The organism is Paraflavitalea pollutisoli, from assembly GCF_029360705.1.
GTDB classification, from domain to species: domain Bacteria; phylum Bacteroidota; class Bacteroidia; order Chitinophagales; family Chitinophagaceae; genus Paraflavitalea; species Paraflavitalea pollutisoli.
Genome location: NZ_JARKMX010000008.1, coordinates 3,998,520 through 4,229,205, shown reverse-complemented (window position 1 = coordinate 4,229,205; position 230,686 = coordinate 3,998,520). Strand labels below are relative to the sequence as shown.

Below are 230,686 nucleotides of genomic sequence, written 5' to 3'. Positions count from 1 at the left end.
CGGAATCATCAAATAGAGACCATCAGCTCCTTTAAAGGTTTCGCTGAGGAACGCTACATCGTCTACAGAGCCAATAGCTGCTTTAGCGCCCTTGGCGGTCAACTCGGCCAGGTTGGCGGCGTTGCGACCGACAACAGTAACGTGGTGGCCGGCGGCGAGCAGGGTTTCAGCAAGCGGCTTCGAGATGTGGCCAGCGCCACCGGTAATAACGTAATTCATAATGCAATGATTTTGTTGAATGAAGTAGATATTGTTATTAATGTTTGTATATACAAGTAATGTGGCAAAAAAAACTACTCAGGTAGTTTGTCAGCCAGCGCGGCCATATTCTTGACCATGCGGAGGCTTTCGTCTTTGCCGAGAATATTGGAATAATTCTCGGTAAAACTGTTCACGCATTCCAGCAGTTTAGGCAGTAAAGCTTTCGCTTTTTCGGTAGGGTATACTTTGGTCAGTTTCCCTTCTGTGCTGCGGGTCGCCAACCCCTTGTCTTCCAGTTTTTCGATCAGCCGGGTGATGGTCGAAGGGGTCAGGAGTAATTGCTCACTAAGTCCGGTAGGCTGAATGCCCGGTTCTTCGATCACCAGCAAAAGCAGGTAAGCATGGCTTGGCGACAGGTCGACCTGTTTCCAGGTCTCCATGGCCAACTTTTCGATCCTTCTGCCCAGGGCATTGGCGATGAAGTACATACAATGTTTGTATTTGCTTTCGGACGCTTTCATACTGACCACACAAAGGTAGGAAGTTTATTTGTATATGCAAATATGATTCGCGAAAAACCTGTTAAATGGCGGTCTCAGGGGCAAGAAGAATGCTGCCCAACAGGAAAGGCTGGTTTGGATAACGATGGTAAGCGGTTGACGTACAGCGGTTAAATTAGTCAAAAGCCCGTGTGCGAGAGGTGAGGGGCTGACAATGCCGCTACCAAAAAAAATTGAAAGCTGGTCTGGGCGGCCCCTGTTGGATCGCTGTGGTCGAGTGAGTCGTTGGATGCTGGTAATCGGGCAGGGAAGTCCTGGCTAACCCGTGGCGATCGCCTGTCTGGAGTAAACCAAGAGTAAAGCGAAAGTAAACCGGAAGTAAACCTGGAGTAAACCGAGACGGTTGATATGGCCCCTGGGAGAGGCAGTTTGGTCGTACCGGTGCACGCGGAGCACTGCTCCCTGCTGGCCATGCCGACCTACACTCCGACCGCCGGGGAGGCAGGGAAGGAAATGACCACGAAGCATTGACCGGGTGAATAGCATGTGCTAAAGATACGTTGCCAGCAAGCCCTTCCCCTCCTTTTGGTCGAACTTTATTAAAACCCTGAAACGGTCTTATAAAGGTTTGCGCCGGGACTTGTTCGGGAATGGACCGTGTTTTCATAGGTAAATACCGAAGAATTCCCGAAGAAGCCCCGAATAAGAGGCGAAGCAGGTACAGCCCCAAAAGGATACAGTTTCAGTGATCGACTAAAGGAATTATACAAGGTCGTGTTCGCTCACACGCGATGCTGCTTCCTACACGCCCATCGGTCTGCCGATCATTAAGGGCAGGTTCAACAAGGTGGGGTTTGCTCACACGCGGGAACGGGATGCGTGAAGTGCTTCTTCATACACAATCATTGGTCTGCCGATGATCACAAGCAGGTTCATGGATTCAGGTGTCGGAAACTCGACCGACTCGTACATTTTGGTGAAAGAAGTAGTGTGTTCCTGCGCGATGGTCCATTGCCACAGTATCCCGGCGTTTCAAACTGTACAGGCTGTATAAAATGTAAGCACATCGGATTACTGGCTTACTTTTGTGTAGTTTTACAAAGTTGACCGAAAAGCATGGCTAATCCAAACTTACATACAGAAAAAGGGTCCTTATCAGCAGCAGATAAAGAGTTCGAAAACAATATCCGGCCGAAGGAGATAGAAGACTTCTCCGGCCAGGGACAGATCATCGAGAACATCAAGATCTTTATCAAGGCAGCCAAGTTGCGGGGTGAGGCATTAGACCATGTATTGTTTCACGGTCCTCCCGGATTGGGCAAAACAACCCTCAGCCGTATCGTGGCCAATGAAATGGGCGTGAGCATTAAGGAAACCTCCGGCCCGGTCATTGAAAAGCCCGGCGACCTGGCAGGACTGCTCACCAACCTCGAGCCCAACGATGTATTGTTCATCGATGAGATCCATCGGTTGAGTACAGTGGTGGAAGAGTACCTCTATGCGGCGATGGAAGACTACCGCCTCGATATCATGATCGATAGCGGTCCCAACGCCCGCAGTATACAGATCTCCCTGAATCCTTTCACACTGGTAGGCGCTACCACGCGAAGTGGTTTGCTCACCGCCCCCTTGTTGTCACGATTTGCGATCAAAGCAAGGCTGGAATACTACAATGCAGAGACCCTGCAAAAGATCATTACGCGTGCAGCCAGTATCTTGAATGTAAAGATCACCTCCGATGCGGCGCATGAAATAGCGCGGCGCAGTCGGGGTACCCCACGTATAGGCAATGGCCTCCTGCGCCGCGTGCGCGATTTCGCACAGGTATTGAGCAATGGGGTCATCGACCTCGGCATCACACAACATGCCTTGCGTGCCTTGAATGTCGATGAGTATGGCCTGGATGAAATGGACAACCGTATCCTGCTGACCATCATCGATAAATTCAAGGGTGGCCCCGTAGGCATTACGACGATCGCAACTGCCGTGGGCGAAGAGACCGGAACCCTGGAAGAAGTATATGAGCCATTCCTGATCCAGGAAGGGTTTATCAAACGCACCCCGCGTGGCCGGGAAGTAACGGCCAAGGCCTATGAACACCTGGGGCGTACACCGGGCGCTGCCAGTGGTGCGAATGTGTTGTTTTAGCCAGCGCTCGTTACTGGCAAGCGGGGACGCACCCATCGATGAAGCCGTTCATACCATCCCTTACGATCAATCCTGCTTGATATATGTCATGGCCGCAACTTGCGGCCATGTTTGTTTTGTGGTGGTAAGTATTTACCGGATACAGCCTGGGTGCACAGTGAATGGCGGGAGTAAGGGGGGATCTAGTTTGAGCTATTGTTGCGCGTACTTTCAATAACAGCGCGGATGTCGCGATAATGGTGCATTGCGTTGGATATTGTTACCGCTGCAAAATATTCGGTCTGTATGTTGCAAATATGAAGCATCATTGCGGTTCAGTTGATTACCGCGGTAACCTCAAATAAAAAATATTCGTTATCAAAAACCAACGCTTTCTTCCTTTCGTAAGTGGTATTCTTTTTGATCCTCTGCGGCCTGTTTGGTCGCTGTTTACTAAGTAGCATTTATTACACCCCTCTGATTTTGTAAACGGTAACAATTTATCGTCATTGCTATGAGACTATTGCATTCATTCGTGATGCTATGGGTGGTATTCCTATGCGCCCATGAAGCATCTGGTCAGTACTATTTCTATGATAACGATTACCTCGAACCCGATGTCCTGTGGGAAGCCGGTGTGTCTGTTGGTGCTATGAATGCCATGACAGACCTGGGTGGCAAAAAGGGAGTAGGTAAGCGGTTCATCAAAGACCTCAATGCCCGCAACTATAATTTTGCCGGCGGTTTCTATGTAGGTGCTTTGTACCATCATATCATCGGTGGTCGCTTCGATCTTACTTTTGGAAAGGTCAGCGGGGCTGATAATACGCTGATGGGCGATGTGGGCGCCGCAGAGGGCCGCCTGCTGCGTAACCTGTCGTTCATGAGCAAGATCACCGAGGCGGCTTTGCTGGCAGAATTCCATCCCGTGCCGTTGTTTGAGTCGTATGCCCAGGAACCCTCCGAGTTTTCTCCGTACATCGTGGGTGGTGTAGGTCTCTTTCATTTCAATCCACAAGCATTCAATGGGTACCAGTGGGTCGATCTGCAGCCCTTGCGGACCGAAGGACAGGGTTTTGCAGCCTTCCCCGACCGGAAACCCTATAAGCTGACACAGGTCAATTTCCCCCTGGGGATTGGTATCAAATATGAAGTGTCGGCATTCCTCAATGCGCGGCTGGAAGTCATGCACCGTTTCCTGAATACCGATTACCTCGATGATGTGAGTACTACCTACATCGACCCATCACGTTTTGCAGAAGAGCTGAACCCCAAGCAGGCGGCGCAGGCCGTGCAACTTGCCGATCGCCGGCAGGAACTTGATCCATCGATTGTAACGCATGAGGGCAGCATACGGGGCAATTCGCGCTACAATGATTCTTATTTCACGGTACAGTTCAAGTTGAGCATGTCCATCGGACGTACGAGGCGGGTGAAGTGGTGAGGCGATGCTTGTCACCAGCCGACGATGCCGTGCCTGCCGGGTGGTTGAAAGACTAGTCTGAATGGCCAGGTATGAAGTGTGAGATGCAACGTGGTGAAGTGGTGAGCAGGTGAAGTCACGGAGTAATGGGCCGCAAATGGAGCGTCTGTAAAAGCAAAAATCCCGCCATGGGAGGCAGGAGTTTTGACTATTTAAGATCCGTACAAATGAACTAAGCAACTGGAACAACCAGGCGGAAACCATTGCCGTGGATGTTCACGATCTCGATCTTGTCGTCTTCCTTCAGGTACTTGCGCAGCTTCGCAATGTACACATCCATACTGCGACCGTTGAAGTAAGTATCGCTACCCCAGATCTTCTTGAGCGCCTGCTCGCGGGGCAGCAGGTCATTCATATGTTCAGCCAGCATTTTCAGCAGCTCATTCTCTTTGGGAGAAAGCGTTTGCATTTTACCGGCATGACTGAGCTCACGTAATTTAGGATTGAAGTGGTAGCTGGCCAGATCAAACTCCTTGTTCTCGGCTTCGCGGGTAACTTCTTCATTGCGCTTCAGGATCGCTTTGATCTTCAGCAACAACACTTCGCTGTCGAAAGGTTTGGTAATATAATCGTCGGCGCCGAGTTTATATCCCTGGATAATGTCTTCCTTCATGGTCTTGGCACTGAGGAAGAATAAAGGAATATCCGGATCGATGTCACGGATCTCTTCGGCAAGCGTGAAGCCGTCCATGTGCGGCATCATGATGTCCAGCAGGCAGAGCTCGAATTTCTCCCGTTGAAATGCTGCCAGTCCAAGACGGCCATCGCGTTCCAGGGTTACATCAAAATCATTTAACTCCAGATAATTCTTCAGTACACTGCCCAGGTTCTGATCATCTTCGCACAATAGAATTTTCGGTTTCTTTCCTTCCATTATTAGGTAGATTTAGTTCGATAGTGTAAATAAAATTAAATCATTTGCTATATCCCACAAGCCGCGTGTAATATTTTGTTAATAAAACCGGGAAAAGCCCCATGGCCGCTGGCTAGGGCCATCGGGTGAGGCGGGCGTGGAGCGGCTCCCGGCTAGGAAAACAAACCTGATCCATCATGGGTTCCAATAGACAATTCCTATCCTTTGTATGCCCCTGTTGAACGATCGGGGCGGTATACTGCCCCTGCGCTGACAGGGCCGGCAGATATAATCCTAAAGCGTTACATTCGCGGTTTAAGTTTATTGTATGCGACTGACGAATGATAATACTTTCAAGAAATTAATAGTGATCGGCGACCGGGTGCTGGTGCGCCCCTCGAAAGCAAATGAACGGACCGACAGTGGTCTCTACCTGCCACCCGGCGTACAGGAGAAAGAAAAAGTACAACAAGGATATGTGATCAAGACCGGTCCGGGGTATGCGATCCCCATGCCGGTAGAAGATGAGAGCTGGAAGAATGCCGACGAACAGGTGAAATACATTCCTCTGCAAGCCAGGGAAGGCGACCTCGCCGTATTCCTGCTCAGCGGTGCCACCGAGGTGATGTACGAAAACGAAAAATACTATATCGTTCCGCAGAGCGCCATCCTCATGCTCGAGCGCGAAGAAGATATGTAAGGAAGTGAACGCCTTGACCGGGCTGCATCGGGAAACTGATGCAGCCCGTTTGTATTTTCAGCTATCGCAGGGCGTTTGTTTACAAGCCATTCCCGTCATGGTTTCCTAGTGGGGCAGATGCGTCCCGCACTGGTCAGGAATAGCACACGGATAACAATTATTTTCAGTGCGTTATTCCATCAATCCCTTATCTTTCCCGTATCAATCATGCTATATGTCAACCAACGAACAATTCCTGCAAGCTGTACAGGCTGGCTATACATTTAAAGGAGAATCTGCCGTATTGGGCGTAGGCGTACTCGACAAATCGCCCGTGCCCGGCGCACTGGTCAGACTGCCCCTCAAAACCATGAACCGGCACGGCCTCATCGCCGGTGCCACCGGTACCGGTAAAACCAAAACCCTGCAGGTGATCGCCGAAGCACTCAGCGATGCCAGCGTACCCGTATTGCTGATGGACATCAAAGGTGACCTCAGTGGTATCGCAGCTGCCGGTTTGGAGAACGACAAGATTAAAGAGCGCATGGCCATCATCGGGGATACCTACAAGCCCGGCGCTTTTCCGGTAGAACTGATGAGCCTCAGCACCGAACATGGCGTACGCTTACGGGCTACGGTGAGTGAGTTTGGTCCGATCCTCCTCTCGAAGATCCTTGACCTCAACGATACCCAACAGGGCCTGGTGGCCATGATCTTCAAATACTGCGACGACAACAAGCTGCCCCTGCTCGATCTCAAAGACTTTATCAAAGTATTGCAGTTCGTCAGCAACGAAGGCAAAGCAGAAATAGAAAAGCAATACGGTAAGATCGCTTCTACCAGCACCGGCACCATCCTGCGCAAAGTGATCGAACTGCAACAGCAGGGCGCAGATGTGTTCTTTGGCGAACCTTCTTTTGAAGTGGATGACCTTATGCGCATCGCCGATGATGGCCGGGGTATGATCAATGTACTACGCGTAACGGATATGCAGAACAGGCCCAAACTGTTCTCCACCTTCATGCTGCAACTGCTGGCCGAGCTCTATGCCACCCTGCCCGAAGCAGGTGACCTCGACAAGCCCAAGCTGGTGATGTTTATCGACGAAGCACACCTCGTTTTCCAGGAAGCCACCGATGCCTTATTGCAACAGATAGAAACGGTCATCAAGCTGATCCGCTCGAAGGGCGTGGGTATCTTCTTCTGTACGCAGAACCCGCAGGATGTGCCGGCCAGTGTGCTGAGCCAGCTGGGTTTGAAGGTGCAGCATGCGCTGCGCGCCTTCACGGCTGCCGATCGTAAAACGATCAAGCAGGCCGCAGCCAACTATCCTGAAACGGACTTCTACCAGACGGAGCAACTGCTCACCGAACTGGGTATCGGGGAAGCGCTCGTGACGATGCTCAATGAAAAGGGGATTCCCACCCCATTGGTACATACGATGCTGGTATCACCCCGCTCACGCATGGATGTGCTGACCGATCGGGAGATCGATACCTTGGTCAGTAAGTCCAAACTGGTGAAGAAATACGCCGAGACCGCCGACGCAGAAAGTGCTTACGAAATACTGACGGCCAAGCTGGAAGAAGCTGCTGCCCGGGAAGAAGAAGCCAAAGCGGAGAAAGAAGAGAAGAAAGCAGCCGGCAAAGCCAAGCAGGAGAAGTCGACCATCGAGAAAGTGCTGGACAATTCGGTAACCCGCCAGATCGGTCGCACAGCTGCTAACGTGATCACCCGTAGCTTGCTCGGTGCCCTCGGACTGGGGGGCAAGAGCAGCAAGAAGAAAAGCAGTAGTAGCTGGTTTTAAGTAGCCGGAACGAATAAGAATCAATAAACGCCGCCCTGGACAGCCGGGGCGGTTTTCATTTGTCCGGTGCGTGCCCCCTCAAGGCTGCACCTTACTGATGCCCCCTTTCTCATCTACCGCAATCACTTGCTCGGCCTGCATAAACTGGATCACCTTCCAGGCCTTTTCTTTTTTGATGCCGGTGAGTTGCTGAAAGAGCTGATCGGCAGTAATTGGTTGCTGTCCGATCACGGAAGTAATACGTTGCTGGATCAGGTTGAATTCTTCGGGCGTCAATGCCTGTTGCTGGCTATTGAGACAGTTGTCACAGATACCGCATGGCCTGGCCGCCTTGTCACCGAAATAAGCAGCGATGTACTGGCTGCGGCATTGCTCTTTGTCGGTGATGAACTTCATCATCGCTTCCACACGGTCCTGGAACTGTTTTTTGCGCTTACCGTATTCCACCTGGTTGATGTAAAGGTCTTCTTTCTTCACCCGGTTGCGCAGGAAGTATATCTGTGGTTTGTCCTTCTGCGGCGTGTATTCAATGATGGCATTGGCATCGAGTATCTTCAGCTGCCGGATGATCGTTGGCTCATCAAGCGCCAGGATATACACCAGTGATTTCTCCTGGATACTGACCGGCATATCGAAGATGCCTTCGTAGGTGCGCAACAAGGCATGGATCAACGGTTCCAGTACCGGTGCGCTCTTCTCAAACTCATACAGCCAATCTTTGCCGGTAACAAACTGCACCCGGGAAGGCAGCAGTACCTGCTCATTGAAGCTGAGCCAGCCATCCTGTTCGAGGGCTTTGAGGGCGTACGTGGTGATCCAGGCGTCGAGCTTGAACTTACTGGTAAAGTCAGTGATATCGAAATTATAATACACCCCATCGCCCGACATGACCGGTATCTGCAGGTAATTGCCGATTGCATTGTACACCGTGCGGATATCTTCTAAAGATGGAAACCGGAAATCGGGTAAGGCAGCGAGCTCGTCCAATACCTTGTAGTCATGCAATAGCACGGCATAGGCTTTCTCCCCATCCCGTCCGGCGCGGCCTGCTTCCTGGTAATAGTTCTCGATGCAGTCGGGTACATCGGCATGAATAACCGTGCGTACATTGGGTTTGTCGATGCCCATCCCAAACGCATTGGTGCAAACGATCACCCGGGTCTTGTCTTTGATCCAGTTCTCCTGTTTACGATTGCGTTCTTCTGCCGAGAGACCCGCATGGTAAAAGTCGGACTGAATGCCCTGTGTATTGAGTTGCTCACTGATCGTCTGTGTACGCTTGCGGCTTTTGCAATACACGATGCTGCTGCCCGGTACTTTCTGCAGAATGTCGACGATCTTGGTGATGCGGGTATCCACCTCAAATAAGCTGTAAGAAAGGTTCGGTCGCTCGAACGACTGGCGGAATATCGCTGGTTTGACAAAGGCGAGTTTCTCGCAGATATCTTCCTGCACCATCGGGGTAGCCGAGGCGGTCAGGGCCAGGACAGGCACATCGGGTAGTTCTTCCCGCAGAGCGGCAATGCGCAGGTAGGGTGGCCTGAAATCATATCCCCATTGAGAAATACAGTGTGCCTCATCTACCGCTATAAGATTTACATCGAGTGCGGGCAGGTATTCCTTGAATAAATTGGTCTCCAGTCGCTCGGGAGAGACGTATAAGAACTTACAGTTACTTTCTGTGGCTACCTTGAGCGCATTGATCACATCGCGGCGGCTCATGCCCGAGTAAATAGCATAGGCCGTGATACCTTTGCGCCGCAGGTTCTCGACCTGGTCTTTCATCAGGGCGATCAGCGGACTCACCACCAGGCACAACCCATCCATGGCCATGGCCGGCACCTGGAAGCAGATGGATTTACCGCCGCCCGTAGGCAGCAGGGCCAGAGTGTCTTTTCCCGCCAGGATGGAATTGATGATATCTTCCTGCAGGGGACGAAAATGTTCGTGTCCCCAGTATTCTTTAAGTATGTATTGGATGTTGGGCATGGAGGTAGTCGGGGCCTGGAGCTGATCTGCTGGTAGCAGTCAGCCGTGCGCATTGGGTCAGGTAACTTTTTTCACGAACAAACGTACTGAATTAACCGCAAGTACCACATCACTCAATCCCATCACGAGGGCGCCGAGGGTAGGGGTAAGCAGTCCGACGGCCGCCACAGGAATGGCAATGATGTTATAGATAAATGCCCAGAATAAATTCTGTTTGATGGTCATAAAGGTGTGCCGGCCCAATCCCAGCGAAAGAGGGAGGTTTTTAATACCCTGGTTCATCAGCACCACATCAGCGGTTTGCATCGCAATCTGCGACGCCTCGCTGAGCGAAATACCAATCGTAGCTTTCGCGAGGGCGGGTGCATCGTTGATGCCATCACCCACCATGGCGGTAGAGCCCTGCAGGGTGAGGTCTTCCACCACCGTCAGTTTTTCTTCCGGCGATTTCTCGGCAATCACTTCGTCGATACCGACAAAGGTGGCCAGTTGTTGGCATTTGGCCAGCCGATCACCGCTCAGCAACACCGTACGGATATTCTGGTGACGCAGGTATTGCACTACCTGGATGGCTTCGGGACGGATCTCATCTTTCACATCGATCCAGCCCAGCAGCTCTTCATTCTTCATGATGTACACGTTGTGGCTGTCGTCGCGGGTATGGGCCATGGCCACCTGGTACGAGCCGGCCTGGTACACATCGCCTTCTTTGGTAGTACCCTTCATACCCTTGCCTTTGATCTCTTCGATCGATTGCCAGAGTATGTTTTGCGGGTGCTTCCAGTTGGCAGCGATGCTTTGTGCAATGGGGTGGTTGGAGTATTTCTCCAGCGAACTGGCGATCTTTTTAAACTCGTCAACAGCGATCCCTTCTGCCATGATTTTGTAATCGGCCAGTACGAACTTGCCGGTGGTGAGGGTGCCGGTTTTATCGAATACCACCTGGCGGATGCTTTTGAACAACTCCAGGCTCTTGGCATTACGGAAGAGGATACCGTTGCGGGCCGCACGGCCCAGGCCGACGGCAATGGCGGCGGGAGTAGCGAGGCCCATCGCACAGGGACAGGCGATCACTAATACGGCGATGCTGCGCATCAGGGAGGCGGTGAAGTCGTGCAGCACGATCCAGTTGACGATCAGCGTCACCGCGGCGATGCTCAATACCACGGGAACAAAGATGGCGCTGATCTTGTCGGCCATTTGTTGTACGGGAGGTTTTTCACCCTGTGCCCGTTTTACCAGGTTGATGATATTGGCGAGTACGGAGTCTTTGGCTTCAGCCGTGACCTGTGCACGTACGGTGCCATCTACCACCAGGCTGCCCCCGATGAGGGTGTCCTTCGACTTCTTGTGTACGGGCAGGCTTTCACCCGTCAGCAGGGATTCGTTGACGGTAGCATCGCCGGCGAGTATCTTGCAATCGGCCGGTACCTGTTCACCATTTTTGATGAGGACCAGGTCGCCGGAGCGAAGCGCTGTATTTTCTACCGGAAACACATGCTCTTCTCCCTCGGTATAGGCGATCATATTGGCCATCACCTTTTGCGAGCGGGCGAGTTTGTTGAGGGCCCGCTGGGTGGATTGAATAGAAGCGTCTTCCAGGTAATTGCCCAGGAAAACGAGGGTAATGACAGAAGCGGCGGTTTCGTAAAAGATGTATTCGGCGCCCAGGTGAAAGAGGGTGCCGATGAGGCTGTAGACAAAGGCAGCCGTGGCGCCGATGGCTACCAGTACGTTCATATTGGGCATGCCGTTGCGGATGCTCTTGATGGCGCTGCGGCCAAAAAAGTCCATGCCGACGATGAAGACGGGCGTACACAAGGCCAATTGTATCCAGGGGTTCATCAGCCATTCCAGGTGCCACCATTTGTCGACCATGTGCAGCATCAGGGGGGCGGTGAACAGGAGGCAAAAGAGGAAACGCTGTTTGTGATTGGTGAAGAGCCGGCGGCGTTTGGGAGTAGTTATTTCGCCTGCTTCGTCGTGTACGGTATAACCCAAAGACTCGATGCCTTTGACGATCTGCTGGCTGGCGCCCTGGTGTCCATTCAGGTCAAAGCTGACATCCCCGCTCGCCAGGCTGACTTTCACATCCTTCATACCCTCTTTCTCGAGGTATTTATGGATGGTTAGCGCGCAGTTAGAGCAGGTCATGCCATCAACTTTCCAATTCACTGTTTTCATTTACTTGCCGGGTTTTTGATCTCACTATGATAACGCTGCAGGATCTTCCCCGACCGTACAGTTCATAGTATATTGGTGCACTGGTTAGTTGGTTGGCAATTCATAGAATTTCGCTCTATGGGGAAGATTGCATCGGGGTTGCTGCAAATTTACCGCGTATTGGCGGGCGTACGCTGGCAATCTACGATTAATATCTTTACCCGGTTGCAAATTCCTGCCTGTGATGGCGGCCGGCCGTATCTTTGCGGCCTATGGAAATACGGTTTACGCTGGATGAAATAGGGGAGGCTGCCCGGAAGTGCTGGGAGGCCGCGGGCAATGCCCGGGTTTTTGCCTTGCACGGCGCCATGGGCGCCGGGAAAACGACCTTCTCACACGCCCTATGCGATGCGAAAGGGGTGACCAGTATGGTGGGAAGTCCTACTTTTTCCATTATCAATGAATACGCCTGGCCAGGCGGTAAAATGTACCATATCGACCTGTACCGGCTGAAAGACGAAGAAGAAGCGATGCAGGCCGGGGTGGAGGATTGCCTGTATTCGGGTAATATTTGCCTGGTCGAATGGCCCGAACGGGCACCCGGTATTTTTCCGGAAAACACCCTGTCGCTATACCTCGAGGCCATTGATCCTCAAACCCGTGTTCTGAGGATCGCGGATAATTGAGTATATTTGATGGCTCTCCGACAATTAATCAACAGCAACCAGAAAAAACTGAAAACCGCTTCATGTCTCAGCAAAAACCGATCATCAGCACCTCTTTCAGTTACGAAACACTTGAAGAAAAACTTGATATAAAACCCAAGGGGGCACAGCTGCATATTGGCATTCCTAAGGAAAGGGCTTTCCAGGAAAACCGTATCGCCCTCACCCCCGAAGCGGTGGGTGTATTGATCAGCAATGGACATGAAGTCGTGATAGAACATAATGCCGGCGATGCGGCGCATTACCGCGACCGGGATTATAGTGAAGCCGGCGCCCGGATCGTGTACGACAAAGCAGAAGTATACAGATCACCCATCCTGGTAAAAAGTGCGCCGGTGGTAGAGGAAGATCTTCCTTACCTGCAGCAAAACCAGGTGGTCATTTCCCCCATTCATCTGTCGGCCATGAAAGCCGAGTTGCTCCAAAAGATGATGGACAAGCGCATAACCGCCATTTCATTTGAGAACCTGAAAGATGACAGCGATAGCCTGCCTATTGTACGTAGTATGAGTGAGATCGCGGGCAGTGCGGTGATGCTGATCGCCGCCCAGTACCTGGGGTCTGCCAATCACGGTAAGGGAGTATTGCTGGGTGGTATTTCCGGTATTCCGCCTACCAAGGTCATCATTCTGGGGGCAGGGATCGTGGGAGAGTTTGCAGCCCGTGCCGCTTTGGCACTGGGTGCTTCTGTAAAAGTATTCGACAACAGTGTATACCGCCTCAAGCGGTTGCAGAACAATATCGGCCAGCGCATGTGGACGTCGGTGCTGGAGCCGCGCATCCTGGCCAAGCAGCTCAAGACCTGTGAGGTGGCGGTGGGTGCCCTGGCATCGACCAGTGGCCGCACACCGGTAGTGGTATCCGAAGAAATGGTCAGCAATATGCGCCCCGGTAGTGTCATCATCGACGTGAGCATCGATCGTGGCGGTGTTTTTGAAACCTCCGAGATCACCAGTCATGAGCGTCCCATCTTCATGAAGTATGGCGTTATCCATTATTGTGTACCCAATATTCCCTCGGGTTTTGCGCGTACGGCTTCGCAGGCGATCAGCAATGTGTTGATGCCTTTGTTGCTGGAGGCGGGTGAAGAAGGTGGATTCGAATCGCTGGTATGGCACAAAGTGCACTTGCGCAGCGGCATCTATCTCTTCAAAGGTTCGCTGACGAACTTCCACCTCAGTCAGCGCTTCGACCTCAAGTATACCGATCTCAATTTGCTGATCGCGAGTCAGCGGTAGAGTTGACGATAACCTGGCGTATGGAACAGGAGAGCTGGAGAATTTTCATTGCATTTGTCTGTGCGGTGCACGTGTGGCTACCCATGTTAGTTGATAGAATGAACGGTTGGTTGCAAGTGGTGCGTTACCGCTGTATCAACTATGGTATTACTATACTACTGGCTTTATCGTATTTCATCTTTCCTTCTTCTACAGCAGTCAGAACGGATTGGCTGATCTTCCTCTTTAGTCCTCTTATTTTCTATTCACTGCATTGGATCTTCGACATGGCCATACGCCTGATGTTTGGCAGGTACTTCATAGTGACGAAATGGGGTAGCTCGAATGGCTACCGATACAATGTGGTAGATGTGATCTTTTCTGGCCTGGGTATTTTTGCCAGTACAATGGTGCCCATCTTCTGGCTGGAGCCCCTCCTCCGCGACCAGTAAGTTAATAACTGCCCGTCTCCCTCTGGCCTGATGTTTGTTTTTTTGACTGGTAAAACTGGTCGTATGAGAAAGATATTCTTCCTGTTTACCTTCATTTATTCAACAATATCGTGCTGGGCGCAGTCGTCCATTCCCTCCATCGATGGCTGGAAGATGCAGGAGCAGCAAGGGGTGTACAATTTTATACCTACCAGTAACGCCGGTAAGCCTTTTATCTACCAGTTGATGCCCTTGCGGGCAGTGAGCGGCGACGGCAGTGCGGCCTGGTTCAAAACCATCATGAACCAGGATGCACAGCAAGCGGGCTTCACGCAACCTGCCGATGACAAAGCCACCATCAATGTGTTGCAGGGCTTTTACAGTTTTACCAACCAGGTGTCGGACAAAGAAGGCAAGAAATGGCTGGTAGCTTATATGACTTACCGGTTGGAAGATGGAAAATACCGCCTGGCGCGCATGGTCAGTTACCCGGATGCGGCCTTCTTCAAAGCAACCATTCAACCCGCCATTGTGCATTTTGGCAAGGTGGCAAAGGGCGATGGTGTCGTGTTCAAAGGCGCTGACAATGGAAAAGGTAATACGGCGGCCAGCAATGAGAGTAGTAGTGATAAATCTACCGGACGGAGTACCCCCCGTCTGAAGGCGGAGGACTTTCTTACCGACAACGGCTTGAAGCCAGCACAGATAAAAGGTATGATCATGCACCTGGAATATACGATGAGCGGGGTGGGCGGTATGATGGTGGCCGAGTATGCGCCCTACCTGTTGCTAACCGATGGAACGATCTACAACGATCCGATCATCAGTCCCTATAAGTTTGATGTGGCAAAATCGAGGCAACTGGAGCCAAAGAAATGGGGTACCTGGAAGGAGGTAGGTAAAACGATCGTGACAGCCTGGCCCAACAAAGAGCGGGAGAAAGACAAAGCGGAGACCTGGGAGAAGCAATGGTTTTGGGCCAGACCTGCCGCGCCCAACGAAAAGATCAAAGGAAGTTATAAAACAATCTCGGGCGGCGGCAATACTGCGATGGGCGGTAATGTGATGATCATATCAGCGACCGACCTCACTTTTAATGAACAGGGCCAGTTTACCAAGGCCAGTGTAGGCGGCGGTAGTAATAGCGGCGACTTTGGCGTATCCTCCAGTACCTATGCACACAAGGAAGCTGCAGGCACGTATACCCTAAATGGTTACTCGTTGGAATTGAAATATAACAATGGCAAGGTAGAAAGCAAATCATTCTATTTTTACCCCGATTCGAAGGAAGCATTTGGCGTAGGGTCGAGCCCGTATGTGCCGAAGGGGAAGAAAAGCAAATAGGCGATCAACCAACCGGCTTCGTCTGTTTGTAGTCGAGAATGCTGATCGTTTCGTTGCAGAATCCATATTCCTGCAGGTCGTTGCTGCTGACGATCACCAGGCGATCGCTGCAATAGTCACGAATGAGTTGCTGGTACAGCGCAATCCCTTCTGCATCGAGGTTGGTGCAGGGTTCATCGAGCAATATACAGGGCACATCACTGAAGATGGCCTGCGCCAGTTTGACCCGTTGGCGCATCCCACTGCTATAGAAACGGATCTGTTTGTGGGCTGCTTTTTCCAGTCCGACCACACGAATGGCCTCCTCGATGGAAATTGCTGGCAGGAAGGGCTTGAAGGAAGTATGAAAATGGAGGAATTCAGTAACGCTCATTTCTTCGATCACTTCCAGGTAAGGAGCTGCAATGGCGATATGGCGGAACAGCAGATCCGGGTCGGATTTGCCAACCTTGGCAGGCCCTGCTGCGTTGCTGTTGTTGCCCACCTGCCCGTTTACCTGGTAATCCAGCACGCCTTCACTCATCATCAGCGCGCCGCCAATCACTTGCAGCAAAGTGGATTTACCCGAGCCATTGGGTCCGGTGATCGCATAGGCGTTGCCTGCGGTAAATTCGTACGTAACGTTACGGAATATCCAGTCGCGGTTGAAGCGCTTGCCTGCCTTAATCAGCGATATCTTCATCCACACTACCTTTTGAATAGCGTTTAATGATGCCACGTCCGCTTTCACGGATGAACGTCACGATCTCATCGCGCTCATCGGTAGCAGGAAACTCTTCTTCGAGGAATTCCAGGGCCTGGCTGGTGTTCATGCCCTTGTTGTATACGACACGGTAGATGTCGAGCAGGTGATTGATCTTGTCTACCGTAAAGCCTCTGCGTTTAAGACCTACAGAGTTGACGCCGGAGTAGCTGAGGGGAGCACGGCCGGCTTTAATATAAGGAGGTACATCTTTACCTACGAGTGAACCACCGCTTACGAAAGCATGCTGACCAACTTTTACAAACTGGTGTACAGCGCACATACCACCCAGGATCGCCCAGTCGCCCACTTCTACGTGACCGGCCAGTTGGGTATTGTTGCTGAGTACGCAGTAGCTTCCTACATGGCAATCGTGTGCCAGGTGGCTGTAAGCCATGATCAGGCTGTTATTGCCCACTTTCGTCTTCCAGCGGTCTTTGGTACCACGGTTGATGGTTACAAATTCGCGGATGGTAGTATTGTCTCCGATCTCTACCAACGTTTCTTCTCCATCGAATTTAAGATCCTGGGGAATGGCAGCGATAACAGCACCAGGGAAAATGCGGCAGTTCTTGCCGATCCGGGCGCCTTCCATAATGGTGACATTGCTACCAATCCAGGTACCTTCGCCAATTTCTACATTCTGGTGTATTACTGTAAAAGGATCTACTTTAACATTGGTTGCCAGCTTGGCGTTAGGATGGATATACGTATGCGGATGGATCATTGTATTGACGTTCTTGAGTGTAGCCTGAAACTGACTTTTTGGAGTGACGAACAGCTCTCCCCCTTGGGATTCCGGCTGCGTTTCGCCTGGCGTATACTTATGGATTGATTGATGTTTGATATTATATGATTATACTAAAATAGACAAAAGTCATGCAATTCACCCCTATTCTCAAATATAATTTATTGCGATAAGGATCTTTTGCACCATATAACCTGCTGACTATCCTCTCTTTACGAGCTGTGCCATCAGGTCTCCTTCTGTTGCTATCTTGTTACCGATATATACTTTTCCGCGCATTTCACAGATACCCCGGCGTATTGGAGCTATTAACTCCATTTTCAGGATCATCGTATCGCCCGGTACTACCTTTTGCTTGAACTTAACATTATCGATCTTCAAAAAGTAGGTATCGTACTGACCTTCCGGCATGGCGTTGATACAAAGAATACCACCTGTCTGCGCAAGTGCCTCGACCTGCAATACACCAGGCATTACCGGATTGTCGGGAAAATGGCCTTGAAAAAACGGTTCGTCGAAGGTTACATTCTTGATCCCCACAATGTGCTTGTCGCTCAATTCGATGATCTTATCGACCAACAGAAATGGATGGCGATGCGGCAAGGTCTTTTGTATCTGCTGTAACGTATAGACCGGTGGTTGGTTTGGATCGTACACCGGAATATCTTTTACATGTTTATTCTTCTTAATATACTGCTTGATCATGCGGGCAAAGTCGACATTCGAGCTATGACCGGGACGATTGGCAATGATATGCGCCTTGATGGGATATCCGATCAGGGCCAGGTCACCTACCACGTCGAGTAACTTGTGACGGGCGGGTTCGTTGGAGAAGCGCAACTCGAGGTTATTGAGGTAACCTTCGCTTTTCACTTCAATATTTTTACGGCCAAATGCTTTGGCCAGGCGATCCATTTCAGCTTCGGTAACGGGTTTGTCGACCACCACGATGGCGTTGTTGATGTCGCCACCCTTGATCAGGTTGTGTTCCAGCAGCATTTCCAGCTCGTGCAGGAAAACAAACGTGCGGGAAGAAGAGATCTCCGACTTGAAGTCTTTCATGCTCTTCAGGCCGGCATGCTGGGTTCCCAGTACGGGGCTGTTGAAGTCTATGAGTGTGGTGATCTTGTATTCCGTTGCAGGGAGGGCGGTCATTTCCACCCTTTTCTTTTCGTCGTAATGCGAAATATTGGTGTCGATGGTGTACCAGATCTTGGCTGCTTCCTGCTCTACAACGCCTGCTTCTTCAATAATCTTGATAAAGGGGGAAGAACTACCGTCTGCAATGGGAATTTCAGGTCCATCCAGTTCGATCAGGCAGTTGTCCACGCCCATACCTACGAGGGCAGCGAGAATATGCTCTACGGTGCTCACTTTGGCGCCGTTCTCTTCTATAGTAGTACCACGGGAAGTATCGGTAACGAGGTCACAATCAGCCTTGATGGTGGGTTGACCTGGAAGGTCGATGCGTTGGAAAAGGTAACCAAATCCTGCATTGGCAGGCTTTAGGGTCATGTTGACATTGATACCGGTATGCAAGCCGGTACCCGAAATGCTTACTGCAGAGCCTAGTGTATGTTGTTTATCCGGATTGAAGGTAGCGTCCATTCGAGTTTTTTAAAGGATCGCGCAAAGATAACAGAAAGTTTAATTGCCATGCCCGATTTGTGCAAGAGAATACTATAATCGGTTGTTAATGAAGCGGGTTCATTCTACCAGGGTGTTTGCCGACGGCATAGGCGGCGCGGGGCTTTGGGCGGGGGGGCAAAGTAGGCGGGTTGGGCCAAAGCAGGCAGGCGGCTGGCTGGACTGGGGCCAGAATTGGGCTGGATAAGGCATCACAGGCGGCTTTGGCCAAAGCAGGCAGGCTCTTGGCGGAGGCTGGCGGGTGTTGGATTGGATAAGGCATTCTGGAAGCTATATTGTTGACGCTGCGCAGCGTCCGGGCTGCTTCACCTGATCGTCGGAACGGCTCTTTCCCGTGTTGGGAATAGCCAGAATCTGGCCAGGGTCCAGCTAGGGTCTGGCTAGGGTCTGGCCAGGCTTGTCTATTTTTGGGAAATATAGTCGAAGAAGACCCGGCTGAGTGCCTGGAGCCTAGCGATTGCTGTCCATATACAATTCGGGAAGCAGGTATGAATCAGGTGGGCATTGATAGGTTGGAGGCCAGCGCGAAGGCATGCTCGCCATCAGGCCCTAAACGAAACAGGGGTAGCCGGCTGGCTACCCCTGTCTGGTATAAGATGTATAGTAATCTGATCGGTGTTCGATGAGGAGCAATGTCTCTATAAGGTCTCTATAAGGTCCCTGTAAGGTCTCGTTAAGCTCAGTCAACTAGACCTTTTCGGCCAGTAGCTGTTGCACGAGTTTTTCCAGTTCTTTGATCCGGCGTTCCATTTCAGGCAGGTTGCGGCTCAGGGCCTGGCTGCGTAGGGTGCTGGTATAATCAAAGGCGGGAGAGCCTGTTACAGCCGTATTGGGGGTTTTGATCGACTTGCTCACACCGCTTTGGGCATTGATCTTGGCGCCATCGGCAATGAAAAGGTGACCCACGATGCCCGCCTGTCCGCCAATCAATACGTTATTGCCCAGTTTGGTACTACCACTCACGCCTGCCTGCGCAGCGATCACGGTATTGGTACCCACTTCCACGTTGTGCGCGATCTGGATCAGGTTGTCAAGTTTCGCGCCAGTTTTGATGAGGGTGGAGCCCATAGTCGCGCGATCGATGGTTGCGTTAGCGCCAATCTCTACAAAGTCTTCTACCACTACATTCCCGATCTGCGGTACCTTTTTGAAACTTCCATCAGCCTGGGGGGCAAAGCCAAATCCATCACTGCCAACTACAGTGCCGGAATGGATCGTCACGTTTTTGCCGATCCAGCAGTCATGGTAGATCTTCACACCGGGGTGTACGATCGTATTGTCGCCCAACTTTACATTGTTGCCTACAAAGGCCTGGGGGTATATTTTGACATTATTGCCAAGTGTAACGTTCTCTCCGATATAACTGAAAGCACCTATGAAAATGTTTTCTCCCAGTTTGGCCGACTTGGCAATATAACTGGGTTCCTGAATGCCCACCATTTGCTGTGTCATTACCTCCTGGTATTTGGACAACAGGGTGGCAAAGGCGGTGTACGCATCGGGCACGCGAAGCAGGGTAGCCTGTACCGGCTGCTTGAGTTCCAGTGATGCGTTGACGATTACTATCGAGGCGCCTGTGGTGTACAGGTAATCTTCGTATTTGGGATTGGCCAGAAAAGCAAGTTGGCCAGCTTGTGCTTCTTCGATCTTACTGAAAGTTGCTACCGCAGCGTTGGCGTCGCCTTCGACGGTTGCGTTTATGAGCATGGCTATCTGTGCTGCCGTGAATTGCATGTGTGTATTTTAAGAATTCAAGTAACAAATGTAATATTTTTTCACGGGGCTGGCCAGCGTTTGATGTATCAGTGCATTGTCGACCCGGGAGATATCCGTTGCTGTTCCATCCTTAAACAGGATGTTTATCTTCTCTTCTTTCGGATCATACGTAGTGTTTTCCGCCACCCCACCGAACACGAAATAGTGACAATCGCGCTCTTCTAACTGCATCTCGCGGCAAATCCTGTTCCGTAGTTCGGCGATCCAGGCCTCGTCGAAGGGGGTAGCCGACAATTTAACTTTTAATAAACGTCGGGTGACAAGGCATTGGCAGAGTTTGGCCAGTACCACATCTTCATGGAAGATCCAGTTTTTGATGGTGCTCAGCACATCGTAATCGTCCAGCAGGCAAAACTGCTCCAGGTGGTCTTCAATAGAAGTGACCTTATCGTGATTTTGCAGGAAAAAGTCGAATACGGCAGAGGTTGATTTCACGGCAATACCCCGTTGGATCAGCTCCTGGGCACGCTCCACGATCTTTACCAGCATTTTCTCGGCACCCAGTACCGTTTTGTGCAGGTACACCTGCCAGTACATAAGGCGGCGGGACACCAGGAATTTCTCGATGGAGTAAACGGCTTTTTCTTCCACCATCAGCTCGTTATGGTGTACCGTGAGCATTTTCAGGATGCGGTCGTAACCGATCACGCCTTCCGATACGCCTGTAAAAAAGCTGTCGCGGGTGAGGTAATCCATCCGGTCTACATCGAGTTGCCCGGAGATCAGCTGGTGAAGAAACGGTTTGGGGTATTTATTCGTAAATATATCGATGGCGAGACTGAGTGCCCCCTCCAGCTCACGATTGAGCACCTCCATGATCTTGATGGAAATGGTTTCGTGGTGGATGCCTTTGAGCAGTTTGTTTTCCAGGGCATGCGAGTAGGGGCCATGGCCGATGTCGTGCAACAGAATGGCGATCTTGGCTGCTACTTCTTCCTCGGGGTTAATGTCGACGCCTTTGTTTTTGAGTTCGTGCAGCGCATTGCACATGAGGTGGTAAGCGCCCAATGAGTGGTGAAGTCGGGTATGTACGGCACCTGGATACACCAATTGAGCAAAAGCCATTTGGTGAATACGGCGAAGGCGCTGGTACCAGGGGTGCGCTATCACCTTAAATATCAAAGGATGATCGATGGTAATAAAGCCGTACACCGGGTCATTAATGATCTTTCTGAATAAGGATGCCATTCGCTGCTTGCTGTTTTGTTAAAATTCCTGCTAAAAGGTGCTAACAAAAGTACATATTAACTGATTGCTCAAGGAATAATGTATTTTAGACGGAAAGGAGGGAGGCATAACGGTAAATGTTGGCTTCCTAATTGCAGCGGCAGGGCAGATCACCAAAAACACAACCACATCAATTAAAAATTTTACATGGCATTAGGAAAGATACTCTGGGTGGATGATGAAATTGAAAGTTTACAATCGCAGATCCTGTTTCTCCAGAACAAGGGATACGAGGTGAGTGCGTTGACGAACGGTTTTGACGCAGTAGATTTTGTCCGGGATAATTATGTGGATGTAGTGCTGCTCGATGAAACCATGCCGGGTATCACGGGGCTGGAAACGATCGCCAAGATCAAAGAAGTGAACCAGCAGATCCCAATCGTCATGATCACCAAGAATGAAACAGAAAACCTGATGGATGAGGCCATCGGCAGCCAGATCGCCGACTACCTGATCAAACCGGTCAATCCCAACCAGGTATTACTCAGCCTGAAAAAGATCATCGATAATAAGAGGCTGGTGGCAGAGAAAACGACCTCTTCCTATCAGCAACAGTTCCGCAACCTGTTCATGGCGCTCAACAGCAGCCCCGATTACAACGAATGGATGGAGCTGTACAAGAAACTCGTGTACTGGGAGCTGGAAATGGAGAAGAGTGACAGTCCCGAGATGCAGGAGGTATTCCAAACCCAGAAAAGTGAGGCCAACAACGAGTTCTTCAAGTTTATTTCGAAGAACTACGCCAAATGGCTGCACCCCAAAGCGGTGGAGCAGCCGGTGATGTCGCATACCCTGTTTAAGTACAAGGTGATGCCGCATGTGGAGAAGGGTACGCCCACTTTTTTCCTGTTGATCGACAACCTTCGGTTCGACCAATGGAAGGCCATTCAGCCCATTTTTGCCGAAAGCTTCCGAATCCTGGAAGAAGAGAGCTTTTACAGCATATTACCCACCGCTACACAGTATGCCCGCAATGCGATCTTCGCCGGATTACTACCGATGGAGATCGAGAAGAATTTCCCGCAGCAATGGAAGAACGACGATGAGGAAGGCGGAAAGAACCTGTTTGAGGAAGAGTTTCTCCGGGCGCAATTGAAACGCCTGAAGCGGGAAGATGTGCGGTTCTCCTACACCAAGATATTGAACAATCAGGCCGGCCAGGAGCTGGTCAATAATATCCATAACCTGCTGGTCAATGACCTGAATGTGATCGTGTATAATTTCGTCGATATGCTGAGCCATGCCCGAACGGAAATGGAGGTGCTGAAGGAATTGGCTGGCGACGAGACCAGTTATCGCTCGGTAACCCGCAGCTGGTTCGAGCATTCGCCGCTGCACCAGGCGCTGAAGAAGATTGCCGATAAGAAGATCAATATCGTCCTGGCAACCGATCATGGCAGTGTACGGGTAAAGACCCCGTCGAAAGTGATCGGTGACAAGCAAACGACCACCAACCTTCGCTATAAACATGGCCGGAACCTCCATTACGAGCAAAAAGAAGTGTTGGCCTTCCGCGATCCCAAAGAGGCGGGGTTGCCGGTGCCAACGGTCAACTCTTCCTACATATTCGCCAAGGAGGATCTTTTCCTGTGTTACCCGAACAATTACAATTACTACGTCAATTACTACCGCAACACCTTTCAGCACGGCGGGATAAGCCTGGAGGAAATGATCATTCCGGTGATCAAGATGACCACCAAATAAGCTTTTAAGGACCTGCAGCGCTAAAATGGAGCTAAATGAGGTCGGTGACCCGGCCAAAGCAACCTGGCGGGTAGCCGGGGCGTCTTGCTATGGCAGGGTATTTGAATCTATTATTGTTCAAAAGTGCCTGATTTTCTGTCCACCATGTGTGGAAAACAATAATGGACCGTAAATGGGGAAGGGCAGACATTTGGCTAATTTTGTTAGTGAATTTGGTAGTACAACTATGAAATATACCCAGAATACATTAGATAAAATTGAACGTATCCTCGATGAGGTAGAATATGTGGTGCGTTATGAGCGGGGCAATTTCCAGAGTGGCTACTGCATCCTTGAAGCGAAGAAGGTAGTCGTGCTGAACAAGTTTCTCCAACTCGAAGGGCGTATCAATACCCTGATCGATCTTATTCCTCAGTTGAATATCGAGCCGGATGTATTGTCTACAGAGGTACGCCGTACGTATGACGATGTATTGGTCCGGGCTGCGGCCCTGGCGGCCGAGAAATAACCGCAAACTCCGTATTTTTAACGCGTGAGTTATCCTTCCTTAAAAATCACGTTCTTAGGTACCGGCACCAGCAGTGGTGTGCCCATGATCGCCTGCGAGTGCCCGGTGTGCCAGTCGCCCGATGCCAAAGACAAGCGGCTACGGTCAAGCATCCTGGTTCAATCTGCCCATACCACGCTGGTGGTAGACACGGGCCCCGATTTCCGGTACCAGATGTTACGGTCGAATGTGAAGCACCTCGACGCAATCGTTTTCACCCATCCTCACAAAGATCACGTGGCTGGATTGGATGATGTGCGTGCCTACAATTTCTTCCAGCAGCAGCCGATGAAAGTATATGCGAATGAAATGACGCAGGAAGTGATCATCCGCGAATTTCCTTACGCTTTTTATGAAACGCGTTATCCGGGTGTGCCGGAGATACAGCTGAACACCATCGATGGCAGCCCCTTCATGGTGGGCGATATCGAAGTGATGCCCATCAATGTATGGCACCTGAAAATGCCCGTATTGGGTTTTCGCTTTGGGCCTTTCGCGTATATCACTGATGCTAATCGAATTGAAGAAGTGGAAAAAGACAAGATACGTGGCAGCGAGGTGCTTGTATTGAACACGCTGCGCAAAGAACAACACATTTCCCATTATAGTCTTTCGGAAGGAATTGCCGTGGCGCAGGACTTGCAGGTGCCACAAACGTATTTTACGCATATGAGCCATCAGATGGGCAAGCATGCCGACGTGGAAAAAGAACTGCCTGCGGGAATACATTTGAGTTATGACGGCCTTGTACTAAATCTATAATTCGATTTCATCGTATGTATTAGATACCGGGCCGTCTGTAACAGGCCTCCGGTCATCTTGTACTATGAAAAAACACCACAAGGGCTTCTTCAGCTACACCCGGAAAGAGCGCACAGGCATCATTGTGTTGGTGTGTCTCATCATTGCGACCATTATCATCCCATCCTTTCTTCCCTCGCCCGTGATGGAGGTCGACAATGCCAATTTCGAGCAACTACGCGCACAGCTGGCCAAATTAGAAGGCGGGCATACACCTGCGTCAGATTCATTATTGGCCGCTTACGGGCATGATGGCGGTTATACCGAACAGGAAGAGCCGCGGATGGCATCGCTCTTCCCTTTTGATCCCAATACATTGCCGGCTGCGGACTGGGAACGCCTGGGCGTTCGGTCACGTACTGCGAAGACTATACGCAATTATGTGTCGCATGGCGGAAAGTTTCGCCGTCCGGAAGATTTATACAAGATCTATGGTCTTGCCAAAGAAGAGGCATCGCGATTGATCCCCTATGTTATGATACCCGAAAATGATCAGTCGTATTCGAAAGCATTGGCTGATCGTGGCGATGGCAGGCAGACAGTCAATCGTTACCCTGCACCGGAGGGAACAGCAGGAGTTGCCAGGACGGTCGGTTCATCTTACGGCGGGCCCCGGGATAATGATAGGTCACGTACAAGGTTTCGTGGATCGGCCCCCGCCATCATAGATATCAATGCTGCAGATACCAGTGCTTTTATAGCGCTCTGGGGTATTGGCAGTAAACTGGCCGCGCGCATTGTCAATTTTCGCGAAAAACTGGGTGGTTTTCACGGAGTAGAGCAGGTCGGCGAAACGTATGGCCTCCCGGATTCAACCTTTCAGGCCATCAGAAGTCATCTCCAATGTGCTGCACCAGACTTGCGCACGATTAATATCAATACCGCCGATGCTGATGTGCTCGACCAGCATCCTTATATCAGCCGGTCACAAGCCTACGCCATTGTGCGCTACCGCGAACAACATGGCTCCTACCAGGCTGTGGATCAATTGTTGCAGATAACTATTTTGACACCAGACAACCTGGAGAAAATGAGGCCTTACCTGACGGTCAGGTAGGCTAAAATAAATCTCCCGAAAAAGTGCTAACAATTGTTAGTTTCTGGAAAATAGTATTATATTGCATCAACCTCTAAGGGTTCTTGCCAACGATATTTTATCTTATGAATTTCGAGACTTCTGAATTGACACAGCAGGTGGCTCAGACTGCACGTGACTTTGCGCTTCAACACATTAAGCCCTATGTAATGACCTGGGATGAAAGCCAGGAATTTCCTTTACAAGTTTTCCGTGAAATGGGCAAGCTTGGACTGATGGGGGTAATGGTTCCAGAGAAATATGAAGGGGCCGGCCTCGGGTATTTTGAGTATGTAGCTGTGCTGCAGGAGATCGGAAAAGTGTGTGGGTCGATCGGATTGAGTGTGGCTGCACACAACTCCTTGTGTACCGGGCATATTCTTGCCTTTGGTAATGAGGAACAAAAGCAACAATTTCTTCCCAAACTGGCGACCGGCCAATGGCTGGGTGCCTGGGGGCTCACCGAGCCTAATACCGGCAGCGATGCAGGTAATATGAAAACGGTGGCCGTGCGGGATGGTGACCATTGGGTGCTGAATGGCACCAAATGCTGGATTACACATGGAAAGAGCGGGGATTTGGCCGTGGTCATAGCACGGACCGGCGAGCCAAGGTCAAAAGACAACGCGACCGCTTTTCTGGTAGAACGAAGCACGCCAGGCTTTTCCGGCGGCAAGAAAGAAAACAAACTCGGTATGCGGGCCAGTGAAACGGCCGAAATGATATTTGACAACTGCCGCATTCCCGACAGCAACAGGCTGGGGGAAGTAGGCGCAGGATTCAAACAGTCGCTGAAGGTATTGGATGGTGGCAGGATCTCTATTGCAGCGTTATCGCTGGGAATTGCCAAAGGTGCGTATGAAGCGTCTGTACAATACTCGAAAGAACGTTATCAGTTTGACCAGCCGATCTCCAATTTTCAGGGCATCTCCTTCAAACTGGCAGATATGGCCACGGAGATCGAGGCGGCAGAGTTGTTGACCTTGCAGGCCTGCGATTTGAAGATGCGGGGCAATCCGATGACGAAAGAGGCGGCCATGGCAAAATACTTTGCGAGTGAAGTGGCGGTAAAGGTGGCGAATGATGCGGTGCAGGTATTTGGCGGCTATGGATACACCAAGGATTTTCCGGTAGAAAAATATTATCGCGATAGTAAACTCTGTACTATCGGTGAAGGTACCTCTGAGATTCAGAAACTGGTTATTTCCAGAGAAGTTTTGAAAACCTAAAGTTCACGGAACGGTTGCTTGTCACGTCAGAATGGCCCCGCGGGATGCGGGGCTTTTTTTATGCCCGGAGATCAGCCGCTGTTGGCACTATCTTTCGGCGAGCTGCCACACAACGTGTGATAATTGTCAATGGGTTGTGGACGAGTCCTGCTGTTGCTGGTTATAGAAGCAGGATGTACTGGGTGTCGTACCTATTTATCCGCTGGGCTGTCGATTTACGTTATCTTTTCTTGCGCGCCTGACGTTCGTGCACTAACTTTAAAGGATGAACACGGAAGTCGGATATGTTGCCCGTGGTTTCTTGCTGATGCTGGTAGTCCTTGCCGGCCTGGAGGTGGTTCATTTTCTCTCTACAAATATTGCTAAGGCACCTGTAGCCGATATTAATCTTGATAACAAAGACGCTTACCGTTCTCAAACCAATTCCATGGGGATACCCGCCGTATTGAATGAACGTGGCAAATGGTTGTTTACAGAAAATTGCAGTTCTTGCCATCAGCCCGACAAAGATTGTGATGTTACGCAACTGGCTACCGTAGAAAAACGGGTCCGTGATAAGGCCTTGCTCCGCGGCTGGATTCGCAACAGTGACTCTGTGCTCAAAACTGGGAATCCCTATTACACCAAACTGTTTGCGGATTGGCGGCAAACGCCCATGCCGGCTTTTCCGCACCTCAGTGATGCCGACATCGATGAGATACTGGAGTACATGCCGCGGGCACGTTACTGATCAACTTAGCCTAAAACCTTTTATATGAATAAAGAATTGCAGTATGTAGGTCAGGGTGTGTTATTGCTGCTCGTGGTGTTGGTGGGGATGAAGACAATAGACGTGTTGGGGAATATTAAAGAGCCGATGGAAGAGCCCGCATCACAGGTCGTTGCTATGGAGTCTGTAAAAAGCAAAACATATTATGGTAGCGGAGATGGGAAGGAGTTGTTTGCCAACAACTGCGCCAGCTGCCATAAGGCCGACAAAGACCTGACAGGGCCTGCCTTGCGGGGAGTGCGTGATCGGGTGCCGGACCGAAAGTTGTTGCATGCCTGGATAAAGAACAGTCCTGCTGTGTTGAAATCAGGAAATGAATACTTCAATAGCCTGTATCTCCGGTACAACAAAACGCCTATGAGCGTATTTCCGAATCTGACGGAAAACGAGATTGATGCAATCCTGGCGTATATCGATTAGCATTAAAGCATACTACAATTTATTATGGCATAAAATCATCCTCATCTTTCTTCTTGGCATACTTGTCAAACACTTTGTCGATTGCTCCGCCGAAGATGGGGAACTTTTCTTTCGCAAAATTCTTGACGATCTCTACCGCTTTGTAGGCCTGCGCTTCTGTAAGGCCCTCTGCCATTAGTTTTCTGACCAGTTCTTCCATATGAATGCATTGATGGTGTACTCAAAAAAACAGAGGCACGTGGGGTGCCTCTGTAAATATAAAACTATGTTCTTAATAGTTAAGCTACTTTGAGCATGCTCATCTTGCTCTTGTCGAACTTCTTCTGGGCATATTCCAGGGTGAGGTGGAAGGTCTGCGTTTTGGAAGAAGGCAATTCAAACATCGCGTCGATCAGGATGCTCTCGCAGATGCTGCGCAAACCACGTGCGCCCAATTTGAATTCAAGGGCCTTGTCGACCATGAAGTCCAGCACATCCTCATCCACATTCAGTTGGATATTCTCCAGTTCAAACAGGCGTTTGTACTGCTTGATCAGCGCGTTCTTGGGCTCCGTGAGGATCGAGCGCAGGGTGGATTTATCCAACGGATTGAGGTGTGTAACGACCGGCAGACGGCCCAGCAACTCCGGTATCAGGCCAAAACCCTTCAGGTCGGTGGCATTGATATACTGAAGCAGGTTCTTCTTCATGTGCTCCTGCAACTCTTTGTTGACATTGAAGCCGATCGCGTTGGTGTTTACACGGCGGGCGATCACGCGGTCGATGCCATCGAAGGCGCCACCACAAATGAAGAGAATATTCTGCGTGTTGATCTTAATGAGCTTTTGCTCGGGGTGCTTACGACCGCCCTGTGGGGGAACGAGTACGTCGGTACCCTCCAGCAGTTTCAGCAACCCTTGCTGTACGCCTTCACCGCTCACATCGCGGGTGATGGAAGGGTTATCGCCTTTACGGGCGATCTTATCGATCTCATCGATGTAGACGATACCTCTTTCGGCAGCAGGAACATCATAGTTGCACACCTGGAGGAGGCGGGTAAGAATGCTTTCTACATCTTCGCCCACATAACCTGCTTCGGTAAATACCGTCGCATCGACGATCGCAAAAGGTACATTGAGCAATTTGGCGATGGTCTTTGCCAGCAGGGTTTTACCGGTGCCGGTTTCGCCTACCATGATGATATTGCTCTTTTCAATATCCACTTCTCCTTCGGCACTTTTGTGCTGCAGGCGTTTATAGTGATTGTAAACGGCAACCGCCAGTACCTTTTTGGCTTCGTCCTGTCCGATCACGTATTCATCGAGGAAGCGCTTTACTTCCACCGGTTTCTTCACATTGAGCTTGAAAGACGGCGAAGCGGCAGGCGTGTCGCTGCGGATCATGAGCTCCTGCTCGATGATCTCGCGTGCGTGCTCTACACAGTTCTCGCAGATATGTCCTTCCTGGCCGGCGATCAGGATCTTCACCTCATCGCGGCTGCGCCCACAAAAAGAACAATGTAAGGTTGTCTTTGCCATTGGTTTTATTAATCTCCGGCTACAAAGGTATTCAAAGGGACTTCTAAATCCAATTAAATAGCCTGATGCAGGACATATTGGGTAATTTTAAAAGGCTCAACGTTTTATCCGTTGAGCCTTAGTATGTTAGAGCTTTTCGTAGACCTTATCGACGATCCCGTACTCGATGGCTTCCTTGGCGTCCATCCAGTAGTCGCGGTCGAAGTCTTTCATGACCTGTTCAAACTTCTTACCGCAGTTTTCGGCGAGGATCTTCGCACTGATCTCTTTTACACGCTTGGTTTGCTTGGCCTGGATCTCTAGATCTGCGCTAACTCCCTGAATATGACCACCGAGGCTAGGCTGGTGGATCATCACTTCTCCGTGGGGGTAGATGTATCGGCTGCCCTTGGTACCACCACTGAGGAGGATAGAGCCCATGGAGGCTGCCAGACCCATACAGATGGTGCTTACCGGGCTTTTCAGCATACGCATGGTATCATAGATCACCATACCGCTGGTTACGATGCCGCCGGGGCTATTGATGAAAAACTTGATCTCTTTACCGGGTTGGTCAGCGTCGAGCAGCAGCAACTTGGCTGTTACGTCTCTGGCAGACTTGTCGTCAACAACTCCCCACAGATGAACACTGCGGGTTTCGAAAAAGTATTGTTCCAGCTTTTTGCTGAAGATCATCAGGTCCGACTTGGGAGCTTCTTCTTTTTCTTCTTCTTCGTCATCCATCCGAAAGGGCTTCGCTGAATACTTATAGTGGTTCATATGTTATGCTGATGTTTGTGATTAGTCTTCTTTTTTCTCTTTGCGGGGGTTGATGAGCAACACCTCATCTACCAGACCATAGTCTTTGGCTTCTGTAGAGGTCAGCCAGTAGTCACGTTCGCAGTCTTTTTCAACCTGCTTGTTGGTCTTTCCGGTATGGTTAGCGATTACGTCGTACAGGTTCTTTTTGATCTTGCGGATCTCGTTTACTGTGATCTCGATATCGCTGGCTTGTCCGCCGATAGCACCGCTGGGCTGGTGCAGCATCACGCGGCTGTGCCGGAGGGCTGTACGTTTGCCTTTGGTACCTGCGCAAAGCAGTACGGCAGACATCGAGGCGGCCATACCGATACAGATGGTCGATACATCAGGTGTGATGTATTGCATGGTATCGTAAATACCCAAACCAGAGTATACGCTACCACCGGGGGAGTTGATGTACATCTGGATATCGCGGGTGCGGTCCGTACTTTCGAGGAAGAGGAGCTGAGCGGTCACGATGTTGGCCACTTCGTCATTGATGGGGTAACCCAGGAAGATGATCCGGTCCATCATCAGACGGCTGTACACATCCATCACGGCTACATTCATGGGGCGCTCTTCAATAATATTGGGCGTCAGGTTGGTGACCTGGTATTTATGGTAATCGTTCAACGTATTGCTGGAGATACCCCTATGCTTCACCGCATATTTATCAAATTCTTGGCTGAGGTTCATAAGATTTTCCTATTGATTTAGTGAGCAATTTAAGTCATTTGACAAATCAATTACCGTGCTATATAAAAAATCGGACATTTTGCCATAAAAGCGAGACAGTATCTGCAAATGCCTTTAACCGATGTGGAGTTATTGGCAGAAAGGCTGGGTAGGGATTTAAGCAAGGTGATTTTGCATTTAAATTAAAATGTATATATTTTAAGGTGTTGGGCTGCGGCCAGAGGCCAGCACAGACGGGCGATTACTCTCTTAAGGGGAATCGCCCGCCAACAAAAAAGCCACCCGCTAGGCGGATGGCTTGTATTTTTCAGCACTTATCTACTAGTGGTGGTGGTGTTGGTGCTTTTCCAGTTCTTTGGTGAACTCTTCCACAGTTACGGGCTTATCAGTAGCCTTCACTTGTGTTTCAGCCCAGCCAAATACTTTTTCCGTCTGAATACGGTGGTAAGCATCTTCTACAAACTTTCTGTCCTGCATCATACGGTTGATGTAGTCAGCTACCCAAGGCTGCTCTTCAGCGCCACCAGGCATGCCCATGTACTGGAACAACTGGTTTTTGGCGAAAGCCTGCAGGTCTTCGGGCTTCACTTCGATGTTGGCATCGCGCACCAGCTTATCGATGATCAGCGTCCATTTCAGTTGGTTAGCGAACGTGGGGAACTCCTGCTCTGCTTGCTCAGCAGTCTTGGGGGATTCGCCACCTTGCTGGATCCAACGTTTCAGGAAGTTCTCGGGGAATTCGATCTTGGTATGATCCAGCAGAACGTGGTACAGCTCGTGCTGCAGGTGGTTGCTGCTTTGCTTATCCCAATATGATTCGATCTCTGCCTTTACGGTATTGCGGAACTCTTCTTCTGTCTTCACACCTTTGCCAGGGAAAGCTGCTTCGAAGAACTCTTCGTTCAGCTCAGCTTTTTCAACATGGCCTACCTTGGTGATCTGCATGCTGAAGAACTTGTCGGCAGCAGCTTTATCATTTTTGTCCAGACCGAGGTCGCCCAGGATCCACTCTCTTTCTTTTTCGTCGAATACCTTGCTCAGTTGAACCTGAATAGCGTCGTCTTTCTTACGACCGTGCAGGGTATTGCGGAAGCTTTCTGCAAAGTATTTTACCAGCAGGGAGTTGTCTTTCTTGATACCACCTTCAACCACATTACCTTCTTCGTCGGTTTCAACGAAAGTTACGTTCAGCACGTTGTCGTCGCCGGTAACTGTTTCGGGATCGGTCATTTTACCGTGACGTAAACGCAGGCGATCAACTTCTTCATTGATCATGTCTTCGGTAACAGTTACTTTATAACGGGTAGTTTTTTCTGCGGCGAGGTCAGCTACGGCGAACTCGGGTTTCAAACCTACTTCAAACGCGAAAGCGTATTCTGCAGGATCGTTGAAGTTCAGTTGACGGGCGTCATTCTCAGGCAGGGGCAGCGGCTGGGCGAAGATCTCCAACTTCTCATTCTGCATGAAATCGGTGAGTTGTTTTTCAACGGTTCTCAGTACCTCGTCGGTGAATACCGACTGGCCATGCATCTTTTTGATCATGCCGGTAGGAACCATTCCTTTCCTGAAACCAGGAATATTGGCTGTTTTGCTATAATTCTTAAGTGCTTTCTCAAAGGAAGGCAGATAGTCTTCTTTGGCCACTTTAACAGTGATCTTGTCGTTCAGCAGGCCTATATTCTCTCTGGTAACTGTTGCCATATTGCTTTTTTTATAAATTGGGGTGCAAAAGTACGGGAAATTCTCAATAGGGTACAAAAGGCAAACCATATCCCATTACGGCTTTCTCCTCGAAAATTGTCTATTTGTCAGATTTTGAAGGCTTTAGGATTGATTTGGCAGACCTGCCGCCAGTAATGACAAATTCGCCGGGACGGCTCTCCAGGCTCCCCGCGGGCTACCAATGCCCCTAAAAGTTCAGTTTTAGCGTCTTTCCGGCTTATGCCTTGTCCTGCAGAACGAGCAACGGGATCTTGCTTTCGTACGCCATGGCAGTGGTGCGACTTTTGGAAAAGATACGTTCAAAAAAGGTGTGGGTATGGGCGACCATCACGAGCAGCTGACTTTCCTGTTGCTGCAAATAATCATTGATGCCCTGTGTTACCGACTGGTTGGTGACATTGACCAACTCGTAATTGTATCCCTGCAAGGCTTTTTCCGTATTGGTACGGCCTGAAACCTCTTCGATTTTCACCACATTCTTCTGCACATGCAGCACATGGATAACAGCACCCAATGTTTTGGCGATCTTTAGCAGGGGGCTGAAGAGACTGATATCGGTTTTATAGCTAAAGTCACTCGCATACGTGATATGACCGATCGGCTTATAACCCGCGTCGTGTGGAATGATGAGTACCGGTGTCTTAACCTTCCGGATCACATTGGTGGTGGTACTGCCAATGATCTTATCCAGGCCACCAGCTCCTTTCATACCCATCACGATGAGGTCGCCAGCCGCTTCTTTGCTCAATTCCTTGATCTCGTCCGAGGCGATCCCGATCCTGACGACGGATTCTACCGGTACGCTGTAGGTGGCAAACAGGGTGTCTGCTTCTTTTTTCAGCATGGCTTCGTTCTCCCGCTGCATTTCATCGGCCGTCACCATTACATAGGGCACTTCACTGACGGGTGTCGGCAGCATATAAGCATGGAACAGCAGCAGCCGGCTATTGAACAGTCGGGCCAGTTCAGCAGCAAATACGGCAGCGTTGCGGGAAGCCGGAGAGAAATCGACCGGAACTATTATCGTTTGCATGGAGAAAGGTTTACGTAAAGATACCAAAGGTTGTCGGGGTGTACCGGCACAAAAAAAGGATACCAGGCTGCCCGTTGCCAACGCATTGGGGTATGGATTGCAGGCAAATAGATAACTCAGCCATGATGACCGACGGCCGGCTACATCAGGGCATAGCTGGAACTAATGAGAATGGGTAGTTAATTGCCCAGTGCTTATTTGTCAGGTCATCACGTGCAGGCTTGTCAGATCATTTTGTCGCGAACGATCTTCATTAGCTCGGCTTTGTAATTGTCGCCAGTGATGATCTCTGCATGAATGCCCTTCAACATTACCTTATTGCCTTCGATACCAGTGATGCGGTCTATAGCTACGATAAAAGATTTATGGATACGCAGGAAACGACGTGCAGGCAAACGTTCCTCCATCTCTTTCAGGCTGGTATAGACCAATGTTTTCTTATTGCCGGTATAGATAGCCACGTAGTTCTTCATGCCTTCGATGTAGTCGATATCCGTCAACGATATCTTTAGCAACTTGCCTTTCGTTTCCGTTTTTACAAAAATATAATCGTCATCCGGTGTAGTTGTGCCACCAGCTTGACGGGAAGCTGCAATTGCTGTAGTAGCCTTCTGGATGGCAGTAAGGAACCGGGGCAGGCGGATGGGTTTGAGCAGGTAATCGACCACATCCAGTTCATAACCATCAAGGGCAAATTCGCTGTAGGCTGTCGTTAGAATGACCTTGCATTTCCCGTTGATCGACCGGATGAAATCCATACCCGATAATTCGGGCATCTGGATGTCGAGCAAAACGAGGTCTACCGGCTGCGTGGCGACAAGCTGAAGCGCTTCGATGGGGTTGGTCGTGGCGGCCACCATTTCCAACTGGGGAGTTTGTTCGATATAATGTATCAGTATATCGAGCGCGTGTTGCTCATCATCGACGATCAGGCAGCGTATCATGGTGTTTGAATGCTTAGTTGGGTGGTGTATAAATCATATTCGTCCTTTATCTGCAACGAATATCCCTCTGCATAAGCAAGGTCGAGCCTTTTCCGGATATTGTCGAGACCAATACCTGTCGATATTTCCCGCGGACCTTTCTTCTTTTTGTTGCGGCAATAGAAATGAATGCCCTTGCTGTCTATCGACAGCCTGATGGCGATCGGTTGCTCGATACTCTTCAGGTCGCCATGTTTGAAAGCATTCTCAACGATCGTGATAAGCACAAAGGGGATGATGGTGACACCGTTCACAACGCCGTCCACTTCGAAATAAACCTGCAGGTGATTGTTGTACCGCAGTTGGTTTATTTTGATCACATTGCGCAGGTGCTCCACTTCATCCTTCAGGGCTACTTTCCCTTCACCACGCGCAGGATCGCTGAGCGCATACCGCATGATCTCGCTTAACGTCAGGATGCCCTCCGACAGCTCCGGCGAATAGGGGAGTGATTTGGCATACAGGAAATTAAGGGTGTTATGCAGAAAATGCGGATTGATCTGCGCCTTCAGGAAATTGAGGTTGGCATGGGCTTTTTCTATCTCCAGCTGTAGTTTTTGCGCCTCCAGCAATTTACGGTGCTTCTTTTCATCGATGATGTACACGATGAAGGCGATCAGCAGTGCGGGCAGGGCAGAGAGGAGTAAACACATGACGAAGAAAGCAATCATGGCCACGGCACTCCAGGCACCCTGGATCGTATCTGGCCGCAGCAGGTCGTTGACCAGGAAATAACCATTGAAGATAGCCGTAAACAACAATATGCCCCCGAAATAGTAGAAGAATCCTTTCTTCTCACTGAGCAGGTGATAAAAGAAATTGAGTGCGTAAAAATAGAAGCCGGCAAAAAACAAGGTGTTGACCACCAGCTTAATCAGGTAATAGGGCGTCAACAAAATGCCCAACTCCTGGTGTCGATTCCCCCGGTCGGGAAAGAAATACACCACGGTAACCGATAAGCCGACGATGCACAAATAACAAACAAGCACCGTCCACAGGACTTTGCTGAAGGGAAAACGTTTTTTATGGAAGAGTTGAAAAGGCATTACTCGTTATCCGACGGCGGTGTTAAGGTAAGAAAGGTTGATGGGAATGGACAGTCCATTCTCGAAGCAAACCTAACCTCGTCATGGCGTTACAGAAAATCTGTTATACCAATCTGCCTTTTGTCGATATCAATAGTCCGGAAGCCGGCGACAAAAGACGGCAAGTGGAGCCGTACTGCTACCTGACACACACGAAAGCAGCGCGTGCTATACTTATTGAACTCGCCAGCACGGCTGGCAACTGCATACCACCCGTTTCAAAACGATATACCTTATTCATCAGCTGGACCCAGTTCCCGCCTACTGATCCCCTTTCCGGATCGCCCGGGCAATGGCCTCCAGGTGTTCATTGAAAGAGCTCAATTGAATCAGCATTTGTCCGGAAGTGTCATTGCCCTCCATACCACTGAACTTATTGTTCTTGCGGAATATCTCAACAATGGCGGTCCAGCGTGTCGTTTCTTCAGCGGTGATGAACCCGGCAATCTCTTTTAATTTGAGCAGGTTGGCCTCTGCATTGGAGGTCAGGGTTTGCGACTCCCCTTCGTAGTGCGAACGTATCAGGGTGTCGATCTCTTCCACGTTCATGAGCGGCACTACCTTGCCCACCATCTTGTTCATGTTGCGGTAAGATCCCTGCAGTTTGAATGGAGGTTCGGTGCGGTAGGCATCTTTCATAGCTGCGCTGGCGATATACTGCTGATTGACGCGGAGTACCACTTCCCGGATACGCAATACATTGCGCAGTACAGCGATGGCGTCATCGGTTTCCTGGCGGTTGTAATTGCCCTCCAGCTCAGGCAGCATTTCACTCTGGCTTTCGATGTACTGTATCAGTTTATAGAGGTCTTCAAAGCTGCGGTTGGTGATGCGCTGCAGATAGGTGTTTTCAGCCACGGAATTCTCTACCAGGCTCAGCTTGAACAATTGGTCCGATCCGCCAATCACGTCGCCCAGGTTGTACACATCAGCCCGGTTGGCCAGCATGTCGGGTATCTTGAACTGTTCTCCGCTTTCCGTATACGGGTTGCCGGCCATGACCACACAAAACCTTTTCCCACGCAGGTCATAGGTCTTGCTGTCGCCTTCAAAAATACCATCCATCTTACGCTGTCCGTCGGCCAGGGAAATGAACTTCTGCAGGAATTCGGGACTACAGTGTTGAATATCGTCGACGTACAACATGACGTTGTCGGCCATTTCAAAAGAGAGGTTGATCTTTTTCAACTCTTCGCGTGCGCCGGAGGTGGAAGCTTCCAGCGGGTCGATGGAAGTGATCTGGTGCCCGATGGTAGGCCCATTGATCTTCACAAAGTGCAGCCCCATGGTTTTGGCCAGGTATTCCATCAGGGTAGTCTTTCCATACCCGGGTGGAGACACCAGCAACAGCATGCCCATACGGGCGGTACGTTTGTCATTGCCCGCTGCGCCGATCTGTTTGGCCAGGTTGGCGCCGATCAGCGGGAAATACACTTCATTGATGAGGCGGTTGCGCACAAAAGAGCTCAATACCTTCGGTTCAAACTCACTAATCTTCAACTGTAGCTTATAAGTTTTTACCAGCTGTTCTTTCAGTTGGTTGAAGGCGGTGAATGCCGGCACCACTTCCCGGAAGTATTGCTGCAGTTTGGTGACAAACTGGTGAAAATTGAGCTGGTACTTCGATTCCGCTATAACGGCATGCGTACCCTTCAGCCCTTCCAGTAGCAGGGTATCCGATGCTGAACGTTCCTTATACGGATGGTCCTTGAACAACAGCATACAAACTGCCTCGTCAATGTAAGGTTCATAAGCCTGACCAAACTGCTGTGTTTCTAAATAGGCCGTCAGCCAGCTTTGTATGATAAAAAAGCGCTCGGTGGTATTGAACTCTATATTGCCAGCTTCCTGTAAAAAGAGTTCGGTGCGCTTCTTGGTTTGCAGGAATTCTTTGAATCCTTTTTTGAGTTGAAAGGCCTGCTGGCTGCCAGTGAACTGGCGTGCCACGGAAAACTCCAGGTAGAGATACCGGGCTACATCTTCGGGGGCTACAGACCCGTAAGCAATGGTCGCCTCTGCAAACCGGGTTGCAATCTCTTTTTCAACAAAAGCCGTCTGCCTGCTTTCGGGAAAGCTATCCTGGATGGCCCAGGCTGCTGTGATGAATTGTTGCAATTTGTTGCGAACTGCTTTGTCCAATTGAAACCAGAAGAGCTGTGCAGCCACCCGTACGGTAGGCGCGTATTGAAGAAAACCCAGTTCTTCCTGTAGTTTTTTCAGACCGTTGTAGATAACAAGGGCGTCGCTGTTGTGTACGCCTTTGAGATAGGCGGCGGCATAGTCCCTTTCCGTCTGTTCATTGATATAGGCTTCTGCATTCCAGCCTGCGCCTTGTTGCCTGCTCTGCTGCAGGGTTTGATAGGCGAGGTATTCTGATCGGTAAACGGTATTATTTTCTGATACAATATCCTGTTCCCAGATAAACCGGTGTTGATACAGCGCTTCTGCGCTGATCTCCCGGTAAAAGCTGGTACCGGTCATGTGGTAGAACAACCGGTCGTTGCGGCGAACGATGGTCAGATCAAGTACTTGCTTGTTGACGATAAACTTGTAGGTGCCCAGTGATATGATATTCTGCCCATCGACAAACAGGTCGGTTTTGTCTTTCAGGCTCCGCAAAGCGTTTTCCTGGGTGACCTTGACGAGGTTTTCCAGGTTTTCGGCCTTGGCCACATCGCCCAGCGATCTCAACTCTTCCGACAGGCTCCGCACCTTGTCGATCATCAGGTCGGTCGTAAAGAAGGCGTAGATCGCTTCCTTGCTATCGAAAGATTGGGCCTTGTTTTCAATGTTCTTCAGCACCCGCATACCGATCTGTTCCAATCCGGTCGTGCGTTTATTGATCTGGGCGATCAGCAGTTCTTTCTTGCCGTTGAAGGCCTTGATGATCTCGTCGCGCTTATCGGCAATTTTGAGTACAAACTCTTCAAAGTCGGCGAACTTGCTTTCCAGTTCTTCTACCTGGATGCTGATCTTGGTGAAATAGTCTTCACATTTTTCAGGAGAGGTCGACAGGTCGAGGAAGTTCACGATGCTCTGGTCGAGCAGGGTGAGCTGGGCATGAAACTCGCCGGTGGACTCTTTGCTGCGCAGGGCAGTAATCGTGCGCACGAGGTCGGCCTTCACTTCGTTGAGCGAAGAGAAAATGACCGATATTTTCTCTACGATCCGGGTGGTCTGTGTGGTGTCCTCGATCTTTAAGCTGTTGAGGATATCGATCAGCATTTCCAGTTCGCCGGCGATGGCTTTCACCGCTGCTTCGATCGGCTGGGCATCTATAACCTTGGCCACCGTGCCAACCGCTTTTTTCTGTTCGACTACACGGTTTTCGTAAGGCACGAATGCTTCTTCCCGCAGCAGGAACTTGATGGTGTCCTGCGACAGGCTGCCATTGTAATGTTGCAGTGTTTCCTTGAAACCGTTGACCGCCTGAGTGTCGATGTATTTTACATTCAGCAGGTCGATTACCGCACCCTGGGTGCTGCGGGTCTTACCCAATAAGGTCACCAATTGATCGAGCGAGGTGATCGAGGCATTCTTGATATCGATCACCAATTGTTCAACGCGCTGTTGCATCGCAGCCAGTACATCACGGGCATGTTGACGCTGCGCCTGTACTTTGGCAAACTCGTCGATGGCGGTATTGGCAATATCCCGGATCTGGGCCAGCGGCGCCGCTATATTGAAGGTGGCTTCGTCCCTGATCCAGAAATAAGAGTCCAGGATGTCGATGGCGCGTTTGTGTATGTCTTCGTAAAGGTCTTCGTAACTGTCTTCTTTGAGTAGTAACTGGATCACCTCCTGGCTTTCGCTCATGGCGCTCACAATGGACTTGTTGCCGATCTTATACAGCACATTGTTGCTCATGGCCGTATTTTCCTGCAACACCAGGGTGTAAGGTGTTTTCCAGATCTGCACCTGGTGATGCCTGACGGCCTCGTTTTCTGACCGGAAATAGACCAGGGTGCCATCGTCGAAAACGGTAAAACCATTACAAACGATAGGTGTCTCCACCTGTTGAATGATCATGTTGTACGACATGAGCACGTAGGTGTTGGTCGCTTTCTGGTAGAAAACATACAGGAAGTCTTCCCCATTTGGTGAAGCCATACTGCGGATGAATTCCAGGTCGGTAATGTCCGATTCGAAGATCTTGTATTCGCCGTTCTGCAGGTAATAGCCGTTGGGGAAGATCACGCCCTGGTTGTCGGGCAACAGGATGCCGGCATCGAGCAGGCTGGGGATGGGCACTACCTGTTTGGTGCGAACATTGAAGATATATGTCCTGAAGCTTTCCTGGTAGGGCTTGATCTTGATGGCGATGAGGTTGCCCAGGTCGGCATAGTAATACTCAGCGTCATCCAGCTGCTGGTCTTTGTTGAGCACCGGCTCGGCGTAGATCCCTTTTCCGGTATCGGTATTGTTCTCGATCTTGAAGGTGATGTCGCCATGAATGGCTTCGATAAAAACTTTGTCGAGGATGGAGATATGCGGGTGCAGGCCCAGCCGGCGATTGCTGAGGTCCGACTTGATCCACTGAAAATCGTGCTGTGGTGCCTTGCGCACTTCATGAATGCTGCGATCGTCGATGTATTGCAGCTTATCGTTTTTGATCAACCATTTAAAAGCCTTCCGGTCGTCGGGGCTTTTACTGGTCTGGAAGATCATGTACAGGTAGTTCTCCGTTTTGGTGAACTTGGCAAAGATCGAATCGCGGTAATACTTATAGAGATTGGTAAAATCTGTAATGAAGTTGTTATCTTCTATGAGCCCCAGTGGCTGTTGTTCGAAATGATCACCCGTGAACTTATAGATACTGAATACATCACTTAACTTGATATCTTCCCGCAGTCCGAAATGGACATTGTAGGCAAAAATGGTCAGTTCACCGAATGCCATGATGCCACGCGCCACCCCATTGTTGTCGGTGGTAATGCGCTGGTTGGCAACCAGCTGGAAGCCTGAGGAATTGAATATTTCCTTGCGGGTTGTATTCAGCTTTGCCAATCTTTGCGTGAGATCCAACCGCTGTTCTTCCAGCCGGCTGCGGATGATCTCATAGGTGCCGGAATCCAGTATGGGTTGCGTATTGTTGTCAGTACCTGCCATGCGATCAAAAAAGTGGTTCGTTCAATATAATACCGCTGTCCGTATCAATGCTGTGCCAGGCCACGAGGGCCGGATTAATTCAGTTTCTTGTTGGAAATACCCAGACTGCTCGCCAGGTTGGCCAGGTTGAGCAGGGAAGGGCGGTCGCCTTCATCGCTCTGTTGCTGCATCTTTAGGATCAGGCTGGAGATGGTAAGGTTCTTAATATCGTTGGTCGAGATATTGTACTTCTCGGCAAATCCTTTAATGCGTTGCAGTAGATCACCACTGGTGGAGCCATCGCCGATCAGTGCGTTCTTTATTTGGGTAGCATTTTCACTTTCATTGATCAGGCGATCAAAGCCCTTGGCGTTGGATATCTGGTTGATGATGTTCTGGAAGAACATGGTTTCGCCACCGACGATATCGATGCGGGCTGATTTGAGGGCCTCGCCGAGAACATCGGCTTGTGCATCGGCAATATCCTTCTGGATATGTATTTGTGCAAGCGCAATGTCTTTTTCTTTCTGCAAGAGCAGTTTGAATTCTTCGTGATCTTTACCCACGGCATCCAGTTTCTTCATGGCTTCTGCTTTTTCCTGAATACCGGCGGCCTCTGCCAGGGCTTTTTCCTTGGTTACCTCCGCCTGGGTAAGTCCTTCCTTGCGTTTCGCCTCCGCGATCTTCTCGATTACGTTTGCATCTACGGTTCCTTGTCTTTCGACTGCTTCTGCTTTCGCCATCATCACTTCTGCTTCTGACAAACCGAGCGTTGCTTCTTCGCGGGCTTGCGCTTCGGCCAGTATCTTACGGGCTTCCGCTTGTTTTACCGCGGCTTCTTTCTTCGCTTCGGCATCGATGATCATCTGACGGGCTTTCTCTTCCGCTGCTTTCTTATCGGCTTCTGCCTGCTTTACGGTGAAAATCAGTTTTTCTTCGGCCTGGCGGCTGGCTTGCGTGATACCTACAGTTTTTTCGCGTTCAACAGCGCGGAAAGCTTCGATGTCCTTAACTCCCTGTTGTTCTTCTACCACGCCTTTTTCCAGTCGTACACGTTCTTTGATCACGTCCTGGATATTCTTGCGCTCTATTTCTACAGTCTTTTCTTTTTCGATCTGGGCGAGGGTCACGATCTTCTCGCGTTCGGTAGCTTCCAGGGCACGGTCTTTTTCCACTCTTTCTGTTTCTACAGCGTCGGTACGTTGTTTGTTCTTCTCGGCGATGATGATCTGGCGCAGCTTGTTTTCTTCCTGTACGGCCAGACTTTCATCGGTCTTGATCCGAACGGTCTGGGCCTTCAGGCGCTCTTCTTCCCGTACTTTAACGATCTCGGCGTTTTCGCGGGCACGTATATTGTCGATCTCTCTTTTCTGCTTTTCTTCCTTTTCTGCCATCTGGCGCTCCAATTCGAGGATGGCTTCGCGGGCTTCCACGTCTTGTTTTTTGATCACTTTCTCTTCGTCGCGTTTGATCAGGTTGGCCTTGATGTTTTGTTGGGCGGTGAGTTCGGTGATCTTTTTGATACCCTGCGAGTCGAGGATGTTCTGCGGGCTCAGGAACTTGATCTCGGTTTGCTCCAGGTAGTCGATGGCGCAGTCATCGAGGATATAGCCGTTGAGGTCGGTACCGATGATGTCGAGGATCTCGGTTCTGAATTCCCTGCGGGCTTCGTACAGTTCGATGAAGTCGAATTTCTTACCCACTGTTTTCAGGGCTTCGGAGAATTTCGCTTCAAAAAGGTTACGCAAAGTGTCTACGTCACTGGCTCTTTCTGTGCCGATGATCTGGGCTACGTTCAGTACGTCGTCGACGTTTTTGTTTACCCGAACGAAGAAGGCCACTTTGATATCGGCCCGTATATTGTCTTTACAGATCAGGCCGTCGTTCTCTTCCCGGTCGATCTGTAGTTTCTTTACTGAGATATCCATGATCTCCATTTTGTGCAGGATGGGGATCACGTACATACCCTTGTTGAAGGCTACCTTGCCGCCGCCCACACCGGTACGTACAATGGCTTTACCCTGAGGTATCTTCTTGTAAAAAGTAGCGAATGCAAACAGTAAAATGAATATCAGAAAAACAATTCCTCCGATGACCAGTAAGGTGATGCCTCCGATTGCTCCCATAAAGTTGTTTTTGTTGTAGAGGTTTAAGTAATGAGTTGTGTTGTCAGGTTATATAGTCGGCTTATACGATATTGTTCAGGTTGATTTCCGGTACCACGTAGTAGTATTTGCGGTCGGCCGATTCATCGGCGATCATAACTTCTGCATTGTATTGAATGGCTTCGCCAGTTTTGCTTTTAACGTTGATGCGGATTACGTCGCTCTGGATCTGCAGCTCGGCGGCTCCGATCTTGTCGCCGGCGATGGTCGACTTCATGCGGGCCGTGCGTCCCAGCAATTCATGTGCTTCTTCTCCATTGTATCCCATGGCGTAATAGATTTTTACCAGCGGCTTGGTCGCGTAGCGGGTGAGGAAATAGGCGATCAGGGATACCGGTGCCAGGATTAGCACCGATTTCCAGCCCCAGGCTGCCAGGTCCAGGACAATGGAGGAGATCAGCGTAACGATCCAGGCAATGAACTTGAAGGTCGACAGGATGATCATGAACGGCACTTTGCCGATGTTGACATAATCAAGCGTTTTGTGCAGGAAGGATTTATCGCCGATCGAGTCGTGCAGATCGGCATCGGTATCTGTGTCGATGTCCGCTCCATGAATATCCAGGTGATGGTCGATGTGGTGCCCGTCGTGAAACAGGCCGCCGGCGATAAAAGTAAAGAGCCAATAGATTGCCGTGATGCCAGACAGCACGGTCATGATGGCGTTGCTGAGGGGATTGAAAAGCAGGTGGACGAATGACGTCATAGGCTGTTAGGGATTGTCGTTTATGCCCAATTTTTCTTTGATGGCTTTGAGATCTTTTTCTATAGATAACGTATCATCTTTCAAAATAGCGTTCAGTTCGTCTTTTAAACTGTGTTTTCCGCGGGCAATCTCTCCATAGGCTTTGGAAAGGGCTTCCTGGTCCTCTACTTTGGCCTTCATACGCTCCAGCATGGCAACGGTGCCGTTGTTGTCGAGCTGGGCCAGTTGTTTATTGACCTGTTCGGTAGCCTTGCTCACTTTCACCCTGGCCTTCAGGGTTCTTAATTCTTTCTCCCATTTGTCGAGGTTTTCCTTTAATATTTCAGTATTCCTCAACATTTCTTTAGACGACTGCTGCAAGGTACTAACCTGTATGCCTAGTTCCTCCGATTCGGCATAAAATTTCCGGCGCAAGGAAAGCGCTTCGCGGGCCAGGTCTTCTGCCTTGCCGATCTCTACCTGGCCTACCTGGGCTTTTTGCATGATCAGGATGGCCTTTTCTGCGTACACCAACGATTCCTTCTGGCATTGTTGCTGCTCATTTTCAGTCCGGATGGCCAGCGCTTTTACTTTGGCATAGGCTTCGGTAGCCTCCACCAGGTCTTCGCGCAGCTCCCGCAGCCCCTGTTCTGTCATCTTGATAGGGTCTTCCATTTTCTCGACAGCGGCATGTATTTCTGCCTGTCCGATTCTGAATAGTCGTTTGAAAATGTTCATGACTGAATATTTTAATGTTAGTGTATTTGTGTAATCGACTGCCTACGACTTCGAAAACTCGATGATCTGCTCGGAAAATTCACTGAGCAGCAGACCAAGCGAGTTGATGGCGCCTTCAAACTCGTTGTAGTCGATATTTCCCAGTTGCATCGTATACCTGAATAAGACCTTATTGCCTTCTTCATTGATCACAAAAGCTCCATGGATGGTATCCCTGTTCTTTTGCAGCAGTTTTTTGAACATGCCGGGATTGTCGTGCTGGAAGGAGAACAGAAACTGTTCCATGATCAGGATCGGAGGGGCTATGCCAATGATCAGGTTGTTGATGCCATCGGCCTGGTTGTCGATTTTGAGGATCCCGTGCTGGTCATTCCGGTAAAGTATCCGGCACTGTAACCGTTTTGCGAATTCTTCAATGGTATCCATGTAGTTCATCGGCAATGGTTTCATACTTTCCTTTCCAAATCTACAAAAGAGAAATTAGGTTTGCAAAAAATATTTGCAATTGGGATAAAAATAATTACATTTATAGTTCTGTATGACAAAACTGGGTGTCAATATCAAGAAGATACGTACTACCAAAGGGCTGAGCCAGCAGGCTTTCGCCGACCTGTTTGAGCTCACCAGGGGTAATATTTCCTCCTATGAGGAAAATCGGGCCGAGCCAAGGATCGAAACGGTGGTCCGAATTGCAAATTATTTTGGCATTCCGGTAGAGCATTTTATCACCCAGAACCTGACGATCAATGAGATATTGAAGTTTAACGGCGATAAACTGCTCGAGGAAGAGAACCACATCATCCGGTTGCAGCTCCGGGAGGTGCCTTTTATCAATGACAATATCTACATGAAATGCTGTTACCAGGAGTTGGCCTTTAATGATTGGGCGGCTTTCCCCAAACTGGTATTACCCGAAACCAACAACCATAACCTGATCGCCCTTACTTTCAATCAGAACATAGCCCACCACGCCTCCCTACCTGCGTACCAAATGCACGATGTACTCGTCTTTGAAGAGGTGACCCAGCAGAACATTCATTTGTGTCACCACAAAACGGGGTTGTATACCGCCGAGCGGGAAATTATGCTCGGTCGCTACGAAATGGACGGCGGCCCCATCGAGCTCGTGTTAAACGACTTCAAAAAGCTGACTTTCGATTTCGAACAGCCCAGGACCTTTTGGAAAGTGTTTGCCGTGTACCAGCATATCCATTGAGCGAACTAGCTGTAGAAGATTTGAACCTTGTAAAAGTTATTGCGAATGGCAGCGGCTGCCGGAATGCGCTGCAGTTACGGCAGCCGTCGGTAATTAATTGAGTCCGGCACTCCTTTTGGACTATGATTGTCCATGCAATACCACAAATAAAAAAGCCTGTAAATTGATATTTACAGGCCTTCTACGTAAATTAAAGGGTGGGGATGACAGGAATCGAACCTGCATGGGTCGCCCCGCTAGATCCTAAGTCTAGTGCGTCTGCCAGTTTCGCCACATCCCCAAGCGCATTTAAGAACTACCTGATTGCCAAATTACGGTAAAAAGGAGTGCAAAAGTAGGAGTTTTAACCAAAAGCAGAAAAACACTTTCTTTTAGTGTAAATTCGTTGGAATAGATATATGGATACTGTAGCCGCGATACCGAAATACAATCTGAACGAGGAGCAAGAGAAAAAACTGATACTTCGTGAATACCGGGCCTTGTTGCGTTCCCTGAAACCCAAACTCAAGCCAGGCGATAAAGAACTATTGCGTCATGCTTTCGAAATGGCAGCGGATGCGCACAAGACCATGCGGCGCAAAAGCGGTGAACCCTATATCCTGCACCCGCTGGCTGTTGCGCGCATCGGTGTAGAGGAGATTGGTTTGGGTGTTCGTTCTTCTATCTGTGCTTTGCTGCACGATACGGTAGAAGATACCGATATCACCCTGGAAGACATCGAGCGCGAATTCGGATCGGAGATCGCCCGGATCGTAGACGGTCTTACCAAAATTTCGAACGTCATAGATGTCAACCTCTCGCAGCAGGCAGAAAACTTCAAAAAGATATTGCTGACCCTCACCGATGATCCACGCGTCATCCTCATTAAGCTGAGCGATCGCCTGCACAATATGCGCACGCTCGACAGCATGAAGCGGGAAAAGCAATTGAAAATAGCTTCCGAAACTGTTTATGTGTATGGCCCACTCGCTCACCGTATGGGTTTATACAACGTTAAAACGGAGATGGAAGACCTGTCGATGAAATACCTCGAGCCGGAAGCTTACCGTGAGATTGCGCGTAAGCTGGCCGAAACCAAAAGGGAGCGCTCCAGGTACATTAACGAATTCATCCGCCCGGTGCGTGAAAAACTCGAGAAGATCAACTACGAGTTTGAGATCTACGGCCGCCCCAAGAGCATCCACTCGATCTGGAACAAGATGAAAAAGAAAGGCGTATCCTTCGAAGAAGTATACGACCTGTTTGCCATCCGGGTAATCCTCAATACTACCCCCGATAAGGAGAAAGAAGCCTGTTGGAAAGTATACTCCATTATTACTGACGAATACACGCCTTCGCCAGAACGTTTACGCGACTGGCTCAGTAACCCGAAATCGAACGGTTACGAGGCGCTGCATACCACCGTGATGGGTCCCCAGGGTAAATGGGTGGAGGTGCAGGTACGTACCAAACGGATGAACGAGATCGCCGAGAAAGGCCTGGCTGCCCACTGGAAATACAAGGAAGGAACCAATGATGAAAGCCGCTTCGACAAATGGTTCCAGCAGATCCGCGAAGTACTCAACAATCCCGATAACGATTCCATCGATTTTCTGCAAGACTTCAAAACAAGTTTCCTGGCAGAAGAGATCTATGTCTATACGCCCAAGGGTGATGTCAAGATGTTGCCGGTAAACTCCACCGCACTCGATTTCGCCTTCTCTATCCATAGTGCCGTAGGCTCGCAATGTATTGGTGCCAAGGTCAACCACAAGCTGGTACCCATCAGCCATAAATTGCGTAGCGGTGACCAGGTAGAGATCATTACTTCCGCCAAGCAAAAACCTTCGGAAGATTGGCTCAACCTCGTGGTGACAGCCAAGGCCAAAAGCAAGATCAAAGACGCGCTGAAGGAAGAAAAGCGCAAGGTGGCCGATGAGGGTAAGTACACCCTCCAGCGCAAAATGGAAGGCATGGGCGCGGCCTTCAATCAGCACAATGTCGATATTCTGACCGTTTTCTATAAACTGCAATCTCCCCTCGATCTATATTATCAGATCTCCATCAAGGCGATCGACCTGAAGGAGTTGAAAGACTTCCAGGTATTGGGTGATAAGCTGGAGCCTCCCAAGCCCGTAAAGCCGGTCACAGAACCCAAGGTAGATGCCGGTATCCCCAAAAAAGATGCGGAGCTCATCATCTTCGGGGAGAGCAGTGATAAGATCATGTACACGCTGGCCAACTGTTGTAAACCCATCCCCGGCGACGACGTGTTTGGCTTCGTGACAACTGGTAAAGGTCTTACTATTCACCGCACCAACTGCCCCAATGCGACCAAGCTCCTTTCCAACTACGGTCACCGCGTGGTGAAGACCAAATGGGCCAGGAACAAAGAGATATCCTTCCTCACCGGCCTCAAGATCGTCGGTATCGATGATGTGGGTGTCATTCACAAGATCACCAACCTGATCTCGGGCGAAATGAAGATCAACATCAACGCCATGACCATCGAGGCAAAGGATGGCCTTTTCTATGGTAATGTAAGGGTTTACATTCATGACAAAGAAGAGTTGGATGACCTGGTGGAAAGGCTTAAAAGGCTGCCCGGTATCGAAACCGTCGACAGGTACGATACCGAAAACTGATGCAGTAGGCTGGATGGTTATTTTCCCTATCTTAGTATCCTGGTTATAGTTATACAAACACACCTGTAATACCCCTCTGCTATCCGTGCGGCTATGCAGCTTATGACAGTATTGTTCTGTCTTGAGTTATATATCCTTTATACGAAATCACATTATTGACCATCCAAAACGAACCAACATGAGAAAGACCTGCAGTATGGTAACCTAGTTACCTCTTCTCTCCCTGACGTGATACATTCTCCTTCCTGACTAAGACTTTCAACGATCCGTAGCCGATGCTGCATGGGATTGGCATTGCCTTGCCTTTCAATGTGCTGCACCAGCTGCCGGACGATAGCAACCCTCCCCTGACCGTTTTCGACAAATTGCGGTACTGGCATCACTATGCCTGTACCCGATCCTTACAACACATTTCTTAACAAAAAGCTACATCAGCATGAGACAAATGTTGAAACAAGCCCTGCTTGTATTCATGATCGCTTCGCTGCCCACACTGCTATGGGCGCAAGTGCCTGTGTCGGGTACGGTCACCGATGGAACCGGCAAGCCGGTTCCGGGGGCCTCTGTCAGGCTCAGGAACTCCAACCTCGGTACCTCCTCCGACGCCAACGGTAAGTTTACGTTGACCTTACCGGGCAATGGAGGTACGCTCGAGATCTCCGCCGTTAGTTTCAAATCACAAACCATTTCCGTTACGGCCGCTAACGCAACCCTGTCGGTACAGTTGACCGAAGATGTCGGCAAACTCGATGAAGTAATTGTAACCGGTCTGGCTACCAGTGTAAAAAGAAAGAACCTGGCAAATGCTGTGGCCACTATTTCCAGCAAAGACCTGACGGGTGGCGCACCTGCCCAAACCCTGGATGCTGCCATGAACGGTAAAGTAACGGGGGCTTATATCAATGCCAACTCCGGCGCTCCGGGTGGTGGTATTTCTATCAAGCTGCGGGGGGTAACGTCTGTATTTGGTAATACACAACCACTGTATGTCATTGACGGGGTGTTCATCGATAACTCCTCTACCCCCGCTGGCTTAAACAGTGTAACAGGTGCTGCCAGAGGTGGTAGCTCCTCCAACCAGGATAACCCCTCCAGCCGTATTGCGGATATTCGTGCGGAGGATATCGAGAATATAGAGATATTGAAAGGCGCCTCTGCTGCTGCTATCTACGGTTCCAAAGCGGCTGCTGGTGTAGTGTTGATCACTACCAAGCGCGGTAAGGCAGGGCAAACAAAAGTGAGCTTTGCACAGGATCTTGGATTTGTCAAGATCAGGAAACTACTGGGTAACCGCACCTGGACCGCAGAGCGTGCGGAAGAACTCGGCGGCAATGATGCACCTACCCGTGCCGCTCGTCGGCAAGAGTTTCTCGATGCGCAGGCAGCGGGAAAGATCTATGACTATGAGAAAGAAATGTATGGTCAAACAGGATTTACCCGTAACTCCTCCATCAGTGTGAGCGGTGGCGGGGAAAAGACCTCCTTCTTTTTCTCCGCCTTTCAGAAGGATGAAGAAGGCATAGTGAAACGTACCGGTTACCGTAACAGCGGTCTCCGCCTGAATGTCGACCATCGCCTCAATGACAATGTCAAGATCGGTGTCAGTGCCAATTACATCAATTCTTCTGCTGACAGGGCGCTAACCAACAATGACAACAACTCGGTAACATTTGGGGTAGCGCTTTCTTCCACGCCCAGTTTTACAGAGCTGCACCCCGACGCTTTGGGCAACTATCCCCGCAACAAATACAGTGCTTCCAATCCGATACAAAGCCGCGACCTGGTTACCAACAATGAAGCGGTAGACCGTTTTGTAACAGGCATCAACGTCGATGCGATCTTTCAGAAATCGACCAACTCCACCACCCGGTTCATTGGTCGGGGAGGGATCGATTTTTATAGCCTGAAAACAACAGCCCTGTTTCCCAACTCCCTGCAGTTTCAGCAGGTAAACCAGGGTACCAATGTACAGGGGCTTACCCGTAGCCTCAATGCCAATTATATTTTGTCATTGGTCAATAACCTGGCTGCTTCGCCCAATTTGAACTTTACCACGTCTGCCGGTATCACCCAGGAGCAGGGCGATTACAACAACCTGCTCAATGTGGCTACCAAGATCGTGGCCGGGCAAACCAATGTAGACCAGGCCAGTGCTTTGACGGCCAACCAGCTTCGTAACAAGTACCAGGATAATGGCATCTTTGTACAGGAAGAAGTAGGCATCATCGACGCCATCACCCTGACCGCGGGTGTACGTTTCGACAAGTCGACCAATAACGGCGACCCCAATAAATATTATGCTTATCCCAAAGCGGCTTTTTCCTGGAACCTTACTAACTCCATCCTCGACGGAGGTCCGTTCAGTAACCTGAAGATCCGGGCCGCTTATGGCCAGGCGGGTAACTTCCCGGCATTCGGCAGCAAGTTTACCCTGATGAACATCTTCAATATCGACGCCACCACGGGCTTGCTGGTGAGTACGTTGCGTGGCTCTCCCGATATCGCGCCCGAGCGGACCTCTGAGCTGGAAGCAGGTGTCGACTTCAGTCTGCTCAACAGTCGACTCAATTTTGAAGTAACTGTCTATGACAAACGCATCAAAGACTTCCTGTTGCAGCGACCGGTAGCTGGCTCTACGGGCTTTAGTACCGAATGGGTCAATGCCGGTAACCTGCGCAACAGGGGGCTGGAAGTGAGTGTGAACGCACAACCCGTGGCTACCAAAAGCGTTCGGTGGAATACGACCCTCAATTTCTGGCTCAATCGTTCCAAGGTTACCCAGCTGGATGTGGCTCCCGTGGTATTGGGAGCATTCGGCAATACACTCGGCAACTTCAAAATCGAAGAAGGGCAATCGGCCACGCAGATCGTTGGTATCGATGGAACCAATGGCGTGATCAAGCTGGGGGATGCAGAACCCCGGTTCCAGATGAACTGGTTCAATGAGTTGAACTTCCTGAATGGCTTCAGCCTCCGCTGGCTGTTTCACTGGAAGCATAAGGGCGACGTGATCAACCTGAGCCAGTTATTGACCGACCTGGGTAGTACTACGCCCGATTACGATGACATTGGTGCTGATGGAAAAGCGAAGGGACCTGCACGCGCGGCCCTGGTAGGCGTTACTGCCCGGCCTTTTGTACAGGAGGCAGGTTATCTCCGTTTGCGGGAAGTGGCGTTGTATTATACCCTGCCCAAAATGCCGATCGATTTTATCAAGAGTGTACGGGTAGGGGTGTCGGCCAACAACTATTTCACGAGCACGAAGTACAGCAATTATGATCCCGAGGTGTCCAACTTCGGTACCGGCTTTTCGACCGGTGTTGACGTAATGCCATTTCCTGCTTCCAAACGTGCCACCTTCCACCTGTTGGTTGATTTCTAATTTCAAAAATCGTCATCATGAAGAATTCAAAAATAGTATCGGTTCTATATCTGCTGGCCCTGATGGGGTTGGGGGCATCCTGTAAGAAGGAGATCGGTAGCCTGAATGGTTCTACGATCGAAGAGTTGTCGTCCAATGCCACAAAGTTTCAGCTGAACAACGTGGTTACGGGTACCGAGTCGGGTATGCGTAATTCCATCGATTTTTACCTCGATGCGGTAGGGATGATCGGCCGTGAAATGTATCGGTTTGCTGGATCCGAACCGCGGTATACCAGTGATCTGCTGGGTGGGGGTAATGCCACCCTCAACAACAATACGTTTTATCTCACCAATCCCTGGAATGCCCGGTACCGCGTGGTCAAGAATTGTAATATCCTGATCGATGCGGCCAATAATTCTACGTTGATCTTTCCGGAAGAGAAGAAAGGTTACCTGGGTTTTGCCAAGACCATCAAGGCTTATCACCTGTTGCTGAACCTGAACCTTACTTATACCAACGGGGTAAGGATAGATGTCAATGATCCGGACAAGCTGGGAGCATTCGTACCCTATGAAGACGCGCTGACGCAGATTGCTGCCATGCTGGATGAAGCAAAGACAGATCTCACCGGGTCTACGATTGCCTTTACCTTGTCGTCGGGTTTTGATGGATTGAATGATGCTGCCGGGTTGATCAAGTTCAACCGGGCACTGGCTGCCCGGGTGGCTGTATATCGCAAGCAGTGGGGGCCGGCGTTGACAGCGCTCAATGAGTCGTTTTTCAGCCTCAATGGTTCGTTTACGACGGGTGCCTACCATGTCTTTTCCAGCGGTCCCAATGATCAGCTCAACCTAACCTTTTTTCCACAAAACAATACCGGGGAGATCAGGCTGGCGCATCCCTCTTTTGCGGCCAATATCACACCGGGTGATGACCGAATCGCCAAGGCTACCTTACGTACGTCGGCAGCCTCCCTGGATGGGCTCACGAGCAACCGCGATGTATGGGTCTATACATCCAGTACAGCGTCTATGCCGATCATTCGCAATGAAGAGCTGATCCTGATCTATGCAGAGGCCAAGATCAATCAGACCCAGCTACCAGACGCGATTGTTGCCCTCAACCGGATACGGACGGGGCATAATCTGGCGGTATATTCGGGGGCGGTCACCCAGGCTGCGCTGATCACGGAAATGTTGTTCCAACGTCGCTATTCCCTGTATTTTGAGGGCCATCGTTGGGTAGACATGCGGCGGTACGGTAATCTGGGGCAACTACCGCTCGACCGGGCAGGGGATGATGTATGGGAGAAATTCCCGCTGCCGCTGACCGAGAACTAATGAGTTGAAACCTAAGCGCCTGACAGGAATACCTGCGACAGCTATCTGGCTGTACATGGTAAAACCTGTCAGGTTTTTTATTTCTGGCTTTTACCACATTCGCCTATTTTTGCCCTCCCGTTGCTTAACGGGTTCTGCAAATCATACAAATACTCAGATAGATGGTTGATGTTTTATTAGGTCTTCAGTGGGGCGATGAAGGCAAAGGGAAAATCGTGGACTATTTTGCTCCTGATTACGATGTGATTGCCCGTTTCCAGGGTGGCCCGAATGCGGGTCATACACTGTACGTACAAGACAAAAAGGTGGTATTGCACCAGATCCCTTCCGGCATATTCCATGAGAATACCACCAACCTCATCGGTAATGGTGTGGTACTGGATGCCGTAACCCTCCGCAGGGAGTGTGATATCGTGTCATCTTTTGGTGTCGACTTTCGCAAGAACTTATATATTTCTGAAAGAACCCATTTGATCCTGCCTACTCACCGGGCGCTGGATAAAGCTTCTGAATTACAGAAAGGCAATGAGAAGATCGGTTCTACCCTGAAAGGTATCGGACCGGCATATATGGACAAGACGGGTCGTAATGGTCTGCGAGTAGGTGACCTGCTCGATAAGAGCTTCACTACCCAGTATATCAAGCTGCGCCTGAAGCACCAGAAGCTGCTCGACAGCATGAACTTCCATGAGGATATTTCTGCCTGGGAAGAAGAATTCTTCGATGCCATCGACTTCATGCGTCAGTTCAAGATCGTTAATGGCGAATACTTTATCAATGATAAGATCAGGGCAGGTAAGAAAGTGCTGGCTGAAGGTGCACAGGGCAGTATGCTCGATGTTGACTTCGGTACTTTCCCCTTCGTGACTTCTTCCAATACCATCTCTGCCGGTGTTTGTACCGGTTTGGGCGTTGCTCCGCAAAAGATCCGCGACGTGATCGGTGTTACCAAGGCTTACTGCACCCGCGTAGGCAGTGGTCCATTCCCGACCGAATTGCACGATGCTACCGGCGAAGAGCTGCGTAAGATCGGTAACGAGTTCGGTGCAACAACTGGTCGTCCCCGTCGTTGCGGTTGGATTGACCTGGTAGCACTTAACTTTGCCTGTATGGTAAATGGTGTAACCAAGCTGGTGATGACCAAAGCGGATGTACTGGACGCTTTCGATGAGCTGAAGGTATGTACGTCTTATGTAGTCAATGGCGAAAAGACCGATCAGGTGCCTTTCCAGATGACCAAGGTAAACATCGAGCCCGAGCTGAAGTCATTCAAAGGCTGGAAGCAGGATGTAACTAAAATGAAGACGGCTGCAGAGCTGCCAGGTGTCATGAAAGAGTATGTTGCTTTCATCAATCAATACCTCGGCGTTAATGTAGCTTATATTTCCAATGGACCCGGTAGGGATCAATTAATAGAAATATAGTATTTCTGGTAAAATCTTGGCTTTTTTCATCCGGCACTGTATCTTACTGAAGTAGCGTTGAAGGAAGCCACGGCACAGGCTAAAAGACTTTGCGGAGATTGAAATTTTTGGTTAATTTAAGAGTGTGCTGAATAGCATTTTAGACAGTAAAATTTTTTAATAAAAAAGTTTGGCGAATAAAAAAGTTCGCTGAAATTTACAGCATAATCTTACCAGACAATGGCAGCAAAATCTGACAAAGAAAAAAAGACCGGCGAAAGCCCTGCACCAAAGTCTTCTAAGGAAACTCCTAAGAAAGCCTCACCAAAATCTAAAAAGGAAGAGGATGAGGATGATGAAGACCTTGAGGATGACGATGCCGAAACAACACCCAAAGCCTCCAAGAAAGGAAGCAAAACTGCGTCTAAGAAAAAAGACGAGGATGATGATGACGACGATGATGACGCAGGCGATGATGATGAAGTAGATGATTGGGACAAAGTAGAGGAAGAAGAGGAGTGGGATCCTGACTTCGAAGAATTTGATTTGCCCAAGTCTAAGACCAAGAAAGCTGGCTCCGGTGGTTCCACTGGTGGCGGTGGAGGTGGTGGCAAGCGTGGTGCTAAAGATGACGATGATCTCGGCATTGATGATGAGTTCAAAGACATGGACCTCTTCAATGATCGTGGTTTCGATGACGAAGAAGATGATTTCTAATTAATGCGTTGCTGAGGCGCTTTGTAATAGTGAACAGAAGTTTTACTTCATTCCCGATTAAAGATATTCAGCAAACTAAATTGCAAATGTTGAGCTGGTGTAACCGGTTCAACATTTGTTGTTTCTTGGATAACCAGCAGTACCCATCCTCGCTGCAGAACTATGAATGTTTGCTGGCAGCTGGTGCTGCTCACCTGCTCGAGGTGAAAGCCGGCGAACAGGCTTTCGATCGGCTACAATCCTTCTACGATGCCCACCAGGACTGGCTTTTCGGCCATCTGTCCTACGATCTCAAGCGTGAAATGGAAGTGCCTGAGAGCACAAATCCCGATGGCATCGGTTTTCCTGACCTTGGTTTTTTTGTACCTGAAGTAGTTGTGTTGCTGCACCATGATTCAATGCTGATCGGAACGATCGGTGATGAATCGGCGGAAGTAGTTTTTGATGCTATCATGGCCACCGTTATCCCTGTTGATCGCGCAGCGCATACCGATGTGCCGATACAGGCCAGGTTTACACAAGACGAATACCTGCAGGTGATCCGTAATCTGCAGCGGCATATCCTGCGGGGCGACTGCTACGAGATCAATTTCTGCCAGGAGTTTTACGCGACCCAGGTTTACCTCGATCCGGTCGCGGTGTATGAGCGACTGTGCCTGGCTTCACCCAATCCATTTGCAGCTTTTTACAAATCGGAAGAACGTTACTTGTTGTGTGCAAGCCCTGAACGTTATATAAAGAAAGAAGGCCGCCGTTTATTTTCCCAACCGATCAAAGGAACCTGGCAGCGTGATTTACAAAGTGCCGAGGGCGACGAGCGTAACAGAAAGCAGTTGTACCATAGCGCCAAAGACCGGTCGGAGAATGTGATGGTGGTGGACCTGGTGCGCAATGATCTTTCACGTGTTTGTGAGGAAGGGAGTGTGCAGGTGGATGAGCTGTTTGGTATCTATAGTTTTCCGCAGGTGCACCAAATGATCTCGACCATCAGTGGTGTGCTGCGCGCCGATCTGCATTGGGTAGAGGCCATCCGGCAAACCTTCCCCATGGGATCCATGACGGGAGCCCCTAAGCGGCGGGTCATGGAATTGATCGAACAATATGAGCGTACCCGCCGCGGCCTGTTCTCCGGCTCGGTAGGGTATATTACCCCCGACGGCAACTTCGACTTCAATGTTGTTATCCGCAGCATCTTCTACAACGCTGCTACGGCTTACCTTTCTTACCAGGTAGGTTCCGGCATTACCTTTTACAGTGACCCGCAGGGCGAATATGAGGAATGCCTGCTCAAGGCAGCCGCCATTCGCCGGGTATTGGCGGGTAGTTAAGCCGCTCTTTTGATTTTCAATTTTATTTATTGGTTCATGAGTGCCTGAAAGGCATTGAAGGTTATTTGTTAGGCATTTAGCAAGGCAGGTGATGGTGAATCCCTTGCCAGGCCGGCAATTGCCTCAGGCGTAGGATGATCCTTAGCAGGTGCAGGTTAAGTACTCCCCAACTGATAAGATGTCTCGTTGTTAACAAGTTGATGACTCCAAGATATTCCGTAGATGTCCCGTATCTATATAGAGACGGGATATATACGAGATATCTACGGAACATATACGGGATATCTACGGGACATCCTAGTATGGAGAGACCATAAGAAGACCAACTGCCGGGATGAAACAGACTGATCCTGAAGCCTTCTTTGGCTGGTTATGGGTAGTAGTTGATAGAGATAGGGATCATAGGGGAGCTGGGGATGTATAAGCGTGCCGGACTGGCTATGCTACCTGGTAAGCATCGGCAATTTGTAAAGGAGGTGGCTGACCAGCCTGGATAGGGGCAAAAGAAAAGGGCGGGCTATTTTCTCAGAAATAGCCCGCCCCGAATATATAAAGTCGATTATCTCGCGTCTTTGTTGGCGACGGTGGCGCCGCTCAGCAACAACTGAACTGATTCGTTCAGGATGGCGTATTTGTTGGCCTGGAACAGCTCCATTTTGTCAACGGGCAGTTTCAGTTCGTACGCGTTGTCGGCGCTGGCCATCTTCTTGTCGAAATCGGGGTTATACCGCTCGAAAGTATTGGCATCCATCGCAATGTGACGGGCGATCACCGAAGAATGGTATTTACCGGAAACCGTAACGCTCTTGGCGGCGGTCATTTCTTCCGTGCTCAGGTTTCTGCGCAACAGGTAAGTGGCAGTAACTCCCATTTGTTCGGTCGCCTCAGCCTTGGTCAGGGTGGTTACACTACCTTGACCTTCAAAGATATAATGCGTTCCGATAAACTTCTTGACGTGGGTTCTGGATTCGGCCGGCAGGTAATACTGCAGGTTCCAGAAATTGCGGCTACCGCTTTTACGGATAGCGCTGTACACGTTGCCGGGGCCCCCGTTGTAGGCAGCGATTACCAATAACCAGTCACCAAACTCATTATAGAGATCCTTGAGGTATTTGGCGGCTGCATGGGTGCTCTTGGTGTAGTCCTTCCGTTCGTCGTAGCTTTGGCTTACTTTAAGACCAAGGATACGGGCGGTGGCTGGCATCAGTTGCCAGGGACCTACGGCGCCTGCCCAGGAAACTGCTGAACGCTTGAGCCTTGATTCGATCACGGCCAGGTATTTCAGCTCGGTAGGCAGACCATATTTACCCAGGATGTTCTCCATCATGGTAAAGTAAGGACGACCCCACTCCTTGATTTCCATCAGGTCTTCTGTATTCTTCTCCATGTAGTCCTGAACAAAGCTGATGGCACGGGGATTCAGCCTCACGCTCGAGCTGTTCTCGAACAAAGCGGTAAAACCCGGATCAGACAGTGAATCTGACTTAGCAGGAGATTGAATCGTGTCATTTAACACGATTGTCGCCTTTAATTTCCTTCCTTGTGTTGATTTGGCTGCAGGCTTTTGGCTGGAGGTCTTTTTCTTTCCTCCGGTATCAAACGCCATGAGTAAACACACCAGTCCGAAAACGCTGGCATAAACTAGCTTTCTTTTCATCATCGTTTTTTTAGCACAACAATGCCGACTCTCAGGTATGGATTAAACGGTGATGTTTTAAATAGGTAAAGGATCGTCTTTGATAGGATAGAAGGAAATAGGTGCAGATGGATAACGCCGGGAGTCGAAAATTATGGCCTTTCATGTTAGCCGGCGAACCTGTACTGCAGCATCCATTGTTGGGATAGCTGGAGCAAAGATAATTCGCGAAATCGGTTTGTCATAACCTGCAGCCCATAAGGCATGCCATTACTGTGCCAAAAAAGCGGGATTGAGATACCGGGAATGCCGGTTAGGTTGGAGAAAACTGTAAAAATGTCAGCCAGGTACATGGCGATGGGATCGTCCATTTTTTCGCCCAGCTTGAAGGCGGGGGTGGGAGCGGTCGGTAAAATGATCGCGTCGAACTGGTTGAATACCAAATTCGTCTTTTCGACCAGTAGTTGTCTTACTTGCTGGGCCTTCGTAAAATAGGCATCGTAATACCCCGCACTCAATACGAAGGTGCCGAGCATGATCCGGCGCTTGACCTCCCAGCCAAAACCGTCAGATCGGCTGGTCTTATAAAATTCTGTTAAGGGGAGATCTTTTTTTTCCACATCGGCCGGACGGAAGCCATATTTGACCCCGTCGAAGCGGGAAAGGTTGGAGGAGGCTTCGGCGGTGGTGAGGACGTAATAGGTCGGTACTACGTAATCCAGGTACTCAAAATCGACGGCTTCTACGGTATGCCCATCGGCGCGCAGGCGGTCGATAAGGCCCAGGATATTCGTCCTGATCTCGTTGTCGAGGGCAGGGCTTTCCAGCGCTTCTTTGAAGTAAGCGATCCGTAAAGGTGTTGATGCTGAATTGATTGCGGCGGAGTAGGCGGGTACTTCCGCTGGGGCTACCGTACTGTCGTAGTCATCGGGACCAGCTATCACCTCGAGGGTTTGTGCCACGTCGGGGACGTTGTTGGCGAAGATCCCGATCTGATCGAAGGAGGAGGCGTAGGCGATCAGGCCGTAGCGGGAAACGCGGCCATAGGTAGGTTTGAGGCCTACAATGCCACAGAAATCGGCTGGCTGGCGAACGGATCCGCCGGTGTCACTGCCCAGGCTCACCATGCAAAGCGCAGCCTGAACGGCCACGGCTGCACCACCGGATGAACCGCCGGGTACCCGGGTTTCATCGAGGGCGTTGAGTACTTTGCCATGTGCGGAGTTCTCGTTGGTAGAACCCATGGCAAACTCATCGCAATTGGTATTACCTATTATAATAGCTTCTTCGGCCAGTAGTCGTTCTACGGCCGTAGCATTATATATGGAGTGAAAATCGCCGAGGATCTTTGAGGCGGCGGAGACGGGATGGTCTTTGTAGCAGATCACATCTTTCAATGCGATGACTACACCATGGAGTTTACCCAGGGGCTTACCGGAGGCACGTTGTGCATCCAGTGTAGCTGCCAGCTGCAAAGCCTCCTGGTCATAGACCTGGAGGTATGCATTCAGATGGCGTTTCTGATCAATATTGTGCAAATAGTGCTGTACTGCGGCTACGCAAGTGGTAGCGCCATTAAGCAGATCAGCATGGTATTGGGTTATTGACTGGTAGGTAAACAAATCCTCGTGCCGGCTTTGAGAGAACAAATCGGTTAGAAATCTCCGTTAAAGTGAGACTTATTGTGCAGGAGTAGTAGGAGCTTTCTTGTCCTTTTCGCTCATGCCTTCTTCAATCTCTTTCTTCACGTTGTTCTTGGCATCGTTGAATTCACGGATACCTTTACCGATACCCCTCATGAATTCAGGGATCTTACGGCCACCGAACAGGATCAGTACAGCCAGAATGATCAGCACCCACTCCATACCACCAGGCATCGAGATCATCAGTAAATTGTTTGCTACAAGCATGGTACTCTTAGATTTTAATATTGAAAAACGAAATTACATCTTTTCATAGGTAAAACGCATAAACCTCGATACAAATTACCTGCAAAAACTACCCGCATAAGGTATTTCACTTGCGGTTAACAAAAGTAGGGATTTGTTGCAACAGGATTGGGGATGAATGGTTTGGAAAGGTTTATCTAGTAATGCCGTGCACAAACGGTTGCATGCGCATGGCAGCCAGGGGTGCCTGCGATGATGGGCTAGCAGGAATGGATTTCGTGGAGGCGAAATGGGCGGCGACAGGCGGAATTGGGGAAGAAAAGGTGAAGACGTTTAGGGAGGAGAGAAATCAATGGTGCTGTTGAGGCGAAATGGAAAGTGTTGAGAGAAGGGGTGAGTAGGAATGGTTTGGGGGTTGGATGGCCAGGTGGAGAGCAGGCAGGCAGTAATAGCAAGGAATGAAAAGGACGGGAAAGTGAACAGGCGAGCGGTGGGATGGCAGGGACCTAGGTAATCGGCAGCCTGTGCTACGAAGGCCTCAAGGTTTTGCAGGGAAAGTTGTGTAAAGGGGCGGAGTTGATGGATAATACGAAGAATAGGGCGAGTTCAGCTGTCAAGGTAGTGCAGGAAAAACTGAGTAAGAAAGCCGTCAGTGGCTATAATTGAGAAAAGAGACCGAGTTCAGCCTGTAATAGTTGTGCAGGGAAAACTGAGTAACAGCCGGCCGTCGATGGGGAATTCGAAAAGGTAATATTCAGCCTGCCAGAAGTTGTGCAGGGGATAACGAATAACAGCAATCCGTTCCTGGTTGAAACGGAAGTCGGCTTACTCGCAGCCAGTTAAAGGCATAGCGAAAAAAAAGCGGAACCGCGAAGGTTCCGCTCTATAATTTGTAACGAGCTGAAAATTAAGCTTTAGCTGCAACAGCCATACGCTTTTCCTTGATACGAGCGCTTTTACCGCTACGTTCGCGTTGGAAAAACAGTTTGGCACGGCGTACGCGACCAGATTTGTTCAATTCGATAGACTCGATGTTAGGAGAGAAGAAAGGGAAAGTCCTTTCAACACCAATACCATCAGAAATCTTGCGAACAGTGAAAGTAGCAGTACCACCAGAGCCCTGACGTTTGATTACATCACCGCGGAATCCCTGGATACGCTCTTTACCACCTTCAATAATCTTATAATTTACGGTAATGTTATCACCTGCTTTAAAAGCGGGGAATTCTTTTTTACCGATCAGTTGCTCGTGTACGAATTGAACTGCTGCGTCCATGATCTTCAATTTTTAAGGATGGCAAAGGTAGCAGATTCTTTTTAATTTACTGCTAAATCTGCTGAATATTTTATCTGGCAACGTTTACAGAGCGTTTCTCGCGGATCACGGTCACCTTGATCTGGCCCGGGAAAGTCATCTCTGTTTGGATCTTTTGAGCGATCTCAAAAGACAGTTTGTCTGATTCTGAGTCAGTTACTTTATCTGCTTCTACAATGACGCGCAGTTCACGGCCGGCCTGAATCGCATACGCCTTTTCCACACCATTATACGACAGGGCCATATTTTCCAGGTCTTTGATACGCTGGAGGTACTGCTGCATGATCTCACGACGGGCACCTGGGCGGGCACCGCTGATCGCGTCACAAGCCTGTACGATGGGGGAGATTACATATTGCATCTCCATTTCATCGTGGTGAGCACCGATGGCATTTACCACGGCAGGGTTCTCGCCATATTTCTCAGCAAGTTTTGCACCCAGCAGGGCGTGGCTCAGTTCAGACTCCTCGTCGGGTACTTTACCAATATCGTGGAGCAGACCGGCACGTTTGGCTAATTTGGGGTTGAGGCCCAGTTCGGCCGCCATGATACCACACAAATTGGCGACTTCACGGCTGTGCATCAACAGGTTCTGTCCGTAAGAAGAACGGAAACGCATTTTACCGACGATCCGTACCAGCTCTTTGTGCAAGCCGTGGATACCGAGTTCGATCACCGTACGCTCGCCGATCTCCATCACCTGCTCTTCGATCTGGCGACGGGTCTTTTCGACGATCTCTTCGATACGGGCCGGGTGGATGCGGCCATCGGTAACCAGGCGCGTCAAGCTAAGACGGGCAATTTCCCGGCGGAGCGGATCGAAAGATGACAGGATGATCGCTTCGGGGGTATCGTCTACGATCAGGTCTACACCGGTAGCGGCTTCAATGGCGCGGATGTTACGACCTTCACGGCCGATGATCTGTCCTTTGATCTCGTCGCTTTCCAGGTTGAAAACAGTGATGGAGTTTTCAATAGCCTGCTCTGCAGCAGTACGCTGTATAGACTGAATGATGATCTTGCGGGCTTCTTTGTTGGCTTTTTGCTTGGCGTCGTCGATGATCTCCTGTTGGAGCGCCAGGGCCTGGGTGGTGGCTTCCTGTTTTAGACTTTCTACCAATTGTTTCTTGGCTTCTTCGGCAGTAAGGCCAGCAATCTTTTCCAGGCGGCGGATATGCTCTTCCTGGTGTTTTTCGAGTTCTGTGCGCTTCAGGTTGACTACTTCGATCTGGCGGTTCAGGTTCTCTTTGATCGCTTCATTTTCCTTCACCTGTTTATCGAGCTGGTCGACTTTCTGGTTGATCGTCTGTTCTTTCTGACGAACCCTGTTTTCAGACTCTCCTAATTTACGGTTACGCTCTCCAACCTCTTTTTCGTGTTCACTTTTAAGTTGTAAGAACTTTTCTTTCGCTTCTAACTGTCTTTGTTGTTTAACGGTTTCGGCTTGGGTCTGAGCGTCGGCGAGCAATTTCTTAGCCTGTAAATCGGCCTCGTCTATTTGTTTCTGGGTGTTTTTAGCAAAGATGAATTTGCCGGCAACGATTCCTACTGCCACCCCCACTGCACCAAGTATATAGGTTAAAGCGTTCGCATCCATTGGTTTTTATTGATTTTGATTGTTCTACCATATTATGTATCGTCACTATGTATAGTGCATTGTCCATACGTGAGACGCTAATGTGCGAAAGTACGGAAATTAAACAAGCATTTTTTTTCCACCGAACCTATTTGCATAATTTCTGTATAGACTGGCTGAATGCTTCAATCCGTATAAAAATATGGATTACTATCAATTGTGTGATGGGTGGCATGATAAAAAAGCCGCGTTTTCGCTAATATTGTACGGTAACATCACGAAAAACCTCCTTACAATGAGATATCTACTGTTGGCTGGCGCCTCCCTGGCCCTGGCCACTTCATCACAGGCACAGCAATTTACCATCAAAGGCCAATTACCCAAAAGCGGTGACCCGATCGAGTGGGTATACCTTACCTACGCGGTGGATGGCGAACGCAAGAATGATAGCGCCCAGGCGAAAGACGGCCAATATGCCTTTACCGGCCAGTTGTCTAAGCCAACGCTGAGTAGTTTGCGGGTCAAGTATGCTGCCACTTCAGCATCTGCCCAGAGAAGGCCCATGCAACGTGATTATGCCTCCATTTATCTGTCTCCCGGCAATATCACCGTGGCGAGCACCGATTCTTTTAGCAATGTAAAGGTCGGCGGTTCCAAAGCCCACGACGAATTTGTAAAGCTGAACGATCTGGCCAAGCCTTACAATGACCGCATGCGGGATATCTATAAAGCTTATGCAGAAGCCAACAAGGCAGGCAACAAAGAAGAAGCTGCCAGGCTAGATGCGCAGGCTGATGCCGTATCGGACGAATTGAACGAAAAGGTATATGGTACTTATGTTAAGGCCAATCCCAAATCTCCCATCGCCTTGTTTGCGTTCCAGCAATTTGCTGGTTACGACATTAAGCCCGAAAAAGTAGAGCCGGTATTCGCGGCTTTGCCAGCTGAGGTGAAAGATTCGAAAGCAGGTAAAGAATGGGCTGAGCGGATCGAGATCGCCAAGAAAACAGGCATTGGCCGTTTTGCGATGGATTTTACCCAAAACGATACCCTGGGCAACCCCGTAAAACTGTCTGCCTTCAAGGGTAAATATTTACTGGTAGACTTCTGGGCGAGCTGGTGCGGTCCCTGCCGGGCAGAAAACCCCAATGTGGTGACTGCTTTCAATAAATACAAAGAGAAAGGATTCCATGTACTCGGTGTGTCGCTGGATCAACCCAATGCCAAGGACAAATGGATCAAAGCCATTCATGACGACAAACTGACCTGGACGCACGTGTCGGACCTGCAATTCTGGAAGAATGCGGTAGCGGTACAATACGGTATCCAGGCAATTCCCCAGAATCTGCTGATCGATCCGCAAGGAAAGATCATTGGTAAGAACCTGCGTGGCGAGGAGCTTCAGAAAAAGCTGGCTGAATTGTTCAACTAATTTAAGCGGGGCGGTCTACAGGGCTGCCCATATCATACTTTGGTGGGCTTTCTGTGATAGCGGAAAGTCCACCTTTTTTATTTATAGCAGGAGTGGCTATTTATTGGCCGTCTCTTTGTAATATCACATCCTTATTTACTACAAATAGTATACAATAATTATTGAAATATGAAAAAGCTGTTATTTATCCCGCTATTCCTGTCTGTGTTTGCCGTCAGTGCCCAGTCACTGAGCCGCAAGGTGGTATTGAAGCAAGGCCAGCAGGTAGAGCGGGTGGCTGCTATCAAGATGAACATCGGTATGGAAATGATGGGCCAGTCGATCGATATCAACAATGACAATACGGTTACTTCGCTGGTAGAGGTGAAAGGTGCTTCCGGCACTGCCTACGACCTGGCCAGCACGGTAAAGCGCGTGGTGACCAACATGAAGGGAATGGGCCAGGAAATGAGCTACGATACCGATAAGAAGGATGCTGCCGCTGCCAACGATATGACCAAGAAGGCGGATGAACTGGTGGGTAAAACCAATAACCTTACCATCGACAGCAAAGGAGTGATCACCAAGAGCGACGATACAGGAGGCGATGACAAAGAAAAGGCTAGCGGCTTTATGGGCATGTCGGGTGGTGTATTGAATGCCGGTCAAAAAGTAGGTGCCATTTTCGACCTGGTCGCCAAGCTGCCCGATCACCCGGTGAAAGTGGGTGACAGCTGGACCGATTCTACCATATCCAAAGAAGGAAAGGTCCATACGAAATACAAAGTGTTGGAGATCAAGAACGATGAAGCTATCATCGATATGGAAGGAACGCTAACCCAGGCAGGACAGGTGGAGAACAATGGTATGACCATCGATATGAACCTCGCAGGTACTTCCAAAGGTCAATTGTCGATGGAGACTGCCAGTGGCCTGGTCAGGAAACTGACCATGGCGCTGAATGCTACAGGCACCATGGAAGTGATGGGTAATTCAATCCCCTTTACTATGAAGATCGATATGGATCAAAACGCCACGAAGAAATAAACTGGACGCGTATCCGGGGATTGCCTGGTGGCAGTTGGAAATGTTAGCCTTGCAGGATGCGGTCAAGGACCTTCTCCAGGGATGTTAATTGTTTATCCGTTTCACTCGATATAAGCGGCTGGTTTTCCCCGGCCGCTTTTTGTTGGGTGGCATACCACAGTACCACCATGGCGACGTAGTCCTGCATGTCTTTTCCGGCAAACTGGGTCTTGAACTCAATAATTTTGTCATTTATGAGTTTTATAGTCTTGCGGACCACTTCTTCATCAGACGGAGCGATTCGGATACGATAGGTGCGGTCACCTATTACGACATTTATAGGAATTAATTCTTCCATTTGCTTGCAAATTTGAAAAGACTATTCTATATTTATCCACACAGAATTAACATCTGTGTTTTTGATACACTCTGGACTTTAATGGACCGTTTTGGATGATGAAGGGATTTGGAACACCCGTATTCTATGTTTACACCACCAAAACCAAGCGAACTATGTTTGCAAAAGTAAAGTCGTCCATCTTCATCGATGTCCTGACACTCGAATTAGTAGCTCCCATCCGATCCAGCTTGCGAGCCATCCTGCGCGACGAACAAGGCGAAGAATGCCAACGCATGGAGGCCAGTGTGCCCAAAGGTGATAACACGGTTACCTGGAAGGGCCTCAACGATCTGCCATATGGAATCTACACTTTAGAGCTTTCCCAGGGCGAAGATGAACAAAAGATGCGTTTAGTGAAACGTGTTTAGATTTAACCTTACTGGCTTAGCATGGCAATACACCGGTCAATTTCCCGGATGTACTGGTGCAGGCGTTTGTCCAGATCTTTCTTATCGGCTTCATCGAGCTGACCTGTAGCCGTTTTTAGTGCTGCGATCTTATTTTCCAGTTCTCCGATCTTTTTTGCCTGTGCTGCATCCCTGGTTTTCAACTCTTTTACCTCTTTAGTCAGCCGGTCATTGTCTTTTTGCAGCACCTGGTATTGCTGCAACACCTGTTGCAGTTTATCCTGTATTCGCTTCCAAGGTAGCTGTGTGTCTGACATGCCTATAGGTTTTATATGCCTTTGCCCTCCTGCCCGCCATACCTGGTGGGGCATAGCGGGAAGGGGAGGTGGCTGTCATTCCGGGTTTGAATGAGCAGGCCGGTTATTTTCTGATCTCGGCCTGGAGTTCTTTTTCCAGGGCGGTCATGATCTTATTCATCATGCCATCGATCTCCTTATCGGTAAGGGTCTTTTCCTCATCGAGGAAAGTGAAACTGACGGCCAGTGACTTCTTATCTGCTCCCAGCTTGGCGCTTTCGAAGATGTCGAACAGCTGCATGTTCTGCAGTTTTTCGATGCGGGTTTTCTTTACAGTGGCTTCCACGTCGGCATAAGGCAAGACCTTGGGCACGATCATAGCGAGGTCGCGGTGTGCCGGCAACTGTTTGGGGAGCTCGGTCACTTTGAGTATTCCTTTGGCCACTTTTTTCAGTAACAATTCCCAGTCGATATCTGCGTAGAATACTGGTTGCTTGATGTCAAAGCGCTTTAGTTCATGGGGGGCTACGGCGCCGATTACGGCAATCACTTCGTTGTTGAGCTTCACTTCCAAACCATCGGCCAGCTTTTGTGTGGTAACAGCCTGCCAGCTGGTTTTGGTGATTCCCGTGAGCTGCAATATTCTTGCCACGATTCCTTTAATGTAGTACAGATCAACGGCATATCCCTTTCCTTTCCAGGAGTCTTCTTTTACCTGGCCAGTGATGTAGAGGCATACATGTTCGTGCTCGTTGTAGTTACCCGGCGCCAGCTTATGATAGGTTTTGCCATATTCGAAGAACTGGAGGTCGGGGTTTTTGCGGTTGAGGTTATGGGCAATGGCCTCCAAACCGGTTTCCAGCATCGACGGACGCATGATATTGTGATCTGCACTCAGGTTATTGAGCAGTTTTACCGCTGTTTCCAATTCAGCCTCATCGAAGTAGGCGGCATTGGTGATCGAGTTGGTAAAGATCTCGTTGAAGCCGAGCCCTACGAGGTAGTTGGCCGCTTTTTCGCGGTAGGTGTATTTATAACTATCTGTTTCGATAGAGGGCGATATCATGATGGAGCTGGGGATTTCGACATTGTCGAGCCCATCTATACGCATGATCTCTTCTACCACGTCCGCCGGCAGGGTTACATCGGGTTTGCTATAGGGAGCATTGACCCAGATATTGTCCATGCCTTCTTTGATCACTTCAAAGCCGAGGCTGGTCAGGATCTTACGTACCGTATCGGGGTGGTAGTTCTTTCCACTGAGTTTGCGGAGGTAATGGTATTTCAGTACAATGGATGCCTTCTCCCTCGGATCGGGGTATACATCGATCAAGTCGGAAGCGATCTCTCCACCGGCCAGTTCCTTGATCATCATGGCGGCACGCTTCAATACGTTGACGGTATTGCTGATGTCTACATTCTTCTCAAAACGGGTAGCTGCATCGGTACGGAGGCCATGGCGGAAGGATGTTTTACGGATATCGATCGGGTTGAACCAGGCGCTTTCGAGGAAGATATTTTGGGTTTCTGCCTTTACGCCACTTTCCAGGCCACCGAAAACACCGGCAATAGCCATGGGCTCGTATTCTCCGTTGCAGATGATCAGGTCTTCTGCGCTGAGCTTCCGGGGTTTCTCATCAAGTGTCACGAAAGGGGTACCCTCGGGCAGGTTCCTGACTACGATCTTACGACCTTTCACGGCATCGGCATTGAACGCGTGCAGTGGCTGCCCGGTTTCATGCAGGATGAAATTGGTGATATCGACGATGTTGTTGATGGTGCGGAGGCCAATGGAACGCAGTCTGTCCTGCAGCCATTGCGGGCTTTCCTTTACCTGTACATTGGTGAGGCTGATACCGGAATATCGCTGGCAGGCATTGACATTATCGATCTCTACCGTAAATGGCAGGGTGGTATTATCGGTCCTGAAGTTATTGGCAAAGGGGGTTTTGACCCGGTAGTCTTTTTTATCGTGGTGAACGAGGTACGCGGTCACGTCGCGGGCTACACCGAGGTGGCTCATGGCGTCCATGCGGTTGGGGGTAAGACCGATCTCGAATACCCAATCGTTGTAGGGCTTGAAGTAGTTGGCGGCCGGTGTTCCTGGTTTCAGCTCTGCTGGTAACACGAGGATGCCGGCGTGGTTGTCGCTGAGACCGATCTCGTCTTCGGCGCAGATCATGCCATAGCTTTCCACGCTGCGGATCTTGGCCACTTTCATAGTCAGCGGGGCTCCGCCTTTGGGATAAATGGTGGCTCCTACGGGGGCCACGATCACCTTCTGACCAGCTGCCACATTGGGGGCTCCACAAACGATCTGCAACGGATCTCCGGAGCCGATATTTACGGTAGTAACGGATAATTTATCGGCGTTGGGGTGTTTCTCACAGGTCAGCACCTCTCCAATAACCAGTCCATGCAGGCCGCCTTTCAGGCTTTCGAACTTTTCGAGGCTTTCTACTTCCAGTCCTACAGCGGTCAAAATCTTGCTCAGGCGTTCCGGTTCGATGGTTACCGGTAAATATTCGTGTAACCAGTTATACGAGATCGTCATTACTTAGTTTGATCTTTTGATGTTGATATTACTTGCCACTCCGGTCAGCTGCTACAGCGAGCACCTGCCCGGTTGTTGGCGAGCGGCAAAGATAAGGATTAGCCGGGAAGGTCGGGAAGGCCGCCTGGGATGTAGTGCGTATTAAGTGCCAGGCTAGGGGCGACGGATCTGTTCATCGAGCATATTGCGGAGGTCATCGATTTCGAAGGGAATGGATACCCGGTTTTTCTGGATGATCTGAAACTCGAAGGAATTGGTGAACAAGATGAAGAAATGCTCCGATTCTTTGTACCGCTGAACTTCGCGCCAGGGTTTGGCAAATCCATTCCGGTCGCTGTGGCGGGTAACGCCCCAATGGGTAAGCTCGTAGGTGGCCTGCCTGAACAGGCCGGGTTTGGCCACGTACAACAGGGTCATCAACAGTAGCAACGCGACCAAATAAAAGAGTAGCATGACGAAAACCGGAAAAACCCCGATCAGCACCCAGGTCAGGTCAAAAGGCTTGGGCATGCCTGTTTGCACCAGTACCTGCACGAGGATGACGGCAATAATGGCGTACAGGGCAAATCGCTTCACGCGCTTCGATTTCCGGATGAGAAATAGTACAGCCAACAGGTACTCTTTCAGGGTGAGGTCCTGGTCAATGGTAAAGGTTGGGGGCATAGCCCTAATGTACGGCCTTTACAGCAGATTCCAACCGATGGCCTTGTTGACCGCTCCCGATACAACTCCAATCGCTGCATTCAGGGCATTTTCCACGGCAACCAGGCCAAGGCCTTGTACGGCGAGCAGTACGGTGCGGAATGAGTTTTTCTGGATTTCTATATGAAGCAGTGCTTCTTCTTTCGTGATCTTGTTTTCCAGCTTCAACTTTGCGATCATGGCGAGGTTCTGGGCAAAAGCCTTGCTTTCTTTCTCTGCGTAGGGTTTTACCTCTTTCCAATATTTCTGGAGAATGGGTTTGGCGGCGTTGAGCATATCTTTTGCGATCGAAGCTACATTGATGGCCATATGGTGTTGATTTTAGTATGGTGAGTAAAGAGCGTAGGGCGTTTGTGGGATGGTGCAATTACCCTTTTGCGCGGGCTTTCAATGCCATAATGAATTTAAACATCGCGGTATACTGCGTTTCAAAGGCGCTTTTCAGCAGGGTGACATCATTGGTAGAGAGTAAGCCGTTGGGTTTTCCTTTGTGGAGCGAGTCCATGAGGTTGATATTCCTGTCGAGCAGGTCGAGCATGTCGATCATGATCTTGTTCTTCTCGATGGCATTGTTGCGAATGCGTATAGTGCGTGATTTTACTTTGAGCCCTTCATAAAATGGCTCGCTTTTGTTGTAGGCCAGGTCGGGTGATTGGGGATTGCTTTCATGTTTTACGAAAAAGGCAGTAGTGCTTTGCTGCATTTCCGAGAGCGTTTTGTCGGTAACCTCATCGTAGGCCGACAGCAGGGTTACCTTGCAGGCAGTGAAGAACAGGACGCTCAGCAAAAGGACGCTGGTGAGCTTTCGTACTGTCAGGAATGGTGTCATAAACTTCAATTAGGATTATTTAATAGTGCAATTCCCCCTTTATTGTTCACTTTCCCGACAAACAGTGACGATTCGCTATCGGGTGGCAGGTAGGATGTTGATCGTTCACGGGAAAGCGTGCCAAAATGGGGGAAGGGGCAAAGCTGCGGAGATTATTCGTGAAAATCAATACCACAAAGCGGGTAGGGCCGATGCCCGAAACGGGTAGTTAAAGCTGGGTTGGAGGTTAAGCGTAGTGGCAGTAATGGTGGAGTGGTGACAGTATATACAGACAAGTAATACCTTGCCTGAATGGCAAACGATAGCGGGAAAAGTAAATGAAATGGGCTAGTTTTTGCTGATCAGAAAATTGAAAGCGGGTAATTTATCGATGAGGAGCCGGTGAATGCGGTTGGCGCGGCGTTCCATGCGAAAGGGGCGGAACCGGGCAATTTCAACGGTGTTGGAATAGGAGAGTGCCTTGGTGGTCAGTAATTGACTGCACAGTTTTTCATACTGTATCAGTAATTCCAGTTCCTCCCCTTGCTTATCGTTCAGCAACACTTCATAGTGCCTAAGTTGATATACCCGCATTGTGCATTCTACGTTTGTACCTTACTAATATCGCTCATAAAACAATACCAGTAAAGCTTTGTTCATTTTTGTCTCTAAAATTAATGGTTTTATGCCGGTTTGCGGCCGAACGAAGCGTTAAAAACGAGGCTGATTAAGTGTTTTCCAATAGTTGGAAAGGGTAAACCCTTAATGCCGCTGTATCTTATTCGAACGGGTAGCTGGCCAAATTTTTTGCCATTATTATCTTCGCACAGGGTGTGTTAATTTCGTTTGGGATAGGGTGCCAAACTTTTGTAAATTGGGTATAAGCCGGGCGTTGATGTGGGTAACCCCAGGAAGAGTGTGAACCGGCCCGTGAATTGCGGGTTATTAAATATAGGTTCCAGATTCTTTTTTTTGGGACGGTGGGTGGTTATATATTCGCCGTCCTGACTATTGCGGTAACATTCAGGTAATGCTGGATTAACAATTTCGTAACACAAGTCTGGAGCATCAACCCGGTTGTCATCGGTTGGATCTGAGGGATCCGATTGCATGGCCTGGAAAATCCATCCTATTGCTGAACCTGTTGTTCAGCCAATTGTATTATCTGGTTCTCATTTACTTACTGACCAATTGATCTAATGGAGTTAACGAATTTTAATAAAGACCGCAGTAAGGCTCGTCGGAAGCCGTCGGTAGACCTGAATACGATGATGTATGGAAAAGTACCTCCTCAGGCCAAGGACCTCGAGGAGGCTGTACTGGGTGCTATCATGTTGGAAAAGAGTGCGTTTGATACGGTAATCGAGATCCTGAAACCGGAATGTTTTTATGTGGATGCCAACCAGCGCATCTACCGGGCGATGCTGAGCCTGCAACAGAAAAACCAGCCGATCGATATCCTGACCGTGGTGGAGGAACTCCGTTCGAAAGAGGAATTGGAAATGATCGGTGGTCCCTATTATGTTACCCGGCTGACCAACTCGGTCGTATCGTCGGCCAATATCGATGCGCACTCGCGTATCATCCTGCAAAAGTTCATTCAACGCGAGCTCATCCGCATCAGCGGCGAGATCATCAGCGAATCATACGAGGATAGCACAGACGTTTTTGACCTGCTCGATGTGGCTGAGAGCAAGTTGTTTGAGATCACCAATAATCACCTACGTAAGAACTTCGACAGTATCGACAGCGTATTGGTGAAAACCGTACAGCGGATCGAAGACATGCGTAACCGTACTGAGGATATTACCGGTGTGCCAAGCGGGTTCGTCTCGCTGGATAAGGTCACCTACGGCTGGCAGCCTTCGGATCTGGTAATCCTCGCGGCACGTCCTGCGGTAGGTAAAACGGCCTTCGCCCTTAACCTCGTCCGGAACGCTGCCTTAAATCCCCGGAAGCCTACACCGGTGGCCTTTTTCAGCCTTGAAATGAGCTCTGCCCAGCTGGTACAACGTATCCTCTCGGCAGAAAGTGAAATCATGCTGGAAAAGATATCACGGGGTAAGATGGAAGAGCATGAAATGAAGCAACTGTATGCCAAGGGTATCCAGAAGCTGGCCCAGGCGCCCATCTACATCGACGATACCGCGGCGCTCAACGTATTTGAGTTGCGTGCGAAGGCAAGACGTCTGAAGAACAAACACAATATCGGACTGATCATTATTGACTACCTGCAGCTGATGAGTGGTGGTGGTGGTAAAGGCCAGAACCGTGAGCAGGAGATCAGTACCATCTCCCGTAACCTGAAAACGCTGGCAAAGGAGTTGATGGTGCCAATCATCGCCCTGTCGCAGTTGAGCCGGGCGGTGGAAACCCGTAAGGACGGTAACAAGATGCCTCAGTTGAGTGACCTCCGTGAATCGGGTGCGATCGAACAGGATGCGGACATGGTAATGTTTATCTACCGTCCCGAATACTACGATATCGCCCAAAACGAAATGGGGGAAAGCAATAAAGGTGAAACGCATATCCGTATCGCGAAACACCGTAACGGTTCGCTGGAAACGATCAAACTGCGTGCCCTTCTGCATATCCAGAAGTTCCAGGAGTTTGAAGAGGATGATTTTGGTGGCCTGGTATCACAAGGAGGAACCGGCAACTGGAAACCAGTACCCCCTGAAGGTGGTGCTGCCGATGGTGGTGGCGCCAAGCTGTTCATCCAGGCTGGCAGTAAGATGAATGACATGCCGTTTGGCGACGATGACGATGCGCCTTTCTAAACTGAAATAGTAACTACACTATAAAATTCTGAGGTTGTTTATTCCAGGCCCTCCCAATTATGCATCGGGGAGGGCTTTTTTTTGACTGGTTGTGCGCTGCTCAGTGTCATCATCTTACCCTAATTTGCAGTATGAGCCTACCCATCTTTTACATCGAATCGGCGGCAGCCATCCACCAGATCATGACCTTACCGGAAGAGGCGTCGAAGCACATCATCCAGGTATTGCGCAAGCATGTGGGAGACCAGGTACAACTAACGGATGGGCTGGGCAATCTGCTGACGGCCGAGATTGTGGATGACCATAAAAAGAAATGCAGCGTACGCATCGTTGATGCACACTATACGGCGCCGGCAGCCCGAACTATTACAGTAGCTATTTCCCTACTTAAAAATGCCAGCCGCATCGAGTGGTTTCTGGAGAAGGTAACGGAGATCGGCGTACAAGCCATCATACCCCTGATCTGCGAACGTACCGAACGCGAACATTTCCGGCATGACAGGATGAACAGTATCCTCATCAGTGCCATGCTACAAAGCCAGCAAAGCTGGCTACCCATCCTGCACCAGCCAGTGGGTTACGAACAATTGTTTCGCCTGGAAGAAGTGATGAAACATGAGCAGAAGCTGATTGCGCATTGCCTGGAAAGCAACCGTAAAGAATTGCGGGAGGAAGCGCAGCGTGCTGCAGGTTCGCAACTGATCCTGATTGGTCCGGAAGGCGATTTTACACCCGCAGAGATCGATTTGGCGCTACAGCACGAGTTTACACCGGTGGTGATGGGGCATAATCGCCTGCGTACGGAGACCGCCGGGGTTGTGGCAGCCACCCTGCTGAAGATTGCCTGAGTGTGCAATGCCTGCTGACGTCTCAGTTTAAAATCCGGTAGTCGCGGGCCGCCTTTAATAGCAGGGCTGTATTGTTGACGCTGAATTTTTGTAACAGGTTCTTGCGGTGCGTTTCGATGGTATAGGTGCTCAGGAATAGTTTTTCGGCGATCTGCGGTCCCGTCATGCCATCGCTCAGCAATACCAGTATCTCTTTTTCCCTTCTCGTCAAAACCGGCATCTGGTGCAGGGCCGAATCCAGGCTACGGTATTGTTGTAATACTTTCTCATTGGCCTCTTTGCTCAGGTATACATGTCCATCCAGTACGCGGTTGATCGCATGGATCAGTTCTTCGCGCTCCATATTCTTCAGCAGGTAGCCATTGCCACCACGGTGAAGTAGTTGCGTGATGATACCTGCGTCGTTGGCCGAGGTAACACCAATGATGCGGCTTGTTTTATTGGTGAGGCGGATCTGCTGGCAGAGTGCCAGTCCGTCGATGTCGGGCAGGCTGATATCGAGCAATATCACATCTACGGGCTGTTGCTCGAGAAATACCAGCGCTTCCCGCCCTGTGCGGGCCGTTTTGCAAACCTGTAAATGAGCTTCGTGCTGCAGCATGGTTTTGATGCCGTCTGTCACGAGCGGGTGGTCGTCGATGATGAGGATGGTGATCATAGCAATAAGTCAGGGTAAAGATAGTTCATCGTCATTGATCAGAAACTCCATCAGTACGGTGGTGCCGATTCCCCGGCGGGAATCGATATTGATCTGCCCGTTCAGGTAATTGACGCGGTTTCTGACACTCTCCATGCCACTGTGTTTGGTGGTATCTACGTCCATCATGTTGAAGCCACGGCCATTGTCTTCTACAGTAATGGTGAGCCGGTTACCATTCTTATTAAATTGTATCAATGCTTCCGTAGCCTGGGCATGCTTGATGATATTGGCGATCAGTTCCTGGATGATCCGGTACAACATGATCTCGCTGGAGCCGTTGAGGCGCTTATCCATACCATAAGCCTGCAAGGTGACGAGTAAGAGGCGCCCGCTGCTGATCGCGGCACACATATCCTGAAGGGCCTGTATCAGTCCCAGCTTCATCAGCACTTCGGGCATCATGTTGTGGGCGATGCGCCTTAATTCGACCGACGCGGTATCGACCATCTCATAACTTTTCTGGAACAGGGGATTTTCTTTCAGTGTAGGGTTCTCGTATTGCAGCACGCTGAAGTTCATTTTTACGGTAGAGAACAATCCGCCAAGTCCATCGTGCAGGTCTTTGGCGATGCGGGTGCGTTCTGTTTCCTGTCCGTTGAGCATACTTTGCAAAGAGACTACCTGTTGCTGCCTTTCGAGGAAATTGATGTGTTCGAGCTGTAATTTCTTTTCTTTTTCTGTGATGGTCTGTTTGTGTTTGCTGATCTTGTACAGCCACCCGATGATCAACAGCAGGATGGCTGCGCAGAGGCTGCCTATCAATAAGATCCGGTTACGCTTAAGGATCAGCAATTCGTTTTCGGCCGCGTCTGCTTTCAGTTCTGCAATCTCTTTCTCCTTCTTCTGGTGCTGGTATTTTGCTTCGAGTGATAGGGTCACTTTTTGGGTAGCGCTGTTGGTCGCACTGTCGGCAAACCGTTTATTGAGCAAGGCCATTTTAAGTGCTTTCCGGTAGTCGCCGGTCGTTTCGTACAGGTTGGTCAGCAGGCTGTAGGCATCGGCGAGTATTTTCATCTGGTGTGTTCTGGTGCCGACGCCAATGGCAGCGTGTGCAAACTGTTCCGCTTCTTTGTAATTACCCAGTTTGAAGTGGAGCCGGGCAATATTGTTGGCGGGATTGCCGCGCACCAGGTCCTGCTGCATACTATCTGCCAGGTGATAAGCCAATTTATACGCTTTGAGCGCTGAAGGCAGGTCGTTGATGTACTCGAAGTAGATGCCTTTGTTGTTGTTGACCAGGTTGGCCATCACCACATTGTTCAATACCTGGTTGAGCTGGACTGCAGTATCCAGGTGCCGGCCCGCGTCGCGGGCCTGATTCTGTTTGATATAGGCGTCCATCAGGTCAAGGTGCACCAATATGCGGTGCCGCTGTTCATCCGGATAACCCGTAAACTCGAGCGCTCGCTTTCCATACGCAATGCCTTTTTCCAACTGCTGCTCAGCGATGAGGTTGTTGGTCAGGTTCATATAGGTTTGCGCCATAACCCCTTTTAGATCCGGAGACTTAACGGCTTCGAGCAACTCGACCGATTTCATCAGGTAGCTGATGGCTGTGCTATGGTCCGACTGGTAGTTGCTTAAGATAGAGAGGGTGTTGTTGCATTGTACCAACAACATGGTGTCTTTCATCGATCCGGGCAATGTGACACATTTATCGAGGTAGTACCGGGCGCTGTCATACATATTCTGGTTGGTGTAATTCAAGCCGATGCTGTACGTGATACGTGCCTGTTTTTCCGGAATGCCCAGCCGTTCGGTAAACTGCAATGCCTGCCGGCAATATTGTAAAGAGTTCTTGAAATCCCCTTCATTAAAATAGAGCTTGTACAAGAGGGTCGCTGCCTTCAGTGAGTGGGTGTCGGGCTGGCTGCGGGCCACGACGCGTAGCAGGCTGTCCTTATAAGGATCTCCGGATTGTGCCACGGCTGTTTTGGTATAGAGAAGGAGTACCAAACACCCAAGAATAGAAGCAGCTGTTTTGATCATGCAGACTCGAAATTAGTAGCACAATATATCAATTTGCCAGTGGTGGTCCCTACCGGCATTCAGGTATTTTTCGTGGGCGTAATTCACTATGGTCAGGTATTGAATCCGGGTGTTGCCGGCGGTAGTTTTGGTTCATGAAGCCGATCCCCCAATTTCTCCCCATCGCTTTACTGCTGTTATCGACTGTTGTTGTGCGGGCACAGGAATCTGGTGCTGAACAACGCGTGACGCCCAAGGAATTGAGTATACCCGCCTCACCGGTTTTCGATCTCATGGGCGTAACTCCATCGCAGGTGACGCGCACTTCGGACATCAAAGATTTTAAAGTGGACTGGTCTTTTAAATCCTGGAAGCTGAGTCCCAACCTGGCCATTCAGTCTCAGCCATTCTGGGAATTGTTTTACAACCGCAAAAAGCTTGAGAAATATCAACAGGCTTCCGGTTTTATGCGCAAGTTGGCGTCTTTGGATCTTTCCATTGGTACCGTGCAGAACGAAGAAAATGACCGACGCATTGGTGGGGCCATCAAGATCAATCTCATCAAACAGGCCGACCCGCTATTGGCTACCGAACTCTACGCGGGGATTGCTGAGAAATTTGATGCGGAAAAAAAAGACCTGGAGAAACAACTAAAGGATCTCGAGCACCAGCTCGATAGTACACAGAATATACTCGACAAACCGGCGATTCGTAAAAGCATCCAGGATACCGAAGAACAACTGTTCACGCTTGGTTCCCGCCGCAATGCGGAGGTCAATGAGCGAGCCAAAATATTTGTGTTGGAAAACTGGAATGCCTCCTGGCTGGATGTGGCTGTCGGAAAAGTCAATACCTATGCGACCGATAGTGCGGGTTCTTTATCCACCTTACGCCTGAACCGGAATACTGCCTGGGGCTTCTGGCTGAATGGTGGTATGGGTATTGGCAAGCGCATGCTGGCCTCTATGCTGGTACGCAACAGTGTGTACGAAGAGCAGGTTGACTTTTTATTGCGCGATGATAATTCGGGGGAGGAAACTACTCAGCAGGCGGTAGCCGATAATACCCTTTGGTCAGTAGGACTTAACCTGCGGTATGGTGGCTCGCTGTATTCCTTTTTTGCAGAATTCTTTTATGAACGCAAGGGCATCAAAACCGCCTTGCAGGCCCTGGAGGAAAATTTCACTCCTGCGAGCAATAAGCTGTCCATCGTAGAATCTTCAGTACAGTGGACCACGGTACATCCTTATACGATCAATTTTGGCGGCGATTGGCGGGTGAGCCGTAACCTGATCCTTAACTATGGCATGCGCTGCCTGTTTGACAAGCGCTGGAAAATGCAAACGTTTACCCCTGTTGTGTCGATCTCCTGTATGATGCGATAATCTCCTACCTATATATCATTATCACCTTTAAACATTACAGTATGCAAAAAGTCTTATTAGGGCTGGCTATGTCCTGCGGGTTTGTGCTGAACGTACAGGCGCAATTGAAGAAAGATGTGCTGGTGAATCAACGGTCTGTGGCTGTTGTAACACCTAAAAAAACATTGGTCAACAAACCTTTTACCGTTGCGGAAGTATCGGCCACCAGCGGACGGGTGGTGAAGCCCACCGATATGGTCAAAACGGTATCGGGTAAGTCTATTTCTGTCGACGAGTACCTGAAACGCGTCAATAAACTCGAAGCAGAAATGTCGGAGAAAGGCTACACCCTGCGCAATTTTCAGCCTTCCGCCAGCAACCTGGTACGGAAACCAGTTGTGGTAGAAGAGGTAAAGATCAACTCGATCAATACGGAAATGAACCGCAACCTGAAACCGCTTAGCAATCTACAAAGCAACAACTCGAAAGTTTTCTTTCACAAGGGTAATATCGCTGCGTCGCGGGCGTCGTTGCTCAATGGTAAAAACCTCGCGGCGATCAACAAGCTGAAGGAGCAACTGAACAAGAAACCTGAAACGATCGAGAAGGTCTATGATGTGGATCGTTACCTGAAGCCGCTGGCGGATAAGATCAAAGCCGAGCTGAACAATGACGATGCCGAATTCAAACTCGCTACAGCTGCCCTGACGGTCCGCGCCTATGCTGCGCCGCCGGCCAACGTAGTCTTCGCTAACAATACAGATGTTTTTTCGACCACTGAATCAGAGTACAAAGTGGCGGTCACTTTTGGTGCATCCATGAAGGTATCTGTCGGACTGCCCATCAACCTGACCATTCCGCTGGCCACTATGAATGGCGAATTCGTGGCACCTGCCAAGACTAGCAAAAACCTGTCGCGGAAGGTAGTTGTGAACCTGCTGGGCCGTTCTCTCTTCAACCGTACTTCGGCCATAAACGGGAACTCGCTTGATGAAGAGTTTACCGAAGAACTGGATATCGCCGAGTTGCTCAACTCGCCTGCCATGAGTACGGTCAATTTTATGGACTGGATTCCCTCTGTAGGCTTTAATACTGACGTGTCGACTGCCGGTGCAGTAGGCTGTATGTACAAGGCAGATATGACCCGCAGCAATGTCGACGCCTATATCGGACCCACTTACAGCGCACGTTTGCGTGTAGCAGCCAAGTATGGCCTGGATGATGTTCTGGAGGGGGGCATCGAAGGTATTGTTACGCTGCTGACCGGTGGTGTGGGTTTTGGTGGCAACGCCGGACTGGACTATGAAGACGACAAGTGGAAGCTGGTCAATAAGGCTTATATCGAAAGCACACTCGAGGCACTGAAAGGAGAGGTAAACTTCTTTGTGAAGTATCCTGACTTTGGCAACTGGAGCTGTGGTGCTCCCTGTATCAAAACAGAAAGACTGAACATCTTCAAAGTGCCGGCGGCGTTTAAATTGCGCGGCACCTTGCTCGAGGACGATAATACAAAGGTTTTGAACTGGTAAAGGAAAGGCACACTGTACCCGGTCATCCTCTTGTGCGATGGCCGGGCAGTGTTTTTACAAAAGGCGATGTATGAAAAACATATTGACGATAGCAATGATGTGCCTGTTCCTGCAGCAGGTGGCGAGTGCCCGGCAAAACAATGTGACGCAAGGGGAAGTGATTTCATCACTACATGATTGGGGTACTTACCGGGTACGGTTTTCGACCCATGTGTCTACCGATTTTGCTTCGCTGGGCACGCGCGGTCAAGACACCAGTCTTACCGGTAACCTGCTGGGTACTATGAGGACGGAGTGCGTCGGGCGATCACTCACCAAACAGTATATGTATGCGTGTTTTCTTTCGATCGATCAATGCCGTTTTCCGTTGCCGCTATCTGTGCAGCAATCCATTCAATCATTGTTGGGGAAGGGGTTTTATTTCAGCCGTACGCGACAGGGGTTGATCGACAGTGTCTGGTTGCCGGGAGCAATTACTGAGGCTGCCGAACATGTGGTGATTCAGTTGCTGGAGCCTTTTCAATGGAGCCTTCCTGCTTCAACCCGTGGTGAAGAACCACCTGTGATGACATTGTCGGACGGAGCGGTCCGGGCAATTTTCACCAAGGCGGACACTGGCGCTTGTGCCAAGGCGCTGCAACTGGATTCGCTGGACTGGATACCTCCGGTGGGTCAATCAGGTGTGTTGGCCAGGCGTATCGAGTACCAGGTTGGCACACGTTATTGTTTTGACAAGGAACAGGTGCGGTCAATCGAAGGGCAGTTTATTCGTAAAGCAAAGGTCAACCACAAGACCATTACGGTTTTGACAAATAAATACCAGTATGTTTTATTGACGGCTGGTAGCGATGGTCACCAGTCAGAGGCACGTCATATCTCCGGCTATCGACGACCGTTGTATTACCCGGGACTGTTGGAGCAAAAGTTGCGGGAGCAACAGTTGGTCCGCAGCCAACGAATGTCCGTGTCCGGATTGCTGCGCTTGTTGAAGGAAAATGAATTGTTGCAGGATGTGAACAGACAGGATCAACTGGCAGAAGCTGTTAAGATCTGCTTTATCGCCAGCAAAGATTCGCTGACGCTTTTCAGTGCGGTATTTTATGCTGCGCCGGTGAATTCGATTACCTTCAAAACCCTACGTACGGGTATCGTTACTGCCTCTACCCCTTATGCGCAGCAGGTACTGCGGGATTTTATCCTGTTAAACAGGGATTCGGCAGAAAAGCTTAAAAAGATCATTCCCTCGTCGGGATTGGTCAGGAACGCGCAACGCATGCTGCAGCAACAGCTGGAGACGCTAGCCTTCGATACTGCCAATAATGAGTCGATTGTGGCAGCTTCCATGCTTGCCCTGGGGAATATCGCTGGTTCTATACGCACGGATGATCCCAAACGGTCCGACTCGCTGACTGATTACCTGGGTAAGGTACTTCGGGCGCGGGGCGATGATATGTTGCTGTTGAGTGTAATGGGAAACTGCGGAACGGCGGTAGCGCTTCCTTTTATCCTTCCTTTACTGACCGATGCGGATACCACGGTCAGGGCTTATGCTTATTATGCCTTACGATTTGTGCAGCAACCTTTGGTGGATGCGACCTACGCTGAAGCTTTGACAGCGGAGCAGCATCCGGCCATATTGACCAATATCTTCAATGCCTTGTTTCTGCGAACGGGTAATGACATACTTAAGGGAGCTTTGCTACGATTGGTGGAGAAGGCCAATGAACCGGTGCGGTTGGAGGCTTTGCAGGTGCTCTTTGAATGGTCGTACCGGGAACCTGCCTTGTTGACGGTATTCAGGGAGGTGGCAACCAGTAATAGCAGCGAGGCCGTAAAAAAAGCGGCCCGCCAATTTCTTGCGCGGGCCGATGAGTGAGTTTATGCAGGTGGCTTAGTGGGCCATGTCGTCATCTCTCCTGGTATCTGCTTGTTGCAGGGTAGGGGAGTTTAATTTTACTACCTTTTTGGCCTGCCTCTTTCGCATTGTCATGTTGAGCAATTCTACGCCAAAGGAGAATGCCATACCAAAGTAGATATAGTTCTTCAGGTGCAGGTCATGGGCCTTTTCTGCATTCCATCCTTCAATGACCAGGCTGAGACCAATCATGACGAGAAAGGACAGGGCGAGCATTTTAATGGTCGGATGTTCCTGTACGAAGTTGGCGATCACCGGGCTAAACAGGAACATGAGGATCATGGCAATGATGACCGCAGCAATCATGATCTCCACATGTTTGGCAGTACCACCAGCCGTAATGATACTGTCGAAAGAAAACACGGCATCGATCACCACGATCTGCCCCAGGGCCTTACCCAGGCTAAGTGGCTTTTTGTTGAGTGTGTTGGCATTGGGGTCTTCACCTTCCAGCTTGTGGTGGATCTCCATGACTGTTTTGTAGATCAGGAATAATCCACCGGCCAGCATCACGAGGCTTGCGAGGTCAAATCCTTTACCAAACCAGCTTTCGGGAATAATGTATTTGCCTTTTTGTGTCAGCAACCAACCGAGTGCCATCAGCAACAGGCTACGCACAATGATACCGCTGATCATCCAGAAGCGTCTGGCTTTGTTCATTTCCTGCTTGGTGTGCAGGCGGTTCATGATGATACTTACAAAGATCACGTTGTCGATACCCAAAACGATTTCGAGGATAACCAGTACAACGAAACTGATAATACTATCCGTCGTAAAAAGATGTTCCATTAGGCTATATAAGTTGTATAAGCAGTTATTTATTACAGAATGCGGGTCAATTTATTTGTTGTGTTTCAGGAAAGCGCTTTACAAATGTTCTTTACAATCGCCGGTCCTTCGTAGATAAATCCTGTCCAAACCTGTACCAGCGCAGCGCCTGCCTGCAGTTTCTCTTGAGCGTCGGCTCCTGTAAATATGCCTCCGGACGAAATGACCGGTATTTGTCCATTTGTCTTTTGCGTAATGTACTGTACGATCTCGGTGGATCGCCGGGTAAGGGGTTTGCCGCTCAGGCCGCCGGCGCCAATCTGTGCCAGTTCTGCTTCCGACGATTGTAGTCCCGTACGGTCGATGGTGGTATTGGTCGCTACCAGGCCGTCGAGCTTGATCTCGAGCGCCAGGTCGATCACATCATCTATCTGCGACTGGGTGAGGTCGGGGGCTATTTTCAACAGCAGGGGTTTGGGTTCCTGGTTGGTGCCTGTCAATGTTTGATTGATGGTTTGGAGGTGGGACAGGATTTTCCGCAGGGCATCTTTTTCCTGCAGTTCTCTCAGTCCGGGGGTATTGGGTGAACTTACATTAACGACGAAGTAATCGACCCAATTATAGAGCTCGCGAAAGCAGATCTCGTAATCTTTCCAGGCATCTTCATTGGGGGTCACTTTATTCTTACCAATATTACCACCAATGATCAGCCGGTCTTCATAGGGGGTATGGCTGCCTTTGGAGGCAAGGGCCAGTTGCTTTGCTTTCCAGTCTTTCAGCCGCTTTGCCACTACTTGTACGCCTTCGTTGTTGAAGCCCATGCGGTTAATCAGGGCTTTGTCTTTAGGAAGACGGAAAAGACGGGGTTGGTCGTTGCCAGCTTGTGGCTTGGGGGTTACCGTACCGATCTCCACAAATCCAAAGCCAAGGGCTTCCAGTTCGTTCAGGTAGAGGGCATTTTTATCGAACCCGGCGGCCAGGCCTACAGGGTTTTTAAAGGGCAGGCCAAAAAGCTGGTGCTGGAGTTTTTTGCTGGATGGGGTGTTGTTACGGGCAATGATGCGCTTTAGAAAACCAACCTTGCAGGCCAGTTTCAGGGCATTCATAGAAAAATAGTGTACACCTTCGGTAGGAAATAAAAACAGTACTGATCGGATAAACGTATACATAGACGGCTGCGAAGATATTTCTTTATCGGTCCATTGTCGCGGCAAACGTGTAAAATTTTGGTAGTGTCTCCTCTGGACTGGTTAATGACTATTCCTTATCTACCGATTGGTTGTTGGTGCTGTTTAGGCGGATATGTCGTTGAAAATGAATTGGTAACAGTGAGTGAGGTAGCTGTTTTGAAAACTTGCTGCTTCTTGTTATCTTTGGTATACAAAGTTGCATAAACAACTACTTGCGGGTTAAGGTATTGTAGTGTCGATAAAAATCAGGTAGCGGGCGCTTTGTGGTGATCATTTCAAACACTAAAATTCTTTATATGCAGGAAGCGTATATCGTTGCAGGTTTTCGTACCGCTGTCGGCAAGTCGAAGCGTGGTGTTTTCCGGTTTTACAGACCGGATGACCTGGCGATCGATGTCATTAAAGGGCTGCTGGCCTCTGTGCCGCAACTCGATCCCAAACGCGTCGATGACGTGATTGTGGGTAATGCAGTACCGGAAGCTGAACAGGGATTACAGGTGGGCCGTATCATAGCGGCTCGTGCACTTGGTTTTGAGGTGCCCGGTATGACGGTGAATCGCTATTGTGCGTCGGGTCTCGAAACCATTGCCATTGCCACGGCCAAAATACGGACGGGGCAGGCTGAATGTATTGTAGCCGGGGGAACGGAAAGTATGAGCCTGGTACCTACAGCAGGCTGGAAAACCGTTCCGGCCTATTCTATTGCGAAAGATGATCCTGATTATTACCTCAGCATGGGTCTTACTGCCGAAGCTGTCGCAAAAGAATACAACGTAAACCGGGAAGATCAGGATGCCTTCTCTTATCAGTCACACCAGAAAGCGATCAATGCCATCGAGCAGGGGCATTTCAAAAGTGGCATATTGCCGATCAATGTAGAGCAGGTATATGTGGATGAGAAGGGCAAGAAGAAAACAAAAAGTTATATTGTTGACACGGATGAAGGCCCACGTAAAGATACCAGCATCGATGCGTTGGGAAAACTGAAACCGGTATTTGCCGCCAATGGTTCTGTTACAGCGGGCAACTCTTCTCAGACCTCCGATGGAGCGGCTTTTGTGATCGTGATGAGCGAGCGTTTGGTGAATGAGCTGGGATTGAAACCAATTGCCCGGCTAGTAAATGCTGCATCGGCTGGTGTCCATCCCCGTATCATGGGTATTGGCCCGGTAGAAGCAGTGCCCAAGGTGTTGAAACAGGCGAATATGAGCCTTGGTCAGATCGACCTGGTAGAGCTGAATGAAGCTTTTGCTTCACAAGCCCTGGCTGTGATCCGTAAACTGGAATTGAACCCTGATATCGTGAACATCAACGGCGGAGCTATTGCCCTGGGCCACCCGCTCGGTTGTACCGGTACCAAGCTCACGATCCAGCTGACTCACGATATGAAACGACTGAATAAAAAATACGGCATTGTGACTGCCTGCGTAGGCGGCGGTCAGGGAATTGCCGGTATTATTGAAAATATTAATTAATAGCCGGTTCGCAATCATAGTGGACGGTTTTGAAAGCCTGTTGGACGAAGCATTAAACTGCTGGTCCGGCAGGCTTTTCCCGTTGATGGGATCGCGTGGCTATCAACGCGGAAATATACCCGAACCTACAGATTGTGGTCAAATGGCAACATTTTTGATCATATGCCTTACAATTGCCGTTTCGTATTGCCGGTCTGCTTATGCTGGTAATGCAAACACCCCAAAATCAAACTATGGATAGACGATCCTTTCTGCTCAATAGAAAGCCAGTTGCTGCTGCTGTTGAGCGCGCGCCCGCCGGGTTGCGTGGCATTACCACAGGCATCGCACCGTATGCGGGGCCCTGGACCAGGGCCGAAGTGGCACACCTGTTGAAACGCACGATGTTTGGTGCTAAAAAGGCCGATATTGATTTCTTCCTTACTTTATCACCCGGCCAGGCCATCGATACGTTACTGACCATCTCTCCGGCGCCAGCTCCTCCTGTTAAAACTTATGATAATACCGGCATTGCCGCCGGAGACCCTGAGCAGGGGATAGCTTCGGGATCGACCTGGGTCGATGTACCGACCAAAGACGAAGAAGCGAATGAGAAAAGGGTGATCGCGTGGAAGTCCTGGTGGATTGGACAAATGATCAACCAGAACCGTTCGATCACCGAGAAGCTGGTGCTTTTCTGGCATCATCATTTTGCGACAGAAGCCAGCATGTATCGGAATGGGATTTCGGCCTACCGTCACTATCAACTGCTGCATGCTCAAGCGCTGGGAAATTTCAAACAGCTGGTAAGAGCGGTTACCCTCGACCTCGCGATGCTGCGTTACCTCAATGGCTACCTTAACCGGAAGGAGGCTCCCGACGAAAACTATGGCCGGGAGTTACAGGAGCTGTTTACGCTGGGTAAAGAAAACAATCCTAACTATACGGAACCGGATGTACTGGCTGCGGCGCGGGTACTTACGGGGTGGACGATCGACCTGGAAACAGAGACCGTGCAGTTTGACCCCGAACGCCATGATACCACGAGTAAATCATTTTCTACTTTTTACGGGACTACCATCGCAGGTCGTAGCGATGCCACAGCTGGTGATGTGGAGCTCGATGAGCTGCTCAACATGATCTTCAATAAGCAGCGGGAGGTATCGGAGTTTATCGTCCGCAAATTGTACCGATGGTTTTGCTATTATATCATCGATCCGGTTACGGAAACCAACGTCATCAAACCTTTGGCACAGCTGTTCGTCAGCAGCAACTGGGACATCAAACCGGTATTGGCCACGTTGTTCAAAAGTGAGCATTTCTTCGATGTGCTGAACCAGGGTTGTCTGATTAAAAGTCCGATCGATCATACGGTAGGTTTGTGCCGGGAATTCAATGTACAGTTTCCCGCTGATGCGGCCGATACATACAATATGTGGTCGTTCATTATGGATCAGTCGGGCAACATGGGCATGAATATCGGTGACCCTCCGGGTGTATCGGGCTGGCCGGCTTATTACCAGTTGCCGCAGTTTCATGAAATGTGGATCAACTCCGATACGCTGCCCAAGCGAAACATGTTTACCGACCTGTTGATCGTTGTTGGTTATATGCGAGACGATGTGTCGATCCAGGTAAATCCGGTAGCCTTCGCCAAAACGTTGTCCAACCCCTCGGATCCCAATATACTTATCAATGATTCGTTGGATATACTGTACCGCGTTCCCTTATCGGAGGTGTCAAAGCAAACGTTGAAAAAGCAAATCCTGCTGACCAACCAGGACCAGGATTATTACTGGACGACCGCTTGGACCAAGCATATCAACAATCCAGGCGATGACGCAGCCTACCAGGTGGTGTTGATGCGACTGACCTCGCTGTACAAATACCTGATGAACCTGGCCGAATACCAATTATCCTGAGCAACCAACCCCATAACTATGAAACGCAGAGATTTTGTCAAGCAAACCCTTCCCGCCGCGGTAACCCTACCCGCCCTGATCAATGGGTTCTCCGTAAAGGCTTTCACGGGTGCCTCGCCGCTGGTGCAGGCCCTGCTAAGTGCGCCACCTACGGATACCGATAAGGTATTGGTGCTGGTGCAATTGAATGGTGGCAATGATGGGCTCAACATGGTGATCCCGATCGAGTTTTACAGCAACTATTATAATGCCCGTAAGAATATCGCCATCCCGCAAAATAAAGTATTGCCGCTGCTGGGCGTCAATAAAACAGCCTTGCATCCGGCCATGGCTGGATTGCAGATCTTGTACAATGAAGGGAAATTGGCCATTGTGCAATCGGTGGGAATTCCGGCACCTAATTTTTCTCATTTCCGGGCTACGGATATCTGGATGAGTGCATCGGATCCGGAAGAGATTCTAAGCACGGGTTGGGCTGGCCGTTATCTGGGTACACAGTTTCCCAACTATCCCAATGGTTATCCCAATGCGCAGGTGCCTGATCCGCTAGCCATCCAGATAGGTGCCGTTCCTTCACTGGCCGTACAGGGACCCGTGATGAACATGGCTATGAATATTTTCGACCCCAATCATTTTTACGATTTTCTCAATGGCGTGGAGGATGTAGTACCCGATACGCCCTGGGGAAAAGAGTTGAAGTATATCCGTTTGATTGCCGGTCAAACCGAGCAATATTCCGCGGTGATCCGTGCGGCAGCTGCCAAGGTTACTGCACAGGGCAGTTATCCCGGAGATAATTACCTGGCGCAGCAATTGAAGATTGTTGCCCGCCTGGTAAAGGGTGGACTGAAGACCCGTATTTATATGGTGAGTACAGGTGGCTTCGATACCCATTCGGAGCAGGTAAGCAGCCTCGATACCACTGTGGGGGTACACCACCGGTTGCTGGCGGGCGTTTCCAATGCGATCAAAGCATTTGTGGATGACCTGGAAGGACTAGGTGTAGCAGACCGAGTGATCGGGTTGACCTTCTCTGAATTTGGCCGGCGGATCAAATCCAATGGCAGTATGGGGACGGACCACGGCTCGGCGGCGCCTATGTTTGTGTTCGGTAAAAATGTGAAGCCGGGTATTGTAGGTAACAATCCAAGCATACCAGCGAACGCGTCGGTCAACGACAACATTCCTTTCCAATATGATTTCAGAAGCATCTACGCATCAATTCTGCAACAATGGTTCTGCGTAAACGCCACCGATCTCGAAACGATCATGTTGCGTAATTTTCAGCAGATACCACTCGCCGTCAATGCGGCTTGTACGACAACAGGCCTGGACGATATCATTCGAGGGGCAGGGGATGAGCTCATCACCAATTATCCCAACCCGTTTGTCGATACTACCCGGATCACCTTCCGTACCAGGGGCGGTCACACCCTGGTACAGGTGATGGACAGTTTGGGACGCGTTGTAAAAAAATTGACTGATAAGGTATATGCCCCCGGCGTTTATAATGTTAGTTTTGATAGCTATGGGCTGCCGGCCGGGGTCTATTATGCGCGGTTGCAGAATGGTGCTATTCAACAGGTTCGGTCGATGCTCAAGACACGGTAGACCCTATATGCCGGAGGTAGTTGTGGTGCAAATCGCGGCTCCTTACTGCTATGTATATAAGTAATTGTTTATAAGATAGATTTTAAGTCGTCTCCAGGTAAAAATCATCCCTATACGTGGCTTTTTGATGTTCATATGGCAAATAGTTTTAAATTGCTGGTTGAATCGGAATTCACACATTTCGATAGCTTTACTCAAAAGCAAACAGATTCGACACCTACTATGCTGAAATTGTTCATTACCGACGATCATGAATTGTACCTGGAAGGGCTTACTTTATTACTGAATAAACAGGACGGAATCCAGGTGGTAGGATCGGCAATGACAGGCGAGAGCTTGTTGCGGCAGTTACCAGACCTGGATATCGATGTTTTATTGCTCGACGTTCACCTTCCCGATATCGAGGAAGAAGATCTGTTGAAAAAGCTTCGCGCCCTCAAGCCACAGTTGAAAATCCTGTACCTGACCATTATGCGGGGAACACGGTATATTCATAAACTCGTGAAATACGACGTTCAGGGGTATCTATTGAAAAATTCGAGTATCGACGAATTGAAAACTGCCTTGCGTTCTATCGCCGATGGTCAGAAATACTTCAGTAAGGAGATCAATATTCTTGATACGGAACAGGATTTCAGGCATACCATCACGATTGAAGACAAAAAAGTGGATGAGATCCTCTCGCGTCGGGAGATCGAGATACTCACGCTGATCTGTAAGGAGTACAGCAACTCCGAAATTGCCGAAAAGCTTTTTCTCAGCGTCAGTACAGTAGAAACGCACCGGAAGAACCTGATCGCTAAACTGGGGGTCAACAATACGGTCGGTCTTGTGAAATTTGCATTGAAGAATAAGCTCATAGATTAGATATTTCCTAATACAGGAATTGCTTATCTTACCGAGGTAATCTGATAATCAGTGAAATATTGGATACTGACCCTTACCTTTTACTGCTTCCTCCACCAGGCTGATGCACAGGTCGATACTACCTACCTGAAAGCACTGTATGACCGATGCCTTGATTTCTCAGAAGACAAGGCGGACTCCATGCTCTACTACGCCAACCTGATCAAACGGGAGTCTGATCGGATGAAATTTATAAAAGGAGATGTGCTGTCTCTCCGGCTCAAGGGCATCTTTGAAGAACTAAACAGCAATTACACCTCCGCGATCGAGTTTTACCTGGAATCATTGGATGCGGCTAGAAAACTGTCAGATGTTGCTTATGAAAAAGCAGCCCTAAGCGACCTCGCCATTGCCTATGCGACCATCAAGGAACCTTCCAAAGCCAAATCGTTTTATCTGCAGGCTGCACGAATTTCCAAGGGAAACGGCGACATCTATGATCTCGTTAATACCTACAATAACCTGGCTGTCATTTATACGCAACTCAAGCAATTCGATAGCGCCCGTATTTTGCTCAACGACGCCATTCGTTTTGGTAAACCTTTTGGCCAGGAAGTCGACCTGTCGAGTACCTACAATAACCTCGGCAACCTATATACACTCGAAAAAAACTTCGACCAGGCGCTTGTCTATTTCCGGCGCAATCTTGCCCAGCACCAGGGGGGGGAGAATCCGGGAGACCTGTGGGTGGACCTGCTGAACCTGGCAGACGTATATAGTGAACTGCGGCGTTTCGATTCGGCGACAAAATATGTTGACGCGGCCATGAAGCTGGCCAAGGATCTCGAGTCGAAAAGCAAAGAAGCTGATACCTATGGTATACTGGCTAAATTAAAAGAATACCAGGGCGATTACCGAACAGCTTATAAGCATTTGAAACGATGGTATACGCTTGATACAGCCCTGCTCAATGGAGATACGTACAAGACGATCGCCGAATTGCAGGAGCGCTACCATGCCAAAGAGCGAGAGGTTGCCAACCAATTGTTGCAGGAGCAAGTGGAGAAAGAATCTCTTCGTACACGAATTGCCACCATCCTGGCGATAGGTCTCGCCGTAATCGGTATACTGATCGCGATCGCTTTTATTACTAAGCGCAATGCCAACCGAAAGCTGAAAAGTACCAATGAATTGATCGTACAGCAGAATGAAAAGCTGGCGGAACTCAACTACGAAAAGAACTCCCTCATCAGTATCGTATCACACGATTTGAGCACGCCATTTACCACCATACAGGTATGGGGGCATGTGCTGCAGTCGGAACCAGGTCAGCTGAGTGAAGACCAGCAACGTGCGATCAGTAAGATGATGCAGGCCAGTAACAATGGGGAAGCGATGATCCGCCGCATTCTCGATGTAGAACGAAAGGATATCGGCGGGCACCGAATGCTGCTGGAAAACTTCGACCTCACGATCTTTACCGAAGAGGTGATAGACAATTTCCGGCCCATGGCTGCTAAGAAGAATATCCAACTGCATGCAGAAGGACCCGGCAAGGAATTGTACCTGCTGAGTGATAAACAACTCGTGGCCCGCATTTGTGAGAACCTGCTTTCCAACGCGATCAAATATACTCCCAAGGGCAAGAACGTATGGGTCAGTGTGAGCGAAGACCAGGATGCCATCAATATCAAAGTGCGGGATGAAGGGGTTGGTATCGAGAAAGATGAATTACCCTATTTATTCTCCAAGTACAGCAAGATCTCCTCTATGCCTACAGATGGAGAAACTTCAACAGGATTGGGTCTATCTATTGTGAAGCGCATCGTGCAGGAGATCAATGGTAAAATCTTCTGTGAAAGTGAGCCGGGTAAAGGTTCGTTATTCACTGTAGTCCTTAAAAAGTAAATCCCGCTTCCCCCGCGGCTGCCTGATTGGTTTTTCCCTGGCCTTAACTTCCTGATAACGATCGTATAGTAAATAGTTGACCACTGTATAACAGTTATTGCTTTATTTTGCAACACAGTCGCAATTAGGTTGAGGCCGCAATATTCCATATTAAAACGTTTACTGGCAGGTTTGTTACTGGTGCTTTTTGCATTCAGTATCCTGCCACGGAAAGCGCTGCACGACTGGCTGGTATCACATACCGATGGTACTGCGGCTGTGGCCAAGTCGCCGGTAGACCAGGTGAGCAAAGCTGGTTTCAATTGTGCTATTCAAAACCTGGTGGCCGAGTCGCCTTTTACGGAGAGCCATCACTCGATTGACCTTTCCTTTTTCCCCATTTATACAATTGTTGGTGGCAGTATAGTTTCGTCGGTGTTTACACCGGTAGTCAGCGCCTCGTTGCTGCGTGGACCTCCCTTTATCGCTTGATATAAATTTCCTCCTTGGGTTGTTTTGAACGCCAGGAGTGGCGGCCTGTTTATTGGGGCCGGTATGTATGATTTCTATTGATCGATAAATGAATGTATGAAACAACTATCTATTGGTATTGTATTAGCGACATTGTCCTGTCTCCATATTAATGCACAATCTTCTTCCTTAAATACTACCCCTACGGCTGTATCACCTGTATATGTCGACCTCAATGTTAGTTTTTCCGGTAAGGTAACCGATGCCCGGTCGGGTGAGGTGTTGGCGGGTGCTTCGATTCAGTTACCCGACCTGAAAATTGGCGGTACCACCAACCAACAAGGCATGTTTCGCTTGCAGAATGTACCCGCCGGCAAACACCTGGTGGAGATCAGTTTTGCAGGCTACGCCTCCATCGTTGAGACCATCACCCTCACCAGTAATACGGATAAGGATTTCACGCTTTCCCGTTCTTATGCCGAAAATGAAGCGGTCACGGTTACGGGAGTATCTTCTGCCACCTCGGTCAGGCGCACGCCGGTACCGGTCAACATTATTAAGAAAGAAGAGTTGTTACGCGGTGTATCTACCAACCTGATCGATGCGCTGAGTAAAACGCCGGGCGTAAGCCAGGTATCCACCGGGCCTGCTATTTCCAAGCCCTCCATCCGGGGATTGGGATATAATCGGGTAGTAGTGGTCAATGATGGCATCAGGCAGGAAGGCCAGCAGTGGGGAGATGAGCATGGCATCGAGATCGACGAATACAATGTAACGAAGGCCGAGATACTGAAAGGACCTGCCTCGCTGATGTACGGTAGTGACGCGCTGGCGGGTGTTGTGAATATAATTTCCCTGCATCCGGCGCCCGAAGGCACGATCAAAGGGAATTTGTTTGGTACCTACCAGACCAATAACCGTCAGCGTGGCTTTCATGCCGATCTTGGCGGTAATCAAAACGGATTTGTGTGGGGCGCCTACGGCTCCTTCAAAGCTGCCGCCGATTACAAGAATAAGTATGATGGCTATGTGTTCAATTCCAAGTTCAATGAAAAGAATTTCGGTGGATATATAGGCCTGAACAAACATTGGGGGTACAGCCATTTGTATGTCACCAATTTCGACCAGCATGTGGGGCTGGTAGAGGGGGATCGTGATGAGGTGACCGGTCAATTCCTGAAACCCGTTAACGTGAATGGAGCAGCAGAAGAGGCGATTGCTGCTGGCAAGGATTTTACGGCTACCGACCCTTTTGTACCCCACCAGCGGATACAGCATTTTAAGATCGCTACAGACAATAGCTTCAACGTAGGGCATGACAGGCTCACGGTATTGCTGGGTTTTCAGCGCAATCAGCGGCAGGAGTTTGGCAATGTGCTGGAACCGGACGAGAAGGAGTTGTACTTCGATCTGCAAACCGTCAACTATAATGTACAGTATCATTTTGCGGAGAAAAACAACTGGAAAACGAGTGTGGGTGTCAATGGTATGCAGCAGCGCAACCTGAATAAGGGAACTGAAGCGCTCATCCCGGAGTATTCACTTTTTGATGTTGGCGCTTTCGTCTACACCCAGAAACGTATCGATCGCCTGACGATCAGCGGTGGTGTCCGCTTCGACAACCGGTCCGTCGATGCCAAATCAATGGAAGAAGATGGCGTCCTGAAGTTTGAACCTTTTACAAAAAACTTTTCGAATGTATCGGGTAGTGCGGGCATCAGCTACGAGGCTAGTAAATCGTTGACATTGAAACTCAACATAGCACGTGGATTCCGGGCGCCGAGCCTGCCGGAGCTGGCCAGCAATGGTGCTCATGAAGGCACCAACCGATATGAATATGGAGAGCGTGACCTGAAGTCGGAAACCAGTTTCCAGGTGGATGGTGGTGTTGAGTTGAATACGGAGCATGTAAGCCTGGCAGCCAACCTGTTCTACAATTCGGTGACGAATTTCATTTACTACCGGAAGCTGCAGTCGGCAGCCGGCGGTGATTCCATCCTGCTGGATGGGACAAATGAGCTTTTTGCCTTCCGGTTTGATCAGCACAATGCCCGCTTGTATGGCGCGGAAGTAAACCTTGATATTCACCCGCATCCGCTGGACTGGCTGCACATTGAAAATACTTTTTCTTATGTACAGGGTACGCTTAGCGAGGACCAGGATGGCAGCAAAAACCTGCCTTTCATCCCCGCAGCCCGGTTGATCAACGACGTGAAAGCCGAATTTGCGTCAAAGGGCAAGGTCTTCAGGCATGTGTTTGTCAAGGCGGAGCTGGACAATACTTTTGCGCAAAATGATCCTTTCACTGGCTATAATACGGAAACCGCAACCGGTGCTTATACCCTGTTGAATGCTGGTTTGGGCGGTGATGTGGTCAGTAAAGGCAAAACCCTGTTTAGTTTGTACCTCGGTGCCAATAACCTGACTGATGTGGCTTACCAGAACCACCTCAGCCGGTTGAAGTACACGGCCGTCAACAACGTTACCGGCAGGGCAGGTGTATTCAATATGGGGCGTAACTTCAGTGTGAAAGTCAATGTGCCCCTGTCGTTCACTACCAGCCGGTAGACCGTATACATAATAATTAAACAATTACTACGTTATAATAGGGCTTACTAACCCATTTTTTATATGATTGTGGACCCTTCGGTTATCCGGAGGGTTTTTTCTTTGGCGGGATCCTCTTCCAGTAAATGGGGATCCTTTTTGCTTTTGAGGTAGTACCAGGTAAACAGGAGGATGGTATGCAGGGTAGTGGACAGGCAACACCAATAGAAATACCTGAATTCGGTATCGGCTTGAAAGATGAAGAATTGGGGCAGCAGGTAAAGCAGGGAAGATACCGATAGACTGATGCCGGCTTTTTTGAAGGTACCCCGCGGCAACGTCAAGGTGAGCAGTAATTGCATAACCGGCAGCAGTAACCAGAACCAGGGCTTCATGTAAGGCATGTGTTCATTGGCCTGTATATAGCTGGTCATGAATTGAAAAACGGGACCTTTTTTCAGGCTAAACCCATATGGGTTGGTGTAAATGTAGGGGTAGTAATAAAAGAAGGTGGTGTCGGGTCTGACTTTAAGTTGCAGGTAATATAGAAACCCATCAAACCGGTTGCTGAGGTAGGTGCCTGGGTTCTCGCGCAATGCCAGCTTCCAATCGGCGACCAGTATTTTTCGGCTTGATTCGTCCAGGGGAGGAAGGATTTGCCGTTTGTCTCCATTCCACCATATATTGTCGAAGGTGGCCGTTGTAAATTTCTGCCGGATATAACTTGAGTCGAAACCTGGGAAATTGGTTATAAATGAAGGCCAGTAAGACCGACCTGTTTTGACTTGTATACCGGCCAGGTCATGAGCAATCAGCTTATATTCGGGGTAAGCCTTGGCTGGCTTTAGTACCAGTTTGGTTAAGGTAAGGTTTGTCAGCAGCAGGCCGGTCAGTACCAGGCAAAGCAGGCCTACCCGTTTGTACAGGTTGCCCGAATAAACATCTTCTACCCATAGGTAGTAGAGGGCCAGGGCGCCGGGCAAGGCATTGATGCGCACCATTGTACCATAGGTGATCAGCAAGAAGGTGAGTATCGCTTCCCAGGGGCGCATCTTCCGGTTGTAGTAGATCGTGCGCAACATGATTACGACAGCCAGCAGCCAGCATAGGGCCATTTGCGCATCCTTGACGATCAGTCCGGCAAAATTCTGTACATAGGGAGCACCTGCAAATAATAGGAGCAGTACCACAAAGAGGGGCCATCGGTGGCACCAGGTGGTGGCTATCATGTAAAAGGAGGTCCAGAGCAGCAGTAGTTGAAAAGCGAGCATCCCTTGAGGGCCTTCGTAGATGTAATTGAGGAGTCGCCAGCCGGCCGCCATGATGGGAGGGTGCCAGTCGGTATACTGGTTGTGGAGGGCTTGTGTGAACTGGTCTATGCTATCGATATAGAGAAATCCCGGATAGCATGCCAGCCAGTCTATCAAAAAGCCACCAACAGCAATGATAAGTACAACGATCCGGTTCAAGGCAAAACTGATTCTTATGTAATTTACCGTTTGTTATAGTAATCTTCAGACAACGCAGGCAATGAAATTATTATTGCCTGGGTTGGTAGTGCCGGCGAGGCTGGTGTTTTTGATGGCAAGATTGTATTTTAGTATCAAATTATGTTCATGGAGCTTTCTATTACGACCCCTGCGTTACTGTTTCCGGCGATCTCACTGCTGATGCTGGCCTATACCAACCGTTTTCTTGCGTTGGCCAGCCTGATCCGGAACCTGCATGATAAGTACCAGAAAGATCCCAACCAGAAGCATATCGTGGAGCAGATCCGTAACCTGCGCACGCGGATCAGGTTGATCAGGTCCATGCAAGCCATGGGGGTACTAAGCTTCCTGTTTTGCGTGGTTTGCATGTACTGTATATTCAGGAACTGGGAAACCGCCAGCTACCTCATATTTGCCATCAGCATTGGATTCTTTATGGCATCGCTCATCATTTCACTGCTGGAAATCTCCCTGAGTACCAAAGCGCTTGAGCTGCAACTGAAAGACATGGAAAAAGAGACGCGGGTCAACTTTTTTACCAATATCCTTGGTGTACGTGACAGCCGGGATGAAGATCAATAAAGTTATTGATGCAAATGGTACAATCCGGTTGAGCTCATTCACCCGTTTCAACTCAATCTTACTCCCCGACAGCTGGTTTGTCTTTATGGTTAGGATCGTATTTTACAAAAAAGTACAGGTAGATTACCCGGCTAAGGCGCATCAGCCAGGGCTGAAGGGCGATAAGCAGAAAAATGTTGGTTCCCAACCAGAAGAAGAAACGGTTGTCGGAGGTAGACATACCAATCAATACAAACCAGGCGACGAAGGTGGTGACCGAGAGCGCCACTGATAACGCGTAACTGACATAGCCGGTTCCATACCAAAAGCCTGGTTCCAGCTCGTATCGTTGCCCACATTGCGGACAGCTTACTGGCATGTCAAACAACTTTTTAAAGTTCCAGGGGTTTTTGTTGCTAAACATTGGTCCCTTTCTGCACCGGGGGCATGTCATCGTAAGTATGCTCCAGAAGTAGTTTGGTTTGGATGTGGCTGGCATGGGCGCAAAGATAAGCTGCCAATTACAAGGGTCAAAATGTAAGGCCCCTGCTTCCGTGGAGGCAGGGGCCTTATACTGGTGCGATCTTTACAAGATCAGACTGCCATCGTTTTCTTTCTTTCACCGATCTGCTGACGCCACATGGCATAATAGAGCCCCTTTTCTTCGAGTAATTGATCGTGTGAACCGGTCTCGACGATGTCTCCTTTCTCCAGTACATAAATGCGGTCGGCATGCATGATGGTGGAAAGGCGGTGAGCGATCAGTACGGTGATCTGGTTGCGTTGCGACGAAACCTGCTTAATGGTATTGGTGATCTCCTCTTCGGTGAGTGAATCGAGTGAGGAGGTTGCTTCATCAAATATCAGCAGATGTGGTTTCCGTAGTAGTGCCCGTGCAATGGATAACCGTTGCTTTTCACCACCGGAAAGTTTAAGTCCGCCTTCGCCGATCATTGTATTGATGCCTTTTTCCGCTCGGGAAAGCAATTGCAGGCAGGCTGCTTTTTGCAGGGCGTCCAGTAACTCCGCTTCGGTGGCACCGGGTTTTACAAACAACAGGTTTTCTTTGATCGTGCCCGCAAAAAGCTGTGTTTCCTGGGTCACAAATCCTATCTGACTTCGCAGATCGTCGAACCGGATTGCCGTTTCATCGATGCCATTGTACAGGATCTTTCCCTCTTGTGGCCGGTACAGGCCCACCAGTAATTTCATAAGGGTAGATTTGCCGGAGCCGGAAGGCCCTACGAAGGCAATGGTTTCACCGGTCTTGACCGAGAAATGTATATTGTCGATGGCCTTTTGCTGTGCTGTGAGGTGTTTAAATCCTACAAACTGAAATTCGAGTGTTTCAATGTTACCAAGATGTTTTGGTTCAAAAGGCTCCACTTCGGGTTCTTTTTTCATCAGGGTTTCGAAATTATGGAGAGATACTTCGGCTTCCCGATAGGCCAGGATAATGCTGCCAATTTCCTGCAACGGGCCAAAGATGAAGAAGGAGAAGATCTGCATGGTCACCAATTGTCCGGCATCCATTTCTTTTTCAAAGATCAGCCACATCATCAGGAACAGGATCACTTGACGAAGGGTATTTACAAAAGTACCCTGAATAAAAGCGATGCTACGGACCCGCTTCACTTTCTTGACTTCCAATCCCAGTATTTTGTAGGTATTGGTATTCAGGCGGTTTATTTCCTGGTCTGTCAGTCCAAGACTCTTAACCAGTTCGATATTGCGGAGTGATTCGGTAGTGGCACCGGCGAGGGCAGTGGTTTCTTTTACAATCACTTTTTGGATGGTCTTTACCTTTTTGCTCAGCAGGTTGGAAATGAACATCAATATGGCAATACCACCAAAATAAACCAGTGGCAGGGCCCAGTGAATGCGAAAGGCGAAAACTGAGACGACAACAACGCCTATGACAACGGTAAAGAGAATGTTTACGAAGTAGCCGATGAACTTTTCGGTGTCAATCCGCACCTTTCCGAGTACCGATAAGGTTTCACCGCTACGTTGGTCTTCGAACTCGTGGTAGGGGAGACGCATGGCTTGCCGCAATCCGTCGGTAAATACTTTGGCGCCGAACTTTTGGACCACGACGGTCATAAAGTAATCCTGGAAATTCTTGGCGATCCGGCTGACCATGGCCACCGAAATGGATGCCAGCAGCAGGGGCACCACCCCCCAGCGTTCCTTATCGAAGGTAAACAGGAAGCTATGCCAGTCGAATTTTGTAGGGTTGTCGCGATAATAAAAAGCGAAATTGACCAGCCGCCCGAAGATCACAGGATCCATGAGGGAGAAGCCAATATTGATGGCGGCCAGGAGTAATACAAGGAATACCAGCCACTTATAAGGCTTGAGATAATTTATTAATATTTTCATAGCTATTTGTGCTTGGGGATACAGGGAACTAACCGAGTTGCCGGTAAAATGTTCAATTTCCAAACAAAATAGCAGAATAGCAAGACTAACCTGCAACCGTTAATGACGGATCATCCAGAAGGAGCCGGGTTCGTCATCGCCAATGGCGCCGGAATTCGGGCATTTTGCGTCGAAAGCTTGGCGGTGATGGTGCTTCAGAAAATTCAACGCGCCAATGATTCGAAACTGCGTATTGAACATTAAAAAGGCTTCCAGCAGGTATTGCTCATTCCACATGCAGTGATTGTCAATGATCCATTCTTTGGGATAGTCCCGGGGGCTGAATATGTCATGTACGTGAACGATCACTCCTTTTTTCAGAATTGGTAATACTTCCAGGAACTCGAACAGCACGTCCCCTTGTGGCCTGATCATATGGGATGAATCAATAAACAGGATATCGTTAGCTTCCAGGTGAGTAAATATTTCTTTATCAACGTCTTCTACTTTCTTGCGAATTACCTGAACATCCAGCTGCTCCAGCCATGGCATTTCATAGGGCTCTATACAGGTGTGTTGGCAGGCATGATCCACGTTGTCCGCAGCATTCTTTTTTTCGGCCCGTACAGCCATCATAGTGGAGTACCCACATCCTATTTCAATGATCCTGCGAGGCTTGAAGTGACGGATCATATTGTAGAGAAATTCACCGTCACCGGGGCAAAATGAATGATTGTTGTAATAATACTCGTGGCCTACGACATCTTTTTGATTCCGGGGGATGGCAGCCAATTCTGTATTGTAGTCAAAAGATTGTAGTATGTTCAACTGTTCTCTTACATTCCATTCGATGCCGGGCAGCGGCCTGTCATCGTTCAACGGTTTGCTAAGGTGTTTGTTAGGGTTGATGAGCGGCTGATAATAATGATCTTTGATCGGTAGCACGCCCACTTTCATGAAAATGCTTTCGCTCAGCGGCATTTTTTTTGGGGAAGTGCTACTGACAAATTTAAACCAAATGGCGCTGATTAAGGTGACGGGACTGAGTACTACATCACTGATCCGCTGTAGTACGCCGCTTTTTAGAACTCTTTTCATAGTGTGTCCTGCTAGGATAGGCAAAATAGGAGAAAATGAAGCATTGGACAAATATATGTCACGGCTATACGACAATTGGAAATCATGCAAGGGGCTGTAATGGCAATATGTATTAAATTTGCAGCATGGATCAACTTCCACTGGTTTCGATCGTAACCATTGTGTACAATGGCGAAAAATACATAGAGCATACTATTAAAAGTGTTTTAGGACAAACGTATCAGCATATTGAGTACATCATTGTGGATGGCGGCTCTAAAGACAATACCCTGTCAATCGTACGCAAATATGAAGACAAGATTGCGGTGGTGATCAGTGAACCGGATAAAGGGATCAGTGACGCTTTCAATAAGGGCATCCGGGCAGCTACCGGAAATATCATTGGGATTATCAATGCCGATGACTGGTACGAGCCGGATGCTGTTAAAAATATCGTTGAACAGGGCAGCAGTTACGATGTCGTTTTCGGCAACCTACAGTTGTGGAAGGAAGGGAAAAAGGATTTCATGATCAAGGGAAATCTACTATTTCTGGAGAAGGAAATGTCGGTGAATCATCCGACGGTTTTTGTCAAGTCGACGTGCTACCAGCAATTTGGCACATTTGACCTATCCTTTCGATGCGCCATGGACTATGATCTAATGCTACGGTTAAAGGTCAATGGTTGTCGTTTCGGCTACGTTGATCAGGTAATTTCCAACATGCGTTGGGAGGGTTTCAGTGATAAACGTTGGATGTTGGGGTGCCGTGAGACATTGGCCATTAAAAATAACTACCTACCTGCCAGAAAATGGCGTAATTATCTATATTTCTATAAACATGTTATAGCCATCGCCTTACCAAAGTTTGTAGAGCGGATAGGTCTGGGTGCTATTGTAAAAGCCTATAGGTCCAGGTTCTCCAGAATCAAAAAAGTATATGTGTAATTAAGACAACGCTTTTTCTTTTAAACTACGCTGGCTATAAAGCAGAAACAGTGGGAAAAATGTGCACAGTATGATGCCGTATTGTCTTTCAAAGACAGACTCGCTGAAAAAGAAGATCAATAGTACCGTAACCAGTGCGTTTAGCAAAAGGTCTTTCTTTCTTACCGCCTGGGCAACGAGTGCAAAACACCAGAACAACAAGGCAGCCAATCCTAATAGCCCCGATTGTAGGGTTGTTTGCAAATACTGATTGTGACAGTTGAATACCAGGTATCCCTGGTTACTTTTACCATCTCCTGCATACATATTGACCGCGAGATATTTTTGCTTCAGTGCTGGTTGAGCATCGGAGGGCGACAAACCGAATAGCCAGGCTTTTTTTTCTGTAAGTATCTCGTAGGTAAAGCGCCAGAGTAACAACCTTAATTCGATTCCGTTAAAATATTCCCCGGGGGAGTATTTTTCCTGTTGCAGAAACGTCAGTTTAGTAGATTGAAGATCAGCAAAGCGTTTGCGGATAGGATTATTGGTTGCGAAAATAGCTGTCAAACCTAGTACGAGCAGGATGCTTGTAACGACGATCAGCTTTTGTTTACTGATATGGGAGAACCGATTCAGTGTCACATATAGTACAACCGGGATCAAAATGATCAGGAGCATTTTGGAAGCCAGCAGGATCAACAGCACAAAGTAAAATGACATCCAGATAATCCGAAACCACTTTCGATTTGCCAGCCAGTCCGGTACATCTGTATTCAGCAACAGGTATATGAAGCTGATAAAAATGAAGACCGAAAAATACACTGCATGATGATCGAGATGGCTGACCAATCCATGGTAGTAGAACAATTCGGTTGAATGTTGCTGCAAGTAGAATTTCACACTTAATAATAGGCAGTACAGTGATGCAACGGTTACTGCAATGGTAAAGCCAGTCAGCACCTGCTTTCTGGTGTCTTTACTGATAACCGATGTGCAGAACACAACCGGTAAAGCGAGAAAGGCCAGTTTGCTTTCAAAATTTTTTAGTCCCGCCCCGAGGTCTGTTGCGTGTAGTAGTCCGGAAGTCTCTACGAGAAAATACAAGATGTAGGCAACAAACAGACGGTCTTTCCGCAGGCGATCCAATTTTTTATAAAGAGTTCCCTCCAGCAATGTTTGTAGTAGCCAGGCGCCGGTAAGGCTCACCAGGAAAATACTGTTGAGGTTGAGCAACGAAAAGACAATCGTAAACCCGATACCCCACAGCAGGAATAATTTCAATTTCGTCAGGAGAGCGATGCTATTTTCCTTGCTCAGATAGGGCATCAGTTAAATATTTTTCCAGTGTATTGGTAATATATTCCCAGGAATAGTCATTGACTATTTTCTCATTGTTTCGTTGTAGGAACGAGCCAAAGTCGCTTTTATTGATCTTTTGATCGAGGAGCATGGCTATATCGGCGGGTGAGGAGAAATAAAAAGCATCCTGCTCCAGTACTGTTTTATTGAAAATATTGTCGTTGGCCACAATCAGCGACTGGGAAGCCATGGCTTCCAACAGTGAGGGATTGGTTCCGCCTACTGAATGCCCGTGAAAGTACAAATGCGAAAAGTGACGTAAGTCGTTCAGTACCTGCAAATCATATACTGGGCCTATGAACCGGATATGCTCTGTTTCGTATTTGTTTTTCAGGTAGGTTCCAAATTTGTTCGAATGGTTGCCAATCAGGATCAGTTGATGGCGGGTTTCAGCCTGATGGTGCCCCTGCAATATCGTTTCGATATTGTTTTCTGGTTCCATACGAGCGATCAATAAATTGTAATTGTAGGGCGTCAAGCCGAAGGGGGCCAGTTGAGCGCTGTTGGGATTGGTAAACAAACTAGCTCCGTACGCAATAAAGGCAGAAGGCTTTTGGTACTTTTCCAACAAGTAAGACTGGATCCCTTTGGAATCTGCAATCAGTTTATCACTACCGAGTGCTGCCCATTTTTCTGCGCGTTTCAGAAATTGTTGTACAGGCCTGGGATACTTGCTACGTTTCCATTCCAGTCCGTCCATATTGGTAATAATGACAGCTTTCTTCGGGAAGAGAAATGACCATACGCTGCTGCTGGTATAGCCGAGCTGCAGGATAATGTCGAATTCTCTTTTGCGACTGTCTAGGATACAGTTCAGGTCATAGATAAACTGTCCGAAGGTGCCAACCTTGTTTTCGGGGTCTGCTTTTCGGATCAGTTGAACTCCTTTATAGGTAGACTCCTGAAAGGGATGTAGTGAGGAGTTGTAGACAAATACTTCATGGCCTCTTTGTACAAGGGCTGGCGCAATAAATTCAGCAAATTGTTCAAAGCCTCCGTACTTATTCGGAATACCTCTTGTACCTATAATGGCGATTTTCATATTAAACTGGTCTTATAATTTCTTGATAGGCGGCCAGTGTTTTTAGTGCCGTTTGCTCCCAGGTTAGGTGCGAATTGATCTTTTCCTGCAGTCTGGGATCGAATGCAGCTCTGGCTGCATTATCGATGGCAGCCTGGATTGAGGTAGGAGAAGACGGATCGCAATAATAAGCATAATTCTCAAAATACTCCCTGGTATCCCCTTTCTCGGTGACCACAATATTACATCCCATGGCTGCTGCTTCCAGACTGCTCAGGCCGGTGGTTTCGAACCAACTGGCTAAAACATGTACTTTGGCCAGTTGGTAGTAACGTACCAGTTCTTCCTGGGGTAGCACGTCGATGAACGATACGTTGGGGCCGGCTTCTGCTTCACAGGCCGCATAGTATTGCCGTTGATTAGGAGAAGGGGAGCCAATGAGTATCAATCGGTAGGCCGTGTTATTGACTGCCCGGATCAGGTTGAGTTGATTTTTTCGCCCTTCGATCCGACCGACGCATAGGATCAATTGATTATCTCGTTGTAGCTCTGTTTTGCCAATGCTGAAAAGCGACGGGTTGATCGCATTAGGGATCACCCGGTAATTTCCTTTAGTATGGTAATGAGCCAATAGGCGCAGGTACTCGTTTTCGGAATTTGGTAGCAGCATCGCTGCATTCCGGATGATCTTCTTAATGGAACGGCTGTGTCCTAGTAATACATATGATGGGCTGATGATCTTTTCTCCATTGATTAATGCCCGAGCCAGTACTTTGGCGTACTCAATAAGGTCGGGGCTGAAAGTTCTGAAAACGAAACCTGCCACTCCGCCACGTACCGTTTTTTCATATTCTGCATAATCAACATAGATCGTCGAGATTACAAATGGTTTTCCCGACCGTTGAATGTGGATCAGAATATCTGCTGGCCGAATGATATTAAAGAAATGCAGCAGGTCGAAGCCTGAGTAGTCTATTGTTTCGTTGCAAAGTCGGATGGTAACGTCTATTCCCAAGTTCTGCAAGTAGTGGGCAGTATTGATTACCTGGATAGTATCTCCACCCTTGTCTGTATATAAAGTAGCGCGGGAAATAAATAAGACCTTCATGGATTTATGATGCCGGATTTTGCTTCCCGCTTAAATGTTTGTTTAATACTGTTTTATCAAATTCTGTAAATAGTCCGGGATAAAACGCCATGATCCAAATTACGTATTCAGCAATATTTGTGATAAAGCTTCCTGTAAACTGGTAAATGAAGATGGATGCAAAAAGGGCTAGCCGATAGTAATTGGAATAAACTTTCGTTTTAAAGAAAAGCACAATTTCGGCAGCCAGCCGTGTGAGCAAGCCCAGGAGGCCGTAAGTAGCTAAGGTGTCTCCCAGACTATTCGGTATTTTGACATCAGCACTGGTGAAAAGCGTATGGTTATAGAATTCCCGGTAATTATCAAGGCCAACTAATTTTGCCTGTCCTGGTCCACACCCAAACCACAGGCTTTTTTCACTGGCGATTTCCCAACCAAGGTAGAATGAATCATAGGTCCTCCCCAAAAAAGAAGTGTCTGTACCTGCCAATACATTGTTGATACGGGCAAACAGGAGGTTGTCGGGAAATAGTTGACTGGCAATGATGAGAGATAACAACAATATGCCCGCGAGGAATATAAAGACAACAGGGTTGGCAAACTTTGGGAAAAAAAGTTTAAAGCTTGGTAATGTGACGATTATGAGTGCCAACAATATTGCAGAAATGACTCCAAAAGAAAGTGATAGCAATAATGGCAATGTTACCAGGACTAAATAGGTCTTTTGATGGGGAAGACTTCGCGCCATCATTTTTAGGTAGTAATAAAGGGCAATAGGGATCAACAGAGTCGAGTAATAAGATGGCTCGTACGTCAAAAGCTGTAGCCTTTTGACCCCCGAAAAGCCGGTTGTGATCTCAGTGGTTAGCCAAAAAATGTCCTTTAAAAATCCAACTGGAAAAGTCAATAAGGCTATAATGACAAGTAAAAAGTTAATCAGGAGTATGTCCTTCAGGACCACTCGAAGACTACTGCATTTTTGTAAAAAATGATAAAAGCTTATACAAAAAACATAGGAGCAAAAAAGCAGTGTTGTTGATTTCAGATAATAAGCCGAATCAACTCCATTATAATAATGAATGATCGCATAAGGAATGCTAACAACAAAAAAAACTCCCACTTTCGCCAAACCTCTCTGCAGGTATAGCCAATAGAGGAATACTGGTGTTAAGAGGGTGGTATAAAGCAGTCCGTGCGGCAGTAGCACGCTGTTTAGGAAGAAGTATAGTACAGCTATAGGCATGTACCTATTTATACCAGGAACCTCATTCATATGTTTTGCTTCGACCATGCATTATTTTTCAACTGATCGCCAGGTCAATTACTGAATGTGTTAAAAGCGATTCAATACATCGATAACTCTTTCAATATCGTTCTGCGAATGATAAAATGAAATAGGTAAACTCAAGGTTGTGCGGTGAATTTCCTCTGAGATCGGCGTTTCGCAATGATCCAAAATACCTTTCATGGCCTTCTGCTTATTAGGTGAAACGGGATAGTGAATCTCTGTCTTAATGCCATTGTTGAGGAGGTATTCTTTCAATTGGTCCCTTTGCGGGTGCCTGATGCAATAAATATGGTATACATCTTCATAGCCAGGCTCGGTAACCGGTTTGATAAACGACGGTTTTAGCCCTTGATGGTAAAGGCTGGCCAATTGCTGTTTGTGTGCGGTGATCTCATCGAGTTGCTTTAGCTTAACACTTAGGAATGCTGCCTGAATTTCATCCAACCTTGAATTAAATCCAACTACTTCGTTATGGTATTTTACATGAGAGCCGTAATTCCTGAAAACATTTATTTTGGCGAAGAGGGAGTCGTCGTTGGTGGTAACTGCACCCGCGTCTCCAATTGCTCCCAAATTCTTAGTGGGGTAGAAACTAAAAGCGCCAAAATGTCCCCAATTACCCGCTTTCTTATTGTTGAGTGATGCGCCATGGGCCTGGGCACAATCTTCAATTACTTTTAGGTTGTGTTTTGTGGCAATCGCCATGATCTTGTCCATAGCACACAGTTTACCATATAAATGTACCACCATAATCGCCCGCGTTCTGCTGGTGATCTTTTCTTCAATTTTTGCGGGATCAATATTGTAAGTGTTAATATCCGGCTCTACCAGAACTGGCGTCAATTGATTTTGAACAATAGATAAGATCGTTGCTATATAGGTATTTGAAGGGACTATAACTTCATCCCCTGGTTCAAAATCAAAGGATTTAAGGGATAAGATGAGAGCGTCCAGGCCATTGGCCACCCCACTGCAATATTGAGAACCGCAGTAGTTGGCGAATTCAAGCTCGAATTGCTTAACTGAATTTCCCAAAATATACCATCCGCCTTCCATTACATTCTTGAAAGTAGCTTCATATTCGGTAAAGAAAGTAGCATTCGCCTTGCTAAGATTTTCGTATTCAATCATTGCTGTAAGGTTTAAAGATGTAATCTTCCTGTTCGTAGTATTCAGATGCGAGTACCATCAGGATTGCATTTTCAGTAAAATTGCTCATGGTATGCCAATCACTGGGTTCTAATACCAGACATTTATGTGGTGCGTCCAGCAAAAACTGCTGCTCTGTGTTGCCGTCGTTATTGTATATTTCACAAGAACCTGTCAGGCAGATGGCTGCTTGTATGGTTTTTTTGTGCCGATGACCGCCACGGACAGACGAGTCTACCCCGTAAATGTAAAAGATCCTTTTTGTTTCAAAAGGTAGCACCTTTTCTATAACTGTCAGATTTCCCCTTTTATCAGTAAAGGTTTTTAGGTCGATAAGGTAGGCCATACTATTCTAAATTAGATAAATTGTAATAATGGTAGTGTTTTTTGAAATTATAAGTCCGTAGTTTAAATGGCGATAGTTTACCGAGTCTAAAATTGATGAGTAGTTCTTTCATAAACTCAAGATAAATCTTGGGTTTGGATAAAGAGGGGGAGCGTTTTCCATTAGCGTTCAATGCCGGATGGTCTTTTTTGATAGCTGCCTCCGTTGCTATCAAAAGCTTGATATACGGAATGTATACGAGGCTCTTTATCGTGTCTTCTATTTCATACAACGTACCCGAGCAGGAAACGGTATTGTTGGTGTAGAATTTCAGTCCATGGAAATGAAAGAATACGAGCGGAAAGGATTGTCCATCCTTCAGCCGGGTGATCTTGACATGCCCATGGTGTTGCTGGAAAGTGTATTGTTGAAGATTCCAGGGAGCTACTCCGCCTCCGGGATGTTGTAGTACATGTACCCCTTCAAACCGGGTAGTCCAGTCATCCAGGTACTTTTGGTCTCCAAATTTGCCGTCTTCCTGGTAAGCATAACACCATTCAATGCATCTGTCGCGCCACCAGGTAAGGGCTAAAGTACCCCTTACATCATTTTTAAAGTACATAAACTGAACACAGTAAATGCCATGGGTGGCAGCGTGATCATATTCCCTGGAATAGCGATGCTCTGTAATTAGCACCGATTTTTCTTTTAACTCATCGAATAGAATTTTCGGATCCTCGTAGAAGATCATGTCTGCATCCACATAGGTACATGAATGAAGATTGAAATTCCGGATACAGTACAGGATTATAGAGGGGGTGCAGGTCCAACAGTATTCAGCAATCGACCGGGTTGGCTTTACCGCGAGTAATTCCGGATCTTCGAAGTCGTTCAAGCTAATGGGAGTCAGGTTTGGCTTACCAGCGCTTTTCAGGTAATTGTACGAAAGATCATCAAAGGCTACCACATAAAGGTGAAAGGCAGAACATACCTTATTCAGCGACTCGTACAAAGCAAGTCCCCGTGCGAGGTAATTGGAGTCAAATAATGTGCAGAAGTTGATCATGAATCGATTCTTTAAAAATGGGCATTGAATTTTTCTGCACAGTTATTAATCTATCAGGTTGCCAAATAGCTTATTAACCTGCCTTTTAAGTATAACTAATGGTGCTTTTAGTTTTTCGGACCGGATCTTACGCCACACGGCTTGTTCGCATTCCTTAAAAATTGGTGTGTTGTATTGACGGGTGCCGCAGGCTGCGATCTCCAGGGCAAAGCCATATTGCTTTTCAAGCAAGGCGAAAACAAACTGCAAAAGAAGACTTCGTTCTGTTTTGACTTGTGGTTGACGCAGATACGTTACTTCTGCCCAGCCTGGACTTTTTCTGATAACTCTTTTGCTCAGAAAGGACCCGATAGATGGAACTAGCGAAGCATTCAGGCGTTGCGTGCCTAACACTTTCATTGAAGACAGCCAGAATACATGCTTATCCATTTCGGCCATTACGTCATGAAGCTTGTCTTCGCCTTTGTAAGCGTCCATTATGCCTGGTTCGAGATCCGCAACCAGGATACCGGCTTGAAGACGTTCGGGAAGATGCTTGAATATACGCAGATCGGTTCCCTGTGTATCCGTTTTAAACCAGTCAATATATTGGATTCCGGCCTGCTCGAGTGCTTTCGTTAGCGTAATGGCGGGGAGCTGAGTCTTTTTGCTGACAATGAACAGGTCTTTGAAAACCCACGGTGCGAGTTTTTCCATATCCGGTTCCAGCAATGACGAAGAGTAGGGGAATGCAGTGAGGTAAAAATCTGCACTGGTATTGTTTTCGTTGACAGTAACGATCCTGTTAACGGTCAGCAGCTTTCGGTAAGTCTTATTCTCTTCTTCCGTGATATTAAATTCTCTGTCATCGGCATCAAAGGCGATACAGACGCTATACGGGGCAATCGTTTTCCATTTAGGATTGATCTCTCCAGACGCACCAATGTCCACCAACACAGGCGGTGTTTGGGCGAAATGAGCCGATTGTAATATTTTACGGATGATATTCATGTGTCAGTTCTTATAATATTTAATAGTGTTTTCCATTGATCAGTAGCCCCATTTCAGTATTCTTTTCAGCTTTCCTTTCAGGTTTTGGTACTTGGAATGGTGCTGGCAAATAAGCTTCCTCGCGGAATAGGATTCTTCGATCGGTATATCCTGCAATAGAATGCGATGATTGTTTAAGGGCGTATTGTTGTGCTCCGCATTTTGAAGGTGGGTGCCACTGCCGTCACCGCCAATGTTTTGAACCAGCGATTGGGCGGGATACAAGGTAAGCTTATTGGCCAGAAAAGCGGAAGCATACCATTTTATAGCCCAGGAGTTTACCCTGCCATCTATCTGATGCCGAAGCATTCCCGAGTAATCATATGTGCCATCCAGGTCGAAGGCGTACAGGAGTTTTTGTTGAGTCAGCTTTTCAAGTAGGAGAGATGCATCATCATTGAATAGTTTCCATCCCCTTTGCCAGGTGGCCCAACCCCAGCAATCAGCCCCTCTTAGAAAGAAAGTTGCCTGGGGATATTGAATGGGTACGCAGTAGCCGTGAATGGAAATAACTTCCTCCACCTGCTCGTATTTTTGGAGCGAATGGTTCATGTACTCCAGAAAGTAAGGCGATAGGATCATATCGTCTTCCAGCACGATCACGTTTTTGTAAGTTTTTAACATACTGGTAACCCCGTCCTTTATATTTTGGGCAAGCCCCATATTCTTTTCCCTGTGCACGATTTTGACCTGCTTGAATCCGGTAATCTTAGCCACATAGTCTCTCACCTGACTTACCGATGCCCGGTGATCGTTGCTTCTTGGACCGTCCGAATAAATAAAAAGCTCACTGTTTGATGCAAAATGATTTTTTTGCAATGATGCCACCGTCTGCCTTGTATGTTCGGGCCTGTTATAGACAAATAGTATGATGGGGGCCAGTTCCATTATTTGATCAATTGTGCTAAAGCTCTTTCTACTATCCACCGGTGACTTTCGATCCGGATATTGTGTAGTAATAAAGCAAAGTGAATATTTGTTTTTCGACGGAAGAACACTCTTTTAACGAATGTTTTGATCGACTGGGGAAGGCTAACCTTGCTGTCAATGCCGTGTAACGCCACGCTGTAATAATCGCGATAGTATTTATTCCACAGTTCCAGGGCAATCTGCTGAATAGCTTTGTTATATCCTGGTTCATTGAGCAGGTCATTGAGGTGGCTCAAATGGGCAATAAATGTTGGCTCATCATGAAGGTCGATCATATTGCCCGACCGTGACAGCCTGATTACGTCGAAGGAAACGAGCCTGTCTTTATCAAACAATAGGGATACGGCAATCCCCTTGTTCCAAAGTGGGTGATCGCTGTTGGAGTCGAAATAAAAATTGCCAAGGCTATAAAAAATGGGCTTGCCCAAATAAGTTTCCCAGCCCTGAGGTACATGCGGGTGGCACCCAATAACGGCATCAGCTCCGAGCTGGACCAATTCCCGGTAGCGGGCTCTCCATTCAGGCAGCGGCAGATCAATTTGTTCTACACCGGCATGACATTGAACCAGTAGAACATCGACTTCCTGTTTAGCATTTTTGACCAACTCATTAACGCTGGGGTGATTTACCCAGGCGTAGCCAGCTCCCTCCGTGTGATATAATGTCAATGCACCAAATTCCGCCTCGCAGAAAGATAACAGGCCGACAGTTACCGTCCCAACCTGCATCCTTTTTAGTGCATAAGCTTCCTGCGGGGTCTTGCCTGCGCCTGTACAAACAGCTGTACGGAAAGCTTCCAAAGAATGACGCAGTCCTGGTTCACCGTAGTCAAAAATATGGTTATTGGCCAGGTTGATCACATTGAATCCGGCTTCCTCCAGCAGGCTAGGGGCTCCGGCATGCTGAGCCAGATGTGGACCGGCTTTGGCGATCGGCTGACCATAGCCTTTGACAGGAGCCTCAAAATTGCAAGAGCGGATCGCGTGATCTTTTAATATGGCCGAAAAGTTAGCCGATAAGAATTGCCCTTGCGGCAATGCCTCAAACACACAATCTCCCACAAATAAGGCTTTCCATTGCATAGTTATATGGCCGAGTTTCGTTTAATGAGAAGAGTTTCTATTGGTTTTAGCGTCAGATAAGCATTATAAGCCGAGAGCCTTTCATCTTTTACTCCCATTCTTTTCAGTATGCCACCAACCTTTGGATAATAGGTCATGGTATCCAGCATATCCCTTAGGTTATTACTGGGGGCTGTATGTTTATTGATCCAGTCGATATAGTTGCGGGAGAACAATTCCCCTAAAATTTTGCTATCCAACGGACGGATGGGCACGTAATACATCGCCCGTCTGTCCAACGTGTTCTTTTTGCTGTGTTTCAGGTTCAGTGATTCTACATATAAAGAGCGACTCTTGAAATAGTCTACCTGCCAGGCCCGATCCTTTCTTCTGGCAGCTGTTATCTTAAGCATCGAGAGGGCCAGGCCAGGATCTAGGAAAGGTGACCAGGGCTTGAATCCTAATTGTTTGGGTACTTTGATCAAATAGCTCAGCAAAATGATCTTCAAACGCATGGCCTCTACCACCCTGAATAACGGGTCATTTAACTTGGTCCTGTTTTGTTCGTAGAATACACCGGCCAGTTCATCTCCTGCCTGCAGCAGGCATTCGTCGGCATTGGCATGCACACCATGCGAGTAGCCGAGGCGAAACAGGTCTCCGGGACTTTCGATCGAAGAAATTTTGACACTGCCAGCCCAGGCGTCGCCAATGATTCCACTGAGCAATGGAGCGCCGGCATTGTTGTCGGCTTTTATCTTGTCGTAGAATTCCATTTGGTACATACCATGCGCGTGGGTGGATATGCCAAACATAGAATCCCAGGCATCGAAGTAGTGATGAAAGTCGCCGATCTTGATCTGCTTAAAATTCGAGCCCAGGATCTCCGATATCTTTTTTGCAAACACAACCTCATAGGAGCTTGTCTGGTTGTCTGATATGCCGTAGGTATAGGAATGAATCCTTTGTTTGTCCCGGATCATCTCGTTCAGTATCCGGGAATCAAATCCACCGCTGGTAGGGATTACGATATTGCCCGTTGTAGATTGTTCCCATTCTTGAATCGACGCCCGTAAGGCCTCCAATACCTGTTTCTCGTCGATCTCCGGGCCGGCTATGAATTGTTCCGCAACGTCTTTATCCCGAATAACGGACAGCTGTCCCGCCGTTGATTGAAGATGTGCCGAGTGCGGAAGGAACTTGACATTTTTTACAGGGGTTTGTTCAAAGACTGAATAGCCAAACCGCAGGTAGTTTTTCAGACCCTCCGGATGAAAGTCTATATTGCTGTAATCAATTACCTCATGTATGTTATGGCTTGCTTTTCCGCTGACCGTATTGTAGAAGACCGGATCAGATGCCAGCCAGTCCGTTGAAAAAGTATATGGGGGAGTTGTCGTATTATTCATTGATTAGGCTATTTAAGCAGCCAGTAATCTGGCTTTTAAGCTGCGGTTAACTACCAGGTAATACAATAATGAATAAACCAATTGAACGCAGAGGTAAACAAGCGCTGCCCCAAATACGTTCCAGATCGCGACCAGGAAATATCCACATAGCAGGCCAACAACGGAAGTTGCAATCCCTATCAGTAAGCCCCAATGTGTTTTTTCAAGATAAATGAAATAGTTTACGTATATGATCAGTGCACCATTGATGATCTGCCCCAGCAACAGAATGGGCAATATGTAGATAGTTAACCAGTAATCGGGGGATATGATCCTCCATTGTAACGCCAGATAGAGACCAAATAGTAATAATATGGATAGACCGGCCAAGGCTGCGCAAAGCTTGAGAATAAGTTGTTTAGTGTCACGTATGTTTTTTCTGATATCCTTTTCCTTGAGAAAACGTGGCATCCAAACGTTTTGTACTGATTGGGTCACCATAATGATCAGGTTGGATATAGCAAATGCCAGATAGTAGCAGGATAAGTCCTGTGCCGAGCCATGTTTCTCCAGAAAAAATTTCTCGCCATTATTACTGAACATGGCCCATATGGCAGAGATCATAACCGGTATACCTAATTTCAGGGAGCTTCGAACGATCTTCCAGTCAATTCGGGGGATCATCTCCTTAATATAGTTTCCGGAAAATAGCAGAATGATGGCCAACTCAACAATATAAGTATAGAGCAACCTGATACCGATCTTATCTTCTTTGATAAAGGCCAACGCCAGCAGCACCACCAGATGCACCCCGATTAACCTAAAAATATTGTACTTCCGGAATAACCTAATCTTCTCCGTTATTACATAGAAATTGGACAAGATCACAGTATAGGCCGATACGACCAAGGCAAGCAGGATGGACCATCGGTACAAAGGGTAGTTGGCGTCATTTTTAAACAAAAGGCCAATGATCCTGTAGTCAAGCTTGAACAGATAGATGGGCAGCAGGATAATTGCCATCAGGGTCGTGACCGAAAAGAATATATTGAATATTACAACCTTTCGTTGTTCATCCGAATGGGCATCCGAGTAGTACTTGCTTTGAGATACATATAACCCGAAGTTCAGCAATACGGAGAAAGCTGTGACGATGGACAGACAGTAATTATATACTCCATACTCCTCCTGCGACATCAGTCGCAGGTATACGGGTAGTAAAACAATGTTGGAAGCTCTTACGAGAATGTCTACGATCAATAAGGTAGAAATCCTTTTCAGAAAACTGTTATTCCGGTATTTGTCCAGCCACCTGTACATTTTATCAGTTAAAACCTTCTTCATGAAAGGAACAGTTAGAATGTGGCGTGGGAATGACAGTTTAAAACCCAAGCTGATTCAGCATTATTCAAAGAATAGGATATGAATTGTTGGCTTATGTTCATTGCACAACCTTTTTTCGGGTTTCGAGCAAGAAGGATATGGTAAAACCTAGCATAACACCCAGGGTGCCTGTGATCAAAATGAGTCTTATCAATGAAATGGGCCTGGTAGATACACTCACTTTGAACCCGTCTAACAGGGATACTGCGTTGTTTTCAATGGTTAGTAGTCTTTGCGTGTACTCCCGCTCGCGTAATAGATTGATCGATTGCTCATAAATCTCGGCAGGATTAATAGCACTGCTGTACACTGTAGCGTTGATTTTTGAGGTAGCGAGAAATTTATTGAATTCACGCTTTAGTGAATCGATGTTAGCCAGTTCGCTGTCAAGTTGTTTTAATTTGGCCGTATAGATGAGCGACTCCTGCTCCCTGATATGTTTTAACTGAGGTCTGTTATTCAAATAGGCCAATAATGCTTCCTGCATCCGGGCGATGGAATCGGCGTTGTTGAGACCAATTACTATTTTGAAAGGCTGGTTTAGTTTAGTAGAGGTGTCTTCTTTCAGCGGCTTGTCAAAGGTGTTTTTGGTATCAAAATACCGGATCTCTTTGGCGATGTCGGGAGAAATATTGAGTTCCCTGGACAAGGAACTGGACATGCCGCTGGAGGATACGTTATTAAGTTGCTCCACAATGTCTGCAAAAGTCTTTTTATAGAGTTTCGTAGATGTCAGGATCATTGACCCTTTGTAGTACTTGGGGCTTTGATAGTAATACAATATGCCGGGAATTACGCCGACCAGAAATCCAGCCAGCATGATGAATCGCCCCTTATCGATAACGAGCTGAATAAAGCTGCAAAACCTGAAAAATCCTATGAGCAGGTAGCGGATGCTTAACCGAAGTGTCGCAAAACTAATTTGATCGTCGGGGTTAGTGTTATTATCAGGCATAATGATTTTTTAAGGGGAACGCTTGCAACTTATTGAAGAAACCACAATAAGGCGGCAAAATTAGGAAAAATAATCGATTGGTACTGAACGCATGGCGCGTGGCATAACCAGTCGGAAGCTACTGGCGGATCACATCTTCCAACCTTGTCCGGCGAGATACCGCCATTTTTCTGAAATATTGTTTGGACTGATTAAACATAATGATTCGTTAATCTTTCACCTTCTTATGCCCGACCATGGTGTTAGTTGCATTCTTTAAACCTGTTGATTACCATTGTTTAAGCTGAGTTATTGGCGCCTTTCAGCCAATAATCCACGATAAGGTATTCTGACGCCATCCAGAACGATAAACAGGTCATTCTGGTGTTCGGTATGAACACTATAATTTTTCTCAACTAGTTGCTTTATCCTGGTGTAGTTCAGGAACCAAGCAGGGTAGGATGCTTTATAAATGGCTGGGGGGATCTTTTGTACAGAAAGCCGGTCTGAGGCTACGTTATTGAAATAGGTAGAATCGATCAGGAGGAAGGGAATATTATACGATAGCAATTGCTCCAAAAGCTGATAGGGCCTTTCGATATAGGGCAGCGTGCAGGATAACAATATTACATCGGGGGTGCCGTGCAACGTTAGGTATTCTTCTACCGAATAGAAAAAGCGCAGCGTGCTGTCCTGCAGGTGAGCACGGCCAGCAGAAACGAAATTTTCCTGTTCTACAACATTCCATTCAAGGTGTTTTAGATGAGCCAGGTAAGAGCGATTTTGGAAATAAGAGCTGCCCAGAGCGCCTCCAAAGTCTACAACTTTCAGCGATTGTTTGTTACGGCTAGCCACAAATAGCAGATTAGCCAAAAGCGGCCATGAATATTCGATTTTGTCGAAAAGAACTGAATCACGTTCGTACACCGCGTCACCCCTTTTGACTTGTAAAGTGGCTTCTTTGACCTTCTCCAGAATAGCTGGTGCATCATACCCGCTGGTATGCCGAAGAGCGTCTTCCCAGCTGGTGTAATTACCCGTCCAGGGACTGGATTGGGTTATTCTTCGGATGACGGATTTTAACTTTTCTTTCCAATTCATGATTATTGCCTTATGGTATTTGTTATCGCAGTAAAGAACTGGCCTGGCTTATTTTTTCCTGATCTGTAACCTGCCAAAGTTTAGTGAATTATCTGTTCTTTATTTGCGAAAACCGGGCAAATATAGGATTTGGCACGTTTCTTAAACACAAGGATTGATAGTTATGTTAGCACGGTGCAAACAAGGAATTATTGCTGAATTATCTATAATTCTTAGACTGGCAAAAATAAAACGAACCAAGCAACGTTATGGATTCCTGAAATGTCAATGCTTGAAGACTTTGGTTAATATGGTGTGGGTATTCGTTAGAACATCAATTTTAACAAATATTGGGACGCTATATAATTGAATGTTAACAAAATTTGCTTTCTTTGCACGTAGAAAGGCGTAAGTAGAAACCAAATTATTATTGAATGGCCTTCCCGTTTGGGATGGAAAAGCACTATTAACGCATGATGATAACGACCTTCTCCAAAGTCCAGTCCTTTGAAAAAAAGACTGGAGTATCTGTTGAGACGAACGCCTTAAGAACCTATCTTACCGAGAAGCGCAACTACTTCTTTTTCAAGCGCGTATTTGACATTTTACTTTCCTCCCTGGTAATTATATTCCTTCTAAGTTGGCTGGTTCCTCTGATAGCTCTCCTGATAAAGCTGGATTCTACCGGACCCGTATTTTTTATACAACGTCGCGTTGGTCGTTGGGGTAGGAGCTTTAAGTGCTTGAAATTCAGGACAATGGTAGTGAATGATCAGGCCAATGTAAAGCAAGCCACCGAAAACGACCGCCGTATTACCCGCATCGGTAACTTCCTGCGTAAATCCAACCTGGATGAATTTCCCCAGTTCTTCAATGTGCTGATGGGCCAAATGAGTATCGTTGGCCCACGCCCTCATATGCATTCAGATTGTAATGCCTTTTCATCTGTCGTACACAACTATAAGTTCCGAAATACACTGAAACCCGGCATTACTGGATTAGCGCAGGTGAAAGGTTTTCGTGGCCCTACCAAGAACTTTGAAGATGTGTTTCATCGTTATCAGTTCGATGCGTTTTATATTCGTAATGCCAACTTCTGGCTGGATATGCGCATCGTGCGAAAGACTGCTGCACAGACCTTTAAAATGATCTTTGCCAAGTTTGTTGATTCAGCCGAAGTAAAAGCCGGAGAAGCAACTACCCCCAAAAAGTGGGCAACCTCCTTTAGAAGTCTTAACTAATATCACTTTATAGTTTAAAGTTCGGGCCTGCCTTGTGCAGGCCTTTTTATTTACCCCATCCATCCCGGTCCAGGCTTCTGTACTGGATTGCCTCCGCAACATGCTCCGGGCCAATGGCTTCGCAGGCAGATAAATCGGCAATCGTTCTGCTTACCTTTAAGATACGATCATAAGCGCGGGCGGAAAGATCGAGCTTCTCCATGGCTGTCCTCAATAACTGTTGACCAATTGTGTTCAATGTACATATTTGCCGTAGCAGACTTGTACCCATTTGTGCGTTGCAATATATACCCGGATGGTCCTTGAATCGTTCAGTTTGCCACTCCCTGGCACGTATAACACGATCCCGTATTAAGGAAGAAGGTTCACCACTATGTTGTGCCTCTAAATCCGAAAATCCTACCGGAGTTACCTCCACGTGCAGATCGATACGATCCAGCAGCGGCCCCGATATCTTACTCAAGTATTTCTGTATATGGCCAGGCGGGCAGGTGCATTCGCGGGTAGGATGGTTGTAAAATCCGCAGATGCATGGATTCATCGCAGCAATCAGGATAAAACTGGCCGGAAAATCGACCACCATCCGGGCCCTTGAAATACTGACTCGTCGTTCTTCAATAGGCTGGCGCATTACTTCCAGCACCGACCGTTTGAACTCTGGCAGCTCATCCAGGAACAATACACCATTATGCGCCAACGATATTTCGCCGGGCTGGGGTACACTGCCTCCCCCTACCAGGGCTACATCACTAACCGTATGGTGCGGCGAACGAAAAGGACGCCGGGCAATCAACATCGAATGCTCGGGAAGCCTGCCAGCCACCGAATGGATCTTGGTTGTTTCCAATGCCTCAGCCAATGACAATGGTGGCAGAATGGTTGGCAGTCGTTTAGCCAGCATCGTTTTGCCGGCACCCGGTGGACCGATCAGGATCGCATTGTGACCACCAGCCGCGGCAATCTCCATCGCACGCTTCGTATTTTCCTGCCCTTTGACATCTGCAAAGTCGGATTCGAAGGCCTCGTTGGCGTTAAAGAACTCATCCCGTGTATTGACCGATACGGGTTGGAGAGAAGTAGTATCCTCGAAAAACTGTACAACTTCCTGCAGGTGTTCCACACCGTAAACAGGCAGGTTGTTGACGATGGCCGCTTCACGCGCATTTTGCTTGGGTAAAATGAGCCCTTTGAATTTTTCCCGCCTGGTGGTGATAGCGATCGGCAGGGCGCCGCGAATGGATTGCACGGTCCCGTCCAGGCTGAGCTCTCCCATGATTACATAGTCCCTGATCTTTTCCGGGGCTGTCAGCTGTTCGGAGGCAGCCAGCGTACCGATGGCGATGGGTAGATCGAAGGCCGATCCGGATTTGCGTATGTCCGCCGGCGCCAGATTGACCACCAGCTTACGGCGGGGCATAAAATAGTTATTGCTTTTAAGCGCACTTTCTACCCGTTGAAGACTTTCTTTAACGGCGCTATCGGGCAGACCTACAATATGATAATCAGCCCCACTCATTTCATTCACTTCAACCGTAATCGTGGTGGCCTCTACGCCATAAACGGCGCTTCCAAATGTTTTTACAAGCATGGATACTGGCTATTTATCTTACTGGTTGGAGCAGAAAGATAAATAAAATATATAATACAACGGCTTGTTGTGGAGGCCTTATTGGGCAGCTTTCACTGTTCCTTCGTACAGCAGCCGAACAGCCGGGTCGGCTACTACCTGTTCCACAGGCCCTGTAGCCGGTATCGAAAAGGTCTCTTCTTTTTTCGTGACCCGGATGGTCTTGTTGAATAATAACCGATGGTTGGCTCCGTAAAAAGACAGCTCGAGCGGAAAGGCAAACAGGTTGGCCTGTTGTTGCTTTACAGTAAGCGCGATTGATTTACGGTCCTGTTGGTACCGGTAGGTAATATCCAATGACGGCTGACCGGGCGAAAAAAGCCATTGCTGGAAAAACGTACGCAGGTCTTTGCCCGATACAGTTTCCATACTCTGCCGCAGATCATCGGTAGAAGCATTCTTCCCCGCAAAGCGCGCGTAGTAGGCGCGGATGCCTTTCCAGAATATCGAGTCACCCAGTTCCTGGCGAAGCATGTGCAATACCCAGCCACCTTTCTGGTACGAGTTGGGATTAAGGAGTGTCATATAATCTTTGGCACTGGTATCTACAACGGGTTGCTGACTGCGTTTGAAATAACTGACCGTTTGCATGCGGTCCTCACGCAGCATATGATCAGCAGTGTCTTTCCCGTATTTATGTTCGAAGTATAGGATCGTCATATAGGTCGCAAAACCTTCACTCAGCCAGATATGTGCCCATTCGGTCTCGGTGGCCATATCACCAAACCATTGGTGGGCGATCTCGTGCGTCAACAACGATTCAGATTTTCGGGTGCCGGTCACAGAGTTCTCTGAATAAAAGATAGCGCCTGCATTCTCGAGGCCACCAAACATGGTCTTGGATTGAACATTGGCCAGCTTCTTATAGCCGTAAGGCCCCACGTTTTTAATAAAATAAGGTAATATTTCAGTAGCCTGTGCGTAGTCGTAGAACCCCTTTTCTTTGTCTTCCGGATAAACCCAACTGTATACAGGAATGCATTGAACATCGCCGGCATACTGTACGGCAAAATCGGCCACGCCGATCACCATGATCTTCATGGGCAGGGGAGTCGTTTCCCGGTAATGGGTCAGCTTGAGGTTATTGGGCAAAATGGTTTCTTCCACCTGGATACCATTAGCGACCACCTGGTAGTGGACAGGGGCGGTGACGAGGAAATCGACCGGGGCTTTATCTGCTGGATGATCGATGCAAGGCAGCCAGTTGTGTGCCCGGTTGGGCCAGTTGTCGGCAAAGAATCCACGGCTCTGGTATTTATTCTTGTCGATGATAAGACCATCTGTGGGAATTCCTTCGTAGCTGATCTCGTAAGTGATCTTTTCGCCGGTCTTGAGGGGCGAGTCTATGTGAACCAATGCTTCCGACTGGCGGAAAGTTACCGCCTGGCCACCTGCTTTCACCTGTTGTACGGTCATACCTTTGCCATCGGCGCGTTTGGCAGTGAGGTCAAAACTGATGGAGGAAACGTTTTTCAATCCCTGCACATCGATGGTGGCTTTTCCGCTGATGCTGTTGTACTGGTCACTCAAAGTCAGGGCAAACCTATATTGCAACACATCGATCGGCGCGCCAGGTTGCTGCGCACGGACATTATTAAGCACGACAACAAATAGAAAAAGCCAAGAGATTCGCTTCATACCGGAGATTTGCCAATGAAGATAGGGCAAAACGACAAGGCAGGATGGCGATAATGAAGAACGGCGGCGGAAGAGATGGCGCTGGCTGATAGGGTTATCGTACCAGCTTCTTCTCTGGACCGCAAACCGGGAAGGTGCTAAAGCCTTTCCAGTAGTTCCACCACCTTTTCCCGCTTTAAGATCAGGTAGCCCAGCCGGTCATTGCTGACGCCTTCTTTCAACTGGTAGCTGAAGTGGAGTTGATCACCGTTGACGGTCGTTTCAAAATAACGGAAAGATATATTGGGATACTTGCGAAGGTCTTCCCCGATCTCATACAGGTGGGTGGAGAGGATAAAGAGCGCCGACTTGATTTTGATCAACCCCTGGATCACCGTATACGAACACTTCATCGCATCCTGTACATTGGTGCCTTTGAAGAGCTCGTCGATCAATACCAACCATTTGCGGCCATCATTGATCTTGACGATGGTATTGCGGATCCGTTGCACTTCATTGAAGAAATAGCTTTCGCCTTTCACGATGTTGTCGACCACATTGATATTGCTGAGCAAACCATCGAAGATGGTAAGTCGCATGGACTTGGCAGGTACGCCCATACCCAGGTGCGCCAGGAACACGGAGGAGCCAACTGCTTTGATGAAGGTACTCTTACCTGCCATATTGGCTCCTGTAAGGAATACGAAATTGCTTTCCTTACTCATCTGAACGTCGTAGGCTACGGGTACAGGTAGCAGAATATGGTATAGTTGTTGGGCATCGATCAGGGGTTGCTCCTGTACCACGAATTCAGGAAAGCTGAGCCCAAATTGCTGCATGGCAATAGCCATGGAATACCAGGCGTCGAAACGACCATAGATATTGATCAGCTCAAATACTGCCGATTTGAAATGATCCCGCACATAGGCACCGAAGTAAATGGTTTGGGTCAGGTTCAACTTGGCGCCAGGTGCCAGCTGCCGCAATTCTACCAGTTCTTTTTTATTCAGCAAGTCTTTGGCACGATGCAGGTAAGACCGGATCAATACCGGTGTATTGCTGTCGTCAAACAACTCGATCAACTGGTGCATGCCCCGGGCAAAGTCCGCAAAATGAGAGAGGGAATAGCGTACCAGCGAAAAGTCGGCTGCGTGAAACATCTTATAGGTGAGGGCATTCAGCATATTGGCCCCCGGCATCGCATCAATATTGCTGTCATAAAAGCGCTCGATGACCATCACCGTACCATTGGTAATCGTCATGGGCCATTGCTCCAGGTTGCTGTGGATGGTGCGGATAATATGCTGCGTTTCCTGTATCTGACGTAGCTCGCTAAAGGGATTTTTGAAAAACTTCAACAGCCATTCACGCCCTTCCACCGTACGGGTAAAATTCAACCGGTGAAAGATGGAGAATTCTTCCTCATGCTGAAAAATGGACAAGTCGTTGTAGGTCGTGTTGTCGAGTTCCATAGCAAACCAAATTAGGGTTTATCGGGCAAATCGTAATCGTTCGCCTTTTTGAGATTCATCCCATACCCCATTTCCATAAACCATATGCCCGTTTACAAAAGTATTTGTAATTGTTGCGGGGAAGGTGAAGCCTTCGAGAGGGCTCCAGCCACATTTATACAGAATATTGTCAGCTTTTACGGTCGTTGATTGGTGCAGGTCGACCATCACGAGGTCGGCGCGGTAGCCTTCCCGTATAAAGCCCCTGTCAGCGATCTGGAAGCAGGTAGCCACGGCATGGCTCATCTTTTCCACTACTTTTTCGATGGAGATGGCGCCCTGTTGTACATAATGCAACATCATCGGCAGCGAGTGCTGTACCAGGGGAAGACCGGCATGCGAATGTTCGTAGCTGCCACCTTCAGCCAGTTGCAGCGATCCGTCTGCTGCACGGACATAGCCTTTTTCGGCCAGGGTATGCGGCGCATGGTCGGTAGCAATGACATCGAGCCGGTCGTCGAGCAGGGCAGCCCACAGGGCTTCGCGGTTATGCGGCGCCTTGATGGCCGGGTTGCATTTGATGCGGTTGCCCAGCGTAGCATACTCATTGCTCGTGAAGTGCAGGTGGTGTACACATACCTCGGCCGTAATGCGTTTATCGGCCAGCGGTATCATATTGGTGAACAGCTGCAGTTCCTTCTCGGTACTGATGTGCAGAATGTGCAGGCGGCTATTGTGCTTTTTGGCAAACTGTATAGCTGTGAACGAAGATTCGAAACAACCGTTTTCGTCGCGGATCAGGGGGTGGTCTGATGCTTCCAATACACTCTTCTCTTTTTTGATGCGCTCAAAATTAGCCTTGATGATCTTCTCATCTTCGCAATGCGTAGCAATGAGCACTTCACTGCCACCAAAGATCTTGTCGAGGGTAAGATAGTTGTCGACGAGCAATCCGCCGGTCGAAGAACCCATGAATACCTTCACGCCACAGACATCGTTCTTTTTGTCGTTGGTCTTCAGGATCTCATCGATATTGTCATTGCTGGTACCCATGAAGAAGGAGTAGTTGGCCAGCGAGGTGTTGGCACCAATGTTGTACTTGTCCTCCAGCAATTCCTGGGTAAATACCGGAGGCATGGTATTGGGCATTTCCATAAAAGATGTAACCCCACCAGCAACGGCCGCTTTTGATTCCGTATAGATGTTTGCTTTGTGGGTAAGACCGGGCTCGCGGAAATGTACCTGGTCATCTATGGCGCCAGGTAATAAATGTTTTCCTTCTCCGTTGATTTCGGTAACTGCGCCGGTGGGTTGTATTGATGCGCCGATCTTTTCAATACGGCCATCTTTGATCAACACATCATTGACTGACGACTGGCCTTCGTTGACTACGGTAATATTCTTAATCAGGTAATTTTGCATATCTTGAACGCTGAATAGTATGTTTTTATCTAATTGATAGCGCCGTGAGTGTCACGAACCATACGGCCCCCGCAACGCACCTTTAATAAACAATCGAACATGCAATTTATCGCAAAATCCATTCTCCGGCTCTCCGTTTTACTGTTTCCCGCTTTTTCAATGGCTCAGTCTACCTATCTGCCCCAGGGAAACAAGCACCAGCCTTTTCTCGACAGGCTGGAAATAAAACTGCAAAACAACACAGGCCTGAATGTGTCGACACTCAAACCCTTGAGTCGCCGGCTTGCGGTATCCGCCGCCGAGTATGCCGACTCCATCCAGCGGTCGGGCACCAACCTGCTGTCTCCCATAGATCAGTATAATCTCCGTGGTCTGCTGCTCAACAATTCAGAATGGGCTACAGATACCACTGGTTTTGCCAGTAAGCATCCATTGTGGAACACATTTTATGAAACCCCTGCCAACCTGATCCAGGTCGATACAAAAGATTTCTTCCTGGCCGTAAATCCGGTTTTTCAGGGACAGATTGGTGCAGAAAGCGATGGTGGCGACAGGCCTTTTGTGAACACAAAGGGCGTTACTTTTCGGGGAATGATTGCCAAAAAACTGGGCTTTTCCGGCTACTTTACAGACAACCAGGAGCGGGGACCGCTGTTTGTACAACAGCGGGTACTTGACTATGATGCGGTGCCCGGCGTCGGATTCTACAAGCGATATAAAGGTACCGGCAATGACTACATCGATGCCCGGGGATCGATCAATTTCACCGCCGCCAAATACCTCGAATTTCAGTTCGGTTATGACAAAAACTTTATCGGCAATGGATACCGTAGTTTGTTCCTGAGCGATTTTGGCAATAGCTATCTTTTTCTGAAGATCAATACACGCATCTGGAAACTGGATTACATGAACCTGTTCATGGAGTTGGTACCACAAACGGTATACATCAGTGCGGGCGATAAGATTCTCGACCGTAAGTATACCGCCATGCACCACCTTAGTATGCAGGTGACCCGCTGGTTGAATGTAGGCATCTTTGAAGCCGTCACGTTCGGCAGGAAAAATCATTTTGATTTTCTATACCTCAACCCGATCATATTCCTGCGTGCTTCCGAGCAGCAGGCTGGTAGTGGCGACAATGCCATCATTGGCCTCGACCTGAAGGCCAATGTCGCAAAACGCTTCCAATTCTACGGCCAGTTGATGCTCGACGAGTTTAAGTTGAGTGAGGTGACTGGTGGCAACGGATGGTGGGCCAATAAATTCGGGTTGCAGGTGGGCGGTAAATACATCGATGCCTTTGGCGCTAAGAACCTCGACCTGCAGGGAGAGATCAATATGGTGCGTCCCTTCTCTTATTCACACTTCGACTCGGTGGCCAATTATACCCACTACAATCAACCGCTGGCCCATCCGCTGGGGGCCAATTTTATTGAGGCCATCGGTATCGTCCGATACCAGCCGTTGCCCAGGCTCACAACCTCTGCCCGTCTTATTTTCTGGAAGCAGGGTACAGATACCGCAGACAGTAATGTAGGCACCAACATTTTTATGCTCAACACGACCCGTAAATATGATTACGGTTATACACTGCCGAATGGCCCCCGCTCAACAGGCATCAATGCGCAGCTACTGGCGTCGTACGAGGTCAAAGAAAACCTTTTTATTGATGGCTCCATACTGATCAGGCGCCTTACTTCCACCGTAACACCAGACCGCAATACGTCGCTGTTTTCACTGGGTGTTCGGGTGAACATGTTCAGAAGGGAATATGATTATTAGAATTGAATGTCCAATTATAATTTCATGCGATCCCCGGGTGCTTACCTGGGGATTGTTGTTTATCGGCAGGTAGAGCAGTGCTGGTTACAGTTTCCGGAGCGAATAGGATACGGCGTCAAAAGATTTGACCCGATGCGGGCGTGGTTGAGCATAAAAAAACCTCCCGTCTTACCGGGAGGTGCACTAATCAAAATACATTAACCATTAAACCTTATCCTATGATGATATAAAGATATATAACAATTTGTTCATAGCAATGCTTTGTTAATAATATGTGCTTATTTTAATACCGGTCTAATAATGCAGACGGTAGCCTTTGATAATCAAATGCCCTTCTAGTGGGCGGCTGCAGGAATCGCTGTTCTAGGAGGCCCTTTCAGCAAACAATCGCAATCGCAGTTGCGTGGTTTGAATTGATCGTATTTATTGATCTTCCTGACAGTTTCCCGCAAAGCAATTCCATATTTCGTGTCTTTTACGCTCATGGTGAGGTCTGATAACGTTAACTGTGCCAGTTGTTTTTCCAGTGCCTGTTTGATACAGCCGTTAATGTTAGTGTAAATTGCTGGGTCGTGGCTCCCTTCGGCAATTTGATCACAGCGCGTTTAGCAGTCACCAGGATAGTGGCTTTTGTAATGTCTACGGTAAAAAACTGAGATGGTAATCGGTCGGGGTTGAGAAACCGGCGGGCAATGCGGTCGGCTTGTTGACAGGCAATGATGGCCGTGAGCAGTACGGCTACGACAAAGGTCTTTTTCATCATAATAGGGCAATTGGTGCTGGTTTGGTGGCAATCAGCATTGTCTGGTGACATCCCCACTCATGTTTTATTCAACTGTCCCATGATATCGGTACAGACAGTAAACCCATGCTACCTGTATCGGCAACACTTGGTCAAGCAGCAATGAATTCATTGCTGAGAGCTATAACGCGTACTGAACGGAATTTGTTTATCCTTCAAAAATTAACGAGAAAAGTACCATCCGGGAATTCAGTTTGTCGATGGTGCTCGAGAATTTCAGGTTGGCATCCCTCGAATGCGTATTCATGAGACCGTTACTGAATTTGATCTCCGGTGAAAGTATAAATACGGGGAAATAAAAGCTGAAACCAATGCCTGCTTCTACACCAAAATCGTATTTCGACAGTTTGACCAGGCCTTCCGCTTTGCGCGCAGTGGAGTTGGAAGCGAGGTCATATTCAAATTTAGCGCCCCCAAACATGTACACCCGGAAATTACCGATCCGGTCGGACCTGAACTTGAGGTGCACCGGCAAACCCACCAGGATCGATTCAACCCTTTTGGTCATTTGCTTCTGCTCTTCTTTCGTAGGATCGGGTGTAGGGAGGTCGTATATGAGATTTTTGTAAGAGAACAACAGTTGCGGGAAGATCGCCCGTACTTCAAATCTTTTCGACAGCCGGTAGGTATGCATACCGGCCAGTCCGAAACCACCGGCCGCTCCGGCTTCTATGGTTTGGATGCTATCCTGCCCTAGAAAGGAAGGGTGGTGTGAAATATTGAACCGGGAAGAGTTGTAAATAAGTGCGATGCCAAGAAAGTATTTCTTGTCATCATGGTTGGGGAGGTTTAACTCGAATTCCTGTGCGCTACTTTGTAAGCAGGCTGCCATTAAACCAACGAGATAACCCAATCTTATCAACTGACGCGTTTTCTGCCGCAATAAATAGTACATATTCCTAAACTCAGCCTTTTTAGTGAGGTGTCCGAAAATCCAACTTGTTGTAAAATGTGTAGAAATGTTTCGCCTTCAGGAAATGCTTTAACTGATTTATTTAAATATGAATACGCGTCTTTGTTCTTGGTCAGCCAACGTCCGGCCTGGGGGGCTACTACCTTCATATAGAGGTTGTACACACCTTTGAACCAGATCTTACGGGGCTTCGAAAACTCGAGGATCACCAGTTTACCGCCGGGCTTCATCACCCGGTACATTTCGCCGAGACCTTTTTCCAGATTTTGGAAATTGCGAACGCCGAAACTTGCCGTAATCGCATCAAACGAGTTATCTGGGAAATTTATTGCCTCACTATCTCCTTTCTGCAAAGCTATATGATCATTTAACAATAGCTTTTCAATCTTCTGTCGTCCCAACTGGAGCATTCCTTCTGAAATATCTATGCCAATTATTCGGTCGGGCTGAAGATATTTATAGGTCGTGATAGCCAGATCCGCCGTTCCCGTAGCCACATCCAGTACCTGTCGGGGTTTTATCTCCACGAGCTCTTTGATAGCTCTTTTGCGCCAATAGACATCGATACCGCCCGACAGGAACCTGTTCATAAAATCGTAACGGAATGCGATCTGGTCGAACATACTGGCCACCTGATCCTTCTTACTTTGCTCCGAGCCCTCAAAGGGTACTATACTATCGTGTGAATGTTTGGACATGGGACCGCAAAGTTAGGGTAAAGTTGCTGGTTTACAGTGGCGCAACAGAGATACCTGGGGGCCAGGGAGCGAAGCCCCACTCCAGAGGTATTGGGTCCATCTCTTTAATAGAAATTTGAAAATCATGCTGTTGCAATTGGAAACGTTGCCGCTAGCGCATCCGCAAGCCGGCCATAACACTGCCCGGGAGTCCAGAAACGTCGCCAGCTATCCAGATAAGCTGATAATAACCCGATAATAACTCAGCAATAACCTGTAGATAAGCCGTCTCTATATAAGGACAGCTTATCTACGGCTTATCTACAGCTTATATACGGGTTATCTACGGCTTATCTTACAATTTGCCGACCAGTAAAGACCAGATAAGGGTTGCTATTCCGGCGGTTTTTATGCCCTACTTCGGGGACTTTCCGTTAAATGGCGGATGGAAAGTGGGGAGAACAGGATCGCGCGGTAATCGGTATATTTAAAGATCATCCATCCGTATAGCTTGTTGCAACGATCTACCATACAACTACTTCGCTTTCATTTCTCCTTTTTTCTGCTGCCGGTATACCTGTTTGCGCTCGGTCAGGTGCCGGAGGTGGCGGCAGGGCATGCCCTGTTGATCTTTGTCATCCTGCATGGCCTGGTATATCCTTCCAGCAATGGCTACAACTCGTATATGGATCGCGACGAAGGAAGTATTGGAGGCGTTCGGCAGCCGCTGCAGCCTACCCGTCAGTTATTCCAGGTGAGTGTGGTCATGGACCTGCTCGCGGTATTGCTCAGTCTGCTGATCAGTATGGTCTTTGCGGCCAGTATAGTGGCTTATATCCTCGCTTCAAGGGCCTATAGCTTCCGCGGTATCCGGCTCAAGCAATACCCGGTTATTGGCTATTTGACAGTGGTGCTTTTTCAGGGAGCGGTTACTTTTTTTATGGTTTACCACGGTTGCAGTGTCGATAAAACGGTGGCCGTGCCGGTGGCTGGCATGGTGGCAGCAAGTCTGCTGATCGGTGGTTTTTATCCGCTGACACAAATTTACCAGCACGAGGCCGATTGGCGGGATGGGGTGCGTACCATTAGTGCCAGGCTCGGTATTCGCGGTACCTTCATCTTTACGGCAATCATTTACACATTGGCCATGGGCGTATTGAGCTACCTGTTCTTCAGCCGGCAGGAAGGGACTAAATTCTTCGTGCTGGCAACTTGTATGCTTCCAATTCTCGTATATTTCTTTAGCTGGTCTGCGAAAGTATGGAAGCATGAAAACGTAGCCGATTTTACCCATACCATGCGCATGAATCTATTGGCATCAGTTTGTACCAATATAGCTTTCCTCATCCTGTTAATCTGGAAATAAGATTGAGTAAAATTATCGCTATTGGCAAGGCAGTACCTGCTCACCAACACCGTCAGCAGGACATCATGAATTTCATGCAGGATGTGTATGCCCTGACGGAAGCAGGCAAGCGAAAGATCAGGTTCCTGTACCGGCAAAGCGATATCGATACACGTTATTCCGTGATACCAGATTACAGTCGTACGGCAGGGGGCTGGGAATTCTATCCCGCCACGGAAAACCTCGAACCATTTCCTGCACTCGAGCAACGCATGGCCTGGTACCAGCGATATGCGGCTCCGCTGTCGGTGGAGGCGGTGCGGGATTGCCTCGAAGGCAAGATGCCGGCTGCTGAGATCACCCATTTGATTACCGTGAGTTGTACGGGCATGAGCGCCCCGGGACTGGATCTGCAGTTGGTAGACATGCTGGGGCTGCCGCGCAATAGCTGGCGAAGTTCCATCAATTTCATGGGTTGTTATGCAGCGCTGCATGCCCTGAAGATTGCCGATGTTATTTGTAAAGCCGACCGGCAGGCAAAAGTGCTGATCGTATCCACCGAATTATGTACGCTGCATTTTCAACGGGCGGCTACCGTCGATAATATCGCGTCGAGCTTGTTGTTTGCCGATGGCAGTGCAGCAGCCCTGGTCGTACATTCGGAGGCCGCTCAGCAGGGTATGGAGCTGACAGGCTTTTATGCCGAAGTGATACCAGGTGGTAAAAAGGACATGAGCTGGGAGTTGTCGTCAACCGGATTTCAGATGACACTGAGCAGCTATATTCCGGACCTGATTGGTGCCGATTTTGGCGAGCTGGCAGATCGCGCCTTACAGCAATGCCAGCTTACCAGAGAGGATGTAACGCATTGGTGTATCCATCCCGGGGGCAAAAAGATCCTGGAAGCGATTGCGCAGTGTTTGCAATTGCCGGCAGATGGGTTGGAGGATGCGGCAGCGGTTTTGCGCGGGTATGGCAATATGTCGTCGCCGACGATCTTGTTTGTACTGAAGCGCATGCTGGATCGTGCGCTGACGACAAAATCAGGCGCTACCATCCTGGGGGCTGCCTTCGGTCCGGGGCTTACCATGGAAACTTTCATTGGGCGTATACAGTGAGCCCGCTTGTTGTGTAACCGATCGACAACCTTTTTACCTTTTGAATATTCGTGCACGTTCATATCAAACCGAATTGCTGGACAGGGACGATATCCCCTTTGAGGATATCCGACGGAATATGCAGGAGTTGAATGTCATCAATACCTGGCTGGGTGGTCATCGGATCACGCTGGCAGGGCTTCGGCGGTTGGTGGGGGACCGGCAACAACTTACCGTTTGTGAGATCGGTTGTGGTGGGGGAGACAACCTCGCAGCTATACATCGTTGGTGTAAAAAGCAAGGGATAGCGGTGTCCTTTATTGGAATCGATATCAACCCCGATTGCATACGGGTGGCGCAGGCGGAGCGTAATTTACCTTGTAACTGGATTGTTTCGGATTACCGGGATGTACACTTTACCCAACCGCCGGATATTATTTTTTCTTCCCTGTTTTGTCATCATTTCCACGAACGGGAATTAATCCCCCAGCTTCAGTGGATGAAGGCGCATGCGAAGTTGGGATTTTTTATCAATGATCTACATCGGCATACCATTGCCTGGCATTCGATACGGCTGCTGACACGACTCTTTTCCAACAGTTACCTGGTGAAAAATGATGCACCTTTATCTGTAGCGAGAGGATTTGTTAAAAAAGATTGGCATGAACTCCTGAATAGCGCAGGAATTACTACCTTTTCCGTCGAATGGAAGTGGGCTTTCAGGTGGCTGGTTGTAGTGAACAGCCTATGATAACCGGCAGGTCATGCGGAAATAATAACATATCATCAATAGCACGGGTTGAGTCTGCATCCAAAATACGATATTGTCATCATTGGTGGCGGCCTGGCGGGGCTGGCATTGTCGATACAATGTGTGAGGGCTGGCTACCGAACCATCGTTTTTGAGCGGGAACAATATCCTTTTCACAAAGTGTGTGGTGAGTACGTAAGCCTCGAAAGCTGGAATTTCCTGGAGGAAATGGGGGTGCCGCTCAGCGATATGCAACTGCCGGTGATCAATCGCCTCGTGGTGAGTGCACCCAACGGCAAGCACCTGGAGGCCAACCTACCCCTGGGAGGCTTTGGCATCAGTCGCTATACCCTCGATCATTTGCTGGCGGGTATTGCCCGAAAAGAAGGGGTAGAACTGATGGAGAACACCAAAGTCACGAATGTGGTGTACCGGAACAACGGTTTTGTGGTGTTCAGCTCAAAGGGCGAAACGGAAGCTGCGGTGGTGGCGGGCGCTTTTGGTAAAAGGAGTAATCTGGATGCTAAATGGAAGCGACCCTTCACCCAGGTGAAGCCCAACAAGTTGAATCACTATGTGGGTGTCAAGTACCATATTGAAACCAATTTTCCGGAAGATTTAATAGCGCTGCATAATTTTATTGACGGATATTGCGGTATATCCCGGATTGAAAACAACCATTATTGTCTGTGTTATCTGACCACGGCGCGCAATTTGCGAAAGTGCCACAACGATATCCAGGCAATGGAACAACAAATACTTCAAAAGAATCCATTCCTACAAAAGATCTTCACGCAGTCCACTTTCTTATACAAAGAACCACTTACGGTATCAAGAATATCCTTTAACAGAAAAAACCAGGTTGAAAATCATGTGCTGTTGATAGGCGATGCGGCCGGCATGATCACGCCGCTTTGCGGAAATGGCATGAGTATGGCTTTACATGGTAGTAAACTGGCATTTGAAGAGATCAGGCAGTTCATGAATGGCCAAATTACCCGTTACGAAATGGAGCTGCAGTATACGCAGCAATGGGAACGGCAATTTGGACGTCGGCTGCAGGCGGGTCGCCTGATACAACGATTTTTCGGCAATGCTTCATTATCCAATTTTTTGATAACCACCCTTAAACCTTTTCCGCGGTTTGTCGCCTGGCTCATCGGACAAACACACGGTAAACCTTTTTAGTAGCTAATCGAATTCGAGTTAATGAAGACCTTACCTTTTTTGTTGGGGCTACTGGTAGCCCATTCAGTGGTTATTGCTCAGAACTACCATGCCATCAATGGCTCTTCTTATGGAGGAAGCCTGGGCGTAGGCAATAACCCTGCTGCCATTGTCAACACGCCTTTTGCCTGGGATATCACGGTATTCGGGGTGCAGGGCAAGCCCAATACCAATGCGGTGACCGTGCATAATTATTCGCTGTTATCGTCGCCGGCCAATTCGGAATACCAGTTCAATTGGGGTAACTATAGCCGCTATGCGCATGCCAACACCAATGTAAACCTGCTGAATACCCGGGTGGCCCTCAGCCGCCGGGCAGCTTTTGCCGCTGGCATCAACTTTCGTAGTTATACCAGCGCGAAGACCAGCCCTTACAATTTTGCCGATACGATATCGTCTGCTACCTCCTTTCTGATGATGAATGGCGGCAACACCAAATATACCGCGGATGCCACCAGTAGTAACTGGGTGGAGATTTTCGGTACCTATGCGCAAACGATCTTCGATGATGACAAGTCGCGGCTCAATGTGGGTGGTACGCTTAAAGTATCACGTGGGTTGGCTGGTGCGCATGCCCGCTTGCTGAGTGGGGAGGTAGAACGTACCGTCGAGAATGGAAAAGACGTATACGTGCTGAAGGATGTGTCCGCACGGTATGGCTATTCCTCCAATTTCGATGGGTGGAAAAGTGAAAAAAGCTCCAGCCAGAATCTCAACGATTTTTTGCGGAACTCCCAGGGTGGCGCTTCCCTGGACATTGGTGTTGAATACCTGCTGCGACCTTACCTGGTGCCCGACTTCAATGACCAGGAAGACAGGTATTACGATTATGACTGGAAGGTGGGTATCTCCATTCTCGATATCGGATTCAATCAGTACAAGCATAGTAATAACAGCCGATCGGTGGCTGGTATAAAAGATGATATCCGTGACGCCCAGCTGGATGAGAAGTTTACGAATATCGATGGGGTGGAAGGGTTCAATGACAGCCTGGCTACCATCGTTCGTTCGATGAGCACGCTGCGGGGTAATTTTAATGTGATCAATCCAACGCGACTCGTGATCAATGTAGACCGCTATTTATTCCATGCCTTTTATGTCAATGCCGATCTTTCGCTCAATCTGTCTTCACTGGCAGGTGATCAGCGCCTGTATGTACGGGAAACCAACCTGCTGACGGTGACGCCACGGTGGGAAACACGCCGGTGGGGCGTTTACCTGCCGATCATGTACAACACCGAAAATCAGCTGCGGGTAGGTGGTGCATTCAAAGCCGGCCCTTTGTTGCTGGGTATACACAATTGGGGGACGGTGTTTGCCAAGAACAAAATGCAGAGTGGGGGCGGGTATATTGCCCTCGTGATCCGCGCGTTCAGGAACACCGGTGAAAAACGCTACAAGGGGGCTGACTGTCCACCGCTGTAGGGTAATAGCAACGGGAGTGGTTAGGTAAAGAATTAATAATTTCTGTATTTCCTGATTTTTGCGAATTTGGGGCATCAAACCCCTGTCATGAACCGCCTTTTAATCGTCTCTCTTTTACTTGTTATTGCCTGTACATTTTCCAACCGATCCGCTATCGCCCAATTGCACGGGCGGGGAATCGAGTTGTTTGATGGTCAATGGCAGCCTATTTCCGATGAAAAGCTCGCGCAGTTTCAGGTACGCAAGCGCAAGCTCGACAAGCAGACCACGCAGACCTGTTTTTACAAAGCTTATGGTCCCCTGATCAGAATTGAAACAAACAATGACCAAGGTGTACCTAATGGCCCTTTTGTTTGGTACGACAATCGGGGCCATGCCGACTCGATGGGTAATTATATCAATGGACTCAGGGAAGGTGACTGGTATTATTATAACGACTCCTTCAAGGTCGATCGGAAGAATCGTTATGCCAATGGCCTGCTCGTGGATTCCAAAGACTATCGGGCTGAGCGTAACCTACCCAGGCAAAAAGACCCTACCGCGGTGGCTGCCCGTTTTGATGACGTGCCCGGCAGCTGGGGCGTTTTTCTGAACAAAACCCTGCGCTATCCGGCGGTGGCGATCAAAAACAATATTCAGGGGAATGTCTACCTGCGTTTTGTGCTGGACGAAAATGGCCAGGTAACAGAGCCCTGGATCCAGAAATCGGTGGATATTTCGCTGGACGATGAATCGCTGCGTATTATTAAACTAACACCAGCCTGGATACCGGCCGAAAAGGACGGAAAGGCCATCAAAAGTTTTATGCTCCAGCCCATAAGCTATCGTTTGCAAGATTAACTTTCAAAAAGTCTTGAAAATACAGAAATCGTTTCTACCTTTATACCTGAAACGAATGTTATGAAGTTGAGTGAAGCCAAACAGAAGTTTATCGAATCCTGGGGCAATTTCGGCACCCATTGGGGCATCAACCGGACGATGGCGCAGATCCATGCGCTATTGCTGGTTAGTCCTGACCCGCTGAGCCAGGACGATATTATGGAGCTGTTGAGCGTAAGCCGGGGTAATGTGAACATGAACATTCGCGACCTGATCGATTGGGCGCTGGTGGAGCGCAGAAGTATTCCGGGAGAGCGTAAGGAGTTTTTCGTGGCGGAGAAGGATATCTGGAAAGTGGCTACCACCATCATCAAAGAGCGGAAACGCCGTGAGCTGGACCCCATGCTGAAGCTGATGGACCAGCTGTCGGCGATCGAAGGGGATAAGAAAGACAAAGAGACCAAGCAGTTCATCGATACGATGCAGAACATTAAACGTTTCGGCGGTCAAGCCGACAGGATGCTCGATGTATTGGTAAAGGCGGAAGAGAGCTGGTTTGTGGGCAGCCTGATGAAGTTCTTTAAGTAGTATGTATTTATTCAAGCTGATAGATTGCCTGGTGCAGGGCATCCTTATCCTGGGCGGCGTGGTGGTCTGTTGCAGTTTTAAAATGCTGTCGACAGAATGTATCGGTGCGTATATCGTTGTTGGGAGTTGGCAGCTGATCAATGTATGGGTTCATGCGGTTAACTACCGCCCTGCTGTCAAATACCGGGCGCGAAGGATCTACCTTGTATCGTTAGCCATCCTGACGGCGATCGTAGTGCCCCTGCTGATGACGGACATGGTGCTGCTGGCGCTCATGGGTTTATTGATGGGGAGTACCGGGCTGGCATTTCTATACCTGGGGACATGTATCGCTGAAACAGAGCAATTGATGCGAGAGCGAAAAGAAACAAGTGCAGAATAAAAAACAAACTGGCCGGATAACCGGCTTTCTTTTAGTATGTATCTTTCACAAATTCCTGAAAATATGGAAAACAAGAAAATAGTCATTGCCGGCGGAACCGGTTTTATCGGTCAGGCAATGGCGCGTTATTTCGGAAAGAACAACCATGTGGTGATCCTGACCCGCCAATCGGTGACCGGCCACAACAATACTTACGGTAGTGCGCTGCTCAAAGCAGCTGATGGCTACAATATCACTTACTGGCGCTGGGACGGCAAGCATGTGGAGCGTCATTGGCTCCATGATATTGAAGGCGCCGACATCGTGATCAACCTGGCCGGTAAATCGGTCAACTGCCGGTACAATGACCGCAATAAAAAAGAGGTACTCGATAGCCGTATCGACGCTACCCGTACGATCGGCGAAGCCATCCGGCAGGTAAAACAAGCGCCCGCCCTCTGGATCAATGCGGCTTCCGCCACCATCTATCACCATGCTACCGACCGGCCTCAGGACGAAGAGCATGGGGTGATCAGTGACCTCAAAAATGACAACATGCCCTGGTCGTTGCTCGACAGGGTACGGTTTGCCGGCAAGCGGTTGAAGGCAGCATTATTGCATGGTAAACGATCGGAGCAATACCAGGCGCTGGCAAAAGATTTCTCTGTGGGTATCTGCCGGCAGTGGGAGCAAGCTTTCCTGGATGAAAATACCCCCGACACCCGGAAGGTGGCGTTGCGTACTGCGATCACCCTGGGGGCAGGTGGTGTCATGGTACCTTACTTCAACCTGCTGAAAGCAGGGTTGGGTGGTCATCAGGGCGATGGGCGGCAAATGTACAGCTGGATCCATGAAGAGGATCTTTGCCGCATCGTTGAATGGTGCTACGAGCACGGGACGGCGAATGGGATATACAATTGTGTGGCGCCTAATGCCGTCACCAATAAAACATTTATGGATATGCTACGGGCAGCTACTGGCCACCGTTTTGGTTTACCTGCCTTTACCTGGATGCTGGAACTGGGCGCCGCCATGATCGGGACAGAAACGGAACTGATCCTTAAAAGCCGGTGGGTAGCGCCTGGACGGTTGTTGCGGGAGGGTTTCCGGTTCCGGTATAGCACCGCCCGGGAGGCGATCGGCAATATCGTCGCCCGCACACCCCGCAAACGCTATCACCTGTTTTAACAACCAAATAGGGCGATATTCGTTATACTATTAAATGCTCTACCATGGCTACTAAAAAGACCGTCGTATTGGGTGCTTCCGACAATCCTGCGCGCTATAGCTTTCTTGCGATCAACAAGCTAAGGGCCTACCAACACCCGGTAGTAGCGATCGGCCGTAAAGCAGGCCAGGCCGCCGACGTGCAGATCGGTACGGAACAAGCGGCTGAAGAAGGGGTAGACACCGTGACGCTGTACCTCAACCCTGCCCACCAGAAGCAGTACTACGATTATATTCTTTCGTTGCACCCGAAACGCATCATCTTCAATCCCGGCGCGGAGAATGAGGAACTGGCCGCCATGGCTGAAGAAAAGGGCATTGTACCGATGGAAGCCTGTACACTGGTATTGCTGAGCACCGGACAATATTAACGGCAAGCCTTTCACTGAAGCCTGGCTACGATGGCGTTTGGGTTGTATCGGTGATTTCAACTTTATAACCAGTGAACTTAGATTGCCTGCCCGGCTATGCCGATGGGTGGAGGCTTCGTCATCCTGTTCAGATCAGCGTGCGATGTGGAGCATGCCTTTGCTCATCCAACAAATATTTCTACTGCCGCAAAATATCCCCGTTTTAATGTCGTTTTAATAACCGACCCCTACCTATTGTTCTTTGTTGATCGTACCCCTTGAAGCATGCCAATAAACAAGCTATATGAAGAAACTGTACGCTCCAAGGTGTTCATTTATTCCCGTGATCTTATTGTTTACTAACCCCTTAACCCATAACAGGCCTGCCTGTACAGTGCCAATCGTATGATTGGCCTGGCATAGCCTGGAGATGCATCGTCACTATTTTCGAATAGACTCAGATCCCTACCCTGCGCGTGGTGGGTCGTGCTGCCCTGGCAGTATGGCCCACCTATTTTTTTGCATTGCGCTACTTCGTGTCGAATGCTGATCTCAGCAGCAATGCAGCTGTGACGGACTTTGCAGTCATAATGGTAACATGCTATTAACACCCTATCTTTTTGGTAGCGTATCATTTTTTCGGTAAATTCGGAAAACCCATTTCAATATGATATGGAGAAAGTTTAATGGTGATCCGATCGATCTACCCATTTTTGATGCTGTAGAAGCAGCCATCAAACGCGAAAGCGACAAAGGCTACCATCTCAAGGTATGCATAGGCACAGACTCCCAGGTAAAAGGTCCCGAAACTGAATTTGCTACGGTAATTGTTTTCCTGCGTGAAGGACATGGCGGTTTCATGTTCATCCACAACGAGAAGACCCGGCAGCAGTATTCTATCAAGGAGCGTATGCTGGTAGAAGTGGCCAAAAGCATAGAGATCGCTTACGAGCTCTGCAACCTGTTCACCATCTATGATGTGGATATGGAAGTGCACGCGGACATCAACACCAATCCGCACTTTAAAAGTAATGATGCACTGAAAGAGGCGATGGGCTATATACTGGGGATGGGCTTTGCCTTCAAAGCCAAACCGGAAGCCTTTGCCAGCAGCAGCTGTGCCAATAAGGTAGTGAACTAAAAACCCTCGCTGATATCAACGAGGGTTTTTTATTGTACAGTTGTGATCCATTCACAACTCAGGGCTTCGTCACCTTATTGAAGTCGGATTAATGCACTACTGTTCAGTATGCCGGGGATTATCGCTGTTCGTTGTTCTCTTTCTCTGCCGCTGCGATTTCCTGGTTGCAATTTTCGATGAATTGCAGCATTTTGTCTCTTCCCATTTTCTTAACGGCGCTCGTTACAAAACTTTGTGGCAGGAACTGCCAGGTCTTGCGCATGGCATCGAGGAATGACTTGACGTTCTTACTGACTTCTTTCTGCGTTTCTTTATCCGCCTTGGTAAATACGAGGCAGAAGGGTAGCTCCCATTCACCCAGCTGGTTCACAAAGTCCAGGTCTACCTTTTGTGGTTCGTGCCGGCTATCGATCAGCACGAAAATATTCACAAGGTTCTCCCGCTTGCGCAGGTAGTTTTCGATCATGGTTTCCCACTGCTTACGTTGCGTTTGTGATACTTTGGCAAAGCCGTATCCTGGTAAGTCGACGAGGTACCAGGGCGATGCCGGCGTTTTGCCTTGTACATATTTATCGGGCAGGCTCTCCATTTCGAAATGGTTGATGAGCTGCGTTTTGCCAGGTGATCCGGAGGTCTTGGCCAGTTTCTGGTTATCGCTCAGCATATTGATGAGGGAAGATTTGCCCACATTACTGCGACCGATGAAGGCGTATTCCGGACGATCTGCTTTGGGACATAAAGTATAGTCCGGGCTGCTGATCAGGTATTTCGCTGTTTTAATGATCATGATGGGTGCAAGATACGAATACCTGAACAATGGGTGTTTTTGCCTGCATTGGCTGGTGTTGGGCAGGGTGAATTATCGTGTCGTGCACAAACCCGCAGGTTGTAAAATTTAATTGTTAATCGACGGTTTATAGACGCTGCCTACACGAAGCCCGCTTATAAAAAACACTAAATTGGCCCCATGAAAAAGATTACCCTGCTATTCTTCCTGGTGTGTTGGCTGCTTCGCGTGGAAGCGCAGATCAAACCATTCCGCTTTATTCATATCAGTGATACACATATCGGATCGCCCAATGGGTGCGCTGAAGAAGACCTGCGCCGTACCGTACGCGATATCAATGCGATGAAGGATGTAGCATTCGTCATCCTTACCGGTGATATCACCGAGTTGGGTACCAATAGCCAGTTGAAGCTGGCCAAAGAGATCCTCGACAGCCTGCAGATCAAATACTATATCATTCCCGGCAACCACGACAGCGGCTGGAGCGAAAGCGGTGGTGTCAGTTTTACTACGACGTTTGGGTACGACAAATTTACGTTCGACTACAACGGCGTCCGGTTTATTGGGTGTGCCTCGGGACCGTATGTGCGCATGAGTGATGGTCATGTGCCACGCAATGCCGTGGTGTGGCTGGATGAAGTGCTGAAGAAGACCGACAAAAAGCAGCCCATCATTTTCTGTAACCACTATCCGCTCGATAATGGACTCGATAACTGGTATGAGGCGATCGACCGGCTCAAGCAGTACAATACCATCCTGGCGATCTGCGGGCACGGCCATAGCAACCGGGCTATGAACTTTGAAGACATTCCTGGTGTGATGGGACGCTCGAACCTGCGGGCCAAAGATTCCGTAGGTGGTTATTGCCTGGTGGATGTACGGCCAGATACCATCACGTATACTGAACGAAGGCCTGGTACCCAATACGAGAAGATCTGGACCAAGGTGGCAGTCAAAGCGCATGACTATGCGCATTCTTCCAAAACATTCGACCGGCCGGAGTATGCGGCCAACAAGCAATACGCGCAGGTGAAGGCGACCTGGACTTACACCTCCGATGCCAACGTGATCTCTACGCCAGCAATCTATAAGGAGTCGGCCATCTTCGGCAACCAGAATGGAGAGGTGGTCGCTGTGTCGATGAAGAACGGAAAGCGCCAATGGTCTTTTGCTACGAAGGGTTCTATCTTTTCTACGCCAGCCGTGCAGGGTGACCTGGTCGTGTTTGGCTCAGGCGATGGAAAAGTATATTGTCTGAATGCGAAGAGTGGCAAACAACAATGGGCCTATACGACGGGTGCTTCGGTACTGGGTTGTCCGATCATCGCCGGTGATACCGTTTTTATAGGTGGTAGTGACCACAGCTTCCTGGCGCTTGGCCTGCAGGATGGGCAACTGCGCTGGAAGTTTGATGGATTGGAAGGGCCTGTGGTGAGCACGCCTTTGCTCTATGAGGGAAAGGTGATCTTTGGTGCCTGGGACCGTCACCTGTATGCGCTGAATAGCAAAGATGGCCAACTCTTGTGGAAATGGAACAATGGTTCGTCTGTCATCAATTTCTCACCAGCTGCCTGTATTCCAGTGGCGGTCAATGGTGTGGTGTATGTAGTGGCGCCAGACCGGACGATCACGGCCCTCGACGCGCAACAGGGTACCGCTTTATGGCGCAATAAGGAAACGCGGGTGCGTGAGTCGATCGGCATCTCAAAAGACGGAAAATGGGTGTATGGCAAGACGATGCAGGACACTGTTGTAGCGTATGCTACCAGCCGGGAGCCTCAGCGGCCGGCCTGGGTGATGAACGCCGGCTTTGGTTATGAGCATGTGCCTTCCATGCTGATCGAGCAGGAGGGGCAGGTATTCTTTGGTACGCGCAATGGCGTGGTGTACGCGATCGATCCCCAACAGCGTAAGGTGATCTGGACCCATAAGATCGATAATTCGATGGTCAATACGGTGCGGGTGATCAACAGCAAAAAGGTACTCGCCTCGACGATGGACGGCAAAGTAGCCTTGCTGGAAGTGAAATAGCAGGATTGGCCCCGGGTGGTAATGGGCATAAAAAAACGCCGGCGATTGCCGGCGTTTGTCGTATCAATAAGTTGACGATTAAACGAGCATGGTGAGTGGCTCTTCGAGGAACCCTTGCAGGGTTTGCAGGAAGGCGGCACCGGTGGCTCCGTCTGCAACACGGTGGTCGCAGGTGAGGGTCACTTTCATCACGTTGCCTACAACGATCTGTCCGTTTCTTACTACTGGTACCTGGTTGATGGCGCCGATAGCAAGGATACAGGATGCAGGCGGGTTGATGATGGCGGTGAATTCTTCAATACCAAACATACCCAGGTTGGAGATGGTGAAGGTGTTGCCTTCCCACTCTGCAGGTTGCAGTTTCTTGGCCTTGGCGCGGGTAGCGAAGTCTTTCACTTCTCCGGCGATCTGCGACAGCGACTTGGTGTCGGCGAAGCGTACTACTGGTACCAGCAATCCTTCTTCTACGGCTACGGCTACACCGATGCTCACGTGGTGGTTAACGCGGATGGTGTCACCTTGCCAGCTGCTGTTGATAGCTGGGTGTTTCTTCAATGCCAGGGCGCATGCTTTCAGCACCATGTCATTGAAGGATATTTTGTTGGTAGCAATTTCATTAAGCTTTCCGCGGCTGGCTACTGCCTTGTCCATGTTGATCTCCATGGTGAGGTAGAACTCAGGCGCAGAGAATTTCACGTCTGCCAGGCGACGGGCGATGACCTTGCGCATTTGCGATACAGGCACATCGTCGTAGCTGACCTGACCGGCAGGAGCTGTTTGTGCAGGAGCAGCAGCGCCACCTTGTTTGGCGGCAGGAGCGGCGGTAGCAGCACCTTGTTTGAAATCGTCCACATCTTTCTTCACGATACGGCCACCGTCACCGGAACCAGCAACCTGGTTGATGTCGATGCCTTTTTCGCTGGCGAGTTTGCGGGCGAGTGGTGATGCTTTCACACGACCATTTTCGGTAGTGGCGGCAGCAGCCGGTTGAGCGGTAGCAGTAGCAGCGGCGGCAGGTTGTGCAGCAGCGGCTGGCTGGCCTTGTGCAGGTTGTGCAGCGGCAGCCGGAGCGGTACCACCACCTTTGGCAGCAGCAACGATCTTGTCTACATCTACTTTACCTTCTTCTCCGATGATGCAGAGCAGTGCGTTGACAGGAACTTTGTCGCCCTGGTTAGCACCGATGTATAATAATTTACCGGTTTTGTAGCTTTCGAGTTCCATGGTTGCCTTGTCGGTCTCCACATCGGCGAGCAGGTCGCCCTTGTTTACCTGGTCTCCTACCTTCTTGTGCCAGGCAGCGATCACACCTTCTGTCATGGTATCGCTGAGACGGGGCATCAGGATCACCTCTTGCATATTGGCGAGGTCGAGTGAAGGAGCAGCTTCTGCGGCAGGCTGTGCGGGTGCAGCAGCAGGAGCAGGAGCAGGTTGGGCAGCTTCTTGCTTGGGCGCTTCGGCCTGGGGAGCCGCAGCAGCTTGTGCACCACCAGACAGGAGGGCACTGATATCTTCGCCGGGAGCACCGATAATAGCCAGCAGGTCGTTTACCTGCAGTTTACCACCTTTCTCCGTTCCAATATGTAACAGGGTGCCATCTTTATAACTTTCCAGCTCCATAGTAGCTTTGTCTGTCTCAACTTCCGCTAACAGGTCGCCTTTCTTTACGGAATCCCCTACCTTTTTATGCCAGGCCGCAATCACGCCTTCAGTCATGGTGTCACTCAGGCGGGGCATTAAGATCACTTCAGCCATAATCTTTATTAATAATTTGAAAGTTAATACGTCAGGTTGTAATTGAGGGCCGAAATTACGGCAAAACCGGGAATATGCAATAGAAAAGGGCAAGTGGTCAAACTTGCCCTTTCTACTTGTGTATGAATGATTTCTTTAATTGTCCACTTCAAGGTTGAGGCGGTCGCGCAACTCCTTTACCAGCGGATAATGATCGATAATATGCTGATATTTCTCTTTGAGTGTAACCGTTCTTTCCACCGGTTCGAATGATTGCACCGCGGCTTCGTTGACGGTGATGGTGAACATCAGCATGCGGTTGTTGAATATCTGTTGCAGGTATTCCGACAACACCCGGCGCTCGCCTTCGATGAATTTCTGCTCGAGGTTGTTGTTGGTCGACACCTCAAAGTTCTGGTGGTCCTTGATGATCAGGTTGGCCATGAGGAAGGACTGGTTGGCCGGGTTCTTATTCTCCTTCAACTGCATGGCAAACTGTTGCCAGGCTTCCTGAAGCCTCATTTCTCCCAGGGGAATCGGGGCGCCGGCACTTTCGATGGGCTTACCGATAAACTGCTTGCGGAGGGAATTGAGCGATCCCAGCTTGCCACCCGAGCTTTCCTGTTTGGGAATAGCGGGTGGTGTATTGATGATGGCCTGCGCCTTTTGGGCGGCGGTGGCTGGCGGCTGCTGGTCGGGGATGATCAACGGCTTTTTGGTCTCGATGATCAGTTTAGCTTCCTGCTGAGGCGCCTGTGTATTGGCTGCCGGCTGCGCTGTGGTAGCGGGTGGCGTAGCTGTTGCAGCAGCTGTTTTGGCTGCTTTGGGCTCAGCTACCGGGTTCAGGCTGCGGAAAGCCACCGGTTTTGCTTCTTCAATCAGTTTTTTTTTACTTAGACCGTCGCTTCCGGAGGCGAGGTCTACCGCTTGTTGCAGGTAAGTGAGTTTGATGAGGGCCAGTTCAACGTGTAGTCGTTTGTTACGGGCTCCTTTATAATTGATCTCCGTTTCGTTGAGGATGTTCAGGGCGCTGATGATATAAGCGACCGATACCTGCTTCGAGGTAGCGATGTAGCGGTCTTTGAAGCTTTCCACCACCTGCAGCAGGTTGGCTACTTTCTCGTCTTTACAAACGAGCAGGTTGCGCATGAATTCGGCAAAACCGTTCAGTACGAGGTCACCTTCGAAGCCTTTGCGGTCGATATCATCATAGAGCAACATCGCGCCACCGAGGTCTTGCGACTGCATACATTGCATCAGCTTGAAATAGTAATCGGCGTCGAGGATGTTGAGGTGCTCGAGGGTATTTGAGTAACTGACTACGCCATTGGTGAAGCTGACGATCTTGTCCATGATACTGAGGGCGTCGCGCATACAACCTTCGCTCTTTTGGGCGATGAGGTGCAGGGCTGCTTTTTCAGCGTCGATCTCTTCTTTTTTACAGATATCCTGTAAATGCTCAACGGTATCGTTGGGGGTGATGCGCTTAAAGTCGAATATCTGGCATCGGCTCAGGATCGTTGGCAGGATCTTGTGCTTTTCGGTGGTAGCCAGGATGAAGATGGCGTAGGGTGGCGGCTCTTCGAGGGTCTTCAGGAATGCGTTGAAGGCCGAAGAACTGAGCATGTGCACCTCATCGATGATGTACACCTTGTACCGGCCGGCCTGTGGTGCAAAACGCACCTGCTCTACCAAGGTACGGATATCATCGACCGAGTTGTTACTGGCCGCATCGAGCTCGTGGATGTTCATCGAAATACCGTCGTTGAATGACTGGCAGGAGTGGCATTCGTTGCAGGCTTCTCCCTCGGGCGTTGGATGCTCGCAGTTGATGGTCTTGGCCAGGATACGCGCGCAGGTGGTTTTACCCACGCCCCTGGGACCACAAAACAGGAAGGCATGCGCCAACTGCTGGTTCTTGATGGCATTTTTCAGGGTGGTCGTGATATGACTCTGCCCTACAACGGTATCGAAAAGCTGTGGCCTGTATTTTCTGGCTGAAACGATGAACTTATCCATGAATATCCCTCTTGCGGCAAATGTAAGGAATAACAGGTGGCCAGCGAACTTGTTCATTCCCATCTGCTCGGGAGAAGGGGCGGGGTGGGAACAACTTGTGGAGAGCAGCAAAAAAACGTCCCAAATATTTGGCAACTTAACAGTGTTAAGTATATTTGTGCTGTTAATTCGAACTATGGGTATAACGGACAGGAAGGAAAAACAGAAAGCAGAGATCCGGCGCATGATTCTCGATGCCTCTATGAAACTATTTGTGGATCAGGGCTTTGAGAATGTATCTATCCGGAAGATCGCTGATCTGATCGAGTACAGCCCGACCACTATATACCTATATTTTAAGGATAAAGATGATATCCTCTTCAGCCTGCATGAGCTGGGATTCCAGAAAATGCAGGAATACAATGAGGGACTCTGGGATATCAAGAATCCTTTGCTGCGGCTGCACAAGATGGGCGAAAACTATATCCGCTTTGGCCTGAGCAATCCCGAGTTCTACGACCTGATGTTTATCCAGCGGGCGCCCATGCAGAAGGTGGAGCAGATCGACAACTGCGAGTGGAAAAGTGGTGATGTGGCGTTGGGCCGCTTGAAAGATACTGTGCGGGAAGGGATGGATAAAGGATTGATCGTGAAGGGAGATGTGGATGCCGTATCCATGGCCATCTGGAGTATGGTACACGGCCTGGTATCGCTGGCGATCCGCGACCGGTTTGATAAGCTGGTGCCACAGGAGGCGATCCTGCCGATGATGACCCAGGCGCTGAACTGGCTGGTAGAGACCATCGATCTGACCCTGCGGAAATAAGCATGGTTGCAGCCTGCCTATACGGAGTAAGGGACGAGCTTTGACGGTGCCACGTTGCGACGCTTTGATTCGAGGGATGGCCCGGCAAGGGAGTTTCTGCACCGGACTTGCGTTGGCCAATCAGTATTCAAGGACTTAGTCCTTTTTTTAAGGCCAGTCACTTAACAGTGTAAATAATCTTTACAACATAAACAATTAGCCATGTTTTGGACAATCATCCGCATGTATGTGTTGGTGGCAGGGACGCTTTTTGCCCTACCATCCCTCGCCCAGTCGACGCTGGACGGCTATGTGAGGCAGGGGTTAGACAGCAACCTTGCCCTCCGGCAACAATCCTTCAGCTTGCAAAAAGCACAGGTCGATCTCAAGCGCGCCCGCTCCTTGTTTTACCCCCAGGCCAGCCTGCAATCGCAGTATACCCTGGCCAATGGGGGGCGTACGCAGGACATTCCCATCGGCGACCTGCTCAACAATGTGTACTCCACCTTGAACGAACTGACTTCCTCTGGCAAGTTTCCCCAGGTACAAAACCAGGCCATCGCGTTTCTGCCCAACGATTTTCACGATACCCGGCTGGAAGTGTCGGTCCCGGTGGTGAATATGAATATCCGGTACAACAAGCAGATCGCCGACGAACAGATCCGTACCCGCCAGGCGGCCATCGAGGTGTACCGGCGGGAACTGGTGAAGACCATCAAGCTGGCTTACTACCAATTCCTGCAAGCCGATAAATCGGTGGCTATTTACAACAACGCCCTGCAATTGGTATCGGAAAACCTGCGGGTGAGTGAAAAGATGGTGGCCAATGGTACGGCTACCAAGGAAGCCACCCTGCGCGCCAAAGCCCAGGTGAGCCAGGTACAGGCGTCGCAGATCGAGGCCGCCAACAACCGGCAGAATGCGTCGGCCTATTTTAACTTCCTACTCAACCAACCACTAGAAACACCCATCGTCATCGATAGTTCGGTCATTCAGCAGCTTAGTCAACAAATCCCGGTTACTACCGGAGTACCGACAGGGAGAGAAGAGCTGGCGCAATTGAAGAGCACGGAAAAAGTGTTGCACACTAATCTGCGCCTGAACAAATCGTACCTGGTGCCCACGCTCAATGCCTTTTACAATATCGGTTTCCAGGGGTTTCAACTTAAGTTCAACAGCGACCAGTTCTATCAACTGGGCGGACTGCAGTTCAAGTGGGACCTGTTCAAAGCCAATGACAACAAATACAAGATCCAGCAGGCGCAGATCGACCTGGATGCACTCGACAACCGCTACAAAGAAGTGGAGCAGCAACTGAGCCTGGAAGTGCGTACGGCTTTCAACAATTATTATTCTTCCATGCGGAGCCTGCAATCGCTGGGTGATGAAGTATACAGTGCACAGGAAACTTATCGGCTGACGGAAAGAAGATTCCGCGAAGGACAGGCGCTGCAAATAGAGCTGATCGATATACGCACCCAACTCACCAATGCGCAGTTGCGCTACTCACTGGCCCAGCTGGCGGTACTGACCCGCGCTGCCGAGGTGGAACGCGCCACCGCTTCCTATACTTATTAATCAAATACCGGGATGGGATGTCGGGCTGTCTTTAGAAGAAGCGAACCTGCCATCCACCCCAATTTCCCATACAACTTAAATAGCACTGAAATGAATAAGATATGGTTCTCCTTCCGCTTTCGCGTCTTACTGGCAGGTTCCCTGTCGCTGGTGGCTTGTGGTGAAAAGGCTCCGGCTATCCAGCAAGCAGCCGACGACAATGCCATCACCGTAAAGCAGCACTCTGTAGTCGATACCGCCTATGCGCCGGTACTGCGCTACTCGGGTACCATTGCTTCTACGACAGAAGCAACACTCTCTTTCAAAACAGGCGGCATCATTCAGCGCATCTTTGTGAAAGAAGGTGATGTGGTGGCCAAAGGACAATTGCTGGCCACACTTGACCTCACGGAGATCAATGCGCAGGTGCAGCAGGCATCCCAGCAAACGGAGAAGGCACAACGTGATGTGAATCGCGTAAAGAATCTCTACAACGATACCGTGGCTACGCTCGAGCAATTGCAGAATGCCACGACACAACACCAGGTGGCTACCGAAGGGTTGCGCATTGCGCGTTTCAATCAGCAATATGCGCAGATCAGGGCTACGGAAAATGGCACGGTGCTGAAGAAGCTCATGCACGAAGGAGAACTGGCGGCACCTGGCTCACCGGTTTTCTATATCAATGGCAATGCGGGTAGTGACTGGGTGATGCGCTTTGGCGTATCGGACAAAGACTGGGCGGTACTGCGCAAAGGCAACAAAGCGATCGTATCGCTGGATGCTTACCCAATGAAAACCTTTACCGGTGTGATCACCCAGATTGCCGAAGGCGCCGATGTATCCAACGGTACCTACCAGATCGAAGTACAGGTGTTGCCGGGTGGGTTGCGGTTTGCCGCAGGACTGTTTGGTACTGTTCAATTACAACCGTCTTCCTTACAACAAGTAAGGCTGATCCCCATCGAGGCGCTGGCAGAGGCCAATGAGAAGACGGGTTTCGTGTATTCGCTGAACCCCGATCAACGAACGGTGAAGCGCCATACCGTCACGATTGCCTTCCTGGAAAAAGACAAGGCGGCGATCGTTGCCGGACTCGACGGTGTACAGCAGGTTATCACTGACGGCGTAGGTTACCTCACCGAAAGCGCCACCGTTAAACTTGCCCAATAACTCAATCGCCAACAAGCGGTGGTACATTGTCCGGCGGGTAATACATTCGATGTCCTCACCTGCCTTACACCCGCACCGACCTGTCAACTCTTAAAAGTGTATTATGAAAATAACTGACTTCTCGGTCAAGAACTATCAGTTCACACTCATTGTGTTTGTGATGATGATCGCGATTGGCCTCAACTCTTTGTTCAATATGCCCCGGGGGGAAGACCCCGATCTGGAGGCACCTCAGTTCTCGGCTATTATCATTTATCCCGGTACCAGCCCGCGGGATATGGAGGAGCTGGTGGTAGACCCCATCGAAAAGAAACTGAATGAGCTGGACGATATCAAGAAGATCGTAACGCGTATCGATGACGGCCTGGCAGTGGTACGCATCGAATTCAAATATGAAACCGATCCGGAAAGGAAGTACCAGGATGTGGTGCGGGAGCTGGATGGGCTACGTCCCAAGCTGCCACAGGATATCCTGAGCATGGAAGTGCAGAAGTTTACCCCTTCTGATGTGAATATTATTCAGATCGCTCTGATGAGTGAAACGGCTCCTTACAAGGACCTGGAAGAGTGGAGCAAGGAACTGAAGGAAAGGCTGGAGAAGATCAAGACGCTGAAGAACGTGGAGAACTGGGCTTTCCCGCCACAGCAGGTGCGCATATCGCTGCACCTGGAAAAGCTGGCCCAGTACAAGATACCGCTCAACAAAGTGATGGGGGCCATCCAAAATGAGAACGTGAACATTCCTGGGGGCAGCATCGAGATGGGGGCGAAGAAGTTCAACGTGAAGACAAGTGGTAACTACAAGTCGGTGGATGAGATCAAGAATACCATCGTGAGCAATGTGGATGGTAAGCTATTGTATGTGCGGGATATCGCTGATGTGGCTTTCGATTACGAGGAGCAGAGTTATATTGGTCGCCTCAATGGTAAGCGGGGTGTGTTTGTGGTAGCCAGTCGTAAAACGGGTACCAATATCTTTTCAGTAGAAGAGCAGGTGAAGCCGGTACTGGAGCAATTCAAAAAGGACCTGCCGAAGAGCATTGCTTTCGATCAAAGCTTCGACAATGCAGAAAGTGTGCGCAAGCGGCTGGGTGGCTTCTCGAAGGATTTTGCGATTGCGATCTTCCTCGTGTTGCTGACCTTGCTGCCCCTGGGTGTCCGGGCCTCGCTGGTGGTGATGATCTCGATCCCCCTGTCGCTGGCCATCGGATTGTTCCTGCTCGATATGTTTGGCATTACCATCAATCAGCTGAGTATTGTGGGGCTGATCGTAGCGCTGGGCCTGCTGGTGGATGACAGCATTGTGGTGGTGGAGAATATCGAGCGTTACCTGCGGATGGGGTACAGTCGTAAGGATGCCGCTATGAAGGCCACGAAACAGATCGGGCTGGCGGTATTGGGTTGTACGGCTACGCTCATCTTTGCGTTCCTGCCGCTGATGTTCCTGCCGGAAGGGGCCGGTGATTTTATCCGCAGCCTGCCGGCGGCGGTGGTGACGACGGTATTGGCTTCGCTGTTCGTGTCGCTGACGATCGTGCCTTTCCTGTCGAGCAGGATATTGAGCCCGCATCACAATCCCGAGGGCAACTGGTTTCTGCGTGGACTGAAACGTTTTATTGGTGGCTCTTACCGCCGCCTGTTGCACAGTGCGATCGCCCACCCCATCATTACATTGATCATCGCTTTGCTGGTTTTTGTAGGCAGTCTGGCCCTGGTGCCAGCGGTAGGGTTCAGTGTGTTTCCTGCTTCGGAAAAGCCGATGTTCCTGGTGAATATCGAGACGCCGTTGGGGACGAGCCTGGCCGCTACCGATAAGGTGGCGCGCTATGTAGAAGAAGAGATCAAAAAAGTGCCCGATTTGAAGAACTATGCGACGAATGTGGGGCACGGTAATCCGCGTATCTATTACAACGTGATCCCACAGAACGAGGCGAGTAATTACGCGCAGCTCTTTGTGCAATTGCGGGAAACGCCACCCAAGAAAAAGATCCAGTTGATCGATGAGTTGCGGAAGCGGTTCAAGGGATATCCCAATGCCAAGATCGAAGTGAAGGATTTTGAACAGGGGCCACCGGTGGAAGCGCCAATTGCGATCCGCCTGTTCAGTGAAGACCTCGATACGCTGCGGGCGCTGTCGTTCCGGGTGGAGGACCTGCTGAAGCGGACGCCGGGTACCATGTATGTGAAGAATGAACTGACGACACTGAAGACGGATATCAAGATCAAGGTGAACAAAGAAAAAGCGGGTATGCTGGGTGTGCCGGTGCATGAGATCGACCGGTCGGTGCGGATGGCTATTGCTGGATTGAACATCGGCACCTTCCGCAAAGAGAATGGTGACGAATACAATATCAATGTAACGTTGCCGCGGGGCGAACACCAGACCATCGATGCCCTTCAAAAGGTGTATGTCACTACTACAACCAATACACCAGTGCCTTTGGGGCAGCTGGCCGATATTCAGTTTCAGGCTTCTCCTACCAGTATCAACCACTACGATAAAGACCGGTATACGGTGGTGACGGCTTTTGTGCAAAGTGGATTCAATACTACGAAAGTAACCGAAGGGGTATTGAAGGAGCTGAATGGTATGGCTTTCCCCAAGGAGGCACATTATGTGGCCGCAGGGGAGATCGAGAGCAAACAGGAGAGTTTCGGTGGCCTGGGCACCATCGTGCTGATCACCATCTTTGGTATTCTTGGTATCCTGGTGCTGGAGTTCAAGACCTTTAGGGGTACGCTGATCGTGTTGTCGGTGGTGCCTTTGGGTATCATCGGTGCGGTGTTGATCCTGCTGGCGACGGGTAATACGTTCTCCTTTGTAGCGGTGATCGGGTTGATAGCCTTGATCGGTATCGAGGTCAAGAACTCCATACTACTGGTGGATTATACCGACCAGCTGCGCAAGCAGGGTATGAGCCTGGACGATGCGATCCAGGAGGCGGGGGAGACGCGTTTTGTACCCATCATCCTGACGACGCTGACGGCTATTGGTGGTCTGATGCCCCTGGTGATCGAGAACAATCCGCTGTACACGCCGCTGGCGCTGGTGATCATTGGCGGGTTGATCAGCTCTACCTTGCTTACCCGTGTGGTAACGCCGGTATTGTACAAGCTGCTGGCACCTAAGATAGCAGTGGAGGAAGTGACTTCTGAGGAGACGAAGGGCTGATAGCCCGTGGCTGGCAAAGTGCTCCAGGTCTTATCAACATAAACAAAGGTCAATCGTAATAGCTGTGCTGTCGCGATTGACCTTTTTGTTGTGCACGGCTATGTCTGGCAGCCGCTCCGGTGCCGACCGGCGCTAATTCAGTTTGGCTTTCGTGGTATCACCCTTCAGGTGTTTATCGAGGAAGGAGAGGATTTGTCCATATCCTTTGATCTCATTTTCCTTTTTGAGGAAGCCATGGCCTTCATCGGGGAAGACGACATAGTCGACCGGTACATTGTTCTTCTTCACTGCTTCTACGACCTCATCGCTTTCAATCTTCAACACCCGGGGGTCGTTGGCGCCTTGCAATACCATCAATGGTTTTTTGATATTGGAGGCATGCAGGAGCGGGGAGAACTGTTTGAGGCGTACGGTATCGGTGGTGTTGGGATCGCCGATTTCCTCGTACAGTGCTTTCCTGAACGACTCCCAGTAGGGCGGTATTTCTTTGAGGGTACGCAACCAGTTGGCCACGCCAAAAATGTCTACACCTACTTTGAACTCATCGGGCTGAAAGCTGAGCGCGGCCAGTGTCATATAGCCGCCATAGGAGCCGCCGATGATACCGATCTTCGTAGAATCGATATAGGGCAGGGAGGCGAGGTACTTTTTACCCCACACGCAATCCTGCAGGTCCTTCTCGCCGTGGTTGCGGTTGTCCATCTTATAGAATGTTTTTCCATATCCGCTGCTGCCGCGGTTGTTGACGGCCAAGACGGCGTATCCGTGGTTGACCAGGTATTGTATCAGCGAGAAATAACCGGCTCTTGATTGTCCGCCGGGACCGCCATGCACCCATACCAGGGCGGGTACTTTGTTATTGGCACTGGCCTGCTGGGGTTTGTAATAGATGGCCGGAATATCGAGGCCGTCGAACGATTTGTAGCGTACGATCTCTGCCGGCACGAGGTCTTCTTCCTTTATCTCTGGGGTGAGGGTGTTGGTCAGCTTCTTGAGTTCCTTGGTACCGAAGTCGTATACGTAAATGTTGTTGGGCGATTTGGAGTTGCCGACGGTGAGGCGCATTTTGTTTTCGCTGCGGGAGATGTTCACGCCTTGTACGTCGCCATCATCGAGCTTGGGGAAGTCGACGGCGGCGCCGGTCTTGTGGTCGAAGATGTAGATCTTGTTCTTGCCATCTTCGTTGACGCCGATGACCCGGTATTTTTCGTTGTAAGAAAGGTACATGTACATGACATCCCAATTGGTGCTGTACAGCTTTTCTTTCTTGCCGGTGGGGATATCGTATTTCACGACGTACTGGTATTCGCTGCCATCGTCGGTGAGGTAGTACAGGGTGTTGTTGTCGAGGGAAAACTGTAGGGGTGCATTGCTGCTGGGGGTACTGTCGTTGTTGATCAGTTTGGTTTGTTTGGTCTGCTGGTCGGCGAGGTAGAGGTTGGTGGAGGAGGTGGTGATGGTTTGCACGAGGGCGAGGTAGCGTTCATTGTCTGAGAGGGCGCCGACGTCGTAGCCATTGTCGTTCTTATAGAGCAGATTGGGTTTCCAGGTGGTGGTGTCCATTTTGTAGAGGTCGAAGAAGCGGGGATCGCGTTTGTTGCTCTGGTAGTACATCGACTTGTTGTCGCGGCTCCAGCCGAAGAAGATGGCTTTCTCTTTGGCGCCGGGGGTAAGGTCTTTGGTGGTGCCATCGGGCCGTTGCAGAAAGAGGTGGTCATTCTCATTGCCGCCTTTATCGGAGCTGTAGATGAAGCTGGTGCCGCCGGGCACATAGTCATTGCCAAACACACTTTCTTTGGTGGAGCTGGTCAATGCTTTCTGGCTGCCGGAGGTGATGTCTATTTCGTAGGCATTGTAGATGCCGCTTTCATTGCTGGATACGAGTAGTTTTTTGTCGTCGGACGAGATGGCGCCGCCGCCTACATTGGTACTCTTGTAAAACTGTTCGATGCTGTACTGGGCCACCTGTCGGGCCTGGGGTTCTTCGGTTTTGGTGGGTTGGTCGTTACAGGCGAAGAGGCCGCCGGCAAAGGCTGCCAGGAGCATGGTTCTTTTCATATGCGTGAAGGTTTTGGAAGGAGAAGATACCGAATTAAAGCCGGTTGGCAGCTGACTGTTGGAGGGGTGGCAAAAAATAAGGGAGGCCTGGACGGACCTCCCCTGGTAAAGGTAAGCACTTGACTCTACGGTAATATACGGTATGGTGATGCGCCTGGATTGCGGAACACCGAATATTTTCTATTTCTTAATACGGGCGGCCTGGCTGTCGCCCGGACGGGGTTGGCCAAACTGGAATTCACCGATCAGCAAGCCTTCCTGTCTGCCCCCTTTTTCCATTTGCAGGGTGATCAGTTTTCGTTCCTGCTTTCCGTCGGCGTAGTAAGTAAAAATCTCGGCCATAACTGTTGTTGGACCGCTGAATTTGAACTGCTGGTCGCCATAGTAATTGACCTTAACCTGGTATTTACCGTTGATGGCTTTCTTCAGCATGAATTGCTCCGGACCGTAGCCGCGGGTAAAGTCGTTGGAGAGGCGACCGCCGATGAGGGTTTGCTTGTGGCTGTAATAACAGGTTTCTTTATTGGGGTCGGTCACCCAAAGGTCCATATCGGTGTCGTTCTTGTTCCAGTTAAGTACCACCCGGATGTCGGTGGGCATGGCATGGATCAGTTTGGCATCGATGAGGGAGAAATCGAGTTGGGGGTGGAGACTCACGAGCTGGTTGATCTCTGTTACGATGATCTCTTCGATACCTCGGTACATGGCAGTGGCGGTTTCATTATAATTCTTTTGGAGGGCGGTGTACAGGGTATCCAGCGCCTGCTGGTAGTACCCGGCATCTGCCAGTGCCAGCCCGTAATCGCGATAGCTATGGGGTTCCTGCGGACGCCATTCCAGCACTTTGCGGAATACGGCCAGGGCTTCTTCAAAGGCGCCGGCTTCGCGCAGTTTATAGCCGAGTAATTTGTAGAGCTCGTGGTTTTCGAGGTCTATCTCGGCCATATTGGTCAGTATCTGCAGGGCCAGGGTGGTATCCTGTTCGCGGAAGAAGAAATTGGCCATGTCGTAGTAGAAGGTAGGTGTATAGAGGTATTCCTTCCGCAGGGTTAAGTAGGTGCTGTACCGGTTGCCTGCTTTTTCCTTCGCAATGGTTTGCAGGTAGGGGCGTTCGGGTGTCCATTGTTTGATGTCGATGGAGCCCCAATCGTTACCAGTATTTCCGGCGATCATCGCATTTTCTTTGGCCAGGTTCTGTTCGATGGCTTTGTCGTTGCGCAGGCTTCTTTTTACAGCTACACCCGGTATGCGGCCCTGTATCATTGCATCGAGATCCTTGTTTTCGACTGATGCGCTGGCGACTATTGCTTTCCTTTTCTGCGTGCCATAACCTGTTACGGCCACTTCTTCGAGCCGGTCGCGGGCAGGTGTTGCCTCGCGTTCTTCGGGCGTTGCAACAACAGCCCCATTGCGGTTTTGCGTATTGGGGCGTGGCGCATCGGCCGTGTAGTTGAACCGGACATCCCCTTCGGCGATCGTATCGCTGGCAACAGGAGTGCCGTTGTTTCTGTTGCGGACGGTGGCCGGCTGACCGGGCTCCGGCTTAGGTGCTTTTTGTACCACGAAGCTCCTGTTCCACCAGTTCACCAGGTTGTTGAATTGCGCTAGGGCATTGGACAGGGTGATCTGCTGCTGGTTTTCGCGTATGGCCAGTTGTTGTTTGATGATGCGATCGTATTGGTCACGCAGCTCGGCCGGTGGTTCTATTTCATAGCGCACATAATCATCTACCATCTCCAGTACAATGAGCGAGGTATTGCGGGTAACGATGGCATGCTGCTTGCCGAGAAAGCTGATGAGTTGTTTGTTGACATCATACTGCACATCGAGTTCGCCGATCTTTTTCTGGGCCCATACGCGACCGAGGTTGACCTGGTTGGTGCCCTGCTTGCTAAAGTCAAGCACGATGGTCTTCTCCTCCGTTACCGATTTCCCATAACCGAATTGCAGGGTGACAGAACCGGTGGCACTGGTGATCATGCCGGCGAGGGAGAACTGGTTGATGACCGGGGTAGGGATGGAGGGATAGGTTTCGCTGATGGCCCGGTTGGGTTTGATGCCGATGAACTGGAATGTTTGCTGTGTGAGCAACTGTGCGGCATCGGCCGTTTTGAGGGCGCCGAGGTTCACAAAGGCACCACCGGTCTTTTGAGCGATGTATTGCAGTTGGGCGTAATCGGCCCGCGGTGCCGTGTTGATGGTATATACCGGGTTGCCGGGCAGCAGCATTTCCTCCCGGCTCAGCGAAGAAAGTCCGTCTGTGAAGAACAGGTATTCGTCGCTGGCCGGGTAGCTGATACGGCTGAAGTTGGTGCCACCATCGTAGGTGAGTGCTTCGATCGCTTTGCGGAGCGAAGCCCAGTTGCCTTCCCTGATCGGGAAGCTGCCTGCCTTGCGGTATCCGTTGTTGACGGTGGTGAGGTGTATGGTGAGGTGATCGTTGTGCCGGATATAGGCATCGAGCAGGGCCAGTTCTTTTTTGGTATCCCGGTTGAGGCCACTGAGCGAAGCGTCCCAAATGATGGTTACTTCGTTGACACGCGGTTTGGGGCGGGGTGCCTGTTTGGGAAAGCAGGTGGCGAGGAAATAATAGTTGCCGCCTGTTTCCTGCATGATGACGCCGGTGAAGTCGGCAGGCTGGGGAATGCTGATGGTTAATGGGTTTTCGGGTAGAAAGTGTTGTTTATGGAGCGATGCGGTGTAATTGTTGTTCCAGCCTTTGAACTGGAGGCCGTTGCCGGGTTCTTCTTCCAGATCGGGTTGCACGGCCTGTTGCAGTACGGATATATCGAGGTCAAACTGATCGATGGGGCGTTTGTAATCCATGGGCAGGTGGTATCGCAAAGCACTTTTGTCCGATACGGTCAGCTCTTCTTCATAGGCGATCAACACGGTGCGTGAGCCACGGGCGGGGATGGGGTAGATGCGGGTGCGGAAGTTGTTGCCTTCCACGCGTTCGAGCAGGCCGGGATCAACGCGGCGTCGCTCGATCTCTTCAAAAACCTGGGTGGCTTTTTCTTTTTCGACGGGTACGGCTTCGCGCATTTTGCCATTGAGGTCGAGGGCATAGCGGCTAACGGAAATGCCGGCGGGCAGCGGAAAGATGAGTTCCCCTTCGAGCAGGGTATTGTTCTTGTTGGTGAAGGTCATTTCCATGGTGGTGGTGGCGATGGTGCCGGCGACCTTTACATCGATAGTCAGCTTACTGAGGTATACATTGGGATCTTCTTTGTCGTTGATCTTGAGTTGCGGCAGTTGAGCGTAGACAAGGGAATGGCATGCCATGCAGAGGATCAGCATGACCACGCCGGAGCGTGTTCTTGGTTTCATAAAAGCGACGTTTCCATATGGATGCCGGGTTTGGTCTTTTTGCATAAAGGGGTTTGGGGATTTCGGAAGAGGGGTACCATCGGTCGTTGGCCGGAGGTGGCGTTGTGATGATCCAGCGGGGCTGGTGACGGCCTTCTGGGGGCGATCGGTGAGGTGTCCGATGATTGGGGTGGGGCGTTGGTGGAGGTGCGCTATGGGGCTAAAAGGGTGGTTTTATGCGTAGCCGGCGTGCCGGGAGCCGAGAATTTCCGCATTGCGGTGGTCGGACTGCTTTTCCCCTGGCTGTTGGGTGCTTCGGTAAGGTGTTTATTATCAGTTATTTATAGGCTTATTGGACGCTGGTTGTCCGCCGGTTATCCCCACTGCTTTTTATTTCTTGCTTTCTATATACAAGTATTCCTTCCGTCCCTTACCTTTGCGGCCTGAAAAGACCCCCTGTTAAAAGGTGGTTAATAAAACAAATACATTCTTAAAACATATGGCAAACGTTGGTAAGATCAAACAGATCATCGGCGCGGTAGTGGATGTGCAGTTTGAAGGAAAGCTCCCTGAAATTTATAACGCATTGGAACTGAAAAGGCCCAATGGCGACGTCCTGGTACTGGAAACTCAACAGCACCTGGGTGAAGACAGCGTACGCTGCATCGCTATGGATGGTACAGAAGGTCTGGTTCGCGGTCTGCAAGTGACCGACACCGGCGCTGCTATCGCCATGCCTACAGGTGACGCTATCAAAGGCCGTCTTTTCAACGTAACCGGTGATCCTATCGATGGTTTGCCAGCGGTATCTAAAGTGGGTGGCCGTGCTATCCACGCCAAGCCACCAGCATTTGAAAACCTGAGCACATCTACCGAAGTACTGTTTACCGGTATCAAGGTAATTGACCTGATCGAGCCCTATGCAAAGGGTGGTAAGATCGGTCTGTTTGGTGGTGCGGGTGTAGGTAAAACCGTATTGATCCAGGAGCTGATCAACAACATCGCGAAAGCTTACTCTGGTGTATCTGTATTTGCCGGTGTAGGTGAAAGAACCCGTGAAGGAAATGACCTGATGCGTGAAATGATCGAAGCTGGTATCATGAAATACGGCGACGCTTTCAAGCACAGCATGGAAGAAGGTGGCTGGGATCTTTCCAAAGTTGACCTGAACGAACTGAAGGATTCGAAAGCGACCTTCGTATTCGGTCAGATGAACGAACCTCCTGGTGCCCGTGCCCGTGTGGCCCTTTCTGGTCTTACCATTGCCGAGTACTATCGTGATGGAGACGGTCAGGGTAAAGGACGTGATATCCTTTTCTTCGTTGATAATATCTTCCGTTTCACCCAGGCTGGTTCCGAAGTATCGGCGTTGCTGGGCCGTATGCCTTCTGCGGTAGGTTATCAGCCCACCCTCGCTACTGAGATGGGTCTGATGCAGGAGCGTATCACTTCTACCAAGAACGGTTCAATCACTTCCGTACAGGCGGTTTACGTACCTGCGGATGACTTGACTGACCCTGCTCCGGCTACTACCTTCGCTCACCTGGATGCTACTACCGTATTGAGCCGTAAGATCGCTGACCTTGGTATCTATCCTGCGGTTGACCCGCTGGATTCTACCAGCCGTATCCTGACACCTGCTATCGTAGGTGACGCTCACTACAACACTGCTGACCGTGTTAAACTGATCCTCCAACGTTATAAGGAACTGCAAGACATCATCGCGATCCTCGGTCTGGATGAGTTGAGCGACGAAGACAAGCAAACTGTATCCCGTGCCCGTAAGGTGCAGCGTTTCCTGTCTCAGCCTTTCCACGTGGCTGAGCAGTTCACTGGTCTGAAGGGTGTACTCGTTCCCATCGAAGAAACCATCCGTGGTTTCAACATGATCATGGACGGTGAAGTGGATGAGTATCCTGAAGCAGCCTTCAACCTGGTAGGTACCATCGATGATGCTATCGAAAAAGGTAAGAAGCTGTTGGCCCAGGCTCAAGGTTAATTTGATAATTTGAAGATGGGCTGATCTGAAAGGGCCGGCACATCTGACAAGTTCGTCAACACAGTTTTCAAGTTCTCAGATTGACTAAACACAAATCAGCAGTATGAATCTCGAAATATTAACTCCCGAACGTAAGCTCTTCAGTGGCGATGTGTATGGTGTTCAGTTGCCAGGCATCTCGGGTCTGTTTGAAGTGCTGAACAGACACGCTCCATTGGTGAGTGCACTGAAGGCCGGCCGGTTGAAGGTATTGAAAGACAAAACCAACGATACGTTGTACTACGATATCCAAAGTGGTTTTGTTGAAGTACTGGACAACAAGGTAACCGTGCTGGTGGAAGGTGCTACCGTTGTAGAATAAGGAGTCGCTCAGAATTAAAGTAACCCAATGATAGGTCCCGCGTCGAAAGGCGCGGGATTTTTTTTGTGTATGGGGGAAAGCCGGCGGGACGACGAGGCAAAAAGGCCTCGAGGGGGAAAGGCAATCCCGACATGCGGAGGGACAGGCTCCGGCATCAAGGTGTAGGTGCAAGCGGGCAACCAATAACGGCCATGAGGCGTCTGTGAAACGGGCGAATGGGGTGGGCTTTACGTTCACATACGAGAGGCCCTATCGCTTTTGATGTAAGAGATTGATTTAGAAAAGTTGTGCTATTTTCATTACACTTCCATGGGAGCGGGTAGGGAGCGGTACGGAAGCGAGTAGGAACCGGTATGGTTCAGGTGCCTTTTTTCAGGCTAATCCAGCGACTGTAGGCGGCCTTCAATGCATAAGAACTACTCAAATATACGTTTGCAGCCATGCGTTTTCCAAATTTTAGGGTTACCGTTAAATAAATGTCATGACATTTCGCAATTGTCATTCAACGACGATGGTTGCTTTTGGGTATGACAGGTCGAGATCAAAAAAAAGACCGCCACGATAACATCGTGGCGGTCTTTTTTGCTTTCGAAAGATATTGGATCTATGTTAATCTTATTGCTTGATGAACTTGGACGTGAGGCGGGTTTCTCCGCTGATGATCACTTCTACCTGATAAAGTCCGGGAACCAGTGATGTGATGTTCAGTACCTGCTGGTGGAAAGGAACCAGTTTCTGGAAGGCTACTTTCTGAACCAGCTTGCCGGTCATGTCATACACATTCACATAAGCAGCACCGGTGGTTGCACTGCTGGTTTGCACCGTTATCTGCGCTTGTGCAGGGTTGGGATACAGTACCAGTTTGTTTTCCACTTTTACTTCTTCGGTGATTGCGGCTGTAGCTGTACGGGTGCTGGCCATGGTGGCTGCGCCGGAAGGCAGTACGGTCAACACCATCGTGTCAGCAGCCGGTACCCAATCCTGACCCCAGCAAGTGAGGCGGTAGCTGTAGGTGCCAGCCACGAGGTTGCTAACTGTCAGTTTGGAGGTGCCTTCGTTGGCGAGTACATCACCGGCAGGGCCACTCATCTTTCTCCAGAACCAGTTTACGATGCTGCCCTTAGGATCTTTGGACGCTGTGCCATCGATGATCACGCTGGCAACCGGCAGTGTAACTGTTCTGTCGGGACCTGCATTGGCAATTGATCCATTGCCGGAAGGACCTGATGGGTTGTTACCGCTGTTGCTGTTGTCGGAAGAACCTGGCTTCACTATCACGATCATGGTATCGGAAGAAGGTACCCACTGGGAGTTGTACACCAACAGGCGGAACTGATAAGTACCTGCTACCAGACCGGTAACGGTGGTGGTCAGTACTTTCGAATTGGTGATGGTTTCACCGGCAGGGCCGCTGATCTTGAACCAACCCACTGCTGCGAGGTTACCCGTAGGATCTACTGATCCGGAACCATTCAGGGTAACGCTGCTGATAGGCAGGGTGATGGTTTGGTCGGCACCTGCATTGGCCACATTGCGGGGTGTTTCTGGTTTCACAGCTGCTTTTACGGTGATCACTACATCGTCTGTAGAAACCACACCCGCTGTGTTGGTTACCTGCAGGCGGAAGGTGTAAGTACCTTCTACCAGGCTGGTAGCCGTAGTGGTCAGAGAGGAACCGCTGGTGATGGTGGCAGCAGGACCGCTCACTTTCGTCCAGCCAATACCTGTTACTGCACCATAAGGATCAACAGAACCGGAACCGTTGAGGGTTACGCTGTTGGTGGGCAGGGTAATGGTTTGGTCTGCACCGGCGTTGGCGATCTGTGCTGGTGGTACAGGCTTGGTGCCTGCTTTCACGGTGATCATTACGGTATCAGATGAAGGTACCCACTGGGTATTGTATACTGTTAAACGGAACTTGTAGGTTCCTTCTACCAGACCGGTAGCGGTCGTGGTGAGGGCGGCTGTATTGGCGATGGTAAAGGCAGCAGGACCGCTGATCTTCGTCCAGCCAATACCCAGTAGCGCTCCGTTGGGATCGATGCTTTGCGAACCATTCAGCGTAACGCTGTTGGTAGGCAGGGTAATGGTTTGGTCTGCACCGGCGTTGGCCACATTGCGGGGGCTTTCGGGCTTGGTGGCTGCTTTTACGGTGATCACTACATCGTCTGTAGAAACCACACCGGCTGTATTGGTTACCTGCAGGCGGAAGGTGTAAGTGCCTTCTACCAGGCTGGTAGCGGTCGTTGTCAGGGCAGAAGCGGTGGTGATGGTTGCAGCGGGGCCGCTAACCTTCGTCCAGCCAATACCAGTTACTGCGCCATAAGGATCTACCGAACCGGAACCGTTGAGGGTTACGCTGCTGGTGGGCAGGGTAATGGTTTGGTCTACACCGGCGTTGGCGATCTGTGTGGGCGGTACTGGTTTGGTAGCTGCTTTCACGGTGATCACTACGTCGTCGGTGGAATTAACACCCGCTGTATTGGTAACCTGGAGGCGGAAAGTGTAAGTGCCTTCTACCAGTCCGGTCACGGTTGTCGTCAGTGCCGATGCAGTGGTGATGGTGGCAGCCGGGCCGCTTACTTTTGTCCAGCCGATGCCTGTTACTGGTCCATAGGGATCAACAGAGCCGGAACCATTTAAGGTAACGCTATTGGTGGGCAGGGTAATGGTTTGGTCTGCACCCGCATTAGCGATCTGCGTAGGTGGTACCGGGTTGGTACTGCCTTTGATCACGGTTACGATCTTGTTGGCAGACTGTGGCACCCACTGGCTGTTCCAGGTGGTCAGCTGGAATACATATACACCTTCGGTAAGGCCGGAAGCGGTGGTGACGGATACGCCGGCATTGGCTACGGTGCCGCCGGTAGGTCCGCTGAGTTTTGTCCAGCGCCATCCGTTGATCTTACCTCCATATGGATCGTAAGAAGCAGTACCGTCGAGGGTGATGGTGCTGGTGGGCAGAGTGATGGTGACATTGGGACCGGGATCTACGCCGGTATTGTTACGACCGTCGGAAGGAAGGATCACCACGGTTACATCATCGCCTGCGGCTACGTTCTGGTTGTCGACTGCTACGAGTTTGAATATATACGTACCAACTAGCAGGCCGGTTACTTGTGTAGAAGCGCTGTTGGGATTTACGATCTGGTTGCCTTCGGGGCCGCTGGTCTTGATCCAGGAGTAACTGATGATGGAGCCATCCGCATCGGTAGCGGAACCATTCAGGGTGACCTGGTTTTGCGGCTGCATCACGGTGATGTCGTTGCCTGCATTCACAACCGGTGCTTTGTTACCGGCTGGGGGAGGACCTGCTGAAACGACTACATTTACCGTATCCATGGTCCAGTCGCAACGATCATCTACTACTTTCAGTTCATATTGGTAGGTACCGGCCACGGAGAGTCCGGTTACCAGGGTAGTACCATTGGTGGATACCGGGGTGGCGATGGTGCCGGCACCGGGTCCTGATATCTTAGTCCATATATACCTGACGAGTTTACCGTCGGCATCGGTCGACTTGCTGCCGCTCAACGTGACGATACCGGTACTGGGCGAGGTGGCCAGGTCGGCACCTGCATTGGCTACCGGTCGTTTGTTAACGGGCAGGCTTTTATTTTGTCCGAGGAACCACTCATAGAGGTTCGGGTTTTGTGAATTATAAGCAACGTCAAAAACGCGGCCCCAGATCCAGTGACCGCCGTCGGGCCAGATGGTCATGTAGGGCTTTACGGCAGGATTGAGTTTGTTGATGCTGGCGATACCATTGGTGGTACAGCCTACACCTACTGTGTAATCATCCTGTGCGTGGAAAGCCCAGATGGGGAGGTTCGCATTGGTGAGGTTGGAGAAATTGATGTAAGGACAAACGGCGCAGCAAAGGCCGATGCCGGCAAACTTCTTGGCATTGTCGAGGGTAGCACCGGCATACTGCCATACACCACCACCGCCAAGGCTAAGGCCGGTGAGGAAGATGCGGTTCTCGTCGATGCGAAGGTTCTTCTTGGCGTACTCGATCATTTCATCCACGTAAAAATTCTGCCAGCCACCATAGGCACCTGACAGTTGTGGAGAGAGAACGAGGAAGGTTTCTGTTTTGCCATTCCAGGTGAAGGTCATGTTATGACCAGCATTGATGGCGCCGGGCACACCGAGTCCGAGAATGTTTTTGAGGTCTGTGGTTCCATTCCCTCTTTCCCCGATCCCGTGCAGGAAGATGATCAGCGGATACTTCGTGTCGGGCTTCGAGCTGTAATCGGTAGGTGTGTACTGGTAAAATCCAATGAATTGACCATTGGCTGCCGTGAGGCTTTTGGGCACATGCTGAGCAGATACGCTAAGGACGATCAACGCACTCAGGCACAGGAGTAATAGTTTTTTCATAGAGAGTTCTTCAAAAAAATTAGCACATTGGTTAAAAAAATAAGATCCCCGCTTGACTGGATAGGTCGGTTATCCAGCCATCATGATGACACGCATCATCACGCTTGCAATTCCAAACTTTAGGCAATAAGGAAAAATGGCGGTCGGTTAGCTATAATTACTCCAGCTTCACTCTGAGGGAAAGTACCATTGTGAAATTACAGAGCCTTATTATTGGACTTACCGAGCTTAAATAGGGAAAGATTGAACCGCTAGAAAATCGCAATTACTATACCAATCTGCCTAAAACCTTAGGTTATTTTTAACGGAATTATAATTCACAAGCATGGTAAAAAAATGGTGAGTATGTGTTTCTACAAACGCTTGTTCTAACTCGATTTTGCAGGGTGTAGTTGGAAACCCTTGTTGGGTGTGGCTTTTCATAAATAGGTCGTGATTTTTGTATGCCTGCGAAGTTCGCTCATGCATCACTGAGGCCCAAAAAAAGACCGGGATGATTCGAAATCATCCCGGTCAATACTTATGCCAGATAAGGGTTTTTTCCTAGTTGTTCATTATTGCTTAATGAACTTGACGACCATTCGTTTCTTCCTTTCAATCTGTACCTCGACATAATAATTACCGTTTTTCAGGTTGGTTACCGGGAGTTGGAATTCCTGATAAGCCTGTGTTTTATTACGACGATAGATGGCTATGGGTCGACCAAACTGGTCCATCACTGTCAAGGTGGCCCAGCCCAGTGCGTCGGTGATACAACGGATGTTGATGGTGTTGACGCCCGAAGTTGGGTTGGGATAGACACTGATATTGTCGTCGTACCGCATGTTGTTGACGACGGTCACTTTCCGTTCAGCCGTGCTTTCCGCGCCTTTGTCGTCTGTAACGGTCAGTTGGAACACGTACACGCCTGTTTCGAGCTTGCCGAGTTTCGCGATCATGGCGTTGTCTTCCAGCCTGACTTTCGTAGGTCCGCTCAGTTGTTTCCAGCTGTATTTGGCGATGGTGCCGTCTTCGTCGTACGATGCCTGGCCATTGAGGGTGATCGCTGTATTCGGTACTGCCAGGGTGGTGTCTTTACCTGCCACTGCTACCGGTTTCTTGTTGACCGGTACGGGAGCGGCATTGATGGTGATGCTGACACGGTCTTTGGCGGTAGCCCCCTTGTTATCGGTCACTGTCAATTCAAATTCATACACGCCTGCTTCTGCTTCGGTGATGATGGGCTTACTGGATGTAGCGTTGACAATTGTCAAATTGCCACTGCCTGCTACTTTCACCCACGCATAGGTTGCGATGGTGCCATCTGGATCGGTAGACTTGCTACCGTCGAGTTGGATGGTGGTGATCGGCAAGGTGACTTCAATGTCGTCACCGGCATGAGCGATCGGTGCTTTGTTGGCTACCGGTGCTGCATTGATGGTGATCTTTACGCGGTCGGTAGCTGTTGCTCCCTTGTTATCGGTCACTGTCAATTCAAATTCATACACGCCTGCTTCTGCTTCGGTGATGATGGGCTTGCTGGAGGTGGCATTGACAATTGTCAAGTTGCCGGTGCCTGCAACCTTTACCCAGGCATAAGCAGCTATCGTACCATCGGGGTCACTGGAACCGCTACCGTCAAGTTGGATGGTAGTGATCGGTAACGTCACGTTAATATCTGCCCCTGCATTGGCCACTGGCGCCTTGTTGGTGATGGGGGTTGTGCTGATGGTGACCTTCACGCGGTCTTTGGCAGTAGCGCCCTTGTTATCGGTTACTGTCAATTCGAATTCATATTCACCTGCTTCTGCTTCGATGATCACCGGCTTGCTGGAGGTGGCGTTGACAATTGTCAAGTCACCTGTGCCGGCTATTTTCAACCAGGCATACGACACGATCGTTCCATCGGGGTCGTTCGACTTGCTGCCATCGAGCTGAATGGTCGTGAACGGCAGGGTTACGGCGATGTCTGCACCGGCATTGGCCACAGGGGCCTGGTTGGTGCCCGCTTTCACCGTTATTTTCACCGTTGCTTTGTCCGTCAGGTTGTAGTTGTCCTTTACTGTCAGGGCAAATACATACTCTCCTTCTACTAGGTCATTCAGGGCTGTCGTAGCTGCAGTAGCGTTGACGATCGTGAACTGACCGGGGCCCGATACCTTGGTCCAGGCGTAGGTGAGGGTATTGTTGCCATCGGGGTCATTGGAAGCCGAGCCGTTGAGCGTTGTGCTGTTCACCGGCAGTGTCAGTACCACCTCGGTACCTGCGTTGGCGACCGGTGCACTGTTGACGATCGGGCTTACTGTAATTACTACCAGGTCTTCTGCGGTAAGACCACCATTGTCGGTCACTTCCAGTTTGAACGTATAGGTACCTGCTGCCAGGTTGGTGAGTGAAGTGGTGGCTGCATAAGGATCTGTCAGGGTGTACTGAGCTGGTCCGCTGACGCGTGTCCAGTAGTAGGACGCGATGGTGTTGTCTCCATCCTCATCGGTAGACGCGGTACCATCGAGTGTCACACTGTTGGTCGGCAACGCGATCACGATATCGCTACCTGCGTTGGCCACCGGTGCTCTGTTGGGGATGGGGCTTACTGTAATAACAACTACATCGGTCGAGCTGAGGCCACCATTGTCGGTCACTTTCAGCTGGAAGGTATACGTACCTGCTGCCAGGTTGGTCAAGGCAGTGGTAGCTGCATTGGGGTTGGCCAGGGTATACTGCGCCGGTCCGCTGAGGAGTGTCCATGACCAACCAGTGATGGTGTTGTTGCCATCCGGGTCGGTAGAACCGCTACCATTCAGCGTAGTGCTGTTGTTGGGCAGCGGGATGTTCACATTTGTCCCTGCATTGGCCACTGGTGCCTGGTTGGGCCTGGGGTTTACAGTAACGGTAACGACGTCTTTGGAGGTCAGGCCAAAGTTATCAGTCACGGTCAGTTCGAAGGTATAGGTACCTGCTACCAGGTTGGTCAACGGTGTCGATGCTGCAGTAGGATTCGAGAGCGTCGACTGAGCCGGACCGCCTGTTTTTGCCCAACGGTATGCGATGGTATTGTTGCCATCGGGATCTGTCGATCCGGAACCGTTGAGTGTGGTGCTGTTGACAGGCAAGGTGATATTAATATCGCTGCCTGCATTGGCCAGGGGCGCCCTGTTCGGAATTGGTTTTACCAGAACTTCTACTTCATCCGTATGCTTGAGGCCGCCGTTGTCCGTTACCTCCAGCTGGAATGTATAGATACCTTCTACCAGGTCGGTCAGGGCCGTGGTCGCTGCATTGGCATTGGCCAGGGTAAACTGTCCGGTTCCGCTGGTGCGGGTCCATTTGTAAGAAGCAATGGTGTTGTTGCCATTGGGATCGGTAGACGCAGAACCGTTCAGTACGGTACTGTTGGTGGGCAGGGTGATCACAATATCAGCACCTGCATTGGCTACTGGTGCCACATTGGGCTCGGGGTTTACGACGATCACGATCTGATCATCGGCCGGCACCCATACGTTGTCCCAAACACGCAGATTGAATTTATAGGTTCCTGCTACGAGGTTGGTGAGTTGCGTGATGGCTGCACCAGGATTGGCCAGTGTAAACTGGGTTGGTCCCGATACCCTGGTCCAGGAATAACCACTCAGGGGGCCGTCTGGATCGGAAGAGCCAGAGCCGTCGAGGGTTACGCTGTTGGTGGGCAGGGTGATGATGATATCCGCACCGGCTGCTGCTACTGCAGGTTTGTTGGTGGCGGGTGGTTCGGGTTTAACAATGATTGTTACTTCGTCTTTGGCAGTTGCCCCTTCATTATCGGTCACGGTTAATTCGAAGGTATAGGTGCCCAGTTCAAGCCCGGTCAGCGCAGGTGACGCAATGTTGGTGGCCGAGAGTGTGAAGTTGGTAGGGCCGGTCAGTTTTTTCCAGGACCAGCCGGTAATCGTGCCATCCGGATCCGACGAAGCGGAACCATTGAGTGCGGTACTGTTGGTGGGTAGGGTGATGGCGATATCTGCACCTGCATTGGCAATGGGGGCTTTGTTGACCGGCGCTGCGTTGTTCACCACTACTTTGATGGTGGCGCTGGCCGTTTTGCCCTCGTTATCGGTTACTGTCAGGTTGAAGGAGTAGGTGCCTGCTACCAGGTTGCTCACCTGGGTAGTGGCTGCTCCTGCATTGGATAAGTTGTATTGTGTTGGTCCGCTTACCCAGCTCCAGGCATATCCGGAGATGGTGCCGTCGGGATCGGTAGAGGCAGTTCCATCAAGTGTTGCGCTGTTGGTGGGCAGTGTCAAAGTGATATCGGTGCCCACCTTAGCTACCGGCGCCTGGTTGACAGGAGCGGCTTTCACGGTGATGGTAATGGTTGAGCTGCCGGTTAATCCACCGTTGTCGGTCACGGTCAGTTTAAATACATAAGTACCTGCTGCCAGGTTGCTGAGCTGTGTGGTGGCAGCTGTTGCATTGGCCAGGTTGTATTGTGTTGGTCCGCTTACCCATGCCCAGCTATAACCGGTGATGGAACCGTCACCATCGGCAGAGCCACTGCCATCGAGGGTAAGGCTGTTGTTGGGCAAGGTCAGGGTTTGTGCCGCTCCGGCACTGGCTACGGGCGCCTGGTTGGCCGGGCCTTTCACTACTACGGTTACCTGGTCTTCACTGCTGAGGCCGCCGTTGTCGGTAACCTGCAGTTTGAAAACATAGGTGCCTGCAGCCAGGTTGGTCAGGGCGGTAGACCCTGTATTGGCATTGGCGATGGTATATTGTGTTGGTCCGCTTACCCAGCTCCACTTGTAGGTGGTGATGGTGTTGTTGCCATTGGGATCCGTGGAGCCCAGGCCATTGAGGGTGGTACTGTTGGTGGGCAGGGTAATGGTGATGTCTGCTCCTGCATTGGCAGTGGGAGCGAGGTTACCGCTGGCCGCCAGTACAGTTACCTGTACCTCATCGGTGGCTGGTACCCAGAGGTTATCCAGCACCGTTAATTTGAAAGTATATACCCCTTGTACCAGTCCGGTGACCTGTGTCTTTGATCCGTTGGGGCTAACGATGGTAAAGTCGGGCGGGCCGGTCATTTTGGCCCAGCCATACATGCTAATGGGACCGTCGGGGTCTACCGAAGCGGTACCATCAAGTGTTACTGTATTATTGGGCAGGGTGATCACGATATCGGGACCTGCATTGGGAATAGCAAGTTTATTGGGCCCGTTGACGGTTACTGAGATCTCATCGGTTCCACTCAATCCTTCTTTGTCTTTTACAACGAGGCGGAAGGTGTAGGTACCGAGGGCGGTCAGGTTGCTGGCCGTCGTGGTGGCTGCTGCAGCATTGGCGATAGTAGCGGTAGTTGGACCACTGACCTGCGTCCAGGTGTAAGAGGCCATCTGACCTTCGGGGTCTACCGAGGCACTACCGTTGAGGGTAATGGAACTGGTTGGTTGGTTGATGCCATAGTCATTACCTGCTTTGGCAGTAGGCGCCTGGTTGGGGCCTGCACCGGGAACTACGGTAATGGTGACCGTGGCGAAAGTCCAGTCGCAACGATCGTCTACTACTTTTACTTCATATACATAGGTACCGGCTGATATCAGTCCGGTTACTGTGGTTTTACCGTCTGTCGAAACGGGGGTTGTGATCGTGCCGAATCCGGGGCCAGATTTTTTAGTCCAAATGTATCGTACGAGTTTGCCATCGGCATCGGTAGAGCCGGAGGCATTGAGTGTAACTGTTGAATTAATGGTAACTGTTTGTGCGGCACCTGCATTGGCTACAGGGCGTTTATTGACCGGAAGACTTTTGTTTTGTCCTAAGAACCATTCATAGATATTGGGATTCTGCTTATCGTAACCGGGATCGAATACGGCGCCCCAGATGGAGTGTCCACCGGTGGCGTACATGGTGTAGTAGGGCTTCACGGCCGGGTTCAGTTTTTCGATGGCCTGGATGGAAGCACCTGTACAACCTTCCCCTACCGTAGGGTCGTCCTTCGCGTGGAAGGCCCATACCGGTGTGTTAGTATTGGTAAGGTTAGAGAAGTTAATGTTGGGGCAGGTTGCGCAGCAGAGGCCGATACAGTTCAAGGTAGAGGCATTGGCGGTTGATGCACCAGCCCAGCCCCAAACGCCTCCGCCACCGAGACTAAGCCCGGTGAGGGTAATGCGATTTGGGTCTACATTGAGGTTCTCTTTGGCGTACTTGATCATCTCATCGACGTAGAAGTTTTGCCACCAGCCATAGTTTTTGCTGAGCTGGGGGATGAGGACCAGGAAGGTTTCCCATTTACCATTCCAGAAGAATCGCATGGAATGGCCTGCTTTGATGACTGCAGGGGTACCGTTGCCCAGTACGGATGGCAGATCGGTCGTACCGTTGCCACGTTCACCGATCCCGTGCAGGAAGATGATGACCGGGTACTTGGGGTTCAGGCTCGGGTTGTAATCGTATGGCTTGTATTCATAAAAGCCAATAGATTCACCGTTCGCTGCCTTCAGGCTTTTGGCGACGAGCTGTGCTGAACCAGTAAATGATAGTAGGGAAAAGAATAGGAGCAATAGTGGTATAGGCGCATGCCACCTACTCCGTTGACGGGTACAGTTTTTCATGAGGTCGATTTTTCAGATTTAGGATACTTAGAACTATCTGATCTTTCCGGATTACGAATAACAATATACAATAATCCTACAGCCATGCAAGAGCGGCGGAACAATGTGTCCATAATACAACGTCTTTTTTAACGAGTCGACGAGCAACAGAATTCGTAGGAGTAGTTTAACCGGGAGCCGGATAAGGGGTGGGTAAGTTAGGTAGCTTAATCACGCAAAATAAAGGCCAAACGTGGATTTCAGCCGATCTCGCGCATAAAATGTGGAAAAGACAGCATGGATTGAAACGCCGTGAAACCCGCACCAGATAAGGTTTTGCCGGGAACGGTAGTTTTTGACATATATCAACCATTATTGGGCCTTATCGGGGTTGACATATCTCAAATGCAGGGCTGCCTGGCCTGGAACGGTCGCTGGTGGCCACTTTGACCGTTTTGTCTAAAAAGAACAGCCGCCCAGACGGGGCGGCTGTTCTTTTTAGCGTGTAGCCGGCAGGGGAGTGATCAATTGTCCTGCTGGGTAAATGCCTTGGGCGTATGCACAAATTCTTTGCGGTCTACGTTCAGTTTGAAGAGGGCGCGCACGATGGACCATACCAGTACGGGAATATGGAGCACGGCTCCGATGGTCTGTTTCGAATAGAATTTGTTGGGAATGGCAATAATAAAGGTGGCGCCATACAGGAGCATCAGCCCGAGCCACCAAGTATATTGGGGCCACAAAATGCTGTACCCAGTGAAGTATTGTAAGATGATGATGGCAAACACCAGGAAGTAGCTCATCAGGAAGATGAGGCGTGGTGCTGCCAGGTTACAAAACAGCTTGTTGAAATAGTCCTTGGTTTTGGGCAGGTGACCGCTTTTCTTGTCGAAGAAGAGGCGCAGGTGAATGATCTGTGACTCGATCCAACGGGTGCGCTGGTTTTCGAATACCTGCTTGTTGCCTACTTTTTCATCCTGAACATAGGCGTCGTCGATAAACTCGATGCAGATATCTGCTTTCATGATCTCGAAGTCTACCACGCGGTCGCAGGCGGGGTTGCCAAGGATATCGGGGATATCATAGATCTCTTTGATCTTATGAAACTCGAATGCCATGCCCGAGCCGATGGTGGTGGATGAGAAGCCCAGGGCCCTTTGTCCGCGGCGGAAGAGGTGGTTGTTGCCTTCTTCGCTGATGGCGTCCAGGATGGCTACCGGCGTATTGAGGTTTTTAGCTATACGATGGCTTTGTACGGCCCGGAAGCCTGCCTGGAAGGCGGCATTCACTTTCTCCAGCACACCGGGCATCATGACGTTGTCGGCATCGAGGATGATGGCTACGTCGTGGCGATCGGCGGGGATCCAGTGAAACAGTTTATTGAGTGAACGGGCTTTGGAGCCGAGTTCAAAGAACACTTCCAGCACCTCTACATTGGGAATGGTCCTCAATTCCGCTACGGTGGCGGGTTGCAGCCTGTCGGCGGCGATATATACCTTGAACTTATCCGCGGGATAATCGTGGCCGGCAGCCTTGCGGGCGGTGTTGACGATGATATGATCTTCTTTGTAAGAGGGGATCAGCACGGCGATGCTTTTTTTCGAAGCATGCGGTTGGTATTTCCTGGGTTTGTACAGCTTGCCCACGACTGCTACAAAAAAGAAGTAGCAGGTGTACGCTGCGAGGTACAGGAACAGGAGGAAAAAAATAATATGTAATATCTGTTGGATCATGTTATACTAAATTATGATACTGCAAAGCTACTGCCGGGAATCGGTTTGCACAAGCTGGCTCATACGGCAGAGTGGCTGGAGGAATACAGGTTCCAGGCAGCGCCTTTCCAGAGATTCTTCAGGTGCTTGAACTGACGGCGGGCCACATATCCCAGGGAGTTTTTCGGCAATGCGAACAGGCTGAAGTAGGCGGTAAATACCAGGAGGGGCAGGATCCCTGCATTGCGACGTATATATAATATACGGTTGCGGGTGTGGTAGTAGACCTTCATGGGGTTAGCCTTACCGACACTGAGGGATTCTTTATGATATATGACTGCCTGTGGCGTGTACCAGATCTTGAAGCCTGCTTTCAGGATCCGGGCAGACCAGTCCCATTCTTCGTAGTAGAGGAAGAATTTCTCGGGGAACATGCCTACTTTATCGATCACTTCTTTTTTGACCAGCATGGCGCATCCGTGGGCGCCGAAGGTGGTGCCGGGCACATCGTGCTGGCCTTTGTCTTCTTCCTGTACACCTACGCCGGTGGTGCGGCCCGTGAAATTGTTCATGGGGTTGAAGCCGGCATATTGTATGGTATTGGGCTGGTCGAAATATTTGATCTTGGGGCAGGTGACACCGATGGTCTCATCCTGGTAGAAGGGCTTGAGTAATTCGTCGAGGAGGTTATCGGTTACTTCGGTATCGTTGTTGACGATGAACATGAAATCTCCTTTGGCCTGGCGCATGCCCCAGTTGTTGCCACCGGCGAAGCCGAGGTTGGCTTTGGCGAGCAGGAGCCGGGTGTTGGGATAATTGCCTGCATTGATCTGTTCGGTGGGGTCTATGGTCGAGTCCATATCGCAGACCAGGATCTCAAAATTGCGGTACTTGAGATGGCGGGTCGATGCCAGGAAGTCGCAGGTGACATCGGTCTGGTTGTAATTCAGGGTAATGATAGAGATGAAAGGCTGTTCCTTTCTCATAGTGGGTCTCTTTTTGTGTGGTAAGCTATAAAAAAAACCGGAAAGGTGGAAGGCGCTAGCATCGTGTAGGTTACTGGCCGCCTTTTTCCTTTCCGGCTTACAAAAAAATCATCTGTCTATAAAAAAGCACATCAGGCATTGGTACGCTGGATCAGGGCTGACGGTGTGTTGGCCATGATCCAAAGATCGTACGTAAAGCTAAAACGGTCTGCGTAATCGATATCGAGGTTGAGGCGTTCTTCGATCGACATATCTTCTTTGCCTCTTTTCTTGATCTGCCAGAGACCTGTCATACCCGCGGGTGCCATAAAGCGTTTTGCCCATTCGTCGGTGGTGAGGGAAGCGGCTTCATACAAGGGTAAAGGCCTGTTTCCTACGAGCGACATATCTCCGATCAGCACGTTGACCAGCTGGGGAAGTTCATCAAGGCTGGTGTTACGGAGGAACAAGCCTACTTTGGTGATCCGGGGGTCGTTGCTGATCTTGAAGAACTGGGCGCCGGCTGCATCACCGCCACTGTATTGGTTGAGGTGAGCGAGTTCTTTGATCCTGGCGTCGGCGCCTACGAACATGGTCCTGAACTTATAAAAGTCAAATATTTTATATCCGCGTCCGGCTCTTTTAGCGATGTAAAAGATGGATCCTTTAGATTCCAGGCGGATGGCCAGGGCGATGAGGAGGAACAACGGGGTCAGGAGCAACAACAGGGTTCCGGAGATCAGGATGTCGAAAGCGCGCTTCAGTACCGGGCTGGCGGGTGAAGAGATCTGCAGGGCTGATTCCAAAGCGCGGGTATTGCTTTCCAGTGCCATTTTGAGCTTCAATCTTTTCAGGAAGGCTACTTTGCGCAGCAGACGCTGGCGGTTGTAGTCTTGCAGGAAAATGATCTCGTCTACAAAGCTGAAGTTTTTGAACCGGTCGATCTCTGCGGGAGTCGCCTGTGAAGCTTCTACTACGACGGGGATCGACAGCAGGGGCTTGTGCAGGAGCAGGAACAGGTGCAGGTCGCGTAATTGCTCGACGGTCACGGGTGCTTCCACGATAATGATATCGGGCAGCTGTGTATGCTTCGCGTTGGCGATCAAACGGCGTAGCATGGATTTGGCATTGATTACCGACTCGGCGGCATAACCGCTCTCAAAAGCATTGATCAGGTTGCCGATGTTGTCGGCTTGCTTACCGATGTAGAAAAACTCCAGCTTAGGTTGTTCTGTTGTTTCAGATCCGGTGGTCTGGGAGTTGATGGTAAAATGCTTGTAAACCCTCTTCGATGTCTTTTCGCCGTGTAAAAATGTTAGCTCCATAAAGTAAGGTTATATATTTATTACGCTGGACTTCGAATTAACTGGCATGCGCTACGTACGCTGGTGCCACTTTTGATTCTGTATTGACAACCTGTTCTACCGCTTTAATGAGGTCGACAGGGTTGAAAGGCTTTGTAAAATGTTGTGCCACGCCAAATTCCTGGCACTTTGCTTCTACCTGGCCTTTTTCGAGGGAAGAAATCACCATAACCGGGATATCCCTGTAGATGCCGCTGGTAGAAAGTTGTTCTATAAGTTCCCAGTCCTGCATATCGGGAAGCTGAGCGTCCGTGATAATCAGGTCTGGTAAATTTCTTTTCGATAAATAATACATAGCAGAGCAACCATCCGGGGCTGTTACTACCGTGTAATCTTTGCTGAGCACAGTTTGCAACAAAAACCGTATCGCCTTACTGTCATCAATTGCGAGTATTTGCTTTTTCATGCAGGGAATAAGTTAAGCTTTAGAAAAATCGCAATTTTTCAACAGGCATGTTTATGGACTAACATGGCTTACAGAGGTATTGAACAAACATTAATACAGTGACAGGCCGAACGCAATCGTATGGCGTAAACAGGATGGAATGTGGATTATACTGATGTGAAATCAGGTTACAGGGGAATTTCAAGGATTCGTGGTATCGAGAATAAGCTGCTATCTTTTCATTTTGGCTGGTCGCCGTTTCCAAAAGGATAGTTGAACTAAGAGGGAGTGGTTTACTATTCGCCGGTAAAAGTAATAACAATTATTAATAAACCAAATTTCTCTGCTTATTATCTTATTATTATATGGCAAAAATCCTTATTTACCGCTGAAATTCAAATACCCTAAGAGTGGTATTAAGTATAATTGCGTAGTACTACGCGGCTTTCTGCCTGGCTGCTTTTTCCCACAATACCGTTTGCTTATTGCGAATAAACCGGTTGAAACCGATGAATACCGACAGGTTCATGAAGAGAAAATAGAAGGGGATATATACTGCTTTCAGGCGGATATTCCTGCTGGCATAGATCCAACCGGTAATCCCGAGTGCATAGAATATGGCTTGCAATACCAGTATGAGTTGGTAGAAAGGTCCTCCACCCATGAGCACGATGCCGATATTGGCGATCAGGAGGAGTATCAGGGCTACGGGGCAGGCGGTCCAGCGAAGGATGCGGTGGGAGACGAACTGGAAGGAGGCCACGGGATGCACGAATGGGTTGAAGAGTGGTTTCAACAGGAGCATTGCCTGGAAGGCGCCCGCACAAATCCGCACTTTTCGTTTCATTTCATCCTTGATGCTGGCGGAAGGTGCTTCGGCCGCGTAGGCGTTGGGTTCGTAGCGTACTACATAACCGTTGATGACCAGCTTCAGCGATTGTACAAAGTCTTCGATGATGGTGCCTTCGGGTGCTTTTTCAAAGAGCGCCTTGCGTACGGAAAACAATTCGCCGGCGGCTCCTACGGTGGTAAATAGGTCCGAATCCAGTTTTTTCAGGAAAGATTCATATTTCCAGTACAGGCCTTCTCCGGCAGCGGCGGCTGCATCTTTGCCCTGTTGCATGATCTTTTTCTCACCGGCCACACCGCCTACTTTGGGGTCTGCGTAGTGTTTTACGATCTCCTTTATACAGCCTGTATTGAGCAGGGTATTGGCATCGCAAAAGATGACCAGGGGCGATTGTACCTGTTGAATGGCCCGGTTCATAGCCGCTACTTTCCCCCTTCTCTCGGGTTGGTGCAGCAAGTGGATGGAGGGGTGTTGACGTATGATATCCGTGGTGCCATCGCTGGACCCATCGGTGATGAAAATCAGTTCCAGCTTATCTTTTGGGTAATCGAGGGCAAAGGTGTTGCGGATCTTTTCTTCGATAAAGTCTTCTTCATTATAAGCAGCCACTACGAGGGCTACAGCCGGCCAATCGGCATCATGGGGAATGGCAGGGGCTTTAGGGCCACCTAACAATGATTTTATTTTAACCAGGATCCAGACGAGGATACCGTAGCCCACATAACTGTAGAAGATCAGAAACAGGCTAACCCAGAAGATGATGATGATTGTATTTGCCACACTATTATAAATGATCATAAACGATCAGGGCGCAATATTATTCCGTTTTTTCCAAATTGCTCTTAAGTCTCGGTAACTAAATCATGAAACAAGGTGAGTGGGTGTTATGGGTTGGTTAACCCGGGTTGGGAGTTTGTGTCCGCGTGTGGGAATGCGGTTGTTGTTAATCAGTCAAACTCAACGCAGTATTGATCTTTATCGTATCCCCTGACAATTATCAAAAATACCTCAAAGTGGTTATTGTCGTGTTTTTATTGTTTAAATAATTTCGCTTTTTGGAAAAGAGTATTACTTTTGCTTACCTCCAATAAGCCTCACATCAATATCCCATAGGAAGACGTACACAGTGCTTTTACCTCATATTCTTAGATAAAACCATCCTAATAGTCCACTCCAATATGCCTCCTTTGCTTTAACAAGTCCGGGAAACATATCCTCATTTAAAGCCGTTGCTCAGGTTTTTTACAAACTGAAATAACGTTTTTAACCATATAGCGTAATATGAAGCGATTACTACTTCTAACCACAACCACTGTGTTGTTGTGTCTTGCCATGCAGGCACAAAACGTCTTTAACCCAGACGATCCGATCGTACGCTGGAATTCAGCTGCGACGTTGGGTACGTCCACCAATCCCAACCCTAATATCGGGGGCTTGCAAAAATGGGTGAGTGTGGCTTCCAACGGGATCAGTACCGGAAGCGGTAACTGGGATAACACCTCGTTCAAAGCTTATTACATCAACATCGGCGGTCAGTCATTCTGTTTCCGTTTGAAGTTCCCCAAGAACTACAAAACGGATGACGTGAATAAGAAGTACCCCGTGATGCTGTTTTTCCATGGCGCCGGTGAGCCCGGATGTCCTTCGAACGGAGGCATCTACAACAACGAACGCCAGCTTACCCATGGCGCCAAATTTTTCCGCGACAAGGTCGATAATCAGACCTTCGACGGATTTTTGCTGTATCCACAGGCGTTGACCACCGGCACCTGTAACAGTAGCTGGGGTTCTTACACGCCAGTTTACAACGTGATTTTAAACTTGCTGGATTCGATGAACAAGTATGTTCGGTCGGACATTGACCGCGTATTTGTAAATGGTCTTTCCAATGGTGGTTCTGCTGCCTGGCATATGGCTTTTGCCAAGAATGACCGTATTGCTGCTGCCGGTCCTTCGGCTGCCGCCATCGGTGGAGAGAACAACTTAAATAACCTCGTACATATCCCTATCTGGTTTGCTTCGGGTGGTAAAGATTCCAACCCTAACCAGAGTATAGCGCAGGGTGTATATAATGATATTAAAGCTTTGGGTTCCGACATCAAGTACACGCTTTACCCCGACCTCGGTCACAGTATATGGACTAATCACTGGAGCGAGCCTGGCTATATCGAGTTCATGAGTGCCCATCACAAGGCCAATCCCCTCATCTTCTTCCAGCGCGATGCGTGGTGCGTCGACGCTGCCATCAGCGCAAAGTTGGGTATTACCAATAATAACAGCTGGTCTTATGAGTGGCAAAGAAATGGTGTAACGATCGCGCAAAAGATAAATGGTGTAGTCACTATCCAGAATGCTGGAGTAGTGAAAGGATATTCTGCCAATGTGAACGAGATCACCGTGGATTCTTTTGGTACTTACCAGGTTCGTTTTAAAAGAACCAATGGCGGTGCCTGGTCCGTATGGTCTCCTAAGCCAGCCGTGATCAAGCCCAAGCCGATCACTCAAACTCCCACACCAGCCGTGCTGGGTTTACAAAGTAATGTATTACCATCCCCCGATGGCAAATCTACCGTTACCCTGTCTTTACCAGCTGGTTATATATCTTATCAGTGGTTGCAGGGGGCTACGGTAAAAGGCAACCAACCAACCTACAATGCTTCGGTTGGTACTTATACTGCCTCGGTGGTAGAGCAATTTGGTTGCGGTGCGTTGCCTTCTGCGCCTTTTACGGTGTTGAATGCCAATGGCAATCCGAAGCCCGATCCTGCCAAGAACTTGTCGGCGCATACATTGTCGCTGACCAGTGTTCAACTTGACTGGACCGACAATCCCAATGCGATCGAAAACGAGACTGGTTATGAGGTCTACCGCGCTGCTACGGCTGGTGGTCCTTACAAACTCATTGCGATCACACCGGCCAATGCGACCTCTTATGTCAACACCAACCTTACTCCCAATACTTCATTCTATTATATCGTACGTGCAATAGGCGCCTCCGGTGCTGCTGCCGTAACTAGTGAAGTTAGTGTTAAGACCGATGCTGACAATACGGCTCCTACGGCTCCTTCCAACCTGACCCTGACTGGGGCTTTCACCGACTATGCCAACATCAGCTGGATTGCTTCTACGGATGACGTAGGCGTGGCCAAGTACGATGTGTTTGTGAATGGTGCGAAGATGTACACTACTGACCAAACGACGTTGACCATTGCCAACCTCGACAGTGGTGTGGTATATAATATTATTGTAAAGGCGCGTGATGCTGCCGGCAACTTCTCTCAGCCCAGCAACCAGGTGACTGCTTCAACCGGTTTGATCGGCAACAACATCAACTTTAAGTATTTCGAAGGATCCTGGAGCAATCTGCCCAACTTCGATAACCTGTTCCCTGTTAAAACAGGTTCTACACCGAATATCACCGTAACTCCCCGCAACCAGGCCGATTACTTCGGATTCCTGTGGGAAGGTTATATTAATGTGCCCACTACGGCAAATTATACTTTCGAGATCTGCTCTGATGACGGTAGCCGTCTCTACGTAGATCAGACTTATGGTTTCGCCAAGACGCCGCTCATCAACAATGATGGTGGCCACGGTAACCAATGTAAAACGGCTACGATTGCACTGACTGCTGGTCTGCATCCTATTGCCCTCGGCTATTTCGACGGTGCTGGTTCGGATGCAGTAAGCTGGAGCTGGCAAAACGATGCTGGCCTGGCCAAACAAGCTATCCCCAGCAATGTATTGTTTGCCGCAGGCGCAGTAGGTTCTACCATGACTGCTCCTTCCAAGCTTGTTGCCACTACTGTTTCGCACAACAAGATCAACCTGACCTGGACTGATAACAGCGCTAACGAGACCGGATTTGAGATCGTGCGTTCTACCACGTCAAACGGTACTTACAGCCAGGTGGCTACAGTAGGTGCTGATATTACCAACTTTACCGATTCTGGTTTGCTCGCCAATACCAAGTACTTCTATAAAGTACGTACTATCGGAAACAGCAATGCTTCTAATTATACCGGTACCTACACTGAGGCGAACTGGAAGCTGAACAACAGCAATGTCGATTCTAATGGCAACGCTACCCGTTACCTGACACTGACCAATGCTACCTATAGCACGACTGGTCCTAAAGAAGGCACTCATGCGCTGAACATGACGGGCAGCAATCAGTATGCTACGATCAATGGCGCAGCAAGTGGTGGTTTCCCCAGTGAAGGTGCTTACACGCAACGTACAGTAGGTATCTGGTTGAAATCAACCGCATTGACCAACAATAAAGTGATCTTCGACTTTGGTAACAGCACCAATGGTCTGGCGCTTCGTTTCTCCGGTGGTCTGCTGCAAGCTGGTATCGCCAGTGCAAGCAACCGCCTGACCCTGGCGCCCACTGCTACCGCCTTCAATGCAAATTGGGTGACTGGTGGCTGGAACCATGTGACTGTTGTATATAATGTATCTTCTCTGAAGATCTTCCTGAACGGTGTTGAGATCGCTGCCAACAATGCGCTGCCCTTCAGTACCATTGCTGCTGCCGCCAGCAACAACGCACGTTTCGGATATTCCGGTAATACCAATGGTGAATCTGCTTTCAATGCAGCTGCAACCAGCAACGATTATTTCAATGGTCAGATGGACGATATCTATGTGATCAATGGTGCGCTGACTTTGGATGAGATCGCCAGCCTGGTAAGCCTGACCTATAAGCAAGCTGCTGCCACTACACAGCCTACGCCAGCTACGCCGGCTACTCCGACCAACCTGGCAGGTACTGCAGTGTCTTCCTCTGTGATCAACCTGACATGGACTGATAACGCCAGCAACGAAACTGGCTACGAAGTGTCACGCTCTGCTACAAGTGGTGTTGGTTATTTCGTGATCGGTACTGTGCCCGCGAATACTACAGCGTTTTCCGATACCGGCCTTGTCGCCAATGTTACCTATTATTATAAGGTAAGGGCCAACGGTCCAGCTGCATCTTCTGGTTATAGCAGCGAGCTGTCTGTAACTTCCCTGAACAATGCGCCCAAGTTCACGCCGCAAAGCAACTTTACCGTACGTTACAATTCAGTTCATGTGTTGACCGTAAAGGCAACGGATGCTGACGGTGATGCGATGACCTTTACTACCGGTACTTTGCCTTCGTTCGTGACTGTGCAGAATATTACTGCCAACGGTCTCGAACTGAGGTCTGCACCTGGCATCTCTGCACAAGGTTCTTATATGCTCAGGGTTTATGTAACCGATGTATTCGGTGGCAAAGACACGCTGAAATACAATATGGTAGTGAACGATAACAGCCTGCCGGTGATCACGGCGGTGCCTGCTGTGAACTTGAGTGAAATGGACACCCGTGTCGTGGCGCTTGAAGCCAGCGATGACGACGGCAACAATACACTGACCTGGTCGGTGGTTGAAAAGCCTTCTTTTGTTACGCTGGTTGATAGTGGCAATGGCCGCGGTTCAATCACGCTGAAACCAACCCTGGCTGATGCTGGTAGTTACACCATCACGGTGAAATCTGATGATTCCTTCGGTGGTTTCGAAACAAAATCGATCACGGTGACCGTAGCTGATAAGGAAGCGAAAGAGCGGATACAGATCAATATGAAGAATACTACCTCTGGTGGTACCGGTTGGAATGATGTGGTGGCTACCTATGGTGGAGCAATCACCCTCAGCGACCTGAAGAATGTGAAAGGTGTTAACACCGGCGCAAGCTTCTCGTTCCTGAGCAATGAGTATGGTACTGCCAGTGCCGGTGTACAAGGTGGTGGTGCATGGCCCAACTCTGTGATGGTGGATGGTATCTATTGGGGCTATGGCTTCCAGGGTGGTACCAAGAACGACACCCTGCGCGTACGCCTGAATGGTCTGGATGTTGCACGCAAGTACAACGTGATCTTCATGGCCAGCAACAATTGTGGCGGCTGCGGTAACGAGGTTACTTCGAAGACCACCTTCAAGATCGGCAACGAGACTGCGGATATCCTGTTCTACAACAATGCGAATACGACCGATACCATTTACCAGGTGCAACCCGGTGCGGGTGGTGAAGTACTGATCTCTATGATCGGTGATGCTAACCCTGCTGTAGGTGGTACTCTGAACTTCCTGGTACTTGAGGCTGCTTTCGATGACAGCACTGTGCCTGCTAAACCTACCAACCTGGTAGCCGCTGCAGAACCTGCTGGTGTGAAACTGACCTGGGTTGACAAAGCTTACAACGAGAACAATTACCAGGTATTCCGTGCCAATGTGAAAGCGGGACCTTATACCCTGCTGACAACCCTGGCGGCTGACGTGACTACGTATACTGACGCTGCTGTGACTCCATTCTCGCAATACTTCTACTATGTAGTAGCCAATAACAATTACGGTACTGGAGCTGGCATCGATACCGCTTCTGCTACTACTGCCAACAACAAACCAGTGGTGGCAGGTGTGATTGCCACGCACACACTGAAAGTGGATGATGTTGTCAATGATGACTTCACCGTGACCGATCCGGGTGATGTAGTAACCGTTTCGATCGTCGACAAGCCTGGTTTCGTTACCCTGCAACAACTGGGTGGCACCAACTACAGGCTGATCGTAGCGCCTTCTGCCAGCGATCTGGGTACTTTCAACTTCACCGTAAAAGCTGCGGACGACAAGGGTGGTGAAACAACTGTACCGGTTACTGTAACTGTAAACGATAAGAATACCCGTTCTGTATTGGTGAACTTTGCTTATTGGGGTGATGAAGCAGCTGCTCCCTGGAACAATATCGTAGGATATATCGGGGCCGAGTATACCCTGCCGAACCTGAAAGATGAGAACAATGCGACTACGCCGTTCAGCATCACTACAGTTGGTGGCTGGAACCCCTGGAACAATGGTCACAATTCTGGCAGCAATACCGGGGTGTACAATGATAAGGTGATCAAGAGCGGTCATGTCATCAACGACTCTTTGAGAGTGATGCGTTTCTCTAACCTGGATAACAGCAAGCGTTACAACGTAGTGATCTTCGCTTCGAGCAATGACGGACGGCATACCTATGCCCGCTATACATCCGGAGCAACTTCCGATACGCTTAACGCAAGCTACAATACCAACAGAACAGCCAACCTGAACAACCTGCAACCCGTGGGTGGCGTTATCGAGTTCTCCCTCCGGAAGTTCCCGGCTTCAGACTATCTGTTCATCAATGCTGTTCAACTGGAAGAGTTCACTGCAGGCCTCAACCTGAACCCTGTGAACCTGTCTTCTGAGCCTGTTGACAGAAATTCAGTTTACCTGATCTGGTCCGACAGAACAAACAATGAAGATGCAGCGGGTGGCTTCCAGGTGGAGCGTTCTACCGATGCAGCCTTCAGCAGCACAGTAGCCTTCAATCTGCCTTCGAATACGACAGAGTACAAGGTAACCGGCCTCAACCCCAATACCAAGTACTGGTTCCGTGTTCGTGCGAAAGTAGGTGGTGTATATACCGACTGGAGCAATGTAACGAAGACGATCACGCCACAGGCGATCACTTATGTGAACTTCAACTTCGGTACAGAGTACAATGCACCTGCACCCTGGTACAACCTGGCTGCTCTGCCAAGCGAGCCATTCACCTTCCCGAACCTGCCCAACCAGTCGAAACAACCGACCGGTATGACACTGGCCTGGGAGCGGTTCATGAATGCAGATAACAACTTTGGTGTGATAACCGGTAATAACTCAGGTTTTGCTCCTGATGTAGTATTGCGTTCCAACTACTGGATCGATAATACCCAGCTGGCGCAAATGAGACTCTCTGGCTTGAACCAAAGCAAGCGCTACCGCATCGGCTTCTTCGGTAGTATGAGTACCAACGGATGGTGGGAAGGTAACTATACCAGCACCTACACCGTAAATGGTAAAACAGTATACCTGAACAGCTGGATGAACTCGGTGAAGGTGGTTTACATCGGCGACCTGCAGCCTGATGCAAACGGTGAGCTGATGCTCAACTTCTCTACAACCCAGGAAGCGGCTTACGGCTTCAATGGTGGCCTCATCATCCAGGCTTATGAAGATGGTGCAGCTGGCGGAACAGTATTGAACCGTACAGAAGTGGAAACTACTGGTGCTGAACAGCCTACTGTTGCGACCAACGAGGCAACTTCTCCTGCAGCAGCTGCGGCCGCTACCCGGACGATCGCTGAAGGCAGAATGTACCCCAATCCGTTCGTTGACCAGATCAACCTGGACTTCAACAACACTGCTGCCAACAACCACGTGACAGTAGATGTATTTGATCTGAGCGGAAAGCTGATGTTCAGAAAAGACTTTGGCAAACTGGCAGCTGGTTATAGCACCCTGCGTGTGAACACTGCTGCAGCCAACCTGAACACTGGTCTGTACATGGTAACTTTGAATGTAAACGGTAAACCCGTTCACGTCAGTAAACTGGTAAAGGCTAGCAAATAGCCTGCTTACTATAGGCGGTCCATCCAGCCTCGGTGGACGGACCGCCTTCCCTTCCGGGAAAACGAATTAAAAAACTCTGAACTATTCCAAAAACCGGGAAACCATTATGGTCTCCCGGTTTTTTTTGCTACTTTTTCACCTCGAATTACACAAAAAAGAAACCTTATGGATTTGTTGTATCTATTGTACTCGCTGCTACGTAAGAAATGGATCATTATCGGTTGTACTGTACTAGGAGTTGTAGCGGGTTTTGTATTTACACTTTTCCTCCCTAAAACCTATGGCTCTGTCGCGCAATATTCCACTGGTTTTACGATGGAGCAGAAAGTAACGATCAAAGAAGGAGCCGGAATCAACTTTTACGAGATCGAAACCCGGTTCAACAACGTTATCGAGACCTTCAAGTCGCCCAAAGTAATGGGTATGTTGTCGTACAAGTTGCTGCTGCACGACCTGGAGGATATGAAACCCTTTCACAATCTTACCGAAGAACAAAAGAACAGCGCCACTTATAAGGCCTTCGACAGAGAACAGGCCAAGATCATATTACGGCGTAAGATCGCCAACATGGAGCTGCTCAGCCCCGCCGATCCTGAAGAAAAGAAGATATTCGACCTCGTTTATCTCTATGGGTATGCTCCCGAATATCTGCAAGCAAAACTGTTGATCTCCCGTGCCGACCGCACCGATTACCTCAACATTCTTTGCCGCTCCGAAAATCCCGAAATGTCGGCGTTTATAGCCAATACCATTGGCCAGCAATTCATCCGTTTCTTTAATAGTATTTATGGGCTGCGTAACCAGGAGTCTGCTGCGAAGCTAGATAGCCTTGCTGCCTCCAAGAAAAGAACCGTCGATAGCCTGACAGCAGGCTTGAAATTATTCAGAGAACGTATCGGTACTCCCGATGTGGGCGCCCGCGCTTCGGCCGCCATGTCGGTAGTACAGAGCGTGACCAGCAACTACCAGCAAGAGCTGGCAAAACTCAATAACCTGCGGGGTGAATTCAGATCGGTAGAAGAGCAGTTGCAGGAACTGGGAACCCAGAATACCAGTGGTGGTTTCGTAAACAACAATGCTGCTATCCTGGCCCTGGGAAAAGAGAACGAGGGGTTGGAGCTCCAGAAGAATGGCAAATCCGAAGAAGAGATCAAAAAGTTGCAGGACCAGATAGAGGCCAACGTGCGCAAGATAGGTCAACTGAAAGGCAGTGGTAGTTCCAACGCCGACCGGCAAAGCCGCGTCAACCGGGTACAGGTGCGTCAGGAAGAGCTGCTTGCCCGGAAAATGGACTTGCAGCAACAGATCCTGGCTTCCGAAACCAATGCAAAGTTATTTGGCGCTCAAAAGGCGGAATATGATGCCATCACGATGACCGGCGGCGGCGACCAGGTATTGCTCGACGCCCAGGAGCGTGACCTGCGTATTGCCAATACTGAATACGAGACGATGAAAAGAAGTTTGCAGTCGACCCTCGATTTGGATGTGAATCCGCAAAACAATTTCAAGCAGATCCTGATAGCGGTGCCTGCTTTTGCACCGGAGCCCTCCAAGCGTTCGCTGGTGCTCGGCCTTTGCGGCATGCTGATGTTGTTCCTGTCTGCCTTCATTGTTATCGCGCTCGAGTTCTTCGACTCCTCCTATAAAACGCCAACCATCTTCCAGCGCCAGACCAAGCTGAAATTGCTGACGGCGTTGAATCGTCTCAACTTGAAAAAGAAAACGATCCAGGAGTATTTCAAAAATGATGGAGACGATGACCGCGCGGGTGAAGGGGCCGTATTCATCGAAAACCTGCGCAAGCTGCGTTTTGAGCTGATCAATAGCGGCAAGAAAGTATTCCTGGTAACGAGTACCAAGCCCCAGGAAGGTAAAACGACGGTGATCGAAGCCCTGGCCAATAGCCTGAGCCTGACGAAGAAAAAAGTGCTATTGATCGATGCCAACTTCTCCAATAATACGTTGACCCGCAAGTTCGAAGCAAAGCCTGCCCTGGATCAATTCAGTTATTCGGGAAATGGCAATGTGGTCGATAAGTTTCTGGCCTCGACCAGTATGACCACTATTCCCAATACCGACCTGATCGGTTGTACGGAAGGAAACCATACCCCTTCGGAAGTGTTGCCTAAAAACAACCTGATGGATCACCTGCCCAAGATCGCCGAGGGCTATGATTTCGTATTCATCGAAGGGGCGTCGCTCAACAAGCATGCCGATAGTAAGGAGCTGGCAGGCTGGGTAGACGGAATCATCGCTGTGTTTTCGGCCAAGTCATCGTTGGGTCAGATCGATAAGGACTCTATCCAGTACCTCAATAATACAGGCGACAAGTTCGTAGGTGTTGTGTTGAACAATGTAGAAGCTAATAATATGGACCTGTAAGGTCAAACCTCATTCCTTGTCATGCTTAATTTTTTATTTAATAGTCAAAAGATACTGAACAGGAGCCGGTATCCCTGGATCGACTACGCGAGGGGGATCACGATACTGCTGGTAGTGTACCGGCACGTATTCGAGGGACTGGCCAATGTAGGGGAGGGGTCTGGCAGTTACGAAAACCTGAAATACCTCAATATTTTCTTCTTTAGTTTCCGGATGCCCCTGTTTTTTATCGTTTCCGGTATTTTTATCGGCAGCAGCCTTACACGGAAGGGCATCGGAGAGTATATCGGCAATCGTTTCCAGACGATCTTCTATCCGTTGATGGTATGGGGATCGATCCAGATTACGCTGCAACTGTTGTTTGCCGGGTATGCGAGTGCCGCACGCAGTCCCTTCGATTACCTGAACCTGCTGATCGATCCGCGAAAGATCGAGCAATTTTGGTACCTGAATGCCTTGTTTTTTGTGAGTGTGTTGTATGCCCTGGTGCATTTTTATGGCAAGGCGAGGGCCTGGCAACAGGTGGTATTGGGGCTGATCCTGTATTCCATCTCCGGCTACTGTCTGGTTAACCGGATTCATATTGGATTGCTGAATGATATATTGTTCTTTTACCTGTTTTTCGCGATCGGGCATTTGTTTTCCGATTGGGTATTGAATACAAAAAATCATGCAATCCTGACCTCCTGGCGTACTACGCTGATCGCGTTGCCTTTTTTTGTGTTGGTACAGCACTATTTTACCTACCTGAACCTGTTGCATGAGGACGACTATTACGTGCAGTTTCAACGGCCGGTCATTTTTGCGGTCACCGCATTGATCGGTGGTGCCTATGTGATCCAGGTTTCTTTCTTATTGCAGAAGCTGAATGTATTGCGGTTTCTCCGGGTGATCGGGTATCATTCGTTATATATTTATGTGATGCATTTGATGATCACTTCGGCGATCCGGAGCGGGCTGGTAAAACTGTTTGGCATCGAGAATATTCCGGTGTTAATGATCGTTAGTGTTACGATGGGGGTAGTTTTGCCCATCATTTTGTATAATTTATTCGAGAAAATGGGGGCCTGGTGGCTGTTTACGCTGAAAAAGCCCACGCCCCCCGTAGTAAAGCCAGTGCCAGCCAGCCAGAAAATGGTGGTGGGTAACTGATCACATTAATAATAAGGGAATATGGAAAACGAACAGAACAAAATGCAGGTGTTTGAGATCATCAGTACGCTGTTTGCAGCTATTTTCTGCATTACCATGTTTGTCAAGTTCCTCTTCTTTTAGATCATCATGGTAAAAAATTTACTACATAAGACCTCTGAAACAGTGCTCGGCTGGCTGCGTTACCATATCCTGGAGCGCAAACTGACGACCGGGTTGGGTATTTCACTCCTGGGGCTGATCGCCATTGGGATGTCGTACCTGACGGTTTTCGTGAGTCCTGGCGCCAGTATTGGCATCGTAGGAGCCGTGGCGGGTATACTGTTCTTTATTCTTTGCATGATGTACCCGAAGGTGGGTTATTATGCCTCCTATGTGGTCTGTCTCTTTCTGCTGTTACCGGTACGGTTGTTTAATATACAGGCCCTTATACCGACGGGGCTGATACCAGAATACCTATCCTACCTGACCCTGCTGGGCGTAATTACCCGCCAGGAGTATACCAAGGAGGTCGATAGTAAGTTCTGGACCAATACCCTTACCGTCTGGATCGGGGTTTTGTTGTTCTACTACCTGCTGCAGATCGTGAACCCCTCGGGCGCCAGTAAAATGGGCTGGTTCAACTTTTTCCGGAAGCAGGTCAGCTTCGCTGCCTTTTTCTACATGAGTTACTGCTTCTTCAATACGAAGAAAGCCATCATGTTCTTCAGCAAATTTTGGGTGGTGCTCAGTTCTATAGAGGCCTTGTATGCCTGTAAGCAGCAGTGGTTTGGCTATACTTCGTGGGAAACGGCATGGCTGATGGCCGATGCCAACCGGGTGGACCTTTTTGTGAACGGGGGCTTTGTAAGGCGGTTTGGCCTGTTATCGGATCCGGCGGCGGCTGGTATCCTCTACGCTTCTTCCACGGTATTTGTGCTGGTTTTGGCGCTACAGGAGAAGAATTTCAGGTTGCGATTATTGTATTATGCGCTGGCAGCCATGCACTTCATGGCCACCAGTTATTCCGGTACCCGTACGGCCACCATGATGGTGGTAGCGGGTGTTGTCTTTTATTGTATCCTGACGCTGTACCAGCGCCGGACCATTATTTTTTCCGGAGTTTTTGCCCTGATGTTCGTGGGTTTAATGGTCGCGCCGATTTATGACAATATGATCATCAATAGGTTGCGCTCTACTTTTGAGGGGTCCAAAGACCCTTCCAACCTGGTGCGCGACATCAACCGGGCGATCGCCCAACCCTACGTCTGGAGCCATCCTATCGGGGGGGGGCTCAATACGGCGGGCCTGGTAGGAACGATCTACAATCCCGGGCATTTCTGCTCAATGATCCCACCGGATAGTGCATACATGCAAACGATGATGGAACAGGGGCCGATCGGGCTGGCATTGTTGTTGATTTTTTATTATTTGATCCTACGGGCGGGCATCAAACCGTTTTACCGGGTGCGGGATCCCGAGATCAAGACCCAGTATGCGGCCAACCTGGTATCGGTTTTTAGCCTGATGGTGGCCCAGTATTCTCAAATGGCTATCGGTCAATATCCCAATGTATTGTACTTTTATTCCGCGTTGGCGATATTCCTGAAATTACACCAATTCGACTCAGCCAACGCTGACGAAGCAAACAACTAATATGAACCTTGTAACCATGAATAGAAAGATCGCCGGCATTGGAATCCTGATGCTGACTGCTGTAGTCTCGAACGCCCAACAACCAACTGGCCGTAATGTGTCTACTTACCACGCCAATCACGATACCACGCAGATCACCGACATCCGGGAAAAGCTGGTACAACTGGCATTGCAGAATCCCGAGTTCGAGATAGCCGATCGGAATATCAACGTAGCCCGCTATTCGCTGGGTCGTGCCAAGGGCACTTGGCTCAATGGTTTGGCAGGACAGGGCAACGTTAACGAATACACCATCAATCCGAAAAGTGCGCCTTCCAACCAGGCTACATTGTATCCAAAATACAACTTCAGTCTGACCCTACCTTTCGACTTCTTTATTACCCGGTCCAATGATGTGAAGATCGCCCGGGAGAACCTTTATATTGCCCATGCTGAAAAGAATGAACGTTACCGGACCATCCGCAAGCGGGTACTGTCTGCCTACGAAGACTACCTGATGCACAAAGAGAAATTGGACCTGGTGATTCGCATGGCGCAATCTGAATACACGGAATATAAACTCGCCGAAAAAGACTTCTCCGACGGCCTCATCACCCCTGAGGTATTCAAGAAAGCCGAGAACTCCTACTACGAGCAGCAGATGCGTAAAGCCGATCAGCAACGCAATTTCAATGTGGCCCGCCTGGAGCTGGAGCAGATCATTGGCGTTAGCATCGACGACGTACTGGGCAAAAAATAAAATCTCGTGTATATTGTGCCGGTAAAGGGTCCGGCCATGACGGTTGCGTGCTATAGCGAAGGATCCAAGATAACAGCTAACCTAAACCGTTGTAATGAATCAACGCGTCAGTAAATCTGAACAGATTCTGGTTTTTGCCGGGTCTTTGTTATTCTTTCTTTGTAGCCTGGCGGCCAATTTCTCTGGTCCGCACGATTCTATCGGATACCTGAATGGTATGGTGAAAGGTGATCCGCTGTTCCATCCCCATCACTTATTATATCATTACGTTACTCACTACTGGCTGGTATTCATACAGGCGCTGCTGCCCGCTGTAAAAGACTACTACCTGGTAGAAGTTTTTACGGCGCTTTGGGGAGCCGGCAGTTTAACCATTGTCTACAGTTTTTTCCGCTACCGGTTCAGCATGCCGGTGATGCATTCACTGATCAGTATCACCGTGGTGGCTTTCTCCTTTGGCCCGTGGTTTTACAGTACCAATATTGAAGTATATGCGCCGCCAATCTGCCTGTTACTGGCGGCGCTCTATATCCTTACCCGACCGGATTGGCGCAGCGGAGATATCTGGAAGGTGAGCCTGCTGCATGTGTTGGCGATCCTTTTTCACCAGGTGCATGTATTATTTGCGCCGATTGTGTTGTACAAGTTGTGGCGGGAAAGGAAGAAGTGCCCGATGTTGCCCGATCTGCTGAAATATGCTGCTACAGGAGTTGTACTGGTAGGAGGGGCTTACTTCCTGATCGGCTGGGTGGTGCTGGAGCAAAATTCTACCACGTTGTGGATGAACTGGCTGGAAGGTTATGCCCAACAGGAAGCACACTGGAAACCGTTGAACAGTAAAACGCCTTTTCTCGTGGCGACGGGGTATTCGCATGCCTTCGTTGGTGGTCACTTTGTATTTCGCATCGCCCCCGTGGAGCAATACCTGAAGACGAGTTTATCTACCCATTCGCTTGGCGACGAAATGTACCTCGTACGTAACATGTCGCAGGGAGTGGCCATGGTATTGGGCGTTCTATCCCTGCTTTTCGGTTTGCTGGTACTTTCGCTGCTGATCCGGTTTGTACGTAATTACCGAAAGCTGAACGCAACTCTGGGTGGTGTAGTGACACCGTTGATGCTGGCGGGCATTATCTATTCGGTATTCTTTACTTTCTGGATGCCCGAGATCCTCGAGTTCTGGATATTCCAGGTATACCTCGTGTGGCTGTTGCTGCTGGGAGCTTTTCTGTATGGTGGCCAGGGGATCCCCGCAGCCAATGGTATTGGGCGGGTGAAGCCACCTACCGTAGTCGCGATCATTAGCTTGCTTCTGTTCTGCATCAACTATTTTGGTAGTATCCGTTGGTTGCGCGACCTTGACAATGATCAATACTTTGCCAAGATCAAACCTGTACGAGAAGTCATCAGGGAAAAGGATATGATCTTGTTGCAGGATGGTTGGCAATTGCGGGATTTCTTCAAATACTATCTCGATAAAACGGCTTTTGAGGTGCCTGCTGCCGATTCGTTGCGGCACCTTACGGACGAAGCGGTGCGGCAAACGATCGTCCAGGGTGGCCGTATCTATATCTACACCGAGGCCAGCCATTACCAGCCGCAGGGCACTGTTTACATCGATTCGCTGCTGAAGGCATACCCAACCCGGCAAAGGGTATTGCCAGACGCTACCGCCAAGATTGTGGTAGTGGAATAGGCCGGGCGCCTGATATGGCTGTTACAGGTTGCAGTATCGCCTTACTTTGTTTAAGGAAGTAAAGTTGTGCTGCCAATAATTTGAACATAATACCATAAATACTATGGATTGCTTACTTTAATAGTGAGCATCTCTCTCGTTGTAACTTTCCCAACCGATCCCAATATCTGTCTGCCAAACCGGGCTTTATCCTAGGTAAATAATTGTCATTACTGCTCTCCGGAGAATCCGGCGACCATCGTTGTTGGTTCAATTATACAATGGTTTAAATCCCTGTTACAATGGCTGCCACTGCAGATAACAACCTGATACCCGCTTTTCACCAGAATGACCTCCAGGCCTTACGTGTCATCGTTCGCGAACATTTTCCTTCCATGGTGGAGTATGGGAGGCAGCTGATCAATCATGGGACCGAAGCGAATGAGATTGCTGTCAATACCTTCATCAAGCTGATTGCCATGCGCCGCAATTTTAAGTCTATGGCGGATATCAAGGCCTTCCTGCTGATAACGGTCAGAAATGCCTGTTATGATTATCTCTCCTGTCCGGCTGAAGACCGGCCCTCGAAAAAAGATATGCTTACGCTCGATGAGTTGTTTCATGGTTCTACGGGAACCATGGCATTGATGATCACTTCCGAAATGCTCCTTAACCTGTATGAAGGCATCAATAAACTCAAAGATCAATGTGCTGAGGTTTTCCGTTTATACTTCTACAATAAGATGTCTACGGCAGATATAGCCCGCCAACTGGACCTTCCGGTAAAACTGGTACGCATGTACAAAACGAAGTCCATCAAGACAATCAGGTCTTGCCTGGCAGCGGACCTTACCATAACACTGTCCCTTAATTGAGAATTGTCAAAACTGAATACATTTTGTATTGACCCCGGGTACTATTTTTGAAGATAGTATTGTGGAAGGCTTGTGGTATACCGGCTGAACCCACAATTCTTGGTATATTTGAGAATACCTGCGCTATGTGTAGGCAGCTATGATCCCACCTTGAAAACTACGCACGGATAACTTTACACTGAACCTGGAAGTACAAACCTTATCTATATGAACCAGGATATGAATAGACAACCGGAAGGTCGGTTGCTATGCCATCATTATTTGTTTCACCGGCTTATCCAGGAGGATATTGCTTCCTTCCTTCAATGGATGCACTGGGAGTCGCCCGACTCGCTGTTCAAATTGTATCAGTTTTCACAAGACAGTCCACAGATCCAATTGATCACCTGTATCGATAGCCATCACCGGGCTATAGGATTATTAACGGTCTATCCTCCTTTATTGACGGTGCTTAAATCGCAGTATAAGCTAACGGAGGGGGAATACTACCTGGAAAACTTGCAACTTTATTCAGTACAGTCATGGGATGTGCGTGACCTGGCCCACCTGCTATTGTGCTATATGCGCTACCTAATCAATGAATTGCAATGCCATACCCTTTACTGGGAAATTCGTCGCGAGGACCAACAGTTCAGAACAGCGGCAGAGTTGGCGGGATTTACCCGGGTGCTAAGCGAAGAACGCTTGTTTGTATTGTACGCTTATGCAGGTTGATCTTTTCCTGAGTAGTCCTTAGAGGGGGCGTTGGTGCAGAGAAACGCAGGATAATCACTCAATTATCCAACTTGGCGTCATTATTTTAGGGGCGTTCTTTTCCATCTCCCGCAATTATCCGACTTTTGAGGCCCTTTTCAACACAAATACATGGAAACAGTGGCTACACAGGGTACCTTGACAGCAGCGCTCATTGACCAGTTCCGTCAGATTGCAGGCGCCGAATTTGTCCTGCTCGATGAAGAATCCCTCAACAATTATGGACATGATGAAACGGAGCACCTGATGTTCCCGCCAGAAGTGGTGATCCGTCCACGTTCTACCGAAGAGATCAGTGCGATCATGAAGATTTGCAACCAACATACCATACCGGTAACGCCCCGCGGTGCTGGTACGGGCCTTAGTGGTGGTGCACTTCCTCACCTTGGTGGTGTACTCATTTCTACCGACCGTATGAACTCCATTCTCAACATCGATGAAAGGAACCTGCAGGTGATCACCGAGCCGGGTGTGATCACGGAAGTATTGCAGAATGCGGTGAAGGAGAAGGGCTTGTTTTACCCACCCGATCCCAGCAGCCGCGGCTCCTGTTTTATCGGTGGTAATATCGCGGAGAACAGTGGTGGTCCCAAGGCTGTAAAATACGGTGTGGTGAAAGACTATGTGCTCAACCTCGAGCTGGTACTGCCCAATGGCGATGTGATCTGGACGGGTGCCAACGTATTGAAGAATTCTACCGGCTATAACCTGACCCAATTGGTCGTGGGCAGCGAAGGCACCCTTGGGATCGTTACCAAGATCGTGCTGAAACTGATCCCCCTGCCTAAATATGATCTGCTGATGCTGGTTCCTTTCCAGTCGCTGGAAAAGGCCAGTGAAGCGGTGAGCGCCATCTTCCGTGCCGGCTTCGTGCCCAGTGCGCTGGAGTTGGTAGAGATCGATGCCCTCCGCATCGTGAGCGCTTTTGTCGATAGCTCGGCAGTGCCTGTGACCGAAGGAACAGCTGCTCACCTCATCATCGAAGTGGATGGTAATCACCTCGACACTCTGATGGTGGAAATGGAAACGATCGGTGAGTTGCTGGTCAACTACGATGCCGGTGAACCTTTCTTTGCAGATGACGCCGCGCAGAAAGCGGAGTTGTGGAAACTGCGCCGCCGGGTAGCAGAGGCAGTGAAGATCGACGGTTATACCATCGAAGAAGACACCGTAGTACCCCGTGCCGAACTGCCTGCGCTGATCAGGGGGGTAAAGGAGCTGGGTATTCAGTATAATTTCAAAGCGGTGTGTTACGGTCATGCCGGTGATGGCAACCTCCACATCCGTATCAAGAAAGAAGGGATTGCCAATAGCAACGATGATCCGGAAGTGATTGCCGGTATCCGGGCTTTGTTCAACCTGGTACATGAGCTGGGAGGGACGATCAGTGGTGAGCACGGCATTGGATTGCTGCAGAAGAACTATATCGATATCGTTTTCAACGAGACCCAGTTGCAGATCATGCGGGGTATAAAGAAAACCTTCGATCCCAATAACATCCTGAACGCCGGTAAGATATTTGACCTGGCTTAGGGTGGTTGCGGAGGCTTTTGGTGGGTTTGCGTTCAACAAAAGAAGCGCTGACCTGTTAAAAATGCCTAAATATCTATATCACATATTATCAATACAAAGGCCCCTGTATATTTGCAGGGGCCTTTTATTTACAAAATCCAACGTTATGAACAGGAAATATCTCATGCTCGTGGCACTGCTGGTTACGCTATTCCAACTTTCCGCCAGTGCACAGGACCAGGAGGATGAATCCTCCCGCGGTTTCGATAAGAGTAAACTATTCTTCGGTGGCACCTTTGGATTGGGATTTGGCAGCAACCAAACCCTGGTGAATGTATCGCCACAAGTGGGGTATCGCTTTAACCGTACCCTGGCAGCCGGCGCCGGTGTCAACTTTATTTACTCCAGCTATCGCTACAGGTGGAGTGTGCCGGAGTACAAAGAGAATTATGGTGTGGCAGGATTGAATGTATTTGGCCGGATATACCCGATCGATTATCTCTTCCTACAACTGCAGCCGGAGGCGAATTATAGCTGGGGCAAGTTCAAATTTTATGATGACCGGGAAGATCAGAAACTGCCAGGGAAGATCGTACCTTCTTTACTGGGTGGAGCCGGTGCTGCCATCCCCGCAGGCAACGGTGCTTTCCTGATCATGGTGCAATACGACCTGCTGCAGAATGAACGTTCTCCGTATGGCAACAGGGCGTTCTACAATTTTGGTTACAACTTCGGCTTCTGATCGAGCTGGTTGATATAGACAAAGCCTGGCAGTACTGCCAGGCTTTGCTGTTAAATGATGTTTCGGTGATTAGTTCAGCTTGTTGAATACCTCCACCGGGTTATCGCACACGATTATCCTTTCACTCACTCCTTCGTAGAGGAAGCCATCCTTTTCCATTTGCTTCAGGTGCAGGATGAGGTGGTTGTAAAAGCCTGCCGAGTTGAGCAGGTAGATCTTTTTATCGTGGATCTTCAATTGGTTCCAGGTAACCATCTCAAACAATTCATCGAGGGTACCGAACCCGCCGGGTAATACAATGGCGGCATCACACATTTCATACATCATGCGTTTGCGGGTGTGCATGTCGGATACAACGGCGAGCTCTGTGAGCCCTTCATGCTGGTGTTCCCATTCGATGAGCAGTTTGGGGATCACGCCCATCACTTTTCCGCCTTGCGCCAGTACGGCATCGGCGATGGTGCCCATGAGACCGGTCTTGCCGCCGCCGTATACGAGCTTCACTTTCAGCATGGCAAGCAGCTTGCCCAATTCTGCTGCATGTTGATTGAACAATGGGTTGTTGCCTGGCTTCGATCCGCAGAAAACCGCTGCAGCTTCAATATTCATAATCGCGTGTTAATATTTTAATGCGGAGGTGCATCCTTTCCTTTTCGGGGTCCGGGCGTAGTGAAACTGGCCAGGGTTGGGCACTTCGGCGCAGCTAAGATAAGCGGGAAAGCCTTCCGGTAACAAACATTTTTATTATCTTAAAACCTCATTCTGCTGTATGTTTGTTTACTAATAATTATCTATGTCCCCTACATTGCTGTTCTCCTTTGTTATTGGGTACTTCCTGGTGTTGCTGGTGGTGGCTTACTTTACCTCCCGCAATTCCAACAATGATTCTTTCTTTATCGGTAACCGCAACTCCAACTGGATGCTGGTGGCTTTCGGTATGATCGGTACATCGCTCAGCGGTGTAACCTTCGTGAGCGTGCCTGGTGCAGTGGGTAGGGAATCCTTTGCCTATTTTCAGATCACCCTGGGTTACCTGATCGGCTACCTGGTTATTGCCTATGTGTTGCTGCCATTGTATTACCGGCTCAACCTGACGTCGATCTATAACTACCTGAGTTCCCGTTTGGGTTTCGTTTCCTATAAAACAGGTGCCAGTTTTTTCATCTTGTCGCGTACGCTGGGTGCTACTGCCCGCTTATACCTGGTAGTCGCTATTTTACAGGATGCTATTCTCAACAGTTTCAACGTTCCCTTCTGGTTGACGACACTGATCATCCTCATCATGATCCTGTTGTATACTTACGAAGGTGGCGTGAAGACCATCGTATATACCGACACGCTGCAAACGACCTGTATGCTGGCTGGCCTGGTGATCTGCGTGGTCTACATTCTAAAGACGATGGACATCTCGTTGGGGCAAAGTTTGCAGGCGATGGGAGAGCGGGGCTATTCGAAGATCTTCTTTACCGATCCGGGCAGTAAATATTTCTTCCTGAAGCAGATTGCTGCCGGTGCCTTTATCACCATCACGATGACGGGTATGGACCAGGAGATGATGCAAAAGAACATCTCGGTGAAGACGCTGAAGGATGCGCAGAAGAATGTGGTGACTTTGTCGCTGATCATGTTGGGCGTTATTCTGCTTTTCCTGGTATTGGGTGGATTGCTGCACCTGTACGCAGCGCAGGAAGGTATTACGGCTACGGGAGATAAACTGTTCCCGACAGTTGCTTTGCAGCATATGCCGCCGGTGATCTCTGCCATCTTCATCATTGCGCTGATCTCCGCCCTTTTTCCCAGTGCCGATGGGGCCATTACGGCGCTTACTTCTTCTTTTTGCATCGATATATTGGGTATGCAACGCAATACCACCTGGTCGGATGCCGATAAGAAGAAGACCCGACAGTATGTGCACCTGACCTTCGCGTTGGTATTCCTGTTGCTGGTAATGGTATTTAAATGGGTCAATAACCCGAGTATGATCGGTGTGATCCTAAAGGTGGCTGCGTATACCTACGGTCCGCTACTGGGGCTGTTCAGCTTTGGTATCCTGTCCAAAAGAGTGGTAGAAGATCGGCTGGTGCCCATCGTGTGTGTGTTGTCGCCCATCATCTGCTTTATCCTGGATAAATACCAAAAACAATTGTTTGGCTCCTTCGAGATCGGTCTGGAGTTGCTGATCATAAATGGTCTGTTAACTTATGTAGGCCTGCTGCTGATCTCGAGAAAAACAAGCCCTCGCATAAACTAATTCTGACATTCATACGTTAATTTAATAAGATCACACGAGGTGATCTGCGTGATGCCATCCTCTCCGGATGGCATCATAGTCTGTAGCCCGGTTGTTTTGCCACGTCTTCTTCGCTGATCGATGCATGCAGGTGAGCCTGTAGGTAGGAATACGTGTCATTACCGGTATTTAGAACCCTAAACATGTATGTGTATGAATGGAACCATCAAGATCTCCAAGCAACGTCGCTGGTCCGAATCCAAAGCTCATTCAAGCTGGCAGATATTTAAGATCATGGCCGAATTTGTGGACGGCTTCGAAACCCTCGCCAAACTGGGACCCTGTATCTCTATCTTTGGGTCAGCACGCACCCAACCCGGGCATCCCTATTATGAACTGACCGTCGATGTGGCCCGTAAGCTGGCAGAAGAAGGTTTTGGCATCATTTCGGGGGGTGGCCCCGGCATTATGGAAGCGGCCAATAAAGGTGCTCAACTCGGCGGCGGTAAGTCGGTAGGCCTTAATATCGAGCTCCCCTTCGAGCAGCACTCCAATCCCTATATCGACCGCGATGCCAATCTGCAGCATGAATATTTCTTCGTTCGTAAAGTAATGTTCACCAAATATGCGCAGGGATTTGTGATGATGCCTGGCGGTTTTGGCACCATGGATGAATTCTTTGAAGTGGCTACCCTGATCCAGACCGGCAAAATGTCGCCCGTACCCCTGATCCTCGTAGGGTCGCAATATTGGGGCGGATTGATCGACTGGATGCAGGAGACGATGCTGCAGAAATCGAACAATATTTCACCTAATGACTTGGATCTGCTGAAGGTGGTAGATACGCCGGAAGAGGTGGTGGAGCATGTGCTGCAGTTTTACACCAAACATCCTTTACAGCCCAATTTCTAGGCTGCTGGCAGCGATGGCTGGCTAGCCGGCCGTGGGGAACGGTACACACCATTTTTATTTGCCCGTGACGCGGGATGGCATCGGCCTCCGGGCGGTTGGCCTGTTTCAGCCTTATCGACCTCATAAAAAGCCCTGCAGGCGGCCTTTTGGCCTCTTTGCGGGGCTTTTGCTTGTTAATATTATGTTTTTTAGGGGTTTTTCGATGCGGAATCCTTGAAACCCTTTGTCTGTCAATCACTCATGCTTCGTATTTTTGTCCCTGATGGACATTATCCCTCCCCAGGTACTGGAATATGCCGATCAGTTCACTTCCCCGGAAGAAGAGCTGCTGCAACAGGTGGCTGCCGATACGGTGGCAAACCATTCGCATGCCCATATGCTGAGCGGCCACCAGCAGGGCAAGTTCCTGGAAATGATCAGTACCCTGCTGCAGCCACGCCGCATTCTCGAGATCGGCACTTTTACCGGCTACAGTGCCTTGTACCTGGCCAAGGGCTTACAACCCGATGGCGTATTGCATACCATTGAGTTGCGAGCTGAAGATGCCGCCGTATCGCAAGCCAACTTCGATCGGTCGAATGATCGGGAGAAGATAATTTTGCACACGGGAAATGCGTTAGAGATCATTCCTACCCTTACAGAAACCTGGGACCTGGTATTCATTGATGCGGATAAGGTGGGCTACTCGGATTATTATGAATTGGTGGTGCCGCGGGTGAGACAAGGAGGGGTGATATTGGCAGATAATGTTTTATTTCACGGTCAGGTGCTTGAACAGCCCATTACCGGTAAAAACGCGAAAGCAATCCAGTCATTTAATGAACGGGTACAAAAGGACCCCCGCGTAGAAAACGTGCTGGTCACGATCCGCGATGGCTTACTGATGATCCGAAAAAAATAGCATTCATGTCATTAAAAAGATTCTTGGTTCTATTACCGCTGCTGGCAGCATTGTGTGCAGGTGCTCAGAAAAGTGAAGATATTGCCAGCTACATCAATCAGTACAAGGAAATGGCCATGCAGGAAATGGTAAGAACAGGTGTACCTGCTTCCATCAAGCTGGCCCAGGGTATCCATGAAACGATGGCTGGCAAATCGGACCTGGTGCTTAAATCCAACAACCATTTCGGTATCAAATGTAAAACTGCCTGGACCGGCGATAAGGTGTACCATGATGACGATGCCCGGGGGGAGTGTTTCCGCAGTTATTCCTGTTCGGCCGACTCCTACGCCGACCATTCCAACTTCCTGAAAGGCAGCGCCCGTTATGCATTCCTGTTTCAGCTCGATCCTACGGATTACAAAGGCTGGGCTTTTGGTCTCAAGAAAGCAGGCTATGCTACCAATGTAAAATATTCGCACATCATTATCAAGCTGGTAGAAGACTACAACCTCAACCAGTATACCCTGTTGGCACTGGGTAAGGTGGCGCCCCAGGAAGAGATCCTGACGGGCAATCCCGTACGTCCTGCACAAGGCGACAATACCCTGGCTGGTGGCCCGGCGGTGATCGCACCCTTCAATAGCGTGGAAGAAGATGTAAAATCGCTTCCCAAGATCACCTATCCCGCAGGTGAGTTTTCCATCAACAATACCAAAGTGGTGTATGTGCCGGCAGGTACGGCCCTGTTTGCGGTGGCCCAGCAGTACGATGTATCGTTGCGCCGGTTGATGGATTTCAACGACCTGAAGCGGGAAGATGTGCTGGTTAAGGGGCAACTGTTGTTCCTGCAGCGCAAACGCAAAGTGGGCGCCAGCGAAAAACACATTGTGCAGCCGGGTGAAAGCCTGTATGATATCTGCCAGGCAGAAGGTCTGCGTTTTGAATCCCTGCTGGAATACAATCACCTCGGCGAGCGTGAAGCCCCGGCACCTGGTGAAGCGCTTTACCTGCAGGAGAAAGCGCCCGGCAAACCCCGCCTGGCCAGCGAGGTGAATGTAGTGGCCATGCAACAACTACCGGCTACACCCGAGCAAACGGAAGCCGCTCCCGCCCGCCCCACCACACAGGTCGGCAATGCCGCCTTTACCCATACCGTTCAAACCAAGGAAACGTTGTACAGCATCGCCCGTAAATACAATATCACCGTCGAGCAATTGAAAGATTGGAATAAATTGACGGGATATGAATTGAAGATCGGACAGGAACTGGTCATCTACAAAAACTGATCTATGAGTATTATTCGCGTACACGACAAACAGTTTGAGCCCTACCTGACTGCCAGCGAGATCAATGCCCGCATACAGGCGCTGGCGAAGCAATTGGATACAGATTATGCTGGCAAGAAACCTTTGTTCATTGCCATCCTCAATGGGTCATTCATTTTTGCTGCCGACCTCTTCAAAGAGGTGAGTATCGATGCGGAGATCTGTTTTATCAAACTGGCTTCTTACAAAGGGACCAAATCGAGTGGTCAGGTCATTACGGCTATTGGTCTGGATACCGACCTGTACGACCGCCATGTGGTGATCCTGGAAGATATTGTCGATACCGGTAAAACCTTGAGTGAGTTTTTGCCCCAGTTACATCATCAGCAGCCAGCCTCGCTCAAGATCGTGGCATTGCTGCACAAGCCTTCTGCCACCGTATTCCCTATTCCCATCGACTACCTGGGTTTCGCTATTCCGAATAAATTTGTGGTAGGATATGGCCTCGATTATGACGGTTTGGGCCGAAATATCCGGGAAATCTATAAATTGGTAGAATAGAATATCATCAGCGGCAACTTAAAGCGTTGAATTATATAAGATTTCAGGGGAAAATATCGTTATTAGCCTGATATGATCGCCTGTTTCAATGCACGAGTACTAAAAAGCCCCTTGTTGAAAATAACTGCTGCCATATCCTTATTGTTATTAACCGTGTCGCCGGCCATGGCGCAGTATTATTTGCGGGGGGAAGTGAAGGATGAAAAGAGCAATACGCTTTCCAATGCCAAGATATTTTTGCATAGTACCCGCTATGTCTATTATTCAGGCAGCAGCGGTTCTTTTGGTATCACTTCCACTCATTTGTCCGACTCGGTTACCATTTCCCTCGAAGGCTATCAACCCGTGAACACCCGGCTCGAAACGGCGAAGTTCAACACCATTGTGTTGAAAACGTTGTATTCCACTGCGACTTTGCAACGCAATCGTCTCGTATCATTCACCCGCAACCTGCATCCCGAAGACCGTAACAAACGCACCATCACCGGTGAAACTTACAGTTCCCTGGTAGAGAATGATTTTATATCGGCCCGTAAATACCCGGAAACCGGCTGTGCTATACATACCGACAAAGCTTCGTACAGCAATATCCGTCGCTTTCTGGGCATGAACACAACGGTGCCTACCGATGCCGTGCGGGTAGAAGAACTGCTCAATTACTTCAGCCTCGATTATACCACACCACCCGCCGACAGTACGTTTGCTTTCAAATCCTTTTTGTCCGATTGCCCCTGGAATACGGAAAGCAGGTTGCTGTATGTGCATGCCAGTGCCCGGAAGATCGATCCCGAGAAAGTGCCTCCGTCTAACCTGGTCTTCCTGATAGATGTGTCGGGCTCTATGGATATGCCCAACCGCTTACCCCTGTTGAAATCGGCCTTTAAGCTGCTGGTCGATAACCTGCGGGACAAGGATACGGTATCGATTGTGGTGTATGGCAGTGCCGTGGGGGTATGGTTGATCCCTACCTCAGGTATCGAGAAAGAAAAGATCCGCAAGTCGATCGAAGACCTGTACCCTGGCGGTTCTACGCCCGGCGAATCTGGTATCCGTACGGCTTATCGCCTGGCCAAGAGCCAGTTTATTCCCGGTGGCAACAACCGGGTGATCCTGGCTACCGATGGCGATTTCAATGTGGGCCAAACCTCCGAGGAGGAACTGGAGAAAATGATCACCCAGCACCAGCAATCGGGCATTTACCTTACTTGCCTGGGGGTGGGCATGGGTAATTACAAAGACTCGAAACTGGAGATACTCGCCAAAAAGGGCAATGGTAATTTTGCCTACCTCGATAATGAAAAGGAAGCGGAGAAAGTACTGGTGAAAGAATTTACCCAAACCTTGTACACCGTTGCCGACGATGCTTTTCTCAATGTTTGGTTCAACCCCTCGGTGATCAAGGATTACCGATTGATCGGTTTCGACAACAAGGTCAATGCCCTGGCCGATTCACTGAGTGAGGTAGAGGGTGGGGAAGTAGGTTCGGGGCATTCACTGCTGGCGATGTTCGAGCTGACACCACTGAGTCAATCGCTCGATTGGGGACATGCGGAAGACGGGCTGGCGAAAGTGACACTGAACTACAGAACACCAGGCGATTCCCTGGTTCGTCAAACGGGGTATGTATCGCCCCTGGCCTATACTGTTTTTAATGAACTACCCAATAGTTATCGGTTTGCCACGGCAGTGACCATGTTTGCCGGTATCCTCAAAAACTCTCCTTTCATGCGCCAGATCAGTTGGAACGATGCCTCGTCCATCGCCACGCAGGCGCACAATCCGCAGGATGCGATCCAGGCGGAATTCCTCACGATGATCAGCAAGGCCAAAAAGATCTACGGCAATCGCCGTAAGCGAAAAGCTGAATAACAGCCATCATCTTATTTGATCCGGAAAAGGTGGCACCCTCGTGCCGGCAACCTAAGGCCTTTTACTGTTGCTTGTCAAAGTGTGCAGGTAAATGATGTATGCTGTGGCAACCTGTATCGGCCCGATTGAGTGAGAGCGACCGGGAAAAGGTCATGGAGCGCAGGTATGTGGGCTACCATTGCTGAAATAGTTGTGGCCTGGAATACACCGACCTATCCTGATCCTATTGAGCCACAAGGCGGGTAAAATAAAAAAGCCGGATCTAAAGCGATCCGGCCTTTCGTAGGTTAGGAGAACATCTCCCGCACCTTATCGAAGAAGTTCTTATCCGATTTGTCGGGCTGTGGCTTGAAGTTGGGCGAGTTGTTCAGTTTCTCCAACATCGCTCTTTCTTCAGCGGTCATATGCTGCGGCGTCCATACATTGATGTAGATGAGCTGATCACCTTTTTCGTAGGAGTTTACACCGGGGAATCCTTTGCCTTTGAGGCGGAAGATCTTTCCACTCTGTGTACCGGCCGGGATCTTGATCTTGGCGCGGCCATCGATGGTGGGAACTTCGGCATTGGTACCGAATGCTGCGTCGGGAAACGAGAGGTGCAATTCGTAGGCAACGTTGAGGCCATCGCGGTGCAGCTCCTTATGTTGTTCCTCTTCGATCAGGATGATGAGGTCGCCGGGAGGGCCACCGCGTTCGCCGGCATTACCCCTGCCGCCTACGCTGAGTTGCATGCCTTCCTGTACACCAGCCGGGATGTCGATGGTGACGGTTTCTTCACTGTAAACCCGTCCCTCACCTTTACAAGCCGTACACTTGGCGGTGATGGTCGTGCCTTCGCCATTACAGGTTGGGCAGGTGGTCACGGTTTGCATTTGCCCCAGGAAGGTGTTGGTCACCTTACGCACCTGGCCGTTGCCGCCACAGGTTCCGCAGGTCTGTACACTGTTCTTATCCTTGGCACCACTGCCGCTACAGGTAGAGCAGGGTACGTATTTTTTTACTTTGATCTGCTTGCTGCAGCCTTTGGCAATCTCTTCATAATTCAACTTCAGCTTGATGCGCAGGTTGCTGCCGCGAACGCCGCGGGCACGCTGACCACCGCCACGACCACCTCTGCCGCCACCGCCGCCAAAGAAGTTACCAAAGATATCATCACCGAATATGTCTCCAAACTGGCTGAAGATGTCGTCCATGTTCTGGCCGCCACCATGGCCACGACCATTGCCGAGACCGGCATGTCCAAAGCGGTCGTATTGAGCGCGTTTGTCGGCATCGCTCAATATTTCGTAGGCTTCTGCAGCCTCTTTGAATTTCTCCTCGGCTGCTTTATCGCCTGGATTACGGTCGGGGTGGTACTGCATCGCCACCTTGCGGTAGGCCTTCTTGATCTCATCGGCAGAAGAGCCTTTGGCTACGCCCAGTACTTCGTAATAATCTCTTTTCGACATTGTCTGTTATTGTGTTATTTACCTACTACAACTTTGGCAAACCGGATGATCTTGTCATTCAGGTAATAGCCTTTCACCACTTCATCTACAACCTTACCCTTCATATCTTCTGTGGCAGCAGGTATCTCGGTGATCGCTTCCTGTGTATCGGGGTTAAAATCGGTACCGATGGTTTGCATGGCCTTGAGGCCTTTTGCCTGCAGGGTATTCTTCAGTTTGGTGAACACCAACTGTACGCCTTCTTTGATTACTGCCGCATCGTTGCTGGTTTGCAATTGCTTATCGGCCCGGTCAAAATCATCGATCACCTCCAGCAGGGAAACAATCACATCCTTTCCGGCAGTCTGGATCAATTCCAGCCTTTCCTTGGCCGTTCTTTTGCGGAAATTATCGAACTCGGCAGCCTGACGCAGGTATTTTTCCTTCAGCTCCTGCACTTGTAATTGCAGCTTCTCTATTTCGTCTTCGTTGGCAACGGGCTCATTCAGGTGGGTAGAGCCGCTCACGCTTTCATCGGTATTGATGTCGATGGGTGTACCGTTCTCCTCGTTATAAGTATCCTTTTCTGTCATAGGTTTATGTGTATTTTTCTCGTTCAAAAACTGCAAAATTGGCGGATTGGCACCTTTGGGAAGGCTACCTGTCACGCCAAACTGTAAAAATACGTGTTTTGCTTAGCAAAGCCATGAGTGGCAATTATTTTGCCATAGGGGAACCAAGGTCAAAAAGGCAGAAAGACAGCGCTTAAAAAGACAAAATGGACGCCCGTTGCAAGTGTGTTTGGCAGTCGCGGGGCAGCCTCTTTTTGCAGGCATGTAGCTATTGCCCGGGTATACTATACGGCAGGGAGGCAAGGAAGGGTGTAGGAGGTTCTCAGGCATATGATAATCATATGGTTAGGATTCCAGCTTGCAACAGAGCGGCACGGAACCCGAAACCTTTTCATACATTTGCGCCCATGACAACCGCGATTCTCAAGAAGAAGATCAGCCCCCGTGTGATCAATGGACATCCCTGGATATTTGGAAATGAAGTAAACCTGATCGATGGCGATGCAAAACCAGGCGATGTGGTAGAGGTATTGTCGCATGACAAAAAGTTTATCGGTAAGGGGTATCTGAATCCGCAATCGCAGATCCCGGTTCGTCTGCTCACCCGCGACAAGCAGGAGCAGGTAAACGATGAGTTTTTCTATCGTCGCCTGAAGCAGGCCTGGGAATACCGGAAACAGCTGGGGTATGTAGAGAACTGCCGCCTCATTTTCGGCGAAGCCGATGGGTTGCCTCAGCTCATCATCGATAAATTCAACGACTATTTCGTGATCCAGACCCTGGCACTGGGTATAGATGTATGGAAGCCCGCCATCGTCGCGGCGCTCGAAAAGATCTTCAAACCCAAAGGTATTTATGAAAGGAATGATGTGCCCGTACGCGAACTGGAGGGCTTGCCCCAGCAAAAGGGATTCCTGTCGGCACCTTTCGACACGAATATCGTGATCAATGAAAACGGACTCAAGTTCAATGTAGATATAGAAAACGGACAGAAGACCGGTTATTTCCTCGACCAGCAGGACAACCGCCGGGCTATTCAGCACATTGTAAAAGGCGCCGATGTATTGGGTGCCTTCACCTATACCGGTACCTTCGAAATCCATGCTGCTCATTACGGCGCCAAAAAAGTGCTGGGACTGGATATTTCTGCCAAAGCCGTAGAGCAGGCCAACCGCAATGCCGAGTTGAACGGGGTCGATAAGATCTGTAAGTTCGAATGCGTGAATGCTTTCGATGTACTGAAGATGTGGGCCAAGGAAGGCCGTCAGCACGATGTGGTGATGCTCGATCCGCCCTCTTTCACCAAGACCCGTGACAATATTCAAAAAGCGATCACCGGTTATAAAGAGATCAACCTGCGGGGTATGAAACTGATCAAGCCCGGTGGTTTTCTCGTTACTTCCAGTTGTACCAACCTGGTTCAGCCCGATCTCTTCCTCGAGATCATCCAAATGGCTGCCAAGGACGCACGCCGCCGCATCCGGCAGGTGAGTTTCCTGACGCAATCGGCCGACCACCCCATTATCTGGGGCTGGGAGAATACTCATTACCTGAAATTTTTGATCGTGCAAGTGCTGTAAAGAAAGTTCCGGGGCATTCAGGCAATCCCGTCGTATGACGGGGCATCGGGGCAAAGCCATGTAGTTCAGCTAAAGCTCGCCGGGTCACTGGTTCCGCTGCTGTTGGCAACCGTATAGGTTGCAAAAGCGTGGCTGGTACCCGCATGAACTATGGATGAGGCGGTCAAGCAGCGCCGTGCCAGGCGCGACAGACTGTACTTGCAGCATAGATGCAGCGCCTCTATATAAGGCCGCTATAACTCCGCTCTATGTCCGCTGCATCTCCGCTGTATCTCCGCTGCATCCTCTTGTAGGGCGTACATTGTCAATGCTTTAGCTATAAAACAGGGGTACAGGCATAATAATGCCAGGCAGGCAGCGCCTGTTGATCACTTAAAAACGACTATAATTACTTGGAAACCTGGAATTTACCAGCTTCGATGAGCCGACCGGCCTTATCGCGCAACTGGAAGATATAGATACCCCGGAAGAAATCGTTCAGGTTCACCACTGTTTTTGGGTTGATCTCGGTGACCTCGTAAACTTTCTTGCCTGGTAAGTTGAAGATTTGAAGTGTATAAGTTTTATCGTATCCGCGTTGAAAATCAAAGGTTATAAAAGATGTTGCCGGGTTGGGGTAGAACTTGATGATCTTGGTTATAGGTTCCCCCGGCGGACTCGAAGGATTGGTCCGCTCCTGGCTACTCGCCGTGAAAACTAATATGAGGATAAAGGATAGTGTGTAAATAAGCTTCATGCAGATGCTATTTTACGGATAATATCCAAGATATTCCCTTTTAACTAAAGTTACAACTCATTTGCTTAAAAAATCCGGGGTAGGAGATCATTCTACCCAGACCCCGGAAGTTTTAAAATTATGTTAACAGCCGGATATTGATATAAATCAATTCGTTATGGCTAAGGCCGATTCAATTGACCCAAAATTGGGCAGATCGCCGGCATTCTCCAGCACTTCCGCGTAACGGATGATGCCTTCTCCGTCGATCACGAAGGCCGAGCGTTTGGATACTCCCTTCATGTCGAATACAAAATTATCGTACAGGGAGCCATAGGCCGTTGATACCTCTTTGTTGAAATCACTCAACAGCGGAAAGTTCAACTCCTGCTCTTGTTTGAATTTGCCAAGTGTGAAAACGGAGTCCACGCTGATACCCAATACCTGTGCATTCACATGGTTGTATTGTGCAATATGGTCTCTTACATTGCACAGTTCTTTGGTGCAAACGCTGGTAAAGGCCTGGGGGAAAAATAAGATCAACACCTGCCTGCCTTTAAAGTCCGACAAGCTAACCTTGTTCTTGTCAGAGTCATAGAGTGAAAAATCCGGGGCTTTTTGTCCAACTTCTAGTTTCATATAGTTGATTTATCAGTGGAACAAAAATAACGTGCCAACGCATTACTTGTATAAAGAATCGCCGGATTGCAGGGAATATGCGATAAGCTGTGTAAAGGTTCACTTAAAGAGTACGGATCATTTCATGCAGTAATGGTTAGAATCTTGGGCAAAGCATTTTGTACTGGCTGCTGTTGTCGCGATCGAGGAAGCTAATCCATGACAAAGAGATCTCGATACCACCGCGTCCCTGGCTGGCTGTTTTCAGCTGTGACACGTTTACATCGTAGCTCAGTGCGAAGGACAGGGGATACCTGTCGAGCTTGACCACGGGTATCAGGGCATCTTTCCAACGTAAAAAGGCGCCGGCATGAATGGTGTACAGGGCGTTTTCGGGATCGTTGCCCAGTTTGTAGGAATACAGGGCTCCGCCGATGGTTTCGGAGAAAGACCCTTGCATGGAATGATCGGCCTGTATGATGAAGTAGGAATACTCATCCACGCCGAAGGTGATGCCGGCAGAGAATACGTATTTAGGTTGCAACTCGATTTCGGCATTGCGGTAAAAGGCATTGCGTGGCCGGTTGAGGTGGTGATAAGCAGCACCTATAAAATAGCTGTTTTCTTTCAGCGTACCAAAGGTGGTATTGAAGCTCATACCCACACTGGCGTCCCAGGTGTTGTAATTGGGCGCCGTCATGTATTCGCCGGTGGGCGCCGTGGGATCGAAGCCTCCCGGGCCATACTGGTTATCTGTGGTCATTTTGGAAGCGTCGATGCTTTTGCGGATCATGCCGCCCATAAAACCCATACTGAGGTACATGGTCTTTTGGCTACTAAGCGATTTGTGGTAATTGAGGGCTGGCAGCAGGCTAGTCGTGGTAAGGCCCACGGTGCCGGCTTTGTCAAACAATACCTGGCCACCGACGGTCATAAAGTCGTCGCCCCGGCCCACGGGCAATTTATATTCGGCATTGAGCGATCCGGTACGATAAGCATTGGTGAAGCTGTTCCACTGATCGCGGTATACGCCCTGCACCCGTACATCGCCGGTGAAGATACCGGCCAGTGAAGGATTGCGCAACAGCGGCGCTTCAAAGAATTGCGAGAAATGGATGTCCTGCGCGTAGACAAGGGAACCTGCACACAGCAATAGACCCGCCAGGGAGTATCGCTTCCAGTTGCTGACGTTTTTCATACTACCAGGTTTGATGTGGTGGTTTAATATCGGATTTTCTGTTACCGGAGCAAAGTTACGTTGCCGCGGAACGGAATGACCGATGCATTATCACAAACAAATTCTATTACGTATACATACACATCTGCCTGTGCGGGTTTCCCCTTAAAGGTGCCATCCCAGCCGGCAGATTTATCGTTGACGGCGAAATTCCGCTTTTCAAAAACCAGCTCTCCCCAGCGATTGAAGATCTGCATGCGGTTGACCCGGTCAATGCTGCGGCCCCTGGGCATGAATACATCGTTATTGCCATCGCCATTGGGAGAGAAAGTGTTGGGCACAAAATAATTCTCCTTGTTGCAAACAACGGTAACGGTAACGCCCGCCGTGGCGGTGCAGCCAAAGGTGTCCTCTACCCGCACGGAATAAGTGGTCGTGAATTTGGGGTTGGCCACCGGTGTGGCGCAGTTGGTACAACTGAGGTCCCGGGCAGGTGTCCAGGCATACGTAGCAATGCCGTCGCTATAGGTCACTGGTAGTGTAACGCCAATGCCGACTGGTAAGGTGACATTGTTGCCGCCGGCAACCGTGATGGTGGGCGTGGGCGGCACATAGAGTGTGCGGGTCGTATTGTCTTTACAACCCAGTTTATTGGCTGCTTCCAATCCTACGGTGTAGGTACCGGATTGCGCGTACTTGACGGACACGTTCTCATTTGCCGACTGGCCATTGCTGCCGAGGTCCCATTTCCAGGTGATGGCAGTATCGGGTACCACGAGGGTTGCCTGCAAGTTGAGTGCTTCGTTGATACAGGCGATGGTATCACCAGCGATCTGGGGATCGGGTGTGGCGTAAATGCGGATGGTATCGGTGATGGTGTTTTCGCAACCGGTTTGCGTCCGCACATTGTGTTTCACCACGAAGGTGCCGGCGCTTGTGTAGGTATGTGCCGGGTTGAGATCGAGTGATGTAGCGCCATCTCCAAACTCCCAGTTCTCGGCGACTACCGGATCATTTCCAATGGTAAAGTTGGCAAAATTGACAGTGCCCTGGTCGCAGAAGTTTTTCTTGTCGACGCCAAACAGCGGTAAAGCACCGATAACGCGGATGGTGGTTGGTCCGGGTACTACCACGAGACAGCCCAGGCTGTCTTGCAGGCCCATTTGAGGCGGATAAAATCCTGGTTCTTTATAAAAGTGTTGGAGGACTTTTATCTGGGATGTGTCCCAGGTACCGTCTCCGGGGTAGAAGGTCAGCTTGGTGGCCGGCGGAGTGACGAGCGAAAAATCTACCAGCAGTGAATTACAACTTTCGGTCGGGTTCAAATTCATCTGACTCTGCGTATACGGATTGTATACATTGACCATTTGACTGGCCGAATCGGTACAGCCACCGTATCCGATGACGTAGAGCTTGGCCTCATAACTGCCAAACTTATTGTAGAAGTGCCTGGGGTTGGCCAGGGTCGAGGTGGTTCCATCGCCAAAATCCCAATAGAAAGATTCATGGTCGGTACCCTGGAAGGTGAATTTTGTTTCCAGCAGTTCACAAATAGAGGATGTGTCGGTGGCTGTAAAGGAAGGTACCGGTTTCTTGACGGTAATATAGTTGGTGGTAGTGGTTGAATCCTTACAACCGTTTTCGTCTGTCACGACCAGCTTCACACTGAATGTGCCACTATTGACCGAATACCGGTGGGTCGGTGATTGTCCGGAGGCTGTGCCGCCATCGCCAAAATCCCAACGCCAACTGAGGCCCCTGCCCGATGAGGTATCAGTAAAGGGCAGGTCTGTATTGGGGCAGATAGTCGGGTATACAGCAGTAAAGCCTGCTTTCGGTTTGGTGATGAATACGGTATCGACAGCCGTGTAGGTATCCTTACAACCTTTATCGTCTAATACGGTCATTTTGACGACATAACTACCAGTATCAGCGTAGGTATGGGTAAACGGACCCGCATTGAAATCAACTGTTTGGCCGTCGCCAAAATCGAAAGTCCATTTGGTAATGGTTTGTGCTGAGGTAGTGGCATCGTTGAAGGTCACGACATTGTTGATACAACCACCCGGTACAGCAGGGGTAAACTGTGCCTGCGGGCCAGAGATGGTGAACACATTCACCGAGTCTTTCCGGTTCTTACAACCGTTGATATCTGTTATGATCAGCGATAGGTCATAGGTGCCGGGTGCCAGTGCATCGGTGGTGAAAGAGCGACCCTGTACCACGAAAGCAGCATGGTTGAGCGACCATTCGTATTGGGTAATGTTGTTCTCGACGCTGCCGATCGCTTCGATCGTCACGGGTTCGTTCTTACAGCTTTGTGCGGGTGTTACTGCAAAGTTGGCAAACTCGTTGACCAGTTCTAGTTGTTGTGAAAAGGTATTGTTGCATTCGCCAGGGTTGAGCGAGCGCACCGTTAGGGTGACCGTATAGTTACCAGCTGCCGTATATGTATGGGGAACAAGTGGAGTGGCACTGTTTGACTTTGCTGAACCATCACCAAAATCCCATTCATACTCCACAGGACCATAAACACCAGTATTAACCTTCGACAAATTCTCAAACTCGACCAGCCAGCCTGCTGCGTTACATCGAACCGTTTGGTTGAATTTGGCGATCGGTGGTTTTACGTGCACAGTCTTGATGACAGGCGCAGAAGCACACTTGTTGTTATAGGCGATCAGGGTCACATCGAAATAACCGCTGTCGATGTACCGGTGCGAGGGATCTAGATCTGTCGATGTACTGTCGTCACCAAAATCCCACAACACTTCATCGAGGGTGGCGCCACTGGTTTGCTGGTGCGTGAACGTTATTGCATCGACCGCGCAAACTTCTGTGGGCGCGGGCGTGAAATCTACGACTGGCTGTTGGCCGGTGCGGATACCATCTACCAGTTCTGCACTGACGGAACAGCCGCCGCTGGTAGTCATAGTCACCTTAATGGTATACTTACCCGGGGTGTTGTACCGGTGCGTGGGGCCGTTATAGCCGGTTGGTCCGGTAGTTGTTGCAGGTGCCCCTTCTCCATACTCCCAAACAAAGGTTTGTGCCGGCTCGAGCGAATTGATATTGGCGATCGGAGCAAAATCGAACGGAATACAACCTCCGTTGGGGGCATTGGCAAAGCTGATGGTTGGCTCTACGATCTGTACGAAGGCAGGTTTGGTGATGCTGTTGGTACACCCCTGGCGGGTGGTGATGGTCAATGTTACATTAAAGCGGCCTGCAGTAGTATACGTGTGCCTGGGATTAGGGTCACCGGACGTGCCACCGTCTCCAAAATCCCATTGGTAAGTTTGTGCATTGGGTGCCGCACTGGTAAAGGCTACATCCAGGGTGGGTTTACAGGCTGCGGTAACAGGTGCGGTGAAATCGACCGTGGGTTTATCGATCACCACCAGCTTCTTCGTGAGCGAGTCTTTGCAATTGGCGTAGGTATTGACCATTTTCACGAAGTACTCACCAGCGACAGGGTAAGTGGCGCTACCATCCTTGGTAACAGCTACCTGGCCATTGCCGAAATCCCAGGTAGTACTAAGGGGTGGCGTGGTGGAGGTATTCTGAAAAGAGGCGGTAGTGTTGAGACAGATGGTGTCGGGGCCGGTAAAGGAAGTTCCTGTACCGGTTACGTCAACTGTTTTTTGAATATTGTTGATGCAACCGAATTCGCTGACGGCGTTAAGACTCACCGTATAGGTACCCGCTGCAGCATAAGTGGCCGTAGGGCTGGCATCGGTAGAGTTGGTATTGTTGCCAAAGTTCCATTGATAGGTCATGGTACCCGGGCCGCTGGAGAGATTGGTAAAGTTGAGGTTAAAAGGTGCCTGGCAGGTTGCGGGGGCGCTGAAGCTGAAATCAGGCACCACGCCAGGTACGATGCGCATAAAACGTGCAATGGAAGAGGTCGACTGGCAACCGGTGCTGCTCGTTACCCGGAGCGTTACCGTGTAAAAGCCGGTAGCAGTGTATTCATGCGACGGATTACGTTGGTCGCTTGTTCCGCCATCACCAAAATCCCATTCCCATTTTACGAGAGAACCTGCCCGGGGATCGCTAAGGTCTGTAAACTGGATGGTGGAAGGGGCACAAGCCGTCATCTTGTTGGCCGAAAAATTAGGTTGTGGTGATGGATTGACGGTTATATAGTCAGTTTTGATCTTTCGGTCGGTACCATTGGCATTACGTACAACCAAGGTTACAGAGTAAGTACCCGGGGTAGCAAAAGTGAAAGTTGGGTTTTGTACATTCGAGAGGTTACCATTACCAAAATCCCAGTTCCAGAAAATAGGATTTCCCGTGGATTCATCTTTGAAGGTTACGGTCAGAGGGGCACAACCGGAAACGCGGTTGGCACTGAAATCAGGAACCGGCACCTGAGCCTGCGCCCATTGATGCATGATCAAGAACAATAACCAAGTAATTAGCAGCTTTCTGGTCAAGGTACTGTGTTTGGGTGGTTTACAGAGACTGGTCTTTCAGTAGGGCACGTCTTGCAAACAATAATAATACCATCTTACCTGATCAGCGCAACATTTCCCTTGTAATTCAGGATCACATTGTTTTCACACACTACATCCATGGTATACACATACACATCGGCGGGGGCTGGTTTTCCATTGTGCTGTCCAACCCAACCGCGTCCTATATCATTGGGCTGTAGATCCATCTGGTCAAATACCAGATCGCCCCAGCGATTGTACACTTTGAACGACCGGATACTGTAAATACCTTTGCCTCTTGGGTAAAATACGTCGTTATTGCCATCTCCGTTGGGAGAGAACGTATTCGGTACAAATACGTTAGCATTGTTGCAAAATACGAATACTGTTACCTGATCGCGCGTAGTACAGCCCCCTTTATTCTTGGTTTCCAAGGTGTAAGTAGTAGTTTGCTTCGGTGCTGCCGTCGGTGTTGTACAACTCACACAATTCAATCCCGATGCTGGTATCCACCTTACCTGGGTTACATCTTCTGAGATACTGGCGCTTAGCATCACCGAAGTACCGGCAGATATAGATTTGTCTTCTCCAGCCTGTGTTGCCGGATAGGGGTACACCACCATCGGGATATAACCCGTGTCGGCAAAACACCCCTGCCTGTCGCTGCCGATCACCCGGTAAATGGCAGATGTGTCGGGTTTGATTTGCGGATTTGGCTCAGTATGGTCTTTCATTCCCATCTTGGGACTCCAATGGTAGGATTCGGCTCCGGAAGCTTGCAGGCGGAAAGTCTCCCCCTTGCACAGCGTATCGCCCTTGCCCACTGCCAGTTTAAACGGTTGTTGTACCCTCACCTGTACGGAATCGGTGGCTACACAGCCAAAATTATTCCTGCCTGTTACTGTGTACGTGGTATTATCCAAAGGGGATGCCAGGGGACTGGCGCAATTGGTACAGGATAAGGCAGTAGCTGGTGCCCATTGATAATGATCGGCTCCGCCGCCAGTCAGCTTCAGGCTGCTGTTGCGGCACAATACCTGGTCGCTACCGGCATCGGTGGCGGGTAAAGGCCAGGCATGCACGGTTTTCAAGGCGGTGTCTTTACAACCTGCTGCATTGGTGAGGATGAGCCGGGCCGTGTAATCGCCAGCTTCGGTCAACACGACCGCTTCGGGCGTTGGTAATTGCGCTGCAGTACCATTGCCGAAATCCCACTGCCATCGCAAACCAGTGGTATCACTGCGTAGTTGACGCCCCCGCAATTGCAGGCGGGCGGGAACACAGGCCCCGCTATCACCCTGGATGGCAGCCAGGGGGCTGCTGGCTACCCGTAACGGCTGTGCCAGGCTGACCGTATCCGTACAGCCCAGTTGGGTGGTCACCGTCAGCCGGGGTACCAGCAAACCTGGCAACCGGTAATGATGCGCTGGCTCTTTCTCCGTGGAGGCGATTCCGTCGCCCAGTTGCCACCGGTAACTGGTTATGATGTCGTTGGAAGTAGATTGATTCCTGAACTGTACCATGCCCGAATCGCACAGGAGCGATTGACTGCTGGTAAAAGCAGCCTGTACACCATAAATGCGGATCGTGTCTTTGCCCGGGATCGGTACGCGGCAACCTTGCGGATCTTCAAGGATCAGTCTGGGTAGATAGGCACCCATTGTGGTGAAGGCATGGCCGATATTTTTACCGCCTTTGTCATCCACGGTTCCGTCGCTGTAATCCCAGATATAGCGTACGTCCTGGTTCGATTGCGCCGTGAAGCGAATGGTCGTGGGCGCACAGCCCTTGAGTTTGTCGTAGGTAAAGCTACCCTGCGGCCCCTTGACGGTGATCGTTTTGAACATACTGTCCTTGCAACCGCCGGGGCTGGTAATGATCAGTTTTGCGCGATATACGCCTGGATAGGTGTATACGTGTGAAGGATTCGGCAATATCGACTTATTGCCGTCTCCAAAATCCCACAGCACTTCCCGAAAATGCATGGATTGCTGGGTGAAGTTGACGGTGAGTGGCGGGCAGGTAGCAAAAGAATCACTCATCACGAAGCGTGCGCGTGGATCACGGATATGAATGTATTGCAGCCGTGTGATCGAGTCGGCACAGCCATAGCGATCGGAGGCGACCAGTTTTACCGTATAGTCGCCTTCTGTCTTATACTGGTGAGCAGGTTGCTGTGCAGCACTGGTAACGCCATCGCCAAAATCCCAGCGGTAGATCGGATGGCTGCCCGTGGTTTGGTTCACAAAACGGACGGCCCCACCCGTACACGACAATGTATCGGGCGACGTGAAATTAGGAACGGGTGTAGAGATAGTAACCGCCTGTTGCTTTAGCCGGCTATCGGAACAACCGAGTTCATCGGTGACGGTCAGCTTCACGGCAAACAAACCACTTTTGTTGTAATTGTGCTGATAAGGCCCGCCGGTAAGGAGTTCAGTAGCGCCATCGCCATAGTCCCAACGCCATTGCTGAATGGCATGTTGACCGTCCGATACAGACGAATCGGCAAAATGTACAGTGGAGTTGATACAGACTTCCGGGTTGATGACCGCAAAGTCGGCGGTAGGACCATACACTTGTACCACCTGCGGTTTTACCAGCGTATCGGTACAACCATATATATCTGTTACGATCAGTCGTATGGTATACTGCCCGGCATCGGGAAACGAAAAGGAGATCGATTGGCCGGTGGGCGTGCCAAATACACGGCTGCCTTTGGAGATCGTCCATCCATATTTCGCCACATTGGCAGCCGTGGTGTTGATGGCTGATAAGGTCAGCGGTTTATTTTTACAGGCAATGGAATCGCTGATGGTGAAGGCAGCTTTTTCTGCAATTACCAACAATTGCTGTTGCCGGGTATGTTCGCAGGTATCGTTCTTTACGGTGAGGCTTACGAGGTAGTTGCCGGGGCGCGCGTAGGTATGGGTGGGATGACGGTCGGTAGAGAATTGTCCATCTCCGAAATTCCAGTACCAGGCCGTTGCGCCCAGCGATTTGTCGGTGAAGGAGCGGGAAAACCGGTTGCGGCAATCGATGGCGTTGACGTCGAATAGCGCAACCGGTGGTTTGATGTACACATAGTTCCTCCTCGTAACGGAATCCTTACAGCCGTTGTTCCACACCACCAGCTTCACGTGCCTATAACCGGTATCGAGGTAAGCATGGCGGGGGTATTGTTCTGTTGCCGTACTGCCATCACCAAAGGACCATAACCAGCGGTCGGCCTTGGGGCCGGTGCTGCGGTCGGTGAAATTGATGAGCTGAAAGGCACAACTAATGAGTGGGTTGGCCGAGAAATCCACCACTGGCTTGTTGCCGACGAGGATGGTTTCACGGACGATGACGGAATCACTACAGCCACCGGCCGTTGTGTATACCAGCCTGACCGTATAAGTGCCGGGCTGTGTGTAGGTATGCCGGGGCAATCTCTCCGTGGAGGTATTGCCGTCACCGAAATACCAGCGAAAGTCTGTAAGTGAATCGACTGTATCGATATCAAGTTGTGGCTGCCAGGCAAAGGGCACACAGCCCTCCTGCGGAAGATTGATGATGGTTACCCGCGGTGGTCTGATCTGCAGGTGATTCTTTTTGACCAGCGTATCCGTGCAGCCTGCCGCATTGGTGACGATGAGGGTCACATCGTAGTTTCCGGGAGTCTGCCAGGTATGGGCCACCGTTTTGCCCGAATCGCGGCCGCCATCGCCGAAACGCCACTCATAGCGAACGGCATCCGGAGTGCCGGCAGCGAGCGTGGCTGCAAAGGGGGCGCTGCAGGCCGTGCTGTCGTTGAGGTCGAAACTGGCTTTTGATTGGGCTACCACACGGATCGGTTGGCTGACCGAGTCTTTACAGGCACCAAAATCGCTGACCAGCTTCACGGTGTAGTTGCCTGGGCGCGTATAGATCTTAACAGGGCTGAGGTCGCTGGCGGTTGTACCATCACCAAAATTCCAGGACGCACTCACGGGGGCCGGTGTACTGTTGTTGGAAAAATTAACGGGATTGTTGCTGCACACAATGGCGGGCGCAGCAAAGCCTGCTTTTACGGTGCCGATATTGATGAGGTTGGCTTTAACGACAGAGTCGGCACAGCCGGTATTGTTGCGGGTGACCAGCTTCACCGAATAGGTTCCGGCGGTGGCATAGGTATGTACAGGATTAGCCTGGGTGGATTGCTGTCCATCGCCAAAATCCCAGGTATAACGGAGGGTACCGGTTCCGGTGCTTTTATTGGTGAAGCGAACAACGGTAGGTGGTTTACAACTGTTGGGCACCGCAAAGCTGAAATCGGATTGCACGCCATTGGTAAGCTGAATGTATTGTGTGCGTGTGAAGGTTTGGGTACATCCATGGCTGTTACGGATGCTGAGGGATACGGTGTACTGACCAGCCGTTTTGTAGCTATGGGCCGGATTGGCTTCACCGGATACGGTGCCATCGCCAAAATCCCAGGTGCGTGACTCGATCACACCATCACCGGCGGTACTAAGATCGGTAAATTGTACGTTGAGCGGGAAGCAGCCGGTGGTATCGGAGGCGGAGAACTGTACCACGGGACTGGCATACACAATGATGTGCTGCACTTTCACTACTGAGTCGGCCTGGGTACCATTGCTGACCACCAGTTTTACGGTGTAGGAACCGGGGTTGAAATAAGTAGCGGCGGGATATTGCAGAAAAGAGATCGTGCCGTTGCCGAGGTCCCAGCGCCACTGGCTGGGATTGCCGGTGGATTCGTCATTGAATCTGACGACCAGTGGGGCACATCCAGCTACAGGACCGGCAGAAAAACCTGCCTTCAACTGCGCCTGCAATGCCTGCGTGCACAGTAACAATAAACAGCCAGCCAAAACTGTACGGTTTATGAGGCCATGATTCCTCATAGAAATATTGGGATTTGTGTGATCTAATAGGGTTGGATAAGCCCAACTAAGGGTTATCAGACCAGATTGGACAAATAAATTAAATAGTTTAATATGAGCTCAGGGTGTAGGAGCTATAATTAGGGTAAGTATATAATATTTCTATGGCTAATAAGTGTAACCTATTATATTATAGAAATACCATATCAACTACTTAGTACGAGGCGCTGTTGATAATTGTCAAATGTAAATTGTCGGCTATACAGTGGAGATTGCTATCGGGGATCTTCTATTACTGATCGCAATAATCATTCCTTCTTTCTCAAACGCAATACCTTTTTTCCGTTGGTGCCGGGCATTTCGGCTTTTACAAATTCGGTAGAACTGTCTTTAAGTTTCCAGGTGCCATTGAGCTTGGAGATGGGCGCAGGAGCCGTGGCAAATTGAGAGATGATACTGATGGTAGTAATTTCTGGCTGCCAGGTACCGGTATGTACCTCATTAGCGCGGACACCAGTTACTGAATAGTCGGTATTGAAGTGGAAAACGTAGTTGGTAAATTCGCTCGTCACGTCCACTTCTCCATCGAGGTATTGTTCAACATACCAATCATGGGTGGTGATGAACTCCATGGCGATCTGCTCTTTCTTTTTATCGATGAGCTTTTGGCAGGAGCTTGCAGCGAATGCAAGCATCACTACCAGGACGAGCGGTAAACTTGGTTTCATACAGGATATTTAACATGGCCTTGGATCTTAGCCATGCTAAAATTTATAAATATCTCTGTATTTGTCAAGTATATACTGTAAAAAGTGGTCAATTTTTAATGTCTCGCCGGTTACCCGCTGTCCAAGTTCCTCGCTGGTATACATGCGGCCATATTGATGTATGCCCGAACGCAGCCACTGCAATAGCTCGGTAGTGTTGCCGTTTTTGATTTGATTATCAATGTCTTTGATGCTTTCAGAAGCTTTCCGGTAAATCTGGGCAGCGTAGAAACTTCCCAGGCTATAGGTGGGGAAATACCCGAAACTGCCATGGCTCCAATGGACGTCCTGCAGGCAGCCCCGCTTGTCGTCGGGTACGGTTACGCCCAGGTAGCGGGCGTATTGTTCGTTCCAGAAGGCCGGGATATCGTTCGTGGCCAGGTTGCCGCCAATGAGTTGTTTCTCCAGTTCGTACCGGATCATGACATGGAAATGATAGGTCACTTCGTCGGCTTCGGTACGGATCAGGGATGGACTTACCTGGTTGATGCCCTGGTAAAAGGTTTCGACCGTAACGTCTTGCAGCTGTTCGGGGAAGTACTGTTGCAGTACCGGGAAATAGTGTTCACAAAAAGCCTTGCTACGCCCTACATGGTTTTCCCACAGGCGTGATTGCGATTCGTGGATCGTCAGCGAGGCAGCTTCGCCAAGCGGCAACCCATATTCTTCATCGGGTAGTCCTTGTTCGTACAGGGCATGGCCGGTTTCATGTATACAGCTCCACACCATATTGCCGAGGTCCTGTTCGTCGATGCGGGTGGTAACACGCACATCGCGGCTATTGAAACTGGTGGTGAAGGGATGTTCCGACATATCCTGGCGCCCGGCCTCGAGGTCGTAGCCAAGGTCTTTCAGTACCTGCATGCCGAAAGCCCATTGTTTGTCTTTGGGGTAATGGCGGTGTAAGAAGGCATTGCTGACCTGCGGACGGGATTGTATCTGGTCGAGTATGTTTTTAAGCGGTTGGCCTATATTATTAAATACACCATCGAGGGTAGCAACATTCGATCCTTTGTCGAAATCGTTGAGCAGGGCATTGTACGGGTGGCCTTCATACCCGAGTAACTGTGCTTCCTGCTTTTTCAATTCGACCAGTGGGGCCAAATGGCGGCCAAAGATTTTGAAATCATTCGCTTTGCGGGCTTCTATCCAGCTATGGAAACTTTTGTTGACCGTTTCCGTCAGCTCCCGTACAAAGGCGGGCGTAAATTTCTTTTGTTTGGAGTAGTCTTCCCAGGTCAGGGATACATTCTTTTTTTGACCTGGCGTGAGGTTGTCGCAGCCCATCAACTCCTGTAGCAATCCACCCAGTGATGGGGCGGTGGAGTGTTCGTGGGCAATCTCCGACAAGGTCGCAATCTGTTGTCCCCGGATAGCGGCTCCTTTTGCAGGCAGGTAGGTTTCCTGGTCCCACTGCAACAAGGCCGAAGCGTAGCGGAGGTCGGCAATTTTGCGCATGGCATCGACATATTGCTGATATAATGTATCCGAGGAGGTTTGCATCATTAGTTCTTCTTTTATGGGGTGCTAAAATCGTAAAATGTTTGATATGTCAGCCTATATATTCCTGCCGGGAACGCGTGTTAAAAAGCTTTTAACAATTTGAACGGAAAAATTTGTGAATTTTAAGGCAATAATGGCATTAATTTGTTCAACCAGAAACTGATACACAGGAATGCAGCCCGATGAACGGTCAATCACCAGGCGCTGTATCCAGCCAGGATCAAATAATAAAAACCTGCAGATGAAGTACGCATCCGTTTTCTATATTTTAGGTTCGCTGTTCTTTTTGACTTTAGCTCCCTCGCTGGCCCGTGCACAAAAGATCGACTCCATGATCAACGTATACGGAGAGCGATTCCCCCAGGAAAAAGTGCATATTCACCTCGATAAAGCGCTGTACAATCCCGGTGAGACCATTTGGTACAAAGCCTATTTGTTTTCCGGGCTGTTGCCGTCGGTGATCAGCCACAACTTCTATACAGAGTTGATCGATCCGGCTACCGGAAAGGTGCTGCAACGCAAAGTGACGCCGATCTTTGAAGGTACTACTGCCGGCAATTTCGACCTGCCGCTGAACCTGACGAATAATTCGCTGACCTTCCGCGCTTACACCACCTGGATGCTGAATTTCGATACTACTTTCCTGTTCAGCAAAAACATCCGTATCGTCAGCAAGAGTACACCTGCCGATAAAAAGCCGGCTGAAAATAAATCTTCGCTGAAGTTCTTTCCCGAAGGGGGCGATATGGTCCAGGAGCTGTCCAACCCGGTCGCTTTTAAAGCCGTGGACAGTTACGGCTTCCCGGTTGGTGTAAAAGGAGCCGTAAAAAACTCGAAAGGGGCTGTCGTAGTCAACTTCAATAGTTTGCATGATGGGATGGGGCGCTTTGACCTGGAACCGCAGCCCAATACAACCTACTATGCCGAGTGGACGGATGACAAAGGCAAGAGCTACAAAACAGATCTGCCGGTAGCCCGCCCCAGCGGCGCTCAACTGCAGATGATGAGCTCCGACAAACTGCTGTCGTTCATCATCAAGCGGTCCAACAATGCTACTGCCGAAAATCAACGCTTTTACCTGGTGGGTAATATGTACCAGCAGGTGGTGTATAAGGCGACTATCAACCTGGCCAATAATTTCATGACCAGTGGCACCATTCCTATTGCCGAGTTGCCCACCGGTATTCTCGAAATGACCCTGTTCAATGCCAACTGGCAGCCGCTGGCTGAAAGGATCGTCTTCATCAACAAAGAAGATTATCTCTTCGACGCCTCGATTAACGTAGCTACCAAGAATACGGCTAAACGTGGTAAGAACGTGGTGACTGTGGAAGTGCCCGACACCTTGCGATCCAACCTGTCGATCTCGATCACCGATGCGGTGATGGCTGATAAAGGCGAAGACAATATTATTTCCCACCTGCTGCTGACCGGCGACCTGAAAGGATATGTGAACGAGCCTTCTTATTACTTCAATGTGGTGGACGACTCTACCCGGTATTACCTCGATCTGGTGATGATGACCAATGGCTGGCGTCGTTTCAAATGGAACGACCTGGCGCAGGGCAAGGTGCCGGAGTTGAAGTATCCGCGCGATAATTATCTGTCGTTGAAAGGAGAGGTGCTGGGTATGCAAAGCAGCCAGATACCGGCCGGTGCTACCATCAATGCCTTCATGGAATCGAAAGACTCTTCCCGTCAGTTCTTCTCGATGCCGCTCGATAGCCGGGGGCAATTCAAGGAAGAAGGGTTGATCTTTTTTGATACGGTCAAGATCTATTACCAATTCAATAAGGACAAACGATTAACGGATCGTGCGGTCGTCAACTTCAGTAATGGTACCTACCGTGGACTGCCGGTGCTGGCGTTGGATTCGGCCTGGCGCGTGCCCGTACCATTGGATACCAGTGCGCTGAACCGCAGTAAGTTTATTGCAGCCGAAGCCGACCGTATCCGTCCCGAACTGGCCAAGCAGGTGAAGACGCTGGAAGCTGTGACCGTAAAGGCCCGGCAGAAATCGGCCAAAGAGCAAATGGATGAGAAGTATGCGCGGGGCTTATTTTCCGGCGGCGATGCCACCACCTTCGATATGGTCAATGATCCCTTCGCCCAATCGGCTACCAATATCTTCCAGTACCTGCAGGGTAGGGTAGCGGGCCTGCAGATCAATATGAACGGCGCCAATGGTCCCTCGATCTCCTGGCGGCAGTCGGCCACCTCGTTGTTCCTGGATGAAATGCCTGTGGATGCCAATATGATCCAGAATATACCGGTTTCGGATATCGCCTATGTGAAGGCGTTTCGTCCGCCTTTCTTCGGTGCATCGGGTGGTGGATCCGGTGGTGCGATCGCCATTTATACGCGTAAGGGCAATGATGCCAAGAGCAACAGCGCCATCCCCGGTGGAATGGAAAAGAACCTGATACCCGGTTATGCTACGATGAAAGAATTCTATGCGCCCGACCATAGCAAGGAGGCTGCGTTGTATGACGTGCCAGATGTACGTACTACCTTGTACTGGTCGCCCTACCTGTTAATGGATAAGGGTAATCGCAGGGTAACGATCACTTTCTACAACAACGACGTCAGCAAGCGTATCAAAGTGGTGATGGAAGGGATGAATGAAGAAGGCAGGCTGACGAGGATCGAAAAAATGATCGACTAGTTGTAACAAACGGTGCGCGATGAGCGCTTGTAATATAATGATCCGCTATCGGGCTTCCGGTAGCGGATTATTTTTTGATAACGGTGATCAGGCGTGCGGGCGGCGGCGCCTGTGGCCCTGTGGTGGTATCGGTGTTGGGGGACAGTCTGTTGCCGTAGGTGAGCAGGAAAGCGTTGTACATTTTCATCATGGGGCCCCGAAGATGCAGCTGGTCGCGGGCAGGGTCGTTGATGACAGCCTCGAGCCGAAAGCTGTCGGCGCTGTTGTTGATGGTAAAGTTGAGTTGGTAGGCTGCATCCTGAGCGGGTTTGTTGACGACTACATCATAAAACCATTGGTGGCCATAGTCGATGTAAAGGGTGGCGTTGGTATAATGCTTGTCAAAAGTGTTGAGCGTTTGGTGAACAGACAATTCTTTGAGGGGAATTGAATCGTGTTCGTACCAGGTGCTGTCCCGAAAGCTTACCTCGGCAGGATCATAGGCTACGAAAACCCTGACCTTTTGGCTAATGGAGTCTGCTGTGTTGGTAATGGAAATGGTGTCGTACGGAGATACAGGCTTTTGACGGTTAGCGACATAGTACATGGCAATGCCGGCCAATACCATTGCCAGTAAGATCAGCCAGGTGGTGCGCATCGTTTTGAATTTATGGTTGGGCATTACAAGTCTATACAATTTGCATGCCTGTGCCTTTAACCGTAACGAGTATAATTTATCCCCTATGCGTTTAGGTTACTCCGGGTAGTTAAGTCACCTTTATAGAGGTAAATAATTCATTACCTTAAAAACACTATTATTATGAAAAACAATCAGTTTTCTCCCTTGACAGAGAAAGAAATGATGAACATCAACGGTGGTGGCGTACTGGATGGTATTCCTTTGATCGGACCATTGCTCACCACTGTGCTGGACCTCGTTAAATCTCTGCTCGCTTCTCTGGGCTTGAATTTACCAAATCTGCCTATATAATCGTCGGGAATATATAGTCAGAAGAGGCCGGGGCACAACCGGCCTTTTTTATTGCCCGTCCACCGGGTATGATGGCGCCGGCTCCCCGCTAGGCCGCCGGTAAATGAGGGCCTCCGGGACCCGTTTCTACTTCGCTTCATTATTCTTTATCAGGCAACAGACCTATCTATTGCTGTGGCTTGCCACGGATGGCAGTTGCTATGGCTGATGGTATCCGTGTTTGCGGCCCGGGTCATGTATATATACAAGGCGCAATATCCCGGCGTGGTGATCAGACGCGGCAGGCAACAGACCTCATTAGGGTATTGATAACGTCTTCTACGGGTATGGTCACGGACTGCACTGTTGCAAAGCGCCCGTATCTACAGGGGTGGCTCGCCTGGTTTTGTTGCAAAGCCGCGTATACAATGCCCATTTTTGTTGCATTAATAATGCCATGTTTTAGCTCATTTCTAAAATAGGTGGCCATCCTGAAGTGGTATAATTTGACATTGATCAATGCTTGTTGAAAAATGGCTATAGCCCTTGCGAGTCGCTCATTTCTAAAAAACTCGATCGGCTGAAACCCACACCGGTATTACAACTCAGGGCTATAATTTAACCATTGGGTGGTTAGGTAAATATGTGGATTAAGGGCAATTTTAACCCATCAAAATTCCTTTATTTTTAAAAGTCATTTTATGAGAAACTTTGATCAATTCGAAGCATTGTCCGAGACAGAAATCGCAGCAATCAATGGTGGTGCTGGTCTTGATGGCCTGTTCACTGGTCTGAACTCCGCATTGGGCGGTCTTGGCAACGCTCTCACTGGCCTGGGTGGTATCACTACCGGTGCTGGTAACGCACTCACACTGACAGGTGCTGGCCTCGGTAGCCTGCTGAACACAGCTGGCCTCACTGTAGGTGCAGTAGGTGCAAGCCTTGCTGCTGTTATCGCTGGTATCAAGCTGCCTACTATCTAATTCAGGAAAGGCAAGCACGATCCATCCATCCAGGCACACAACGTATTCCCGCACATCAGTCTACACATGAACCAATAGGTTAGTAAGGCCTGATGAAGTAAACGTATTCACTTGGACGGTGACACAGGCAAACAGAATGACCTTCTGAAGCCACAAAGGCCGGTTGTTAGACCGGCCTTTTCGTGTGCGCCATGCATGGCGATAAAATCGACGGTGTAAGTCCGTTATGGGGGTATGTAATCGCCAACCACTAGCTTACGGCAAGGGTGTCCATCGCGAGGTGGAATCTGAAGGAAGCCAGCGGCAAATTTCCAGCCCGAGGAACACGAACACTATCAGGCAAAAGCTGTGTGGATGAGCTTGCAATACAAAGCAAAGTCCGTAGCGAAACAACAGTTTAAGCCGAGGGGATGTTAGGAACAATAGGTTTTCGCATAGTTCTGTCAGGAGCAACTTTGTCATCAACAACATAACCTACCGGGCCATCCTTTTACGTTGGAATGAGCCGGTGATCGTTATAACAATAGGTGGGTGTTACCAGGGTAAATACCTAATGAACGGGAAAAGCACCGTTCTCGCTCAGTAACAGTGCCTGCCAGAAGGGCGGCCATCAGGGATGATCATTCAGTTCTTAGAAACTACTGCGCCTCCACACTGCCTTGGGTTTGGGCAGCTCTACCAGGTCCATTAGTTCAGCAGGTTTTACCTGCAGTATCTGGCAGATCTCGTAATAGCGGTCGATCGTAATCGGGGTCTTCCCATTCTCCAGCCGACTGTAGGCATTTTGGGAAATATGTAACATCAGCGCCATGTAATCCTGGGAATATTCCCGGTTCCTTCTCAGTGTTCTGATCTTCGTCGCGATCAACTCTGTCGGCGAAATGGTTTCTGGTAACATAATTTCAACAGGTTTTTGGATCGGCCTTGGTTGCATTTTTGGTCGGCCTTTGTTTTTCATGTAAGATTTAATTTGGAGGGAAATGCTACACGGGTATCATTCCCTGATGTTGTTCCCAAAGTTGCGCATACATGGCCTTGTTGGCCAACAACTGCTGATGGGAACCTTCTTCATGCAGCTGTCCGTTCTTCAATACCACAATTTTATCGGCATTGACTACTGTACTTAACCGATGTGCGATCACGATGATCGTTTTGCCGGCATTTCGCCACCTTTGCAAGGTTTGTTGCACCAGCGAATCGGCAATAGGATCGAGGGAGGAGGTCGCCTCATCCATGATGAGAATGTCTGGTTGACGGTACAGTGCCCGAGCGATTGCCAATCTTTGACGCTGGCCTCCAGATAGTGTGGCGCCATGTTCCCCAAGCCAGGTATTGAATCCCGCAGGCAATTGCTCTACGAATTCAATAATTCCCAGTTCCTTGGAGATATTCAGGACACGTTGCATATCTGGTTCCAGATCGCCCACGGCGATGTTCTCGAGCACTGAGCCGGCAAACAGGTCTACTTGTTGTGGTACAACACTCACCCGCTGACGCAGGCTTTCCATATCCAGGTATTTGATATCCTTGCCACCAATGCTGATATGTCCGCTTTTGACCGGGTAGATATGTTGCAGGAGTGACATGAGCGTCGATTTGCCGCTGCCGCTTTCTCCCACGATGGCCGTAATACACCCACCGGGAATATTAAGGCTGAATTGGCGGAAGACTTCTACGCGTGTGCCATAGCGGAAACTAACATCCTGAAAAACGATATTACCCGTTTCTCCGGCTACCAGTTTTACTTTACGGGTAGTATCTTCCTGCTCAAGGTCCATGATCTCGAATAAGCGATCGGCCGCGATGAGGGCGTCTTGCATACTCTTGTTGGCGCCGATGATACCCATCGCAGGCCCGGTGAAATACCCAATGAGTGAATAGAAGGAAAGAAGTTCGCCAGCCGACAGGCTGCGGTTAACGACCATATAGGCGCCGGTCCATAATAAACATACTACCAGCAGGCTCGTGGCAAAGCTGCCAACATTGCCCGCATGGATACCGAAGATGCTGGTACTATAAATGGTGCGCAGCAGCTTGATGAATTTAGATTCTGTTTTCAGGTTGGCGTGTTCCTCGAGGCCAAATCTTTTGATCGTACTGACCGTATTCAGGGATTCGACCAACTGGCCGCCCAGTTCGGCATTGTGCTCCATCAACTTGCGCTGCCATTTCTTATTGAACCGGTTGCTGACGGTATATAGCAACAAGTATACCGGGATAATGCTCAGCACCAGCAGGGCCAGCTTCCATTGATAGAGGAACATGACGAGGAAAGAAAAAGCAACGATGAATACATTCACCACCAGCGTGGTAGCCGTTTCATTGATGAAGGCCCGGATCTTGACCGCATCGGTAATACGCGAAGTGATCTCCCCCACGCGCATGGTATCGAAAAACTGTTGCGGTAATCGCAGCAGGTGTTTGTAGTAGCCCAGTATCAGCCGTGCATCGATCTGCTGTCCGGTCTTAAGCGCAAAAATACTCCGGTAGGCACCGATCACGAGTTGTAACAACAGGATCAGGATCATCGTAAGGCCCATCATGTTCAGGAGCCTGGTATTGCCCCCGATCAATACATGGTCCACGATGTTTTGCACGTAAAAGGAAGTCGCGAGGCCGAGGATCGTATAAATGGCTGAGCCAAAGATGATCTGGGTGGTCACTTCTTTATGAGGCCGCAGCAGTAGCCAGAAACGGCGGATATGCGATATCTTCTCATTGCCTTCCTGAAAATGCGATGCCGGCATCAGCAGGATGATAACCCCCGTCCAGATCTCTTTGAAAGCATCATGCTTATATTGGTGCAGCTCACCGTCTGCCGGGTCCATGAGGAGGATGAATTCTTTGGTGATCTTGTAGATCACCACATAGTGTACGATTTTTTTATTGAGTACTACGTGCGCAATGGCAGGCACGGGCATATTGAACAGGGCTTCAAAATTACCCTTTACGCCCTTTGCATCGAATCCTATTTTGGTGGCGGCTTCTATCAGTCCGAGCACGTTGGTGCCCTTGGTATCGGTACCCGCATACTGGCGGATGGTAGCGATCGGTAATTGTAAATTATAATGGGCAGAAACGGATTGAAGACAGGCTGCTCCGCAGTCGGTAATGTCGTGTTGTTTTACTTTGATGGCTTTTTTCATAGTGTGTTGGCGGTGGACGGTTGACGAATTGGATGTTATCTGGCAGCTACAGGACCGGAGTTGGGATTGATCCAGCTGTCGGCCTTTTCATAGAGCAGCTGCATAATACCCCGGCGGGCCAGTATGAACCGGCATTGCAAGGTCATCCCTTTTTTGAGGTTGCCCTTTACGCCATTGGATAGTTGCAGGTAGCTTTTATCGAGTACACATTTTACTTTGAAGGAAGTAGCATCATTGATGACGGTGAAATCATTGTCGACCGATATGACCTTTCCGGGCAGTATGCCCCAGGAGTTGTAGTTGAAGGCATCGACCTGGCATTTTACGGGCATACCTGTTTGGATATAGCCGATGTCCTGCGGAGATACATACACTTCGGCGACCATGCCCGAATCGGGCGAGATATAACCGAGCATCTCACCTGCCTGCACAGAGCCGCCCTCATAGCGACCATTGAATTGCTGAACGGTACCGCTTACCGGTGCGCGTATCTCGAGCATGTCTTTTTCGCGCTGCAGCTCTTTTCTACCAGCCTCCCACTGACGGGATTCGAGCTTTAGCTTTTCCAGCTCCTGCTGCCACTGACTATGCTGTGCCGCAACGGCCGACTCGTAAGAGGCCCGGGCCTGCTCGTAGGAGAACTTTTTTTCTATGTATTCTTTTTTGGCCACCACCTTTTCTTCGTACAGCTTGCTGTACATCTGAAAGTCCGACTTCAGCTTTTCGACAACGGACCGCTTTTCGGCCATGCCGGCCTGAAAGCTGAGGTATTGCTGCTTATACAGATTGGAGTTGAGTTTGGCGGTGCCGGCCCCCCGCGCCAGTAGCGCGAGGTCGTGCATATGCGTAGCGCGTTGTGACAGTTCGAAGCCGGCCTGATCGAGCTTGTCGTCGGTCACCTCATGGCGCAGGCTCATCAATAATTGCCCTTCCTGCACATGTTCACCTTCTTTTACGTGTACCGTCAGGATACGGGCCGTACTCAGGCTGCGCAATTCCGATTTTTCCGTAACGGGCCGGATGATACCTGGTACATTGACAGATACGTCGATCTTGATAAAGATCGAGGCGATCAGGGCAGTCAGTACTGCCCCCAAAACTAGGGTATAGATGATCTGGCTCTTGGGCTGCACCCTGGGCAGCCAGGTATAGGCAGTATCCTGCATCATCTCTGCCGGAAAGATCCTAGACATGAAGTCACGGTTTGGTTTCACAAATCAAATTCCTACAGGGCAATTTGCAGGGGTATCAAAACAGGCTAAGAACAAAAAGGAGTGAGGTCATTCGGCAGGAACCGGGTTAGCAGTTCCGATGTCGTACTATGGTATACGAAACTATGTTTAACATGGATTGCATATTAGTCAAAAATAACATAACATGGACAATTGATGGTTAAATAAAACAATTGCGTATATTTTAACCATGTAGGTTGTAAGCTAACCGGGGCGGGGTTAATTTAAAACTTTCAATGTTGTTTTATGCTTCCATGCTATAGATAAATGGGGACAGCACGCTGATCTTTATGCCGGCTGTAGCGTCTTTGCACCCAATTCCCGAATTTTGTCGGGTTGCAGCGATGCCCGTATCGATGCAGTACCTCCTAAAAATGCTCAAACATGCACATTGCCACCATCATCGCCCATCTTGAATCCATTGCCCCTCCCTCCCTGCAGGAAGGATACGATAATGCCGGGTTGCTGACCGGCGACCCTGCCTGGGAGTGCAACGGGGTACTATGCACCCTCGATGCTACAGAGGCGGTGGTCAACGAAGCTGTAAGTCGGGGCTGCAACCTGATCGTGGCCCATCACCCCATCATTTTCGGGGGGCTGAAAAAGATCAACGGGAAAAACTATGTAGAGAAAACGGTGATTGCCGCCATCAAACAGGATATCGCGATCTACGCCATCCACACCAACCTCGATCATGTACTGGACGGCGTGAACGGTATGATCGCCGACAAGCTGGGGCTCATCAAACGCCAGATCCTGGCGCCCAAATCGGCTACCCTGAAAAAGCTGTATACGTTTGTCCCGCTCGCCCAGGCCAACCAAGTACGTGATGCCATATTTGCCGCCGGCGGAGGGCATATTGGCCAATACAGCGACTGCAGTTTTGGAGTCGAAGGAGCCGGTACCTTCAAAGGTGGGGAGGGGACCAACCCCTTTGTGGGCCAGCCCGGCGAACTGCACGAAGAGCGGGAAGTGAGGCTGGAAATCATATTCCCGGCCTGGCAACAGGGTGCCGTCGTGAAAGCCCTGATCACTGCCCATCCATACGAGGAGGTAGCTTACGATGTGTTGGAACTCGCTAATAATCATCCTGGTATAGGAGCCGGGCTGGTAGGTGAGTTGCCGGACCTACTGGAGGAAAAAGCCTTTTTGACCCTGCTCAAAGACCAATTTGGGCTCCGGGTGATCCGTCATACCCCCCTGCTCGACAAGCCGGTACGAAAAGTGGCCGTTTGCGGGGGAGCTGGTAGTTTTCTGGTTTCCAGGGCTTTAGCCGTAGGCGCCGACTTTTATGTGACCGGTGACATGAAATACCACGAGTTTTTCGACGCCAACAACCGCCTCGTGATCGCCGATATCGGGCATTACGAAAGCGAGCAGTTTACCGCCGACCTG

170 protein-coding genes and 1 tRNA gene (2 of these 171 only partly in view) are annotated in these 230,686 nt (G+C 49.5%); 80 read left to right on the top strand and 91 right to left on the bottom strand.

Translation table 11 applies throughout. The features are described from left to right. Together P2W70_RS30400 and P2W70_RS30395 are read right to left on the bottom strand one after the other, a co-directional pair. Positions 1 to 219, bottom strand: partial view of an NmrA family NAD(P)-binding protein gene (locus P2W70_RS30400; protein ID WP_276485350.1) — the start only. Its footprint begins 672 nt before the window's first position; the window shows 219 of its 891 coding nt (coding positions 1-219); its start codon is at positions 217 to 219; its stop codon lies beyond the left edge, outside the window. A gap of 74 nt (positions 220 to 293) precedes the next feature. Further along, positions 294 to 722 (bottom strand): MarR family winged helix-turn-helix transcriptional regulator, encoded by a 429-nt coding sequence (locus tag P2W70_RS30395; protein ID WP_276485349.1) that lies wholly within the window; start codon positions 720 to 722, stop codon positions 294 to 296. A gap of 1,095 nt (positions 723 to 1,817) precedes the next feature. On the opposite strand from P2W70_RS30395, the gene ruvB reads away from it, so the two are divergent. Both ruvB and P2W70_RS30385 read left to right on the top strand, forming a co-directional pair. Further along, positions 1,818 to 2,849 (top strand): Holliday junction branch migration DNA helicase RuvB, encoded by a 1,032-nt coding sequence (gene ruvB / locus P2W70_RS30390; protein ID WP_276485348.1) that lies wholly within the window; start codon positions 1,818 to 1,820, stop codon positions 2,847 to 2,849. Between the two features lie 493 nt (positions 2,850 to 3,342). Further along, positions 3,343 to 4,272 (top strand): hypothetical protein, encoded by a 930-nt coding sequence (locus P2W70_RS30385; RefSeq protein WP_276485347.1) that lies wholly within the window; start codon positions 3,343 to 3,345, stop codon positions 4,270 to 4,272. Positions 4,273 to 4,483: 211 nt separating this feature from the next. Here the strand turns inward: P2W70_RS30385 and P2W70_RS30380 are convergent, their stop codons facing one another. Continuing rightward, entirely contained in the window at positions 4,484 to 5,185 is a 702-nt protein-coding gene (locus tag P2W70_RS30380) for a response regulator transcription factor (RefSeq protein WP_276485346.1), read from the bottom strand. Between the two features lie 307 nt (positions 5,186 to 5,492). Here P2W70_RS30380 and P2W70_RS30375 point away from each other — a divergent pair, with 307 nt between their 5' ends. Beyond that, the gene (locus tag P2W70_RS30375) at positions 5,493 to 5,864 is read left to right on the top strand and encodes a co-chaperone GroES (RefSeq protein ID WP_276485345.1); all 372 of its coding nucleotides are present in this window, start codon (positions 5,493 to 5,495) and stop codon (positions 5,862 to 5,864) included. A gap of 214 nt (positions 5,865 to 6,078) precedes the next feature. Next, positions 6,079 to 7,650 carry a helicase HerA-like domain-containing protein gene (locus P2W70_RS30370; RefSeq protein WP_276485344.1) on the top strand — a complete coding sequence of 524 codons (1,572 nt, stop codon included), beginning with the start codon at positions 6,079 to 6,081 and terminating at the stop codon, positions 7,648 to 7,650. Positions 7,651 to 7,728: 78 nt separating this feature from the next. Here P2W70_RS30370 and P2W70_RS30365 read toward each other — a convergent pair whose 3' ends face one another. Both P2W70_RS30365 and P2W70_RS30360 read right to left on the bottom strand, forming a co-directional pair. Further along, entirely contained in the window at positions 7,729 to 9,639 is a 1,911-nt protein-coding gene (locus P2W70_RS30365; protein ID WP_276485343.1) for a RecQ family ATP-dependent DNA helicase, read from the bottom strand. Between the two features lie 57 nt (positions 9,640 to 9,696). Next, positions 9,697 to 11,823, bottom strand: coding sequence for a heavy metal translocating P-type ATPase (locus P2W70_RS30360; protein ID WP_276485342.1), 2,127 nt, complete (start codon positions 11,821 to 11,823; stop codon positions 9,697 to 9,699). Positions 11,824 to 12,074: 251 nt separating this feature from the next. On the opposite strand from P2W70_RS30360, the gene tsaE reads away from it, so the two are divergent. The 4 genes from tsaE to P2W70_RS30340 all read left to right on the top strand — a co-directional run bounded on the left by tsaE (position 12,075) and on the right by P2W70_RS30340 (position 15,519). Further along, a complete protein-coding gene (gene tsaE, locus P2W70_RS30355; RefSeq protein WP_276485341.1) occupies positions 12,075 to 12,488 on the top strand; it encodes a tRNA (adenosine(37)-N6)-threonylcarbamoyltransferase complex ATPase subunit type 1 TsaE in 414 nt (137 codons plus the stop codon). A gap of 62 nt (positions 12,489 to 12,550) precedes the next feature. Beyond that, complete coding sequence (locus P2W70_RS30350) at positions 12,551 to 13,765, top strand: alanine dehydrogenase (RefSeq protein ID WP_276485340.1); 1,215 nt, start codon at positions 12,551 to 12,553, stop codon at positions 13,763 to 13,765. 83 nt (positions 13,766 to 13,848) lie between these two features. Beyond that, positions 13,849 to 14,196 (top strand): hypothetical protein, encoded by a 348-nt coding sequence (locus tag P2W70_RS30345; RefSeq protein WP_276485339.1) that lies wholly within the window; start codon positions 13,849 to 13,851, stop codon positions 14,194 to 14,196. Positions 14,197 to 14,259: 63 nt separating this feature from the next. Further along, positions 14,260 to 15,519, top strand: a complete 1,260-nt coding sequence (locus P2W70_RS30340; RefSeq protein ID WP_276485338.1) for a hypothetical protein — start codon at positions 14,260 to 14,262, stop codon at positions 15,517 to 15,519. 4 nt (positions 15,520 to 15,523) lie between these two features. On the opposite strand, the gene P2W70_RS30335 is transcribed toward P2W70_RS30340, so the two are convergent. The 5 genes from P2W70_RS30335 to P2W70_RS30315 all read right to left on the bottom strand — a co-directional run bounded on the left by P2W70_RS30335 (position 15,524) and on the right by P2W70_RS30315 (position 21,620). Continuing rightward, complete coding sequence (locus P2W70_RS30335) at positions 15,524 to 16,201, bottom strand: ABC transporter ATP-binding protein (RefSeq protein WP_276485337.1); 678 nt, start codon at positions 16,199 to 16,201, stop codon at positions 15,524 to 15,526. Then, the gene (gene lpxA, locus P2W70_RS30330; protein ID WP_276485336.1) at positions 16,182 to 16,988 is read right to left on the bottom strand and encodes an acyl-ACP--UDP-N-acetylglucosamine O-acyltransferase; all 807 of its coding nucleotides are present in this window, start codon (positions 16,986 to 16,988) and stop codon (positions 16,182 to 16,184) included. Before lpxA ends, P2W70_RS30335 begins: the two co-directional genes overlap by 20 nt. Positions 16,989 to 17,210: 222 nt before the next feature. After that, positions 17,211 to 18,617 (bottom strand): bifunctional UDP-3-O-[3-hydroxymyristoyl] N-acetylglucosamine deacetylase/3-hydroxyacyl-ACP dehydratase, encoded by a 1,407-nt coding sequence (locus tag P2W70_RS30325; RefSeq protein WP_276485335.1) that lies wholly within the window; start codon positions 18,615 to 18,617, stop codon positions 17,211 to 17,213. Between the two features lie 726 nt (positions 18,618 to 19,343). Further along, the gene (gene lpxD / locus P2W70_RS30320) at positions 19,344 to 20,390 is read right to left on the bottom strand and encodes a UDP-3-O-(3-hydroxymyristoyl)glucosamine N-acyltransferase (RefSeq protein ID WP_276485334.1); all 1,047 of its coding nucleotides are present in this window, start codon (positions 20,388 to 20,390) and stop codon (positions 19,344 to 19,346) included. A 9-nt stretch (positions 20,391 to 20,399) separates the two neighbouring features. After that, entirely contained in the window at positions 20,400 to 21,620 is a 1,221-nt protein-coding gene (locus tag P2W70_RS30315; protein ID WP_276485333.1) for an HD domain-containing protein, read from the bottom strand. A 186-nt stretch (positions 21,621 to 21,806) separates the two neighbouring features. On the opposite strand from P2W70_RS30315, the gene porX reads away from it, so the two are divergent. The 7 genes from porX to P2W70_RS30280 all read left to right on the top strand — a co-directional run bounded on the left by porX (position 21,807) and on the right by P2W70_RS30280 (position 28,204). Continuing rightward, the gene (gene porX / locus P2W70_RS30310) at positions 21,807 to 23,363 is read left to right on the top strand and encodes a T9SS response regulator signal transducer PorX (protein ID WP_276485332.1); all 1,557 of its coding nucleotides are present in this window, start codon (positions 21,807 to 21,809) and stop codon (positions 23,361 to 23,363) included. A gap of 226 nt (positions 23,364 to 23,589) precedes the next feature. Further along, positions 23,590 to 23,871: a hypothetical protein gene (locus P2W70_RS30305; RefSeq protein ID WP_276485331.1), complete on the top strand. Its 282-nt coding sequence runs from the start codon at positions 23,590 to 23,592 to the stop codon at positions 23,869 to 23,871. Between the two features lie 24 nt (positions 23,872 to 23,895). Further along, complete coding sequence (locus P2W70_RS30300; RefSeq protein WP_276485330.1) at positions 23,896 to 24,672, top strand: MBL fold metallo-hydrolase; 777 nt, start codon at positions 23,896 to 23,898, stop codon at positions 24,670 to 24,672. A gap of 514 nt (positions 24,673 to 25,186) precedes the next feature. After that, a complete protein-coding gene (locus P2W70_RS34500; protein WP_420832406.1) occupies positions 25,187 to 25,768 on the top strand; it encodes a ComEA family DNA-binding protein in 582 nt (193 codons plus the stop codon). 104 nt (positions 25,769 to 25,872) lie between these two features. After that, positions 25,873 to 27,015, top strand: coding sequence for an acyl-CoA dehydrogenase family protein (locus P2W70_RS30290; RefSeq protein ID WP_276485328.1), 1,143 nt, complete (start codon positions 25,873 to 25,875; stop codon positions 27,013 to 27,015). 265 nt (positions 27,016 to 27,280) lie between these two features. Beyond that, complete coding sequence (locus tag P2W70_RS30285) at positions 27,281 to 27,745, top strand: c-type cytochrome (RefSeq protein ID WP_276485327.1); 465 nt, start codon at positions 27,281 to 27,283, stop codon at positions 27,743 to 27,745. Between the two features lie 24 nt (positions 27,746 to 27,769). Further along, positions 27,770 to 28,204 carry a c-type cytochrome gene (locus P2W70_RS30280; RefSeq protein ID WP_276485326.1) on the top strand — a complete coding sequence of 145 codons (435 nt, stop codon included), beginning with the start codon at positions 27,770 to 27,772 and terminating at the stop codon, positions 28,202 to 28,204. Between the two features lie 22 nt (positions 28,205 to 28,226). Here the strand turns inward: P2W70_RS30280 and P2W70_RS30275 are convergent, their stop codons facing one another. From P2W70_RS30275 to P2W70_RS30215, 13 genes are all read right to left on the bottom strand, one after another. Continuing rightward, the gene (locus P2W70_RS30275; protein WP_276485325.1) at positions 28,227 to 28,403 is read right to left on the bottom strand and encodes a hypothetical protein; all 177 of its coding nucleotides are present in this window, start codon (positions 28,401 to 28,403) and stop codon (positions 28,227 to 28,229) included. 79 nt (positions 28,404 to 28,482) lie between these two features. Then, the gene (gene clpX, locus P2W70_RS30270) at positions 28,483 to 29,721 is read right to left on the bottom strand and encodes an ATP-dependent Clp protease ATP-binding subunit ClpX (RefSeq protein ID WP_276485324.1); all 1,239 of its coding nucleotides are present in this window, start codon (positions 29,719 to 29,721) and stop codon (positions 28,483 to 28,485) included. A 126-nt stretch (positions 29,722 to 29,847) separates the two neighbouring features. Continuing rightward, positions 29,848 to 30,480, bottom strand: a complete 633-nt coding sequence (locus tag P2W70_RS30265) for a ClpP family protease (protein WP_276485323.1) — start codon at positions 30,478 to 30,480, stop codon at positions 29,848 to 29,850. Between the two features lie 21 nt (positions 30,481 to 30,501). Then, a complete protein-coding gene (locus P2W70_RS30260) occupies positions 30,502 to 31,197 on the bottom strand; it encodes a ClpP family protease (RefSeq protein WP_276485322.1) in 696 nt (231 codons plus the stop codon). A 321-nt stretch (positions 31,198 to 31,518) separates the two neighbouring features. Continuing rightward, on the bottom strand, positions 31,519 to 32,898 hold the full coding sequence (gene tig, locus P2W70_RS30255; RefSeq protein WP_276485321.1) for a trigger factor: 1,380 nt from the start codon (positions 32,896 to 32,898) through the stop codon (positions 31,519 to 31,521). A gap of 238 nt (positions 32,899 to 33,136) precedes the next feature. Next, positions 33,137 to 33,952 (bottom strand): universal stress protein, encoded by an 816-nt coding sequence (locus P2W70_RS30250; protein ID WP_276485320.1) that lies wholly within the window; start codon positions 33,950 to 33,952, stop codon positions 33,137 to 33,139. Positions 33,953 to 34,176: 224 nt separating this feature from the next. Next, the gene (locus P2W70_RS30245; protein ID WP_276485319.1) at positions 34,177 to 34,896 is read right to left on the bottom strand and encodes a LytR/AlgR family response regulator transcription factor; all 720 of its coding nucleotides are present in this window, start codon (positions 34,894 to 34,896) and stop codon (positions 34,177 to 34,179) included. Next, positions 34,893 to 35,981: a sensor histidine kinase gene (locus P2W70_RS30240; RefSeq protein ID WP_276485318.1), complete on the bottom strand. Its 1,089-nt coding sequence runs from the start codon at positions 35,979 to 35,981 to the stop codon at positions 34,893 to 34,895. The genes P2W70_RS30245 and P2W70_RS30240 overlap by 4 nt, the downstream gene beginning before the upstream one ends. 300 nt (positions 35,982 to 36,281) lie before the next feature. Next, complete coding sequence (locus tag P2W70_RS30235) at positions 36,282 to 41,129, bottom strand: DNA repair ATPase (protein WP_276485317.1); 4,848 nt, start codon at positions 41,127 to 41,129, stop codon at positions 36,282 to 36,284. A gap of 74 nt (positions 41,130 to 41,203) precedes the next feature. Next, positions 41,204 to 43,234 (bottom strand): flotillin family protein, encoded by a 2,031-nt coding sequence (locus P2W70_RS30230; RefSeq protein WP_276485316.1) that lies wholly within the window; start codon positions 43,232 to 43,234, stop codon positions 41,204 to 41,206. Between the two features lie 61 nt (positions 43,235 to 43,295). Continuing rightward, complete coding sequence (locus tag P2W70_RS30225; protein ID WP_276485315.1) at positions 43,296 to 43,979, bottom strand: OB-fold-containig protein; 684 nt, start codon at positions 43,977 to 43,979, stop codon at positions 43,296 to 43,298. A gap of 6 nt (positions 43,980 to 43,985) precedes the next feature. Next, positions 43,986 to 44,696: a PspA/IM30 family protein gene (locus P2W70_RS30220; RefSeq protein WP_276485314.1), complete on the bottom strand. Its 711-nt coding sequence runs from the start codon at positions 44,694 to 44,696 to the stop codon at positions 43,986 to 43,988. A gap of 42 nt (positions 44,697 to 44,738) precedes the next feature. Next, entirely contained in the window at positions 44,739 to 45,131 is a 393-nt protein-coding gene (locus tag P2W70_RS30215) for a YbjN domain-containing protein (protein ID WP_276485313.1), read from the bottom strand. A 103-nt stretch (positions 45,132 to 45,234) separates the two neighbouring features. On the opposite strand from P2W70_RS30215, the gene P2W70_RS30210 reads away from it, so the two are divergent. Further along, a complete protein-coding gene (locus P2W70_RS30210; protein WP_276485312.1) occupies positions 45,235 to 45,912 on the top strand; it encodes a helix-turn-helix domain-containing protein in 678 nt (225 codons plus the stop codon). A 198-nt stretch (positions 45,913 to 46,110) separates the two neighbouring features. Here P2W70_RS30210 and P2W70_RS30205 read toward each other — a convergent pair. After that, positions 46,111 to 46,192: transfer RNA gene (locus P2W70_RS30205), tRNA-Leu, on the bottom strand. A gap of 118 nt (positions 46,193 to 46,310) precedes the next feature. On the opposite strand from P2W70_RS30205, the gene P2W70_RS30200 reads away from it, so the two are divergent. The 6 genes from P2W70_RS30200 to P2W70_RS30175 all read left to right on the top strand — a co-directional run bounded on the left by P2W70_RS30200 (position 46,311) and on the right by P2W70_RS30175 (position 56,688). Continuing rightward, positions 46,311 to 48,536, top strand: a complete 2,226-nt coding sequence (locus P2W70_RS30200; protein WP_276485311.1) for a RelA/SpoT family protein — start codon at positions 46,311 to 46,313, stop codon at positions 48,534 to 48,536. Positions 48,537 to 48,972: 436 nt separating this feature from the next. Then, positions 48,973 to 51,918, top strand: coding sequence for a SusC/RagA family TonB-linked outer membrane protein (locus P2W70_RS30195; RefSeq protein WP_276485310.1), 2,946 nt, complete (start codon positions 48,973 to 48,975; stop codon positions 51,916 to 51,918). Positions 51,919 to 51,935: 17 nt separating this feature from the next. Continuing rightward, the gene (locus P2W70_RS30190) at positions 51,936 to 53,240 is read left to right on the top strand and encodes a RagB/SusD family nutrient uptake outer membrane protein (protein WP_276485309.1); all 1,305 of its coding nucleotides are present in this window, start codon (positions 51,936 to 51,938) and stop codon (positions 53,238 to 53,240) included. A gap of 161 nt (positions 53,241 to 53,401) precedes the next feature. Next, a complete protein-coding gene (locus tag P2W70_RS30185; RefSeq protein ID WP_276485308.1) occupies positions 53,402 to 54,664 on the top strand; it encodes an adenylosuccinate synthase in 1,263 nt (420 codons plus the stop codon). 219 nt (positions 54,665 to 54,883) lie between these two features. After that, positions 54,884 to 55,360, top strand: coding sequence for a hypothetical protein (locus tag P2W70_RS30180; RefSeq protein WP_276485307.1), 477 nt, complete (start codon positions 54,884 to 54,886; stop codon positions 55,358 to 55,360). Positions 55,361 to 55,446: 86 nt separating this feature from the next. Next, positions 55,447 to 56,688 carry an anthranilate synthase component I family protein gene (locus P2W70_RS30175; protein WP_276485306.1) on the top strand — a complete coding sequence of 414 codons (1,242 nt, stop codon included), beginning with the start codon at positions 55,447 to 55,449 and terminating at the stop codon, positions 56,686 to 56,688. 559 nt (positions 56,689 to 57,247) lie between these two features. On the opposite strand, the gene P2W70_RS30170 is transcribed toward P2W70_RS30175, so the two are convergent. The 5 genes from P2W70_RS30170 to rny form a co-directional block, all read right to left on the bottom strand. After that, on the bottom strand, positions 57,248 to 58,345 hold the full coding sequence (locus P2W70_RS30170; RefSeq protein ID WP_276485305.1) for a lytic transglycosylase domain-containing protein: 1,098 nt from the start codon (positions 58,343 to 58,345) through the stop codon (positions 57,248 to 57,250). A 146-nt stretch (positions 58,346 to 58,491) separates the two neighbouring features. Then, entirely contained in the window at positions 58,492 to 59,973 is a 1,482-nt protein-coding gene (gene gatA / locus P2W70_RS30165; protein WP_276485304.1) for an Asp-tRNA(Asn)/Glu-tRNA(Gln) amidotransferase subunit GatA, read from the bottom strand. Between the two features lie 30 nt (positions 59,974 to 60,003). Then, a complete protein-coding gene (locus P2W70_RS30160) occupies positions 60,004 to 60,234 on the bottom strand; it encodes a Sec-independent protein translocase subunit TatA/TatB (RefSeq protein WP_276485303.1) in 231 nt (76 codons plus the stop codon). Positions 60,235 to 61,120: 886 nt separating this feature from the next. Continuing rightward, complete coding sequence (rplS, locus tag P2W70_RS30155) at positions 61,121 to 61,489, bottom strand: 50S ribosomal protein L19 (RefSeq protein WP_276485302.1); 369 nt, start codon at positions 61,487 to 61,489, stop codon at positions 61,121 to 61,123. A gap of 70 nt (positions 61,490 to 61,559) precedes the next feature. Further along, a complete protein-coding gene (gene rny, locus P2W70_RS30150) occupies positions 61,560 to 63,125 on the bottom strand; it encodes a ribonuclease Y (protein ID WP_276485301.1) in 1,566 nt (521 codons plus the stop codon). A gap of 274 nt (positions 63,126 to 63,399) precedes the next feature. Between rny and P2W70_RS30145 the strand changes: the two genes are divergently transcribed. Beyond that, entirely contained in the window at positions 63,400 to 64,536 is a 1,137-nt protein-coding gene (locus tag P2W70_RS30145; protein ID WP_276485300.1) for a TlpA disulfide reductase family protein, read from the top strand. 168 nt (positions 64,537 to 64,704) lie between these two features. Next, a complete protein-coding gene (locus tag P2W70_RS30140; RefSeq protein WP_276485299.1) occupies positions 64,705 to 65,562 on the top strand; it encodes a DUF6263 family protein in 858 nt (285 codons plus the stop codon). 43 nt (positions 65,563 to 65,605) lie between these two features. On the opposite strand, the gene P2W70_RS30135 is transcribed toward P2W70_RS30140, so the two are convergent. Next, a complete protein-coding gene (locus tag P2W70_RS30135) occupies positions 65,606 to 65,899 on the bottom strand; it encodes a cell division protein ZapA (protein WP_276485298.1) in 294 nt (97 codons plus the stop codon). Between the two features lie 155 nt (positions 65,900 to 66,054). Here P2W70_RS30135 and P2W70_RS30130 point away from each other — a divergent pair, with 155 nt between their 5' ends. After that, entirely contained in the window at positions 66,055 to 66,309 is a 255-nt protein-coding gene (locus P2W70_RS30130) for a hypothetical protein (RefSeq protein WP_276485297.1), read from the top strand. An 8-nt stretch (positions 66,310 to 66,317) separates the two neighbouring features. Here P2W70_RS30130 and P2W70_RS30125 read toward each other — a convergent pair whose 3' ends face one another. The 6 genes from P2W70_RS30125 to P2W70_RS30100 all read right to left on the bottom strand — a co-directional run bounded on the left by P2W70_RS30125 (position 66,318) and on the right by P2W70_RS30100 (position 71,242). Next, the gene (locus tag P2W70_RS30125; RefSeq protein WP_276485296.1) at positions 66,318 to 66,605 is read right to left on the bottom strand and encodes a hypothetical protein; all 288 of its coding nucleotides are present in this window, start codon (positions 66,603 to 66,605) and stop codon (positions 66,318 to 66,320) included. Positions 66,606 to 66,708: 103 nt separating this feature from the next. Further along, a complete protein-coding gene (gene pheT / locus P2W70_RS30120) occupies positions 66,709 to 69,138 on the bottom strand; it encodes a phenylalanine--tRNA ligase subunit beta (RefSeq protein WP_276485295.1) in 2,430 nt (809 codons plus the stop codon). Positions 69,139 to 69,291: 153 nt separating this feature from the next. Further along, positions 69,292 to 69,801 carry a YcxB family protein gene (locus tag P2W70_RS30115; protein ID WP_276485294.1) on the bottom strand — a complete coding sequence of 170 codons (510 nt, stop codon included), beginning with the start codon at positions 69,799 to 69,801 and terminating at the stop codon, positions 69,292 to 69,294. An 18-nt stretch (positions 69,802 to 69,819) separates the two neighbouring features. Next, the gene (locus P2W70_RS30110; protein ID WP_276485293.1) at positions 69,820 to 70,149 is read right to left on the bottom strand and encodes a hypothetical protein; all 330 of its coding nucleotides are present in this window, start codon (positions 70,147 to 70,149) and stop codon (positions 69,820 to 69,822) included. Positions 70,150 to 70,207: 58 nt separating this feature from the next. After that, complete coding sequence (locus P2W70_RS30105) at positions 70,208 to 70,669, bottom strand: hypothetical protein (RefSeq protein ID WP_276485292.1); 462 nt, start codon at positions 70,667 to 70,669, stop codon at positions 70,208 to 70,210. A gap of 327 nt (positions 70,670 to 70,996) precedes the next feature. After that, entirely contained in the window at positions 70,997 to 71,242 is a 246-nt protein-coding gene (locus tag P2W70_RS30100; RefSeq protein ID WP_276485291.1) for a hypothetical protein, read from the bottom strand. Positions 71,243 to 71,847: 605 nt separating this feature from the next. Here P2W70_RS30100 and dnaB point away from each other — a divergent pair. Together dnaB and P2W70_RS30090 are read left to right on the top strand one after the other, a co-directional pair. After that, the gene (gene dnaB / locus P2W70_RS30095) at positions 71,848 to 73,428 is read left to right on the top strand and encodes a replicative DNA helicase (RefSeq protein WP_276485290.1); all 1,581 of its coding nucleotides are present in this window, start codon (positions 71,848 to 71,850) and stop codon (positions 73,426 to 73,428) included. A 131-nt stretch (positions 73,429 to 73,559) separates the two neighbouring features. After that, positions 73,560 to 74,276: an RsmE family RNA methyltransferase gene (locus P2W70_RS30090; RefSeq protein WP_276485289.1), complete on the top strand. Its 717-nt coding sequence runs from the start codon at positions 73,560 to 73,562 to the stop codon at positions 74,274 to 74,276. Between the two features lie 22 nt (positions 74,277 to 74,298). Here P2W70_RS30090 and P2W70_RS30085 read toward each other — a convergent pair whose 3' ends face one another. Next, complete coding sequence (locus tag P2W70_RS30085) at positions 74,299 to 74,934, bottom strand: response regulator (RefSeq protein WP_276485288.1); 636 nt, start codon at positions 74,932 to 74,934, stop codon at positions 74,299 to 74,301. Between the two features lie 9 nt (positions 74,935 to 74,943). After that, on the bottom strand, positions 74,944 to 76,965 hold the full coding sequence (locus tag P2W70_RS30080; protein WP_276485287.1) for an ATP-binding protein: 2,022 nt from the start codon (positions 76,963 to 76,965) through the stop codon (positions 74,944 to 74,946). A 134-nt stretch (positions 76,966 to 77,099) separates the two neighbouring features. Between P2W70_RS30080 and P2W70_RS30075 the strand changes: the two genes are divergently transcribed. The 3 genes from P2W70_RS30075 (at position 77,100) to P2W70_RS30065 (ending at position 81,713) form a co-directional block, all read left to right on the top strand. Then, positions 77,100 to 78,329, top strand: a complete 1,230-nt coding sequence (locus P2W70_RS30075) for a hypothetical protein (protein WP_276485286.1) — start codon at positions 77,100 to 77,102, stop codon at positions 78,327 to 78,329. A gap of 41 nt (positions 78,330 to 78,370) precedes the next feature. After that, positions 78,371 to 79,837 (top strand): hypothetical protein, encoded by a 1,467-nt coding sequence (locus tag P2W70_RS30070; protein WP_276485285.1) that lies wholly within the window; start codon positions 78,371 to 78,373, stop codon positions 79,835 to 79,837. 70 nt (positions 79,838 to 79,907) lie between these two features. Next, complete coding sequence (locus P2W70_RS30065) at positions 79,908 to 81,713, top strand: HEAT repeat domain-containing protein (protein WP_276485284.1); 1,806 nt, start codon at positions 79,908 to 79,910, stop codon at positions 81,711 to 81,713. A 15-nt stretch (positions 81,714 to 81,728) separates the two neighbouring features. Here the strand turns inward: P2W70_RS30065 and P2W70_RS30060 are convergent, their stop codons facing one another. Both P2W70_RS30060 and P2W70_RS30055 read right to left on the bottom strand, forming a co-directional pair. Beyond that, on the bottom strand, positions 81,729 to 82,541 hold the full coding sequence (locus tag P2W70_RS30060; protein ID WP_276485283.1) for a TerC family protein: 813 nt from the start codon (positions 82,539 to 82,541) through the stop codon (positions 81,729 to 81,731). 65 nt (positions 82,542 to 82,606) lie between these two features. Then, positions 82,607 to 83,689, bottom strand: a complete 1,083-nt coding sequence (locus P2W70_RS30055) for a quinone-dependent dihydroorotate dehydrogenase (RefSeq protein WP_276485282.1) — start codon at positions 83,687 to 83,689, stop codon at positions 82,607 to 82,609. Positions 83,690 to 84,006: 317 nt separating this feature from the next. On the opposite strand from P2W70_RS30055, the gene P2W70_RS30050 reads away from it, so the two are divergent. The 7 genes from P2W70_RS30050 (at position 84,007) to P2W70_RS30020 (ending at position 94,469) form a co-directional block, all read left to right on the top strand. Then, positions 84,007 to 85,185, top strand: a complete 1,179-nt coding sequence (locus P2W70_RS30050; RefSeq protein WP_276485281.1) for an acetyl-CoA C-acyltransferase — start codon at positions 84,007 to 84,009, stop codon at positions 85,183 to 85,185. 233 nt (positions 85,186 to 85,418) lie between these two features. Further along, positions 85,419 to 87,086 (top strand): DUF1800 domain-containing protein, encoded by a 1,668-nt coding sequence (locus P2W70_RS30045; RefSeq protein WP_276485280.1) that lies wholly within the window; start codon positions 85,419 to 85,421, stop codon positions 87,084 to 87,086. A gap of 18 nt (positions 87,087 to 87,104) precedes the next feature. Continuing rightward, a complete protein-coding gene (locus P2W70_RS30040) occupies positions 87,105 to 88,697 on the top strand; it encodes a DUF1501 domain-containing protein (protein WP_276485279.1) in 1,593 nt (530 codons plus the stop codon). Positions 88,698 to 88,919: 222 nt separating this feature from the next. Beyond that, positions 88,920 to 89,564 (top strand): response regulator, encoded by a 645-nt coding sequence (locus tag P2W70_RS30035; protein ID WP_276485278.1) that lies wholly within the window; start codon positions 88,920 to 88,922, stop codon positions 89,562 to 89,564. A 51-nt stretch (positions 89,565 to 89,615) separates the two neighbouring features. Next, positions 89,616 to 91,451 (top strand): tetratricopeptide repeat-containing sensor histidine kinase, encoded by a 1,836-nt coding sequence (locus P2W70_RS30030; RefSeq protein WP_276485277.1) that lies wholly within the window; start codon positions 89,616 to 89,618, stop codon positions 91,449 to 91,451. Between the two features lie 171 nt (positions 91,452 to 91,622). Beyond that, positions 91,623 to 91,922, top strand: coding sequence for a hypothetical protein (locus tag P2W70_RS30025; RefSeq protein ID WP_276485276.1), 300 nt, complete (start codon positions 91,623 to 91,625; stop codon positions 91,920 to 91,922). A 96-nt stretch (positions 91,923 to 92,018) separates the two neighbouring features. Continuing rightward, positions 92,019 to 94,469 (top strand): TonB-dependent receptor, encoded by a 2,451-nt coding sequence (locus tag P2W70_RS30020; RefSeq protein ID WP_276485275.1) that lies wholly within the window; start codon positions 92,019 to 92,021, stop codon positions 94,467 to 94,469. Positions 94,470 to 94,528: 59 nt separating this feature from the next. On the opposite strand, the gene P2W70_RS30015 is transcribed toward P2W70_RS30020, so the two are convergent. Next, a complete protein-coding gene (locus tag P2W70_RS30015; RefSeq protein ID WP_276485274.1) occupies positions 94,529 to 95,917 on the bottom strand; it encodes a hypothetical protein in 1,389 nt (462 codons plus the stop codon). Between the two features lie 147 nt (positions 95,918 to 96,064). Here P2W70_RS30015 and P2W70_RS30010 point away from each other — a divergent pair, with 147 nt between their 5' ends. After that, on the top strand, positions 96,065 to 96,520 hold the full coding sequence (locus tag P2W70_RS30010; protein WP_276485273.1) for a DUF2721 domain-containing protein: 456 nt from the start codon (positions 96,065 to 96,067) through the stop codon (positions 96,518 to 96,520). A gap of 58 nt (positions 96,521 to 96,578) precedes the next feature. On the opposite strand, the gene P2W70_RS30005 is transcribed toward P2W70_RS30010, so the two are convergent. The 3 genes from P2W70_RS30005 to P2W70_RS29995 form a co-directional block, all read right to left on the bottom strand. Next, positions 96,579 to 96,923, bottom strand: coding sequence for a DUF983 domain-containing protein (locus P2W70_RS30005; RefSeq protein ID WP_420832405.1), 345 nt, complete (start codon positions 96,921 to 96,923; stop codon positions 96,579 to 96,581). Between the two features lie 170 nt (positions 96,924 to 97,093). Further along, entirely contained in the window at positions 97,094 to 98,881 is a 1,788-nt protein-coding gene (locus P2W70_RS30000) for an ABC transporter ATP-binding protein (RefSeq protein ID WP_276485271.1), read from the bottom strand. A gap of 99 nt (positions 98,882 to 98,980) precedes the next feature. Then, a complete protein-coding gene (locus P2W70_RS29995) occupies positions 98,981 to 99,958 on the bottom strand; it encodes a class I SAM-dependent methyltransferase (RefSeq protein ID WP_276485270.1) in 978 nt (325 codons plus the stop codon). Positions 99,959 to 100,083: 125 nt separating this feature from the next. On the opposite strand from P2W70_RS29995, the gene P2W70_RS29990 reads away from it, so the two are divergent. Then, positions 100,084 to 100,884: a glycosyltransferase family 2 protein gene (locus tag P2W70_RS29990; RefSeq protein ID WP_276485269.1), complete on the top strand. Its 801-nt coding sequence runs from the start codon at positions 100,084 to 100,086 to the stop codon at positions 100,882 to 100,884. Here P2W70_RS29990 and P2W70_RS29985 read toward each other — a convergent pair whose 3' ends face one another. From P2W70_RS29985 to P2W70_RS29920, 14 genes are all read right to left on the bottom strand, one after another. After that, positions 100,885 to 102,192, bottom strand: a complete 1,308-nt coding sequence (locus P2W70_RS29985) for an O-antigen ligase family protein (protein ID WP_276485268.1) — start codon at positions 102,190 to 102,192, stop codon at positions 100,885 to 100,887. Next, complete coding sequence (locus P2W70_RS29980; protein WP_276485267.1) at positions 102,167 to 103,267, bottom strand: DUF1972 domain-containing protein; 1,101 nt, start codon at positions 103,265 to 103,267, stop codon at positions 102,167 to 102,169. The genes P2W70_RS29985 and P2W70_RS29980 overlap by 26 nt, the downstream gene beginning before the upstream one ends. Position 103,268: 1 nt before the next feature. Next, complete coding sequence (locus P2W70_RS29975) at positions 103,269 to 104,354, bottom strand: glycosyltransferase family 4 protein (protein WP_276485266.1); 1,086 nt, start codon at positions 104,352 to 104,354, stop codon at positions 103,269 to 103,271. A gap of 4 nt (positions 104,355 to 104,358) precedes the next feature. Then, entirely contained in the window at positions 104,359 to 105,624 is a 1,266-nt protein-coding gene (locus tag P2W70_RS29970) for a hypothetical protein (RefSeq protein ID WP_276485265.1), read from the bottom strand. A 42-nt stretch (positions 105,625 to 105,666) separates the two neighbouring features. Further along, positions 105,667 to 106,752, bottom strand: coding sequence for a DegT/DnrJ/EryC1/StrS family aminotransferase (locus P2W70_RS29965; RefSeq protein WP_276485264.1), 1,086 nt, complete (start codon positions 106,750 to 106,752; stop codon positions 105,667 to 105,669). Further along, positions 106,745 to 107,116 (bottom strand): sugar 3,4-ketoisomerase, encoded by a 372-nt coding sequence (locus P2W70_RS29960; protein WP_276485263.1) that lies wholly within the window; start codon positions 107,114 to 107,116, stop codon positions 106,745 to 106,747. Before P2W70_RS29960 ends, P2W70_RS29965 begins: the two co-directional genes overlap by 8 nt. 1 nt (position 107,117) lies before the next feature. Then, positions 107,118 to 108,161 carry a hypothetical protein gene (locus P2W70_RS29955; protein WP_276485262.1) on the bottom strand — a complete coding sequence of 348 codons (1,044 nt, stop codon included), beginning with the start codon at positions 108,159 to 108,161 and terminating at the stop codon, positions 107,118 to 107,120. 45 nt (positions 108,162 to 108,206) lie between these two features. After that, positions 108,207 to 109,151: a hypothetical protein gene (locus P2W70_RS29950; RefSeq protein ID WP_276485261.1), complete on the bottom strand. Its 945-nt coding sequence runs from the start codon at positions 109,149 to 109,151 to the stop codon at positions 108,207 to 108,209. A 39-nt stretch (positions 109,152 to 109,190) separates the two neighbouring features. Continuing rightward, a complete protein-coding gene (locus P2W70_RS29945; RefSeq protein ID WP_276485260.1) occupies positions 109,191 to 110,078 on the bottom strand; it encodes a glycosyltransferase in 888 nt (295 codons plus the stop codon). Continuing rightward, complete coding sequence (locus tag P2W70_RS29940) at positions 110,078 to 111,202, bottom strand: CapA family protein (protein ID WP_276485259.1); 1,125 nt, start codon at positions 111,200 to 111,202, stop codon at positions 110,078 to 110,080. Before P2W70_RS29940 ends, P2W70_RS29945 begins: the two co-directional genes overlap by 1 nt. 2 nt (positions 111,203 to 111,204) lie before the next feature. Beyond that, positions 111,205 to 112,590 carry a hypothetical protein gene (locus P2W70_RS29935; protein ID WP_276485258.1) on the bottom strand — a complete coding sequence of 462 codons (1,386 nt, stop codon included), beginning with the start codon at positions 112,588 to 112,590 and terminating at the stop codon, positions 111,205 to 111,207. A gap of 12 nt (positions 112,591 to 112,602) precedes the next feature. Continuing rightward, a complete protein-coding gene (locus tag P2W70_RS29930; protein WP_276485257.1) occupies positions 112,603 to 113,913 on the bottom strand; it encodes a lipopolysaccharide biosynthesis protein in 1,311 nt (436 codons plus the stop codon). Between the two features lie 97 nt (positions 113,914 to 114,010). Continuing rightward, positions 114,011 to 114,907, bottom strand: a complete 897-nt coding sequence (locus tag P2W70_RS29925; protein WP_276485256.1) for a hypothetical protein — start codon at positions 114,905 to 114,907, stop codon at positions 114,011 to 114,013. A gap of 288 nt (positions 114,908 to 115,195) precedes the next feature. After that, the gene (locus tag P2W70_RS29920; protein WP_276485255.1) at positions 115,196 to 115,987 is read right to left on the bottom strand and encodes a methyltransferase, TIGR04325 family; all 792 of its coding nucleotides are present in this window, start codon (positions 115,985 to 115,987) and stop codon (positions 115,196 to 115,198) included. Between the two features lie 452 nt (positions 115,988 to 116,439). Here P2W70_RS29920 and P2W70_RS29915 point away from each other — a divergent pair, with 452 nt between their 5' ends. Next, positions 116,440 to 117,207: a sugar transferase gene (locus P2W70_RS29915; RefSeq protein ID WP_338119863.1), complete on the top strand. Its 768-nt coding sequence runs from the start codon at positions 116,440 to 116,442 to the stop codon at positions 117,205 to 117,207. A 46-nt stretch (positions 117,208 to 117,253) separates the two neighbouring features. Here P2W70_RS29915 and P2W70_RS29910 read toward each other — a convergent pair whose 3' ends face one another. The 4 genes from P2W70_RS29910 to P2W70_RS29895 form a co-directional block, all read right to left on the bottom strand. Beyond that, positions 117,254 to 118,795 carry a YifB family Mg chelatase-like AAA ATPase gene (locus tag P2W70_RS29910; RefSeq protein WP_276485254.1) on the bottom strand — a complete coding sequence of 514 codons (1,542 nt, stop codon included), beginning with the start codon at positions 118,793 to 118,795 and terminating at the stop codon, positions 117,254 to 117,256. Between the two features lie 78 nt (positions 118,796 to 118,873). Beyond that, positions 118,874 to 120,472 carry a M1 family metallopeptidase gene (locus P2W70_RS29905; protein ID WP_276485253.1) on the bottom strand — a complete coding sequence of 533 codons (1,599 nt, stop codon included), beginning with the start codon at positions 120,470 to 120,472 and terminating at the stop codon, positions 118,874 to 118,876. Positions 120,473 to 120,609: 137 nt separating this feature from the next. Continuing rightward, positions 120,610 to 121,923, bottom strand: coding sequence for a MutS-related protein (locus P2W70_RS29900; RefSeq protein ID WP_276485252.1), 1,314 nt, complete (start codon positions 121,921 to 121,923; stop codon positions 120,610 to 120,612). Between the two features lie 18 nt (positions 121,924 to 121,941). After that, positions 121,942 to 123,324, bottom strand: coding sequence for a dihydroorotase (locus tag P2W70_RS29895; protein ID WP_276485251.1), 1,383 nt, complete (start codon positions 123,322 to 123,324; stop codon positions 121,942 to 121,944). Between the two features lie 99 nt (positions 123,325 to 123,423). Between P2W70_RS29895 and P2W70_RS29890 the strand changes: the two genes are divergently transcribed. After that, on the top strand, positions 123,424 to 125,106 hold the full coding sequence (locus P2W70_RS29890) for a hypothetical protein (RefSeq protein ID WP_276485250.1): 1,683 nt from the start codon (positions 123,424 to 123,426) through the stop codon (positions 125,104 to 125,106). Between the two features lie 502 nt (positions 125,107 to 125,608). Here the strand turns inward: P2W70_RS29890 and P2W70_RS29885 are convergent. From P2W70_RS29885 to ubiE, 3 genes are all read right to left on the bottom strand, one after another. After that, a complete protein-coding gene (locus tag P2W70_RS29885) occupies positions 125,609 to 125,869 on the bottom strand; it encodes a hypothetical protein (protein WP_276485249.1) in 261 nt (86 codons plus the stop codon). 187 nt (positions 125,870 to 126,056) lie between these two features. Then, a complete protein-coding gene (gene porT, locus P2W70_RS29880; protein ID WP_276485248.1) occupies positions 126,057 to 126,803 on the bottom strand; it encodes a type IX secretion/gliding motility protein PorT/SprT in 747 nt (248 codons plus the stop codon). Beyond that, positions 126,767 to 127,519: a bifunctional demethylmenaquinone methyltransferase/2-methoxy-6-polyprenyl-1,4-benzoquinol methylase UbiE gene (ubiE, locus tag P2W70_RS29875; protein ID WP_276485247.1), complete on the bottom strand. Its 753-nt coding sequence runs from the start codon at positions 127,517 to 127,519 to the stop codon at positions 126,767 to 126,769. Before ubiE ends, porT begins: the two co-directional genes overlap by 37 nt. A 490-nt stretch (positions 127,520 to 128,009) precedes the next feature. Here ubiE and P2W70_RS29870 point away from each other — a divergent pair, with 490 nt between their 5' ends. The 11 genes from P2W70_RS29870 to P2W70_RS29820 all read left to right on the top strand — a co-directional run bounded on the left by P2W70_RS29870 (position 128,010) and on the right by P2W70_RS29820 (position 137,829). Beyond that, positions 128,010 to 128,864, top strand: a complete 855-nt coding sequence (locus P2W70_RS29870; RefSeq protein WP_276485246.1) for a UbiA family prenyltransferase — start codon at positions 128,010 to 128,012, stop codon at positions 128,862 to 128,864. Positions 128,865 to 128,866: 2 nt separating this feature from the next. Beyond that, on the top strand, positions 128,867 to 129,961 hold the full coding sequence (locus P2W70_RS29865; protein WP_276485245.1) for a type III polyketide synthase: 1,095 nt from the start codon (positions 128,867 to 128,869) through the stop codon (positions 129,959 to 129,961). Positions 129,962 to 130,001: 40 nt separating this feature from the next. Continuing rightward, the gene (locus tag P2W70_RS29860) at positions 130,002 to 130,691 is read left to right on the top strand and encodes a methyltransferase domain-containing protein (protein ID WP_276485244.1); all 690 of its coding nucleotides are present in this window, start codon (positions 130,002 to 130,004) and stop codon (positions 130,689 to 130,691) included. 48 nt (positions 130,692 to 130,739) lie between these two features. Continuing rightward, on the top strand, positions 130,740 to 131,879 hold the full coding sequence (locus P2W70_RS29855; RefSeq protein WP_276485243.1) for an NAD(P)/FAD-dependent oxidoreductase: 1,140 nt from the start codon (positions 130,740 to 130,742) through the stop codon (positions 131,877 to 131,879). 21 nt (positions 131,880 to 131,900) lie between these two features. Next, entirely contained in the window at positions 131,901 to 133,343 is a 1,443-nt protein-coding gene (locus tag P2W70_RS29850) for a DUF5723 family protein (protein ID WP_276485242.1), read from the top strand. Positions 133,344 to 133,430: 87 nt separating this feature from the next. Then, positions 133,431 to 134,183, top strand: a complete 753-nt coding sequence (locus tag P2W70_RS29845) for an energy transducer TonB (RefSeq protein WP_276485241.1) — start codon at positions 133,431 to 133,433, stop codon at positions 134,181 to 134,183. A gap of 60 nt (positions 134,184 to 134,243) precedes the next feature. Next, positions 134,244 to 134,750: a GbsR/MarR family transcriptional regulator gene (locus P2W70_RS29840; protein WP_276485240.1), complete on the top strand. Its 507-nt coding sequence runs from the start codon at positions 134,244 to 134,246 to the stop codon at positions 134,748 to 134,750. Position 134,751: 1 nt separating this feature from the next. Then, on the top strand, positions 134,752 to 135,132 hold the full coding sequence (locus P2W70_RS29835; protein WP_276485239.1) for a hypothetical protein: 381 nt from the start codon (positions 134,752 to 134,754) through the stop codon (positions 135,130 to 135,132). 63 nt (positions 135,133 to 135,195) lie between these two features. Beyond that, entirely contained in the window at positions 135,196 to 136,299 is a 1,104-nt protein-coding gene (locus tag P2W70_RS29830) for an epimerase (protein WP_276485238.1), read from the top strand. Between the two features lie 44 nt (positions 136,300 to 136,343). Then, on the top strand, positions 136,344 to 136,709 hold the full coding sequence (locus P2W70_RS29825) for a CoA-binding protein (protein ID WP_276485237.1): 366 nt from the start codon (positions 136,344 to 136,346) through the stop codon (positions 136,707 to 136,709). 646 nt (positions 136,710 to 137,355) lie between these two features. Then, positions 137,356 to 137,829, top strand: a complete 474-nt coding sequence (locus tag P2W70_RS29820) for a ribonuclease H-like YkuK family protein (RefSeq protein WP_276485236.1) — start codon at positions 137,356 to 137,358, stop codon at positions 137,827 to 137,829. A gap of 118 nt (positions 137,830 to 137,947) precedes the next feature. On the opposite strand, the gene yihA is transcribed toward P2W70_RS29820, so the two are convergent. Further along, entirely contained in the window at positions 137,948 to 138,616 is a 669-nt protein-coding gene (gene yihA / locus P2W70_RS29815) for a ribosome biogenesis GTP-binding protein YihA/YsxC (protein ID WP_276485235.1), read from the bottom strand. Positions 138,617 to 138,796: 180 nt separating this feature from the next. On the opposite strand from yihA, the gene P2W70_RS29810 reads away from it, so the two are divergent. After that, entirely contained in the window at positions 138,797 to 140,647 is a 1,851-nt protein-coding gene (locus P2W70_RS29810; protein WP_276485234.1) for an outer membrane protein assembly factor BamB family protein, read from the top strand. A 78-nt stretch (positions 140,648 to 140,725) separates the two neighbouring features. Here the strand turns inward: P2W70_RS29810 and P2W70_RS29805 are convergent, their stop codons facing one another. Together P2W70_RS29805 and P2W70_RS29800 are read right to left on the bottom strand one after the other, a co-directional pair. After that, positions 140,726 to 142,402 carry a pyruvate dehydrogenase complex dihydrolipoamide acetyltransferase gene (locus tag P2W70_RS29805; RefSeq protein WP_276485233.1) on the bottom strand — a complete coding sequence of 559 codons (1,677 nt, stop codon included), beginning with the start codon at positions 142,400 to 142,402 and terminating at the stop codon, positions 140,726 to 140,728. 135 nt (positions 142,403 to 142,537) lie between these two features. After that, the gene (locus P2W70_RS29800) at positions 142,538 to 144,400 is read right to left on the bottom strand and encodes a DNA polymerase III subunit gamma/tau (protein WP_276485232.1); all 1,863 of its coding nucleotides are present in this window, start codon (positions 144,398 to 144,400) and stop codon (positions 142,538 to 142,540) included. Between the two features lie 175 nt (positions 144,401 to 144,575). On the opposite strand from P2W70_RS29800, the gene P2W70_RS29795 reads away from it, so the two are divergent. From P2W70_RS29795 to P2W70_RS29780, 4 genes are all read left to right on the top strand, one after another. Beyond that, positions 144,576 to 145,205: a TetR/AcrR family transcriptional regulator gene (locus tag P2W70_RS29795; RefSeq protein ID WP_276485231.1), complete on the top strand. Its 630-nt coding sequence runs from the start codon at positions 144,576 to 144,578 to the stop codon at positions 145,203 to 145,205. A 201-nt stretch (positions 145,206 to 145,406) separates the two neighbouring features. Then, positions 145,407 to 146,762: a TolC family protein gene (locus P2W70_RS29790; RefSeq protein WP_276485230.1), complete on the top strand. Its 1,356-nt coding sequence runs from the start codon at positions 145,407 to 145,409 to the stop codon at positions 146,760 to 146,762. Between the two features lie 90 nt (positions 146,763 to 146,852). Further along, positions 146,853 to 147,914, top strand: a complete 1,062-nt coding sequence (locus P2W70_RS29785; protein ID WP_276485229.1) for an efflux RND transporter periplasmic adaptor subunit — start codon at positions 146,853 to 146,855, stop codon at positions 147,912 to 147,914. A gap of 103 nt (positions 147,915 to 148,017) precedes the next feature. Continuing rightward, a complete protein-coding gene (locus P2W70_RS29780) occupies positions 148,018 to 151,086 on the top strand; it encodes an efflux RND transporter permease subunit (RefSeq protein ID WP_276485228.1) in 3,069 nt (1,022 codons plus the stop codon). 132 nt (positions 151,087 to 151,218) lie between these two features. Here P2W70_RS29780 and P2W70_RS29775 read toward each other — a convergent pair whose 3' ends face one another. Continuing rightward, positions 151,219 to 153,144 (bottom strand): S9 family peptidase, encoded by a 1,926-nt coding sequence (locus tag P2W70_RS29775; protein WP_276485227.1) that lies wholly within the window; start codon positions 153,142 to 153,144, stop codon positions 151,219 to 151,221. Positions 153,145 to 153,324: 180 nt separating this feature from the next. Continuing rightward, the gene (locus tag P2W70_RS29770) at positions 153,325 to 156,474 is read right to left on the bottom strand and encodes a VIT domain-containing protein (protein WP_276485226.1); all 3,150 of its coding nucleotides are present in this window, start codon (positions 156,472 to 156,474) and stop codon (positions 153,325 to 153,327) included. Between the two features lie 478 nt (positions 156,475 to 156,952). On the opposite strand from P2W70_RS29770, the gene atpD reads away from it, so the two are divergent. Both atpD and atpC read left to right on the top strand, forming a co-directional pair. Then, a complete protein-coding gene (gene atpD / locus P2W70_RS29765; RefSeq protein WP_276485225.1) occupies positions 156,953 to 158,452 on the top strand; it encodes a F0F1 ATP synthase subunit beta in 1,500 nt (499 codons plus the stop codon). A gap of 103 nt (positions 158,453 to 158,555) precedes the next feature. Beyond that, a complete protein-coding gene (atpC, locus tag P2W70_RS29760) occupies positions 158,556 to 158,813 on the top strand; it encodes an ATP synthase F1 subunit epsilon (RefSeq protein WP_276485224.1) in 258 nt (85 codons plus the stop codon). 615 nt (positions 158,814 to 159,428) lie between these two features. Here the strand turns inward: atpC and P2W70_RS29755 are convergent. The 7 genes from P2W70_RS29755 to P2W70_RS29725 form a co-directional block, all read right to left on the bottom strand. Further along, positions 159,429 to 163,196: a PKD domain-containing protein gene (locus P2W70_RS29755; protein ID WP_276485223.1), complete on the bottom strand. Its 3,768-nt coding sequence runs from the start codon at positions 163,194 to 163,196 to the stop codon at positions 159,429 to 159,431. A 554-nt stretch (positions 163,197 to 163,750) separates the two neighbouring features. After that, positions 163,751 to 169,762: a PKD domain-containing protein gene (locus tag P2W70_RS29750; RefSeq protein ID WP_276485222.1), complete on the bottom strand. Its 6,012-nt coding sequence runs from the start codon at positions 169,760 to 169,762 to the stop codon at positions 163,751 to 163,753. A gap of 503 nt (positions 169,763 to 170,265) precedes the next feature. After that, complete coding sequence (locus P2W70_RS29745; RefSeq protein WP_276485221.1) at positions 170,266 to 171,474, bottom strand: glycosyltransferase family 2 protein; 1,209 nt, start codon at positions 171,472 to 171,474, stop codon at positions 170,266 to 170,268. A 59-nt stretch (positions 171,475 to 171,533) separates the two neighbouring features. Then, positions 171,534 to 172,439 carry a glycosyltransferase family 2 protein gene (locus tag P2W70_RS29740; protein ID WP_276485220.1) on the bottom strand — a complete coding sequence of 302 codons (906 nt, stop codon included), beginning with the start codon at positions 172,437 to 172,439 and terminating at the stop codon, positions 171,534 to 171,536. Between the two features lie 131 nt (positions 172,440 to 172,570). Next, positions 172,571 to 173,743: a sugar transferase gene (locus P2W70_RS29735; protein WP_276485219.1), complete on the bottom strand. Its 1,173-nt coding sequence runs from the start codon at positions 173,741 to 173,743 to the stop codon at positions 172,571 to 172,573. Positions 173,744 to 173,780: 37 nt separating this feature from the next. After that, positions 173,781 to 174,188, bottom strand: a complete 408-nt coding sequence (locus tag P2W70_RS29730; protein ID WP_276485218.1) for a response regulator — start codon at positions 174,186 to 174,188, stop codon at positions 173,781 to 173,783. Positions 174,189 to 174,603: 415 nt separating this feature from the next. Next, on the bottom strand, positions 174,604 to 175,797 hold the full coding sequence (locus P2W70_RS29725) for a glycosyltransferase family 2 protein (protein WP_276485217.1): 1,194 nt from the start codon (positions 175,795 to 175,797) through the stop codon (positions 174,604 to 174,606). 501 nt (positions 175,798 to 176,298) lie between these two features. Here P2W70_RS29725 and P2W70_RS29720 point away from each other — a divergent pair. The 10 genes from P2W70_RS29720 to P2W70_RS29675 all read left to right on the top strand — a co-directional run bounded on the left by P2W70_RS29720 (position 176,299) and on the right by P2W70_RS29675 (position 194,927). Then, positions 176,299 to 183,462, top strand: a complete 7,164-nt coding sequence (locus P2W70_RS29720) for a fibronectin type III domain-containing protein (protein ID WP_276485216.1) — start codon at positions 176,299 to 176,301, stop codon at positions 183,460 to 183,462. Positions 183,463 to 183,627: 165 nt separating this feature from the next. Then, a complete protein-coding gene (locus P2W70_RS29715; protein WP_276485215.1) occupies positions 183,628 to 185,844 on the top strand; it encodes an exopolysaccharide transport family protein in 2,217 nt (738 codons plus the stop codon). A 21-nt stretch (positions 185,845 to 185,865) separates the two neighbouring features. Then, entirely contained in the window at positions 185,866 to 186,996 is a 1,131-nt protein-coding gene (locus P2W70_RS29710; protein WP_276485214.1) for an acyltransferase family protein, read from the top strand. A gap of 129 nt (positions 186,997 to 187,125) precedes the next feature. After that, complete coding sequence (locus tag P2W70_RS29705) at positions 187,126 to 188,631, top strand: O-antigen ligase family protein (RefSeq protein WP_276485213.1); 1,506 nt, start codon at positions 187,126 to 187,128, stop codon at positions 188,629 to 188,631. A gap of 1 nt (position 188,632) precedes the next feature. Then, positions 188,633 to 189,370: a TolC family protein gene (locus tag P2W70_RS29700; protein WP_276485212.1), complete on the top strand. Its 738-nt coding sequence runs from the start codon at positions 188,633 to 188,635 to the stop codon at positions 189,368 to 189,370. A 94-nt stretch (positions 189,371 to 189,464) separates the two neighbouring features. After that, the gene (locus tag P2W70_RS29695) at positions 189,465 to 191,066 is read left to right on the top strand and encodes a hypothetical protein (protein WP_276485211.1); all 1,602 of its coding nucleotides are present in this window, start codon (positions 189,465 to 189,467) and stop codon (positions 191,064 to 191,066) included. 281 nt (positions 191,067 to 191,347) lie between these two features. Further along, positions 191,348 to 191,920: an RNA polymerase sigma factor gene (locus P2W70_RS29690; protein ID WP_276485210.1), complete on the top strand. Its 573-nt coding sequence runs from the start codon at positions 191,348 to 191,350 to the stop codon at positions 191,918 to 191,920. Positions 191,921 to 192,127: 207 nt separating this feature from the next. Continuing rightward, complete coding sequence (locus tag P2W70_RS29685) at positions 192,128 to 192,634, top strand: hypothetical protein (protein ID WP_276485209.1); 507 nt, start codon at positions 192,128 to 192,130, stop codon at positions 192,632 to 192,634. A gap of 150 nt (positions 192,635 to 192,784) precedes the next feature. Continuing rightward, positions 192,785 to 194,206 carry an FAD-binding oxidoreductase gene (locus P2W70_RS29680; protein ID WP_276485208.1) on the top strand — a complete coding sequence of 474 codons (1,422 nt, stop codon included), beginning with the start codon at positions 192,785 to 192,787 and terminating at the stop codon, positions 194,204 to 194,206. A gap of 145 nt (positions 194,207 to 194,351) precedes the next feature. Beyond that, positions 194,352 to 194,927: a hypothetical protein gene (locus P2W70_RS29675; protein ID WP_276485207.1), complete on the top strand. Its 576-nt coding sequence runs from the start codon at positions 194,352 to 194,354 to the stop codon at positions 194,925 to 194,927. Between the two features lie 69 nt (positions 194,928 to 194,996). Here P2W70_RS29675 and P2W70_RS29670 read toward each other — a convergent pair whose 3' ends face one another. Next, positions 194,997 to 195,536, bottom strand: a complete 540-nt coding sequence (locus P2W70_RS29670) for an LOG family protein (protein ID WP_276485206.1) — start codon at positions 195,534 to 195,536, stop codon at positions 194,997 to 194,999. A 184-nt stretch (positions 195,537 to 195,720) separates the two neighbouring features. Between P2W70_RS29670 and P2W70_RS29665 the strand changes: the two genes are divergently transcribed. From P2W70_RS29665 to P2W70_RS29640, 6 genes are all read left to right on the top strand, one after another. After that, the gene (locus tag P2W70_RS29665) at positions 195,721 to 197,178 is read left to right on the top strand and encodes a sodium:solute symporter (RefSeq protein ID WP_276485205.1); all 1,458 of its coding nucleotides are present in this window, start codon (positions 195,721 to 195,723) and stop codon (positions 197,176 to 197,178) included. A 192-nt stretch (positions 197,179 to 197,370) separates the two neighbouring features. Beyond that, positions 197,371 to 198,069, top strand: coding sequence for an LOG family protein (locus P2W70_RS29660; RefSeq protein ID WP_276485204.1), 699 nt, complete (start codon positions 197,371 to 197,373; stop codon positions 198,067 to 198,069). Positions 198,070 to 198,331: 262 nt separating this feature from the next. Further along, positions 198,332 to 198,970, top strand: a complete 639-nt coding sequence (locus P2W70_RS29655; RefSeq protein WP_276485203.1) for an O-methyltransferase — start codon at positions 198,332 to 198,334, stop codon at positions 198,968 to 198,970. A 5-nt stretch (positions 198,971 to 198,975) separates the two neighbouring features. Beyond that, on the top strand, positions 198,976 to 200,238 hold the full coding sequence (locus P2W70_RS29650) for a glucosaminidase domain-containing protein (protein ID WP_276485202.1): 1,263 nt from the start codon (positions 198,976 to 198,978) through the stop codon (positions 200,236 to 200,238). A 3-nt stretch (positions 200,239 to 200,241) separates the two neighbouring features. Further along, positions 200,242 to 200,778, top strand: coding sequence for a hypoxanthine phosphoribosyltransferase (gene hpt / locus P2W70_RS29645; protein WP_276485201.1), 537 nt, complete (start codon positions 200,242 to 200,244; stop codon positions 200,776 to 200,778). 114 nt (positions 200,779 to 200,892) lie between these two features. Then, positions 200,893 to 202,647, top strand: a complete 1,755-nt coding sequence (locus P2W70_RS29640) for a vWA domain-containing protein (protein WP_276485200.1) — start codon at positions 200,893 to 200,895, stop codon at positions 202,645 to 202,647. Positions 202,648 to 202,934: 287 nt separating this feature from the next. Here the strand turns inward: P2W70_RS29640 and dnaJ are convergent, their stop codons facing one another. Together dnaJ and P2W70_RS29630 are read right to left on the bottom strand one after the other, a co-directional pair. Next, positions 202,935 to 204,095 carry a molecular chaperone DnaJ gene (dnaJ, locus tag P2W70_RS29635; RefSeq protein ID WP_276485199.1) on the bottom strand — a complete coding sequence of 387 codons (1,161 nt, stop codon included), beginning with the start codon at positions 204,093 to 204,095 and terminating at the stop codon, positions 202,935 to 202,937. A 14-nt stretch (positions 204,096 to 204,109) separates the two neighbouring features. Beyond that, positions 204,110 to 204,667, bottom strand: coding sequence for a nucleotide exchange factor GrpE (locus P2W70_RS29630; RefSeq protein ID WP_276485198.1), 558 nt, complete (start codon positions 204,665 to 204,667; stop codon positions 204,110 to 204,112). Between the two features lie 386 nt (positions 204,668 to 205,053). Between P2W70_RS29630 and P2W70_RS29625 the strand changes: the two genes are divergently transcribed. Then, positions 205,054 to 206,226, top strand: a complete 1,173-nt coding sequence (locus P2W70_RS29625) for a class I SAM-dependent rRNA methyltransferase (protein WP_276485197.1) — start codon at positions 205,054 to 205,056, stop codon at positions 206,224 to 206,226. A 388-nt stretch (positions 206,227 to 206,614) separates the two neighbouring features. Here the strand turns inward: P2W70_RS29625 and P2W70_RS29620 are convergent, their stop codons facing one another. The 7 genes from P2W70_RS29620 to P2W70_RS29590 all read right to left on the bottom strand — a co-directional run bounded on the left by P2W70_RS29620 (position 206,615) and on the right by P2W70_RS29590 (position 220,319). Further along, complete coding sequence (locus P2W70_RS29620) at positions 206,615 to 206,962, bottom strand: T9SS type A sorting domain-containing protein (RefSeq protein ID WP_276485196.1); 348 nt, start codon at positions 206,960 to 206,962, stop codon at positions 206,615 to 206,617. Positions 206,963 to 207,109: 147 nt separating this feature from the next. Continuing rightward, entirely contained in the window at positions 207,110 to 207,580 is a 471-nt protein-coding gene (locus P2W70_RS29615) for a redoxin domain-containing protein (RefSeq protein ID WP_276485195.1), read from the bottom strand. A gap of 136 nt (positions 207,581 to 207,716) precedes the next feature. Then, positions 207,717 to 208,757 carry a PorP/SprF family type IX secretion system membrane protein gene (locus P2W70_RS29610; RefSeq protein ID WP_276485194.1) on the bottom strand — a complete coding sequence of 347 codons (1,041 nt, stop codon included), beginning with the start codon at positions 208,755 to 208,757 and terminating at the stop codon, positions 207,717 to 207,719. Between the two features lie 41 nt (positions 208,758 to 208,798). Next, a complete protein-coding gene (locus tag P2W70_RS29605) occupies positions 208,799 to 213,136 on the bottom strand; it encodes a PKD domain-containing protein (protein ID WP_276485395.1) in 4,338 nt (1,445 codons plus the stop codon). A 116-nt stretch (positions 213,137 to 213,252) separates the two neighbouring features. Next, complete coding sequence (locus P2W70_RS29600; RefSeq protein WP_276485193.1) at positions 213,253 to 218,034, bottom strand: PKD domain-containing protein; 4,782 nt, start codon at positions 218,032 to 218,034, stop codon at positions 213,253 to 213,255. 320 nt (positions 218,035 to 218,354) lie between these two features. After that, positions 218,355 to 218,774, bottom strand: a complete 420-nt coding sequence (locus tag P2W70_RS29595; protein WP_276485192.1) for a hypothetical protein — start codon at positions 218,772 to 218,774, stop codon at positions 218,355 to 218,357. A gap of 36 nt (positions 218,775 to 218,810) precedes the next feature. After that, a complete protein-coding gene (locus P2W70_RS29590; RefSeq protein ID WP_276485191.1) occupies positions 218,811 to 220,319 on the bottom strand; it encodes a carboxypeptidase M32 in 1,509 nt (502 codons plus the stop codon). 238 nt (positions 220,320 to 220,557) lie between these two features. Between P2W70_RS29590 and P2W70_RS29585 the strand changes: the two genes are divergently transcribed. After that, positions 220,558 to 222,981 carry a hypothetical protein gene (locus P2W70_RS29585; RefSeq protein ID WP_276485190.1) on the top strand — a complete coding sequence of 808 codons (2,424 nt, stop codon included), beginning with the start codon at positions 220,558 to 220,560 and terminating at the stop codon, positions 222,979 to 222,981. 67 nt (positions 222,982 to 223,048) lie between these two features. Here the strand turns inward: P2W70_RS29585 and P2W70_RS29580 are convergent, their stop codons facing one another. Beyond that, positions 223,049 to 223,642 (bottom strand): hypothetical protein, encoded by a 594-nt coding sequence (locus P2W70_RS29580; RefSeq protein WP_276485189.1) that lies wholly within the window; start codon positions 223,640 to 223,642, stop codon positions 223,049 to 223,051. A gap of 138 nt (positions 223,643 to 223,780) precedes the next feature. On the opposite strand from P2W70_RS29580, the gene P2W70_RS29575 reads away from it, so the two are divergent. Beyond that, on the top strand, positions 223,781 to 223,951 hold the full coding sequence (locus tag P2W70_RS29575; RefSeq protein ID WP_276485188.1) for a bacteriocin: 171 nt from the start codon (positions 223,781 to 223,783) through the stop codon (positions 223,949 to 223,951). Between the two features lie 680 nt (positions 223,952 to 224,631). Next, complete coding sequence (locus tag P2W70_RS29570) at positions 224,632 to 224,913, top strand: hypothetical protein (RefSeq protein ID WP_276485187.1); 282 nt, start codon at positions 224,632 to 224,634, stop codon at positions 224,911 to 224,913. 631 nt (positions 224,914 to 225,544) lie between these two features. On the opposite strand, the gene P2W70_RS29565 is transcribed toward P2W70_RS29570, so the two are convergent. From P2W70_RS29565 to P2W70_RS29555, 3 genes are all read right to left on the bottom strand, one after another. Further along, a complete protein-coding gene (locus P2W70_RS29565; protein WP_276485186.1) occupies positions 225,545 to 225,811 on the bottom strand; it encodes a helix-turn-helix domain-containing protein in 267 nt (88 codons plus the stop codon). An 85-nt stretch (positions 225,812 to 225,896) separates the two neighbouring features. Then, positions 225,897 to 228,059 carry a peptidase domain-containing ABC transporter gene (locus P2W70_RS29560; RefSeq protein WP_276485185.1) on the bottom strand — a complete coding sequence of 721 codons (2,163 nt, stop codon included), beginning with the start codon at positions 228,057 to 228,059 and terminating at the stop codon, positions 225,897 to 225,899. Between the two features lie 35 nt (positions 228,060 to 228,094). Then, positions 228,095 to 229,252 carry an HlyD family secretion protein gene (locus tag P2W70_RS29555; RefSeq protein ID WP_276485184.1) on the bottom strand — a complete coding sequence of 386 codons (1,158 nt, stop codon included), beginning with the start codon at positions 229,250 to 229,252 and terminating at the stop codon, positions 228,095 to 228,097. Positions 229,253 to 229,675: 423 nt separating this feature from the next. Between P2W70_RS29555 and P2W70_RS29550 the strand changes: the two genes are divergently transcribed. Next, positions 229,676 to 230,686, top strand: partial view of a Nif3-like dinuclear metal center hexameric protein gene (locus tag P2W70_RS29550; RefSeq protein ID WP_276485183.1) — the 5' portion only. 87 nt of this gene lie beyond the right edge of the window; 1,011 of the gene's 1,098 nt are visible here — the first part of the coding sequence; it begins with the start codon at positions 229,676 to 229,678; its stop codon lies off the right edge, out of view.

Coding starts and splice junctions, on each gene's coding strand:
- P2W70_RS29950 (WP_276485261.1), bottom strand. CDS start 109,151: ATGAATATCATCCGTAAAATATTACAATCGGCTCATTTCGCCCAAACA.
- P2W70_RS29985 (WP_276485268.1), bottom strand. CDS start 102,192: ATGCCCTATCTGAGCAAGGAAAATAGCATCGCTCTCCTGACGAAATTG.
- P2W70_RS30145 (WP_276485300.1), top strand. CDS start 63,400: ATGAGATATCTACTGTTGGCTGGCGCCTCCCTGGCCCTGGCCACTTCA.
- P2W70_RS29745 (WP_276485221.1), bottom strand. CDS start 171,474: ATGATCCAACAGATATTACATATTATTTTTTTCCTCCTGTTCCTGTAC.
- P2W70_RS30020 (WP_276485275.1), top strand. CDS start 92,019: ATGAAACAACTATCTATTGGTATTGTATTAGCGACATTGTCCTGTCTC.
- P2W70_RS29935 (WP_276485258.1), bottom strand. CDS start 112,590: ATGAATAATACGACAACTCCCCCATATACTTTTTCAACGGACTGGCTG.
- P2W70_RS29845 (WP_276485241.1), top strand. CDS start 133,431: ATGAACCGCCTTTTAATCGTCTCTCTTTTACTTGTTATTGCCTGTACA.
- P2W70_RS29705 (WP_276485213.1), top strand. CDS start 187,126: ATGGTAAAAAATTTACTACATAAGACCTCTGAAACAGTGCTCGGCTGG.
- P2W70_RS29785 (WP_276485229.1), top strand. CDS start 146,853: ATGAATAAGATATGGTTCTCCTTCCGCTTTCGCGTCTTACTGGCAGGT.
- P2W70_RS30125 (WP_276485296.1), bottom strand. CDS start 66,605: ATGTCAGACACACAGCTACCTTGGAAGCGAATACAGGATAAACTGCAA.
- P2W70_RS30375 (WP_276485345.1), top strand. CDS start 5,493: ATGCGACTGACGAATGATAATACTTTCAAGAAATTAATAGTGATCGGC.
- P2W70_RS29730 (WP_276485218.1), bottom strand. CDS start 174,188: ATGAAAAAGCAAATACTCGCAATTGATGACAGTAAGGCGATACGGTTT.
- P2W70_RS29965 (WP_276485264.1), bottom strand. CDS start 106,752: ATGATTGAATACGAAAATCTTAGCAAGGCGAATGCTACTTTCTTTACC.
- P2W70_RS30290 (WP_276485328.1), top strand. CDS start 25,873: ATGAATTTCGAGACTTCTGAATTGACACAGCAGGTGGCTCAGACTGCA.
- P2W70_RS29755 (WP_276485223.1), bottom strand. CDS start 163,196: ATGAAAAAACTATTACTCCTGTGCCTGAGTGCGTTGATCGTCCTTAGC.
- P2W70_RS30285 (WP_276485327.1), top strand. CDS start 27,281: ATGAACACGGAAGTCGGATATGTTGCCCGTGGTTTCTTGCTGATGCTG.
- P2W70_RS29565 (WP_276485186.1), bottom strand. CDS start 225,811: ATGTTACCAGAAACCATTTCGCCGACAGAGTTGATCGCGACGAAGATC.
- P2W70_RS30260 (WP_276485322.1), bottom strand. CDS start 31,197: ATGAACCTCAGCCAAGAATTTGATAAATATGCGGTGAAGCATAGGGGT.
- P2W70_RS29630 (WP_276485198.1), bottom strand. CDS start 204,667: ATGACAGAAAAGGATACTTATAACGAGGAGAACGGTACACCCATCGAC.
- atpC (WP_276485224.1), top strand. CDS start 158,556: ATGAATCTCGAAATATTAACTCCCGAACGTAAGCTCTTCAGTGGCGAT.
- P2W70_RS29615 (WP_276485195.1), bottom strand. CDS start 207,580: ATGAAACTAGAAGTTGGACAAAAAGCCCCGGATTTTTCACTCTATGAC.
- P2W70_RS30190 (WP_276485309.1), top strand. CDS start 51,936: ATGAAGAATTCAAAAATAGTATCGGTTCTATATCTGCTGGCCCTGATG.
- P2W70_RS30065 (WP_276485284.1), top strand. CDS start 79,908: ATGAAAAACATATTGACGATAGCAATGATGTGCCTGTTCCTGCAGCAG.
- P2W70_RS30000 (WP_276485271.1), bottom strand. CDS start 98,881: ATGAAAATATTAATAAATTATCTCAAGCCTTATAAGTGGCTGGTATTC.
- P2W70_RS29605 (WP_276485395.1), bottom strand. CDS start 213,136: ATGCATCAATGGGCGCAGGCTCAGGTGCCGGTTCCTGATTTCAGTGCC.
- P2W70_RS30010 (WP_276485273.1), top strand. CDS start 96,065: ATGGAGCTTTCTATTACGACCCCTGCGTTACTGTTTCCGGCGATCTCA.
- P2W70_RS30365 (WP_276485343.1), bottom strand. CDS start 9,639: ATGCCCAACATCCAATACATACTTAAAGAATACTGGGGACACGAACAT.
- P2W70_RS29590 (WP_276485191.1), bottom strand. CDS start 220,319: ATGATGCAAACCTCCTCGGATACATTATATCAGCAATATGTCGATGCC.
- P2W70_RS29930 (WP_276485257.1), bottom strand. CDS start 113,913: ATGAAGAAGGTTTTAACTGATAAAATGTACAGGTGGCTGGACAAATAC.
- rny (WP_276485301.1), bottom strand. CDS start 63,125: ATGGATGCGAACGCTTTAACCTATATACTTGGTGCAGTGGGGGTGGCA.
- P2W70_RS29945 (WP_276485260.1), bottom strand. CDS start 110,078: ATGGAACTGGCCCCCATCATACTATTTGTCTATAACAGGCCCGAACAT.
- P2W70_RS30090 (WP_276485289.1), top strand. CDS start 73,560: ATGAGCCTACCCATCTTTTACATCGAATCGGCGGCAGCCATCCACCAG.
- P2W70_RS29720 (WP_276485216.1), top strand. CDS start 176,299: ATGAAGCGATTACTACTTCTAACCACAACCACTGTGTTGTTGTGTCTT.
- P2W70_RS30305 (WP_276485331.1), top strand. CDS start 23,590: ATGAAATATACCCAGAATACATTAGATAAAATTGAACGTATCCTCGAT.
- P2W70_RS30335 (WP_276485337.1), bottom strand. CDS start 16,201: ATGAAGATATCGCTGATTAAGGCAGGCAAGCGCTTCAACCGCGACTGG.
- P2W70_RS30110 (WP_276485293.1), bottom strand. CDS start 70,149: ATGGCCATCAATGTAGCTTCGATCGCAAAAGATATGCTCAACGCCGCC.
- P2W70_RS30175 (WP_276485306.1), top strand. CDS start 55,447: ATGTTGAGCTGGTGTAACCGGTTCAACATTTGTTGTTTCTTGGATAAC.
- P2W70_RS29690 (WP_276485210.1), top strand. CDS start 191,348: ATGGCTGCCACTGCAGATAACAACCTGATACCCGCTTTTCACCAGAAT.
- P2W70_RS30115 (WP_276485294.1), bottom strand. CDS start 69,801: ATGCCCCCAACCTTTACCATTGACCAGGACCTCACCCTGAAAGAGTAC.
- porX (WP_276485332.1), top strand. CDS start 21,807: ATGGCATTAGGAAAGATACTCTGGGTGGATGATGAAATTGAAAGTTTA.
- P2W70_RS29885 (WP_276485249.1), bottom strand. CDS start 125,869: ATGATGAAAAAGACCTTTGTCGTAGCCGTACTGCTCACGGCCATCATT.
- P2W70_RS29910 (WP_276485254.1), bottom strand. CDS start 118,795: ATGCTTGTAAAAACATTTGGAAGCGCCGTTTATGGCGTAGAGGCCACC.
- P2W70_RS29835 (WP_276485239.1), top strand. CDS start 134,752: ATGTATTTATTCAAGCTGATAGATTGCCTGGTGCAGGGCATCCTTATC.
- P2W70_RS29625 (WP_276485197.1), top strand. CDS start 205,054: ATGACAACCGCGATTCTCAAGAAGAAGATCAGCCCCCGTGTGATCAAT.
- P2W70_RS30345 (WP_276485339.1), top strand. CDS start 13,849: ATGTTAGTTGATAGAATGAACGGTTGGTTGCAAGTGGTGCGTTACCGC.
- P2W70_RS29920 (WP_276485255.1), bottom strand. CDS start 115,987: ATGAATTGGAAAGAAAAGTTAAAATCCGTCATCCGAAGAATAACCCAA.
- P2W70_RS29595 (WP_276485192.1), bottom strand. CDS start 218,774: ATGAAACCAAGTTTACCGCTCGTCCTGGTAGTGATGCTTGCATTCGCT.
- hpt (WP_276485201.1), top strand. CDS start 200,242: ATGAGTATTATTCGCGTACACGACAAACAGTTTGAGCCCTACCTGACT.
- P2W70_RS30080 (WP_276485287.1), bottom strand. CDS start 76,965: ATGATCAAAACAGCTGCTTCTATTCTTGGGTGTTTGGTACTCCTTCTC.
- P2W70_RS29915 (WP_338119863.1), top strand. CDS start 116,440: ATGATGATAACGACCTTCTCCAAAGTCCAGTCCTTTGAAAAAAAGACT.
- P2W70_RS30280 (WP_276485326.1), top strand. CDS start 27,770: ATGAATAAAGAATTGCAGTATGTAGGTCAGGGTGTGTTATTGCTGCTC.
- P2W70_RS29700 (WP_276485212.1), top strand. CDS start 188,633: ATGAACCTTGTAACCATGAATAGAAAGATCGCCGGCATTGGAATCCTG.
- P2W70_RS29940 (WP_276485259.1), bottom strand. CDS start 111,202: ATGCAATGGAAAGCCTTATTTGTGGGAGATTGTGTGTTTGAGGCATTG.
- P2W70_RS29650 (WP_276485202.1), top strand. CDS start 198,976: ATGTCATTAAAAAGATTCTTGGTTCTATTACCGCTGCTGGCAGCATTG.
- P2W70_RS29805 (WP_276485233.1), bottom strand. CDS start 142,402: ATGGCTGAAGTGATCTTAATGCCCCGCCTGAGTGACACCATGACTGAA.
- P2W70_RS29665 (WP_276485205.1), top strand. CDS start 195,721: ATGTCCCCTACATTGCTGTTCTCCTTTGTTATTGGGTACTTCCTGGTG.
- P2W70_RS30225 (WP_276485315.1), bottom strand. CDS start 43,979: ATGACGTCATTCGTCCACCTGCTTTTCAATCCCCTCAGCAACGCCATC.
- P2W70_RS29840 (WP_276485240.1), top strand. CDS start 134,244: ATGAAGTTGAGTGAAGCCAAACAGAAGTTTATCGAATCCTGGGGCAAT.
- P2W70_RS29830 (WP_276485238.1), top strand. CDS start 135,196: ATGGAAAACAAGAAAATAGTCATTGCCGGCGGAACCGGTTTTATCGGT.
- porT (WP_276485248.1), bottom strand. CDS start 126,803: ATGTACTATTTATTGCGGCAGAAAACGCGTCAGTTGATAAGATTGGGT.
- P2W70_RS30005 (WP_420832405.1), bottom strand. CDS start 96,923: ATGTTTAGCAACAAAAACCCCTGGAACTTTAAAAAGTTGTTTGACATG.
- P2W70_RS30200 (WP_276485311.1), top strand. CDS start 46,311: ATGGATACTGTAGCCGCGATACCGAAATACAATCTGAACGAGGAGCAA.
- atpD (WP_276485225.1), top strand. CDS start 156,953: ATGGCAAACGTTGGTAAGATCAAACAGATCATCGGCGCGGTAGTGGAT.
- P2W70_RS30140 (WP_276485299.1), top strand. CDS start 64,705: ATGAAAAAGCTGTTATTTATCCCGCTATTCCTGTCTGTGTTTGCCGTC.
- yihA (WP_276485235.1), bottom strand. CDS start 138,616: ATGATCATTAAAACAGCGAAATACCTGATCAGCAGCCCGGACTATACT.
- P2W70_RS29570 (WP_276485187.1), top strand. CDS start 224,632: ATGAGAAACTTTGATCAATTCGAAGCATTGTCCGAGACAGAAATCGCA.
- P2W70_RS29790 (WP_276485230.1), top strand. CDS start 145,407: ATGTTTTGGACAATCATCCGCATGTATGTGTTGGTGGCAGGGACGCTT.
- P2W70_RS30315 (WP_276485333.1), bottom strand. CDS start 21,620: ATGGCATCCTTATTCAGAAAGATCATTAATGACCCGGTGTACGGCTTT.
- P2W70_RS29670 (WP_276485206.1), bottom strand. CDS start 195,536: ATGAATATTGAAGCTGCAGCGGTTTTCTGCGGATCGAAGCCAGGCAAC.
- tig (WP_276485321.1), bottom strand. CDS start 32,898: ATGGCAACAGTTACCAGAGAGAATATAGGCCTGCTGAACGACAAGATC.
- P2W70_RS29810 (WP_276485234.1), top strand. CDS start 138,797: ATGAAAAAGATTACCCTGCTATTCTTCCTGGTGTGTTGGCTGCTTCGC.
- P2W70_RS29675 (WP_276485207.1), top strand. CDS start 194,352: ATGAACAGGAAATATCTCATGCTCGTGGCACTGCTGGTTACGCTATTC.
- P2W70_RS30045 (WP_276485280.1), top strand. CDS start 85,419: ATGGATAGACGATCCTTTCTGCTCAATAGAAAGCCAGTTGCTGCTGCT.
- P2W70_RS30085 (WP_276485288.1), bottom strand. CDS start 74,934: ATGATCACCATCCTCATCATCGACGACCACCCGCTCGTGACAGACGGC.
- P2W70_RS29900 (WP_276485252.1), bottom strand. CDS start 121,923: ATGGAACTCGACAACACGACCTACAACGACTTGTCCATTTTTCAGCAT.
- P2W70_RS30385 (WP_276485347.1), top strand. CDS start 3,343: ATGAGACTATTGCATTCATTCGTGATGCTATGGGTGGTATTCCTATGC.
- P2W70_RS30100 (WP_276485291.1), bottom strand. CDS start 71,242: ATGCGGGTATATCAACTTAGGCACTATGAAGTGTTGCTGAACGATAAG.
- P2W70_RS29775 (WP_276485227.1), bottom strand. CDS start 153,144: ATGAAAAGAACCATGCTCCTGGCAGCCTTTGCCGGCGGCCTCTTCGCC.
- P2W70_RS29575 (WP_276485188.1), top strand. CDS start 223,781: ATGAAAAACAATCAGTTTTCTCCCTTGACAGAGAAAGAAATGATGAAC.
- P2W70_RS29750 (WP_276485222.1), bottom strand. CDS start 169,762: ATGAAAAACTGTACCCGTCAACGGAGTAGGTGGCATGCGCCTATACCA.
- P2W70_RS29820 (WP_276485236.1), top strand. CDS start 137,356: ATGATATGGAGAAAGTTTAATGGTGATCCGATCGATCTACCCATTTTT.
- P2W70_RS29715 (WP_276485215.1), top strand. CDS start 183,628: ATGGATTTGTTGTATCTATTGTACTCGCTGCTACGTAAGAAATGGATC.
- P2W70_RS30245 (WP_276485319.1), bottom strand. CDS start 34,896: ATGATACGCTGCCTGATCGTCGATGATGAGCAACACGCGCTCGATATA.
- P2W70_RS30060 (WP_276485283.1), bottom strand. CDS start 82,541: ATGGAACATCTTTTTACGACGGATAGTATTATCAGTTTCGTTGTACTG.
- P2W70_RS30250 (WP_276485320.1), bottom strand. CDS start 33,952: ATGCAAACGATAATAGTTCCGGTCGATTTCTCTCCGGCTTCCCGCAAC.
- clpX (WP_276485324.1), bottom strand. CDS start 29,721: ATGGCAAAGACAACCTTACATTGTTCTTTTTGTGGGCGCAGCCGCGAT.
- P2W70_RS29990 (WP_276485269.1), top strand. CDS start 100,084: ATGGATCAACTTCCACTGGTTTCGATCGTAACCATTGTGTACAATGGC.
- P2W70_RS29890 (WP_276485250.1), top strand. CDS start 123,424: ATGCAATTTATCGCAAAATCCATTCTCCGGCTCTCCGTTTTACTGTTT.
- P2W70_RS30350 (WP_276485340.1), top strand. CDS start 12,551: ATGTCTCAGCAAAAACCGATCATCAGCACCTCTTTCAGTTACGAAACA.
- P2W70_RS34500 (WP_420832406.1), top strand. CDS start 25,187: ATGATACCCGAAAATGATCAGTCGTATTCGAAAGCATTGGCTGATCGT.
- P2W70_RS29895 (WP_276485251.1), bottom strand. CDS start 123,324: ATGCAAAATTACCTGATTAAGAATATTACCGTAGTCAACGAAGGCCAG.
- P2W70_RS29710 (WP_276485214.1), top strand. CDS start 185,866: ATGCTTAATTTTTTATTTAATAGTCAAAAGATACTGAACAGGAGCCGG.
- P2W70_RS29975 (WP_276485266.1), bottom strand. CDS start 104,354: ATGAAGGTCTTATTTATTTCCCGCGCTACTTTATATACAGACAAGGGT.
- P2W70_RS29585 (WP_276485190.1), top strand. CDS start 220,558: ATGAAGTACGCATCCGTTTTCTATATTTTAGGTTCGCTGTTCTTTTTG.
- P2W70_RS29770 (WP_276485226.1), bottom strand. CDS start 156,474: ATGAAACCAAGAACACGCTCCGGCGTGGTCATGCTGATCCTCTGCATG.
- ubiE (WP_276485247.1), bottom strand. CDS start 127,519: ATGTCCAAACATTCACACGATAGTATAGTACCCTTTGAGGGCTCGGAG.
- tsaE (WP_276485341.1), top strand. CDS start 12,075: ATGGAAATACGGTTTACGCTGGATGAAATAGGGGAGGCTGCCCGGAAG.
- P2W70_RS30220 (WP_276485314.1), bottom strand. CDS start 44,696: ATGAACATTTTCAAACGACTATTCAGAATCGGACAGGCAGAAATACAT.
- P2W70_RS29695 (WP_276485211.1), top strand. CDS start 189,465: ATGAATCAACGCGTCAGTAAATCTGAACAGATTCTGGTTTTTGCCGGG.
- P2W70_RS30170 (WP_276485305.1), bottom strand. CDS start 58,345: ATGAAAAGAAAGCTAGTTTATGCCAGCGTTTTCGGACTGGTGTGTTTA.
- P2W70_RS29960 (WP_276485263.1), bottom strand. CDS start 107,116: ATGGCCTACCTTATCGACCTAAAAACCTTTACTGATAAAAGGGGAAAT.
- P2W70_RS30275 (WP_276485325.1), bottom strand. CDS start 28,403: ATGGAAGAACTGGTCAGAAAACTAATGGCAGAGGGCCTTACAGAAGCG.
- P2W70_RS30040 (WP_276485279.1), top strand. CDS start 87,105: ATGAAACGCAGAGATTTTGTCAAGCAAACCCTTCCCGCCGCGGTAACC.
- P2W70_RS30240 (WP_276485318.1), bottom strand. CDS start 35,981: ATGCCTTTTCAACTCTTCCATAAAAAACGTTTTCCCTTCAGCAAAGTC.
- P2W70_RS30370 (WP_276485344.1), top strand. CDS start 6,079: ATGTCAACCAACGAACAATTCCTGCAAGCTGTACAGGCTGGCTATACA.
- P2W70_RS30360 (WP_276485342.1), bottom strand. CDS start 11,823: ATGAAAACAGTGAATTGGAAAGTTGATGGCATGACCTGCTCTAACTGC.
- P2W70_RS29905 (WP_276485253.1), bottom strand. CDS start 120,472: ATGAAGCGAATCTCTTGGCTTTTTCTATTTGTTGTCGTGCTTAATAAT.
- dnaB (WP_276485290.1), top strand. CDS start 71,848: ATGGAGTTAACGAATTTTAATAAAGACCGCAGTAAGGCTCGTCGGAAG.
- P2W70_RS30210 (WP_276485312.1), top strand. CDS start 45,235: ATGACAAAACTGGGTGTCAATATCAAGAAGATACGTACTACCAAAGGG.
- P2W70_RS30055 (WP_276485282.1), bottom strand. CDS start 83,689: ATGTATACGTTTATCCGATCAGTACTGTTTTTATTTCCTACCGAAGGT.
- P2W70_RS30265 (WP_276485323.1), bottom strand. CDS start 30,480: ATGAACCACTATAAGTATTCAGCGAAGCCCTTTCGGATGGATGACGAA.
- dnaJ (WP_276485199.1), bottom strand. CDS start 204,095: ATGTCGAAAAGAGATTATTACGAAGTACTGGGCGTAGCCAAAGGCTCT.
- P2W70_RS29740 (WP_276485220.1), bottom strand. CDS start 172,439: ATGAGAAAGGAACAGCCTTTCATCTCTATCATTACCCTGAATTACAAC.
- P2W70_RS29925 (WP_276485256.1), bottom strand. CDS start 114,907: ATGCCTGATAATAACACTAACCCCGACGATCAAATTAGTTTTGCGACA.
- P2W70_RS30075 (WP_276485286.1), top strand. CDS start 77,100: ATGAAGCCGATCCCCCAATTTCTCCCCATCGCTTTACTGCTGTTATCG.
- P2W70_RS30325 (WP_276485335.1), bottom strand. CDS start 18,617: ATGGACGCTACCTTCAATCCGGATAAACAACATACACTAGGCTCTGCA.
- P2W70_RS29970 (WP_276485265.1), bottom strand. CDS start 105,624: ATGGTCGAAGCAAAACATATGAATGAGGTTCCTGGTATAAATAGGTAC.
- P2W70_RS29825 (WP_276485237.1), top strand. CDS start 136,344: ATGGCTACTAAAAAGACCGTCGTATTGGGTGCTTCCGACAATCCTGCG.
- P2W70_RS30380 (WP_276485346.1), bottom strand. CDS start 5,185: ATGGAAGGAAAGAAACCGAAAATTCTATTGTGCGAAGATGATCAGAAC.
- lpxD (WP_276485334.1), bottom strand. CDS start 20,390: ATGCAATTCACGGCAGCACAGATAGCCATGCTCATAAACGCAACCGTC.
- P2W70_RS30105 (WP_276485292.1), bottom strand. CDS start 70,669: ATGACACCATTCCTGACAGTACGAAAGCTCACCAGCGTCCTTTTGCTG.
- P2W70_RS30195 (WP_276485310.1), top strand. CDS start 48,973: ATGAGACAAATGTTGAAACAAGCCCTGCTTGTATTCATGATCGCTTCG.
- P2W70_RS29555 (WP_276485184.1), bottom strand. CDS start 229,252: ATGTCTAGGATCTTTCCGGCAGAGATGATGCAGGATACTGCCTATACC.
- P2W70_RS29735 (WP_276485219.1), bottom strand. CDS start 173,743: ATGGAGCTAACATTTTTACACGGCGAAAAGACATCGAAGAGGGTTTAC.
- P2W70_RS30130 (WP_276485297.1), top strand. CDS start 66,055: ATGTTTGCAAAAGTAAAGTCGTCCATCTTCATCGATGTCCTGACACTC.
- P2W70_RS30180 (WP_276485307.1), top strand. CDS start 54,884: ATGGCAGCAAAATCTGACAAAGAAAAAAAGACCGGCGAAAGCCCTGCA.
- pheT (WP_276485295.1), bottom strand. CDS start 69,138: ATGACGATCTCGTATAACTGGTTACACGAATATTTACCGGTAACCATC.
- P2W70_RS30340 (WP_276485338.1), top strand. CDS start 14,260: ATGAGAAAGATATTCTTCCTGTTTACCTTCATTTATTCAACAATATCG.
- lpxA (WP_276485336.1), bottom strand. CDS start 16,988: ATGATCCATCCGCATACGTATATCCATCCTAACGCCAAGCTGGCAACC.
- P2W70_RS29655 (WP_276485203.1), top strand. CDS start 198,332: ATGGACATTATCCCTCCCCAGGTACTGGAATATGCCGATCAGTTCACT.
- rplS (WP_276485302.1), bottom strand. CDS start 61,489: ATGGACGCAGCAGTTCAATTCGTACACGAGCAACTGATCGGTAAAAAA.
- P2W70_RS29980 (WP_276485267.1), bottom strand. CDS start 103,267: ATGAAAATCGCCATTATAGGTACAAGAGGTATTCCGAATAAGTACGGA.
- P2W70_RS29680 (WP_276485208.1), top strand. CDS start 192,785: ATGGAAACAGTGGCTACACAGGGTACCTTGACAGCAGCGCTCATTGAC.
- P2W70_RS30035 (WP_276485278.1), top strand. CDS start 88,920: ATGCTGAAATTGTTCATTACCGACGATCATGAATTGTACCTGGAAGGG.
- P2W70_RS29685 (WP_276485209.1), top strand. CDS start 192,128: ATGAACCAGGATATGAATAGACAACCGGAAGGTCGGTTGCTATGCCAT.
- P2W70_RS30230 (WP_276485316.1), bottom strand. CDS start 43,234: ATGGGAGCAATCGGAGGCATCACCTTACTGGTCATCGGAGGAATTGTT.
- P2W70_RS30050 (WP_276485281.1), top strand. CDS start 84,007: ATGCAGGAAGCGTATATCGTTGCAGGTTTTCGTACCGCTGTCGGCAAG.
- P2W70_RS30070 (WP_276485285.1), top strand. CDS start 78,371: ATGCAAAAAGTCTTATTAGGGCTGGCTATGTCCTGCGGGTTTGTGCTG.
- P2W70_RS29955 (WP_276485262.1), bottom strand. CDS start 108,161: ATGATCAACTTCTGCACATTATTTGACTCCAATTACCTCGCACGGGGA.
- P2W70_RS29660 (WP_276485204.1), top strand. CDS start 197,371: ATGAATGGAACCATCAAGATCTCCAAGCAACGTCGCTGGTCCGAATCC.
- P2W70_RS29800 (WP_276485232.1), bottom strand. CDS start 144,400: ATGGATAAGTTCATCGTTTCAGCCAGAAAATACAGGCCACAGCTTTTC.
- P2W70_RS29560 (WP_276485185.1), bottom strand. CDS start 228,059: ATGAAAAAAGCCATCAAAGTAAAACAACACGACATTACCGACTGCGGA.
- P2W70_RS29795 (WP_276485231.1), top strand. CDS start 144,576: ATGGGTATAACGGACAGGAAGGAAAAACAGAAAGCAGAGATCCGGCGC.
- P2W70_RS30395 (WP_276485349.1), bottom strand. CDS start 722: ATGAAAGCGTCCGAAAGCAAATACAAACATTGTATGTACTTCATCGCC.
- P2W70_RS29610 (WP_276485194.1), bottom strand. CDS start 208,757: ATGAAAAACGTCAGCAACTGGAAGCGATACTCCCTGGCGGGTCTATTG.
- P2W70_RS30160 (WP_276485303.1), bottom strand. CDS start 60,234: ATGCTTGTAGCAAACAATTTACTGATGATCTCGATGCCTGGTGGTATG.
- P2W70_RS29580 (WP_276485189.1), bottom strand. CDS start 223,642: ATGCCCAACCATAAATTCAAAACGATGCGCACCACCTGGCTGATCTTA.
- P2W70_RS29850 (WP_276485242.1), top strand. CDS start 131,901: ATGAAGACCTTACCTTTTTTGTTGGGGCTACTGGTAGCCCATTCAGTG.
- P2W70_RS30235 (WP_276485317.1), bottom strand. CDS start 41,129: ATGGCAGGTACTGACAACAATACGCAACCCATACTGGATTCCGGCACC.
- ruvB (WP_276485348.1), top strand. CDS start 1,818: ATGGCTAATCCAAACTTACATACAGAAAAAGGGTCCTTATCAGCAGCA.
- P2W70_RS29780 (WP_276485228.1), top strand. CDS start 148,018: ATGAAAATAACTGACTTCTCGGTCAAGAACTATCAGTTCACACTCATT.
- P2W70_RS30215 (WP_276485313.1), bottom strand. CDS start 45,131: ATGAACTACATGGATACCATTGAAGAATTCGCAAAACGGTTACAGTGC.
- P2W70_RS30135 (WP_276485298.1), bottom strand. CDS start 65,899: ATGGAAGAATTAATTCCTATAAATGTCGTAATAGGTGACCGCACCTAT.
- P2W70_RS29995 (WP_276485270.1), bottom strand. CDS start 99,958: ATGAAAAGAGTTCTAAAAAGCGGCGTACTACAGCGGATCAGTGATGTA.
- P2W70_RS30185 (WP_276485308.1), top strand. CDS start 53,402: ATGGTTGATGTTTTATTAGGTCTTCAGTGGGGCGATGAAGGCAAAGGG.
- P2W70_RS29620 (WP_276485196.1), bottom strand. CDS start 206,962: ATGAAGCTTATTTACACACTATCCTTTATCCTCATATTAGTTTTCACG.